Source organism: Halovulum dunhuangense (assembly GCF_013093415.1).
GTDB lineage: Bacteria > Pseudomonadota > Alphaproteobacteria > Rhodobacterales > Rhodobacteraceae > Halovulum > Halovulum dunhuangense.
The window spans coordinates 498,650-723,141 of record NZ_JABFBC010000002.1 but is presented as its reverse complement, the minus strand read 5'-3'; the positions used below and the strand labels follow the sequence as shown (position 1 = coordinate 723,141).

Genomic DNA, 224,492 nt, shown 5'->3' with positions numbered 1-224,492 from the left:
GTACTGCCTGCGGGGGTAGCAGGCGCGCGCGGACTTGGGAAGATCGCGCGCGCCGAAGGGCTCAGTTCAGAAGATCGTTCCAGGCGCCCAGCGTCCGGACCAGAAGTCCGGTCGCGGCGACCGCCTCGACCACCTCGTTGTCGATCCGCAGGTAGACGTTGCCGTCCCGCAGGGGCGGCAGGCCACGGCGTTCGTAATCGCGCAGGATCACATATTCGCGGGTCGGCAGCCGCTCTCCCAGGCGGTAGTAGCGGCCGTCGATCTCGATCACGACGTCATCGCGGTCGCGGTCGCGGTCGCGGTCCCTGTCCCCGCCGCGCTTGGCAAGGCCCGGGGGCACGCAGGGCGGATCCTTTTTCGCCAGGCCCGGCGGGCAGCCGCGCGGCTGCGCCTGTGCCTGGGGCGCGGCGGCCAGCAACAGCAGGGCCGCCGGCAGCGCCAGGATGCCGGCGCGCATGAGTCCATGGAGCATGGGGAACACTCCTTTCCTTGATCCAACTCCCGGACGAGGCTATCGCGGGCCGCCGCCCGCCGCAATCGGACGTTGCCCGACGCGCCCGGCGTGGCGGAGCGCCGCGCAGGGGTTGCGCGGTTCGTGGCCGCTGGTTAGGTGTCATGGCAACCGCAACATCCGGGGCCCGGCGCCAATGACCTCGATCCTGCAGATCCTGCTTTTCGTCATCGACATCCTGTGGTTCCTGGTCCTGGCCCAGGTGATCCTCAGCTGGTTGGTCAATTTCGACGTCCTGAACCTGCGCCAGCCCTTCGTCTACCAGATCTGGTCAGGTCTGAACCGGATCCTCGAGCCGCTCTACGCGCCGATCCGCAAGGTGCTGCCGCCGATGGGCGGCATCGATCTGGCGCCGCTGGTGCTGATCGTCGCGCTCTATGCGGTGCAGCGGATCCTGGTCAACAACCTGGCCGGCATGGCGTTCTGACCGGCCCGCCCGGGGCTTTCCGCCTTTGGGCGGCGCGCTAATTCCGGGCGGGGCGTCGATGGAAGGGCGGGCGATGGGCGTGGGTTCCCTGAAAGAGGCGATCGGCGTCTATGTGAAGATCGGGCTTCTGTCCTTCGGCGGCCCGGCCGGGCAGATCGCGCTGATGCAGGACGAGATCGTGGACCGCCGCGGCTGGGTCAGCCCCGAGGATTTCCGCCGCGGGCTGAGCGTCGCGATGGTGTTGCCGGGGCCAGAGGCGCAGCAGCTGGCCACCTGGCTTGGTTGGCGGCTGCACGGGGTGCGCGGTGGCATGGCGGCGGGGCTTGCCTTCATCCTGCCCGGCGCCGCGCTGATGATCCTGCTGGCCTGGGTCGCGGCCGCCAAGGGGTCCGTGCCGCTGGTGGCGGCGCTGTTCTACGGCATCCAGCCTGCGGTGCTGGTGATCGTGGCGCGCGCGCTGCGGATGCTGGCGGGGCGGACGCTGAAGCAACCCGCCGACTGGGCGCTGGCGTCACTCGCGTTCCTGGGCATCTGGGCGCTGGGGCTGCCATTCCCGCTGATCGTGGCGCTCGCGGCGCTGGCGGGGCTTTTCCTTGCACCATCCGCCCCGGCGGGCCCATCCTCGGCCGCGCGGTTCGGGCTGGGGCATGTGCTGCCCACGCTCGGGATCGGGCTTGGACTGATCGCGCTGGTCTGGGGGCTGGTGCGGGTGACGCTGGGCCCCGATCCGCATGACGGGGTGGCCACGCTGTTCACCTCGGCCGCCTTCGTGTCCTTCGGCGGCGCCTATGCCCTGTTGCCCTATGTGGCCGAACGCGCGGTCGAGACCTATGGCTGGCTTTCCGCAGCCCAGATGCTGAACGGCCTTGCCATCGCCGAGGCGACGCCGGGGCCGCTGATCCTGGTCAACACCTATGCCGGGTTCTTCGCCGGGTGGAGCGCGGACGGCACCGCCGCCGCGGGCGCCACCACCGCGGTGCTGGCCACCTTCTACACCTTTGCGCCCAGCTTCATGCTGATCCTGGCCGTGGCGCCCTTCGTCGCCGCGGTCGAGGGGATGCCGCTCCTGCGCCGCGCGCTGGCAGGCGTGTCGGCGGCGGTGGTCGGGGTGGTTCTGAACCTGGCCGTCTACCTGGGCACGGCGGCGCTGCTGCCCGCAGGCTGGCTGGCGCCGGAATGGCCCAAGGTGGCGCTGCTGGCGTTGTTTGCCGCGGCCGCTATGCGGCGGCCCTGGCCCATGCATGTGCTGGTGATCGCGGGCGCGCTGGCCGGGATCGGCCTGCATTTCGCGGGGCTGATCGCGCCGGTCTGAGCCGGCGCGATCAAGGTGCGTTTCAGCCGACGCGCCGGTTGCGCGCGGCCAGCAGTTTCAGGCGCAGCGCGTTGATCTTGATGAAGCCGGCCGCGTCCTTCTGGTCGTAGGCGCCGGCGTCTTCCTCGAAGGTGACGTGCTGCTCGGAATAGAGCGAGTGCTCGGACCAGCGGCCCACGACCGATGCATTGCCCTTGTAGAGCTTCAGCCGCACCGTGCCGGTGACATGCTCCTGGCTGCGGTCGATCAGCGCCTGGAGCATCTCGCGCTCGGGCGAGAACCAGAAGCCGTTGTAGATCAGTTCCGCGTAACGCGGCATCAGCTCGTCCTTGAGATGCGCCGCCCCCCGGTCGAGCGTGATCGACTCGATCCCGCGATGGGCCGCCAGAAGGATCGTGCCGCCCGGCGTCTCGTAGATGCCGCGCGATTTCATGCCGACGAAACGGCCCTCGACCAGGTCGAGAATGCCGATGCCGTGCTTCGATCCATAGGCGTTCAGCGCGGTCAGCAGCGTGGCAGGCGACATCGCCTCGCCGTCGATCGACACGGCGTCGCCGCGCTCGAACCCGATCTCGATGTATTCGGGCGTATCGGGCGCCTGTTCGGGGGGCGTGATGCGCTGCACGACATAGTCGGGGGCTTCCTTGGACGGATCCTCCAGCACCTTGCCCTCGGACGAGGTGTGCAGGAGGTTGGCGTCAACGCTGAAGGGCGCTTCGCCGCGCTTGTCCTTGGCAATCGGGATCTGGTTCGCCTCGGCGAATTCCAGAAGCCGGGTGCGGCTGGTCAGGTCCCACTCGCGCCAGGGCGCGATGACCTTGATCTCGGGGTTCAGCGCATAGGCCGACAACTCGAACCGCACCTGGTCGTTGCCCTTGCCGGTGGCGCCGTGGGCAACCGCGTCGGCGCCGGTCTCGGCGGCGATTTCCACCAGGCGCTTGGAGATCAGGGGCCGCGCGATCGAGGTGCCGAGCAGGTACAGCCCCTCGTAGACGGCGTTGGCGCGGAACATCGGGAAGACGAAGTCGCGCACGAATTCCTCGCGGACATCCTCGATGTAGATGTTCTCGGGCTTGATGCCCAGCAGCTCGGCCTTCTTGCGGGCGGGGTCCAGTTCCTCGCCCTGGCCCAGATCGGCGGTGAAGGTCACGACCTCGCAGCCATATTCGGTCTGCAGCCACTTCAGGATGATCGACGTGTCGAGGCCGCCGGAATAGGCGAGAACGACTTTCTTGGGCTTGGACATCTGTACACCGCCTTTTTTCGGGGATCGCGCGCCGGAGTAGTTAGTTTTCGGCCGTTTCGCAAGGGGCCGCCCCTAGCCGCGCAGGTCCTTGGGCGAGCCCATCACGACATAGGAGGTCAGCGACGTGACCTGCGGCAGGGTGCCAAGGATATCGGTGTGGAACCGCTTGTAGGCGGCAAGGTCCGGCACCTCGACCCGAAGCCGGTATTCCACGGTGCCGGTGACGTTGTGGCATTCGACCACCTCGGGCGCGCCGGCCATCGCGTGCTCGAAGGCCTGCTGGCTGGCCTTGGTATGGACCGACAGCCCGACGGAGACATAGGCGACAAAGCCGATGCCCAACCGCCCGCGATCGAGCACCGCGCGGTAGCCGGCGATCACCCCCCGCCGTTCCAGTTCCTGCACCCGCCGCAGACAGGCCGATGGCGAAAGGCCCACCCGCTCGGCAAGGGCGGCGTTGGTGATACGGCCGTCTCGGACAAGCTCTTGCAATATTCTGTCGTCGATAAGATCCATGGCCGTAATTTCATGCGTTTAAGGTGAGAGTGGGACCGATAAAGAAATTTCATGCGTCTTTCCATCGCAGATAGTTGCGCCATGACGCCAGAGATTCTTTCCGCGCTGATCGCCTTTGCCTTCGTGACCTCGATCACGCCGGGCCCCAACAACCTGATGCTGATGGCGTCGGGTGCGAATTTCGGGCTCAGGCGCACGGTGCCGCACATGCTGGGCATCGGCATCGGCTTCATGGTGATGGTGGTGGGCGTTGGCCTGGGCGTCATGCGCCTGTTCGAGATCTGGCCCGCGGGGCAGGACGCGCTGATCGTGGCAAGCGTCGGCTACCTGCTGTGGCTTGCCTGGAAGATTGCCCGCGCCGCGCCGCCAGAGCCGGGCGCCGCAGGGGGCCGGCCGCTGACCTTCTTGCAGGCGGCCGGTTTCCAGTGGGTGAACCCCAAGGCCTGGGCGATGGCCCTGAGCGCGGTCGGGCTGTATGCGCCCGAACGCGACGTGCCCACGATCCTGCTTCTGGCGCTGATCCTTGGCCTTGTGAACCTGCCGTCGGTCAGCCTGTGGGCGGTGCTGGGGCGCGAGCTGCGTCGGTTCCTGACCAGCCCGCGCCGGCTGCGCCTGTTCAACCGCGTGATGGCCTTCCTTCTCGTGTTGTCCCTCTTGCCCGTTCTTTCGGCGTAGAAGACCCGTGGCCGCGCCTGCCGGATCACTGCATTGCCTTGTTCGCTTCTCTCGGATTATGCAGCAGGGCGGAGGCCGTCGCGCGTGGCTCCGTCGGCATGCGTGCCGGGTCGGGATCGATTTACGGGGGACGCCTCTGGATGAAGCTGCTGCTGCATATCGGCACGGAAAAGACCGGCACGACCGCGCTGCAGAACTGGCTGCATGTGAACGACAAGGCGCTGGTGAGCCACGGCATCTGGTTCAGCGAGACGCTGGATCGAACGACGAATCGCAAGATCGCCACCTATGCGCGCGGCTTCGACATCCCCGACGAGTCCTTCGCGGCCTATGGTCTCACGAGCCCCGAGCGCCATACCGCCTTTCGGGCCGAAGTCGAGGCAGGGCTTGCCCGGGAGGTCGCGGCGGCCCGGAAGAAACGCGTCGGGCATTTCGTCATCTCGAGCGAACATTGCCACTCGCGCCTGCTCAGCCCCGAGGCGGTTGCCGATCTGGCCGGGCTTCTGGGCCGCCATTTCGACGAGATCGAGGTGGTCTGCGTCCTGCGTCCGCAAGTCGATCTGTGGCTCTCGACGCTTTCCACGACGGTTCGGGCCGGCGGCAAGATCCAGCCCGACGCCAAGGGCCCGTTCCCGAAGAACCCCTATTTCAACTATCTCGAACTGGCGCGTCTGTGGCAGGGCGCGTTCCCGCAGCTCACGCTGGTGCCGTACAAGCGGGTGCGCTCGACCATCGACTGGTTCTGCGACCGCTTCGGTCTGACGGCGGGCGATTTCGCGGTGATCCCCAAGGTGAACTCCGCGCTGGACGTGCACACCATCGCGCTGGTCAACAATCTCGACCGGCCCATGGCGATCGAGGGTCGGCTGAACCAGAATCGCAGCCTGTTCATCGAGGAGCTGAGCGGCGGCGAGCCGCTGAAGCTTGGTATCGAGAAGGCCCGCGCGATACAGAAACGTTTCGCCGGATCGAACCGGGAGCTGTGCGAGATGTTTCCCGTGCTGACGCCCGAGATGCTGGAGCCGGACTGGAGCCGCTACGACGACAGCGACAATTTCGACCTGCTCGCGCCGGTGCCCTGGAATGCCAAGCTGTCCGAAGTGGTGGTCCGCCTCAACGTGGAGGCATGGATCCAGCGCGCCAAGGCACGGCTGGCCGAGGCGGAGCTGGCCGCTCTGCGCGGCGAACGGGAGGCGGCGGCGGCCCTGTGGAAGCGGGCCGAGGGGTGTCTTGACGCGGCCGATCAGGGGATCGCCTGGAAGGGGCTCGAGGACATGGCGCCGCGGGTGCGCCGCCTCAGGGCGCAAGTGAAGCCCCGCTGAGCCGATTTCGGAAAGAGAAGGGGCCGCGCCTTTGACGCGGCCCCGAAATGGCCCCGGGGTTGATCAGGGCGGCAATTTCCCTGTCCGATGGCCCCCACAAATGATCCGGCAAATACGCGCCGGCGACTATTACCCGCCAGCGGTCCGATGGACGGTCCGGCGGGGTGTATCGGTCCGGGAGAGTTCCGTTTTTCCCCGCCAGGCGAACTGGCACCCCTGATATAGCGAAAAGCGCGCAAAAGCGCATGTATCATTTATCACAAAGTTTACGCGCTTATGTCTTTTGGCAACGCTTCCGGTCGGTCGAGGTTCCAGCCTGCCGGAGCGGCGGCCTCGCTGCCGGACAGGCAGATGCCGACAAACACGGGATATTCCGCCGTCAGGTCCGACAGGCGGAGGTCGAGCATCGCCTCGCAGGCGGCGACGTCATGGACCGCCAGCGTCCGCCGTTCCAGCAGGGTGCAGAAACTTCCGTCATCGGCGCAGCCGGCAAGAAGCAGGGTGAAGAGCGACTCGACCATGCCGCAAGGCTAGCGCCACAGTCGTTACGCCGAAGTTGCGATCCCCACAGCGCAGGAGACACAGGCCGGTCGGGCCGGGTCTTTTCCTTTCCGCGCGTGCCGGGATAGGGTGCCCGCGAAAGGACAGGCAGATGACCCAGACATTCCAGTTCAACACCACGCCATCGCTGCGTTTCGGGGCCGGCCAGCTTGCGGCCACCGTACCCGAGATCGCGTCCCGGCTTGGCCCGCGGGTGCTGCTGGTCACCGATGCCGGGCTGCGCAGGGCGGGCCTTTCGGACGGCCTGGAGCAGGCCCTGGCGCGCGCTTGCGCCGTGACGGTGTTCGACGCGGTCGAGGCGGACCCATCGCGCCGCACGCTCGAGGCGGCAGTGGCGCTTGGCTCGGAGGCGGGCGCGACCGGGGTTCTGGGCTTCGGTGGCGGCTCTCCCATGGATGTGGCCAAGCTGGCCGCGCTGCTGCTGGGCTCGGGCGAGGATCTGGACGCCGCCTGGGGCGTGGGGCAGGCGCGCGGGCCGCGCCTGCCGCTGGTGCTGGTGCCGACCACCGCCGGCACCGGGTCCGAGGTGACGCCGGTCAGCATCATCACGGTGGGCGCGGACGAAAAGCGCGGCGTGTCGTCGCCCGTGATCCTGCCCGACCTTGCCGTGCTGGACCCGGAACTGACGCTTGGCCTGCCGCCGCTTGCGACGGCGGCGACCGGCATCGACGCGATGGTGCACGCGATCGAGGCCTATACCTCGCGCTCGGCCAACAACAACCCCATCAGCCGGACGCTGGCCATCGAGGCGTTGCGGCGCCTGGGCGCAAACATCGAGCGGGCCGTCGCGGACGGATCCGACGTTGCCGCGCGGGGCGAGATGCTGCTGGGCGCCATGCTGGCGGGCCAGGCCTTTGCGAACAGCCCGGTCGCCGCCGTGCATGCGCTGGCCTATCCGGTTGGCGGCATCTTTCACATCCCGCACGGGCTGTCGAACGCGCTGGTGCTGGCCCCGGTGATGCGCTTCAACGCGCCGGCGGCGGGGGCGGATTACGCGGCGCTTGCCCCGCATGTGTTCCCGGCGCTGGGCGATGGCGGCAGCCAGGCGGTGACGGCGGAGTTCATCGACGCGCTGACCGCGCTTTCCGCCCGGCTGGGCGTGCCGCAACGGTTGCGCGACGTGGACATCCCCCGCGACGCATTGCCCCGGATGGCGTCGGACGCGATGAAGCAGACCCGGCTTCTGGTCAACAATCCGCGCGAGGTCACCGAGGCCGACGCGCTGTCCATCTACGAGGCTGCCTGGTGAGCGAGACACGCATGCTGAACATGATCGACCATCCCGGCCCCGGTTCGGTGCCGCTGGTGATCGCGCACGGGCTGTTCGGCTCGGCGCGGAACTGGAACGTGATCGCGAAGCGGCTGAGCGATGCGCGCCGCGTGGTCGCGGTGGACATGCGCAACCACGGCGACAGCTTCCACCATCCCGACCACGGCTACGAGGCGATGGCCACGGACCTGGCGCGGGTGATCGAACATCTTGGCGGCAAGGCGGACCTGCTGGGCCATTCGATGGGAGGCAAGGCGGCGATGGTGCTGGCGCTGACCCGTCCCGAGCTTTTGCGGCACCTGATCGTCGCCGACATCGCGCCGGTGCCCTATAGCCATACGCAGGCGCATGTGGTCGAAGCCCTTCGTGCCGTGGACCTGAGCATGGTCTCGCGGCGGTCCGACGCGGATGCCCAACTCAAGTCCAGCCTGCCCGACGCGATGCTGCGCGCGTTCCTGCTGCAAAGCCTGTCGCTGGACGACGGGGCCCCGCGCTGGCGGCTCAATCTTGCGGCGCTGGCGGACCAGATGCCGCGGATCATCGGCTTCCCGGAGATCGACGCGCGCCATGACGGAGAGATGGCGTTCCTGCGCGGCGGTGCGTCCGACTACGTTTCGGACGCGCGGCTCGACGCGTTGCGAGGGTATTTCCCTAAGGCGCGGATCCTGACCATGGAAGGGCGCGGTCACTGGCTCCATGCCGAGGATCCGCGCGGTTTCGAGGCGATGGTCCGCGAGGTGCTGGGTACCTGACGCCCGGCGCAATGCCCCTCAGTCCGCGAAGGGATCCTGCGGATAGCCGACATGGGTCAGGTACAGCCCCGAGGGTGGGCTGACCGGGCCGCAGGCCGCGCGGTCGCGGGCCTCGAGCGCTGCCTTCACATCCTCGGGCCGCCAGGCGCCGGCGCCCACGCGTTCGAGCGTGCCGACGAAGCTGCGCACCTGGTTGTGCAGGAAGCTGCGGGCGCGCACGTCGAAGCGGTACTCGGTGCCGTCGGCGCGCGGATGGGCCGTCACCTCCAGCCGGTCGAGTGTGCGCACCGGGCTGTCGGCCTGGCATATCGACGAGCGGAAGGTGGTGAAGTCGTGCCGCCCCAGCAGGTGCCGCGCCCCTTCCCGCATGGACTCGAGGTCGAGGGCCTGGCGCACCTGCCAGATCTGCCCCGCCTCGAAGGTCAGCGGCGCCCGGCGCACGATCAGGCGAAACATGTAGCGCCGCTCGATCGCCGAGAAACGCGCGTGGAAATCCTCGGGCACCCTGGCCGCGGCCAGGATCGCGACCGGTGCGGGCTTCAGGTGGTAGTTCAGCGCCTCGGACAGGCGGAACGGCGTCCAGTCCCGCGAAAGGTCGACCGTCGCCACCTGGCCCGTGGCGTGAACCCCGGCATCCGTCCGACCGGCGGCCGCGATGGTGCCGACATCCGGCTCGAGCCTGCGCAACGCCTCCTCCACCGCCGCCTGCACGCTGGGCAGGGCGGACTGGCGCTGCCAGCCACAGAAGGGGCGGCCATCATACTCGATTTTCAGGGCATAGCGCGGCATGCGCGGGGCCTAGCGCCTTGCCCCGGTTTTGCCAAGCCTGCACTGTAATTCGCAGGCCCGGCTGCATACATCGGGCACGAAAAGGGCGCACAGGCGCCGCAGGACAGGGGCAGCATGGCGGGGATCGGCGACATCGCGGACGGGCTGGGCCGCGGGCTGGAACAGATCCAGGCCCGGACCGAGGAGCTGTTGTTCGAGCCGGTGATCCGGCTGGGCGTCACCGGCCTGTCGCGCGCCGGCAAGACGGTGTTCATCACGTCGCTTGTCGCCAACTTGCTGAACCCCGGTCGCATGCCCCAGTTGCGCGCGGCGGCCGACGGGCGGCTGATGCTGGCCTTTCTCCAGCCGCAGCCGAACGACGCGGTGGCGCGCTTCGCCTATGAGGATCACATCGCCGCCCTGACCGGCCCGCAGCCGCACTGGCCCGAGAGCACGCGCACCATATCGCAACTGCGCCTGTCGCTCAGGGTACGCCCGACCGGGTTCCTGACCGGGCTCACCGGGCCGCGCACGGTCCATCTGGACATCGTGGACTACCCCGGCGAGTGGCTTCTGGACCTGCCGCTTCTGGCCCAGAGCTATGCCGAGTGGTCGGAAAAGGCGCTGACCCAGGCCGAGGCGCCGGGCCGCATCGCGCTGGCGCGGGACTGGCTGGCCGCCGCGCGCGAGACGGACGGCACGGCGGCGCTGGACGAGGTGGCGGCACAGGGTCTTGCGCGCGGCTTCACCGCATATCTGCACGCCGCGCGCGCGGCCGGCTTCTCGGGCTGTGCCCCCGGCCGCTTCCTGCTGCCCGGCGAGCTGGAGGGATCGCCCGCCCTGACCTTTGCGCCGCTGCCCGCCCCGTCCCGGCGTGCCCGCGACGGCAGTCTCTACGCGGCCTTCGAGCGACGCTTCGAAAGCTACAAGCGGGTGGTGGTGAAACCGTTCTTCCGCGACCATTTCGCGGCGATCGAGCGGCAGATCGTGCTGGTCGATGCGCTGGGCGCGATCCATGCCGGCCCGCGCGCGGTCGAGGATCTGCGCCTGGCCATGGCCGATATCCTGCAAGCCTTTCGCCCCGGGCCGAACAGCTGGCTGTCGCGCATCCTGGGCCGCCGGATCGAGCGGATCGCCTTTGCCGCGACCAAGGCCGATCACCTGCACCACGGCCAGCACGACGCGCTGTCCGGGATCATGGAGGCGCTGGTCGCCGACGCCCGCGCCCGCGCCACCTACAAGGGGGCGCAGACCCGCAGCTTCGCCATCGCCGCCCTGCGCGCCACGGTCGAGGCCGAGGTGCGGCAGGGTGGCGACCTGGTGCCCTGCGTGCGCGGAACGCTGGCCGAGACCGGGCGCGAGGCCGCCCTGTTCGCGGGCCGGCTGCCGGACGATCCGGCTTCGCTGATGGTTCCCGCGCGGCAGGGGGCGGAGCGTTGGCTCGACGCCGATTTCGCCGTGATGGGTTTCGCCCCGCCAAAGCTGAACCTGCGCCCCGGCGAGGGCCCTCCGCATATCCGCATGGACCGGGTCGCCGAGTTCCTGATCGGGGACCGGCTGCTGTGAGGGCGGTGCTGCGCGAGGCACGGACCACGGATGCCGCCGCCTGCGCGGCGATCCTGCGCGACTGGGCGGCGGAAACGCCGTGGTATCCGCGATCGGACCCGCCCGAAGCGCGCGAGGGCGCGGTCGCCGCGCGGATGCGCCAGGGCTTGGGCATCGTCGCCGAAAGCGACCGGATCGACGGCTTCATCCTGCTCGAGGGCGGCTATGTCGCCTGCCTCTATGTCGCCCGTGGCGCGCGCGGCAAGGGGCTGGGGGCGCGCCTTCTCGATGCGGCCAAGGAACTCAGGCCGGCGCTGCTGCTCTGGACCCATGCCGCCAACACCGGTGCCCGCGCCTTCTACGAGCGCGAGGGCTTCGTGGCCACCGGCGCCAGCGACGGTGCCGACAACGCGGAACGCCTGCCGGACATCGAGTATGTCTGGCGCCAGGGAGAGACCCGATGAGCCGCCCCCCCGAGAAGCCCTTCGTTCTGGACGCCGACGCGCTGGAGCCCGCCGTTCCGGTGCAGGATGCGCCACCGGTCCCGGAAATGGGAGAACTGCCACCGCAGGGCGCCGCGATGGTGCGCGCGACACGGACCGCGGCGCGGCGTGGCAGCTGGCTGGGTCGCCTGGCGCTGTCGGCGCTGGCCGGGCTGCTGACCATGATGATCGGGCTTGCCGCCTGGGATTTCGTGCTGGGACTTTTCGCCCGCGCCCCGGCGCTGGGCTGGGTCGCGGCGGGGCTGGCTGCGATCGTCGGGCTGGCGCTGGTGGTGATCGTCCTGCGCGAACTGGCGGGCCTGTCGCGGCTGGCGCGGGTGGACCGCCTGCAGACCCGCGCGACCGACCCCGAGGCGCGGCGGGACCGGGCGCTGGCGCTCGACGTGTCGCGGCGGCTGCGCGGCTTCTATGCGGGCCGGGCGGAGCTGCGCCTGCCGCTCGAGGATCTGGAGCGGCGTGAGGACGACATCCTCGATGCGGATGCGCTGATGCATGCGACAGAGACGGCCCTGTTCGCCGCGCTCGACGCCGCTGCCCGCGCCGAGGTGGAGGCCGCCGCGCGCCAGGTCGCTGCCGCCACCGCCCTTGTGCCGCTGGCGCTGGCCGATGTCGCCGTGGCGCTGGCCGCAAATCTTCGGATGATCCGGCGCATCGCCGAGATCTATGGCGGGCGGGCGGGCACGCTGGGCTCGTGGCGGTTGATGCGGGGGGTGGCGCGGCACCTGCTGGCCACCGGGGCTGTCGCGGTGGGTGACGACCTTATCTCATCCGTCGCGGGCGGCGGGGCGCTGGCCAAGGTGTCCCGCCGCTTTGGCGAGGGGGTGGTGAACGGGGCGCTGACGGCCCGTGTCGGCATCGCCGCGATGGAGGTCTGCCGCCCGATGCCCTTTGCCGCGCTGCCGCGCCCGCGGGTCACGCGGCTGGTCCAGCGCGCGCTGACCGGCCTGTTCGGCTGATCCAGGGCCGTTGACGCGCCCGGCAAGCCGGCACAGGATCGCCGCAACATAACCGGCGGGGACGGCGCATGGGTTTCATTTTCGGGCTTCTCGGCGTCGTGCTCCTGCTGGGGCTGCCGGCAGCGGTGATCTGGCTGATCGTCGATCACCGTCGCCTGTCACGCCGCGTCGCGCTTCTGGAGCGTGGCCCGGATGCGGCGGCCGGCGCGCCAGCGCCATCCGTCGAAAGGAGCGAAGCGCCCGCATCCGAGCCGGCCCCGCCCGCGACGGAGGAGCCCCCGCGCCCGGCCAGGGATGCAATCGCGGAACCCGCATCCGCGCCGCCGGCCCCGGCGGACAGCGTTCCGCCCGTGATCGTGTTTCGCCCCGAACGCCTGACGCAGCTGGGCCACTGGTTGCGCGACAACTGGTTTCTTGTCGTGGCCGCGGTGTCGCTGGGCCTGGCCGGGGTATTCCTTGTCCAGTACGGCATAGAGAGCGGCATCCTGACCCCGCCGATGCGGGTGCTGGGGGCGGTGGTCCTGGGTCTGGTCCTGATCGGCGCGGGCGAAGGGGTGCGCCGCACGCTTGCCAGCGCAGATGCGCAGATCCGCGAGACCATCGCCTCTGCCTTCGGGGGCGCGGGGCTCGTGTCGATCTTCGCGGGCATCCTTGCGGCGCGGCAGCTTTACGGCCTGATCGGACCCGAGCTTGCCTTCGCGGCGCTTGCGCTGACGGCCGCGGGCGGGGTGCTTCTGGGCTGGCTGCATGGCCCGTTTCTCGCCTCGATCGGGCTTCTGGGCGGGGTTGCCGCGCCGTTTCTCGTGGGGGGCGACGCGGAAAGCCCCTACTGGCTCTACGCCTATTTCTGGGGTGTTGCCGCGCTTGGGCTGGCGATCGACGCCGCCCGGCGCGCGGCCTGGATCTCGACCCTTGCGCTGCTTCTGGGGCATGGAGCGGCGGCGCTGCTCTACCTGGGCCAGGGGGGCGGGGTCTGGTTCCTTGCCTTCTCGCTGGTCTCGGTGGCGGCAAGCGCCGCGATCCCGGTCTGGAGCCTGGTCCCCCGCCATGCCGGGCCGATGGCCTTTGGCGCCTTGCTGCGCGCCGGGCTTCCCGGGCCGCAGGCCTGGCCGGAGTTTCCGACCCGGCTGGTCGCCGGCACCACGCTGGCCGCCGCTGCGATCGCCTGGAACGTGATGCAGGACGATGCGCTGAGTTTCGGTGCGGCGCTGGCTGTCCTGCTTCTGCTGTTCGCGGCCTTTGTGTTGTGGCTGCGCGACGCGCCGGCGCTGGATGATCTGGCGGTGGTGCCGGCGCTGGCTGCGCTGGCCATCGTGATCGGGGGCGCGGCGCTGGGGGTGCCGGGCTTTGCCCTGTTCGACGGCTGGCGGGCGCCCGAGTTCGAACCCGACACGCCGCCGCCCTTCACCGTCACCGCGATCGTGCTTGGCGCGGCGCTGGCCTCGGCGCTGGCCGGCTGGCGGGCGCTGCGGCCCGGCATGGCGCGCGCGACCTGGTGGAGCATCCTTTCGGCGGCGGTCGCGCCGCTGACGGTGATCGCGCTGGAACTGTTCTGGGCGCCGCGCGGGGTTCTCGGGCAATGGTCCTGGGCGCTGCATGTGATCGCTGTGGCCGCGTTGATGACCCTGCTTGCAGGCGCGCACAAGCGGGTCGCGGCGGACCGGTCGCTGCGGCTTTCGGCGCATCTGGTCATGGCGCTGACGCTGATTTCCCTCGCGCTGATCCTTTGGTTCAGCTTCGCGGCGCTGACCGTGGCGCTGGCCGCCATGCTGCTGGCGGCGGCCCTGATGGATGCGCGGTTCGATCTGCGCGAGATGGGCGTCTTCACGGCGGTCGCGGTGCCGGTGCTGTTGTGGCGGCTGATCTTCGTGCCGGGGATCGACTGGGCGGTGGACGGTGGTCTGATCATGGTCGTCCTGTCGCACGCCGCGGTGCTGGCGGCGCTGGCCGCGGCACGGCAGGCGCTGCGGCAGCGGGCGCGCGACCGGCAGGTGGCGCTGGTCGAAAGCGCCTTCGTGGTGACCTGCGGGGTGCTGGCCTCGGCCATGCTGTTCCGCTGGTTCCAGTCGCTTTCCGGCGCCTACGAAGGGGCCTATTGGCAGATCTCGCTGATTGGCAGCGTCTGGCTTTCCATCGCCCTTGCTCTCGTGCGGATCGCGCCCGAGGCCGGGCGGATGCGCCTACTGCCGCTGACGCTGGCGGGGCTTGCCGCGGTTTGCTTCGTCACTGCGATGGCCCTCTGCCTGACCCTCGCAAGCCCGCTGGGCGGCTATCTGACGACGGTGGTGCTTGGCCCGTGGATCCTGAACACCCTTCTGGTCGCCTATGGCCTGCCGGGCGCGCTTTTGCTGGCGGCGCCGCATATCGCGCGGCTCGGGCACCCCATGGCCGTCGGCACGCTGCGCGCGGCAGGCGTCTTCCTGCTGGCCGTGAATGTCGCCTTCGAGATCCGGCATATCTGGCGCGGACGGAACCTTTCGGTGCCGGGCGTCACCGATCCGGAGCTTTACAGCTATACGCTGGCGCTGATGCTGACGGCGGCCGGGCTGATGCTGGCGGCCTGGATCAGGCGGTCGCCCAGCCTGCGCAGGCTTGGGGTGCTGGCGGCGGCGGTCACCATCGCCAAGGTGTTCCTGATCGACATGAGCGGCCTGTCGGGGCTGATCCGCGTCGCGGCCTTCCTGGGGCTTGGCCTGTCGCTGGCGGGTCTTGCGCTGGTCAACCGCTGGATGACGCGCGCCCTGGCCGAGGGCGTGCAGGACCGCCCCGGCGCGGACTGAGCCGTGCGCGGTCTGGACGCAGCACCCCGCCTTGCCTATAAGGCCGGGCATGTTGGCCCCTGTTCGGATCATCGCCCGAATTACCGGCCCGGCGCTCAGTCTCTGAGTCGCCGGGACAAGGCGCATGGAACCGCTCCGCGCCGCACCTCATCCGAACGCAGATCCGAATTGACGGAAATCACCAGCCATGTGCGCCGATACCCCCGAACATCCCGACTACAAAGACACGCTGAACCTGCCCCGGACCCAGTTCCCGATGCGCGCGGGTCTGCCCACCCGCGAGCCGGAATGGCTGGCCCGGTGGGAACGGATCGGCGTCTATCACCGGCTGCGGGACAAGTCCGCGGGGCGCGAAAGCTTCGTCCTGCATGACGGCCCCCCCTACGCCAACGGCCACCTGCATATCGGCCACGCGCTGAACAAGGTGCTGAAGGATTTCGTCGTCCGCTCGCAGCAGATGATGGGCCGCGACAGCCGCTACGTTCCCGGCTGGGACTGCCACGGCCTGCCCATCGAGTGGAAGATCGAGGAGCAGTACCGCGCCAAGGGGAAGAACAAGGACGACGTCCCGGTGGTCGAGCTGCGCCAGGAATGCCGCAAGTTCGCCGAAGGCTGGATCGACGTGCAGCGCGAGGAATTCAAGCGTCTCGGCGTCACCGGCAACTGGGACGATCCCTACCTGACCATGGACTTCGAGGCCGAGGCGGTGATCGCCGAGGAATTCATGAAGTTCGTGATGAACGGCAGTCTCTACCAGGGGTCGAAGCCCGTCATGTGGTCGGTGGTAGAAAAGACCGCGCTGGCCGAGGCCGAGGTCGAGTATCACGAGCATCAGAGCCACACCATCTGGGTGAAGTTCCCGGTGGTGAAGGCGCTGCACGGGCCAAGCCCGATCGAGGAGGCCGACGATTTCGTGGGCTTCGGGTCCGACCTGCTGGTGGAACAGCTCGAGGCGGCGCAGGTGGTGATCTGGACCACGACGCCCTGGACCATCCCGCAGAACCGTGCGGTCTGCTTCAACCCGGCGCTCAGCTACGGGCTCTACCGGGTGACCGAGGCGGCGGACGACAACTGGGCGAAGGTCGATGACACCTTCCTGCTGGCCGACAGGCTGGCCGAAGAGGTGATGGCGCAGGCGCGGGTGGCGAAGTTCGAGCGCGTGCGCGAGGTGTCGGCCGACGAGCTGGAACGGATCACTTGCGCGCATCCGTTCCGCGGGCTCGAGGGCGCGAATGGCGAATGGGATTTCGACGTGCCGATGCTGCCGGGCGACCATGTGACCGACGACACCGGCACCGGCTTCGTGCATACCGCGCCCAGCCACGGCGCGGACGACTATGTGATCGGCCAGAAATTCGGCCTGCCGATGACCTACAACGTGCTCGAGGACGGATCCTATCGCGCCGATCTGCCCTTCTTCGGCGGTGCGCTGATCTTTGACCACAAGGGCAAGGAAAAGGACGCCAACAAGCGGGTGATCGACAAGCTGGTGGAAGCCGGCAGCCTGATCGCGCGCGGACGGCTGAAGCACAGCTATCCGCACAGCTGGCGGTCCAAGGCGCCGCTCATCTTCCGCAATACGCCGCAGTGGTTCGCCGCCATCGACAAGCCGCTCGACGATGGCATGGACAGCTATGGCAAGACGATCCGCGAGCGGGCGCTCGCCTCGATCGACCGGCTGGTGAAATGGACCCCGCAGACGGGCCGGAACCGGCTTCACTCGATGATCGAGGCGCGGCCCGACTGGGTGCTGTCGCGCCAGCGCGCCTGGGGCGTGCCGCTGACCTGTTTCGTCAGGAAGGGCGCGAAGCCCGACGATGCGGATTTCCTGCTGCGCGATCCGAAGGTGAATGCCCGCATCGCCGAGGCGTTCCGTGTCGAGGGGGCGGATGCCTGGTACGAGAAGGGCGCGAAGGAGCGCTTTCTGGGCGCAGATCACGACCCGGCGGAATGGGAGCAGGTGTTCGACATCCTCGACGTGTGGTTCGACAGCGGCTCGACCCATGCCTTCGTGCTGCGCGACCGTGCCGACGGCGCCACGGACGGGATCGCGGACCTGTACCTGGAGGGCACCGACCAGCACCGCGGCTGGTTCCATTCCTCGATGCTTCAGGCCTGCGGCACCAAGGGCCGCGCGCCCTACAAGGGCGTGCTGACGCATGGCTTCACGCTGGACGAGAAGGGCATGAAGATGTCCAAGTCGCTCGGCAATACCGTCGCGCCCGAAGAGGTCATCCGGCAATACGGCGCGGATATCCTGCGGCTGTGGGTGGCGCAGTCGGACTATACCGCCGACCTGCGCATCGGGCCCGAGATCCTGAAGGGCACCGCCGACAGCTACCGCCGTCTGCGCAACACCATGCGGTTCCTTCTGGGCAGCCTTGCCGACTGGGACGAGGGCGAGCGCGTCACGCCCTCCGAGATGCCGGAACTGGAGCGCTGGGTGCTGCACCGGCTGGCGGAACTCGACGTTCTCGTGCGCGAGGGCTATGCGAAATACGACTTCCAGGGCGTGTTCCAGGCGCTGTTCCAGTTCGCGACCGTGGATCTGTCCGCCTTCTATTTCGACATCCGCAAGGATGCGCTCTATTGCGACGCGGCTGACAGCCTGCGCCGGCGCGCGTCGCGCACGGTGCTGGATCTGCTGTTCCACCGGCTGACCACCTGGCTTGCGCCGATCCTGGTCTTCACCATGGAAGATGTCTGGCTCGACCGCTTCCCGGGCGAGGAAAGTTCGGTCCACCTGGTGGATTTCCCGGAAACGCCCACCGACTGGCGCGACGAGCCGCTGGCCGCGAAGTGGAAGCGCATCCGCGCCGCGCGCCGCGTGGTGACGGGCGCGCTGGAACTGAAGCGGCAGGACAAGGTGATCGGCGCAAGCCTGGAGGCGGCGCCGCTTCTCCAGATCGCCGACCCCGAGACGGCGGCGGCGGTGCGCTCTGTGGACATGGCCGATCTCTGCATCACCTCGGCCCTGACCGTGATCGAAGCAGAGCCGCAGGCGGACGCCTTCCGGCTGGAGGATCCGGCGATCGGCGTGGTCTTCGAAAAGGCGGATGGCCAGAAATGCCAGCGCTGCTGGAAGATCCTGCCCGATGTCGGCACCCATGCCCATCCTGGCGTCTGCGGGCGGTGCGACGCCGCCCTGGGGTGAGATGCCTGCGGTCGATGACATACGCGCGGTGCTGATAGCACTTGCGCTGGAACGGGGGGCAGAGAGCAGTTTCTGCCCCTCGGAGGCGGCGCGCAGGCTCGACTCGGAGTTCTGGCGCGACCTGATGCCAAAGGTTCGCGGCGTTGCCGCCGAGATGCAGGCCGAAGGTGTGCTGGAGGCCACGCGCCGCGGTCAGGTCGTGCAGGCGAATGCGCCGGGCGGTCCGATCCGCCTGCAACTGCGGCGTCGGGGCTGAACGCGGTTCAACGCTTGAAAGGGGCCATTCCTGCACGGGCCAGCGCGTCGGCCCGCTCGTTCTCGTCATGGCCGGCGTGGCCCTTCACCCAGTCCCAGGTGACCTGGTGGCGCGCGACCTCTGCTTCCAGCGCCTGCCACAGATCGTCGTTCTTCACCGGCTTCTTCGCGGCCGTCTTCCAGCCGTTGCGTTTCCAGCCGTGGATCCACCTGGTGATGCCGTCGCGCAGATAGGTCGAGTCGGTCACGATGGTGATGGACGCGCCCCGTTCCAGCGCGCGCAGCGCCTCGAGTGCGGCGGTCAGTTCCATGCGGTTGTTCGTGGTCGTGCTTTCGCCGCCCGACAGCTCACGCTCGCGCACGAGCGCGCCGTCGCGCCGGGCCTGCAAGAGGACACCCCAGCCGCCCGGGCCCGGATTGCCCGAGCAGGCGCCGTCGGTATAGGCCACGATCTCAACCATTCCTGCGCGCCCGGACATAGAGGTTCAGCGTCGGCGTGCCGTCGAAATTGCGCCCCGTCCCGGCCTCGTATTCGAGGTCCGAAAACCCTGCTGCCGTCAGCAGATCCGTCATCTCGTCCTCCCGGAAGGGGCAGTAGAGCCGCCCCATGTCGTCGCGCCAGTCGCGCGGCCCTTTCTGCACGCCCAGATAGAGAAGTCCACCCGGCCTGAGCGCGTTGCCCAGCCTCTCGAAGATCGGCGCCCGCGTCTCGCGCGGCGCGTGCTGAAGCGCGAAGTGGCACCAGATGCCGTCATAGCGGTTTCGCGCGGACAGCGTGTGGAAGGGTGCGACCCGCACCTCGATCCCGTGGCGGGCCTTTGCTTCTTCCGCCATGCCGTGGCTTGCGTCCCAGGCGTCGGCGCGGTGCCCCTGCGCCTGCATCGCGGCCGCAGCCCAGCCGGTGCCGCAGCCCAGATCAAGGATCCGCGCGCCAAGGGGCATGCGTGCAAGGAACGCCTGAAGCTGTGGATGAAGCGTTTCGGCCCGGGCATCGGCGAATTCGGCATAGTCGGCGGCGCGGTCGTCATAAAAGGCAAGCGTCTGCGGATCCCCGCTCACCCCGCCATTGCCCCCGCGCCAAGGCAGATCAGCACGCCCGCCGTCAGTGGCAGCCGCAGGCCCATCCACCAGTCGGGCGCGATGCGTTCCAGCCGGAACATGGTGTCGAGCGCCAAGAGGACGACATAGCCCAGCATCAGCGACAGAAGCGGTGCGGGCGAGAAGGCGGCCGAGAACGCCCAGAGCCCCGGCACCACGCTGAAGGCGAGCCATTTCCACTCGGCACGGCCCGCCTTTGCCGCGAACCCCCACAGGCAGCCGCCCATGAAGGCAAGGATTGCCGCGCCATAGGCAGAAAGCACGCGCAACCCGAAATCCGGCCCGGCCAGATCGCCCAGAAGTCCCAGTGCCGCAAGCGCGCCGCCGGCGAAGGGCAGCAGCCCCGCCAGCCCAAGCCAGAGCGCGGCTGCCGGGACCGCCTTCATGCAGTCGCCTCGCGCAGGATGCGGGGCACCTTGAATTCGACGTTTTCCTGCGCCGTCTCGACCTGTTCCAGCGTCACGTCGTAGCGCGCGGCAAAGGCGTCCGTCACCTCGCGCACCAGTTCTTCGGGGGCCGAGGCACCGGCGGTGATGCCCACGGCGCGGGCCCCGTCGATGGCGCGCCAGTCGATGTCGGCGGCGCGCTGGATAAGTTGCGCATAAGCGCAGCCGGCGCGCGCGCCCACCTCGACCAGCCGCTTCGAGTTGGACGAGTTCGGGGCGCCGATCACCAGCAGCGCGTCGATCCTGGGGGACATCGCCTTGACCGCCTCCTGGCGGTTGGTGGTGGCGTAGCAGATGTCTTCCTTGTGCGGTCCGATGATGGCAGGAAAGCGCGCGCGGAGGGCGGCCACGATCTCGGCGGTGTCGTCCACCGACAGGGTGGTCTGGGTGATGAAGGCCAGCTTCCCGGGGTCGCGCACCTCGATCCGGGCGACGTCCTGGACGGTTTCGACCAGCAGCACCTCGCCCTCGGGCAGCTGGCCCATGGTGCCCAGCGTCTCGGGGTGGCCGGCATGGCCGATCATCACCATCTGGCGGCCTTGCTCATGGTGCCGGGCGGCCTCGATATGGACCTTGGTCACCAGCGGGCAGGTCGCATCCACATGCAGCATGTTGCGGCGCTGCGCCTCGGCCGGGACGGCCTTGGGCACGCCGTGGGCGGAAAAGATCACCGGGCGGTCGGGCGGGCATTCGTCGAGTTCCTCGACAAAGACGGCGCCCTTGGCGCGCAGCCCGTCCACGACATAGCGGTTGTGCACGATCTCGTGCCGCACATAGACCGGCGCGCCCCATTTCTCGAGCGCCATCTCGACGATCTGGATCGCCCGGTCCACGCCCGCGCAGAAGCCGCGCGGCGCGGCAAGGTAAAGGGTCAGGGGTGCGGCCATCAGGATGCCTTCCGGGTCGGTTTCACGTCATGTCTAATGGACGATCAGGGCGGGCGGCAAGACGTGCCGGGCGCGGATCCTAGCCGCTGCGGTCGAGATGCGCGCGTACGGCGGCAAACACGCTGTCGAACATGGCGGGTGTCAGGCGTCCGGTGTTCGTGTTGTAGCGCGAGCAGTGATAGCTGTCGAAGATCCGGTAGCCCGCCACGTCATGTGCCGCGCCATGGCCGAAGGGATGGTCGGCCAGCCGCGCGCCAAGACCCCGCACCAGGCTGTCATGGGCGATCCGGCCAAGGCAGACGACAGCCGCCAGCCGGGGCAGGGTTGCCATGCGCGACAACAGGAACTGCCGGCAGGTGTTGATCTCTGCGCCGACCGGCTTGTTCTGCGGCGGGACGCAGCGCACCGCGTTGGTCACCATGCAATCGTGCAGCGCCAGCCCGTCATCGGGTCGCGCGTCGAAGGCGCCATTGGCAAAGCCGTGGCGGGTCAGCGTCTCATAGAGCAGGTCGCCGGCATAGTCGCCGGTGAAGGGGCGCCCGGTCCGGTGCGCGCCGCTTACGCCCGGGGCAAGCCCCAGCACCAGAAGGCGTGCCTGGGGATCGCCGAAGGACGGCACGGCGCCGCCATACCAGTCGGGCTGGCGCAAGGCGACCTCGTCCCGATAGGCCACCAGCCTGGGGCAGAGGTCGCAGTTTCTTGGTGGATCGGCCGGGATCACAGGATCAGCTGGCCTGTTCCTCGCGGGTCGCGTTGCGCTGGCCCTGATCCTCCCGCGGGGGGCGACCGATGACCTCACGCAGGTCTTCCAGTTCGATGAAGTTGTCGCACTGGCGGCGCAGCTCGTCCGCGATCATCGGCGGCTGCGAGCGAATGGTCGAGACGACCGACACACGCACGCCCTGGCGTTGCAGGGACTCGACCAGCGGCCGGAAATCGCCGTCGCCGGAAAACAGCACGATATGGTCGATGCGCGGCGCAAGTTCCATCGCGTCCACCGCAAGCTCGATGTCCATGTTGCCCTTGACCTTGCGGCGGCCCATGGAGTCCGTGAACTCCTTGGCGGGCTTGGTCACCATCGTGTAGCCGTTGTAGTTCAGCCAGTCGACCAGCGGGCGGATCGGGGAATATTCCTCGGTCTCGAGAAGCGCGGTGTAGTAAAAGGCGCGCAACAGTTTGCCGCGCCGCATGAATTCTGCCCTAAGCAGCTTGTAGTCGATATCGAAACCCAGCGCCTTTGCGGCCGCATACAGGTTCGATCCGTCTATGAAGAGCGCCAGTCGCTCGTCTCGATAGAACATTCCTTGCCCCCGGAGAATAAGCCTTTTCCATACACAAAAAGGCTTGCACATTCTTTCAACACCGTCAGGGTATGCGCAATGCGTGAACGATAAAAGCGCAAAACGGTCGCCAGAATGAATTACCTGATCGCCTTGTGCTCCAGTCTGCCCAGCGGAAAGCAGACCTCCGCCGATCTCCTTTCCCACGCATTGTGGCACATGGAGGGGCTGGGGTTGCAGGTCCGGGAGCGTACGGGTTTCTATGTGAGTCCGGCGCAACCCTCGGGTGCCGGCCCCGACTATGTGAACGCGGTCGTGAACGTGCACGCGGATCACGAACCCCATGCCGTGCGGGAACGGCTGGACCGGATCGAGGCGGCCCTAGACCGGGCCGAGGGACGACGCGGGCAGCCGCGGATGGTCGATCTGGACCTTCTGGCCTGCGGCGCGCAGATCCTGCCTGACGAGCTGACGGTGCGGCGCTGGATGGCGCTGTCCGAGGATGAGCGGCGCGAGGCCCCGGTCGACACGCTTGTCCTGCCCCATCCCGGCCTGCATCGGCGCGGTTTCGTGCTTGTGCCGCTGGCGGAACTGGCGCCCGACTGGCGCCATCCCGTCACCGGGCAATCCACTACCGAGATGCTGTCGGCCCTTCCGGCCGAGGCAGTGGCAGGCGTTGGCCCGCTCGGGCGGATCGAGCAGACCGACAAGCGCGACGTAGCGGAATAGCGCGGGCCCGCATCTGTCCCGCGTGCGGCTTGCGCTGGCAGAGGAATTGCACTAGGAACGGCTTTTCCGGACCGAACTGCGAGCGGAGGAGGCCCCTATGGCCCGAGTGACAGTCGAAGATTGCGTGGACAAGGTTCCCAACCGGTTCGAGCTGGTGATGCTGGCGGCGCACCGTGCCCGCGAGCTGTCTTCCGGCGCCCCGCTGACCATCGACCGCGACAACGACAAGAACCCCGTCGTCGCCCTGCGCGAGATCGCGGACGAGACGCTGACCGCCGAACAGCTGCGCGAGAGCGCGATCGAAAGCCATCAGCGCCAGATCGAGGTGGACGAGCCCGAAGAGGACCAGATGGCGCTTCTGATGTCGGCCGACCAGCCTGCGCCGGTCGAGGACGACATGTCGGAAGAGAAGCTGCTGCGCGCCCTGATGGAAGCGCAGGGCGAAAGCTGATCGCCTGCCGGCCCGATGAGGGCCGGCCAACGGGATGCGGCTATGATCACCGACGAGGAACTGGTCGATCTCATCCGGGTCTACAACCCGCACACCAACGAGGCCCTGATCCGCGACGCCTATGCCTATGGCATGCAGGCGCACGCGGGTCAGTTCCGCGCTTCGGGCGAACCCTATTTCATGCACCCGGTCGAGGTGGCGGCGCTGCTGGCAGAGCAGCGGCTGGACGATGCCACCATCGTGACGGCGCTGCTGCACGACACGATCGAGGACACCGGCTCGACCTATTCCGCGGTCGAGGCGCGATTCGGGACGGAGATCGCGCAGCTTGTCGACGGCGTGACCAAGCTGACCAACCTGGAGCTGTCCTCGGTCGAGACCGAGCAGGCGGAGAATTTCCGCAAGCTTCTGATGGCCATGTCCAAGGATCTGCGCGTGCTGCTGGTCAAGCTTGCCGACCGGCTGCACAACATGCGCACCATCCGGCACCTTCCGCTCGAGAAGCAGGCCCGCAAGGCGCGCGAGACGATGGACATCTATGCGCCGCTGGCGGGTCGCATGGGCATGCAGTGGATGCGCGAGGAGCTGGAGGACATCGCCTTCCGCATCCTCAACCCCGATGCGCGCCAGTCGATCATCCGGCGCTTCATCACGCTGAAGAAGGAAACCGGCGATCTGATCCCCCAGATCACCGAGGATATCCGCAAGGTGCTGGACCAGCACGCGGTCGAGGCGCAGGTGATCGGGCGCGAGAAGAAGCCCTATTCGATCTGGCGCAAGATGCAGGAAAAGGGCGAGGGGTTCGGCCGGCTGTCGGACATCTACGGCTTCCGCATCATCACCAATTCGGTCGAGGACTGCTACGTCGCGCTGGGTGCCGTCCACCAGCGCTGGATGGCGGTGCCCGGGCGCTTCAAGGACTATATCAGCCAGCCCAAGTCGAACGGCTATCGGTCGATCCACACCACCGTATCGGGCCGTTCGGCCAAGCGGGTAGAGGTGCAGATCCGCACCCGCGAAATGCACGAGGTGGCCGAGACCGGCGTCGCCGCGCACTGGTCCTACCGGGAAGGAACCCGCTTCGAGAACCCCTTCGTGGTCGATCCGGTCCGCTGGCTTGCGCAGCTGACGCAGAGTTTCGAGACCGCCGAGAACCCGTCGGACTTCCTCGAGCATGTCAAGCTCGAGATGTTCACCGACCAGGTGTTCTGCTTCACGCCGAAGGGCGAGGTCATCAAGCTGCCGCGCGGCGCCACGCCCATCGACTTCGCCTATGCGATCCACACGCGGATCGGCGACAGCTGCGTCGGCGCCAAGGTGGATGGGCAGCGCGTGCCGCTCTGGACACGGCTCAGGAACGGCCAGTCGGTGACGATCATCCGCGCCGAGGGTCAGCGCCCCCAGCCCAGCTGGGAGGACATGGTCGTGACCGGCCGCGCCAAGGCGGCGATCCGGCGCAGCCTGCGCGAAGAGCACCGCGCCGGCCATATCCGCCTGGGCGCCGAGATTGCCCGGGTCGCACTCGAACGTGTCGGCAAGAAGGCCACGGACAAGGCGCTCAAGACCGCCGCCAAGCAACTGCTGCTGGAGAACGCCGACGAGTTGCTGGCGCGGCTGGGCGCGGCCGAACTGACCGGGCGCGACCTGGTGCGGACGCTTTATCCCGAATTGCTGCGCGAAGAGGACTTTCTCCGCGACCGCAACGCCGCGGACAGGCCGATCGTGGGCCTGCTGGACGGCCAGACCGCGCAACCCGCGCCGTGCTGCCAGCCGCTGCCCGGCGAGCGGATCGTCGGTATCGCGGTCAAGGGGCAGGGCGTGCAGGTCCATGCCATCGACTGCGCGACGCTGGCCGCGCTGGAGGACGAGGCGGATCGCTGGATCGACCTTGCCTGGACGCCGACCGCCTCGCGCACGCCGCATATCGCCTGCATCGAGGTGGTGATCGCCAACGACGCGGGCGTGCTGGGACGGATCTGCACCCTGATCGGCGAGCAGCACGCGAATATCAGCGACATCGTGTTCACGGATCGCAAACCTGATTTCTACAGGGTGGTGATCGATCTGGAGGTGCGGGACATACAGCATCTCCACAACGTGCAGACCGCGCTCGAGGCGGATTCGGACGTCACGGAGGTGAAAAGATTTCGTGGCATGGTCGTCGAACCGCTTCGTGCCAGATATTAGGTATGAGAAGGAACGGTCAAACTAGTCCGCGTGGCACGGTCGCCGCGCGGGATTCCGGGGGCCGCAGGTCGATATGGTGTTCAAACGGCGCAAGCCGCTGTCTTTCTGGCGCAAGCTTCGCGAGGGTGTCTATCCTCGCCGCGGCTGGCGCAGGGCCATCGAATATGTCGGCCACCGGCTGAAGCGGCTGCCCGACACGCCGCACAAGATCTCTCTCGGTTTTGCCTGTGGCGTCTTCGTGTCGTTCAGCCCGCTGTTCGGCCTGCACTTCCTCTATGCCGCCCTGATCGCGTGGATGATCCGGGGCAACATCCTGGCCGCGATGATCGGAACCTTCGTCGGCAATCCGGTGACGTTCCCCGTGTTTGGCGCCATCTCGCTGGGGCTGGGGCGACGGATGTTCGGGATGTCCGGCAGCGGCCCTGATCAGGCGACGGTGCAACAGGCCTTTACCGGCGCCCTGTCCGACCTGTGGGAGTCGTTCCTGTCGATCTTCGGTCTTGGTCATGCGTCCTGGGGGCGGCTGGGCACGTTCTGGAGCGACGTCTTCGTCCCGTATTTCGTGGGCGGCCTGCTGCCGGGCTTGATAGCTGCGGTGATCTTCTATTTCCTCACGAGACCGCTGGTTGCTGCCTACCAGGCGCGCCGGCGGTCCAGATTGTTGCACAAGGCGCAGGAGCGGCTGGCACGCCAGAAGGCCGAGCATGCGGCGCGGCGTCTGGCCAACGAAGGCCGCTGACGCCCGAAGGAAAGGACAAACCCGCCATGACGCGCCTTACCGCCCCTCTCGGCCGCCTGCGGCTGGGCGTGAACATCGATCACGTCGCAACGGTGCGCAACGCGCGCGGCGGCGACGTGCCTGATCCGGTGCGGGCCGCGAAGCTGGCGGAAGCCGCCGGCGCCGATGGCATCACCGCGCATCTGCGCGAGGATCGCCGCCACATCCGTGACGCGGATATCGAGCGGCTGATGGCCGAGATCGGCGTGCCGCTCAACTTCGAGATGGCTGCCACCGAAGAAATGCAGAAGATCGCCCTGCGCCACACGCCGCATGCCGTCTGCATCGTGCCCGAGCGGCGCGAGGAGCGCACCACCGAGGGCGGGCTGGAAGTGGCGCGGGAAGAGAACCGCCTTGCCCATTTCATCGCGCCGCTGCGCGATGCGGGGTGCCGGGTGTCGATCTTCATCGCCGCCGACGCCCGCCAGATCGAGGCGGCGGCGCGGATCGGTGCACCGGTGATCGAGTTGCACACCGGCGCCTATTGCGACGCCCATGCCGAGGGGCATGTCGACGCCCGCGATGCCGAGCTTGCCCGACTGCGCGACATGGCGGCCTATGCCCATTCGCTGGGCCTGGAAGTTCATGCCGGCCACGGCCTGACCTATGACACGGTGCGTCCCGTTGCCGCCTTCCCCGAGGTGATGGAGCTGAACATCGGCCATTTCCTGATCGGCGAGGCGATCTTTACCGGGCTCGAGACCGCCATCCACAGGATGCGCGCGGAAATGGACGCGGCCCGGGCGGAGGCCTTTGACGGCTGAGGGTTCCGCCCCGCTTGATCTGCCTCAATGCCCCTGCGCCACGGCGGGCGCAGTCTGACCCTGCGCCGGGTTTCGGCCCGGCGGGGCATCGCGCGCTGCGATGATCCGGAAATGGGGGATGGACAGATGAAACGCAGGAAGACGCTTCTTGCAGCGCTTGCCGCTGCGGGGCTCCTGGCGGCCACGGCTTCCACGGCGCAGGCCCCGCAATGGGGGGGCGGTCCCGGCTACGGCATGGGGCCGGGCATGATGCAGGGTGGCGGCTACGGCTATCCCGGCGATCCGAACACCAGCCGCTGGGGGCCCGGTCCGGGCGCCGGCTTCGGCTATCAGGGCGGACCGGGATACGGAATGGGTCCCGGCTACGGCATGGGCCCGGGAATGATGCAGGGCATGGGGCCGGGCATGATGCAGGGTGGCGGCTACGGCTATCCCGGCGATCCGAACGCCAACCGCTGGGGGCCGGGGGCCGGCTTCAACTACCAGGGCGGGCCGGGCTACGGCTTCGGGGGCATGTTCGGTGGCCAGGTCATGCGCGACATGAACCTGTCGGTCGATGATGTCTGCGCCTTTCTCGAGCGGCGGCTCCAGCGCTGGGGGATGGGAACCTACAGCCTGGGCGATGTGGCCGAGGCCGGTGAGACCATCACCGCCGCGATCCTTGGGCCCGACGGGGCCGTCGCCCAGAACCTGACCGTTGACCGGGCGACAGGGGCGATCAGCTACGGCAACTGAGCGGGCGCCGATCCCCGATCCCTTGCGGCCCGCCCTCTTGCGGTGGGCCGCGCCTCGCCGCTATCTGGACGCGTCAGACCTTCTGGGATGCGCGCCATGATCCTCGGCATCGGTACCGATCTGTGCAACATCGACCGTATCGCGGCCACGCTCGATCGTTTCGGCGACCGGTTCCGCAACCGCGTCTTCACCGAACGCGAGCAGCAAAAGGCCGAGCGTCGCCTTGATACGGCCGGCACCTACGCCAAGCGCTGGGCCGCCAAGGAGGCCTGTTCCAAGGCGCTGGGCACCGGGCTGCGCATGGGCATCGCCTGGCGCGACATGGGCGTGAGCAACCTGCCGACCGGCCAGCCGGTGATGGAACTGACCGGCTGGGCCGCCGAACGGCTGGCCGAGATGACCCCACCGGGGCACGAGGCGGTGGTGCATGTGACGCTGACCGACGACCACCCTTGGGCGCAGGCTTTCGTCGTGATCGAGGCGCGCCCGCGCAGTCCGATGGGCGGCGCTTGACTCCCGGGGGATGCCGCGCGACAAGCGCGCGAACCCTTGCAGCGGCGGCGAACAAATGGCGAAAAAGGAAAAATCCTCGGGCGGTGGCATCCTCGAGCTGATCAAGACGCTGGCCTATGCGCTGATCCTTGCGGGCCTGATCCGGACGCTGCTGTTCCAGCCCTTCTGGATCCCGTCCGGCTCGATGAAGCAGACGCTGCTGATCGGCGATTTCCTGTTCGTGAACAAGTTCGCCTACGGCTATTCCGCCTATTCCTGCCCGTCGATCGCCGGGGTGGATTTCTGCGGTGCCCTGGCCGACCGCGAGGGGCGGTTGCTGGGGTCCGATCCCGAGCGTGGGGATGTGGTGGTGTTTCGCCACCCCGTTTCGGGCGAGGACTACATCAAGCGCCTGATCGGCCTGCCGGGCGACACGATCGAGATCCGCGATGGCGGGATCATCCTGAACGGCGAGCCGGTGCAGCAGGTGGCCGACGGCTTCTTCACCGAGACCTACGAGCAGCAGGGCCCCGCGCGTTCGTTGCCGCGCTGCCTGCGCAACGGGCCTGTCGGCCTGGGCGGGGAATGCGTGAAGGAGCGCGCGATCGAGACGCTGCCCAATGGCGTGAGCTACCCGGTCCTGAACATCGGCGAGACGGCCGCCGACAACCGCGGCCCCTTCGAGGTGCCCGAGGGGCATTTCTTCTTCATGGGCGACAACCGCGACAATTCGGTGGACAGCCGCTTCTCGCAGGCGGCGAACGGTGTCGGCATGGTGCCGCTGCGCAACCTGATCGGCCGCGCCGACTTGATCCTGTTCTCTTCCGCCGGCTCGTCCATCATCCATTTCTGGACCTGGCGCGCAGACCGCTTCTTCATGCTGGTGGAGTGACGTGAAGCTGCAACCGCCACAGGCCGAGTTTGCCCGCCGCCTGGGACATGACTTCACGGACGCGTCCCTGCTGGAAGAGGCGCTGACCCATGCCTCGCATTCCGGTCCCGTTCGGCGCGACAACCAGCGGCTGGAATTCCTGGGCGACCGCGTCCTGGGGCTGGTGATCGCCGAGGCGTTGCTGGCCGACGACCCCGACGCGCGCGAGGGGGATCTTGCGCCCCGGTTCAACGCGCTTGTCCGCAAGGAAGCCTGCGCCGAGATCGCCGAAGCCATCGACCTTGGCAGCGCGCTGATCATGGGCCGGTCCGAGCGGGCGACGGGCGGGCGGCGCAAGCAGGCGCTGCTGGCCGACGCGATGGAGGCGGTGATCGCGGCCGTCTACCTCGATGCCGGTTTCGCGGCAGCGCAGGATCTTGTCCTCCGGCTCTGGGCGCCCCGGATCCGAGTGGCCGAGGCGACGGCGCGCGACCCCAAGACCGCGCTTCAGGAATGGGCCCAGGCCCGCGGCCTGACCCCTCCCGACTATGTCGAGGAGGGACGCAGGGGCCCGGACCACGCGCCGCAGTTCACCATATCGGCGGTTCTGTCCACCGGCGAGCGGGCGACCGCCACCGCCAATTCCAAGCGGGCCGCGCAGCAGGCGGCGGCCGGCGCGCTTCTCGAACGGCTGGAGGGCCACGCATGACCGATACGAGATGCGGCTTCGTTGCCCTGATCGGGGAACCCAATGCCGGGAAATCGACGCTTCTGAACCGGATGGTCGGGGCCAAGGTGTCGATCGTCACCCACAAGGTGCAGACGACACGGGCGCGGATCCGGGGCGTCGCGCTCGAGGGCGAGGCGCAGATCGTCTTCGTGGACACGCCGGGCCTGTTCCGTCCACGGCGCAGGCTGGACCGGGCGATGGTCTCGGCCGCGTGGTCGGGTGCGGCGGATGCGGATGTCGTCGTGCTGATGGTCGAGGCGCATCGCGGCATCACCGAGGGTGTCGAGGAAATTCTCAAGGCGCTGGAGGAACGCGCCGCCGGTCGCCCGGTGGTGCTGGCGATCAACAAGATCGACCGCGTGAAGCGCGACACGCTGCTGGCGCTGTCGCGGGAACTGAACGCCCGCCGCGATTTCGCCGCCACCTTCATGATCTCGGCCGAAAAGGGGTCTGGCGTCGACGACCTGCGCCGCTGGCTGGCCGAGCACCTGCCGGTGGGGCCATGGCTCTACCCCGAGGATCAGATCGCGGATCTGCCGCTGCGCATGATCGCCGCCGAGATCACCCGCGAGAAGCTGACCCTGCGGCTGCACCAGGAACTGCCCTACCAGCTGACCGTCGAGACCGAGGAATGGGAAGAGCGCAAGGACGGGTCCGTGCGCATCCAGCAGGTGATCTATGTCGCCCGCGCAGGCCACCGCGGCATCGCGCTGGGCCCCAAGGGCGCCACGATCAAGCAGGTCTCCATCGCCGCGCGGGAGGAGCTGGAGAAGTTTCTCGACCGCAGGGTGCATCTTTTCCTCGAGGTCCGGGTGCGCGAGAACTGGCAGGAAGAGATCGAGCGCTACGAGGAAATGGGCCTCGATTTCCACGACGGAGATTGATCGGGGGGCCTTTCGCGCATGCGGCTGACAGCCGAGTTCTGGGTGCAGGCCTATCTTGCGCGGCTGCGGCTGGCGGACATCCCGGCCTTTGTCGTGGCGCGCGGCGACGCGACTGCCGGTGCGGTCCTGGTCAAGCAATCGACGCTGGACGGGCAGGCGCGGGCTTTCACACGCAGCCTGGGGCTGGACGGGCAGCGCGTCTGGGCCCTGCTGGCCGAGGGGGCAGAGCCGGACGTTGACGCGGCCATCGCCCGCCAGCGGAAATATGACCCGGATCTATGGGTGATCGAGGTCGAGGATCGCGCCGGGCGCCACCTGCTCGACGAGGACGGGTTGGCGGAGTAGCGTCGCATCATGGAGTGGCAGGGCGAGGGGGTGCTTCTGTCCGTGCGCAGGCATGGCGAGAGCGCCGCGATCATCGAGGTGCTGACCGAAGGGCAGGGCCGCCATGCCGGGCTGGTGCGCGGTGGCGGCGGGCGCAGGCTTGCGCCGATCCTCCAGCCCGGCGCGCAGCTTGCGCTGGGCTGGCGTGCGCGGCTGGCGGATCACCTGGGCAATTTCACCGTGGAACCGCTTCAGGCGCGCGCCGGGATAATGTCGGACCGGCTTGCGCTGGCCGGCCTCGGGGCGGTGACGGCGCTGGCGCAGACAGCCCTGGCCGAGCGGCAGCCGTTTCCGGCGCTTTACCGGCAGACCGTGGCGCTTCTCGACGCGATGGAGGCGGGCGCCCCCGCTTGGCCCGCGCATTACATCGACTGGGAACTGGCGCTGCTGGCCGAGCTTGGCTTCGGGCTGGAGCTTGAGAGCTGCGCGCTGACCGGCGCGGCGGAAGGGCTGGCCTGGGTATCGCCGAAATCCGGGCGCGCCGTTGCGGGTGGCGCCGGGGCCGACTGGGCCGACCGGCTGCTGACCTTGCCGCCGTTCCTGCGGGCAGATGCCGGGGCGGCGCCTATCACCGCCGCTGACCTGGCCGACGGAATGCGGCTTTCGGGGCATTTCCTGAACGCGCGGCTGATGCCCGCGCTCGGCAAGACGCTGCCACCCGCCCGAGAGCGGCTGGCGCATCTGATCCTACGGCTTTGAGTCCTCGGGCCGGGCGGCCGACCGGAAAAACAGGCTTTCGCCGTCCGTGTTGGTCAGCAGCAGGCTGTCGGCCGCCACTTCCGCGAACTCCATCGCCCCGAGCGCGGTGAAATAGACCTGTTCCGCTGCAAGGTCCGGGCAGGCGCGTCGTGTGGCGGCGATATCCTCGATCTGGAACCAGGGCAGGGGTGCGGTCTGCCGCGCGCTGAATCTGTTGCAGGGGCCACTGCCGGTGACGCGCCCGTCCGAGGTGAAGCGCAGCGTCGCCCCGAAGGCGGCCGGGCCGTCGTTCAGGGATTCCAGTGTCCACAGCGTATCGGACGGCGCCGCCTCTCCCACGGTGTCGGGCAGCGGGCTACAGGCGGCAAGCGTGCACAGCGCGAGGGTGGCGATGGCCGGTCTCATCGGGTCGGGCTCCGTATTGGGTGCCACGCCAGAGTAGACGCCGTGCGCGGGCCGGCCAAGCCCGCCGCCGTCACGCCTGCGTCAGTTGCGCCCCGGCTCCAGCAGGCGGCGGACGATCACCTGCGCCTGGATCTCGGCCGCGCCTTCGAAGATGTTCAGGATGCGGGCGTCGCACAGCACCCGGCTGATCGGGTATTCCAGCGCGAAGCCGTTGCCGCCATGGACCTGCAACGCATTGTCTGCCGCTGCCCACGCGACGCGCGCGCCCAGCAGCTTGGCCATCCCCGCCTCGAGGTCGCAGCGGCGGTCAGCGTCCTTTTCGCGGGCGGCGAAGTACGTCAGCTGGCGCGCGACCATGATCTCCACCGCCATCATGGCGAGTTTCCCGTAGACGCGGGGGAAGGCCAGGATCGACTTGCCAAAGGCCGCGCGGTCCCGGGCATAGGCAAGGCCCAGTTCCAGCGCGTTCTGGGCCACGCCGATGGCGCGGGCGGCGGTCTGGATGCGCGCGCTCTCGAAGGTCTGCATCAGCTGCCGGAAGCCCTGGCCTTCCGCCCCACCGAGGAGCGCCTCGCCAGGCACGCGGTGAGCGTCGAGGGCGAGGGTGTATTCCTTCATCCCACGGTAACCCAGCACCTCGATCTCGCCGCCGGCTATGGTGGGGTCGGGAAACGGCGTCTCGTCGCTGCCGCGGGTCTTTTCCGCCAGGAACATGGACAGGCCGGCATAGTTCGATGTCGCGGGATCGGTGCGGGCGAGAACCGTCATCAGGTCCGAGCGGCCACCATGGGTGATCCATGTCTTGTTGCCGGTCAGCACCCACTCCTCGCCGTCGCGCACCGCGCGCGTCCGGAGCGCGCCAAGGTCCGAGCCGGTGTTGGGCTCGGTAAAGACGGCGGTGGGCAGCGTCTCTCCGCTGGCGAGCCGGGGAAGCCATGTCCTCTTCTGCGCGTCGGTCCCGCCGCACAGGATGAGTTCCGCCGCGATTTCGGAACGGGTGCCGAGCGAGCCGACGCCGATATAGGCACGGCTCAACTCTTCCGAGACGACGCACATCGCCGTCTTGCCCATGCCGGCGCCGCCATATTCCTCGGGGATGGTCAGGCCGAAGACGCCAAGGGCCGCCATCTCGTCGACGATCTCCATGGGGATCAGTTCGTCCCGCAGGTGCCAGCCATGCGCGTGGGGCACGACGCGATCCTCTGCGAAGCGGCGGAAATGATCGCGGATCATCTCCATGTCCTCGTCCAGGCCGGTGGCGCCGAAGGTCGCAGCGCCGCTTGCCCGGGACATCAGCGCCACAAGCCGTGCCCGCGCCGCATCGGTGTTGCCGCTTTCTATCAGGGTCGCCACGGCGGGCGTGCCGGCGAACCGGTCCCGCGTGGTGCCGTCGACCCCCATGTCCGTCAGGCGCGCCGTCTCTCCCTGGCTCATCGGGATGCCGCCGGCGATCTGGGCGAGATATTCCCCGAAACCGATCTGGAGGATCAGGGACTCCACCTCTCCGAAGCTGCCGCACGCGTCCAGGCGCTGCGCCCAAAGCTGCATCTGCCGCAGGCTTTCGACATAGGTGGCAAGCCAGGCGAGGCCGTGCGCTGCATGCTGCTCGGGTTCGCCGCCGTTCCGGGCGATCCGCTCTGCCACCGCCGCGCGCGCCGCCGCCTCGACCGTCTCGGCCGCGGGAAGCGCGGCGGCGGTCAGCGTGGTCAGGTTCGCAAGAAGCGGGGCGGACGCGAAATCATGGCGCGGATCGGTCATGGCATCTCTCTGTTGCAATGCGGAATCGCCTGTGCGGTTGCGAGCAAGCTAGGGCCTGCCCTGTGGCGGGTCAATCATAGCGGTAACAAAATAACCAATAAATGCCGTTTTGCCGCAAGATTATTAGCATTGCGCTCATGCTGGCCGGGTGCGACAGAAAGGCGGGGCAGGAATGGGCACATGGCGGAACTTGTTGCGGAATTCGGCGCGGCGACGGTGGTGGCGGCCTTCGGTGTCATGCTGCTGGCGGGCTTCGTCAAGGGGGCCATAGGCTTCGCGCTTCCCATCATCGCGGTCAGCGGCATCGGTGCCCTGATGTCGGCCGAACTTGCCATCGCGTCGATCCTCTTGCCGGGGCTTTTCACCAATCTTCAACAGACCCTGCGCGACGGCGTGGCGGCCGCGCGCGAGACGACGCTGAAATACTGGCGGACCAACCTGTTGCTTGTCGGGCTGATGGGCTTCTTCGCGCAGATCGTCGTGATGCTGCCCGACCAGGTGCTCTACCTGATCCTGGGCCTGCTGATCTGTGCCGCCACGGCGCTGCAACTGTCGGGCTGGCGCCCGCACCTGTCGCCCGGTGCCGTTCATCGTGCCGAGTGGGGCACTGGCGTTGTTGCCGCGGCCTTCGGCGGGCTTACCGGCGTCTGGGGCCCGCCTTTGGTCCTGTATCTGCTGGCGCGCGACACGCCCAAGGCGGAAATGGTGCGCGCGCAGGGCATCTTTTTCCTGCTGGGGTCGGCTGTGCTCATCGGTGCGCACCTGATCTCGGGCCTGCTCGATACGCGGAGCCTGCCTTTCTCGGCCTGGCTGATCGTGCCGGCCTTCCTGGGCATGATCCTGGGCCAGAAGGTGCAGGACCGCCTGCCACAGGAACGGTTCCGCAAGCTTACGCTCATCGTGCTGGCGATCCTGGGTCTGAACCTGCTGCGCCGGGGGCTTGGGCTCTAGCCGCGTCCGGTCACGGCCGCCCCCGCGCGCCGTGGATCGCCTGCCGCGTCGACAGCGCCCGAGCGGTTGCGCCGCGCGACGTGAACGCCGCCGAAATACATGTCGGCATCGGCCCAGACCGTCGCCTCGGGCCAGTCGGCCAGCAGCGCCTGGCGCCGCTCTTCGTCGCCGGTATCCTCGAAGGACAGCCGGTCCCCGTCGACATGCAGCCGGGGCGCGGTGATCGCCGCCTCGAGCCCCAGGCCGCCATCCGCAAGCCCCAGGATCACCTGCGTCATGGCCGACCGGATCCGGTTGGAGCCGCCCGAGCCCAGCATCGTCAGCGTCCCGTCGGTGTCGCGCATCGCCGCGGGGCACATCATGGAAGCCAGCCGCGTGCCGGGACGCCAGGACAGCGGGCCGTCTGGCAGCAGATCCTCCTCGCCCAGCATGTTGTTGGGCATGATGCCTGTGCCGGACAGGATCATCCCGTTGCCCTCGCCGTTCGACAGCGTCAGCGCCGCGCCAAGCCCGTTCCCGTCGATCACCGAGATATGGGTGGTGCCCCGGGTCGCCGGGCGGTGCGCGGCCAGCGTCTTTTGCAGCCGGTCCACCAGGGCCGGCGCCAGAAGCCGCTCGGCTGCTTCGTCGGGCTGGTCGTCGATCCGGCTGGCAAGCCGCGCCGCCGCCACCTCGGCCAGGGCGCGGGCGACCAGCACAGGGGCGGGTCGGTGGGGCAGAATGGCGAGCGCCAGCGCCACCTGCACCCCGCCAAGGCTGGGCGCGGGATTGAGCGCAAGCGACTGGCCGGCACGATCGAGCATCTGCGGCCGCCGCCAGATGGGCCGGGCCGCCCGCAGCGCCGCGCGGTCGATCTGGCCGCCCGGCATCTCTGCAAGGGCTGTCGCGATCTCTCCTTCCGAGAAGAAGCGCGGACCCTCATGCGCCATCACTTCAAGCACATCGGCGAGAGCGGAGTTGGCCATCGTGCTGCCCGCCTCGGCCAGCCGGCCCTCGCGCATGTGCAGCGCGGCCGCCTCGGGCGTGGCGGACAGGATCGGGGCCACCAGTCGCGCCACATGCGCCTGGAATCCGGTGAGGCCGACACCGCGCCGCGCCGCGTCCACGGCAGGGGCCACAAGTTCTCGCATCGGCACGCGCCCATACTGCTCATGCGCCTCGAACAGGGCGGGGATCAGGCAGGGCGTCGCCGTGGTGCCCGCGCCGATATGAAAGTCCTGCGTCGCGGTGCCGAAATCGACCGTCACGGTGGACAGCGCGACATCGTCCCCGGGGATCCTGCGGCGGGGTGTTTCCACGAAACCGTCCAGCAGGCGCGCGGGCCCCCTGAGCGGTGCGACCATCAGGAAGCCGCCGCCCAGCGGCTGTGCCAGCACCGGCTCTGCCACGAAGGCCATGCAGGCCGCGGCGACGCAGGCGTCGACGGCCGTGCCGCCCAGGCGCAAGGCCTGTTCCGCCGCTTCTGTCGTCAGGGCATGTCCGCTTGCGATCGCAAATCCCAAGACCCGTCTCCCGTGTGGTTCCGGAACTGCGGTTAGCCCGCGCAGGCCCATGCAGGCAAGACAAAGGCGGACCCGAAGGCCCGCCTCTTGCCGTGTGTCATCGACCTGCCGCGACCCTAAGCGGGATCACATCGCGCCGCGGAAAACGACGGCTTCCTCAAGCACGTCCTCGTCCACGAAGGCCTCGTACTGGCGGAAGTTCTCTTCGAACATCCGCACCAGCCGGGCGGCCTGGCGGTCATAGGCCTCGGGCTTGTCCCAGGTCCGGCGCGGGTCGAGCAGCAGGTCCGGCACCCCCGGACAGGAGGTCGGCACCGCGAAGCCGAAGGCGTCGTCCATCCGGAACTTCGCCTTGTTGAGCGACCCGTCGAGCGCCGCGGTCAGAAGCGCACGGGTCGCCTTGATCGGCATGCGCGACCCCACGCCATAGGCGCCGCCGGTCCAACCGGTATTGACCAGCCAGCACGCCGCGCCCGTCTTGGCGATCTTGTCGCGCAGAAGCGCGCCATAGACTTCCGGCCGGCGCGGTAGGAACGGCGCGCCGAAGCAGGTCGAAAAGGTCGGCTGCGGTTCGGTGACGCCCTTTTCCGTGCCCGCCACCTTTGAGGTGAAGCCCGACAGGAAGTGATACATCGCCTGCGCCGGGGTCAGCTTCGCGATCGGCGGCAGCACGCCGAAGGCGTCGCAGGTCAGCATGATGATGTTCTTGGGGACCCCGCCCCGCGCGGTGTGCGACGCGTTCGAGATGGCCTCGAGCGGGTAGGCGCAGCGCATGTTCGGCGTCAGGCTGTCGTCCTCGAAATCCAGCTCGCGGGTGAAGGGATCATAGACCATGTTCTCGATCACCGTCGCGAAACGCGATGTGGTCGAGTATATCTCCGGTTCCGCCTCGGGGTTCAGGTTGATCGTCTTGGCGTAGCAACCACCCTCGAAGTTGAAGACGCCCTTGTCCGACCAGCCATGCTCGTCATCGCCGATCAGCACGCGCGACGAGTCCGCCGACAGGGTGGTCTTGCCAGTGCCCGACAGCCCGAAGAAAAGCGCCACGTCGTGCGGGTCGCCGTGCCCGTGGTTGGCCGAGCAGTGCATCGGCATGGCGCCCTGTTCCGGCAGCAGGTAGTTCAGAAGGGTGAACACGCCCTTCTTGTTCTCGCCCGCGTAGGAGGTGCCGCCGATCAGCATGAGCCGCCGTTCGAAGCTGATGGCGATCACGGTCTCGGACCGGCAGCCGTGCTGCTCGGGATCGGCCTTGAAGCTGGGGCAGTTCAGGATGGTGAACTCTTCCTCGAAGTTGGCCAGCTCCGCGATGTCGGGCCGCCGCAGCAGGTGGCGGATGAACAGGCTGTGCCAGGCAAGCTCGGTGATGACGCGGACGTTCAGGCGGTAGTCGGGATCGGCCCCGGCATAGAGATCCTGGACGAACAGCTCACCCCCTTCGATATGCGAAAGCATGTCGCGGAAGAGCCGGTCGAAATGTGCGGGCTCCATCCGGCGGTTGTTGTCCCACCAGATGTTTTCCTCGGTCGAGGGCTCGACCACCACGAACTTGTCCTTGGGCGACCGGCCGGTGTGGGCGCCGGTGCTGACCAGCAGCGTGCCGCCCTGGCCGAGATCCCCCTCGCCGCGCGAAAGCGCCTGCTGAATGAGTGCGTGTTCCCGCAGGTTGTAGTGGATGGTCGCTACGTTCGGAAAACCGGTTGCATCCAGCGTGCGCGCCGGATTGACCTTGCCGATGGTCATGGGTTCATGTGCTCCTCAACCGGGCAAGCGGCACATGGCCGTTCCCCCGTCTCCCCAGTTTGCCGCGACGACCGAAGGGCCAGATCCGGGGACGGTCATGCAAGGGCCAGCAAGCCCGTCCGAGTCACGGCGACGATATGACGATTAGATAACATCATGTTGCCATGTTTCCAGTCGATTCTGTGTCGCAGTGCTGCCCCGGCGCGCCACGAAATCACGCCGGGGTGGCATAAGCTTTAGCTTTGTTCCCGGTTCCCGAGTAGAAAAGCAGCAAAGAAACAATCGGAGAGGAGCATGCCATGTCAACGACCATTGCCCTGGTCGACGACGACCGGAACATTCTGACATCCGTGTCCATGGTGCTCGAGGGCGAGGGATACGCGGTCCGCACCTACAATGACGGGGCGACCGCGCTGACCGCCTTCGAGAAGTCGATGCCCGATCTGGCCGTGCTGGACGTCAAGATGCCGCGCATGGACGGGATGGAGCTGTTGCGCCAGCTGCGCACGCGATCGGATCTGCCGGTGATCTTCCTGACCTCGAAGGACGAGGAGATCGACGAACTCATCGGCCTGCGCATGGGCGCGGACGACTATGTGCGCAAGCCTTTCTCGCAGCGGCTGCTGGTAGAGCGGATCCGCACGATCCTGCGCCGCCGCGAGAATGCCGCCAAGGATCCGGAAAAGACCGAGTCCAACTGCATGGTCCGGGGCAGCCTTTCGATGGATCCCCTGCGCCACGCCGTGACCTGGAAGGCACAGCAGATCACCCTGACCGTGACCGAGTTCCTGATCCTTCAGGCGCTGGCCCAGCGCCCCGGCTTCGTCAAGAGCCGCGACCAGCTGCTCGACGTCGCCTACGACGATCAGGTCTATGTCGATGACCGCACCATCGACAGCCACATCAAGCGGATCCGCAAGAAGTTCAAGGTCTACGATCCCGATTTCGCCTCGATCGAGACGCTGTACGGAATCGGTTACCGCTATAACGAAGCCTGAAGCTGGACCCCTGGGCGGCGGGACCATGGAAAAGCCGCGATATCGCGTTCTCCTGAGCCACCCGAATTTCGACGAGCGTGACAGCAAGTCGGATCGGGCAGGGCTGCTCGACTGGCGTGCGCGCTTCGGTCGGCGTTCGCCGCTGTCGCGAAAGATCATCACCTTCAACCTTGTCGCCCTTGGCGTCCTGCTGACGGGTGTTCTGTATCTCAACCAGTTCCAGGGCGGGCTGGTCGACCTGCGCACCAAGGCGCTGGAAAGCGACGCGCGGCTGATCGCGCATCTTGTCGCGCATGAGCTGGCCGAAGGCGATCGGTCAAGCGCCATCGACACCCTTCGCAATGCAGAGCGGACCGGCGGTTTGCGGGTAGTGCTGTACGACACCAGCGGCCAGAGCATCGCCGTCGTGGACCCCGACGCCGGCGAAGGCGCCGTGCCGGCGCCTACCGGTGGACAGCAAAGCGCCTATGTCGCCATCATGAACGACGTGTGGGAGCGGTTGTCGCGGCTCTTCGCCGCGAGCGGGGCCGGTGGTGCGACGGGGTTGTCGCCCGAAACGGCGCAGGACGTCGTCGAACGCAGTCTTTCCGGGCGTTCGGTCGAAAGATTGCTGGCCGCCACCCCGGCCGGCGCGCAGGTCGTGTCGATCGTGATGCCCGTCATGGAAGAGAACGGCGGCCCGGTCTATGGCGCGATCCTTGTCAGCACGCGCCCGGGGGACGTGGACAGCTTCGTGCGGGCGGAGCGCGAGAAGATCCTCCAGGTCTTTGCGCTGGCGACGATCACCTCGATCTTTCTGTCGCTGCTGCTGGCCAACACGATCGTGCGCCCGTTGCGCGATCTTTCCGAGGCGGCACACAAGGGGGGCACGCGCAACGCGCGGCAGGTGAACCCAGAGCGCATCAACATTCCCGACATGAGCAACCGCCCCGACGAGATCGGCTATCTGTCGAGTGCCATGCGGCTGATGACGGCGGCGCTCTACGACAGGATCGAGGCGAACGAGAGTTTCGCGGCCGATGTCGCGCACGAGATCAAGAACCCGCTCACGTCGCTTCGCTCGGCGGTGGAGACGATGCCCTACGCCCGCACTGACGCGGATCGGGATCGGCTTCTCGGCATCATCAAGCAGGACGTGGACCGGCTCGACCGGCTGGTGACCGACATCTCCAACGCCTCGCGGCTGGACAGCGAACTGGTCCGCGACCGGATGGAGCCCTTCGACCTTGCGCAGCTTCTGTCGAACCTGATCGCCTTCAACGAGGAACTGGCAGCAAGACGGGGCGTGCGCCTTGCCAGCAGTTTCCATGCCCAGCCACTGGTCATCACCGGGCTCGAGGGGCGGCTTGCGCAGGTTTTCGTGAACCTCATCACCAATGCGGTCAGCTTCTCCGAAGACGGCGACACCATCACGATCCGTACCGAGGAGCTTGGCCGGCATCGCGTGCGGGTGATCGTCGAGGATCAAGGCCCGGGCATCCCCGACGAGAACCTTTCCGACGTGTTCGAGCGTTTCTATTCCCAGCGCCCCGATGCCGAGGATTTCGGCAACCACTCCGGGCTGGGCCTCGCGATCTCGCGCCAGATCGTCGAGGCGCATGGCGGCGAGATCTGGGCCGAGAACATCCGCCCCGCCGGCGCAGGACGCGAGGGGCCATCGCAAGGCGCGCGCTTCGTCGTGGAACTGCCCGTTTGAGCGATGGGCCGGCGCTTCTGCACGCGACCTGTGTCGCGCTGGACGACCGGGCGGTGTTGCTGACCGGACCGTCGGGCAGCGGCAAATCCACCGTGGCGCTTCGCATGATGGCGCTGGGTGCGACGCTGGTGGCCGACGACCAGGTGCTGCTGTCGGCGCATGGCTCGAAGCTTCGGGCCGAGGCGCCCGAACGCATCGCGGGCATGATCGAGATGCGCGGGATCGGGCTGGTGCGGGTCCACCATGCCCCCGCCGCGTGGGTGGGGCTGGTGGCCGATCTGAGCCGGGCCGAGGTGTCGCGCATGCCGCGTCTTCAAAAAACATTCATCAATCGGATCGAACTTCCATTGATTGCGGGGCGGGAAAGGCCAAATCTGGCCGATATGCTGGTCGTATGCCTGCGAGACGGTCTCGACCCGCTTTTCGTCGATCCGGAGGGTTGAGCCCTCGTTTGGACCCGGAGGGTCCGCCCGATGCACAGGACCGAAGATACGACCGCGCCGTTGCAGCAGGTGGCCATCGTCACGGGCCCCTCGGGTGCCGGTCGCTCTACCGCGATCGCCGCTCTCGAGGATCTGGGCTTTGAGGCGATAGACAACCTGCCGTTGTCGCTGCTCGAACGCCTGTTCGCGGGCGGCGCCCATGACCATCCCGTGGCCGTCGGAATCGACCCCCGGACCCGCGATTTCAGCGCCGATGGGCTGCTTGCGGCCATCGACGGGCTGAACGCGATGCCCGGCTTCGAGGCGTCGCTGGTTTTCATCGACTGCGACACCGATACGCTTCTCAGGCGCTTTTCCGAGACGCGCCGCCGGCATCCGCTGGCGCCGCAGGAACCGCCGCTCTCGGGGATCGAGCGCGAGCGAACGTTGCTCTTGCCCGTATTGCCGCAGGCCGATGTGCTGATCGACACCACCGAGATGACCCCGCATGACCTGCGCGCCGAGATGGGGCGCTGGTTTGCCCGTGGCGACGGCGGGGACATGGTGGTGGTGGTCCAGTCGTTTTCCTACAAGCGCGGCACCCCGCGCAGCGCCGACATGGTTCTCGACTGCCGCTTCCTGCGCAACCCGCACTGGGTCGCGCGGCTGCGCCCCTTCACCGGACAGGATGCCGAGGTCGCCTCCTATGTCGCTGGCGACGCGCTTTACGCGCCCTTCATGGAAAAGGTCATCGACATGGTGACGCTGCTCCTGCCTGCCTACAAGGCGGAAGGGAAGTCGTATTTCACGCTTGCTTTCGGTTGCACGGGGGGCAGGCACAGATCGGTGTGCATTGCACAAGAAGTGGCGATTGCGCTTGCGAAGGCCGGTTGGCGGGTGTCTAGTCGGCACAGGGAACTTGAGCGGGCACCGCGGGAGGGTGTGCTCGAGGGTGTGGTGAAAACGTGATAGGTATCGTGATCGTCGCGCATGGCGGACTGGCCAGGGAATACCTGGCAGCCATGGAGCATGTGGTAGGCAAGCGCCCGGGGGTCCAGGCGGTCAGTATCGGACCCGACGACAACCGGACCGAGAAGCAGGCCGAGATCAACGCCGCGATCGTGGCGGTGGATGACGGGTCCGGCGTGGCGGTGGTCACGGACATGTTCGGCGGCACGCCGTCGAACCTGGCCGTTGCTGCCTGCACGGCACCGCGACGCAAGGTGCTTTACGGCGTCAACCTGCCCATGCTGATCAAGCTGGCCAAGGCGCGGAACAAGTCGCTGGACCTGGCTGTCGCTTGCGCCCTCGACGCCGGGCGCAAGTATATCAACTGTGCAGACGGCATCCGGATCGGAAACGGAGCGCTTTCCGCCTGATGCAGATGGACTTGGACATCACGAACGAGCGCGGCCTTCATGCCCGCGCATCCGCCAAATTCGTCGAAATCGTCGAAGCCCATGACGCCAAGGCTGCGGTCAGCCGCGACGGGATGACCGTTTCGGGCGATTCGATCATGGGCCTGTTGATGCTGGCCGCCGCAAACGGCACCTCGATCCGGGTCGAGACATCGGGCGCGCAAGCCGCTGAACTGGCCGCCGCACTTCGCGCGCTGGTCGAGAACAAGTTCGGCGAGGGGCGCTGAGGGCGGCCCTCAGCGCGTCGGCACCGGCGTCTCTCCGCGATAATCGTAGAAACCGCGCTGTGTCTTGCGGCCCAGCCAGCCCGCCTCGACATATTTTACCAGCAGGGGGCACGGGCGGTACTTGGTATCCGCCAGCCCGTCATGCAGGACGTTCATGATCGCGAGGCAGGTGTCGAGCCCGATGAAATCCGCCAGTTCGAACGGCCCCATCGGGTGGTTCGCGCCCAGCTTGAGCGACGTGTCGATCGACTGCACCGAGCCGACGCCCTCGTAAAGCGTGTAGATCGCCTCGTTGATCATCGGGATCAGGATGCGGTTGACGATGAAGGCGGGGAAATCCTCGGCGCTGGCGGCGGTCTTGCCCAGCCGCTCCACCACGCCCTCGAGGGTCCGGAACGTCTCTTCGCTGGTGGCGATGCCGCGGATCAGTTCCACGAGTTGCATCACCGGCACCGGGTTCATGAAATGGAAACCCATGAACCGCTCGGGCCGGTCGGTAGCCGCGGCCAGCCGCGTGATCGAGATGGACGAGGTGTTCGAGGTCAGGATCGTCTTCGGCGCCAGATGCGGCGCGAGGCTGCGAAAGATCTCGTGCTTGAGCTTCTCGTTCTCGGTCGCCGCCTCGATCACCAGATCGGTGGCGCCGATCTGCGCGATGTCGGTCGTGGCGCGGATCCGCGACAGGGCGGCGGCCTTTTCCTCGGCGGTCAGCCTGCCCTTGGAAACCTGGCGGTCCAGATTGCCCTCGATCAGCGCCATCGCGCGGTCCAGCGTGTCCTGCGAAATGTCGTTCAGCCGCACGTCATAGCCGGAAGTGGCGAAGACATGGGCGATCCCGTTGCCCATCTGGCCTGCGCCGATCACGCCAACTGTCCTGATTTCCACGGCCCAAACTCCCCGTTCGTTCATCGAGGATGAGCATTAGGCCAATCGGCGGGGCATCACAATGTCCGGCGTTGCCGCGGTGGGCGGTGTCGCGCTGGCGGGCACTTCCTGTTCGCGCAGAAGTGCGTGAATGTGGCGGAAGTATTCCGCATCCCCATAGGCCGGGTGGTAGAGCCGCCCGTCGGGGGGTTGCGCCTGCAGGCGCGAAAGCCGGTGCACCCGTTCACCCCGCCAGACGAAACTCAGCGCGACAGCATCCGGGCCGAGACGCGCGGCCAGCCCGTCCACCTTCCAGCCTGCCTCGCCTGCGGCGGTCGCGACGACCGCCTCGTCGTTCGGCCACAGATCCGGGTCCGGCCCCAGCCGCGCCATGGCGCGCCTGCGGGCGGCTACCGCGTCGATCAACCGCGCGGACACGCGCACCAGGGGGAAGAAACAGGCATGAACCGTCTTCGCATGCGGGGCCATCGACGCGTGCCAGCGCCAGTCCCGGCCCGCGGGGCCGAAGCGGTGCGCGACAAGGTCGGCATCGCTTTCATCGAGCAGGGCGAACGCCTCCCGCGCCGTGGCGAAGCCGAAATGCACATCCGGCTCCACCAGCCAGAAATGCGCGACCCGCGGCCAGCGTCGCCGCGCAAGGATCAGCGCGTAATCCCCGCAGCGCCATGGCCAGCGGGGATGGAGGTACAGCCCCTCGGCGGCGGCGGCGGCATCGCTCAGTTCGAGGACGGGCGTGGCTTCAGGGGCGTCGCGGCGGTGCCGCACGTCCAGCGCGCAGGCCAGCCGGCGCCCGAAATGCGGCCGCAGGAAGCGCAGCAACCCCCGCTCCGGCGAGGTGCAGCGCTCGGCGCGCAGAAGGCACATGGTCGGGCCCAACGAAAATCCCCGCAGAAGTCGATCTGCGGGGATCCTGACGCCGGTCCGGTTAAGGCCGGGTTGTCAGCCGAGCGCCTTCTTGAGCGCGGGCAGCGCCTCGAACAGGTCGGCGACCAGGCCGTAATCGGCAACCTGGAAGATCGGCGCCTCTTCGTCCTTGTTGATCGCGACGATGACCTTCGAGTCCTTCATGCCGGCCAGGTGCTGGATCGCACCGGAAATGCCGACCGCGATGTACAACTCGGGCGCCACCACCTTGCCGGTCTGACCCACCTGCCAGTCGTTCGGCGCGTAGCCCGAATCGACCGCCGCGCGGCTGGCGCCGACGGCCGCGCCCAGCGCGTCGGCCAGCTGCTCGATCAGGGCGAAATTCTCTTCCGAGCCGACGCCGCGTCCGCCGGAAACCACGATCTTCGCGCTGGTCAGGTCGGGGCGATCGCTTGCCGCCACCATGTCCTCGACCCATTCCGACAGGCCGGTCCGTGCAGTGGCAGAGACAGGCTCGACCGGGGCAGAGCCACCTGCCGGCGCTGCCTCGAAGGTAGAGGTGCGGATCGTCATCACCTTCTTCGCGTCCCCCGATTTCACGGTCTGGATCGCGTTGCCGGCATAGATCGGGCGATCGAAGGTCGCCGCGTCGTGGACCTTCACCACCTCCGAGATCACCATCACGTCGAGCAGCGCCGCCACCCGGGGCAGCACGCTTTTCGAGAACGCGGTCGAGGCGGCGGCGATATGCTCGTAATCGCCCGCGATATCCGCGATCAGCGCGGCGGTGGGCTCGGCCATGCCATGGCAGTAGGCGTGATCGCCCGCGAACAGCACCTTGGCCACACCCTGAAGCGTGGCCGCCTCGGCCGCGGCGGCGTCGCCGCCTTCGCCGGCAACCAGGATGTGCACATCGCCCAACCCCTTCACGGCGGTCAGCGCCTTGGAGACGGCGTCGGTCGCCAGCTTGCCTTCGACCACTTCGGCGAGAAGAAGAACAGCCATCAGATCGCCCCCGCTTCCTTGAGTTTCGACACCAGTTCCTCGACCGAAGCCACCTTCACCCCCGCGGAGCGTTCGGCCGGTTCCTTCGTCGAGACCACGGTCAACCGCGGCGCGATGTCGACGCCGTAATCGGCGGGCGTCTTTTCATCTAGCGGCTTCTTCTTCGCCTTCATGATGTTCGGAAGGCTCGCGTAGCGCGGTTCGTTCAGGCGCAGGTCGACCGTCACGATCGCGGGCATCGTGACCTTGATGGTCTGCAAGCCACCATCCACCTCGCGCGTGACGAGGGCCGCGTCGCCGTCGATCTCGACCCTGGAGGCAAAGGTCGCCTGCGACCAGCCCAGCAGTGCCGACAGCATCTGCCCGGTCGCGTTCATGTCGTTGTCGATGGCCTGCTTGCCGCACAGGACCAGCCCCGGCTGTTCCTCTGCGATGATGCCCTTCAGGATCTTGGCGACGGCCAGCGGCTCGATGTCCTGGTGCACGTCCTCGGACGCGATCACGAGGATTGCGCGATCAGCCCCCATGGCCAGTGCCGTGCGCAGGGTTTCCTGGGCCTGCTTCACGCCGATGGACACCGCCACGATCTCGGACACCGCGCCCTTTTCCTTGAGGCGGATCGCCTCTTCGACGGCGATCTCGTCGAAGGGGTTCATCGACATCTTCACGTTGTTCAGATCGACCCCCGAGCCGTCCGCCTTGACGCGGACCTTCACGTTGTAGTCGATCACGCGTTTGACTGGCACCAGCACCTTCATGCGCGTTTCTCCCTTGGCTGTGCGTCGCGGAGAGGGCCTTCCGCGGGGCCTGACGGCCCCGGGTCTCCGCAGTCTCGCCAACGTCCTAGCGCGATGGGACGCCCTCGTCCATAAGCAGCGGCAGCCCGCCCCCGAGGGTCGCCACGATCAGCGGTTCTTGCCCGGCACCCAGAGCACGTCCGCGCGCCCCTCGTCATTCGCGATCCGGCTCGCGACGAAGAACCAGTCGGACAGCCGGTTCAGGTAGCGCAGCGCGGATTCGTTAACGCTTTCGGTGGTGGCCAGCTCGACCACATGGCGTTCGGCCCGGCGGCTGACGGTGCGGCACAGGTGCAGATGCGCCGACAGCGGGCTGCCCCCGGGCAGGATGAAGCTGCGCAGCGGCTGAAGCCGCGCGTTCATCGCGTCGATCTCGGCCTCCAGCCGGTCCACCTGCGAGGGAACGACGCGCAGGGGCGGGTATTCCCGCTCGGCGTCCTTTTCCATGTCGGGGGTACACAGATCCGCGCCCAGATCGAACAGATCGTTCTGGATCCGCATCAGCGCCGCGTCCATGTCGGCATCTGCATGCAGCCTTGCCATGCCCACGGTCGCGTTCGCCTCGTCCACGGTGCCGTAGGCGGCCACGCGCGGCGAGTGCTTCGCGACCCGGCTTCCATTGCCGAGCGCGGTTTCCCCGGCATCGCCGGTGCGGGTGTAGATGCGGTTCAGCACGACCATCAGCGGTCCCCTCCGAAATAGACCACGGCAACGATCAGGATCACCGCGATGAACTGCAGGAGCAGCCGCAGACGCATGATCTTGTTGGCGTATTTCCGGTTGAAATCGCCCCCCTTGGCGAAGCCGCCGACGCCCACCAGCAGCACGCCCAGAACGGCAAGGCAGGCGAAAAGCGCCACGTAGAACAGCGGTTGATCGGTGATCATGGTCCCTCTCGGTCTTTTCTTGCAGGGCGCTCACATAAGCCGCGTCTTGCGATTGTCACGGCGAAACTCAGTTGCGCCTGAGGATCTCGTCGAGGATCCGGGTCGGCAGCAGGCGCCGTGCGACGGCCATGATACGCGTGGGCGTGGTGACATGATAGCGCGCCTTCGGTCGCGGGGCTTCCAGCGCACGGATCAGCTGGTGCGTGACCGCCTCGGCGGGCAATTCGAAGCGGTCCGGCTTGCCGGCGTCCCGGTAGAGACGCTTCAGAAGCTCGCGCTCGTAGAATGGGCGCTCTGCCGAGCCCTGCCAGTCGATCCAGCGCTCGAAATGGGCGCGGCTGTTCTGCCGGATCATCGAGGTGATCGGCCCCGGCTCGATCAGGATGAAGTGGATGCCCGGGTGGGTGTTCTCCAGCCGGTAGGTGTCGGTGATTCCCTCCATGGCGAACTTGGTCGAGACATAGGCGCCGCGCGCGCGCAGCGCGATGAAGCCCAGGATCGAGGAATTCATCACGATCCGCCCCGACCCCCGCGCCTTCATCGCGGGCAGGATGCGGTTCGTCAGGTCCACCGCGCCGAAAAGGTTCGTCTCGTAGATCTCGCGCAGCCCCTGCCGGGGGAGGTCCGCGCACAGGCCCGGCAGCGCATGGGCCGCGTTGTTGAACAGCGCGTCCAGCCTGCCGTCGGTGCGTTCCAGCGCCTCGGTCGCGCCCGCGGCGACGCTTTCCTCCGAGCCTGCGTCGAGCGGGAAGCTCTCCAGCCCCTCGGCCTCCAGCCGGGCGCAGTCCTCGGGCTTGCGGCAGGTGGCCAGCACGCGCCAGCCGCGGCGCTTCAGCCCGTGGGCGGCGTCATGTCCGATGCCCGATGAGCAGCCGGTGATCAGGATGGTCTTCGCGGTCATGGGGGGCCTTGCCGTTCCGGTTCGACCCTGATGTAACAGCCGCCCGCGCAGAGGCAACCGCGCCGTGGCGCTGGACCGATACCGCGCCTCGGTGTACCACAACATCTATGGATGACATGACCGACGACCGCGACATGCCCGCACCGGGCGACATGGCAGAGCCGCTGCGCCGCGCGCTGGGCGAGCGGTACCTGACCTATGCGCTTTCGACCATCACCGACCGCGCGCTGCCCGATGCGCGGGACGGGCTGAAGCCGGTCCACCGGCGCATCCTCTACACCATGCGCAACCTGCGGCTCGAGCCGACCGGGCCCTTCCGCAAATGCGCCAAGATCACCGGCGAGGTGATGGGGAACTACCACCCCCATGGCGACCAGGCGATCTATGACGCGCTGGCCCGGCTCGCGCAGGACTTCAACATGCGCTACCCGCTGGTGGACGGGCAGGGCAATTTCGGCAACATCGACGGCGACAACCCCGCCGCCGCCCGCTACACCGAGGCCCGCGCCACCGCCGCCGCGATGGCCCTGATGGAGGGGCTGAACGAGGACGCGGTCGATTTCCGCCCCAATTACGACGGCTCCGAAAGCGAGCCGGTGGTGCTGCCGGCGGCGTTTCCGAACCTGCTCGCCAATGGCTCGAGCGGCATCGCGGTGGGGATGGCCACCAACATTCCGCCGCACAACATCGACGAGCTGGTGGCTGCCTGCCTGCACCTGATCAAGGCGCCGAACGCCCGAGAAGAGACCCTGATGGAGATCATCCCGGGGCCCGACTTCCCGACCGGCGGCGTGATCGTCGAAAGCCGCGAGGCCATCGCCGAAGCCTATCGCACCGGGCGCGGCTCTATGCGGGTTCGCGCGAAATGGGAAGTGGAGGAGCTGGGCCGCGGTCAGTGGCAGATCGTCGTGACCGAGATCCCGTTCCAGGTCCAGAAATCCAAGCTGATCGAAAAGATCGCCGAGCTGGTCACGGCGCGCAAGGTGCCGATCCTCGGCGATGTGCGCGACGAGTCGGCCGAGGATGTGCGCCTGATCCTCGAGCCGAAATCCCGCAGCGTCGATCCGCAGGTACTGATGGAGACGCTGTTCCGCCAGTCGGACCTGGAATCGCGCTTCTCGCTCAACATGAACGTGCTGATCGACGGGCGCACGCCGAAGGTCTGTTCGCTGAAGGAAGTGCTGCGCGCCTTCCTCGACCATCGGCGCGAGGTGCTGCTGCGCCGCTCGCGCCACCGGCTGGGCAAGATCGACGCCCGCCTCGAGGTGCTGGAGGGCTATATCATCGCCTTCCTCAATCTCGACCGGGTGATCGAGATCATCCGCACCGAGGACGAGCCGAAGCCGGTGATGATGGCCGAGTTCGGCCTGTCCGACGTGCAGGCCGAGGCGATCCTGAACATGCGCCTGCGCAGCTTGCGCAAGCTGGAAGAAATGGAGTTGCGGCGCGAGCGCGATGCGCTGACCGCCGAGCGGGCGGATATCGTCGCCCTTCTCGATGACGAGGGGATGCAGTGGGACCGCATCGCCGACCAGCTTCGCGACGTGCGCAAGCAGTTCGGCAAGCAGGCCCCCGGCGGGGCGCGCCGCACCCTGTTCGCCGATGCGCCCGCCGTCGAGGACGTGCCGCTCGAGGCGATGATCGAGCGCGAGCCGATCACCGTGGTCTGTTCCCAGATGGGCTGGGTGCGGGCGATGAAGGGGCATATCGCGCTCGACAGTGACCTGAAGTTCAAGGATGGCGACGGGCCGCGCTTCATCTTCCATGCCGAAACCACCGACCGGATCCTGCTGTTCGGCTCGAACGGGCGCTTCTACACCATAGCGGGGTCGAACCTGCCGGGCGGTCGCGGCATGGGCGAGCCGGTGCGCCTGATGGTCGATCTGCCGAACGAGGCCGAGATCGTCTCGCTGATGATCCACCGTCCCGGCGCGAAGGTGATCGTGGCATCGTCTGCCGGCGACGGTTTCGTCGTGCCCGAGGACGAGGTGGTGGCCCAGACCCGCGCTGGCAAGCAGGTGCTGAACGTCAAGGACGGGGTGCGCGCCATCGCCTGCAAGCGCGTCGCGGGGGATCACGTCGCAAGCGTTGGGCAGAACCGCAAGATGCTGGTCTTCCCGCTGGCCGAACTGCCGGAAATGACCCGCGGCAAGGGCGTGCGCTTGCAGAAGGTGCCCTTCGGGGCCGCGCCGCTGGACGCGTCTGCCTCCGGCCTGTCGGATGTCACGACCTTCACGCTGGCCGACGGGCTGAGCTGGAAGGACCCCGCCGGACGGACCCGGACCGAAACCGACCTTGCCGACTGGATCGGCAAGCGGGCGGGTGCGGGGCGCATGGCGCCGCGCGGCTTCCCGCGCGACAACCGCTTCAACGGCTAGGCCGGCTTCCCTCGGTCCCGGTGATGCGCCCATAGGCGGCCATCGTCAGGCACAGGCTGACGGCGGTCAGCGCCGCGCCCGCCGCATCGGGCAGCAGCCATGCCAGCCAGAGCCCGGTCAGCGAAGCCTCGGGCGGGGCGGGCGGGGGCGCGATGGCGACGGACAGGACAAGCCAGGGCAGCAGGATCGCGGCCCATCCGGCGGTCAGGGTGAAGACATGCGGCACGGCCATCTGGACCGACCGCCTGAGGCTGTCCCAGCCCCGCCGCTCGATCAGGATGACCGGGGACAGCGTCGTGGTCAGCGCCGCGATCAGCAGGCCCGGCAGCAGCATCGCGAGAAGCCCGATATACCCCAGGTACCCGGTGGCGATGTTCAGCACGACCAGCGGTGCCGCCTGCGCGGCCAGAAGCGCCCGCCGCTCGGCCGGGGGCGGCGCGGCGCCGGTCTGTTCCCACCATATCCGCAGGCAGGCGATGCCGAACAGTAGCGCAAAGGCTGCCTCGGACATCAGCACGAGCGGATCGAACATCAGCGCGACAAGGTCCCCGCCCGGTTCGCTGACCCGGGCGCGGAAGGCAGTGGGTGCCAGCAGCACCTGAAGTGTCGTGCCGGCGATCCCGAGCGCCAGGAATTCGAGATAGGCGATCGGCCCATATCGCCGCAGCAGCGCGGCGCTGTCGTCCACCAGATCGCGAAAGGTGAAACCGTTCATTCGAACACCTTCGCCAGATCCTCGAAGCCAAGGCCCTCCTTCACCTCGCGCAGCCTTGCGTACAGCAGCGCGGTAAAGATCGACAGGATCGCGTAATGCAGCGCGGTGGTGACGGTATCGAACAGCAACGCCGGCATGATCCCGGGCTGGTTGGTGACCTGCGACAGCGCCACGTCGACCGCAACCCCCAGAAGAAGCGTCACGCCGATCGTGGCCAGCAGCAGCAGCACGAACAGCAGCAGGACCGCGCCCAGGATCGGCCAGCGATAGCCGCGGGACAGTTCGGCCGCACGCGAGAGGCCGGAAAACCCGGCACCCTCGACCAGCACCGCGGGTGCCATCACCCAGTAGCGTGCCATCAGGTAGAGACCCGGCAGCACGAGCAGTGCCAGCCCGACCAGGAAGGCCAGGTAGAACAGGAAGCCCAGTATCGCGATCGGCAGTGCCGCCGACAGGGTCCGGCGCAGATGCTGTCCCATCCTCAGCGAACGGCCGGTGCGGATGTCATAGGCGGCCAGCGTGGTCATCGCCATCACCACCAGTCCCACGACCAGCGACAGGCCGATGCTGGCCAGAACCGGGCCAAGTGCCGCGAGCGCGTCGACATTGCGGCCAAGCAGTGCCGCATCGGACAGCACGGCCAGCTGGACAAGGCCCACGACCACCGATGGGACCAGCGCGATCGGGCCGAATACCGCGAAGTGCCGGAAGAAAAGCGCAAAGCTCTGACCGACCAGCCGGGTGACACCCAGCGGCGGCAAGGGGGCGGGCTGGTCCATGATCCTCCTCGGAAACCTCCGTTCCAGAGGTATCAGCCCGGGGGCGGGGATCAAGCGCTCATCCGCCGCGCGGACCGGACTTTCCGCCCTGGCTGCGATGGAACTTGTCCTCGCGGGCGTCCCCGAACAGCTTGCGGTTCTCCAGGTAGGCGCGTTGCGTCCTGTAGAAGACGCGCAGGAACGCCTCTGCCGCATCCGGATCCAGCCGGCCGGTATAGCCGATGCGCCGGGCGATGGTCGCGGCGACGCGGCGCAGGTTGTCGTCATGGCGCGCTGCGGCGCCGCGGCCCATGGCATCGCGGTTCGCCTGGAGCAATGACTCGAGCGTCTGCAACTCGTAGCGCCCGTAATGGTCGAGATGGTGCGGCAGGAAATTGAACCGCCCCTGGTCCTGCGGGGCGTCGGCCAGGTCCGGCAACAGGATCGGAACCGGCAGCGTCACTACATAGGTGCCGGCCAGTATGTCTCCCAGGCGTTGCCGCATCGGGTTCAGCAGCGGAACCGCCAGCAGAACCGATATCCAGGCCATGAGAAGCAGCGCCGCCGGCCAGGACAGCGAGGCGCTGGTCAGCAGCAGGGTACCGGGGACGAACACCTCCATTTCCTTCATCAGGTTCCGGACGGTCACCGCGTGCGGCGACAGGCTGCGCCCGTCCACCGCGATCACGCGCAGGCCCGACAGGCGCTTGCCGAAGGTCTGCCCGTTCATCAGGATCTCGGCCAGGATGTAGTATGGCGCGCGGATCGCGAAGAACAGAAGCGCGCCGACGGTCACCAGCCCCGTCATCGGGATCAGTTCCGACAGAAAGAGCAGGGCCATCACCGCGATCACGGCCGCCAGCGACAGAAGGATATCGGCAAGCTGCGCCACGAAACGCGCGCCCAGCCCGGCCACGTCGAAACGGATCGGCACGCCTTCGGGCGGCACGATCTCGATGATGCGGGGTGGCTCTTCCTTGCGGGGGGCGGGGGGGCTCATCGCGTCCTCCGCCCCGAAAGTGCAAGCCAGGCCAGCCAGAACAGTCCGGCAGCGATGCCTATGGCGATGCGTGCGCCGGGCGACTGCACGAGCTGGCGGCCGAAACCCTCGAGGATCGCGGCCGCGACCAGCATCATCCCCGCAAGGATGGCCAGCTTCACCGCATCACGGGCGTTCCGCCTGAGCGCGTCGCGGCGCCGGATCTCGCCGGGGAAAAGCACGGCCTGTCCCAGATGGAGTCCCCCCGCGCAGGCGATGGCTATGGCCGACAGCTCGGTGATGCCGTGGATCGCGAGCCAGGCCAGCACGTCGCCAAGGATGCCCCGATCGGCATGCAGCGCCAGGAACACGCCCAGCACCATCCCGTTGAAGAAGGTCAGCGCCGCGGCCGGGATACAGGCCAGGACCCCCAGCGAGAACACGAGGATCGCGATCTGCGTATTGCGCGAGAACAGGGTCGAGGCGAAGGCCATCAACTGATCCGACGCGGATCCCTCGCCGCTGTAGATAACGGCCAGCAGATCCTCGCGGCTGGCGTTCAGCCCGCGCCCGCCCGCCAGGTCCGCCGGCATCACCGTCTGGTACCACAGCGGATCCGCCAGGAAGAGCATGTAGCCCACGACCGCGCCAAGGATCAGGATGGCATAGGCGGCCAGGATCAGCGGCCACAGCCGCCGCGCGGCCCCGGGGATGCCGGTGCCCAGCAACCGGCCGAGCAGGCCGCCCAGCCTTTGTTGCGGGGCATAGACCGCCAGGTAGGCGCGTGCGCACAGCGCCTCGAGATAGGCGAGCAGCGCGCGGTCTAGCGAGATTTCCCGCGCCGTGGACAGCGACGCCATCGCCTTGCGGTAGAGGGTTCCCAGCGCATGGGCCTCCTCGAAGCTCAGGGCGCCGACGCCATGGCGCTCGGCCTTGGCCAGCACGATCTCCAGCGCGCGCCAGTCCGGCTCGCGCTCGGCGCGGAAGCGGGCGGAACGGATCAGGTTGCCGGCGACGCTCATATCAGCTCCCGCGCCTTGATATCGAGATAGGTGGCCAGCAGCCGCGGCGTCAGTTCGGCCGGTGCCGTCTCGATGCAGATCACCCCGATCCGGGCCAGCCGGTCCAGCACGAGCTGCCGCTCGCGCGCCATTTCGGCCGCGACCACGGCTTCCGCCACGTCCTGCGGCGCGCGGGCGCGCCCGTCCTGCCGCCGCTCGAGGCCCGGATCGCGGAACGAGACGAAGACGATCACATGCATCCGGTGCAGCACCGCAAGGTTCTCGACCAGCAGTTCGGCGGTGGTCGTGTCGGCGAAATCCGAGAAGATGACGATCAGCGACCGGCGGCTCAGCAGTCCGCCCAGATGCGCCAGCGCCAGCGTATGGTTGCTTTCCACGCTGCTGTAGCCAAGCCGCGCGGTCTGGGCACGCAGGATCGGAAAGGCGCTGCGCCCAGGTTGGGGCGGCATGTAGGCGCGAGGCTCTGCATCGAAGCTGTAAAGCCCGACCAGATCGCCCCCCAGCGCGGCCGCCCAGGCAATGCCCAGGGCCGCGTTGATCGCATGGTCGATCCGGGGCAGGCCGTCCACCTCGGCCCGCATCAGGTAGCCATTGTCGAGTGCGAGCACGATCTGGTGGTTGCGCTCGGCCCGCATCTCCTTGGCGACAAGGCTGCGGTGCCGGGCCGAGCGTTTCCAGTCGATCGTGCGACTGTCCATCCCGGTGGTGAACTCGCGCAACTGGTGGAACTCGGACCCTTCGCCGCGCAGGGCGGTGTCCTTGACGCCGTAGAGATCGGACCGCACCAGCGTGTCGATCCGCCCCGATGTCACCGGCCGGATGTTCGGGATCACCCGCAGTTCCGCCCCCAGCGGGAGTCGGGGCGTCATTTCCCAAAGCCCCAGCGGGCTTTGCCAGCGAAGCCAGAGCGCATGAAGCGGATAGGTGCCCCGTCGTCGTGCCGGGATGCGCAGCGTTCCGCGTGCGGTGCGGCGGCCTTCTGCCGTGACGGACAGCGGGACCAGCCCGCCAAGCGCCGGATCGAGTTCGGCCCGCGCGTCCAGGATCCGGGGCAGCCCGGCCCCCCCCCGAGCAACAAGAAGCAGCGGCAGCGTCGCCGTCTCGCCGGTGAACACCTCGGCCGGCGGACCCGTCTCCAGCCGAACGGACGAGGCCCGTGCCGCCATCGCCAGATCGGCCAGGCAGAGTGCCACAACTGCCGCAAGCACCGCCACGGCCGCCCCGGTCGGGATCGGCGCCGCGGCCACGACGATCAGGATCAGCGCCAGCACCGCTGCGGACAGCCACAGCAGGCGGCGGGCGGGGCGCATCAGCGGGGCGCCTCGATCCGGTTGAGGATGTTCTCCATCACGTCCGCTTCCGTCCGGCCCTCGATCTCGGCGCCGGGGCCGAGAACGATCCGGTGCCGCAGCGCCGGGATCGCCAGTCGCTGGACATCGTCCGGGATCGCGTAGTCCCGCCCCTCCAGCGCGGCCAGCGCCCGCACCGCGCCCGCCAGCGCATCGGCCGCGCGGGTCGAGGCGCCGTGCCGGATTTCCGGATCGTCGCGCGTGGCCCGTACCAGTTGCAGGATGTAGCCCAGGATGGTGTCGTCGAGCCGGATGCCGTCGATCAGCCGGCGGCCCGCGGCCAGCGCCTCGGGGCCCATGACCGGGCGGATCTCGGCGGTGCGGGCGGCATGCGAGAGGGGCTGTGCCGCATGGCGGCGCAGGATCTCCATTTCCGCCGCCTCGTCGGGGAACTCGATCACCACCTTGAACAGGAAACGGTCGAGCTGCGCCTCGGGCAGCGGATAGGTGCCCTGCTGCTCGATCGGGTTCTGCGTCGCGATCACGAAAAAGCTGTCGCCCAGCCGGTGGTCGGTGCCGTCGATGGTGGCGATCCGCTCGTTCATCACCTGCAGAAGCGCCGCCTGCGTCTTGGGCGGCGCGCGGTTGATCTCGTCGGCCAGCAGGATGTCGGTAAAGACGGGTCCGCGGGTCAGTCGGAACGACGAGGTGCCGAAGTCGAACAGGTTCACCCCCAGCACGTCGCCCGGCATCAGGTCCGGGGTGAACTGGATGCGCCCGAATTCCAGGTCCAGCGCCGCTGCAAGCGCCTGCGCCAGAAGCGTCTTGGCGGTTCCCGGCGGCCCTTCGAGCAGGCAGTGGCCCCGCGACAGCAGCGCGATCAGCGCCAGGTCGACGGCGTCGTCCTGTCCGTGCACGGCCTTGCCGATCTCGGCCCGCATCCGTTCCGCCGCTGCGCGGAATTCATCGAGATCCATGCACCACCCTTTCCGCCTGCCGCTCGAAGTTGTCCAGCACGGTCATCAGCCGCGCCGTGTCCATCCCCTGTCCAGCGGTTGTAACCGCCGCCGCCGCCTGCGCAAAGCCTGACGCGAGGGCGGGATCCGAGCGGCGCAGATGGGCCACGATCCGCCCCAGCGGGTCGCCGCCCAGTGCCCGGCCGAAAAGCTCCCGCTCGATCCGGCGCAAGCGGTTGTGAAGATGCGCCTGCATCAGCTGGCTGTCATTGTCGGCCAGCCGCAGCAGGCGGGCCTTTGCGGTGATCGAGGCGTCGCGCGCCGCGCTCATCCGGTCGTCGTAAAGCGCCTGCGCCGGGCCGAACCGCACCCAGCTGCGCCAGAACAATAGCACGCAGAGCAATCCCAGCGCGGCCCAGGCCAGCGTATTGGGCCAGGCAAGGACCGCCAGAAGTTCCGACCAGCGGCGCGCGGGTGTCGGCACGCCTTGCGGCGTGGCGAAGATGAAATCGGTCGTGTCGATCAGGACCGGCGCGCCCTTCGCAAGCAGGCCGATCAGATCGGCCGAAAGGTCCGCGTTCTCTGCCAGGCCCAGCCCGTGATTGTTCATCAGGTCCGGATCCGACAGGAAATGCACCGGCCGCGGCCAATCCGCGCCCGTGCAGCTGATCGCGAGGTAGCCGCCCGGCACCGTGACCAGCGGCGTGCATTCCGGATCCGGAAGCGCCGCAAAGAGTTGCGGCGCATAGAGCAGCCCGCGCCGCGTCGGCGTGGCCGGGCCGGCCGGCACCTCGAATTCAAGCACGCGGGTCTCGGGCCGGTGAAGCTGCACCGCATCCAGACCGAAGGGCGCAAATGCGGCACGGGTTTCCGACAGGGCAAGCAGGAATTCGGGATCCGCATGGCCCGAAAGCCGCGCCGCCCGTTGCCACTTGGCGGCAATAACCAGGGTGGGCAGCAGTTCGGCCTTGCGCCGGATCAGGTCTGCATCCAGATCGCGCTCCGTCCCGGTTTCAAGATAGGCCGCGTCATCCCGGGGTCGGGCAAAGATGCGGTCCAGATCGGTGTCCAGCACGGGCAGGATCCGGAAGGCGCCCTCTCCGGCGGTCACGGTTTCCAGCCCGGCGTAGCGGGCCTCGACCCCGCTTGCGTTCAACCAGCCGATCAGGCCACGCTGGCCCATGGCGGACCGCTCGAGCGGCAGTTCCCGCGCCATCGACAGGTAGAACGCCCCGACCGCCGCAACGACCACGACGGCCAGCGCCATCGCCAGTTCCGCAGGACCAAGGCGCAGCCTCATGTCGCGGTCCCCCGCAGGCGAAGGATCGGGGCGGCGCGTTCCAGGCAGTCCAGGAACCGCGCCTCGCGCAGCGGCCTGCCGCCGAACTGCACCAGCTCCTCGGTCATCACGATCCAGCGCAGATCCTGCAGATGGGGCCAGTCGCGCGGCAGGCGCCGCAGGAAGTCGCGCGCTGTCTCGGACGGGCCGAACCGCACGCCGTTCGCCGTGGCGGCGGCGGCAAGGGCCGCCTCGAGCAGCTCGACAAGCGCGGCGCGGCGATCGGCCATGCCCCGCAGCCGCGCGATCAGCGCGGGGTCGAGCCCGTTGCCGTCCGTCTGCGCCACCGCGCTGGCCGCGTGTCTCGATGTCCGCGCGCTTGCCGGGTTGACGCGCAGAAGCGCCAGCAATCGCTCGCGCCTGAGCACCAGCAGGACAAGCGCCACCAGCGCCAGCCCGACAAGCACCGCGCGGGATGCCCCCGGAACCAGCGCCGACAGGCCCGCGCCTCGCTCCTGTGCAGCAGGCCGGAGCGTTTCCAGGTCGACGGGGATCTCTCCGGTGCGGCTCTGGACATAGACGAGTTCCGTCTGGAGCCGGGAAAAGCGCGTGCGCCGATCGTAATCGGCATTCCGCTCAAGGCTGTAGGGCGTGATGCGCGACGTTGCATCGGGCGTGGCTGACGGCACCGCGCCGGGCCACGCCAGCCAGAGGAGCATTGCCCCCAGCCCAAGAAGCCGGCGCCTGCATGCCACTGCGCATCCTCTCCCGAAGACCTGCCACATGGGTACCCTAAGCGGCAGATCCCGGCGGTTTCAAGGCCGACGCGAAGACGCCGGGTCAGGCAAAGGCATCCGGCTTTATCTCCCGCGCCATGTGGTCGAGGACCGCGTTCACGAAACGGCTTTCCTTGCCGCCCGGGAAGAAGGCCTTGGCGATGTCGACATATTCGTTGATCGCCACCTTGGGCGGCGTGTCTGTCGCCAGCATCTCGGCACCCGCCGCGCGGAACAGCGCGCGGATGGTCGGGTCGATCCGCGCGATCGGCCATTTCTCGACCAGCGCCGCGTCGGTCAGCTTGTCGATGCGTGCCTGTCGGCTGACCGCCTCGCGCAGGATCTGGCGGAACAGGTCCACGTCGCCCTCGGCCCAGGTCTCGCCCTCGATCTCGGCGCCGAAGCGATGGGTTTCGAATTCCTGCTGCACCTCGTCCAGCGAGGCATCCGAGGCTTCCATCTGGAACAGGGCCTGCACGGCATAAAGCCGGGCCGCCGATCGCGCCTGCCGGGCGGCTGCGCGTTCGCTCTCGCTCTTGCCAGCCATGTCACTCTGCTCCGGCTGCGGCCTGCGCCGCGAAGCGGCGGCCCAGGGCGATCAGGTGCAGCGCCGCCTCGGCCGCGCCGCCGCCCTTGTTCTGGCCAGCCGCCTCGGCCCGGACGACGGCCTGTTCGACGTTCTCCACCGTCAGGATGCCATTGCCTATGCAAAGCCCCTCGAGCCCCAGTTCCATCAACCCTCGCGAGCTGTCGTTGCAGACGGTGTCGTAATGCGTTGTCTCGCCGCGGATCACGCAGCCGAGGGCGACGAAGCCGTCATACTCGCCTTCGGCCGCCGCCAGCGCCACGGCCTGCGGGATTTCGAGTGCTCCGGGCACCTCGACCACGTCATACATCGCGCGCGCCGCCTCGCAGGCGGCCTTGGCGCCGGCCAGAAGCTCGGCCGCGATCTCGCGGTAATAGGGGGATACGACGATCAGCACGCGCGTCGGTGTGTCGAACACCGGCGCGGGCAGGCTGTAATGGGTCACGGCCGTGGCCATGTCAGGATTTCCTTTCGATCGGCCGGGTGCCCGCAATGGACAGGCCATAGCCTTCCAGGCCGACGACGTTCGGCTTGGGCGAGTTGGTCAGCAGCACCATTTCATGCACGCCCAGCGCGCCCAGGATCTGGGCGCCCAGCCCGTATTGCCGCAACGTCTGGGGCGACGCTTCGCCGTCGAAGGCAAGTTTCATGGACATGTCGCGCAGCAGGACCACCACGCCGCGTCCCGCCTCGGCGATGGTCACCATCGCGTCCTGCAACTGGTGCGAGCGGTTCGGCTTCAGCCCGAGACTGTCCTCCAGCGGGTTTGCGGCGTGCATCCGGACCAGAACCGGTTCGGGGGTCGAGAGATCGCCCTTGGTCAGCACCACATGCTCGGCGCCGCCGGTCTCGTCGGTGAAGATGCGCAGCATCCACTCGCCGCCATATTCCGACGTCACATGCCGCACGGCGGTTTCCCGCACCAGGTTGTCATGGCGCCGGCGATAGGCGATCAGGTCTGAGATCGTCCCGATCTTCAGCCCGTGGGTCTGGGCGAATGCGATCAGGTCGGGCAGACGGGCCATGGTCCCGTCATCCTTCATGATCTCGCAGATCACGCCCGAGGGGTTCAGTCCGGCAAGTCGCGCGATGTCCACCGCCGCCTCGGTATGGCCGGCGCGCACCAGCACGCCGCCGTCGCGGGCGCGCAGCGGAAAGACGTGGCCGGGGGTCGCGATGTCCTGCGGACCCGAGGTCGGGTCGATCGCGACGGATATCGTGCGCGCACGGTCATGGGCGGAAATGCCGGTCGTCACGCCTTCGCGCGCCTCGATCGAGACGGTAAAGGCGGTCTCGTGCCGCGACGAGTTCGACGACGCCATCAGGGGCAGCCCCAGGGCATCGAGGCGTTTGCTGGTCAGCGACAGGCAGATAAGCCCGCGGCCATGGGTCGCCATGAAGTTGATCGCGCTGGGCGTCGCCATCTGGGCCGGGATCACCAGGTCGCCCTCGTTCTCGCGGTCCTCGTGGTCCACCAGGATGAACATGCGCCCGTTGCGCGCGTCCTCGATGATGTCCTCTATGCTGGAGATCGCGTCCGCATAGGTCTCTGTGCTGCTCATGCCTTCTCTCCCGCTGCGAGGCGCATGTCCTCGAGCCGCGCGACATAGCGTGCCAGCGTGTCGATCTCCAGGTTGATCGCATCTCCCACCGCGACCTTGCCCCAGGTGGTGTGGGTCTTGGTGTGGGGGATGAAGTTGATGGTGAAGCGGGCGCCGTCCACATCGTTCACCGTCAGAGAGGTGCCGTTCAGTGCGACAGAGCCCTTCGGCGCGATATAGCGCGCCAGATGCGCCGGCGCCTCGAAGGTGACGCGGGTGCTGTCGCCGTCCTCGCTCAGGTCCACCACCTTTGCCACGCCATCCACATGGCCCGACACGATATGGCCGCCCAGTTCGTCCCCGACCTTGAGCGCCCGTTCCAGGTTGACTCGCTGCCCCGTGGTCCATGCACCCAGCGTCGTCTTGGACAGCGTCTCGGCCGAGATGTCCACGTCGAACCAGCCGGACCCGCCGTCGGTGCCGCGATCCACCACCGTCAGGCAGACGCCGTCGCACGCGATCGAGGCGCCAAGATCGATCTGCCCGGCGTCATAGGCGGTTAGCAGCCGTGCCCGAAGGTCGCCGCGTCTTTCCGTGGCCGCAATTTGGCCGATGTCGGTGATTATGCCGGTGAACATTCGCTAAGCATCCTCGTGCAGTCGTCGGGGGCGGGATACTAGAGCGGCCCGTGCTGGGCAAGGCTTCTCGCTTGCGGCGCAATGGCCGGAATGCAAGGCCGGAGGCGACCGATGATGCGGAGACGGACTTGTTGAGCGCGCGATTCTTCCTGTTTCTCCAGGGCCCTCATGGGCCGTTCTTCAGCGATCTCGCCCTTCGCCTGCGGGAAGCGGGGGCGACGGTGCACAGGATCGGCTTCAATGCCGGCGACGAGAAGAGCTGGGCCCACCGCGATGCCTATACCGCGTTTCGGCAGGACAAGTCCGAATGGGAGGGGTTCATCTACGCCTTTCTCGCCGCGAACCCGGTCACCGATCTGGTGCTCTACGCGGATACGCGCGATATCCATGCGGTGGCCCGCAGGCTTGCGCGCGAACGCGGCATCGCGATCCACTGCTTCGAGGAAGGGTATCTTCGGCCCTACTGGATCACCTATGAACGCGACGGCGTGAACGGCAATTCGCCCCTCATGCACATGTCCGTGCAGGAAATGCGCGACCGGCTGGGCGGTGTCACCCGCGACGTGCCCGAGGCGCCGGCGCAATGGGGCGCGCTCTGGCATCACATCTTCAACGGGGCGCGCTACCACGCCAACATGCTGATCGGCAGCCGGCGCTACCGGCGTTTCCGCCCGCACCGGACCATCCCCGTGCGGCGCGAACTGATGCTCTACCTGCGGCGGCTGGCGCTGTTCCCGTTCCATGTCCGGGAGCGGAAGCGCGAGACGCGCAAGCTGCAGGAGAGCGGCGCGAACTACCATCTGGTGCTTCTGCAACTGGCCCATGACGCGTCCTTCCGCGATCACAGCGACTTCAAATCCATCGGCGAGTTCATCGACCTCTGCATCGAGGGTTTCGCCACCGGCGCGCCGCGGCATCACAGGCTGGTGTTCAAGACCCATCCGCTCGAGGATGGCCGCGAGCCGATCCCGCAGCTGATCCGGGCGGCCGCACGCCGGCACGGGATTCCCGACCGGGTCCAGATGATCCGCGGCGGACGGCTTGGGGAAATGCTCGACCATGCCACCAGCGCGGTGACGGTCAATTCCACCGCCGGGCAGCAGGTGCTCTGGCGGGGCCTGCCGCTCAAGGCCTTCGGGCGGTCGGTCTACTCCAAGCCCGAATTCGTCTCGCAGCAGCCCATCGCCGAATTCTTCGCGGACCCGCAGCGGCCGGACCGCGACGCCTACATGGTCTATCGCCAGTTCCTGCTGGAAACCTCGCAGTTCCCCGGCGGCTTCTACACCGCGGAAGGCCGAGCCGAGGCGTTGCGCCAGATCGTCGACGTGCTGTTGCAGAACCGCGATCCCTATGCCGAGGTGGGTCGTCCCGCCGCGGCACCGAAGCCACAGTTGACCGCCAAGATCGGATAGCCGCCACCTGCGCTGTTGGGATTTCAACCTCGCGCTGTAAGGTACCGGCACAAAAGCAAGAACGTCTTGAGGCAGAGAGCGTGAACCGGATTGTAGCGAAGGCCCTGCGCGGCGCCGCGCTGGTGGCCCTTTCGGGCGCCGTTGCGGCCTGTGCCCTGCCGCGCCCTGGACCGAATGCCGAAGAGATCGTCGCCGCGTCCAAACGTGCCGGCGGGGATCTGAACGTCGTTCTGGTCAACGCCGAGATCGCGCGGCGCGCGCGGGTCGAACAGGAACTCGGCTTCTCGACCGAGCTGCGCACCATGCCCGCGCTTCGCTCGGACATCATCAACCCCGGCGACCGGCTGTCGATCACCGTGTGGGAGAATGTCGAGAACGGCCTGCTGGTCGGAACCGGGCAGAAGCTGGCCAACCTGTCGGATGTGCAGGTCGATCAGAAGGGCATCATCTTCGTCCCCTATGCCGGCGAGTTGCGCGCCTCGGGCAAGACGCCGGGCGAGTTGCGCGACGACATCACCGAGGCGCTGGGCAGCCAGACCCCCGATCCGCAGGTGGAAGTGCGCCGCGCCGCGGGGGACGGTGCCAGCGTGAACCTGATCGGCGGGATCGGCGGGCAGGGCGTCTATCCGATCCTGCCCTCGACGGGAACACTCGCCGCGATGCTGGCGCAGGCCGGTGGCGTGACCATAGATCCCGAAATCGCCATCATCACCCTGCGCCGCAACGGGCGGTCGGGCCGGATCTATCTGCAGGATCTCTACGACGATCCCTCGCTCGACATCGCGCTCAGGCCGGACGACACCATCATCGTCGAGGAGGATCGCCGCGCCTTCACCGCGCTGGGCGCGACCGGCGCGCAGGCCCGGGTGCCGTTCCCGCGCGGCGACATCAACGTGATCGAGGCGCTGGCCGAGGTCGGCGGCCTGAACGCCAGCCTGTCGGATCCGACCGGCATCTTCATCTTCCGCCGCGAGGCCGCGGACGTGGCCCGGACCGTGACCGGAGACGCGAACGCGGTCGACGGAGAGCCCTTTGCCTATGTGATCGACCTGACGAACCCCGGGGGCATCTTCGTTGCGAAGGATTTCCAGATCCGGGATGATGACACCATCTACATCACCGAGGCACCTTTCGTGGCATGGAGCAGGGTTCTGGAAGCGACCGCGCAATCGCTGAATTTCGCGACCACGCTGACCCGGCTGGCCGAGAACGCCACGAACTGATGGCCAGCCGCCGCAGGCTGGCCGTCTACAGCGGAGGTTTCCTGTTCGACCGGCGGATCCGCCGCATCCTGCACCTGGCAGGCTGGGACATCGTGCCCGGCCTGCGTCCGTCCAGGGCGGACGCGGTCGGCGTCTGGGGCCGTCGCCCCGTCGCGCGGCGGGGCCTGTGGGCTGCGCGCCGCTTCGGTCTGCCGCTTCTCAACGTCGAGGATGCGTTCCTGCGCTCGGTCCGCCCGGGCCCGTCCGGCGACCGGCCCTTGGGGCTCCTGCTGGACGGGGCCGCCATGCACTACGATGCGGGACAGCCCTCGGACCTGGAGACCCTGCTCGCGACGGCAGACCTGGAGCGGGCGGACCTGCTCGACCGCGCGCGGGACGGGATCGACTTCCTGCGTCGTCACGGCATCTCGAAATATTCCGACTGGGATCCGGACGCGCAGGCGCCCGACCCCGGTTACGTCCTGGTCATCGACCAGACGCGCGGCGATGCAGCCATCAGCCACGCCGGCGCCAGCGCTGCGGACTTCGCCGCGATGCTTGACGCCGCAAGGTCCGCGTATCCCGGCGCACGCATCGTCCTGCGGACCCATCCCGTCACCGCATCGGGGCATCGGCGCGGCCATTTCGGCCCCCAGGACTGCGACGCGCGCACCACGATCTGTGCCGATCCCGTCAACCCCTGGGCGCTGCTGGAGGGCGCCATCGCCGTCCATGCCGTATCCTCCCAGCTTGGGTTCGAGGCGATCCTCGCGGGCCATCGGCCGGTGCTGTTCGGCCAGCCATTCTACGCCGGCTGGGGCCTCAGCGACGACCGCAAGCCCGTAGCGCGCCGCGGCAAAAGCCTGAGCAGGGAGGCGCTGTTTGGGGGCGCGATGCTGGAATACCCCGTCTGGTATGACCCGCATCGCGACCGCCTGACCGATTTCGAGACCGTGGCGCAGGCGCTGGCCGCGCAGGCGCGGGCCTGGCGCGAGAACCGGCGCAGCTTCGTCTGCACCGGCATGAAACCGTGGAAGCACAAGCCGGTGTCGGATTTCCTGGCCGGGGCGGGCGGCCGTCCACGCTTCGAGAACGATCCCGCCAGGGCGGTGGCGCTGGCGGCGCGGGCGGGGCGCGACCTGCTGATCTGGGCAGGAAGGGAAACCCCCGAGTTGCGCGCCGCCGCCGAGGCGTCCGGCGTCCGGCATTGGCGCGTCGAGGACGGGTTCCTGCGATCCGTAGGTCTGGGTGCGCAGCTGCTGCCCGCCGCATCGCTGGTACTGGACGATCTGGGGATCTATTTCGACCCCAACCGCGAAAGCCGGCTGGAACGGCTGATCGCCAAGGCGGCGACCGGCCTGAGCGCGCCCGAGCGGCGCCGCGCGCTGGCCCTGGCCGAGGCGATCGTCGCGGCCCGCATCACCAAGTACAATGTCGGGCGAGGCGCCCCCATCCCCGCGGCCCCCGGCCGTCGCGTCGTGCTGGTGCCGGGGCAGGTAGAGGACGACGCCTCGATCCGCACCGGCACGACGGACGTGGCGACCAATCTGGAACTTCTCCGCCGCGCGCGGGCGCATTTTCCCGACGCCTGCATCGTCTTCAAGCCGCACCCGGATGTCGAGATCGGCCTGCGCAAGGGCGCTGTGGCCGAGGCGGATCTTGCCCGGCTGGCCGACCACGTCGCGCGCGACGCCTCTGCCGCAGAGGCGATGGCGCAGGCCGACGTGATCTGGACCATGACGTCGCTCATGGGATTCGAGGCGCTGCTGCGCGGACGCGAGGTGCATTGCCTCGGCATGCCCTTCTATGCCGGCTGGGGCCTGACCGAGGATCACGGGCAGACCCATCCCCGCCGCAGCGCACGGCCCGATCTCGCTGCGCTGGTCCACGCGGCGCTTATCGCCTATCCGCGCTATTTCGATGCCGAAACCGGGCTGGCCTGCGCGCCCGAGGTGATCCTCGAGCGGCTTTCCGCGGGGCAGGGGGCTGTCTCCCGGCAGGCCACGCGCCGGCACAGGATCGTGGCGGCGCTGCAATATCGGCTGCGGGGGCTGGCGCCGCTCTGGCGGCGCTGACGCATCAGGTCGCCGGGCGCCAGCGGCTCATCAGGTCCGGTCCCAGCTGGCGATGTTCGATCGGCACGAAGCGGGGCACCGCGCCAAGGTCCGTGGCACCCATCGCGGCCACCGCCGGAATGCCGTCCCCGCCGATCACCTTGCCCGAAGTCATGAGGATCAGCTCGTCAACCAGCCCGCTGCGGATCAGCCCCGCGGCAAGCTGACCGCCGCCCTCGCAGAGCACCCGGGTCAGGCCGCGCGCGCCAAGCGCACCCATGGCCGCCACGAGATCGAGAACGCCGCCCTCTCCGGTCGGCACGCCAAGCAGTTCGACCCCGATGTCGCCAAATACCTGTGCGCGGTCCCGCGCCACGCCCGGACCGTGCAGCAGCCACAGCGGTTGGTGCCGCGCGGTCGCGGCAAGCCGTCCGGTCAGGGGCAGCGACAGCGTGCTGTCGGCCACGATCCGCACCGGCTGGCGCGGGGTCTGGTGCCCTTCGCGCACATCCAGCGTCGGGTCGTCGGCGCGTGCCGTGCCGGCGCCGATCATCACCGCATCGTGGCGTGCGCGAAGGCCGTGGACGAACCCCCGCGCCTCTGGCCCGGTGATCCAGCGGCTGACACCCGATCCAAGCGCGATTCGCCCATCAAGGCTGCTGGCAAGCTTCAGGGTCAGCCATGGCCGGCCCCGCGCGATGCGGGTGAAGAAGCCCTCGTTCAGCGCGCTGGCCTCGTCTGCCATCAGCCCGACCTCTACCGCGATGCCCGCATCGCGCAGCCGCGCGATGCCGCGGCCCGCCACGCGCGGGTCCGGATCGCCGGTCGCGATCACGCAGCGCGCGATGCCGGCGCGTTCCATCGCATCGGCGCAAGGCGGTGTCAGCCCGTGATGGGCGCAGGGCTCCAGCGAGACATATGCCGTGGCGCCGCTTGCCTTCGCGCCCGCGGCATCCAGCGCCTGCGTCTCGGCGTGGGGCCGTCCGCCGGGCGCGGTCCAGCCCTCGCCGACCACCGCGCCGTCCCTGACGATCACGCAGCCGACGGCCGGGTTCGGCCACGAATTGCCAAGGGCACGGGCAGCAAGCGCCAGCGCGCGCGCCATGTGGCTCGCATCCTCCGGCTTGGGGTGCACGGATCAGCCCTTTTCTTCGGGGGCCGTGGGGCGCAGTTCCGAGACGAACTCCTCGAAATCGTCCGCGGCCTGGAAATTCTTGTAGACGCTGGCAAAGCGCACATAGGCGACGGTATCGATGCGGGCGAGGGTTTCCATCACGATCTCGCCGATCTTGTCCGACGGCACGTCGCTGTCGCCCAGGCTTTCCAGTCGCCGCACGATGCCAGAGATCATCTGGTCGATCCGCTCGGGGTCGACGGGGCGCTTCTGCATCGCGATACGGATCGAGCGTTCCAGCTTGTCGCGGTCGAAGGGCTCGCGCTTGCCCTGTTTCTTGATCACCACCAGGTCGCGCAGCTGAACCCGCTCATAGGTGGTGAAGCGCCCCGCGCAGGCCGGGCAGAAGCGCCGCCGCCGGATGGCGACATGGTCCTCGGCAGGACGGGAATCCTTTACCTGAGTATCGACATTGCCGCAGAACGGACACCGCATCCCTTGCGCCCCCTGGTTAAACGCGCCTTTGCATCATCTAGCCTTGGGGCGGTGTTGGCGTAAAGCCACAACATGATGGGCGGGCCCGTGATGTGACTTTCCTGCCCTTTGCCAGGCCTTCCGCGGGCCCCATGTGAAGGGAAACCCACACGACGGAGAGCGGGATGGACAGCAGACGGACGATATACATCACCGGCGCCTCGACCGGGATCGGGGCGGCCACGGCACGCGCGGCGGTAGCACAGGGCTGGGCCGTCGTGGGGCTTGCGCGCAGCAAGGCCCGGCTTGGCGCGCTGGCCGATGAACTGGGCGACGCGTTTCTCGCCGTGGCCGGCGACGTGGCGGCGCAGGCGGACCAGGCCCGCGCGGTCGAGGCGGGGATCGAGCGTTTCGGGCGGCTGGATGCCGCCTTCGCCAATGCGGGGCTTGGCGCAAGCGTGCCCGGGACCGAGGCGGGCGATCCGGAAAACTGGCGGCAGATGATCGACGTGAACATCTGGGGTGCGCTGCTGACGGCAAAGGTGGCGCTTCCCGCGCTGCGCGGCAGAAGGGGTCATTTCCTTGTCACCGGCAGCCGCGCCGGCCGCGTCTCGCTGAAGGGATCGGTCTATGGCGCGACCAAGTGGTTCGTCCACGGCTGGGCCGCAAACCTGGCCGAAGAGATGCGCGAATGGGGTGGGCGCTGCACGGTGATCGCGCCGGGCATGGTCGACACGCCCTTCTTCGACAGCCCCAGGCCCGAGGGGTTGCGGGCCGAGGACGTGGCGCGCGCCGTGCTCTATGCGCTGGAACAGCCGCCCGGCATGGCCGTGGGCGAGGTGACGCTGATGCCCAACCCGGCCGGCGCTCAGGAAACGCCATAGCTGTCGAGAAGCGCGTCCACCACCCGCGCCGAGACCCGGTCCGCCGCCGCGCGGTCGAGCCCGCAGACATCTGACAGCGCGATCAGCTGCTCGATCCCGGTGGCGGTGGACAGGCATTGCACAAGCTCGCGCAGCCCCTCGGGGCCAAGCCGCGGGCGTTCCGATGTCAACGCCAGCTCGAAGGCCGCAACGCGCCGCGCGCCGCGCATCCCGCGCCGCGCCTCCTGGGACCGGGCCGCCCAGTCGCGCATGGTCTGGGCAAGATAGGCCCGGAACTGCGCCTCGTGCTCGAAGGTGAAGTCGAGATAGAAGCCCCGCACCCGCTGCGCCCGCGCGCGGGTGCCGGCGATCCCTTCCAGGATCCGGTCGGCGGTCGGCATGTCGATGTCGAGCATCGCCTCGGCCGCAAGGCTGCCGGGATCGGGGAAATAGCGATACGCCGTCGCCTTTGAAATCCCCGCCGCATCCGCCGCCGCCTGAACGGTCAGCGCCTCGCCGCGATCCAGCACATCGCGGGCCCCCTTCAGCAGGGCCGCGCGTGTCCGCTGTTTCTGTCTCGTTCTTGGTGCCATGTCTGCCCGAATCTTATTGAGACAATTGTCTCATTATGATACATCAGACCCATTATACGGACTCATTTCCTGCAAGGGAAGGAACAAGGGACATGACCGCCACGCGGCACCGCACCTGGCATCTGCTGGGCAACATCCTGAAATTTCACGCCTTCAGCGCCGAGACCGGCGGGCGTTATGCGCTTGTCGAAGCGCTGAGCGCCCCGGGTGCGGGGGCGCCCCCGAACCGCCATGCGGGCGAGGACGAGGCGTTCTACATCCTCGAGGGCGAATATGCCTTCATGGTGGACGGCGACATGCGCCGGGCGCGTGCGGGCGATTACGTTCGCGTGCCGGATGGGGCGCTGCATGCCTTCACCTGCGTCTCGGAAACGCCCGGACGCATGCTGATCATCAATGCGCCGGGCACGGTCCATGACCGTTTCTTCACCGAGGCAGGAGAGCCCCTGCCCGAGGGCGCGACCGACTTCCCGGCCCCCAAGGGCGCACCGGACATCCCCGCACTTGTTGCCATCGCCGACAGGGCCGGCGTCCGGATAGAGGTTCCCGCCCCCGCCTGAGCCAGGGCTTGCGCAACCGCTGATCGCGTATCATGCGTGGCCGCGCCCCGTTGCGCGGCCACGGATCACGCCCCTGAAGGCCGCAACGTCAGAAGCCTTGTGCCCGCGGCGTTGAGCACCTCCTCGTCAGACCGGACATGGCCGCGCGACGTGAAGGCGCGTTCCGGATCCTGCGGACCATCGCCGGAAAAGATCGCAAGCCCCGTGCCGAAGCGCACCGGCTCGATCGTCAGGCGCACCTCGTCTATGGCGCCGTGCCTGTGGAACCAGTCATGCACCGCGGTCCCCCCAAGGATCAGGCCCTCGCGCATCGGATGGACATGGCCCACCAGGCCCGGCAATGCCGCCGGTGTGATCCCCTCGGGGTTCAGCCACAGCTGCGTCGGCCGCTTCCAGCCCCCGCCCCGCGAGGAAAAGACGATCCGCCGCCGTTCGGGCCGGTCCGCCGCCTCGTGGGTGTGGCGGCCCATCACCGACCAGTCGGCTGCATCGACGGCCGCAAGGAACAGCGCCTGTTCCTCGGCGCTGGCCCAACCGGCCGGATTGTCTGCGGGATGTCGGGCGATGAAGCCGTCTTCCGAGGCGACGACAAGAAGGGTGAAGCGGGGTCGTGTCATGCGCCCCGGCTAGCACCATCGCCCGCCGCCGCCAAGGGTCGTTCAGTAGCGGTTCAGCCACCATTGCCTGGCTTCTTCCGACAGTTCCGAGCCGTCCTCGTTGATGCCCGACAGGAAGCGGCTCATTTGCCGGCTGGCGCGCATGGAATTGCGGCGCGAGATCTCTTTTCCAAGGGTGCGATACTCCCTCAGCAAGTCCGTCATCTCGAGCGGGACGCCTGACACGGGAAGCCCGATCTTCAGCGCGGACCTCGCTTCCGCTCCAGCGGTTTCCTCCACGATGTCGAGGATCTCCCGTTGGCGCCTCTTTAGCTGTGCCAGAAGGTCGTCGCGCCCGAAAATACGGTCGCGCGGATCGTCTGCATGGTTCGACATGGTCATCTCCCTTCGCGCCGCGAAGGGGCACGGCCCATCCCGGCGCGATCGCATGCGCCACGGTCGGGGACCGTGGCATGTTACGGATCACGCACCATTCGGGATATGGCACATCGCTTAATTATCACGCCCGCAACGTGCCTGCCAGCGGAACGTTATGTCCGGCGGGAAATATCGAAGCGCCCCGCGGGCCGCGCTCAGGGGCAGGGACGGACGTAATAGGTGCCGTCGCCGCGGGCATAGGCGCATTGCTGGGTCCGGTTGTTCCGCGCGACCAGCGTGCCGACCGCCGCGCCGGCAAGCGCCGCAAGGATTGTCCAGTTGGTGTTCGCGTCCAGCGCCTCGGCGCCGACAACGCCCACGGTGGCGCCCGCAAGGCCGCCGAAGATCATCTGCTCGTCGGTGGTCATGTTCTCGCAGGCGGCGGTCAGCAACAGGACCAGGCAAGCCGCGCCAATAACGGGTTTCGACATCGGGGCCTCCTTGACTCGCACGCGACGCTGCGTGCGCTTCGCAGTATCGCCCGCCTTGCATGGCGAGAAGTTGCGCGACGTCAATTCGCTCGCGGGCAGGTCCCGGATGCGGAAAGGGCGCCCATCGGGGCGCCCTTTCGTCAGTCTGGATCACTGGTCCAGGAAGCTTCGCAGTTTCCGGCTCCGGCTCGGGTGCTTGAGCTTGCGCAGCGCCTTCGCCTCGATCTGGCGGATCCGCTCGCGGGTCACGCTGAACTGCTGGCCCACCTCCTCCAGCGTGTGGTCGGTGTTCATGCCGATGCCGAAGCGCATGCGCAGGACACGCTCCTCTCGCGGGGTGAGCGATGCCAGAACCCGTGTCGTCGTCTCTTTCAGGTTGCCCTGGATGGCGCTGTCGAGCGGCAGGATCGCGTTCTTGTCCTCGATGAAATCGCCGAGCTGGCTGTCCTCCTCGTCGCCGATCGGCGTCTCGAGGCTGATCGGCTCCTTGGCGATCTTCATCACCTTGCGAACCTTCTCCAGCGGCATCTGCAGCTTCTCGGCCAGTTCCTCTGGCGTGGGCTCGCGGCCGATCTCGTGCAGCATCTGGCGGCCCGTGCGCACCAGCTTGTTGATCGTCTCGATCATGTGCACCGGGATGCGGATGGTGCGCGCCTGGTCGGCGATCGAGCGGGTGATCGCCTGCCGGATCCACCAGGTGGCATAGGTCGAGAACTTGTAGCCACGGCGATACTCGAACTTGTCGACCGCCTTCATCAGGCCGATGTTGCCCTCCTGGATCAGGTCCAGGAACTGCAATCCGCGGTTGGTGTATTTCTTGGCGATCGAGATCACGAGCCGCAGGTTGGCCTCGACCATTTCCTTCTTGGCGAGCCGGGCTTCCTTCTCGCCCTTCTGGACCTGCGATACGATGCGGCGGAATTCCGAGATGTCGACGCCGACATACTGGCCCACCTCGGCCATCTCGGCGCGCACGTCCTCGACCTCGCGGCCATATTTCTCGGCCAGCGTGTCCCAGCCACGTCCGGGCAGCCGGGCAACGCGTTCAAGCCAGCCCGGCTCGAGTTCGTAGCCGCGATACTCGTCGATGAATTCGCGCCGGTTGATCCGCGCCTGGTCCGCCAGCTTCACCATTGTCGAGTCGAGCGACATGATCTTGCGGTTGATGCCGTACAGCTGATCGACCAGCGCCTCGATCCGGTTGTTGTGCAGGTGAAGCGAATTGACCAGCGTCACGATCTCCGACCGCAGGCGCTGGTACTCCAGTTCCTGGTTGGTCGAGAAGCTCTCGCGCGCGTTCATCGCCGCCGACATGCGGCTTTCCTGCATCTCGGCCAGCCGGCTGTAATCCGCGGCGATGCGATCCAGCGTTTCCAGGACCTGCGGCTTGAGCTGCGCCTCCATCGCGGCAAGCGACAGGTTGGCCTGCTCTTCCTCCTCGTCGACGTCGTCCTCGACGGGTGCGCTGCGCTCTTCGTCCTCCTCGTCGTCGCCGGCCTCGGCGCGCTCGGGCTTGCGCGGTGCGGCGGTGTCGTTCGACGGCTTCTCGGCCCCGGCGACCACGGGCTCCTGCGCCTCGTCATCCTCCATCGCGGCGCCGAAGGTGGTTTCCAGGTCGATCACGTCGCGCAGCATGATCGCTTCCTCGAGAAGCTCGTCGCGCCAGATCGTGATGGCCTGAAACGACAGCGGGCTCTCGCACAGCCCTGCGATCATCGTGTTCCGGCCGGCCTCGATCCGCTTGGCGATGGCGATCTCGCCCTCGCGGCTGAGCAGCTCGACCGAGCCCATCTCGCGCAGGTACATGCGGACCGGATCGTCGGTCCGGTCGAGCGACTCGCCCCCCGCGGTGGTGGTGATCAGTTCCCGCGAACCGGAACTGCTGCTGTCGTCGCTGCTGCTGCTTCCGCCGTCCTCGTCCGCCTCTTCGGCCTCGATCACGTTGATGCCCATCTCCGAGAGCATCGCCATGATGTCTTCGATCTGTTCGGAGCCGACCTGCTCCGGTGGCAGCACCTCGTTCAGCTCGTCATAGGTGATGTAGCCGCGCGCCTTCGCCTGCGCGATCATCTTCTTGACCGCGGCCTGGCTCATGTCGAGCAGGGCGGCAGAGATGTCCTGGCCCTCGTCACCTTTCGGCTGATCGGTGTCTTTTGCTGCCATGTGATGCTCCTTTCGCGGACCTCGGGCCAAGCAATCCCGCGGGTGGTTCCGGCGATGGGGGTGACTCTTTCGTGCGAATCAACGATTCGCAACGTGATTCTATTTCTTTCTTCTTAACCAGATCTGTCCGTCGATCATCTGCTGCAGACGGGCTTTCAATGCGTTTTCGTCCTGCCCCTCGTCCCGGCCCCTTTCGAGTGCCGCGCGAAGCGAGCGATCGCGCGCCGCGCTTGCCTGCTGCAGTCGCCATGTCAGACCCTCGTCCGCCACGCCACCGATCTCTTCCTCGGCCTCCGCCAGTTCAGTCCTGATCCCGGTCACGGCCCGGTGCTTCGCCAACTCTTCCCGCACCACCGCCAGCGCGGACTCCGCCGGCGCGCCCGCGGCGATATGGGGGTTGTCCCGCACCTGTCCGATCCGCGACAGCCGCTCCAGCGGATCCTCGCCGGTCCTTTCGCGGACGATCTCGGCAAGGGTCCGGTCCGGACTTCCATACCCTTCCGTATCTAGGTGCAGCGCCAGCGCCTGCAAGAGGGCGCGGCGCAGCCCGTCAAGATCGGGACAGATGAAGCTGACGGTATCGAGATCTCCCTCCACCGTCTCGGCCACGCCGGGATGGTTGAGGCAGGCCAGAAGGATCGCGCTTTCGCGGATGCGGGCCGCGCCATCGTCGTTGTGCTGGGCCTGGCCCAGAAGCGATTGCATCGCGGCCGGCGTGGGCATCACGGGCAGCGCTGGCTTGCCGCCGCGCCAGCCCCCCTTGCCCCGCGCGAACGGGGCCTGCGCCCGTTCGGGCCGGACGGGGCGGAAAAGCTGCGCGCGCAACTCGCGGATCGCCTCGCGGTAATGCGCCTGCACGCCCGGATCGGGGATCTTCGCGATCGCCTGGCGCAGCCGCACATCCAGCGCCGCCCGCCGCTCCGGGCTGTCGAAGACGCGGCCCTCGGTCTCCCGCTGCCACAGAAGGTCCACCATCGGCACGGCCGCATCCAGCAGGTTGCGCATCGCGTCGGCGCCCTGGTCCCGGATCAGGTCGTCCGGATCCAGCCCCTGCGGCATCAGGCAGAACCGCAGTGCCTTGCCCGCCTCGAGCATCGGCAACGCCAGGTCGATCACCCGCAGCGCGGCGGCAAGGCCGGCCCGGTCGCCATCCAGCGCGATCACCGGCTCGTCCGCGATCCGCCACATCAGGCGCAACTGCTCTTCGGTCACCGCGGTGCCCAGCGGCGCCACCGCGTGCCCGATCCCGGCCTGCGCCAGCGCGATCACGTCCATGTAGCCCTCGGCCACCACCAGCGCGCCGGACTTGCCCGACGCCTCGCGCGCGGGCCCGACATTATAAAGCGCGCGCCCCTTGTCGAAGAGCGGCGTCTCGGGCGAGTTCAGGTATTTCGCCGGCGCGTTGGGGTCCATCGCGCGGCCGCCAAAGGCGATGGCCTGCCCGCGCGCATCGCGGATCGGGAACATGATCCGGCCGCGGAACCGGTCAAAGGGCTGCCCGCCGTCATCGGGCCTGATGGCAAGCCCCGCCGCCACGATGTCGGCATCCGGCACGCCCTTTTCCCGCAGGAAGGACAGCATCGCCACGCGGCTGTCGGGGGCAAAGCCGATCTCGAACCGCTCGCGCGTCTCGGCGGTCATCCCGCGCCGGTCCAGATAGGCCCGCGCCGGCGCCGCGGCTGCCGAGGAAAGCTGCATCCGGCAGAAGCGGACGGCAAGTTCCATCACCTCGGCCAGCCCCTTGCGTGCCTCGGCTCTTTTCGCCGCCTCGGGGTCGCGGGCGGGCATCTGCATGCCGGCCTCGCGCGCCAGGATCTCGACCGCCTCCATGAAGCCGACATTCTCGGTCTCGCGCACGAAACTCAGCGCGTCGCCCTTCGCGTGGCAGCCGAAGCAATAGTAGAATCCCTTGCGGTCATCGACATGGAAGGACGCGGTCTTTTCCTGGTGGAACGGGCAGGGCGCCCAGTAGTCGCCCTTGCCGGGGTTCGACTTGCGCGCATCCCAGCCGACCTTGCGCGCAACGACCTGGGAGATCGATACGCGGCTGCGAATCTCGTCAAGGAAACCGGAAGGCAGAGACATGGCGCATCTTATCCTCTGGCCGCGGGTCCGTCACGGGCCGCGGGGGCGGTCCGTCACTCGGCCAGCGGCATGATCGTCACGCTCTGGTGCGGGGCCGTTTCCCCCGGCGCCACGATATGCAGGCGCTGGGTGCCGTCCGCGTCCTGGGTGATCAGCACCGTCCAGTCGGGGTTACGGGCATAGCCGGTCAGCCGCTCGCCCCGGGGCAGCGCCACCGTCTCGGGCAGGGCGGGCACCGGCGCACTGGCCGTGAGCCGCCAGACCAGCAGGCCCACCACCACGATCATCCCCAGCGTCAGGGTCAGTGTCAGCAGCGTCACCAGCCGGCGCAGCATGCGGATCCGGGGTGGCTCCGGCGCATCGTCGGGGATATCTGTGTCGCCCATGGACCTCTCCGATCGCACAATCAGCATCACCCTCGGCCCGGGCGCGCCTGCGCGTCTCGATAAAGCATTGGCCGAGGCGGTGCCAGCCTCGCGCGCGCTCAGCCGCTCGAGGCTCCAGGCGCTGATCGCCGACGGCGCGGTGTCGCGCGACGGCACGGTCCTGACCGACGCCAAGGCCCGCGTCGCCCCCGGCGAGACGCTGGTCCTGACCCTGCCGCCCCCCGCGCCTGCAAGGGCCGAGGCCGAGGCCATCGCCCTTGTCGTGGTCTGGGAGGACGCCGATCTCATCGTGATCGACAAGCCCGCGGGCATGGTGGTCCACCCCGCGCCGGGCGCCGAAAGCGGCACCCTGGTGAACGCGCTCCTTCACCATTGCGGCGCCAGCCTGTCGGGCATCGGCGGCGAGGAACGCCCGGGCATCGTGCACCGCATCGACAAGGACACCTCGGGCCTGCTGGTGGTGGCGAAGTCCGACCGTGCCCACCACGGCCTTGCCGCGCAATTCGCGGCCCATTCGGTCGAGCGCAGTTATGATGCGCTTTGCTGGGGGTGTCCCGACCCGGCCGATCCGCGTCTGGCCGGACTGCCCGGCGTCAGTTTCGAGCCGGGCGCCGCCATCCGGATCGAGGCGGCGCTGGGCCGCCACAAGACCGACCGCAAGAAGATGGCCGTCCGCCGCGATCCCGGCGCGCGCCACGCGGTGACGCGGCTGTGGGTCGAGGAACGTTTCGGCACCGGCCCGCGCCCCGCCGCCGCGCGGCTGACCTGCCGGCTGGAAACCGGGCGCACGCACCAGATTCGCGTGCATTGCGCCCATGTCGGCCATCCGCTGATGGGCGACCCGGTCTATGGCGGCAAGCGCAGCCTGCCGGCATCGGCCTTCGGGCCGGACCGGCTGGACGCCATCGCATCGGCCCTTGCCGCGCTTCCGGGCCAGGCGCTGCACGCGGCCACCCTCGGCTTCGATCACCCGGTCACCGGAGAGCCCATCCGCCTCAGCGCCCCGCCGCCTGCGGCTTTCACCAATCTGTCATCCGCATTGCGCGGGGACCGCCCATAGCTACCTGATCCCGCGAGGCTCTTGAATGTCATGTGAGCATTGCTTACAATGATGTCGAATTCAGGGAGAAACAGAGGTCATGAGCTACACGACACTTCCCGCCCCCTCGCCCGAGCAGGGTCTCTCGCGCTACATGCAGGAGATCCGCAAGTTCCCCATGCTGCATCCGGACGAGGAATACATGCTGGCGAAGGCGTGGGTGGACCATCAGGACACCGATGCCGCGCACCGGCTGGTCACGTCCCACCTGCGTCTCGCGGCCAAGATCGCGATGGGCTATCGCGGCTATGGCCTGCCCACCGCCGAGGTGGTGTCCGAGGCCAATGTCGGCCTGATGCAGGCGGTCAAGCGGTTCGACCCGGAAAAGGGCTTCCGGCTGGCGACCTATGCCATGTGGTGGATCCGCGCCGCGATCCAGGAATACATCCTGCGCTCGTGGAGCCTGGTGAAGATGGGCACCACCGCGGCCCAGAAGAAGCTGTTCTTCAACCTGCGCAAGGCCAAGTCCAAGATCGGCGCGCTGGAAGAGGGCGACCTGCGGCCCGAGAACGTGGCCCGGATCGCCAACGAGCTGAACGTCACCGAGGATGAGGTGGTTTCGATGAACCGCCGTCTATCGGGCGGCGATGCCTCGCTCAATGCGCAGATCAAGACCGATGGCGAGGGCTCGGCCGAGTGGATGGACTGGCTCGAGGACGAGGATGCCGACCAGGCCACCGCCTATGCCGAGGCCGACGAGCTGCAAAGCCGCCGCGCCCTTCTGGAAAAGGCGATGGAGACGCTGAACGAACGCGAGCGCCACGTCCTGACCGAGCGTCGGCTCAAGGACGAGCCGATGACGCTGGAAGAGTTGAGCCAGGTCTACGACGTCAGCCGCGAACGCATCCGCCAGATCGAGGTGCGCGCCTTCGAGAAGCTGCAAAAGGCGATGAAGGCGGCGGCACTCGAAAAGGGCGTCGATTTCGAGGCCGCCTGACCGACAGGGGCCAGCCAGCGCCCGGACCGCAGGGTCCGGGCGTTTTCTTGTGCGCGATCAGCCCGGCCAGGCCATGTGCCGCGCCGCCGTCAGGAACGCCGCCAGCGCGGGCGTATGGCGGCGGCCGGGCATGGTCGCGATGGCGATGCGCCGCGTTACCTCGGGTTCGACCAGCGGGCGCTGGATCAGCCCGGGCAGGCTGACCGAGTATTCCGGCATGAAGGCAAAGCCGATGCCGGCCAGCACCATCGCCTGCACCCAGTCCTCGCGTTCGGAGCGGAAGCGCGCATAGAGCGATACGCCCCGTTCCGCACAGACCCCCATCACCATCTCGCGCATCTCGCAGGACAGGCGGTCGACATAGGCCGCCCCGTCAAGATCGGCGAGCGTCACCGCGTTGGTGCGTTCGAGCGGATGGCCGGGCGGCAGCACGACGACATAGCGTTCGAGGTAGAGATCGCGCAGACTGAACCGGTCGCCGAACCCCTCCAGCGGGTTCGCGATGACCGCGTCCAGCCTGTCTTCCGCAAGCTCGCCCGCAAGCACGGCGTTGGGCCGCTCTACTATGGCGAGTTCCACGCCGGGATGCTCGGCCTCGAAACGCGCGACGAATCGTGCAAGACGGACATGACCCAGCGTCGCGTTGACCCCCAGCCGGATCGGCGCGTGATTCAGCAGCCGGTAGCTTTCCGCAAGACTTCGCGCCGCGTCGGTGCTGTCCATGATGCGTTGAAGCGTGGGCAGCATCGAGCGGCCGAAATCGCTGAGCAGCACCCGCCGCCCCTCGCGGTGAAAAAGGGGCGCGCCCAGTTCCTCCTCCAGCGCCTTCACGGCCTTGGTCAACGCCGGTTGCGACACGTTGCAGTCCTGCGCGGCCAGGGTGAAGTTGAGCCGCCGCGCGGCGGCCAGCGCGTATCTGATCTGCGCCATTTCCATCGGCGCGCCCTCTCTCCATCGCCCGTGGGACGATGCTACACGATTCTCGCATAACCGGCGGTTATGGATCGATGAAGGGACGGTCGTTCCCCCGGCGCCCATCCCGTGGTCCCCTTGCGTCATCGGACGAACCACCGCGACGGGAGGATCAGATGACGGTGTACATGGTCGAACGCGAGCTGAAGGGCATCGCGATGAAGGATCTGGCCGCGGCGCAGCGCGCGGCCATCGGCATGGCGGAAACGATGCGGGGCGAGGGGCGGGACGTGCGCTACATCCGCTCGACCTTTGCCCCCGGCGACGGGCGCTGCATGTGCCTTTTCGAGGGCGACAGCGCCGATGTCGTGCGCAATCTCAACGATCGCGCCGGGATCCCCTACAGCCGGGTGGTCGAGGCGCTGGACCTGACGCCCTGAAGTGCCGCGCGCCCTTTCCGCCGCGCCGCCCTTTGCGCTAGGCTCCTTCCCGTAACCGGCGGGAAGGAGCAGAACGATGGCGGATATGGTCAACTGGGGCATTCTGGGCGCGGCGAAGATCGCGCGCGAATGGGTGGCGCCGGCAATCCATCAAAGCGCGCGCGGCCGCGTCGCCGCCATTGCCAGCCTTACCCCCGGCAAGGCCGAGGCGCTGGCGGCGCCCTATGGCGATGTCACCATCCACGAGGATTACGAGGATCTGCTGGCCGATCCCGCCGTCGATGCCGTCTACATCCCGCTTCCCAACAGCGACCACGTTCCCTGGACCCGCGCAGCCCTCGCCGCGGGCAAGCATGTGCTCTGTGAGAAGCCCATCGCGCTCGAGGCCGAAGAGATCACCGGCCTGATCGAGACGCGCGACGCCACCGGCCTTGTCGCGGCCGAGGCCTTCATGGTCGCCCACCACCCCCAATGGGCCCGCGTCCGCAGCCTGATCGAGGGCGGCGCCATCGGCCGGCTGGTGCAGGTGCAGGGGGCGTTTTCCTTCTACAACGACGATCCGCAGAACATCCGCAACCGTCCCGAACAGGGCGGCGGCGCGCTGCGCGACATCGGCGTCTATCCCTGCATCACCACAAGGCTTGCCACCGGCGAAGAGCCGCTTTCGGTGACGCAGGCGCGGATCGACTGGCAGAACGGCATCGACGCGACCGCCTGGGTGCAGGCCGAGTTCCCCGGCTTCATGCTGGATTTCTACGTCTCGATGCGGATGGCGAACCGCCAGCAGATGGCGTTTCACGGGACGCAGGGCGTGCTCACCGTCGAGACGCCCTTCAACGCGCAGCTTTACGGCGATGCGGTCATCAGCCTGCGCCAGGGCAACGGCATCACGCTCGAGCGTTTCCCCGGCGCGGAGCAGTACCGCCACCAGATCGACGCCTTCAACGCCAGCGTGCTGGACGGCGTGCCCTTTGCCTGCCCGCTGGAATACTCGCTGGGCAACCAGCGGCTGATCGACATGATCTACGAGGCGGCCAACCCCGCGCCCTGAGGCGCGGGGCTGGGGGCGGCTCAGGCTTCCATCGCCTCCAGCTCGTCGATGAAGCCCTCGATCATCGACAGGCCCTTGTCCCAGAAGCACGGGTCCGACGCGTCCAGCCCGAAGGGGGCGAGCAGCGCCTTGTGGTGCTTGGATCCGCCCGCCTTCAGCATCTCGAAATACTTGTCCTGGAAGCCGGCATCGCCCTCGGCGTAGACGGCATAGAGCGCGTTCACCAGCCCGTCGCCGAAGGCGTAGGCATAGACGTAGAAGGGCGAGTGGATGAAATGCGGGATATAGGACCAGAAGGTCTCGTATCCCTCCATGAAGTTGAAGACCGGCCCCAGGCTTTCATGGCTCACCGCCATCCAGATCGCGTTGATCTGGTCCGGCGTCAGTTCGCCCTCTGACCGGGCTTCGTGCAGGCGGCACTCGAAATCGTAGAAAGCGATCTGGCGCACGACCGTGTTGATCATGTCCTCGACCTTGCCCGCCAGCAGCGTCTTGCGCGTGGCCTGGTCGGGGGCTTCCGCCAGCATCTTGCGGAAGGTCAGCATCTCGCCGAACACGCTTGCGGTTTCCGCCAGCGTCAGCGGCGTGTCGGACAGAAGCTCGCCCTGCGCCGCCGCCAGCCGCTGGTGCACGCCGTGGCCCAGCTCATGGGCCAGCGTCATCACGTCCCGCGGCTTGCCCAGATAGTTCAGCAGCACATAGGGATGCGCGTCCGTCACCGTCGGGTGCGCAAAGGCGCCGGGCGACTTGCCGGGCTTGGCGGGCGCGTCGATCCAGCCCTTCTCGAAGAAGGGCGCGGCCAGGTCGGCCATGCGCGGATCGAAGCCGGCATAGGCCTCCATCACGGTGTCCTTCGCGGCCTGCCAGCCGATCGTCTGCGGCTCCTTCAAGGGCAGGGGTGCGTTGCGGTCCCAGACCTCCAGCTTGTCGAGCCCCAGCCACTTCGCCTTGAGCGCGTAATACCGATGCGACAGGCGCGGATAGGCGGCGACCACCGCGTCGCGCAGCGCCTCCACCACTTCCGGCTCCACGTCGTTCGACAGGTGGCGCGCCATCTGCGGGCTGGGCAGCTTGCGCCAGCGGTCCTCGATCTCCTTTTCCTTGGCCAGCGTGTTGGTGATCCGGGCGAACAGCTTCACGTTCGCCGCGAACACCTCTGCCAGCGCGCGGGCGCCGGTCTCGCGCCGGGCGCGGTCATGGTCGGTCAGCAGGTCGAGCGTCGCCTCCAGCGGCAGCGTCTCGCCATCCACCTCGAAGGTCAGCCCGGCCATCGTCTCGTCGAAAAGCCGCACCCAGGCCGACGCACCCACCACGCCCTGGTCGTGCAGGAACTTCTCCAGCTCGTCGGACAGCTGGTAGGGCTTCATCGCCCGGATCCGGTCGAGCACCGGGCGGTAGCGCGCCAGATCGGCATCCGCATCCAGATGGGCTGCAAGCGTCTCCTCGGGCAGGCGGTTCAGCTCAAGCGAGAAGAACACCAGCGCCGTCGTCGCGTCGTTCACCCTGCCCTGCATGTCGGAATAGAACTTCGACCGCCCCGCATCGGTGGTGTCCTGCGCATAGCGCAGCCCGGCATAGGACATGATCCGCCCGGTCACCTGCCGGATCCTTTCATAGCGGTGGATGCAGGTCAGAAGCCCCGCCGCGGTCAGCCCGTCGATCTTGCCCTCGTAGGCCTGGGCAAAGGCCGCGCACTCGTCATCCAGCCAGTCCAGGTCGCGCTCGAGTTCCGGCGCCTCGTCGGAGGCATAGAGATCGGTCAGATCCCATTCGGGCAGGACCCCAAGTGCAGCCAGCGCGGCGGCGGGATCCTTCGCGTCGAACACGGGTACGGGATGGGCGGTCGCTTGTTTCATGCGGGCTCCGGTATTTCGGGAATTGGGTGTCAGAGATCGATCACGCCGCCTTCGTCGCGCGGCAGATCCTCGGGCAGGGGGGGCGCGTCGGACTTGCGCCGGATGATGATGTCGCCATTGGGCAGCACTTCGGGCATCTCGTAATTCGAAAGCCCGCCAAGCGTTTCGGCCAACTCCTGCAACCTGGGCATGATCTCGGCCATCATGCGCTGCATGTCGGGGCCGACTTCCTCCATCAACTCGCGCATCATCTCCTCGGTGCGCAGGGACCACTCTTCCAGGAAGGGGATGACCGGCGTGCCCTGCGGGCTTTCCCGCGGCGGTTCCGCCGGCTCCTGCGCGGCCAGCGGCAGGGCGGCAAGACATGCAAGGGGCAGGGCGAAAAGCATCTGTCTCATGCCCCAGATATGGGGCCACCTCGCGCGAATGTCACGCCAGATCGACGGAAACCGGGTAATGATCCGATGCGGCGATCAGCGCGTCCCGGAACGGCGCATCCGCATGGATCCGCGGATCGTCGAAGGGATGCCAGATCCGCCAGCGCGGGCGATGGCGCTCCAGTATGTCCCGGCTGACCATGACGTAATCCAGCAAGGCATGGACATAGCGCTGGAAGTCGCGGTGATAGAACCGCGCGGTCCCCATGGTGAAGCCCTGCCGCGGGTTGCGCCAGGCGTTGGCATGGGGGTCGTAAAGCTCGGTCTCGGGATGCGCCGGGTCGCCCATCACCACCTCGACCGAGGAATGACCGAACAGGTGCTCGTAGTGATCCAGCCCCGGGCCGTCGTTCAGGTCGCCCAGCACGATCACCGGCATGCCGGCCGCGATCATCGCCTCCACCCGGCGGCGGATCCAGATGCACTGCGCCAGCTGCTTGCGGCGGTTCAGGATCGACACCTCGTCCGCCCTGGCCATGCCGTTCGCGTTGTGCGGCGCCTTGGACTTCGCATGCACCCCGATCAGCCGCAGGGGCGGGGCGATCCCCGGCGCTGTCAGCTCCAGTTCCAGCGGCGGCTTCGAAAAGACATGCGCCTCGGCATGGTCGTCCACATCCGTGTCCACCTCGAAGCTCTGATCGAAGCGGGGCGCGCGCGGGCTCTCCAGCGGATCATGCCTGAGCGACAGCCGCGAGGGGTCGTAAAGCGCCGCGATCTCCTGGTGGGTGGTGTTGGCGAAACCGATCAGCGCCGCGCTCTGGCGCAGGCCATAGGCGGCGGCAAAGCGGCCCAGCGCCCGTTCGGTGCGCTGGGTGTGACCGGTGTTCGGCGCCTCGATGATGACGGTCAGGTCCGCGTCGATCCGCGCCAGCACCTGCGCGATCGCATCCGCCTGCACCTTGCGGCTGACGCCCTCGCGCCCGCCCGGCCCGTCATCGGCCAGCAGGTTGTCCCGGGCGTCGAACAGCTCGGCGAACCATTCGACGTTCCAGGTCGCGATCCGCATCACTGCACCCGCGCCTCGGCCTGTATCTCGCGCCAGGCGTCGTTCAGCGCCGCCAGCTTGCGGTTGGCCAGAACCATCGCCTCTTCCGGCACGCCGCGCGCCAGCAGGTGGTCGGGATGGCTCTCGCGCACCAGCTGCCGCCAGCGCGCGCGGATTTCCGTCACCGGCGTGTCCGGATCGACGCCCAGCACCGCATAGGGATCGGGCGCCGCCCCCGGCACATAGCGCGCCCGGACCGAGCGCAGCACCCGCTCCTCCAGCCCGAAGGCGCGCGTCACCTCGGCCAGGAAAGCGTCCTCGGCATCGTGGAAGTGCCCGTCGGCGGTGGCGATGTGGAACAGCCCCTCGAGCAGGTTCTCCAGGATGGTCTTGTCCTCGCCGAACATCGCGCCGATCCGCGCGGCATAGATGTCGAAACCCGCCACGTCCTGCCGCGCCAGGTTGAAGACCCGCGCCGCCGCCGCCTCGTCGCCGGGCGGGATGTGGAACACCTCGCGGAAGGCGCGCACCTCGTTGGGCGTCACATGCCCGTCCGCCTTGGCCATCTTGGCCGCAAGCGAGATCACCGCGATGGTGAAGGCGACCGAGCGTTCGGGCGGCGTGCGCAGCCGCTCGAACACGCTGGCCAGGCTCTCGCCGCTGGCGAGTGCCTTCAGAAGTTCCGCGATGCGTTGCCAGATCGACATGGGCCCAAGTGTAATCGGCGGCTGCGACAGCGGCCAGACGGATCAGAGCAGTTTCTGCAACAGGACCAGGTCCAGCCAGCGGTCGAACTTGCGCCCGACTTCCGGCAGCCGCCCGACCTCGCGGTAGCCCTGCCGCCCGAAAAAGCGCAGGCCGGCGCCATTCTCGGCCGAAACGCCCGCGACCAGCGCATGATGGCCGCAGTCCCGCGCCGCCCCTTCCAGCGCCGCCATCAGGGCCGCCCCGGTGCCCCTGCCGCGCTGCGCCGGCGCAAGGATCAGCGTGAACTCGCCCGCGTGGCGATAGCCGGGCCCGTTGCGGAACTGGAACACGCAGCCGAAACCGGCAACCTTTCGATCCTCCTCGACCACGCGCCAGGCCTCGGGGTTGATCGCGGCCGCAAGCCCGGCCTCAGACTTTTCGTCGGTGGTAAAGGTGATGGTCGTCTCGCGGATCACCGGGTTCCAGATCGCCGCGATGGGCGCGGCATCCTCGGGGCGGGCAGGGCGGATAAGGGGCATGGTGTCACCGGTTTTTCGCGCATCTGGATCAGATTGCGATACCGGCCGCAAGCGCCTATCCCTTGGGATGGGCTGAGCGGAGGATTGCATGGGCGCGTGGGATTTCTGGATCGACCGGGGCGGCACCTTTACCGACATCGTGGCGAAGGATCCCGAGGGCCGACTGTCCACCGCCAAGTATCTCTCGGAAAACCCCGAGGTCTATGACGACGCGGCGCTGCACGGCATCCGCCGCTTCCTCGGCCTCGGGCCGCGGGACAGGATCCCGCTCGCCCGCATCGGGTCGGTCAAGATGGGCACCACCGTCGCCACCAACGCCCTGCTGGAACGCAAGGGAGAGCCGCTGGTTCTGGTCACCACGCAGGGCCTGGGCCAGCAGCTGCGGCTGGGCTACCAGCATCGCCCCAAGCTGTTCGAGCGCCATATCCACCTGCCGGAAATGCTCTATTCCCGCGTGATCGAGGCGCGCGAGCGCGTCCGCGCCGACGGCACCGTCGAGGTGCCGCTGGACGAGGGGCACCTGCGCGCTTCCCTGTCGGAGGCGCGCGCCACAGGCCTCGATGCCTGCGCGATCGTCTTCGTGCACGGCTATCGCCACCGCGCGCACGAGGCCGCCGCCGGGCGCATCGCGCGCGATCTGGGCTTTGCGCAGGTCTCGGTCAGCCACGAGGTCAGCCCGCTGATGAAGATGGTCAGCCGCGGCGACACCACCGTGGTGGACGCCTACCTCACCCCCATCCTGCGCCGCTACGTCGACCGCGTCGCCGCCGCCTTCGACGGCGATCCGGGCGGGCGGCTGATGTTCATGCAATCCTCGGGCGGGCTGACGGACGCGCAGCTCTTCCAGGGCAAGGACGCGATCCTGTCTGGCCCCGCGGGCGGCGTCGTCGGCGCCGTGCGCAGTTCCGCCATAGCCGGCGAGAAGCGGATCATCGGCTTCGACATGGGCGGCACCTCGACCGACGTGTGCCATTACGCGGGCGACTACGAGCGGGTGCTGAACACAGAAGTCGCCGGCGTGCGCATCACCGCGCCGATGATGCACATCCACACGGTCGCGGCGGGCGGCGGATCACTCCTGACCTTCGACGGCACGCGCATGCGGGTCGGCCCCGAAAGCGCCGGCGCCAATCCCGGCCCCGCCTGCTACGGGCGCGGCGGGCCGCTTGCCGTGACGGACGCGAACGTGCTGACCGGGCGGCTGCTCCCCGAGTTCTTCCCGGCCATCTTCGGCCCCGAGGCGGACCGGCCGCTCGACGTGGCGGCCACGCGGGCGAAGTTCGAGACGCTGGCCGCTGAAATCGGCATGAGCCCCGAGGCCGCGGCCGAGGGCTTCCTGACCATCGCCGTCGAGAACATGGCCAACGCCGTGAAGAAGATCTCCGTCCAGCGCGGCCACGATGTCAGCGGCTACTGCCTGACGGTGTTCGGCGGGGCCGGCGCGCAGCATGCCTGCGCCATCGCCGACACGCTGGGCATGACGCGCTGCCTGGTGCATCCGCTCGCCTCGCTCCTTTCGGCCTATGGCATGGGGCTGGCCGACATCCGCGCCACCCGCTCCGAGGCGGTGGAGGCGCCGCTCGACGCGACCGGCCGGCTTGCTGCGGCGGCGCGGCTCGACGGGCTGGGCTCGGCCGTTCTGACCGAGGTGGAGGGGCAGGGCGTGCCCGAGGCGCGGATCGCTCTTGCCATGACGCTGCACCTGAAGGTGAAGGGAACCGACACCGCGCTGCCGATCCCCTTCGGCGACCTGGACGAGATGCGCGCGGCCTTTGCCACGGCCCACCGCGCCCGCTTCGGCTTCGATCCGGGCGATGTCCCGCTGGTCATCGAGGCCGTCACCGCCGAAGCGGTGGGTGCCGCCGGCGACATGGCCGAGATGGAAAACCCGACCGAGGAACGCCCCGAGGATGCCTTTGACACCGCACTCACAGCCCCCGTCTTCATCGCGGGCGACTGGCGCGACTGCCGTTTCGTCCGCCGCGAGGCGATGCGCCCCGGCGACCGCCTGACCGGACCCGCGGTGCTGGTCGAGCCGCACACCTCGATCCTGGTCGAACCCGGCTGGCAGGCGCGGATCACGGCGCATGACCACGTCTCGCTGGTGCGCATCGAGACGCGGCCGAAGCGGATTGCCGTGGGGACCGAGGCCGACCCGATCATGCTCGAGGTGTTCAACAACCTCTACATGTCGATCGCCGAGCAGATGGGCGCGGTGCTGGAAAACACCGCCGCCAGCGTCACCATCAAGGAACGGCTGGATTTCTCCTGCGCGGTCTTCGACGCCGCGGGCGACCTGATCGCCAACGCGCCCCACATGCCGGTGCACCTGGGGTCCATGGGGGCCAGCGTGAAGGCCATCATCGCCCAGAACCCCGACATGGTTCCGGGCGACGTCTATTGCCTGAACGCGCCCTACAACGGCGGCACCCATCTGCCCGACATCACCGTGGTCACACCGGTCTGGGACGACGCGGGCAAGCGCGTGCTGTTCTTCAACGCCGCCCGCGGGCATCACACCGACGTGGGCGGGCTGACCCCCGGATCCATGCCGCCCGACAGCCGCACCATCCATGACGAAGGCGCCTATATCGACAACTGGAAACTGGTCGATCGCGGCCGCTTCCGCGAGGCCGAGACCCGCGACCTGCTGACCTCCGGCCGCTGGCCGGTACGCGCGGTGGACATCAACATCGCGGACCTGAAAGCGCAGGTCGCCTCGTGCGAGAAGGGGGCGCAGGAATTGCGGCGCATGGTGGCCCAGTTCGGCCTGCCCGTGGTCGAGGCCTACATGCGCCACGTCCAGGACAACGCCGAGGAATGCGTGCGCCGCGCCATAGCCACCCTGCGCGACGCGGAATACGTCTATCCCATGGACCCGGATTTCGACGGCACGCCCCGCGAGGTGCGGGTCCGCATCACCGTCGACCCCGCCGACCGCTCGGCCGTGATCGACTTCACCGGCACGACGCCCCAGCTTGCCACCAACTACAACGCGCCCGAGCCCGTCACCATGGCGGCCGTGCTCTATGTCTTCCGGCTGCTCGTCGATGACGACATCCCGATGAACGAAGGGGTGATGAAACCGCTCAGGGTGATCCTGCCCGGGGGCACCATGCTCAGCCCCGAATACCCGGCCGCGGTGATCGCCGGCAATGTCGAGACGAGCCAGGCCGTCACCTCGGCGCTGCTGCTGGCGCTGGGCGTGCAGGCGGCGGCGCAGTCCTCGATGAACAACACCACCTGGGGCAATGCCCGCCACCAGTATTACGAGACGATCTGCGGCGGCTCGGGCGCGGGGCGGCTGGCCGATGGCGCTGGCCATCCCGGCACCTCGGGGGTGCATACCCACATGACCAACTCGCGCCTGACCGACCCGGAGGTGCTGGAATGGCGCTTCCCGGTGGTGCTGGAGGAGTTTTCCATCCGCAAGGGTTCCGGCGGGGCGGGGCGCTGGCGCGGCGGCGACGGGACGCGGCGGCGCACCCGGTTTCTGGAACCGATGACGCTGGCACTGTTGGGCGGCCACCGGGTGGTGCCGCCGCCGGGGCTGGAAGACGGCGGGCCGGGCGCCCCGGGCCGCTCGCGCGTGGTGCGCGCGGACGGACGGGTTGAGGACCTGCGCTCGGCCGACCGGACGGAAGTGGGGCCCGGCGATGTCTACTGGCTCGACACGCCCTCGGGCGGGGGGTTCACCCCGTCGGACGGGCACTGACCCGAGGCATGCGCGCCTGGCCGTCGCCGGATGCCTCCGGCGGGGATATTTGAGGAAAGTGGAAGGCGGGGGCGGGGCGCCCGCCTCAGGCGCTGCGCGAGACGCCCTTGCCGAAGGCCGCCTCCAGCAGGGTGCGCGTGTAGGGGTTGCGGGGGGTTTCGAAGATCTCGGCCCCGCTGCCCTGTTCCACCACGTCGCCCTGCTTCATCACGACGACCCGGTGGCTGAGCGCGCGCACCACCCGCAGGTCGTGGCTGATGAAGATATAGGCCAGCCCGTGCCGGCGTTGCAGGCTGCGCAGCAATTCCACGATCTGCACCTGCACCGTCATGTCGAGCGCCGAGGTCGGTTCGTCCAGCACCACCAGCTTCGGTTGCAGGATCATCGCCCGCGCGATGGCGATGCGCTGACGCTGCCCGCCGGAGAATTCGTGCGGGTAGCGGTCCATCGCGGCCGGGTCGAGCCCCACCTCGGCCATGATCGCGGCCACCAGCTCGCGCGGCTTGCCGGGGCGTTCGTGCACCGTCAGCCCCTCGGCGATGATCTGGCCCACGGTCATGCGCGGGCTGAGCGACCCGAAGGGATCCTGGAACACCATCTGGATGTCGGCGCGCAGCGGGCGCAACTCGCGGTTCCTGAGCCCGTCCACGTTGCGGCCCATGAACACGATCGGCCCCTCGGACGAGATCAGCCGCATGATGGCCAGCGCGAGCGTCGTCTTGCCCGAGCCCGACTCGCCCACGATGCCCAGCGTCTCGCCGGCGCGCACGCTGATGCTGGCCGCGTTCACCGCCTTGATGTGGCCCACCGTCCTGCGCAGAAGGCCGCGCCGGATCGGGAACCATACGCGCAGATCCTCGGTGCGCACCACCTCGGGCGGGTCGCCGGCGACCGGCTCGGGCGCGCCCTTCGGCTCGGCGCTCAGCAGCTTGATCGTGTAGGGGTGCTGGGGGTTGGCAAAGATCTCGGCGGTGGGGCCCTGTTCCACGATCTGCCCGTCCTGCATCACGCAGACCCGGTCTGCGATCTTGCGCACGATGCCCAGGTCATGGGTGATGAACAGCATCGCCATCCCCTCGGCGCGCTGCACCTCGGCGATCAGCTCGAGGATCTGCGCCTCGATCGTCACGTCGAGCGCGGTGGTGGGCTCGTCCGCGATCAGCAGCTTCGGGCCGTTCGCCAGCGCCATGGCGATCATCACCCGCTGCCGCTGCCCGCCCGACAACTGGTGCGGATAGGCGGTGAGGCGGGTTTCCGGATCGTCGATGCCGACGCGCGCCAGCAGCTCGACCGAGCGGGCGCGCGCCGCCTCCTTGCGCAGGCCCTGGTGCAGCGCCAGCGCCTCGCCCAGTTGCCGCTCAAGCGTGTGAAGCGGGTTGAGCGAAGTCATGGGCTCCTGGAAGATGAAGCTGACGTCGTTGCCGCGCACCTTGCGCAGGGTGGCGTCCGATGCTGTCAGCATCTCCTGCCCGTCATAGGTGACGCTGCCGCCCAATGTCGCGCTGTCGGGCAGCAGCCGCACGGTCGAGAGCGCCGAGACCGACTTGCCGGAACCCGACTCGCCCACCAGCGCCACCGTCTCGCCGGTGCGCACCTCGAAGCTGATGCCGCGCACCGCCGGCACCGTCTTGCCGTCCTGGGCGAAGGTGACGGTCAGGTCGCGGACCTCGAGAAGCGCGCTCATGCGAAGGTCTTTCTGGGGTCGAAGGCGTCGCGCACCCCCTCGAAGATGAACACCATCAGCGACAGCAGCAGCGTCAGCGTGACGAAGGCCGAGATCGCCAGGTGCGGGCTGGTCAGGTTGTTCTTGCCCTGAAGCGCCAGCTCTCCCAGCGACGGGTAGGAGGGGGGCAGCCCGAAGCCCAGGAAATCCAGCCCCGTCAGCGTGCCGAGCGCCGCCGTGATCAGGAACGGCAGCAGCGTCACGGTCGCCACCATCGCGTTGGGCAGGACATGGCGGAACATGATCGTGCCGTCCGACACGCCCAGCGCGCGCGCGGCGCGGACATACTCGAAGTTGCGCGCGCGCAGGAATTCCGCGCGCACCACCCCCACCAGGGCCGTCCAGGAAAAGAGCACGATCAGCACCGTCAGCAGCGTGAAGTTCATGGTAAAGATCGCGCCCATGATGATGATGACGTAAAGCGCGGGCGTCGCGGCCCAGATCTCGATCAGCCGCTGGAAGATGAGATCCAGCCAGCCGCCGAAATAGCCCTGCACCGCGCCCGCCGCGACCCCCATCACCGACGAGCAGAAGGTCACCACCAGCGCGAAGATCACCGAGATGCGGAAGCCGTAGATCACCCGGGCCAGCACGTCGCGGGTCTGGTCGTCGGTGCCCAGCCAGTGGTTCGCGTCGGGCGGCGAGGGCGCGCGTTCCACGTCGTAGTTGATCGTGTTGAAGGAATAGGGGATCGGCGGCCAGAGCATCCAGCCCGACTCCACCGCCTGCCCCTCGAAGCTGCCCGAGGCGGCCTCCATGCGCACGCCCTCGGGGTCGTCGAAGCAGGCCTCCAGCCCCCCGGTCTCGATCAGGCAGCCGATCACCGGGTCCAGGTAGTCGGGCGCGGTCGCGAAATCCCCGCCGAAGGTGGTCTCGGGATAGAAGGTGAAGACCGGCGTGTAGAGATCGCCGCGATAGGACACCAGGAGCGGCTTGTCGTTCGCGATGAGTTCCGCGAACAGGCAGAGCACGAACAGCACCGAGAATATGATCAGCGACCAGTAGGCGCGGCGGTTGTTGCGGAAGTTCCGCCAGCGGCGCTGGTTCAGCGGGTCGAGGCGGAGCATCAGGTCTCCCGTGTCTCGAAGTCTATGCGGGGGTCGACCCAGACATACATCAGGTCGGACAGGATGCCGATCAGAAGCCCGATCAGCCCGAAGAAGTAAAGCGTGCCGAACACCACCGGGTAGTCGCGGTTGAGCACGCTCTCGAAGCCGAGCCGCCCCAGCCCGTCGAGCGAGAACACCACCTCGATGATCAGCGAGGCGCCGAACAGCACCGACAGGAACAGCCCCGGAAAGCCCGCGATGATGATGAGCATGGCGTTGCGGAACACATGGCCGTAAAGCACCCGGGACTCGGAAAGGCCCTTGGCGCGGGCGGTCACGACATACTGCTTCTTGATCTCGTCCAGGAACGAGTTCTTGGTCAGCAGCGTCAGCGTCGCAAAGGCCCCGATCGTGGCCGCCGTCACCGGCAGCGCGATGTGCCACAGGTAGTCGGTGATCTTGCCCCAGAGGGTGAAGTTCTCCCACCCGTCCGAAGTCAGGCCGCGCAGCGGAAACCACTGGAAATACGACCCGCCCGCGAACAGCACCAGCAGCATGATCGCGAACAGGAAGCCCGGGATCGCATAGGCCGCGATGATCAGCCCGCTGGTCCAGGTGTCGAAGCGAGAGCCGTCGCGCACCGCCTTGCGGATGCCCAGCGGGATCGACACCAGGTACGCGATCAGCGTGGACCACAGCCCCAGCGTGATCGACACCGGCAGCTTTTCCAGCACCAGGTCCACCACCGAGATCGAGCGGAAATAGCTCTCGCCGAAGTCGAACTGGATGTAGTTCCACAGCATGATGGCAAAGCGTTCCCAGGCCGGCTTGTCGAAGCCGAACTGGCGTTCCAGGTCCTCGATGAAGTCCGGCGGCAGGCCGCGCGCGCCGATGTATTCGCTGTCGCCCCCGCCGCCCGACACTTCGGCCCCGCCGCCCGAGATGCGGTCGGTGGCGGAACCGGATTGTTCGATCTGCGCTATGACCTGCTCGATCGGGCCGCCCGGCACGAACTGCACCAGCGCGAAGTTGATCAGCATGATCCCGAACAGCGTCGGGACGATCAGCAGCAGCCGTCGAAGGATATAGGCGCCCATGGGTCTATCAGCGCAGCGGTGCGCCGGCGGCCTTCAGCGCGTCGTATTTTTCCTGGTCGAACCACCAGTAGGCATCGCCGCGGGCATAGGGCGGCTTGACCTCGGGCCGGCCGAAGATGTCCCAGTAGGCGACGTTGTGGCTGGCCTTGTACCAGTTGGGCACCCAGATGTGCATGTCGCGCAGCACCCGGTCGAGCGCGCGCACCGCCACCTCCATCTCGTCGCGGCTTTCCGCCTGGATCACCTTCTGGATCAGCGCGTCCACCACCGGGTCCGAGACGCCGGCGTAGTTCGCGGTGTCGGGCTCCATCGCCGATTGCGAGCCGAAGATCTGGCGCAGTTCCAGCCCCGGCGTCAGCGACATCACCAGCCGGCCCGGCACCAGGTCGTAATCCCGGTCCTTCAGCCGCTGCTGCCCCTGCGAGGGATCGACCAGCGTCAGCCGCGCGTCGATGCCGATGCGCTTCAGGTTCTCGACGAACGGGTTGATGATCCGCTCGAAGGCGGCGCTGTCGTCCATGACCTCGACGGTCAGCGTCTCTCCGGCGGCGTTCTTGCGGATGCCGTCCACGATGGTCCAGCCGGCGTCCTCAAGCAGGTTCGACGCCTGCCGGATCGCGGCCCGGTCGGTCCGCTCGGGCCGGTTGACCGCAGGGGTGAAGGCGGGCTCGGTGAAGATGCGCTCGGGCAGCTGGTCGCGATACTCCTCCAGCAGCGCAAGCTCCGCCCCTTCGGGCAGCCCCTCGGCCTGCATGGGCGAGTTCTCCCAGAAGCTGTCGGTGCGCTCGTAAAGCCCGTAGAACAGCGTCTCGTTCGACCATTCGAAGTTGAACATCAGCCCGATCGCCTGGCGCACGCGCGGGTCCTGGAACTTGTCGCGGCGCAGGTTGATCCAGAAGCCCTGCGTCCCCGAGGGGCGGTTGTCCGGGATCGCCTCCTGCTTCACCCAGCCGCGCTCGATCGCGGGGAAGTTGTAATCCACCGCCCAGGTCTTCGAGGTGAATTCCTCGTGCAGGTAGTACTGCCCGGCCTTGAACGCCTCGAAGCCGGCGGTGCGGTCGGCGAAATACTCGTAGACGATGCACTCGAAATTGTTGGCGCCCACGTTCACCGGATGCTCCCAGCCCCAGTAGTCGGGGTTGCGGCAATAGGTGATCGACTGCCCGGGCTGCGCATCGCGCACCACATAGCCGCCCGAACTGACCGGCGGCGTCATCGTCGACTCCGCGAAGTCCACATCCGCGTAATAATGCTCCGGCAGGATCGAGATGCCGCCCGCCTGCTGGATCAGTTCCCGCGTGGACGCGCCCTCGCGGAAGGCGAACTTCACCCGGTGCGTGTCCAGCGCCTCGACGCTCTCGAAATCCTGGAAGCTGATGCGATAGGCGGGATGCCCCTTCTCCTGCAACACGTTGTAGGTGAACACCACGTCCGACGCCTCGATCGGCTCGCCGTCCGAAAAGCGGGCGTCGGGGTTCATGTTGAAGATCACCCAGCTCCGGTCCTCGGGGTATTCCATGCTTTGCGCGATCAGCCCGTAGGCGCTGGCGGGCTCGTCCGCGGATCCCACCAGCAGGCTGTCATGCAGCAGCCCCAGCCCCTGCGCCGGAACGCCCTTCAGGATGAACGGGTTGAGGCTGTCGAAGGTGGTCGACGCCCCGGTGCCCACGAATCGCATGGTGCCGCCCAGCGGCGCGTCCGGGTTGACGTAATCGAAATGCGGAAAGTCGGGGCCGTATTTCAGATCCCCGAACACCGATATCCCGTGCGAGGTGATCGTCTCCGCGCCCTCGTGCTCGCTGCCCCAGGCGGGCCGCAGCGTCAGGCCCAGCGCCAGCAGCCCCAGCGCGGGCAGAAGCCACAGCGCGCGGGGCAGGGGACCGGGGGCCGCGTCGGCCTGGGCCTTGGCTCGGGTTTCGGCACGGGGACGGCTCATCGGGGACCTCTCTCTGCGACCGGTTCGGGTGTCAGAGTAATGTCATTTGCCCCGTGGTAAAGGCGAAAGCCCGCGGCGTGGCCCGCATCCGCAGGACTTCGCGGGAGTTTGATCGCCCCCCGGGCGAACCGCCGCTCCGAAATGCGAAAGGCCGCCCGAAGGCGGCCTCTCAGGCATCGGGTTCCGGGGCGTCTCAGCCGCCGACGGACTCGAGATAGGCGATCAGGTTGGCGCGATCCTCGATGTCCGCCATGCCGCGATAGGCCATCTTGGTGCCCGGCACATAGTCGCTCGGCGCCAGCAGGAACGCGTTCAGGTTCTCGGGCGTCCATGCGTCGCCATGGCCCGCCATCGCGTCCGAATAGGCATAGTCGCCGACCGCGCCGATATCCCGGCCGACCACGTTGTAAAGATGCGGGCCGACCGCGTTGGCGCCATCCTCAAGCCGGTGGCACGCCGCGCAGGCCCGGAACAGACGCTCGCCCGCGCCGGCATCCGCCTCGGCGTAGAGGCTGGCGAAATCGACTTCCTCGACCGGCTCATCGGTCGCTTCCGCCGGCTCCGCTTCCGCGACCTCGATCACATAGGCGTTGGCGTGCTCCTCGCCGTGGCCGCCCGAATGGATGATCGACTCCGCGCCGGTCTTGATCAGAAGAAACACGAGCAGGCTGCCGCAGAGCCCGCCGACGATCTTGGTGATTTCCATCGTGTTCATGCTGGTTCGTCCCGCATCTGGTCTGGTCGCGTCGGCCTTTCCGCCGCGTTGCGGGGTATCTATCCGCTTCCCCCGCCCCTTCGCAAGGTATAGAAGGCGCGACCAAACGACAGGGGCGGAATATGGCGGAAACGAATACCGGCGGCATCATTTCCTATCAGGGCGAACCGGGGGCCTATTCGCACCAGGCCTGCCTCGAGGCGGTCCCCGACATGGAGCCGATGGCCGCCACCACCTTCGAGGGCGCCATCGACCTGGTCCGCGACGGCACCGCCCGCATGGCGATGATCCCGGTCGAGAACTCCACCTATGGCCGGGTCGCCGACGTCCACCAGCTGCTGCCCGAATCCGGCCTGCACATCGTGGGCGAGCATTTCGTCCGCGTGCACATCAACCTGCTGGGCGTGCCGGGCGCCACGCTCGGCCAGGTGACGCGCGCCGAATCCCACCCGGTCCTGCTGGGCCAGTGCCGCGGCTTCCTGAAGGAACACGGCATCGCCCGCATCGCGGGCTACGACACCGCCGGCGCCGCCAAGCATGTGCGCGAGGCGGGCGACCCCACGCTTGCGGCGCTGGCCTCGCCGCTGGCAGGGCGGATCTACGGCCTCGAGACGCTTTCCTCCGGGATCGAGGACAACAAGTCCAACACCACCCGCTTCCTGCTGATGGCGCCCCAGCCGACCACGATCCCCTCGGACGTGCCCTCGATCACCACGTTCCTGTTCCGCGTCCGCAACATCCCGGCCGCGCTCTACAAGGCGATGGGCGGGTTCGCGACCAACGGCGTCAACATGGTCAAGCTCGAAAGCTACATGCTGAACGGCTCGTTCACCGCGACGCAGTTCTACGCCGACATCGAGGGTCATCCCGACGATCCCGCCGTCGCCCGCGCCATGGAAGAGCTGCGCTACTTCACCTCCTACCTGAAGGTGCTCGGCACCTATCCGGCGGCGCTGGAGCGCAAGCAGGGCATCTGAGCCGCCTCAGCCCGGAACCCGGATCCGCCCCGCGAGCCACTCCTCGATCAGGTGATGCGCGATCGCGCCCCTGCGCGCGGGCCGGATCCGCGGGGTGGGGCTGATCCGCTCGGCCATGATCTCCTCGCGCGTCAGCCACATCGCATCCTCCAGCTCCGCCGGGTCCAGCGTGATCCGCTCCTCCAGCGCCACGCCCCAGCACCCGATCATCAGCGAGGCCGGGAACGGCCAGGGCTGGCTTGCGATGTAGCCGACCGCGCCCACCCGGATGCCGGTTTCCTCCTGCACCTCGCGGCGCACCGCCGCCTCGATGCTCTCGCCCGGCTCCATGAAGCCCGCCAGCAGCGAATACATTCCCTCGGGCCAGGCCGGCGAGCGGCCCAGCAGCACCCTCTCGCCATGCGTGATCAGCATGATGACCACCGGATCCGTGCGCGGGAAATGATGCGCGCCGCAGGTGCCGCAGCTTCGCCGCCACCCCGCAAGACTGACCGTGGACGGCGCCCCGCAGCGCGCGCAGTGCCGGTGGGTGTCGTGCCAGGCGAAGATGCCCTTCGCCACCGCCGCGTCGCCCGCATCGTCGGGATCCAGCAGCGCCATGGTGGCCCGCAGGTCCAGGAACGCCTGGTCGGCCGCCATCGCCGGGTGCCGGTTCGCGCTGGTGTCGATGAACCGCGCCATCGCCGCCTCGTCCGCCGCCGGATCCGCCCAGGCCGAGATGTCATGCGCGAATCGCGGCGCGCCATCCTCCAGCCCCAGGAAGATCGGCGCCTCCGCCGCCTCCTGGAGGATCGGCGCCTCCATCGCCAGCCACGCCAGGCGCGGCGCCGCCTCGCCCGTGAACAGCGGCTTGCCGCGCCAGAACACGCAGCTGCGCGCCCCCGGCGCCGCCATCAGCCCCGCCGCGCCCTCGCGCAGATGCGCCGCCCGGTCGATCCGCCCGCCGCCGAATAGTATCCCGCCCTGTCCCTGCATGCCCGTCCTCTTCCCTTTGGGCAGCATCTAGCGCCTCGGCAGCCCGAGGGGAATGGGTGCGGCTTGTCACTGGCGGGCGGGATGCGTATATGAGGCGCGAGAGGTTGGCGCGGGCGGACGCCTCGCCAATCCGGTCAGGTCCGGAAGGAAGCAGCCGTAACGAGTCCCGTTCGGGTCGTGTTCCAGCCTCTCACCTCTCTCTCCCCCCCACAGGCTATTCCGCCGCCGTCGCGCGCGCCCTTGTGGCGCGTGGCGCCACGCGCCGGGCCGGGGGACCATAGGCTGCGACATCGCCCTCCAGTTCCGGCAGCGCGGCCAGGATCTCCGTCAGCAGCGCGGCATGCCCGCCATCCTGCGCCAGCCGCGGCAGGTGCAGGCTTTCGCAGGGCAGGCCGCCGCACCAGACGATCTCGTGCTTCTCGAACACCAGGGCGTACCAGCCCAGCCCCTCCGGCGCCGCCAGCACGCGCCGGCCCGGCGTCACGCTGCGCGCCGGCACCAGCACCTCGTCGCGCATTCCCATGGGCCCCAGGCGCGTCAGCATCCCCAGCGCGGGCGAGACGCGCAGCACGCCCGCCTCGCCGCAGGCAAGCTGCACCATCCGCCCGACCGGTAGCCGACCGATCCAGCGCAGCGGCTGCACGCCGCTGTCCATCGTGCGGATCATGTCGCCGGGCACCAGCGCCTCGACCGGAACGGGACCGTCCTGGGCCAGCACCCGCGTGCCCGCGGCAAGCGCGGGGGGCTGCTGCGCGAACGGCAATACGACGGCGCGGCAGGCCGCGGGGGCATGGGATCGGTGGGACATGAACGCTCCGACACTCGTTACAAGCGGGCACTGCGCCCGCGCGGACGGATGCGCTGCAAGAAACCGGACCATGAATTGCATCCCCGCGATGTGAACCGTGCGCTGCGATTCGCGCCGAATTGCGGCGCGTCCCGATCCCTGTTTGGCCGCAATGTGTTAACCAGGCCCTCATCGCGCCCGCGCGCGGCCCGGCGCAAGTTGCGGTTTTCCGGCCCCGGGAATCCTGCTAGCACGATGCCATGAGCGAACCCGACACCGCGCCCCGCCAGTATCAGGTGCTTGCCCGCAAATACCGGCCGGCAAGCTTTTCCGACCTGATCGGACAGGAGGCGATGGTCCGCACCCTGTCGAACGCCTTCGCGACCAACCGGATCGCCCATGCCTTCATCCTCACCGGCGTGCGCGGGGTGGGCAAGACCACCACCGCCCGGATCGTCGCCAAGGGGCTGAACTGCACCGGCGCCGACGGCCAGGGCGGCCCCACCATCGCGCCCTGCGGCCAGTGCGAGGCCTGCGTGTCGATCGCCGAGGGGCGCCATGTCGACGTGCTGGAAATGGACGCCGCCTCCCGCACCGGGGTGGGCGACATCCGCGAGATCATCGATTCGGTGCGCTACCGGGCGACGTCCGCCCGCTACAAGGTCTACATCATCGACGAGGTGCACATGCTCAGCACCTCGGCCTTCAACGCGCTGCTCAAGACGCTCGAGGAACCGCCCGAACATGTGAAGTTCCTCTTCGCCACCACCGAGATCCGCAAGGTGCCCGTCACCGTGCTGTCGCGCTGCCAGCGGTTCGACCTGCGCCGGATCGAGCCCGAGGTGATGATCGCGCATCTCGCGGGCATCGCCGGCAAGGAAGGGGTGGAGATCGAGGAGGCGGCGCTTGCCATGATCGCCCGCGCCGCCGAAGGCTCGGTGCGCGACGCGCTCAGCCTGCTCGACCAGGCCATCGCCCACGGGCAGGGCCGGGTCGATGCCACCCAGGTGCGCGCGATGCTGGGCCTGGCCGATCGTGGCCGGGTGATGGACCTGTTCGACATGGTGATGCGCGGCGACGCCGCCGGCGCGCTTCAGGAACTCTCGGCCCAGTATGCCGAGGGCGCCGACCCCGTGTCGGTCCTGCGCGACCTGGCCGAGGTCACGCACTGGGTCTCGCTGGTCAAGATCACCCCCGAGGCGGCCGAGGATCCCACCGTCAGCCCGGCCGAGCGGGATCGCGGCCGCGCGATGGCCGCGGACCTGTCGCTGCGCGGGCTGACCCGCATGTGGCAGATGTGCCTGAAGGCGCTGGAGGAAGTGTCCACCGCGCCCAGCCCGATGATGGCGGCGGAAATGGCGATCATCCGCATGACCCATGTCTCGGAACTGCCCACGCCGGGCGACCTGGTCCGCAAGCTCCAGGACGCGCCGCCCCTGCCGCAGGCGCACGCACCGCAAGCCTCCGCCCCCGGCGCAGGCCCGCGCGCCCGACAGGCTGCCCCGCCGCGCGCCACCCATGCCCCGGCTGTCCCCGGTGGCGCGGCCGTGGCGCAGCCCGCGCCCGTCGCCGCCTCGGCGACCTACCCTGATTTCGACGCGGTGGTGGACCTGATCCGCGCCCGCCGCGACATGCGCCTTCTGGTGGAGGTGGAGAACCATCTCCGCCTCGTCCACTACGCCCCCGGCCGGATCGAGTTCCAGCCCACCGGCGATGCGCCATCCGACCTTGCCGCGCGTCTGTCGCGCCAGCTTCAGGCCTGGACCGACATGCGCTGGGGCGTGTCGGTCGTCTCGGACGGCGGCGGCGAGACCATCGCCGAGACCCGCGCCGCGCGGCGCACCGACATGGTCGGCCAGGCCATGCGCCACCCGATGATGCAGGCGGTGCTCGCGTCCTTTCCGGGCGTGACCGACGCCCATGTCAGTGTGCACGAGCCGGTGCAGGCCGATCCGGGCGCGACCCAGGCCCCGATCGAGGATCCGGCCGAGGAATTCGGCGAGGACTGGGACCCGCTCGACGCCTTCGACTGAGCACGACCGGGGCCGCCGCGCTTGTCTGGCCGGGCCCGAGCGCGTATCTGGAACAGCACGCATACCGTCACCGGGGAGAGAACGATGCTCAAGGGACTGGGCCAGCTGGGCGACATGGCCAAGCTGATGAAGCAGGCGCAGGAAATGCAGGCGAAGATGGCCGAGGCGCAGGAATCGCTGGGCCGCATCGTGGTCGAGGGGCAGGCCGGCGCCGGTCTCGTCACCGCAAGCTGCACCGCCAAGGGGGAACTCACCGGGCTGTCGATCGACCCGTCGATCTTCAACCCCGACGACAAGGAAGTGGCCGAGGACCTGATCCTCGCCGCGATCAAGGACGCGCAGATGCGCGCCTCCGAAGCCGCCAACCGCGAGATGGCCAAGGTCACCGAGGGGCTCGACCTGCCGCCGGGCATGAAGCTGCCCTTCTGATCCGCGGACCCGGCAGGCGGACATGACCGAGGGCGGCAAGGAAATCGAACGCCTGATCGAGCTGATGGCGAGGCTTCCGGGCCTTGGCCCCCGCTCGGCCCGCCGGGCCGTCCTCGCGCTGATCAAGAAGCGCGAGATGCTGATGGACCCGCTCGCCCGCGCGCTGGCCGAGGTGGCCGCGACCGTGCGCGAATGCGAGATCTGCGGCAATATCGGCACCGGCCCGCGCTGCGCCATCTGCCTCGATCCCAAACGCTCCGACACCGAACTCTGCGTGGTCGAGGACGTGGCCGATCTCTGGGCGATGGAACGCGGCCGCAGCTTCCGCGGCCGCTATCACGTCCTGGGCGGCGTGCTCTCCGCGCTGGATGGCGTCGGCCCTGACGAACTGCGCATCCCCCGCCTGATCGCCCGCGTGGAAGAGGGCGCCATCGCCGAGGTGATCCTTGCGCTCAACGCCACCGTCGATGGCCAGACCACTGCCCACTACATCGCCGACCAGCTCGAATCCCTGCCGGTGGAACTGACCTCGCTCGCGCAGGGCGTGCCGGTCGGGGGCGAGTTGGACTATCTCGACGATGGCACGATTTCCGCCGCGCTCAGGGCGCGCAAGCGGCTCTGAGCTAGCCCGCGGCGCTTGCCGCCCGCGCGGCCCGCGCCTCGCGCCGCAAAGCCGCCTCCCGCCGCGCAAGATACAGCGTCGCCGCGATCACGATGGCCGCGCCCAGGATGGTATAGCCGTCGGGCACTTCCGCGAAGAACAGGAAACCCGCGCCCCCCATCAGCACCAGCCGCAGATAGGATACCGGCCCCACGACCGACGCATCCGCAATGCGATAGGACTGGATATCCGCAAGGCTGCGCACCGCCCCGCCCAGGATCACCACCAGCAGCATGCCCCAGACCCAGGGGCTGCCGGGCAGCTCCATCACCCCCGCCGACAGCGGCAGCGACGTCACCAGCATCACCACCGTGGCCGAGACGAAGGCCGCCTGCGTCCCGTCCGCCTGCGCCACCGCCCGGCTGAGCGACAGCGCCACCGCGAACATCGCGGACGATGCCAGCGCCGCCAGCATCGCCGGCTCCAGCGCGCCCGCGCCGGGCCGCAGGATCACCACCGCGCCCATGAACCCCACCAGCACCGCCGCCCAGCGCCGCGGGCCGACCCGCTCGCCCAGGAACAGCGCGCCGATCAGCGTGGCGAAGATGGGCGCCGTGAAGAACAGCACCGTCGCGGTGGCCAGCGGGATTTCCGCCAGCGTGTAGAACCCCAGATGCGTCGCGCCCCCGATCAGCACGCCCCGCAGCAGATGCAGCCACGGCCGCGAGAAGCGCAGCCGCCGCATCGACGGCATGAACAGAAGCATCGGCAGGAAACAGGCCACCGTGGCCGCCGCGCGCAGGGTCACGATCATCCGGCTGTCGATGGTCAGCGACATCTCTCGCACCGCGATCGACATGGCGCTTGCCCCCACGACAGATATCAGCGCCCAGCCGATGCCGCGCAGATTGTCGATCTGCGGTGCGGCGGCGGGGGTGGCGGGGGTGGTGGCGGCATTGGTCATGCCCCCTTGAGTAGGATCGGCCGATGCCCGCCGCAAGCGCAAACACCGCGCCGATGCGGCCCTACGCGCGGCCCCCGGTTTTCCGGCGTTCATGCCCCCTCACGTTTTTTTTCGTGTGGGTTCCCGCGGCTTGATACTATGTGTTGCCCCGAAGTCGTGGCGCGCAGCGACAGGCGCTGCACAAGGGGAACGACATGAACCTGATGAAACAGATCCTGCTGGGCCTCGTGGCCGTCGTTGCCGCCGTGGCGATCTGGGCCGTCTACGTCCCCGCGGCCGCGCCGTATCTCGAACGCGCCGGGATCTACGACCTTCTCGGCATGGACCCCCCCGCGGGCGATGCCCAGGCGGCCGGCGGGCGCGGCTTCGGCGGCGGCGGCGCGACCCAGGTCACCGTCGCCCTGGCCCAGGAAGGCCGCGTCAACGCCCGCGTCTCGGCCATCGGCGACGGGCGCGCCGAACGCTCCGTCACCGTCCGCTCCGAGGCGACAGGCCTGATCCAGGAACTCGCCGTCGCCCCCGGCCGCTACGTCGAGGCGGGCGCGCTGATCGCCCGGCTGAACGACGACGCCGAACGCATCGCGCTGGAACGCGCGCGCCTGATGGTCGCCGACGCATCCGAGGATGTCGAACGCCTGCGCCAGCTGCGCGCCTCCGGCTCGGTTCCGGCAATCCAGATCCGCGAGGCGGAACTGGCGCTGCGCACCGCCGAACTGGAAGTCGAGCAGGCGGAATTCGACCTTGAGCAGCGCCGCATCACCGCCCCCATCGCCGGCTGGTTCGGCCTGCTGGAAGTAGAGCAGGGCGACCGCATCGGCGCGCAGGACGCCATCGGCGTGATCACCGACCGCTCGCGCATCCAGATCGACTTCCGCGTGCCCGAACGCTTCATCGGCCAGCTTTCCATCGGCATGCCGATCGAGGTGACGCCGCTCGCCCGCCCCGACGACGTGCTGGTGGGGGAAATCGTCGCCCTCGACAACGTGGTGGACCGCGCCAGCCGCACGCTGCGGGTGCAGGGCCGGCTCGACAATGCCCAGGATACGCTCCGCGCCGGGCAGGCGTTTTCCGTGGCGCTCAGCTTCCCCGGCGAAAGCCTGCCTTCGGTCGATCCGCTGGCGATCCAGTGGTCGGGCGACGGCTCCTTCGTCTGGGTCGCCCGCGACGGCAAGGCAGAGCGCGTGCCGGTGGTGATCCGCCAGCGCAACAGCGACAGCGTGCTGGTCGAGGCGCCCATCGCCCCCGGCGACCAGGTCATCATCGAGGGCGTGCAGACCCTGCGCCCCGGCGCCGACATCGCCATCGTGACCGGCGCTTCCGCCACGCTCGCTCCGCAGGCCGCCGCCCCGGCGCCGCGCGACATCTGATCCCGGCAGGAAAGGGGCAGACCATGCAGCAGACCCCCGACGCGGAACTCGCAGGCCGCTCCGGCACCGCGCTCTTCGTGCGGCGCCCGATCCTCGCCTTCGTGCTGAGCGCGCTCATCGTCATCGCCGGCCTCGCCAGCCTGTTCGGCGTCGAGGTGCGCGAGCTTCCGAACGTGGACCGCCCGGTGATCTCCGTCACCACCGACTTCCCCGGCGCCTCGCCGGAAACCGTGGATCAGGAAGTCACCAGCCGGATCGAGGGCGCCGTCGGCCGCGTCGCGGGCGTGCGCTCGATCTCCTCGAATTCCCGCTTCGGCCGCAGTCGCGTCACGCTCGAATTCGCCGAAGGCGCCGATATCGACGTGGCCGCCACCGACACCCGCGACGCCGTGGCCCGCATCGCCAACAGCCTGCCCGACGACGCCGAGACCCCCCGCATCGTCAAGGCCGACGCCGACGCGCAGCCCGTGGTGCGCATCGCCGTCACCTCTGCCACCCGCAGCGCGCAGGATCTCACCCGGCTGGTCCAGGACGAGGTGGAGGACCGCCTCATCTCCATCGAGGGGGTGGCCGATCTCCAGATCTATGGCGACCGCACGCCGATCTTCCGGGTGGACATCGACCAGCTTGAACTGGCCAGCCGCGGCCTGACGCTCGCGGACCTGCGCAACGCGCTCTCCGACGTGGCCTATGACGCGCCCGCAGGCGACCTGACCGGCGACCGCCAGTCGATCAACGTGCGCACCACCGCCACCGTCGCCTCTCCCGCCGCCTTCGAGGACCTGGTGATCCGCGACGATGTCCGCGTCGGCGACGTCGCCCGCGTCACCCTGGGACCAGAGCCGAACGAGTCGATCCTGCGCGCCAACGGCGAGACGGGCCTCGGCCTCGGCATCGTGCGCCAGGCGACCAGCAACACCCTCTCCATCTCCGAGGGGGTGCGCGCCACGGTCGAGGATCTGCGCCGCACCCTGCCCGGGGACGTCAACATCTTCATCACCTCCGACGACGCGGTGTTCATCAGCGGCTCCATCGACGAGGTGCTCAAGACCCTGCTCCTTGCCGTGGCCATCGTCGTCGTGGTGATCTTCGTGTTCCTGCGCGACATCCGCGCCACCATGATCCCCGCGCTGACCATGCCGGTCGCGCTGATCGGCACGCTGGCCGCCATCTACCTGGTGGGCTTCTCGGTCAACATCCTGACCCTGCTCGCCCTCGTGCTGGCCACCGGCATGGTGGTGGACGACGCCATCGTCGTGCTGGAAAACATCGTCCGCCGCCGCGCGGAAGGAATGGGCCCCCGCGCCGCCGCCGTCCTTGGCACCCGGCAGGTGTTCTTCGCCGTCGTCACCACCACCGCGACGCTGGCCGCCGTCTTCGTGCCGCTCTCCTTCCTGCCCGGCCAGGCCGGCGGGCTCTTCCGCGAATTCGGCTTCACCCTCGCCATCGCCGTGGGCCTGTCCTCGGTCGTGGCGCTCACCCTCTGCCCGGTCCTGGCCAGCAAGCTGCTGAAGGGCGCCGACCAGTCCTCGGGCGGGGGCTTCTTCGGCTGGATCGGCGACCGGCTTGCCGCGCTCTACGCCTCCACGCTGCGGGTGGCGCTGAACTACCCCCTCGTCATCGTGCTGGTCGCGGGCCTCTTCGCCGCCACCGCCGCGATGATGGCGGGCGGCATCCGCCAGGAACTCACCCCGCCCGAGGACCGCGCCGTGGCGCTCCTCAGCGTCTCGGCCCCGCAGGGCGTGTCGCTCGAATACACCGCCTCCAAGATGCGCGAGATCGAGTCGCTGGTGCAGCCGCTCCGCGAAAGCGGAGAGATCACCAACCTCTTCTCCATCACCGGCACCGGCTCGAACAGCCGCGGCTTCATGGTGATGACCCTTGCGCCCTGGAACGAACGCGCCCGCAGCCAGCAACAGATCGTCGCAGAGATCAACGGCAAGCTGCGCAGCGTCGTGGGCGTCCGCGCCTTCGCGATCCAGCCCAACTCGCTGGGCATCCGCGGCGCCGGCCGCGGCCTGACCTTCGCCGTCACCGGCAACGATTACGCCCAGTTGGCCGAGGTGTCCGAACGCCTGGTCGAGCGGATGCAGCAGAACCCCGATTTCGGCCAGGTCCGGCTGGAATACGAAACCACCCAGCCGCAACTCTTCATCGAGATCGACCGCACCCGCGCCTCGGACCTCGGCATCGACATCACCGGGCTGGGCGACGCGCTGCGCGCCGTGCTCGACGGGCGCAGCGTCGGCACCGTCTTCGTGGACGACACCAGCTACGACATCCAGATGCTGTCCACCTCGAACCCGGTGAACGATCCGGGCGACCTGGAAAACGTCTTCGTGCAGGCGGGCGACGGGCAGATGATCCCGATGTCCACCTTCGTCCGGCTGGAAGAACGCGCCGTCGCCCCCGAACTGGAACGCGAGGGGCAGAACCGCTCGGTGGAAATCTCCGCCGGCCTCACCCCCGCCATGTCGCTTGGCGCCGCGCTCGCGGAAGTGCAGCAGATCGCGGACGAGGTGCTTGCGCCCCAGAACATCGTCGTGCCGCTGGCCGAGGCGGCGACCCTCGATCAGACCTCCTCGGGGCTGTTCCTGACCTTCGGCTTTGCCATCCTCGTGGTGTTCCTCGTGCTCTCGGCGCAGTTCGAAAGCTTCATCTCGGCGATCGTGGTCATGGCCACCGTGCCGCTGGGCATCGCCTGCGCGATCTTCGCGCTGGTGCTGACCGGGCTCAGCCTGAACCTCTACAGCCAGATCGGGCTGGTGATGCTCATAGGGATCATGGCCAAGAACGGCATCCTGATCGTGGAATTCGCCAACCAGCTGCGCGACCGCGGCGATCCGATCCACAAGGCGATCCTCGACGCCTCCACCATCCGGCTGCGCCCGGTGATGATGACGATGATCTCGACCGTGCTGGGCGGCGTGCCGCTGATCCTGTCCGCCGGCGCCGGCGCCGAGGCGCGCGAGGCGCTGGGCTGGGTCATCGTCGGCGGGCTCGGGCTTGCGACGCTCTCGACGCTCTACCTGACCCCGGTGGCCTATCTCCTGCTCGCCCGCTTCTCCCAGCCCAAGGCCGAGGAAGAGCGGCGCCTGGTGCGCGAACTCGACGACGCGCTCAAGGGCAGCGGCGCGGGGGCCTGAGGGCTCACGCTCCCGGCAGCAGCACATGCGCCGCCGCGCCCGCCGCCAGGGCCGCGGCGGTCGCAAGCGCCAGCGGCAGCCAGTAGGCGCGCGGCCCGGCCGCGATCGCCAGCGACAGCCGCCCCACCGCGTTCGCGGCCAGCGCCACCAGCACCGCCCGCGCGATCAGCGCCGCCGGCAGCGTCTCGCCCCCCAGCCTCAGCGCGCTCAGCACCGCCACATCCACGTCAAAGGCGCCCGACAGCGCGCTGCTCGTCAGCAGGCTCGCCGCGCCGAAACGCGCGACCAGCGCGGCGCTCAGCGTCGATATCGCGGCAAAGGCGGTGGCAAAGACCAGCAGCGGGATCAGGTCGAACGGATTGCGCTGCACCTCTGCCGCGGGCGTCTCCCCGGCCTCGCCGCCGCGCAGCAGCACCAGCCCCGCCGCCCCGAAGGCCAGCGCCGCCGCCAGCGCGGGCGGCAGCAGCACGCCCAGGATCCCGGTCCCGCCCAGCAGGACCGCCACCACGCAGACCCGCAGCACCGACACCATCGCCGCCAGCGCCGCCGCCCCCGCAAGCGGGCGCACCTCTGCCGCCTGCCGCGCCAGCCGCCCGAAGGCCACCGTCACGGCGGTGGACGACGCCACCGCCCCCGCAAGCCCGCTGGTCAGCAGCCCCCGGCGCGGACCCAGGATGCGCACCGCGATATAGCCCAGGTAAGAGATGGTCGCGACCACCACCGTGAACAGCCAGATCTCGTGCGGGTTGAACCCGCCCCAGGGATCCAGGCTCCGGTCGGGCAGGATCGGCAGCACGATCGTGGTCATCGCCGCCAGCAGCAGCGCCGAGCGCAGTTCGGGCCAGGTCAGCCGCTTCAGCCCCTCGTGCAGCACCTCGCGGCTGGCCAGCATCCCCGCCAGCGCCGCACCCCCCGCCGCGGCCGCCCGGGTGTCGCCCGCCACCGCCAGCGCCCCCAGCGCAAAGACGCAGAGCCCCGCGACCGAGGCGGTGACGCTATAGCTCTCGTGCCGCGCCGCCTCCCGCGCCTCGAACCAGACGAAGGCGGCGGCGAATATCGCGAAGCCGGTCGCAAGGATGATCGCCGATCCCATCGCCTGCGAGAGTGCTGCGCAGATCCCGCCCAGAAGTCCCGCGATGGCATAGGTGCGGATCCCGGCCGCGCGGCTGCCCGCCGGCTGGTCGCGCTCGCGCCAGCCACGTTCGAGCCCGGTCAGCAGTCCGATGGCAAGCGCGACCGCGAAACGCAGGATGAGGTCGGTCATGGCGGCCCCGCAACTGTCCCCGGATCGGTGCCAATCCTAGCACGGGCAAGCGGCCCGTGGTGGCGATTGCGCAGGATCCCGGGGGGGGAACTGCGGTCCCGCCGAACGGCGGACGGGCCGCCGGTTGCGGATCATCGCGTTCAGGATGACGCGGATCCGGCGCGCGACGGCGATACGGACTGGCGTTGGCGCCTTTCCTGCCGCTTCCGTTCGTTCGCGCATCGCGATGCGTGCGCGCGGCGATGCAGGCAGCCTTGCGGACCTTGCGGCATCCCCCCGGATCCGCCGCGTGCCGCGCCCGGCGATAGCGGCGATCCGGCGTCGGCAGGGGGGGCGGATGTCGGGCAAACTGCCATACGCTTGCCATACGCGTGCCATACGCTTTTCCGATGCGTTTTTTCGTTGCGGGGCAAGCCGTTAGACGCGCCCCGCCCCGGTTCTCATTCCTGCGCCGCCGCCGTCGAGACGTAATGCGCCAGCGCGTCCAGCTCCTCCTCCGACAGGTGGTCGGTATAGGGCAGCATCGGCCCGATCCCTTCCGTGATCGCCCGGTAGACCACGTCGTAACTGGGCCTGAGCGAGGCAAAGGTCGGCCCGATCTCTCCGCTGGTGCCCGCATCCGCCAGCGTGTGGCAGATGCCGCAGGCGGGCTCCGCGCGCTCCAGGAACACGGTCCTGCCCAGCGCGAACTTCTCGTCCGCCAGCGCCGGAAGGGCGAACAGGGTAGCGGCCATGGCAAGGCCCGCCGCGCGGCCAATGGTGGTCAACATCTTGATATTTCCACGTCCATTCATGCGGGGATGGCCCCACCCCTAGGGGGCGGGGCCCTTGGGTCAGGCGACGGTCACGGTCACGCCGTGGACGCGCCAGCCGTTGTTGTTGTAGCCTGAATTGTTGGTCTCGGTGACCTCCGGCTGGGCATTGCCCTCGCTGTCGGTCGCCCGCGACATCAGCTGGTGCTCGCCGGGGGCAAGCTCCACCATCGCGGCGAAGACGCGCCAGCCGAAGCGGCCCAGGTCGGGGCCGACGAACTCCGCCGCCTGCCAGGTCGCGCCGCCATCGGCGGACACCTCGACTCCGCTGACCGCGTTGTAGCCGCCAAAGGCGACACCGGTGATCACCACCGGCCCCGCCCCCGCGCTTTCCAGCGGACCGGTGATCCAGGACTTCACCTCCATCTTCCAAACCGACGGATGCTCCGGCGTGGACGACGTGCCATAGGGCGCCAGCCGATAGCGGGTCTGCTGGATCCGCGCGGGTGATTGTTCGGTGGTGAAGGCAAGCTTTTTCAGGTACTTGACGTTGTTCACCCCGGTGTAGCCCGGCACGATCATCCGCAGCGGACCGCCATGAGCCAGGCTGATCGGCTCGCCGTTGATGTCCCAGGCAAGCAGGATGTTGTCGAGTTCCTCGACCGGAACCGACCGCTCCACGAGCACGCTCAGCGGGTCGATTCCCTCGGGGATCTCCTCGCCGCCGGTGCCGGTGACATAGACCGCGCCCGGCGCGACGCCGCCCAGCGCCTCGACCACGCGGCCAAGCGGCACGCCGGTCCAGATCACGTTGCCGGCGGCCCCGGTCATCCACTGGGTGCCGCTGATTTCCTCGGGATAAAGGCCGCGGCCATTGCCCGAGCATTGCAGCACCATGGCGACCGACTCGATCCCCAGCGTCTTCAGCTCGCCCACCGTCATGCTGCGCGGATTGGCGACGCCCGCGATCTCGACTTCCCAGGCGTCCCGGTCCTCGACCACCGACGCCGAGGGCGGGGTGACGTTGTTGCGGATGTAGAGCTTGCTTTCCGGCGTGATGAGCGAGGTGCCGATGGCGCCACGCTGCGTCTCGATGGTGTTGTTCGAGTGCAGGATCATCGCGTCCGGCACCTTGAAGCTGACATAGTCCGGCAGCGCTGTCGCCGCCTCCTGCGCGCTTGTGCGGACGCCCGCAGCCAGCAGGCCCGCGCTCATCGCGGTGCCGGCCAGCAGGTAGCGTCGCTTGAGATCTATGGTCTCTTGCATGCGTCTTCCTCCCAAAGTCCTTGAACGACCGGGGAGCAAGGCACGCGCCCCAGTCCACTCAAGACGAACGGGAGGGCGCGAATATTCCCGAGGCAGCGAAAGAATCAGGCCAGGCAGCGTTGGCGCGCGCCATCGAGGGCTGCCAGCAGATCGGTCCGGTCGCCGCGTTCCGCGCGGGTCGCCGCCTTCAACGAACTGGCGATGGTGGCAAAGCGGACCTGGTCCATCGCTCGGGCGATCAGCACATACTCGGCCGGGCCGGCCTGCCAGGTCGCGCTGAGCACGCCGTCGCGGGTTTCCAGCGCCAGCCCGTCCGCGGTGGGGTCCGCCGGACGGGGCTGGGCGAACAGGCTCAGCCGGCAGCCGTTGCGCCCGGTGAACACGGCGTGGCGGGTGCCGTCCTCCAGTTCCTGTTCCTGTACCAGGGTCAGGCCGGTCGCCGCCATCAGGGGCACGATCCGCGCCGACCAGTCCGACGGCGCGCGGCCCGCCATGTCCTGCGCCAGGCCGCCGTCATGGCGGGCGACAAGCGCCGCCACCGGGTCGCCTGCGGCGTGGTCGGTCGCGGCATCGGGCGCCAGCAGCAGCCCGGCGCCGAGAACCAGCGCCGCGACCGCGGCCACCGCGCCAAGGCGGGCAAGCCTGCGCCCGCGCGGCGCTGCCGGTGCGGGTTCCGGCACCTGGTCGGGTTCCGGGGCAAGCCCGGCCACCGCGGCGCGGAGATCCTGCAAGCTGGCAAGCCGCGCCGCCAGCGCCGGATCGGCCGCGACGGCCCGCGCCACGCGCGCGGCGGACGCGCTGTCCAGTTCGCCGTCGGCATAGGCATTCAGGAGTTCGAGCGAGATCCTATCGCGCGCCACGCTGCGCTCTCCTTCGTCTTTCCGCCTCGAGGTCCACGACCCCGCCTTCCGCAAGCAGTTCCGCCAGCGCCAGGCGCGCCCGCGAGATGCGGCTCATCACCGTTCCGCGCGGTACCCCCAGGATATCCGCGACATCCTGATAGCTGAACCCGCCCAGATCCACCAATGCAAGAACGTCGCGGTGATCCTTGGCCAGCCGGAAAAAGGCCTGCCGCACGGCGATCCGGGTCACGATCACCCCGTCGGGAAAGTCGCGCGGCGGCCCGCTCTCGTCCTCGGCTGCGTCCTGTTCCGCGCGGTCGCGGCGGGTGCGGGCGCGGATATCGTCGATCCACAGGTTGCGCAGGATGGTGAAGAGCCAGGCGCGCACGGCGGTCGGCTTGTCCGGCCAGTGGCGGGTGGACATGGCGCGCAGGGCGCAGTCCTGAAGCAGATCTGCGGCGCGGTCCGGATCGCGCGACAGGCTCAGCGCATAGCCGTAAAGGCCGCGCCGATGCTCGCCCAGCAGGTCTTCGCGCTTGCTCCCCATCCAGTCTCTCCGGACTGCGTCATGCTGCCACATCTAGCCCAGGTGCCGGGGCCGCTCAAGCCGGCGTTTCCGCGGGGGCCTGCCGCCCGACTGCCGCCCGACTGCCGCGGTTTGATCCATGTCATTGTGCAGGCGGGATTATTCCTGCGCTGATGGTGTGCGTTACGCCATGCCGTACGGAACGGAACCGGAGGATCCCCATGCGCAGCCTGCTGTCGGCCCTGCTCGTCACAGCCATCGCAAGCCCGTTGGCGGCACAGACGCTCGAGGTGGTTCCGCAGGACATCACCGAGTGGAAGGCCGTGCATGGCCAGGTCGAGACGCGCGACCGGGTGCCTGCGCGGGTGCGCATCGGCGGCAGTATCGTCGAGCTGACCGTGACCGAGGGCGACCGGGTCGAGGCCGGCCAGCAGATCGCCCTGGTGCGGGACGACAAGCTGGAGTTCCAGCTTGCCGCCATCGACGCGCAGCGCGAGGCGCTGGCGGCGCAGATGCAGACCGCGACCGCCGATCTGGAGCGGGGGCGCGAGTTGCTGGAGCGTGGCGTCATTTCGAACCAGAGGCTGGAACAGCTGCAATCGGCGGTGGACGTGATCGCGGGCGAGATGCGGGCGCTGCAAAGCCAGCGGCTGGGCGTCGAGCAGCAGGTGACCGAGGGCGCGGTGATTTCCCCCGAAGCGGGGGTCGTGCTGGACGTGCCGGTGGCGCGCGGCTCTTTCGTGACACCCGGCGAGGCGGTCGCGGTGATCGGTGGCGGCGGGGTGTTCCTGCGCCTTGCCGTGCCCGAACGCCACGCCGCCAGCCTGTCCGAGGGCGACGTGATCGAACTTGGCAGCGGCGGGCAGCGCGGAACGCTGGCGCGGCTTTATCCGCAGATCTTCGAGGGCCGGGTCGAGGCCGATGTCGAGGTCGAGGGGCTGGACGCCCGTTACGTCGGCCGCCGTCTGCCGGTACGCCTGCCCGTGGCCACCCGCAGCGCGATCCTGGTGCCGCAGGCCGCGCTGAGCCGGGCCGGGGGGCTGGATTTCGTCACCGTGGAAGCCGCGGGCGGCGAAGTCCGCCGCACCGTGGTGCCCGGGGCCGAGATCTTGCGCGACGGCGAGCCCTGGCGCGAGATCCTGACAGGGCTTGTCCCCGGCGACATGGTGGTGCTGTCCGATGAGTGAGGGCGAGGGACCGGGCCTGGGGCTGGCCGGGCGGCTGACGCGCGCCTTCATCGCCTCGCCGCTGACGCCGCTCATCCTGCTGGCCTCGCTGGCGGTGGGGCTGATCGCGCTGATGAGCCTTCCGCGCGAGGAAGAGCCGCAGATCTCCGTGCCGCTGGTGGACATCCATGTCAGCGCCGACGGGCTGAGGGCCGAGGATGCGCTGAAGCTGGTGACCGAGCCGCTGGAAGGGATCGTCAAGGGCATCGACCAGGTCGAGCATGTCTATTCCGACACCCGCGACGACCAGGTCATGGTCACCGCCCGCTTCGTGGTGGGCGTCTCGTCGGATACCGCGATCCTGCGGGTGCGGGACAAGATCCTGGCCAATCTCGACCGGATCCCGGTGGGTATCCCCGAGCCGATGGTGGTGGGGCGCGGGATCGACGACGTGGCCATCGTCGCGCTGACCTTCTCGCCCGGGACCGGGCAGGACATGCTGACCGCCGCCGACCTGACCCGGCTCGCCCGCGAGGTCGAGACGGAACTGGCGCGGATCCCGGATATCGGCCTGACCTACCTGGTCGGCGCGACGGATGAGGCGCTGCGCATCGCGCCCGACCCCGAGCGGCTGGCGCTTTACGGCGTCACGCTTCAGCAGCTTGCGGCCAAGGTCGAGGGGGCGAATGCTGCCGCACCGGCGGGGCTTCTGCGCGACCGGGGGCAGCAGGTGGGGCTGGTGATCGGGCGCACGCTCGCCACCCCCGAGGAAATCGGCAACCTGGAGCTGACGACCCGCGACGGGCGCACGGTCTATGTGCGTGACGTGGCCGACGTGGCCTTCGTGCAGGATCTGGACGAGGCGCATGTGGCGACCCTGGTCCGTGACGCCGAGGGGGTGGCGGAACGCCGGCCCGCGGTGACGCTGGCGCTGGCCAAGCGCGCCGGGGCCAATGCCGTGACCGTGGCCGAGGAGGTCCTGCACCGGGTCGAGGCGATGCAGGGCCGCCTGATCCCCGACAGCGTGGATATCGAGGTGACGCGCAACTACGGCGAGACCGCCGACGAGAAGGCCAACGAGCTGCTGTTCCACCTGGCGCTGGCCACGGTTTCCATCGTGGCGCTGGTGCTGGTGTCGATCGGCTGGCGCGAGGCGGTGGTGGTCGCCGTGGTGATCCCGGTCACGATCCTGCTGACGCTGTTTGCCGCCTGGATCATGGGCTACACGCTGAACCGGGTGTCGCTGTTCGCGCTGATCTTTTCCATCGGGATCCTGGTGGACGACGCCATCGTTGTGATCGAGAACATCGCCCGCCACTGGGCGATGAAACGCCCGGGCCGCAGCCGGCTTCAGGCCGCGGTCGAGGCGGTGGCAGAGGTGGGCAATCCGACCATCGTCGCGACCCTGACCGTGGTGGTGGCGCTGCTGCCGATGCTGTTCGTGTCGGGCCTGATGGGACCCTACATGAGCCCGATCCCGGCCAATGCCTCGGCGGCGATGATCTTTTCCTTCTTCGTGGCGGTGATGATCACGCCCTGGCTGATGCTGAAAATTGCAGGCCGCGCGATGGTCGAAGGACATGGCGAGGAGGGCGCCCATGCGGCGGGCGGCGGGCTGGGCCGGCTTTATGCCGCCGTTGCCCGGCCGGTGCTGCGCAGCAAGGGCCGAAGCCTGATGTTCCTTCTGGTCGTGGCGGCGCTGTCCTTCGGGTCGCTCGTGCTGCTTTACACACGCGACGTGACGGTCAAGCTGCTGCCCTTCGACAACAAGTCCGAACTCGCGGTGGTGATCGACCTGCCCGAGGGCGCCTCGGTCGAGGCGACGGACGCCGTCGCGCAGGCGGTGGCCCGCGTGGCGCTGGACCTGCCCGAGGTGATCTCGGCGCAGACCCATGCCGGGACGGCGGCGCCCTTCAACTTCAACGGGCTGGTGCGCCACTACTACCTGCGCCAGTCGCCCGGGATGGGCGAGGTGCAGCTGAACCTGGATGCCAAGGATCACCGGGATCGCACCAGCCATCAGATCGCGCTCGACCTGCGCGCGCGGCTGACGGCGCTTGAGATCCCCGAAGGCACGGTGCTGAAGGTGGTCGAACCGCCCCCCGGCCCGCCGGTCATCGCGACCCTGCTGGCCGAGATCTATGGCCCCGACCAGGCGACGCGGCATGCGGTTGCGGCGCGGGTGCGCAGCGCGTTCGAAGAGGTGCCCTTCATCGTCGACGTGGACGACAGCTACGGCGAACAGGCGCCGCGCCTGCGGGTTGGGCTGTCGCCCGGCGACATGGATTTCTTCCGCGTGCAGGAACGCGACGCGCTCGACACGCTGCGCCTGCTGAACGGCGAGACGACGATCGGCTATTCCCACCGTGGCGAGGGGCGCCCCCCCATCCCCATCGTGATCGCCCGCGACCGGGCCGACCGCATGCTGGACGAGCGCAGCCTGTCCACCCCGGTGCCGGCCAATGCGCTGCCCGGCGCGCGCGGCGTGGTGGAGCTGGGCGACATCGTGACGGTGGCCGAGGAGCGGACATCGTATCCGCTGTTCCGGCACAACGGGCATGACGTGGTGATGGTCACGGGCGAGCTTGCGGGCGACTTCGAGGCGCCGCTCTACGGGATGCTGGCGGTGTCGGACCGGCTGGACGCGATGGGCTGGAGCGACCTGCCCAAGCCCGAAATCCGACTGAACGGCCAGCCCGACAGCGCCGAGACGCCGGTCCTCCTGTGGGATGGCGAGTGGGAGGTGACATGGATCACCTTCCGCGACATGGGGGCGGCCTTTGGCGTGGCGCTGCTGGGCATCTACATCCTGGTGGTGGCGCAGTTCGGATCCTTCCGCCTGCCGCTGGTGATCCTGACCCCGGTGCCGCTGACATTCCTGGGCATCATGGGCGGGCACTGGCTGTTCGGCGCCCCCTTCTCGGCCACCTCGATGATCGGTTTCATCGCGCTGGCGGGCATCATCGTGCGCAACTCGATCCTGCTGGTGGATTTCATCCGACATGCCGACCCCGAGGGAAAGGTGAGCGTGGAGATCCTGATCGAGGCGGGGGCGACCCGGTTCAAGCCGATCCTGCTGACCGCCATCGCGGCGATGATCGGGGCCGCCGTGATCCTGGCGGACCCGATCTTCCAGGGCCTCGCCATATCGCTTCTGTTCGGGCTTCTGTCCTCGACCGCGCTGACGGTGCTGGTGATCCCGGCGATCTACCGGGTGTTCAAGACCTGAGGGATCGGCCGGACGGTCGCCATGAGACGCGCGTCGGGCAGGCTGTGGATCAGGTTGGCCGTCATGGCGCCGGCCAGGTCGTCGCGGGCCAGCACCACGACCGAGCCGCCGAACCCGCCGCCCGTCAGCCGCGCGCCGGTGGCGCCGGCCTGAAGCGCGGCCGCGACGAGGGCGTCCACCTCGGGCACCGACACGGCATAGTCGTCGCGCTGGGAGGCGTGGCTTGCGACCATCAGCGCACCGAAGGCGTCCGCGTCTCCTGTCTCCAGCGCGGCGATGGCGTGCGCCACGCGGGCATTCTCGGTCACGACATGGCGCGCGCGGGCCGACAGCGGCGCGGGCAGGGCGGCGATCCGGTCCATCGCCCTTTCGTCCAGATCGCAAAGCTGGCCGACGCCCAGGCTTGCGCAGGCGGCGCGGCACTCCTCGACGCGGCGCGCATAGCCGTCATCGGTCAGCTTGTGGCCGACGCCCGAGTGGATCACGAGGAAGCTGTAACCGGGCAGGAGGGGCAGCATCCGGTGCGACAGGCTGACGGTATCGAGGAACAGGGCGGTGCCGGGGCGCCCCACCGAAGAGGCGAACTGGTCCATCACCCCGCAGGGCAGGCCCACGAAATCGTTTTCCACGCTGCGGGCAAGGGTCGCGCGGGCGACCGGGTCGCGTGCCACCCCTTGCAGCGCGTCCGCCGCGCGGATCGCGGCGACCTCGATCGCGGCGGAGCTGGAGAGCCCCGCCCCAACCGGCAGGTCGCTTGCGACGGTTGCGCGCAGCCCGTCGCGTTCAAGGGTCTGCCGCGCCGCGACCACGAGGCTGCCGAGTGCATAGTCGCTCCAGTCGCCGCTGGCCGTCTCTGCGATGTGGCGGCGGCGGGCGTCGGCGAAGCCGTCGCTTGCGATATCGAGGCGGCCGGGCGCATCGCCCCGGCCAAGGGCCACGGCGGTGCCAAGTTCCAGCGCCACGGGCAGCACGCAGCCGCCATTGTAGTCGGTATGCTCGCCCATCAGGTTCACCCGGCCGGGCGCGAAGGCGACGGCTGCGGGTGGGGTGCCGAAGCGGCGCTCGAAGGCCTCGGCCGCCCGCCGTTCAAGGGCCGCGCTCATCCGTCTTCCCCCTTGAACTTGTAATGCAGGTCGGGCAGGTCGCGCAGCCGTGCGGCGGCGGTTTCCGCCGTCAGGTCGCGCTGCGCCTCTGCCAGCATCTCGAAGCCGACCATGAACTTCCGCACCGTGGCCGACCGCAGAAGCGGCGGGTAGAAATGCGCGTGCAACTGCCAGTGGTCCTGCGCGCCCGGTGTCATCGGGGCGCCGTGCCAGCCCATCGTGTAGGGGAACTCGATCCCGAACAGGTTGTCGTAGCGGGTGCAGAGCCGCTTGAGGATGTCGGCCAGCGCGTCCCGCTCTGGCGGGGCCAGGTCGGGCAGGCGCAGGACGTGGCGGCGCGGCAGGACCAGCGTCTCGAAGGGCCAGACCGCCCAGTAGGGCACGACCGCCAGCCAGTGATCGTTCGCGACCACGACGCGGCTGCCGTCCGCGGCCTCGCGCCCGGCATAGTCGAGCAGGAGCGGCGTGCCGTGGCGCGCGAGATAGGCCGCCTGCGCCGCATCCTCGCGCCGCACCTCGTCGGGCAGGAAGCCGGTCGCCCAGATCTGCCCGTGCGGATGCGGGTTCGAGCAGCCCATCAGCGCGCCCTTGTTCTCGAAGACCGCCACCCAGGAGTGGGTGCGGCCAAGCTGTTCGATCTGCGCGGCCCAGAGATCGACGATGCCCCGGATCGCCTGCACCGGAAGTTCGGGCAGGGTCAGGTCATGGCGCTCGGAGAAGCAGATCACCCGCGCGGCGCCGCGCACGGTTTCGGCACGGAACAGCGGGTCGTCGCTGGCGAAGGACGGCGCGTCCCCGAGCAGGGCGGGAAAGTCGTTCGCGAAGACATGGGGCCCGCGATAGTCGGGGTTGACCGCACCCGTGACCCGGCGGTTGCCCGCGCAGAGATAGCACTCTGGGTCGTGAGCCGGGCGGCTCGAGGGTGCGATTTCCTCGGTCCTGCCCTGCCAGGGGCGCTTGTTGCGATGGGGCGAGACCAGAACCCACTCGTCCTTGAGCGGGTTGTAGCGGCGGTGCGGCCATTCCTCGAACAGATCGTTCATGCGCGCCGTGCCTCTGCCCGGGCGAAGGGGCCGTATTGCGGCGCGCGGTGCCAGGCCCATGCGCTTTCGATGATCCCGGCGATGTCGGGGATCCGCGGCTGCCAGCCCAGCAGATCCCGCGCCTTGCGGCTGTCGGCCACCAGGATGCCCGCATCGCCCGCCCGGCGTGGGGCGGTGCGGACGGGGATCTTGCGGCCGGTCACCGCCTCGGCCGCCTCAAGCACCTCGCGGATGGTGAAGCCGGTGCCGTTGCCAAGGTTGAAGACATGGGCGCCGTCGTTGCCCGCCATCCAGTCGAGGGCGGCAAGATGGGCGCGGGCGATGTCGTTCACATGGACATAGTCGCGGATGCAGGTGCCGTCGCGCGTGTCGTAGTCGGTGCCGAAGATGTCGAGCGCGGGTCGCTCGCCAAGCGCTGCAAGCAGCACGTTCGGGACCAGGTGCGTCTCGGGGTCGTGCGCCTCGCCCAGGCCGCCCGAGGGGTCCGCGCCTGCGGCGTTGAAGTAGCGGAAGCTGACCGATCGGATGCCATGGGCGCGGGCGTGGTCCTCCAGCACCTGTTCCATCATCAGCTTGGAGCGGCCATAGGGGTTGATCGGGTTCTGCGGATGCGTCTCGGCGATCAGGTCGCTGACCGGGTTGCCATAGACGGCGGCGGTCGAGGAAAACACCAGCCGGTCGCAGTCTGCGGCGCGCATGGCGTCGAGCAGGTTCAGCGCGCCCACCACGTTGTTGCGGTAGTAGAGATCGGGCGCCGTGACGGACTCGCCCACCGAGATCAGGGCCGCGAAGTGATAGACCGCGTCGAAGCCGCGCCCGGCAAAGGCCCTGGCGAGGGTTGCGGGGTCGAGCAGGTCGCCCTCGATCACCTGGATGCCGGACGGCAGGGCCGCGCGGTGCCCCTGCGAGAAGTTGTCGAACACCACGACCTCGTGCCCGTGCCGCAACAGCATCCGCACCATGTGCGAGCCGATATAGCCCGCGCCGCCGCAGACCAGGATGCGCGGTTGCCGTGTCGCGCTCATCGGATCCGTGCCTCGGTTTCGGCGTCGAACAGGAAGGCGCGGGCGGGATCGAAGCGCAGGGCGACGGTCTGGCCCGCGCGGGCGCGGGTGTCGCCGCGTTCCTCGACGATCAGCCGCTCGCCGGTGGGCGCGGTGAGATAGGCGTAGGACACGCCGCCCAGCGCCTCGGTCAGTTCCACGCGGTGGGTGTCGCCATCGGCAATGGTCAGATGCTCGGGGCGCAGGCCGATCTGCACCCGCGTCCCGTCCGAGGGCAGGCCGAGGGGAAGCGCCACGTCCGATCTCAGGCCCGGCACCGCGACGCTGTCGCCCTGCACGGTGCCGTCGAGGAAATTCATGGCCGGAGAGCCGATGAACCCCGCGACGAAGCGGTTGTCCGGATCGCGGTAGAGATCGAGCGGCGCGCCCACCTGTTCGATCCGGCCCGCGCGCAGCACGACGATCTTGTCCGCCAGCGTCATCGCCTCTACCTGGTCGTGGGTGACGTAGATCATCGTCGCGCCGATTTCCTTGTGGAGGCGAGCGATTTCTACCCGCATCTCGACGCGCAATTCCGCATCGAGGTTCGAGAGCGGTTCGTCGAAGAGGAACACCTCGGGCCCGCGAACGATGGCCCGGCCGATGGCGACGCGCTGGCGCTGGCCGCCCGACAGCGCCGCCGGCTTGCGGTCGAGATAGGCGTCGAGCTTCAGGATCTTTGACGCGGCGGCAACTTGTCGCGGATCACGTCCACGGCGTGACCGTTCATCTTCAGCCCGAAGCCCATGTTCTCGGCCACCGTCATGTGCGGATAGAGCGCGTAGGTCTGGAACACCATCGACACCCCGCGCTGGGCCGGGTCGAGCCGGGTAACATCGCGCGCCCCGATCCGGATGGCGCCGCCTGTCGTTTCCTCCAGCCCCGCGACCATGCGCAGGAGGGTGGACTTGCCGCAGCCCGACGGGCCCACGAATACGCAGAATTCGCCATCCGCGATCGTCAGGTCCACACCGTGGATCACCTGCGTCTCGCCGTAGCGCTTGACGACCTTTTCCAGGGTCACTCCCGTCATGTCAGGCTCCTTCCTGCCGTACGGTCCTGTCCGGCCGCATCAGGCCGCGGATCGTCTCGATTTCCGCCGGATCATAGGGGCTGCCATCGGCGTGCAGCACATCGTGAAACCACAGGCCCCGGTCGGCCCTGCCGCCATGGGTGCGCACCAGCGCCTCGGGCCAGGGGGCGTCGGTCTGGGTTCGGCCGCGCACCAGCCCCCACTGGAAGCAGCCGACGCCGCGATCGTGGAACATGCGCAACTGATCCGAGATGCGGCTGTCCACCGCGCGCGCCATCCATTCGGTGCACAGCATCGGGCGGTCGAGCACCTCGAGATAGTCGATGAACTTCGCGACCTGGCCCGCGCGCCAGTAGGCGTGAAAGGTGATGATGTCGGAATGCAGCAGCGCGCTGCGGTCGATCTCGGTCTGGTAGGGGTGGACGTTCTCGCCGGGCAGCGGCGTGGTCCAGGCGCCCACCGTCAGCGGATGGATCGGTGCCTCTGCCCGGACCCAGGCGAAGCTCGCCTCCATCAGATCCCTGGAATGCGGGACCAGCGCATCGGTATAGAGCGAGAATCCCCCGCCCGAGAACTGCATGCGGTTGCCGGGTTCGTTGTAGATGTCCCAGAACAGCACCCGGCGGTCATGGCCGAAGCTGCGCACGATGTCGCGGGCATAGGCTTCGAGCGCGGGCCAGCTGTTGCGGTCCATCACCGTGGCGCGGCCGGGGCTTGCCACCGCGCGGCCGTTGTGGACGCCGGGCAGGGGGTCGGGCTGCGGGCCATAGACCGGTTCCGCGCCGCCGAAACCGCAATCGTCGAAAAGGCAGGGCACGGTCCGGATGCCCAGCCGCGTGGCGGTGTCGAGAAACCAGTCCAGCCGCCCGATCAGGCCGTCGCGGTCGTGCTTCCAGACCAGGAAATGCAGGTTCACCCGGCAGGCGTTGTAGCCGATTTCTGCGGCCCAGCCGAGTTCGCGTTCGATCGTGGCACGATCAAAGCTGTCGCGGTGCCACATCTCGAGGAAGTTCACCGCCGTCGAGGGCAGGAAGTTGAAGCCGCAGATCCAGGGGGTGGAGGCCCACCAGGCCTTTGCGTCCTCTTCGCTCCATCGTTCCATCGGGTTCGCTTTCGGGCATCTGTCGTGAAGTGGCCCCGCCGCGTCGGGCGGCGGGGCGCTCGGGGCTCAGCGGTCGAGCAGGTCCTGGACCTCGTACTGTGCATCCAGCAGCGCGTCCGCCACCGGCTTGCCGGTCAGCCAGATCGCCTGCAATTCGCGGTTCAGCACGTCCTGGATGGCGCCATACCGCTGCGATGCGGGCGTGTCGCGCGCGATGTCGGCGGTCGCGGTGTATTCGGACCGGTGCGGCAGGTTGGCGTATTCCTCGCCCTCCAGCACCGAGTTGCGCACCGCCATGTGGCCGGTGCGGGCCCAGTCGATGTTGTGGTCGTTGATGAAGGCCAGAACCTTCAGCGCGGCCTGATAGGTCTCGGGGTCGTTCGCCTTCACGGAGGCGGGGATGGCCCACATGTGGCTGTCGGCCCAGGTCGCCCCCTCGCTGAACAGCGTCGGGAAATCGGCCGCGTAGTAGCTGTCGAGCGCGGTTTCTTCCTTTGCCGCCTCGGCGTCGTAGAAATCGACGACCCAGGTACCGTTCACCAGCACCGCCGCCTCTCCGTTCAGGAAGGCCTGCTGGCTGTCGGCGTAGTTCAGCTGCGGATTGGCGAGCCCTGCATCGAAAAGCTGGGTGATCGCGGTGATGGCGGCGCGCGCCTCCTCGGTGTCGATCGTCGCCTCGTCCCCCTCGAAGATGTTCGAGCCCTGCTGCCACAGAAGCGCCAGCACCAGCCGCACGCCGATCGGGAACTGGGCGAAGTCGGCGGCGAGGTAGTCCTTGCCGGTCGCCTCCTTCACCTTCCGTGCATGTTCGAGCAGTTCCTCGGGCGAGGAGGGCAGGATCGGCTTGCCGTCAGCGACCAGCCCGGCCTCTTCCATGATGTCCATGTTGAGGTGCCAGAGATTGGCATGCAGGTCCATCGGCACGGCCACGATCCGGCCCTCGTGCGTGACCGCCTCGCGCGCCGTCTCGACCCAGTCGGCGGGATCGATGCCGGCGGCGTCCAGGTCATCGGTCAGGTCGGCAAAGGCGCCGAGCGAGGCGAACTCGGGCAGGCTGCTGCGATGAAGCACATGGATGCTGGGCGGCGTGCCGGAGGCGTAGGTCGCCTTGATCTGGTCGTAGTAGTTGCCCCAGTCGGTGGGCAGGGTGTTGACGCTGACGCCCTCGATCTCGGCGTCGGCTGCGTTGATGATCGACTGGATGATGCAGGCCTCGCCGACGCTGGTCCTGGTGTCGGTTCCCGCATCCTCGCAGGCCCCGAAGAAGCGGCCGAGTGTGACCTCCTGCGCCATGGCGCCGGTCGCCAGCAGCGTGGCGGCAAGGGTGCCGAATATGATCCGTTTCATGCGTTTCCTCCCGTTTGTGCGGATTTGAAGTTGGCGTTGCTCATCCCTTGCTTCCGCCCACGGTCATGGCCTGCACGACGTAGCGCTGGAAGATCAGGAACAGGATCACGACCGGAAGCGAGGCGATCACGCCCGAGGCCATGACGCGGCCGAGCCCCTCCGATTGCGCGAAGTTCGACTGGATGCTGGCAAGCCCCAGGGTGATGGTGAAGTATTCCCGCTGCTGCGCCGAGACGAGCGGCCAGAGATAGTCGTTCCAGGCGTAGAGAAAGGTCAGGATCGCCAGCGTCATCATCGCGGGCCGCGCGAGCGGCAGCATGACGTACCAGAAGATCCTGAGCCAGCCGACCCCGTCGAGACGCGCCGCCTCCTCGATGTCGCGGGGGATCGCGCGGAAGAACTGCATCATCAGGAAGACGCCGATCGGCACCGCCATGCGCGGCAGGATCAGCGCGTGGTAGCTGTTGTGCCAGCCCAGGTCCGCGAACATCGTGTAGAGCGGGATGAACACCGCCTGTTCGGGCACCATCAGCCCGATCAGGCACAGGACGGTGATCGTGCGCTTGCAGGGGAATTCCAGCCGCGCCAGCGCATATCCGGCGGTGGTGGACACGGTCAGCACGCCCAGCGTCATGCCGGCCGCCACGATGATCGAATTGAGAAACCACCACGGCGTCTGGCCGAAGGCGAAGAGATCCGCGTAATTCTGCGCCGTGAAGGGCAGGGGGACCAGCCCGAAGGCCGTGCTGGAGGTGGTGCGCGCCAGAACGTCGTTGGGCTGGAATGACAGCGACAGCATCCACAGCGTCGGCACGAGCCAGAGAAAGGCGGGGATCGAGAGCGCGATCACGAGCAGGGTGTAGCCGCGGCTGGCCATCATTTCTTCTCCCGTCCGATGATGAACTGGATGACCGAGAAGCTGCCCATGATGACGAACAGGAACACCGCCATGGCCGAGGCGCGGCCAAGCTCGCTGTCGCGGAACCCGGTCTGGTAGATGTAGCGCACCAGCACCTGCGTGGTGTCGTTGGGCCCGCCCTGCGTCATCAGGTGCGACTGCCCGAAGACCTGGAAATGCAGGATGATCTGAAGGATCACCACCAGCGTGATCGTCCGCTTGAGATTGGGCAGGGTGATGTGCCGGAACGCGCGTGCGCCGGTGCAGTTGTCCAGCGCCGCCGCCTCGTAGAGATCCCTCGAGATGTCCTGAAGCCCGGCCAGGAACAGGATCATGGCGATGCCCAGCGACCACCAGATCGTCGCGATCACGATGGCCGCCATGGCGAACCGTTCGTCCGTGAGCCATGTGATCGGCGTGCCGCCAAGCGTCTGGGTGATGTTGGCGATCAGCCCCTGGCGGGGTGAGAACATGATCTGCCAGACCAGCGTCACGACCGTCACCGACAGCACCTGGCTGAGAAAGAACAGCGTGCGCAGCACCGACATCGCGCGCGTCTCGCGGTTCAGCGCGGCGGCCAGGATCATGGCCGAGAGGGTGACGCCGGGGACAGTCAGGCTTACGAACAGTACGGTGTTGCCCACGGTGGGCCAGAAGCGGCGGTCATACCAGCGCCCGCCCTCGCCCGGGGCGAAGCCGCCCAGGCCGATGGCCAGAAATCCCAGCACCGCAAGGCCGATGGCAGTGACGCGGGTCACGCGGCCCGTCAGGTGAAGCCCCGCCGCCGCGATCACGCCAAGATATCCCGCCCCCTGCACCAGCGGCCGGCTCAGCGGGCCCCATTCGATGTTCCGGCCCCACATGACGCGGACGTAATTCTCGAAGCCCACGAAGCTTTTCGCATCGGGGTTGAAGGCCACGGCCAGCAGGTTCCAGTCGTGCAGGCTGATCCAGATGCCGCGGAAGAAGGGGTAGACGAGAAACAGGGCATAGACGGCAAGGAAGGGCAGAAGCAACACCCAGGCGGCCGGCGTCTGGGTCATGTGGCGCCCTGCGCCTTGTGGCGACCTTGGCATTCGGCGGTTCCTCCCCTGCAAGGATCTTCTGCGAATCTTCTTGCGCTAAAATTATTAGCAATATTTATTAGCATTAGCAAGAAGCATGCGGAAAGCATGCAGGAAACATGGATGCCGATGTCTGACGATCCCAATTCACCGCCCCAGAAAGTGACCATGAAGGATGTTGCGCGCCATGCGGGCGTGTCGCAGAGCACGGTGTCCTTCGTTCTCAGCGGGGCCGAGGAAATGCGCATCGGGCGCGAGACCCGGGCCCGCGTCCTGGCCGCCGTGGCAGAGTTGGGCTACCGCCCCAAGGGCGCGGGGCGCCCGCCCAAGCAGGGCGGGCTTCAGGTGATCGGGGTCATGTTCGACGAGATCGCCACCAGTCCCTTCGCCGCCATCTCGATCGATGGGATCCAGGAAGAGGCGTGGAAACAGGACATCCTGGTCGAGGTGGTGATGACCGGCGGCGATGCCGCCTACGAGGAGGCGGTCCTGAAGAAATGGATGCAGGACGGCGTGCACGGCGTGGTCTACGGCTCGATCCTGACGCGCGAGCGCGTGCCGCCCCCGCTGCTGGCGCGGCTGAGGGCGATCCTGCTGAACTGCCACGACCCCGACGGCGCGTTTCCGGCCGTGGTCCCCGCCGAGAGGCGCGGTGGCGAGGCCGCCACCCGCGCGCTGATCGCCGCCGGGCACCGTCGCATCGCCTTCATCTCGGGCGAGCCGTGGATGGAGGCGTCCGAGCAGCGCATGGAGGGCTATCGCCGCGCGCTGGACGCGGCCGGCATCGCCTTCGATCCGGCGCTGGTCGTCGAGGGCAACTTCCTGCCCAGCGGTGGCCGCGACGCGACGCTGGAACTGATGGCCCGCAGCCCCCGCCCCGACGCGATCTTCTGCGCCAACGATCTGATGGCGGTGGGCGCCTACGAGGCGCTCAAGGAACTTGGAGAGCGCATCGGCGAGACCATCGCCGTGATGGGCTATGACGACCAGGAGATCGCCCAGCACCTCTCGCCGCAGCTCTCCACGGTGCTGCTGCCGCACCGCGAGATGGGCCAGCTCTGCGTCCAGCGCCTGCTGGCGCCAGGCGAGATCGAAATGGAGGAGATCAGGCTCGAATGCCCGCTGGTCGCACGGCAGTCGCATATGCGGCGTGCGTGCCCAGGTGCCTAGCGAGCGTATGACAAACAGTAGTACAGAACGCGGCCGTTGACGCTGAATCAGCGCTGCTGGTACGCCTTGTTTTGCTCAGGCTATCAACGGTGATAAGTGCCTTTCACGGAAGCGCAACCGTTGTCGGGTGCGCCAAGCCCCCCCGCGAACCCAGATGGGCGCCTAGGCTTCTTCAATCAACCGCGCGGACGTAGGGCATGGAGGAGAAATTCTGAGGCATGGCTTCTACTTTTCTTGGGATCCCGATTGACGTCATCAACGCACTCACGGGCGTAGTCACAGCCGTAGCTGCTGCAGGAGCTGCCGGGTTTGCCTATGTCGGCCTCAAGACTTGGCGGCAGGAGATGATTGGCCGTCGCAAGGCCGAACTGGCTGAAGACCTAATCGCAGGTTTCTATGAGGCGAGAGACATCTTTATGAGCGCGCGAAGCCCAGGTGCGCTTGGTAGCGAATACGACGAAATTGATCTTGGTGCAGTCGAGGGCCACGACTACGAAGAGATCCTCAAGACCTTCTATCTGCCTGTATCTCGGATCAACCATAGTCGAGAGACTCTGGCCTCCCTGCATGCGCGGCGCTACCGGGCAAGAGTACTGTTCGGCAGCGATATTGATGAAGCGTTCGCTATTCTCAGGTCGGTCGAAGCAGGTATCATCAGCTCCTCCAATTTGCTGCGACGCCTAGTTCTCGCCGCAACCCAGTCTGGCCAAGACCCGCTGAAGAACGAAAGGTTTCGGGAATACGAAGAAAGGCTGTTCTACGCCGGGGAGAATGACGATGCGATAAAGTCCGAACTTGATCAGGCGGTGCAGAAGGTCGAGGAGCTTTGCAGTCCCGCTATCCGGTAGTGTGCCGCTCTCACGCGGTCTGCTCTACGCGATCTGGGGCGTCCTGTAGTGATGGGACAGATCGGAAGGGACGCGTCTACGGAAGTAGAAGATGCCGTTCTTCCAGAAGCTGTGGTTCGGTGTTTTGTGCTCCAGCATGTGCTACGCCCGCCCTCTCCATCGAGAAAGCTGAGGCAAGACAACTGCTTGAACTGAGGCTTGGCGCACCCGACAGGATTCGAACCTGTGACCTCTGCCTTCGGAGGGCAGCGCTCTATCCAGCTGAGCTACGGGTGCCTGAGCGGGCGTATAGCCGAGGTGTTCGCCGGTGGCAATCGGCAAACGGCCGGCGGTGCTAGGACTTCGTCGACCGCGCGGCCTTTTCGGCGTGGCCGGAGACGCCCTCGCGGCGGCGCAGTTCGGCGAGGACGTCTTCGAGGGTAACGCCGGAGGCGGTCAGCATGACCAGAAGGTGGTAGAGTACGTCGGCGGCCTCGGCCGTCAGGTTTTCGCGGTCGCCTCTTGCTGCGGCGATGATGGCCTCGACCGCCTCTTCGCCGAATTTCTCGGCGCATCTGGCGGGGCCTTTTGCCAGCAGAGAGGCGGTGTAGGACGAGCCGGGTTCGGCCGTGCGCCGCGCATCGATGGTGGCGGCGAGGGTGGCGAGGATGTCGCTCATGGCCGCACCGGGATGCCGGCCTTGGCCATGTGGGCCTTGGCCTCGGCGATGGTGTAGGTGCCGAAATGGAAGATCGAGGCGGCCAGCACGGCGCTGGCGTGCCCCTCGAGCACGCCCTCGACCAGGTGGTCGAGCGTGCCCACCCCGCCCGAGGCGATCACCGGGATGCGCACCGCGTCGGCAATGCTGCGGGTGAGTTCGAGGTTGTAGCCGGCCCTGGTGCCGTCCCGGTCCATCGAGGTGAGCAGGATCTCTCCGGCCCCCTTCCTCTCGACCTCGCGGGCGAAGGCCACGGCGTCGATGCCGGTCGCGCGGGTGCCGCCATGGGTGAATATCTCCCAGCGGCCCGGGGCCACGGTCTTGGCGTCGATCGCGACCACGATGCACTGGTTGCCGAACTTGTTGGCGGCCTGGGCCACGACATCCGGGTTGGCCACGGCGGCCGAATTGAAGCTGACCTTGTCGGCGCCGGCGAGAAGCAGCGCGCGGACATCCGCCGGTGTGCGCACGCCGCCGCCGATGGTGAGCGGCATGAAGCACTGCTCGGCGGTGCGGCTGACGAGGTCGTACATCGTGCCGCGGTTTTCCTGGGTGGCGGCGATGTCGAGAAAGCACAGCTCGTCCGCGCCGGCGGCGTCATAGGCCCGGGCGGCCTCGACCGGGTCTCCGGCATCGACCAGATCGACGAAGTTCACGCCCTTGACGACGCGGCCATCCTTGACGTCGAGACAGGGGATCACGCGGATCTTCAGCATGGGCGGGCGGTTCCTTTGGCGGGCCAAGGGCGGGATGCCAGTTTCCCGCCCGCTTGTCCAGCGCGGCACGCGTGCCGCGGCGCCGGATGCCTCCGGCGGGGATATTTGAGGAAAGTGGAAGGCTCAGGCCGCGAGAAGGGCCAGCGCCTGGCCAAGGTCGAGGGCGCCCTCGTAGATGGCGCGGCCCGAGATCGCCCCGTCGAGCGGCGCGCCGCTGTCCTTGAGCGCGCGCAGGTCGTCGAGGGACGAGACGCCGCCCGAGGCGATCACCGGGATCGAGACGGCGTTCGCAAGGGCGGCGGTGGCGGCCACGTTCGGGCCCTGCATCGCGCCGTCGCGGTCGATGTCGGTGTAGATGATGGCGGCGACGCCCGCATCCTCGAACCGGCGGGCGAGATCGAGGGCCGAGATGTCGGTGGTCTCGGCCCAGCCTTCGACGGCGACCATGCCGTCGCGGGCGTCGATGCCGACGGCGACCTTGCCCGGGAAGGTCCGCGCGGCCTGTTTCACGAGGTCCGGATCGCGCACGGCGACCGTGCCGAGGATCACCCGGGCCAGGCCCTTTGCGAGCCAGCCCTCGATCGTGGCCATGTCGCGGATGCCGCCGCCGAGCTGCGCGGGGATCGAGACGCGCGCGAGGATCGACTCGACCGCTGCCGCGTTCTGCGGCTTGCCGGCGAAGGCCCCGTCGAGATCGACGAGATGCAGCCACCGGCAGCCCGCGGCCGCGAATTTCGCGGCCTGCGCCGCGGGGTCGTCGCCGAACACGGTCGCCTGCGCCATGTCGCCCTTGTAGAGGCGCACGCATTTGCCGTCCTTAAGGTCGATGGCGGGATAGAGGATCATCGGGTCAGCTCCGCTTTGACTGGCGCCCTGATAGGGGAGCACGGCGGGAGATGCAAAAGCAAAGGGCAGTCCTCAGGGGCGCCAGGTCAGGAAGTTCGCGATCAGCCTGAGCCCGGTCTTCTGGCTCTTTTCGGGGTGGAACTGCGTGCCGATCATGGTGTCGCGCCCGATCGCCGCGGTGATCGGCCCGCCATGGTCGGCGGTGGCGAGGCGGTGCGCCGGGTTCTCGGGCAGGACGTGGTAGGAGTGGACGAAATAGGCGTGATCGCCTTCGCCGATGCCGGCGAAGACCGGGTGCGGGGCGATGTTCTCGAGCGCGTTCCAGCCCATGTGCGGGATCTTGAGCGCAGGGTCGGACGGCGCGATCATCACGCATTCGCCGGGAATCCAGCCGAAGCCGGGCGCGTCGTGGCCATGCTCGCGGCCCAGGGTCGCCATCAGCTGCTGGCCGACGCAGATGCCCAGGAAGGGGGTGCCGGCAGTCACCTTTTCGACCAGCGCCTCGACCATGCCGGGCACCGCGTCGAGCCCGGCGCGGCAATCGGCGAAGGCGCCGACGCCGGGCAGCACGATCCGGTCCGCGCGGCGCACCGCGTCGGGATCCTTGCTGACCCGGACCGGGGCGCTGCCTGTCTCGGCCGCCATGCGCTGGAAGCTTTTCTCGGCAGAGTGCAGGTTGCCGCTTTCGTAATCGATGATGACCGTGGTCATTCCGTCAGCGTCCCCTTGGTGGAAGGCACGGCATCGGCCTTGCGCGGGTCTGTCTCAAGTGCGTCGCGCAGCGCGCGGGCGACCGCCTTGAAGGCGGCTTCCGCGATGTGGTGGCTGTTCAGGCCGTCGAGCTTCTCGACATGCAGCGTGATGCCGCCGTTCATCGCGAAGGCGGTGAAGAATTCGCGCACCAGCTCGGTGTCGAAGCTGCCGATCCTTGCGGCGGTGAAGTCCACCTTCCACACGAGATAGGGCCGCCCGGAAAGATCGAGGGCGGCGCGCACCAGCGTGTCGTCCATCGGCAGAAGGCACGATCCGTAGCGGCGGATGCCGCGCTTGTCGCCCATGGCCCGGGTCAGTGCCTTTCCGAGGGCGATGCCCACATCCTCGACCGTGTGGTGGTCGTCGATGTGCAGATCGCCCTCGGCCCGGACGGTCATGTCGATCAGCGCGTGGCGCGCAAGCTGGTCGAGCATGTGGTCGAAGAAGCCCACGCCGGTCGCGTTGTCGTAGCGCCCGGTGCCGTCGAGATCGATCTCGACCCGGATCTTTGTCTCGGCGGTGTTCCGCTCTATGGTCGCCTTGCGCATTGCCCTGGGCCCCCGTTCTGGTCCGCTGCGCTTATAGGGGCAGGCCCGAGCCGAGAAAAGCCCCGCCCGAGAAGGAGACATCGGATGTTGCGCCGTTACCTGCTGCCCTGCCTTGTCCTGACGCTTGCCGCCTGCGGCCTGAACGGGAATTACCGCGACACGTCGATCCCGATGGAGAGTGTCGCGCAGCTCGACACCGAGCGGTATCTCGGGCTGTGGTACGAGATCGCGCGCTTTCCCAACCGGTTCGAGGAAGGCTGCGTCGGGGTGACGGCGGAGTACGGGCTGCTCGAAAACGGGCGCATCAGCGTCACCAATTCCTGCCGGCAGGGGACGCTCGACGGCGAGCTGGAGGTGGCCGAGGGAAGCGCAAGGATCGCGGCGCCGGGGCAGTTGAAGGTGAAGTTCGTCGAGTGGCTGCCCTTCGAGGGGGATTACTGGGTGATCGGGCTGTCGGAGGATTATTCGGTCAGCGTGGTGGGCGTGCCCTCGGGGGATTTCGGCTGGATCCTGGCGCGCGAGCCGCAGATTTCGGACGAGGCGCTGGCGGAGGCGCGCGCCGTGCTGGAACGCTTCGGCTACGACACCAGCCGCCTGTCCTATACGCTTCAGGAAGGCTGACGCCGGCGCGGTTGATTTTGAACTGAACATGTGTTCATTTTTCCCGAAAACGGGAGGATGGACGATGTTCAGCGCATCCATGCGATTCGACTGTGGCGAGGATGTCGAGGCGCTGCGCGAGATGGTGCATGGCTGGGCGCAGAAGCGCGTGGCCCCGATCGCGGCCGACATCGACCGCGAGAACCGCTTTCCCGACGCGCTGTGGCGCGAGATGGGGGATCTGGGCCTGCTGGGCATCACCGTGCCCGAGGCGTTCGGCGGCGCGGGCATGGGCTATCTTGCGCATGTGGTTGCCGTCGAAGAGATCGCCCGCGCCAGCGCAAGCGTGAGCCTGTCCTACGGGGCGCATTCGAACCTGTGCGTGAACCAGATCGCGTTGAACGGAAACGCGGCGCAGAAGGCGCGATACCTGCCGAAGCTGATATCGGGCGAGCATGTCGGAAGTCTTGCCATGTCCGAGGCGGGGGCCGGGTCGGACGTGGTGTCGATGAAGCTGCGCGCCGAGAAGCGCAACGACCGCTTCGTGCTGAACGGGGCGAAATACTGGATCACCAACAGCCCCGATGCGAGCGTGCTGATCGTCTATGCCAAGACCGACCCGGAGGCGGGCGCGAAGGGCATCACCGCCTTCCTGATCGAGCGGGAGATGAAGGGCTTTTCCGTCGGGCCGCATTTCGACAAGCTGGGCATGCGCGGCTCGAACACCGCCGAGATCGTGTTCGAGGATGTGGAGGTTCCCTTCGAAAACGTGCTTGGGCGCGAGGGAGAGGGGGTGCGGGTGCTGATGTCGGGGCTCGATTACGAGCGCGTGGTGCTGTCGGGCATCGGCGTGGGCATCATGCACAGCATCCTCGACCATATCATGCCCTACATGCACGAGCGGCGGCAGTTCGGCGAGAAGATCGGGAACTTCCAGCTGATGCAGGGCAAGATCGCCGACATCTATACCACGATGAATTCCGCCCGGGCCTATGTCTACGAGGTGGCCCGCGCCTGCGACCGGGGCGAGGTCACGCGCCAGGACGCGGCGGCCTGCGTGCTGTACGCCAGCGAGAAGGCGATGGAGATGGCGGTGCAGGGGGTGCAGGCCATGGGCGGGGCGGGCTATCTGAACGACAGCCCGCTGGCCCGCATCCTGCGGGATGCGAAACTGATGGAGATCGGCGCCGGCACCTCGGAAATCCGGCGCATGCTGATCGGGCGCGAGCTGATGCGGGTCACGGCATGAGGGTGGTCCTGGCGTTGGTGACCATGCTTGGGTTGCCGGGCACGGGTGCGGCGGATGCGGCAGAGGTGATCGACCGCTATGCCGCCTGCCAGTCAGGGGGTGGCGACTGTCTTGCGCTGCTGCGGGCGGCCTGTGACAGCGAGGGGCCGTCCTGTCGTGCCGGGCTGGCCGAGGAAATCGAGCACCGGATAGCGCTGGAACTGGAGGCGCTTGCGCAGACCGATCCCGCGCTTTGGGCCGATGCGGCACGCATCCAGCGCGGGATTGGCGCGGCCTTTGCCCGGTCCTGTGCACGGGCGGTGGCGCGCACCGAGGCGGATATGCAGCTGGACCGGGCCGCACGCTGCGCGCTTTCGGCGGCGGATGTGCGCTATCGCAGGCTTGCCGAGGCGGCGGCGCAGCCATGAGCGGGGTCGAGGATACCCAGGCGAACCGCGCGGCGCATCTGGAGGCGATCGCCACGATCCGCGCGGCGGCCCTTGCTGCGGCGGCAGGCGGCGGGGCCGAGGCGCAGGCGCGCCATGCGGCGCGCGGCAAGATGGCGCCACGGGCGCGGGTGGCGGCGTTGCTGGATCCGGGCAGCCCGTTCCTGGAAATCGGCGCGCTGGCGGCCCATGGCATGTATGACGGCGTAGCACCCGGCGCGGGGCTGGTCGCGGGCATCGGCCAGGTGCACGGGCGCCCGGTCATGGTCGTCTGCAACGATGCCACCGTGAAGGGTGGCACCTATTACCCGATGACGGTGAAGAAGCATCTCCGCGCGCAGGAGATCGCCGCCGAGAACCGCCTTCCTTGCGTCTATCTGGTGGACAGCGGCGGTGCCAACCTGCCCAACCAGGACGAGGTGTTCCCCGACCGCGACCATTTCGGGCGCATCTTCTACAACCAGGCCAACATGAGCGCGCGCGGCATCGCCCAGATCGCGGTGGTCATGGGCTCCTGCACCGCCGGGGGGGCCTATGTCCCGGCGATGTCGGACGTGTCCATCATCGTGAAGGAGCAGGGCACGATCTTTCTGGCCGGCCCGCCGCTGGTGAAGGCCGCCACCGGCGAGGAGGTCAGCGCCGAGGAACTGGGCGGCGGCGACGTGCATACGCGGCTTTCGGGCGTCGCGGATTACCTGGCCGAGAACGACGCCCACGCGCTGGTGCTGGCCCGCCAGGCGATCGCCGCGCTCGGGCCCCCGCAGGCGGGGGCGCTCGCCCGGCGATGTCCGGCGCCGCCGGACGGCGACCCCGAGGCGCTGCTCTCGCTGGTGCCGGCCGATCTGCGCAAGGCCTATGACGTGCGCGGCGTGATCCGGCTGCTGGTGGATGGCGGGCGCTTCGACGAGTTCAAGGCCCGCTACGGCACCACGCTCGTCTGCGGCTTTGCCGACCTGGACGGCTGGCCGGTGGGGATCCTGGCCAACAACGGCGTCCTGTTCTCGGAGGCGGCCGAGAAGGGCGCGCATTTCGTCCAGCTCTGCGCGCAGCGGAGGGCGCCGCTGATCTTTCTTCAGAACATCACCGGCTTCATGGTCGGCCGCGCGGCAGAGGCGGGCGGGATCGCGCGGGCCGGTGCGAAGCTGGTCACCGCCGTGGCGACGGTTGCGGTTCCGAAGATCACCGTGCTGATCGGCGCCTCGTACGGGGCGGGCAATTACGGCATGGCGGGGCGCGCCTATTCCCCGCGCTTCCTGTGGAGTTGGCCCATCGCCCGCATCGCCGTGATGGGCGGCGCGCAGGCGGCCGGCGTGCTGGCCACCGTGCGCCGCGAGGGGATCGAGCGGCGCGGCGGCACCTGGTCGGCGGAGGATGAGGCCGCGTTCCGCGCGCCGATCCTCGGGCAGTTCGAGGAACAGTCGCACCCGCTTCATGCCTCGGCGCGGCTTTGGGATGACGGCGTGATCGACCCGCGCCACACGCGGCAGGTGCTGTCGCTGTCGCTTCAGGCCTGCGCCGGGGCCGAGATCCCGGAGACGCGCTTCGGCCTGTTCAGGATGTGAGGCGCGATGTTCCGCAAGCTTCTGATCGCCAACCGTGGAGAGATCGCCTGCCGGATCATCCGCACCGCGCGGCGCATGGGCATCGCGACGGTCGCCGTTCATTCCGACGCCGATGCGGGCGCGCTGCATGTCGCCATGGCGGACGAGGCGGTGCGGATCGGCCCTGCGCCGGTCCGGCAGAGCTATCTCGACGGCGAGGCGATCCTGCGTGCCGCCCGCGCGAGCGGCGCCGAGGCGATCCATCCCGGCTATGGCTTCCTGTCCGAGAACCCCGATTTCGTCGATGCGGTGGAGGCGGCGGGGCTGGTCTTCGTGGGCCCCTCGGCCGCGGCGATCCGGGCGATGGGGCTGAAGGACCGGGCCAAGGCGCTGATGGCCGAGGCGGGCGTTCCGGTCGTGCCCGGCTATCACGGGGCGCGGCAGGAGCCGGATTTCCTGGCCGGTTGCGCCGAGGAGATCGGCTACCCGGTGCTGATCAAGGCCGTCGCGGGCGGCGGCGGCAAGGGAATGCGGCGGGTGGCCGTGCCGCAGGATTTCGCCGAGGCGCTGGAAGGCGCCCGACGCGAGGCGCTGGCCGCCTTCGGCAATGGCGACGTTCTGATCGAGAAATGGATCGACACGCCCCGTCACATCGAGGTGCAGGTCTTCGGCGACGGGCGCGCGGCCATCCACCTGTTCGAGCGCGACTGCTCGCTTCAGCGCCGGCACCAGAAGGTGATCGAGGAGGCCCCGGCGCCCGGCATGACCGCCGAATTGCGCGCCGCCATGGGCGCCGCGGCGGTGCGTGCGGCCCGGGCGATCGGCTATGCCGGTGCGGGCACGGTCGAGTTCATCGCCGACGGTGCCGGACCGCTGCGCGCCGACGGGTTCTGGTTCATGGAGATGAACACCCGCCTGCAGGTCGAGCATCCGGTGACCGAGGCGGTGACGGGCATCGACCTGGTGGAATGGCAGCTGCGCGTCGCCTTCGGAGAGCCTTTGCCGCTGGCGCAGGAGGATCTGCGCCTGAGCGGCCACGCGATCGAGGCGCGGGTCTATGCCGAGGATCCGGCGAACGGCTTCCTGCCCGCCACCGGGCACCTGAGCCATGTCGATTTCGACGGCGGCCTGCGTGTCGAGGCCGGCGTGCGCGCGGGTGACGCGATCACGCCGCATTACGACCCGATGATCGCGAAGCTGATCGCGACCGGACCGGACCGGGCGGCGGCCATGGCCGCGCTGAGGCGGGGGCTTGCGCGGTCGGTGGTCGCCGGATCGGTGACCAACATGGGCTTCCTGGGGCGCCTGCTGGCGCATCCCGACTTCGCTGCGGGCCGGATCGACACCGGCCTGATCGAGCGCGACGCCGTGGCACTGACCGCGCCGCCCGTGCCCCTTGGGGATAGCTGGGCCCTGGCCGCGCTGGCCGCCTGCGACCTGCCCCGGGCGGGGGCCACGGGCTTTCACCTGTGGGTGCCGTTGCCGTTGCCGGTCACACTGGAGTGGCAGGGAAAGCGGGTCGACCTGACGCTTCGGCAGCCCGCGCCGGACGCCTTCGAGGTGGACACGCCCGAGGGCCGGGTGCGCCTGAGCGATGTCCGGCGCGACGGCGAGGTGTGGCACCATGGTCGCGACGGGCATCGCCGGCGGACCTGGGTCGCGCCGGGGCCGGACCGCGTGACCCTTGCGCAGGACGGCGAGGCGCTGATCTTCGGGCGGCCCGATCCGCTGGCGGCTGGCTTGGAAGAACGCGGCGCCGATGTGCTGCGCGCCCCGATGCCGGGGCTGGTAACGCAGATGCGTGCCAGCCCCGGGGCGCGGGTTGCGCAGGGGGATCTGCTGGTCGTGCTGGAGGCGATGAAGATGGAGCATGTGCTGCGCGCGCCCCGTGACGGGGTGATCGCGGATGTGACCGTGACCGAGGGCGCGCAGGTTGCGCAGGATGCCGTGCTGCTGCGGCTGGAAGTGGCCGATGACTGAGCGGGTCACGCTGGTCGAGGTCGGGCCGCGCGACGGCCTGCAGAACGAGGCGCGGCAGATCCCGGCCAGCGACAAGATCGCGCTGGTGGACCTGCTGTCTGCCACCGGCCTGACCCGGATCGAGGTGACAAGCTTCGTCAGCCCGCGCTGGGTGCCGCAACTCGCCGATGCGGCAGAGGTCATGGCGGGGATCGCCCGCAGGCCGGGGGTGGTCTATTCGGCGCTCACCCCCAACCTGAGGGGGTACCAGGCCGCGCGCGCTTCGGGCGCGGACGCCGTCGCGGTCTTTGCCGCCGCTTCGGAAAGCTTTTCCCGCCGCAACATCAATGCGGGCATCGACGAAAGCCTCGCACGCTTTGCGCCGGTGATCGACGCGGCGCGCGCCGACGGCATCCCGGTGCGGGGTTATGTCTCCTGCGTGACGGAATGCCCCTACGAGGGGGCGGTCGCGCCTGCCGCGGTGGCCGATGTGGCGCATCGGTTGATCGCGATGGGCGCGGGCGAGGTGTCGCTGGGCGAGACGCTGGGCCGTGCCACGCCCGAGCAGGTTGACGCGATGCTGGCGGCGGTGCTGGACGAGGTGCCTGTCGACCGGCTGGCCGGGCATTTCCACGACACCGCCGGACGAGCGCTGGAGAATATCGACGTGGCGCTGGCCCATGGGTTGCGGGTGTTCGATGCCGCCGCCGGTGGGCTGGGCGGCTGTCCCTATGCACCCGGCGCGGCCGGCAATGTCGCGACCGAGGCCGTTGCGCGGTTCCTCGCGCAGCGGGGCTTCGGGACCGGCCTCGACGAGGGGGGGCTGGAGCGGGCGGCCGATTTCGCGCGCAGCCTGAGGGAGGATCACGATGGTCTGGCAACAGATCCGGCTTGAAACCGATGCCCGCGGCGTCGCCACGCTGACGCTGGACAGGCCTGAGCGGCACAATGCGCTGTCCGCGCGCATGGTGGCGGAACTGGCCGAGGCTGCGGCGCTGCTGGGCGCGGACCCCGCGGTGCGGGCGGTGGTGCTGACCGGGGCCGGCGCGTCCTTCTGCGCCGGGGGCGACCTGGAATGGATGCGCGCGCAGTTTGCCGCGGACCGCGCCACACGGATGCACGAGGCGCGGCGCATCGCGCACATGCTGCGCGACCTGAACCTGATGCCGAAGCCACTGATCGCGCGGGTGAACGGCACCGCGATGGGCGGTGGGCTGGGGCTGATGTCGGTGGCCGATGTCGCTGTCGCCGTGACCGGGGCGCGCTTCGGCTTTTCCGAGGTGCGGCTGGGGCTGATCCCGGCGACCATCTCGCCTTATGTGCTGGCGCGGATGGGCGAGGGGCCGGCGCGGCGGGTGTTCATGAGCGGGCGCGTCTTCTGTGCCGAGGAGTTGCCTGCGCTGGGGCTGGCCGCCCGCGTGGTAGCACCCGACGCGCTGGACGCGGCCGTCGAGGCCGAGATCGCGCCCTGCCTTGTCGCCGCGCCCGGGGCCGTGGCCACGGCAAAGCGGCTGGCGCGCCGCCTCGGCCCGGTGATCGACGATGCCCTGATCGAGGAAACCGTCGCCCTTCTGGCCGATTGCTGGGAAGGGGAAGAGGCGCAGGAGGGCATCGCCGCCTTTCTGGAAAAGCGCAGGCCCCGCTGGGGCTGACGCCCTCAGGCGCGCGAGGCGATGGCGTTGGCCTTGAGGTCTTCGAGGCTCACGACGGCCAGCGTCGCGTGGTGCGTCGACTCCAGCACGACGGGGGGCGCCATGCCCGCGGCCAGCGCCTCGGCCCAGCGCCCCGCGCACAGGCACCAGCGGTCGCCGGGCTTCAGCCCCGGAAAGCCGAATTCCGGGCGCGGCGTGCTCAGATCGTTGCCCCGCTCCTTCGAGAAGGCGAGGAAGCCCGCGCTCATCACCGCGCAGACCGTGTGCGTGCCGCGGTCCATCGGGCCGGTGTTGCAGCAGCCATCCCGCCAGAAGCCGGTCAGCGGCTCGGTAGAACAGGGCGAAAGCGCTCCGCCCAGCACGTTCACGGAAGGTATCTGTCCTGGAACCGGTCGTGTCATGTCAGTACCCCGTCATTTCAAGATAGCCGACCCCCTGATGGGTGCCGGAGTAGCGGATCGGCCCTTCCCAGTAGGGGAAGGCCGTGGTCATGTAGCTTTGCGCGTTGACCGGCTCGGTCACAAGGTCGATGCCGCGCGACGGCAACGCCACGCGCCAGCGGACGGGGATTTCGCGCCCCAGCACGGTTTCGGTGCCGAGCGGTTCCATCACCAGCGCGCCGTCTGGCAGGGGCGTGGGCGTGCCATCGGCCGCGATGAAGGTGCCGGGTGCATAGGCCGTGCCGTCCGCGTTGCGCAGGCGGTAGGCCATCAGCTTATCGCCGCCGGGCAGATGCAGCGAGAACCAGTCCCAGCCGGTCTGCCCTGACGTCAGCGGCTGCGAGGACCATTCCCGGTCGAGCCAGCCGCGCCCCGTCACCGCGATCTCGCGCCCGTCAAGCGTGACGGTGCCTTCGGCCGTATAGAAGGGCTGGCTGTAGTAGTAGGAGGCCTGCCCGGCATCCGACTTCACCGAAAAGCCCCGCTCGCCCTGCAGCACCACCGGCCCGGTGGCCGTGAGGCGGAGGTCATAGGAAAAATCGTCGCCGCGGGCGGTCAGGTGCAGGGCATCGAACGGATCGGCGGTCTGGGGGGCCGTGCCCAGCATCCGCCAGTCGTCGATCCACGCCTCGAAGGGCGTGGCGGTCACGCCCGCCTGTCCGATACCGCCGCGGGCGAATATCTCTGACAGGTGGTGGTCCCCGGGTGTGGTCACGGCCGCGTGGCCCATCCAGACCTGTTCCGCGGCCCAGCCCTCTCCCAACCCGGCGTCGGGACGCATCGCCTGGCGGAAAAGCGTCCATTGCAGGCCCATGGGCGTGCCGTCTGCGGCCTCGAGGTTGGCGGTCAGGTACCACCATTCGATACGGTAGTCGGGATGTGGCCCGTGATCGGCGGGAAACGCGAAGCTGCGGCCGGGCGTCACCTGTGCGTAATCCTCGGCGGCACTGCCGAGGCCGGCATAGCCCTGCGCCGCCGCAACGGGCGCGAGAAGCAGCCACATCAGGATCGCGGTCAGACTAGCGTGCATCGGCAAACACCCTCAGCAGCAGGGCGGGCGGCGTGCGGCGCAGGCGCCCGGCGGGAAGGGCCGCGGCGATGCCGGCACTGAGAACGGCAAGGACCACCAGCGCCGCCCACTGGCCGGGATAGTGCCGCAGCGGGATGCGCCAGCCGAAAGCCTCGACGTTGATCACGGCCAGCAGGATCCACGCGACGAGGATGCCGAGCGGGATCGCAAGGATCGCGGTCAGAAGTGCCAGGAACAGCGCCCGCAGCAGTTCCAGCCGGCCCAGTTGCGCCCGCGTCAGCCCCATCGCCCAGAGCGGGGCAAGCTGCGGCAGCCGCATGCCGGCCAGCGTCAGAAGGCTGGTCAGCAGCGCCAGCCCCGCCACGGCGAAGGTCAGCACGTTCAGCGCCAGCGTGACGGCGAAGGTCCGCTCGAAGATGTCGCGGCTGAAGGACTTGAGCGCCGCCTGGTCCACCGCCTGTTGCGGGTCCGGCGCGAAGCGGGACTCGAGTGCCGACAGCACCGGCCCCGGCGCGGCGCCGGGCACCAGGCGGACGGCGAAATTTTCCCGCGGCGTGTCCGGCCAGCGGGTGTTCAGTTCCGCCTCGGAGGTGATCGCCTGCCCGAGCGGGTTGCCGTAGTCGGGGTAGATCCCCACGACCCGCGCCTCCCATCCGGGTTGCGGCTGGAAGGCGTCGCCGGGACCGAGCTCGAGCCGCCGGGCGAACTGTTCGCTCAGAAGGATGCCGTCGCCTGCCGCCACGCTGTCCCAGGCGTCGGGGGTCGCGTCGACCAGGGGCCAGTTCTCGCGATACATCGCATCATCGCGAATGCCGAACAGCTCATAGGGCCAGCCGTCGGCCACCATGTCCGTGTGCTGGACGGGCAGCACGGCCAGCACGTCGTCGCGGGCCTGGAGGAACGTCTCCATCTCTGCCGCCTCGGTGCCGTCGCGACCGCGGACGTAAAGCTCTGCCGCCAGCCGCTGGTCGAGCCAGCCGAGAAAGGTGGTGCGGAAGCTGCTGACCATCGCGCCCACGCCGATATTGACCGACAGCGCCAGCAGCAGCGCCATGAGCGCCAGCGACAGCCCGCCGATCTGGGCGCGGCTTTCGGCGACGAACCACTCTGCCACGGGCCCGCGCACTTGCCCGCGCAGCAGCTTGATCACCCCCGCCAGCGCGCCCGGCAGCGCAAGCGCCGCGGCGATCAGCACCGCGCCCATCAGGGCAAACCCCGCGATCAGCCCGCTGCCCGCGACCGCAAGCGCAACCGCTGCCAGCGCCAGCAGGGCCGCCGCTATCCCCTGTAGCCGCAACGTGCGGGACTGCGCGCCATGCCATGCCTCGGTCTGGGCGGTTGCCAGCACCGGCAGCGCGCGCAGCTTCCAGAACGCCCCGGCCGAGGCGACCAGCGTTCCCGCCAGGGTCATCGCGAAACCGGCGGCCCACCAGCCGGGCCTGAGGCTGAGCTGCCCCGCGACCTCGGCGCCGTAAAGCCCGCGCAGCGAGGCGGCGACATCCGGCAGAAGGCTTGCCGCCATCAGGTAGCCAAGGCTCATGCCGATGGCTGCGGCGATCGTGGCCAGGAGTCCCAGTTCCAGCAGCATCATTCCACCCAGCCGCCCCCGCGAGACACCGATGGCGCAGAGCGTGCGCAGCATCGGTCGGCGCTGCTCGAAGGCAAGCCCGATGGTGGCGTGGACGATGAAGAGGCCCACGACGAAGGACAGCAGCCCGAAGGCGGTCAGGTTCAGGTGGAAGCTGTCGGTCAGCCGGGCAAGTTCCGGCTCTTCCTGTGGCGCGACCCTTTCCAGCCGATCGCCGGTGATGGCGGTGATCGGTGGGATGCCCGGCTTCTGGCCCGGGGCGATCACCAGCCGGTCGAGGCGGCCATCCCGGCTCAGAAGCCGTTGCGCGAGCGCGATGTCCGCGATCAGCACGCCCGCCGGCAGGTCGGGTGCGAGTACCGCCCCGGGTGCGCCCGGAACCGCCTCAAGCCGCGCGATCGTCCCGGCGCTGGCGAAGACCCGGTAGGGCGGCGTCAGGAACCCGCCCAGGTCGCCCGCCGTCTCGAAGCCCGCGCCACCCAGCGCCGCGGGGGGCAGGCTCAGCGCATCGACCCCCAGCAGGCGGAAGCGCTGGCCATCGGGGCGCCAGACCCCCTCGATCACGGGAGAGACGCGCCAGCCCGCGCGGCGCAGGGCGACATGATCCTCGGGCGCGATGCCACCGCCGTCCGCGGCGACCAGCGCCGCGAGTTGGTCGCCGCCCAGCACCGCGGCGGCCCGGTCGTAGGACGCGCGCGCCTCGGCGTTCAGCGCCTGCACCCCTGACCAGAGCGCGGTCGCGACGGCAAGCCCCGCGATCAGCGCAAGCAACTGCCCCGGCCGCCGCCGCCAGTGGCTGACAAGCGTCGCGAGGATCGCAAGCGACATGGTCATGCCAGCCTGCCCGCGCGAAGCAGCCGCACCTGCCCCAGCCGTGCGGCCAGGCGCGGCGAATGGGTGACCAGGATCAGCGCCATTCCGGCCTCGGCCACCAGGTCCAGCATCAGGTCGAGCACGGCATCGCCGGTCGCCTCGTCCAGGTTGCCGGTCGGCTCGTCAGCCAGCAGCAGGGGGGGCGCCGCCGCCAGCGCGCGGGCGATCGCCACGCGCTGCTGCTGGCCCCCTGACAGCTGTTCCGGATAGCGGTCTTCCAGCCCCGACAGGCCCAGCCGCTCGATCAGGCGGCGGTTCCGCGCGGCATCGTGGCGCCCGGCAAGCCGCGCCTGCAGCGACACGTTCTGCGCGACCGGCAGGCTCTGGACCAGGTTGAACTGCTGGAACACCAGCCCGACCCGGTCCCGGCGCAACGCGGCGCGGCCGGCATCGTCCAGTGCGGCGATATCCTGCCCGCCCAGCACGATCCGCCCGGTATCGGGCGCGTCCAGCCCCGCGATCAGATGCAGAAGCGTGCTTTTCCCGCTGCCCGACTCGCCGGTCAGCGCCAGCGTCTCGCCCTGGCCCAGCGCCAGGTCCACGCCGTCGAGGATGCGCAGGGCGCCATGGGATTTCGACAGGTTCTCGACATGCAGCATGACCGCTCCCGCAGGGTGTTCCGCGCAGAGGGTAAGCGCTGCGGCAGGATTGCCAAGGGCGACCGATTGTCTGCGGGGGGGCGTCGCCGGCGCTGTTCCGGGCTGTCAGGCCCTGTCGGCGCGGCGGTGATCCACCATCCGGGCCGTTGCGATCTGCGCCGTATCGATCGAGGCCAGCACAGCATCCACGCCGAGCTGCATCATCAGATGGGGGTCCCGCACAAGGGCGGGGCCGCCCGCGACGGTCAGGATCCGCCGGTTGCGCGAGACGGCGCGCAGCTCTGCGACAAGGGTCGCCGCCGCGTCCGCCTTTTCCGCCCGGCCGAGCGACAGCCCCAGGACATCGACATCGCTGCCCTCGACGATGGCGCGCAGCTGGTTGCGGTCGGCGTCGGGAACATAGTGGACCTGCCAGCCGGCATGCTCGAAATACTCGGCGACCAGCGCCGGCCCGAAAGTGTGGATCGCGCCCGGCTCGGGGAAGATGCAGATCGACCGCGGGTTCGCCAGCATGATCGGCGCCCCCTCCAGTTCGACGGACACGAAATGCATCAGGCGCTGCAGGGTGCCGACCGCGACCGTCACGTCGACGAAGCTGACATTGTCGTTGTCCCACAGCGCGCCCAGCTTCTTCACCGCGGGGGCCAGAAGGCCCAGCTGCAACTGCTCGAAGCTCATGCCGCCGCGGTGCAGCGCGCGGATCTCGGACCGGGCCTGGTCCTCGCGGCCCTGGAGAACCATGGCGACCATGGTGTCGGACAGTCCCTCGTCCTGGCCCGACTTCCGGCCGGATGGAAGGATCAGCGCCGGATCGAGCATCAGGGAAGGCGCGATACGATGTTCGAGGATGCGCCGGATGCGGAGGAGATGGTGATCCGAATGCTGCGGATCCTGCCGCTGTCCGGATAGATTTTCGCCATCGCGCGTCGTCATTCGCTTTCCGCCCATGGTCGCCAGTCACGCCACAGATAGGACGTTAGCGCATTCAGTCTCGTTCAACAAACGGCTCTGAACATGCGTTGCCGGGTTGCCGGGAATCGACGCAACCCCCATCGTCGGCCCTGGATGATAGGATCGAATTTCAGCCGGAGGCCCCATGGCCCGCATTTTCATCGCCTTCGTCGCCATGCTCCTGACGGTCCTGCCGCTTCACGCGCAGACCGATCCCTTGCCGCTGAAGCGGCCGCTTTACGAGCATGACACCGATTTCTACGGCGGTGATCTGCGGTCGATCTTCGATACCACGCCCGAGTTCTGCCGCGCGGCCTGCGATGCCGAGACGCAGTGCCAGGCCTTCACCTACAACACCCGCTCGGCGTCGTGCTTTCTGAAGACCGGCGTCGAGCGGCGCGACCCCTATGTCGGGGCCGTATCCGCCGTCATGCTGCCGATCCCGCCCGAGATCCGGGCCCGCGCCGCGCGGCGGGCAGCCGCGCTGGACTTCCTTGCCCCCGGCGCCATCGGCGAGGCAGGGGACTTCGTCGAGAGGATTGTCGTCGGCCATGCTGGCGGGACGGATGCCGGTGCGCTGCTGGCCGAGGCGCGGCAGGGCGCGAGGGCGGGTGATTTCCGCGCCGCGATGGACAGCGCCGGGATGGCGGCAGCCCTGGCCGACCGGGCCGAGACATGGGCGGCCTATTCCGAATACGCGCTGGCGGTCAGGACCAATGACGGCGAGGAACGCGCCAACCTGCGGCGCGACGCGCTGAACGCCGCTGTGGCATCGGTCCTGCGGGCACCTGACGGGGCAGAGTTGCAGAACGCGCTTGCAGCGCTGGCCGTGGCGCTGGAGGCCAATGCACAGGGCCGCGCCAGTATCGATGCGCTGCGCCTTGCGCTGGCCGAGGGGCCGCGCGCGGATCTGTCTGCGGCGCTGGATCGGGTCGTCGGGCTCTACGGGTTTCGGGTATCGGACAGCCGCGTCGACAGCGATGCCGGCACCCCGCGCGTCTGCATCACCTTTTCCGAGCCGCTGGTTGCCGGGGCCGTGGATTACGCGGATTACCTGAGCCTGCCTTCCCCGGGACTTGCGGTGACCGCCGACGGGCGGGATCTGTGCATCGAGGGGATGGCGCATGGCAGCGAGTTGGCGCTGACCCTGCGCCCGGGCCTGCCCGCGCAAAGCGGCGAGGTGCTGGCCCGCGCCGTGGACCAGAGTTTCTATGTCCGCGACCGCACGCCTTCGCTGCGCTTTCCGGGGCGCGCCTATGTCCTGCCGCGCAGCGCCGATGCGGCGATTCCGCTGATCGGCGTCAATGTCCCGCGGGCAGAGGTGGCGATCCATGCGATCCCGGATGCGGGGCTTCGCGCGGCGCTGCGCGACGGTATCGTGGGCAGCCCGCTGGCGGGCTACGACGAGGAGCGTCTGGCGGACGAGCTGGGCACGCCGGTCTGGTCCGGCGTCGCGGAACTCGGGATGGAGCTGAACCGCGACGTGACCACCACGCTGCCCCTGGGCGAGACGGTGCAGGACTTCGTGCCGGGCGTCTATGCCATGACCGCCCGGCTTCCCGGCGCCGAGGACTGGGAGCGTGCGGCGACGCAATGGTTCATCGTGACCGATCTGGGCCTGTCCACCCTGTCCGGCCCCGATGGGGTGCATGTCTTCGTGCGCGGGCTCGGCTCGGCCGCGCCCCGGCCGGGGGTAGAGGTGGCGCTTGTCGCGCGCAACGGCGCGGCGCTGGGGCGGGCCGTGACCGATGCCGGGGGCTACGCCGTCTTTCCTCCGGGGCTGGCCCGTGGCACCGGGGGATCTGCGCCCGCGCTTCTGACCGCGACCGGCGCCGAGGGGGATTACGCCTTTCTGGACCTGACCGAGGCGGCCATGGATCTGGGCGATCGCGGGGTTGCCGGACGCGCCGCGCCGCCGCCGGTAGACGTGTTCATCGCCACCGATCGCGGCGCCTATCGGCCAGGCGAGCGGCTGAACGCGACGATCCTGGCCCGTGATCCGGCAAGCCGCGGGATCGCGGGGCTGCCGCTGACGGCGGTGATCCTGCGCCCCGACGGGGTCGAGCATGGTCGTCAGACCCTGACGGACGCAGGGGCCGGGGGGCGGGTGCTGGCGCTCGACCTGCCGGATGGCGCGATGCGCGGACCGTGGCGGCTGCGCGTCCACGCCGATCCCGAGGCGCCGGCGCTGGCCGATGCCGGCTTCCTGGTCGAGGATTTCGTGCCAGAGCGGATCGATTTCACGCTCGACCTGCCCGAGGGGCCGGTGGATCTGTCAGCGCTGCCGCCGCTCGGGATCGAGGCGCGGTTCCTGTTCGGCGCCCCGGGTGCCGGGCTGACGGTCGATGGCGACCTGCTGGTATCCGCCACGGACGGTGTCGCGGGCTTCCCCGGCTACCGCTTCGGGCCGACCGACAGCCAGTTTTCCACGCAATATGCCCCGCTTGCCGAGCGCCCGCTGGTTACGGGCGCCGATGGCAGGCTTTCGCTGCCGCTTTTTCCCAGCCGTCCCGAGATGGCGGATCGCCCGCTGGAACTGACGGCGGTGGTGCGGCTGGCCGACACTTCGGGCCGACCGGTAGAGCGGCGGATCACCCGCCCGGTCCGCCCGGATGCGCCGTTGATCGGGGTGCGGCCGCTGTTCGACGGGGATGTCCCCGAAGGCAGCAGCGCCGCCTTCGACGTGATCGCGCTGGGCGCGGGCGGCGCGCAGGTCGCGATGCCGGGGCTGCGCTGGGAGCTGGTCCGCGTCGAGACCGACTACCAGTGGTACGAACTGAACGGCCGGTGGAATTTCGAGCGGATCGAAAGCCGCAACCGCATCGCGGACGGCACGATCGACACGCTGGCCGATGCGCCCGTGCGGATCGAGGCAGGTGTCGACTGGGGGCGCTACGAGTTGTCGGTCGCAGGCGCCTCGGGGGGCTATGCGCGCACGGTCACGGCCTTCGATGCGGGCTGGTATGCCGCCGATGCCGGGACCGAGACGCCCGACCTGCTGGAGGTCTCGCTCGACCGCGAGAGCTATGCCGCCGGCGATACCGCGCGGCTGCGCATCGCGCCGCGCCTGCCCGGCGAGATACAGGTCATGGTGCTGGCCGACGGGCTGATCGAGCGCCGCAGCCTGACGGTGACGGACACCGCCCCGGTGGAGGTCGATCTGGCGGTGACCGATGCCTGGGGGATCGGCGCCTATGTGGTGGCAAGCCATGTCCGCCCGCTGGAGCGTGCCGCCGGGCGCAACCCGTCGCGGGCGATCGGGCTTGGCTGGGTCGGGATCGAGCCGGGGCCGCGCAGGCTGGAAGCGGCCTTTACTTCCCGGGCCGAGGCGGCACCGCGCGGGGTGCACATGGCAAGTCTTGCGGTGACGGGTGCACAGCCGGGCGAGACGGTTTTCGCGACGGTTTCGGCCGTCGATCTGGGCATCCTGAACCTGACCGGATCCGAGCCGCCCGATCCGGCGGCGCATTACCTGGGTCAGCGGCGGCTGGGCTTCGAGTTGCGCGATCTCTATGGCCGGCTGATCGACGGCATGCAGGGCAGCCCCGGGCGCCTGCGCTCGGGCGGCGATGGCGGGGCCGCGTCGCTGGCCGGCCCACCGCCGACCGAGCGGCTGATGGCCGTGTTCTCGGGGCCGCTGACGCTGGATGCGGAAGGCAGGGCAAGCGTTCCCGTGCCCCTGCCGGACTTCAACGGAACGGTGCGGCTCGACGCGGTGGTCTGGTCCGCGAGCGGTGTCGGATCGGCCAGCCAGGAGCTTCTGGTCCGCGACCCGGTCGTGCTGAGCGCCACGCTGCCCCGCTTTCTTGCGCCCGGCGACCGGTCCGAGATCGTGTTCGACCTGACCCATGTGTCCGGCCCCGCCGGGCCGGTGAGCGTGACCCTGACCGGCACCGATGCGCTGCCGCTGCCCGACGTGGCCCTGAGCGCGCGCCTCGAGGCTGGAGGGCGCGCAACGCTTTCGGTGCCGATAACTGCCGGGGCGGTGGGCGACAACGGGCTTGTCGTGCAGCTCACCACGCCCGACGGTCAGGTGTTGACCAAGGAGCTGGCGCTGGGGATACGGGCGAACGATCCGGGGATCGCGCGCCAGTCGCGCCTGACGCTTGAGCCGGGGCAATCGCTCGACCTGACGGGCGACCTGCTGGCGGGGCTGGTTCCCGGCACCGGGCGGGTGCTGGTCTCGGCTGGGGCGCTGGCGCGGTTCGACGTGCCTGGGTTGCTGGCCGCGCTCGACGCCTATCCCTTCGGCTGCACGGAACAGATCGTGTCGCGCGCGCTGCCGCTGCTTTACTACGACCAGATGGCGGCCTCGCTGGACCTGCTGGGGCAGGAAAGGCTGGATACCAGGATGCGCGATGCGCTGAACTCGGTGCTGGGGCGGCAGGCATCGGACGGGAGTTTCGGGCTCTGGCGGCCGGGCGACGGCGATCTTTGGCTCGATGCCTATGTCACCGACTTCCTGTCGCGCGCCCGGGCCGAGGGGCACCCGGTGTCCGAGCGCGCCTTCGACGCGGCGTTGCGCAACCTTGCCAACGCGGTGAATGCCGCGCCCGATTTCGAGAATGGCGGCGAGGGGCTGGCCTATGCGCTGATGGTGCTGGCGCGCGAGGGCCGCGCCTCGATCGGGGATCTGCGCTACTATGCCGACAGCCGGGCGGATGCCTTCGCGACGCCGCTGGCGCTGGCGCAGCTGGGTGCGGGGCTGGCCGCCTATGGCGATCCGGCGCGGGCCGACGCGATGTTCCGCGCGGCGGCTGCAAGGCTTGGCGAGGGCGAGGCCGACAGCGGCTGGCGCGCCGATTACGGAACGGCGGCGCGCGACCGGGCGGCGGTGCTGACGCTGGCGGTGGAGGCCGGAAGCCAGGCGCTGGACCGGGCGGATCTGACCGAGGCGGTGGTGCGGGACGCGCGGCCCGGGCGAAGCGCGTCCACGCAGGAACAGCTCTGGACGGTGCTTGCCGCCCATGCGCTGGGCGCGGTCGGGGCCGAGCCGGGCCTCACCCTTGACGGGGCCGCCCCCGCCGGTCCGCTGGCCGAGGCCTTTGATGGGCAGGACCTTGCCACCCCGCGCCGCATCGCGAATGACGGGGCGCTGGCGGTGCCGGTGGTGCTGACCGTCTTCGGCACGCCCGAGGCGGCCGAACCCGCTCAAGGCAACGGCTACCGGATCGAGCGGCAGCTCTTCACGCCCGAGGGCGCGCCGGTGGATCCGCAGTCGATCCGCCGGAACGACCGGATCGTGGTGGTGCTGACCGTCACGCCCGAGCGCGACGGCGCGGCGCGGCTGATGATCACCGATCCGCTTCCAGCGGGCTTCGAGATCGACAACCCCGCGCTCGTCTCGACCGGGAATGTGGCCGGGCTCGACTGGATCGACCTGCCCGACATCGCCCGCCACACCGCGGCCGAGACGATGCGCTATACCGCCGCCGTCGATGCTAGCGGGCGGCAGCCGATCCGGCTGGCCTATGCGGTGCGGGCGATATCGGCCGGGGTGTTCCACCACCCGGCAGCCAGCGTCGAGGACATGTACCGCCCCGCCTTCCGCGCCCGTGGCGCGACAGGGCAGGCCGTGATCGCCCCCTGACATGCGGGGGCGGCGCATCGCGGCCGGGCTGGCGATCGGCCTTGCGGTCGGGGGCTTCGCACTCGACCGCTGGATCGACACCGCCGATTTGCCGCCGCTAGAGGCCCCGTTCTCGACGGTGGTGACGGATGCCGAAGGCGCGCCGCTGCGGGTGTTCCTGGCCGCGGATGACCGCTGGCGCCTGCCCGTGGGCGCCGAGCGCGTGGATGCGGGCTTTCTCGTGCAACTGATCGCCTATGAGGACCGGCGCTTCTGGTCGCACCCCGGGGTCGATCCGCTGGCGCTGGCGCGGGCGGCGCTGGACAGCCTGCTGGCTGGGCGGATCGTGTCGGGCGGCTCGACCCTGACGATGCAGGTCGCCCGCCTGATCGATGGGGGCGGCACCGGGCAATGGCGCGGAAAGCTGCGGCAGATCCGGCTGGCGCTGGCGCTGGAGCGGCGCTTGTCCAAGGCCGAGATCCTGCAGATCTACCTGACGCGCGCCCCCTATGGCGGAAATATCGAGGGCGTGCGCGCTGCCTCCATGAGCTGGTTCGGCAAGGACGCGCACCGGCTGTCGCCAGGCGAGGCGGCGCTGCTGGTGGCGCTGCCGCAGGCCCCCGAGGCGCGGCGCCCGGATCGCGCGCCGCTTGTGGCAGAGCGGGCGCGAAACGGTGTTCTGGCCCGCGCTGCGGCGCTGGGCGTTCTCGACCCAACGGTGCTGCCGCATGCGATGGCAGAGCCGGTGCCGCGCAGACGCACCCCGTTTCCCGAACATGCCTGGCACCTGGCGGGGCGGGCCGTGGCGGAGGATCCGGCAGCGCCGGTCCACCGGCTGCCGGTGGATCTCAAGATGCAGATCGGGCTGGAGCATGTGCTGGCCGCTGCTGCCGGCCGGCTGCCGCCCGGTGTTTCGGCGGCGGGTATCGTGATCGACCATCGCAGCGGCCGGCTTGTCGCTCATGCGGGTGCAGCACTGCCGGGTGCGACCGCGCGGGGCGGCTTCATCGACATGAGCCGGGCCGTACGCTCGCCCGGATCGGCGCTGAAGCCTTTTGTCTACGCGTTGGCCTTCGCCGATGGGCGTGCCCATCCCGAAACCCGGCTGGAGGATCGGCCAACGGATTTCGGCGGGTACGCCCCGGTCAATTTCGACGGCGGGTATCGCGGCGCGGTGTCGGCACGCGAGGCGCTGCAACTTTCGCTCAACGTGCCCGCGGTCGCCCTGCTGGACGAGATCGGCCCGGCCCGGCTGACCGCGTTTCTGCGCCGCGCCGGGGCTGTGCCGCGGACGGCTGGCGACGCGGCGCCAGGGCTTGCGGCCGCGCTGGGGGGCCTGGGGCTTTCGCTTGAGGATCTGGCACGGCTTTACGCGGTTCTTGCGCGCGGGGGCGTGGATGGGGGCGGCGACAGGCTGCTGGGGGCCGCCGCGGCCTGGCAGGTATCGGATATCCTGCGGGGCGCGCCTGTGCCCGGGCTCGCCCCTTCCGGGCGCATCGCGTTCAAGACCGGCACCTCTTACGGCTACCGCGACGCCTGGGCAATCGGCCATGACGGTGCGCATGTGGTGGCCATCTGGGCGGGCCGTCCCGACGCTGCCGCGGTGCCGGGACTTTCCGGTTTCGAGACGGCGGCACCCCTGATGTTCGAAGTCTTTGCGCGGATCGAGGGCGGGCTTGTGCCGTTGCCGCCGCCGCCATCTGATGTGCTGCTGGTCAGCCATGCCGAGCTGCCCGCGCCTTTGCGGCAGCTGGGGCCGGTTCGGCGGCCCGCCAAGGCGGACGCGGTGCCGCTTGCGCTGGTCTATCCGCCCGATGGGGCGGTGCTGGTGCTGTCCGGACGGGGCGCTGCCGCCCGGTTGGTCGCCAAGGTACAGGACGGTCGCGCGCCATTCACCTGGATGGTGGACGGCGCTGTCGTTCCCTGGGATCCGATGGCGCGCAGTTTCGTCTGGACGCCCGACGGTCCCGGCCATGTAACCGTGACGGTGCTGGATCGGTTCGGGCATGCCGCACGGGCCGGCGTGGAACTGCGGCTCGACTAGGGTGCCGCAATATAAAAGGCGCCAGGTCAGCCCTTGACCCGGCGCCTATTGCAAGTTCACGCATCGAACGTTTCCGGCCCTTCGGAACCTGGTTCTACACGGAGCAACGCAAATCAATGCTCCCTACGCAACGGTCCAGTAGGGTTGTCCGGCAGATTGCCATAAGGCGATATCCACTGGGTGCGACCCCTTGTTCCTTCTGGATCTGGCATCCAGCCCCCACCTTCCGCCAGGTCCACCGGGTCTGATCCGAGGATCGAGACCCGAGGTCTTCAATTCGTTTGCGAGCCTGAACTCTGATACTACACGGCCAGTATCCACTATCTGGCCTTTGCACTCTCTACTCGGGGTATGGCACACAATACACGTGACCACCCCATCTGGTGTGTCGGCCAATCGCAGGGTGCTCCCCCAAGCGACGCTGCCATGATGACCAACAACCTGCACCAGACGCGATCAGTATAGCCGGCGCCGCTGCGGGCGCCAGAATGTGCAAATTTGCAGCGGGTATTGATTGCCCAATTCAGAGCTTTAATATTTTATTATGGATGATTTTCTGGAAGCCGGAATGTATAGGTTGGAATAGCTGGCTTCAAGATTTCCAAAAAAATTCATAAATAAAAAAGATATTTTTGAATTTTTCGGTTTTACCTTCTGTTACCCTTTTGTTACCGGCCCGATTGATGGCCGTTTTCAAAAAGAATTGATCCCATTAAAACTATTGCGCCATCAGATGCTCTACAGAGCAGAAGCTGCGTTCCCAATCTTCGACGCAGATGTCGCGATCCGCGTCCGACACGGCTGTGGCGCGGAAGATCGCGGCACGGAATTCGGGTGCCGTGCTGCAATTTTGCAGCGGATGCGCAGCGATGACCACCTTCACCGGGCGTTCATGGCCCCTCGTGTCGCGCAATGTGGCGCGCAGCGACGAATCAAACCTGGGCCCCACGAGGTAGATGTCGCGCTGCGTGATGCTTCTGAAAACATGTTCGAAATCGCGGTTCTCGAAACAGGATCCCCGCGGGTGGTCGAACACCCTGTCGGTAACCCTCGGGCGGCATTCGGGCAGCCAGACGCCCCCCGCGCGCCTGTCCCGCTCCGGCTTCATGGCGCGGCTGAACGCAAGCGGCATCTGCAGTCGCCGCGCCACGGACACGCACCTCGTGATCGTATCGTGATCCGCCGCGTCGAGCGGCGTGTCACCATCGACGCTGCGCCATGCGCCGAACACAACGACCAGAGGCATGGTCCGCTGAAACACCCCCTGAGAGGGGCGGATGATGATGCTCAATCACTCCTCCTATTCGGCGGCCATCGCATAGGCTGTGTCGGTCTTGGTGCGGTCGACAGACTTCTCCAGGATGCCCGGGCGATCCCAGTCTCCCTCGGGGCGGATCAGGGCATAGGGGCAGGAGCGCAGCGTGATCGCGTTCTCCGGCAGGTCCCCGTCAAGCACCATCTCGGTGTAGGAGTAGTCGGAGAAGACCAGCGATCGGGCATCCTCGTCCACACGGAACCCGAACAGTCGGTAAAGCGGGATCAGCTCGTCCCGGGCATGGCCGATGATCCGGGAAAAGCCCTTGCGGTGGGCATGCTCGATCCCGAAGCGGATCATCTTGAAGGCGATCCGGGTCTTGCGGAACCGGGGCCGTACGGCCACGCGCTCCATCTTGGCGAAGCCGCCGAACCAGCGCAGCCGCAGGCAGGCGACAGGCTCGCCATCGACCCAGCCGATCAGGTGGGTTGCGCAGAAGTCGTTGCCGTCGAACTCCTCCTCGTAGGGGCAGTCCTGTTCCGCCATGTACACGGCAGCGCGGATCGAGGTGACGCGCATCATGTCCTCGATCGTCTTGACCGTGGTCACCTTGAGCACGGGGCGGCGTTTCTGGCCGTTTTCGTTCGCGCCGTCCCTGTTGAAGTGAATCTGGCCGTCGGGCATGGGAAGGTCTCCGTTATGAGTTTGAGGGCCCTTACAGGGAGTACCCGGTAATCTCGAACAGACCGCGCCGGGCGAGCCGCTCGTACTTGAACAATTGTGGGGTGCGCGGGTCTTCGACCCGGTGGAACCCCAGGGATTTCATGATCCGGCGCCCCGCAGGCGTGGAGCCGTTGCCATACAGATCGAGGTGCCGGTAATCGGGGCTGCTCAGCCGTTCGGCCATGAGCGGGATGGCCGCCGCGGCGATGCCGGGCGCGTAGACGCCCCAATGGTAGATCGCCGCCACCGGATCGCCCGTCGCCGCCACATGGCTGAGGCGCGGGTCGGGGGCGTCGAAATCCCCGATCAGCAGGGCGGCATGCCCCTCGGGCGAAAGCATGACCATAGCGTAAAGGCCGATCAGGGCACCGTCGCGCCGGTGGCGGATCGCCCAGATGTTGTCGTGATGCCGCCGCCGGATGTCCTGGCAGGTCGCAAGACTGGCCACCTGCTGCATGAATGACGCAGCTACCTGTGGATAAATCTGCGCGAGTTCCTCGGCGCTCGCCCGCGCGACGCTGACCCGTCGCGCCGCGAGCGTCGGGTCGAGGGCGTCAAATTCCTTCGTGTAGTGCTTCATGTCACTGTTTCACTCGCCTAATTCAGGCAAGCACATGCGGAGGTGCCACCAGAAACTCACTTTTAAGTGGAAAAGGTACCTGCCCGCTGGCATCTTGGCAGGGCATAGAATCGACAGCGGCCTGATGCGCATATGCAGCGGGGATCCATGAAAAAGGCAGTTGCTGACCCGTCCTGGGACGATCTGAAGGTTTTCCTGGCCTGCGCCAGGTCGCTCAGCTTTCGTGCCGCGGCGAAGAATCTCGGGCTGACTTCCTCCACGGTTGTCCGGCGAATCAGTGCGCTCGAGGCAGAGCTGGGGTTTCAGCTGTTCGACAGGCTGCCCAACGGGGTGCAACTGACGCGCGAAGGCGCCCGGCTGGTCTCCAGTGCGAACCAGATCGAGCAGGGCGCCTTTGACTTCCGGCGCCGTATCGAAACCTTCGAGTCGAACAAGCGCGGGATCGTGCGCATCTCCTCGACCGAGGGTATCGGCACCTACTGGCTGATGCCGCGGCTGATCGACTTCCAGCGGGGCAACCCGATGATGGTGATCGATCTGCGCGCCTCCGAGACGGTGGTGGACGTCTCCCGGATGGAGGCGGATGTCGCGATCCAGTTCGAAGAGCCGACCAACCCGCATGTGATGCGCCGCAGGCTCTGCTCGCTGCATATCTATCCCTTCGCCTCGCAGCGCTATCTCGAAGTGTATGGCACGCCCCAGAGTCGGGCGGACATGCTGGACCACCGGTTGGTGGACCAGGTGGGGCCGCAACTCGACCAGGGTGCCTGGCCCCGTTACCTGGGGATCGAGGATGTCGAGGGGGTGGTCGGAATCCGCACCAATTCCTCTGCCGGACACTTCTCGGCCGTCCATGGCGGGGCCGGCATCGGCGGCCTGCCGACCTACAGCGCGGCCCTGTTCAACGATCTCGTGCCAATCGATATCGGCATTCACCACCGTATCGATATCTGGATGACCTATCACCCGGATGCGCGCAGGACGCCGCGTGTGGCGACAATGATAGACTGGCTCATCGGCGCGTTCGATGCCGCGAAATACCCATGGTTCCGTGACGAATTCATACATCCAAGCGCCTTCAAGGATTTCGACAGTCGGCACTGGCAGGACAAGCCGGGTCGCTTCAGCTTTTCGACGGACTACCTCCGCGACATCGGCTGAGGCCGCCAAATGATCGGCGGCGAGCAGGGACGGCCCGGCCGGGCCGTGCCCCTTATCCTTGCGGGTTGCACCGCGATCAGCGTGCTGTCCACCGATCTTATCACGCCCAGCATCCCGGACCTGCCGGAAGCCTTCGGCACCAGCATATCGCTTGCGCAGATGACGGTGGGGGTCAATCTTGCCGCCTACGCGCTTGCACAGCTTGTGCATGGGCCGGTTGCCGATGCCATCGGGCGGCGGATGCTTCTGGTACTGGCCTTTGTCGTCTTTGCAGGGTTTTCGGTGTTCTGCGCCCTGGCCCCGAACATCGAGACGCTTCTTGCCGGGCGCTTCCTGCAGGGGCTCGCCTCCAGCGTGCCGTCGGTGGTCATCATCCTCATCATTCGAGAGTTGTACGACCCCCAGAAGGCGCTGAAGGTCATGGCGCTCTACGGCGCGACGTTGGGAGTCGCACCGGCGGCAGGGCCGCTGATCGGCGGCTACCTGCATGTCTGGTTCGGCTGGTCGGCCGGCTTCTGGCTGATCGCGGCGCTGGCGCTGGGCGTCGGGTTGCTGGTCTGGCTGGTCGTACCCGAAAGCCTGGCCCAGCGCAGGCCCTTCCGTCCCGGGGCATCCGTCTCGGCATACGGGGCGTTGTTGAAGTCGCCGGGATACATGGGCGCGGCGCTGGGCGTGTCCCTGATGTTCGGTGCGTTCTATGCGTATATCACCACGGCGCCCGTCGTCTTCATCGAGATCATGGGCCTGCCGACAGAGCGCTACGGCCTGACGCACCTGGCGATCATCGCGGCCTTCATCCTGGGCAATATCCTTGCCTCGCGCGCCAGCGCGAACAGGGATGCCTGCGCGCTGTTGCGACTTGCGGCGTTGGGAATGGTCATGGCGATGGTCGTTCTCGTCGTGCCGATCGCCGTTGGTCTTCTGTCGATCCCGCTCGTGCTCGGGGCGATGGCGCTTTACGGCATCTGCCTCGCGCTGGTGCTGGCCGCCGGACCGCTGGTCGTGCTGAACGCGGCGGGCGATGCACCGCAGGGTCCGGCATCGGCCCTGCTCGGGTCGCTGCAACTGTCGGCGGCGGCGCTTGCGGGCGCGCTTTCGGCGCATTTCTACGACCACACCGCCCTGCCGATGACGCTGGTCATGGCAGGGCTGGTCGCTACCGGGTCGGTGCTGGTCTGGCGCTCTTGCGCCGGGGCTGTCAGCCGCGCTGCTCGGGTATCAGGCCCCGCGGACTGAAGCGCAGCACCAGCAGCAGGATAAGGCCCATGAGAAACAGCCGCAGATGCGGGGCGGCATCCAGAAGATGCGCGGCGATCGGCGAGTCGGCTGGCATCCGGGCGGTGATCGTGTCCATCAGCCACAGGCCCGCCGGTTCCGCCTGGATCCACAGGAACCAGATCACGAAGGCGCCGAGTATGGCGCCGGTGTTGTTGCCGGAGCCGCCGACGATCACCATCACCCAGATCAGGAAGGTGTAGCGCAGCGGGTTGTATGTGCCCGGCGTGAACTGACCGTCGAGCGTGGTCAGCATGGCCCCGGCGATACCCACGACGGCCGAGCCCAGGACGAACACCTGAAGATGGCGCCTGGTCACGTTCTTGCCCATGGCGGCGGCCGCGTCGCGATTGTCGCGAATGGCACGCATCATCCTGCCCCAGGGCGAATGAAGCGCCCGCTGCGAAAGCATGTATACAAGGATCAGCACGGCCGTGAACAGCAGCGCGTAGAGCCCCTTGACGTATATGCCGGAAAACTCGGCCACCGGGATGCCCAGGCCTGTGGCAAGGTCCGCGAACCAGGGCTGCCGTTGCAGCTCGATCTCGTAGGGGACCGGGCGCGGCAGCCCGGTCACGTTCTTCACGCCGCGGGTGAGCCAGTCCTCGTTCTTGATCACCGCGATCAGGATCTCGGAAATGCCGAGCGTCGCGATGGCCAGGTAGTCGGACCGCAGCCCGAGAGAGATCTTGCCGACGATCCAGGCGACCCCCGCCGCCAGCAGGCCGCCGACGCCCCAGGCCAGCACGATGGGCAGGCCAAGTCCACCCAGGTATCCGGTCGCGGCCGGGTCCACCGCCTCGATCGCGCCGACCGCCGGATCGTAAAGCGCGCGGCTGATCCAGTAGCCCGCCACGACGGCAAGGAACAGGCCGAGCTTGCGCGCATTTCCCGACAGCTTGCGGTAGATCAGGACGCAGGCAGCCACGGTCGCGGCCACCGCGAGACCCGCCAGCAGGACGCCGCTGCCCCCCGCGCGCCACGCCTCTGCGACCGGCGGCATCGAAACGAGGACCGCAGCGACGCCGCCAAGGGCCGCGAAGCCCATGATCCCGACGTTGAAAAGCCCCGCATAGCCCCACTGGATGTTCACGCCTAGCGCCATGATCGCGGAGATCAGTTGCAGGTTCAGGATCGCGAGCGCGACGTTCCAGCTCTGGAACAGGCCCACGGCGACCAGCGCGGCGCCCATGCCGCCGAAGAGAAGGAAGTTCTTCATATGATCCGCCCCTTGAAGATGCCGGTTGGCCGGATCAGCAGCACCAGCACGAGGATCACGAAGGAGACCGCGAACTTGTAGTCGGTCGACAGAAGCTGGGCGAGCCCCTCCGGCGCCCAGCTCTCTGGCACCAGGTATCCCACGAACCGCTTGTAGGCATAGGTCACCGTCACCTCGGAAAAGGCGATGACGAAGCCGCCGGCGATGGCGCCCAGCGGATTGCCGATGCCGCCCACGATGGCGGCAGCGAAGATGGGCAACAGCAGCTGGAAGTAGGTGAAGGCCTTGAAGCTCTTGTCGAGGCCATAGAGCGTTCCGGCCGCTGTCGCCAGTGCTGCCGCGATCACCCAGGTCCAGAACACCACGCGGTCCGGGTTGATGCCGGAAAGAAGGGCCAGATCCTCGTTGTCGGAATAGGCGCGCATCGCCTTGCCCATGCGGGTGCGGTTGAGAAACCAGAACAGCGCGACCATCACGGCAAATGCCACGACGATGGTGATGCCCTGGGTGCTGCGCAGGGCCAGCCCCTCGTTCAGGCCGCTCCATGCCTCGAAGTCCCGGGCGCGGATGATGAAGCGTTCGCCATCGTCGAAACGGACGTCGTCGGGCCCGATCACGAGGCGCACGATGCCGTTGATCATGAACATGACGCCGACGCTGGCGATCACGAACACGACCGGCGCCGCACGCTGCTTGCGGTAGAACCGATAGACGCTGCGGTCGAACGCAAGGCTCAGCACCACCGCGCCGAGGATCCCGAAGGGCAGGGCCAGCAGCGCCGTTGGCAGCGGTCCCGCGCTGATGCCGATACCCTGCATGGCCCATGTCACCAGGATCGTGCACATCGCGCCAAAGGCCATCAGGTCGCCATGGGCGAAGTTCGAGAAGCGCAGCACGGCATAGATCAGCGTCACGCCCAGCGCCCCCAGCGCCAGCTGGGCGCCATAGGCAAGGCCGGGGATCAGCACGAAATTCGACAACAGGACGAAGGCGTTCAGCACGTCATGCATGGCTCAGCCTCCCAGGAAACTGCGGCGGACTTCCGGGTCCGCCAGAAGCGCGGCGCCGGTGTCGGTGAAGCGGTTCGCGCCCTGCACGAGCACGAAGCCCTTGTCGGCGATGTTCAGCGCCTGCTTGGCGTTCTGTTCCACCATCAGGATGGCGATGCCGGTGCGGGCCACCTCGAGGATGCGGTCGAACAGCTCGTCCATGACGATGGGCGACACGCCCGCCGTGGGTTCGTCCAGCATCAGCACCGAGGGTTTCGTCATCAGGGCCCGGCCCACGGCGACCTGCTGGCGCTGGCCGCCCGACAGCTCGCCCGCGGGCTGCGCCGCCTTCTCGCGCAGGATCGGGAACAGGTCGAACACCTGCTCCATCGTGTCGGTGAAATCGTCCTGGCGCAGATAGGCCCCCATCTCGAGGTTCTCGCGCACGGTCATCGAGGTGAACACGTTGCTCGTCTGTGGCACGAAACCCATGCCGGCCGCGACGCGCGCCTGCGGCGAGAGGCCGGTGATGTCCTGCCCGTCCAGCGTCACGCGCCCCTCGCGCAGCGGCAGCATGCCGAACACCGCCTTCATCGCGGTCGACTTGCCGGCGCCGTTCGGCCCCACGATCACCGCTATCTCGCCCTTGTCGACCGAGATCGTGCAGCCGTGCAGGATATCGGCCCCGCCATAGCCGCCTGTCATGTTCTCGCCGATCAGAAAGGGCATCGCGCGTCTCCTGTCGCGGCGCGCGCAAGGCGGCGCTTCGCGTCCCGGGCCTGACCCGGGACCGCCCGCGCGCAGCCGGCTGCGGGGCCCCGGGTCAGGCCCGGGGCGCGTCGGCACGCCCTTGTCGCCGTCATGCCCGCACCGCGGGCTTGTTCTTGAGCCCGGTGCCGAGATAGGCCTCGATCACCTGCTCGTTGGCCTTCACCTCTTCGGCGGTGCCTTCGGCCAGCACCGTGCCCTCGGCCATCACGATGACCGGGTCGCAAAGGCGGCCGATGAAGTCCATGTCATGTTCGATCATGCAGAAAGTGTAGCCCCGTTCCCGGTTCAGCCGCAGGATCGCGTCGCCGATCGTGTTCAGAAGGGTGCGGTTCACGCCTGCGCCCACCTCGTCGAGGAACACGATCTTCGCGTCCACCATCATGGTGCGGCCAAGTTCCAGCAGCTTCTTCTGGCCGCCCGACAGGTTGCCCGCCAGTTCGTCCGCGACATGGCCGATTTCCAGGAAATCGATCACCTCGTCCGCCTTGCGGCGCACGTCGCGCTCCTGCGCGGCGACCGCGCCGCGGCGGAACCAGGCGTCCCAGATCCGCTCTCCCGCCTGGCCGGCGGGAACCGTCATCAGGTTCTCGCGCACCGTGAGGGTCGAGAATTCATGCGCGATCTGGAATGTCCGCAGAAGCCCCTTGCCGAACAGCTCGTGCGGCGGCAGGCCTGTGATCTCCTCGCCATCCAGGTAGACATGCCCGGATGTGGGCCTGTAATGCCCGGCCACGACGTTGAAGAGCGTGGTCTTGCCCGCCCCGTTCGGGCCGATCAGCCCGGTGATGGAGCCCTTTGCAATCTCGAGGCTGGCGCCGTTCACGGCGCGGATGCCCCCGAAATGCATGTGAAGGTTTTCGACACGGATCATGGCGCCGGGGTATCCCGAAAACGGATGGACTTTTCAATGGAAAAAGGCCCGGGGCGAAATCGCGTCGCCCCGGGCCGATCGTTTCGTCGCTATGCGATCAGCGGAAGGTCACCGTCTCGAACGCACCATCCTTCACCTCGTACTCGCGATAGGTGCCGGCGGCTTCGCCCGGGCCGATGAGTTCCACGTTGGTGGCGCCGACATAGTCGATGTCGCCACCGCCGGCGAGGATCTCCAGCGCCTTGTCCAGTTCGCCCGGCAGGATCGGCTCGCCGGGGGCGTTCGCGACATCGAGCAGGTTGGCCGCAACCGCCTCGCGGGTGGCCTCGCCGCCCTTGGCCATCGCCAGCGCGATCAGCGCGCCCGCGTCATAGCTTTCGCGGGTGTAGGTGCTGTCGGGGTCCAGGCCCGAGGCCTGCGCCAGCGCGGCAAAGGCTTCCGCGCCGTCGCCCTGGCTCCAGGGGGCGGTGCCGAAGGTGCCGTCCAGATCCGGGCCGATCGCGTCGATCAGGCTCTGGCCGAACATGCCGTCGCCCAGCACGAAGGTGTCGAAGGCGCCGGTGTCCACCGAGGTGCGGATGATGCCGACCCCGCCCTGGTCCACATAGCCCAGCACGACGAGAACGTCGCCGCCGGCCGCGGCCAGTGCGCCGACCTCGGCCGAGTAGTCGCCCTTGCCATCCTCGTGCGCGGCGTTGATCGTGACGGTGCCGCCCGCTGCGGTGAAGGCCGCGGCGAAGCTGTCGGAAAGGCCCTTGCCGTAGTCATTGTTGGTGTAGGTCACGGCCACTTCGCTGATGTCGCGGTCGGCCAGGATGTTGGCCAGAACCTCGCCCTGGCGCGCGTCCGAGGGGGCGGTGCGGAAGAAGAGGCCGTTATCCTCGATCGTGGACAGCGCCGGCGAGGTGGCCGAGGGCGACACCATCACGACACCGTTCGGGATCGCCACGTTGCTTGCGATGGCGGTGGTCACGCCCGAGCAGTCGGCGCCCATGATCGCCACCACGTTCTCGGCACTCACCAGGCGCTCGGCCGCGGCGGTCGCGGCTGCGGCGTCGATGCAGGTGCTGTCGGCGCGCACAGGCTCGATCACGGCGCCATCGAGGAACAGGCCGCTGTCCGAGATTTCCTTGAACGCGAGTTCGGCGCTGGCGCCCATGCTGGGCGTGATCGACTCGAGCGGACCGGTGAAGCCGAGGATGACGCCGACCTTGACGGCGTGGGCGTCGGCCAGGGCGCTGGTGCCAAGACCCGCGATGGCCGCGGTGGCGAGCAGAAACTTCTTCATGAATTCCTCCTAGACGTTTGATCCGGGGGGCGGTTGGCCTGCGCCCGGATTCGACCGCTCGACCATAGCCGCTCGGCTGTTTCGCGCAAGGGTGATCGGATCGCCGTCTACCGCCCGCGGCGCGCGGCAAGGACCAGCAGCGCGACACCGGCGGCGCAGGGCAGAAGCGTGCCTGCCCTGAGCCCCGCGATTTCCGCCATGGCCCCAAGGAACAGAGCCCCCAGCGCCGATCCGCCGACCCCGGTCATCACCCACAGGCTCATCACTCGGCCGCGGTAGTCGTCGGGTAGCGCTGGTTGCAGCGCCGCCTGCATGGATATCCCCATCACCGTCGCCGTTCCGCCCAGAAGCCCGGTCGCGGCCACCGTCAGCGGCCAGCTCTGGCTGATCGCCAGAACGCCGCAAAGCCCGATGCTTGCGAAGGACGCGACCAGGCCCGCGGGCGGCACCTCTCCGGGTCGGGGCACCGGCAGCATCAGCACCATCAGCGCGGCGCCAAGCGCACCTATCCCCGCGGCAGACGTCAGAAGCCCAAGCCCCGCGGGGCCGCGCGCGAAGATGCCGTCGGCGATCAGGGGCAGCAGTTCCAGCATCCCGCGCCCGATCACCGCCGCGATCAGCGTGACCAGCAGGATCGCCCGGATCCGCCCCGTCCGCCAGGCGAAGCGGAACCCGCTGGCCAGCCCGCGCAGCAGCGTCGTCTCGGGCGGGGACGACAGGCTCAGGTCGCGGGTGCGCAGGAACGGCAGCACGATCTGGTAGGGCAGCAGGCAGGCGGCGGTCACCCACATCGCCGTGCCGATCCCGAAATTGGCGATCAGGAAGCCGCCGATTGCCGGCCCGACGCTGCGCGCGAGGTTGAAGTTGATCGACGCGAGGTTCGCGACCGAGCCTACCGCCGAGACCGGCACCAGCAGCGGCGCAAGGCTCATGCGGATCGGATGATGCGCCGACGTGACGATGCCGATGGCAAGCGCGAATCCGGCCAGCGCCGTCTGGCCAAGCGCGCCTGCCCAGTGCGTCAGGGCCAGAAGGACCGCAAGCGCGAACATCGCCGCCTGGCTGATGGTCGCCGCCCGTCTGACCGGCGAGCGATCCACGAGGGCGCCGAAAACCGGCCCGCTGACCAGGGTTGGCGCAAAGCCCAGAAAGGCGATCCAGCCGACGAAGCTGGCCGAAGCGGACAGATCCCAGGCCAGCCACGCGATCGTGATGCGCTGGATCCAGGTCGCCTGCAACGCAAAGGCATTCCCCATCAGGTAAAGACGAAAGGCCGGCGACCGGATGGCTGCCAGACTGCCGTTGACTTTCAAGGAGTTGCCGCTGCCTTCCGGATCCTGCTGGCCATTCGGGCCAGTCGTCTCTCCGCTATGCGTTCCGCTCATAACCGCTTTTCCACGCGATGCGTTGTAACCCCGCGATCAGTTCGTATGTTGCGGTGCACAAGGATGGAAACCCGGGCTATGCCCACAACCGGAGAGGACCACGACATGACGCATGTAGCATATGCGCCGTCTGAGAACAGCCTCACGGGGAGGATGACTGCGACGTTCAACGCCCTGCTGAAGCGGGCGAAGCGTCATGCCGCATACCGGCGGAACCTGGCGCAGCTGAACGCACTGAACGACGCGACGCTGCGTGACCTGGGACTTGAGCGGAGCGCGCTGGACGTGCTGGCCCGCAAGGCCGCCTTCGAGAAATGAAATGACCTGTTCCGCATGACGCGGACGGAAGGATGGATGAAATGGCGAATATCAACGAAACCCTGACCCACACCGAAACCCTGGGCGAGCGCGCCTCCGGCATCTTTGCCGCACTCGTGCGCCGCGCCGCCGACTGGCGCGAGTTCCGTCGCACCTTTGACGAGCTGTCGCAGCTGAGCGACCGCGACCTGAGCGACCTGGGCATTGCCCGTTGCGAGATCGCCCGTATCGCGCGCGAAAGCGTCTACGGCCGCTGATCCGCGGAACCAGATCGAGGGACAACAAGAAACCCGGCAGGTGCATACCTGCCGGGTTTTTCATTTCCGCGCCATCCGGTGCCTAGAAGGGGATCGAGTCCTCGGCGCTCAGGTAGCTCGCGACGACCTTCTTGGTGCCGGCCTTCTCGAAATCGACGGTAAGCTTGTCGCCCTCGATCCCGACCACCGCGCCATAGCCGAATTTCTGGTGGAACACCCGCTCGCCGATCTCGAAGGCGGACACGGCCTCGGCGTCGATCACCATGTTGCGCGCCTCGCGCGGCTGCGCCATGCCGCGCGGCTGCTGGGCGCGGGTCTGCATCCGTTTCCAGCCCGGCGAGTTGTAGACATCCGCCCGCGTGGCCCGCTCCTCGAGATCCGAGCCGCGCATGATCCCCGGGATCGCCTCGGCCGCCGGCGCCGCCGCGCCGAAGCCCCCGCCGTAAAGCCCGGGCGGGGTAAGCACCTCGACATGCTGGGGCGGCAATTCGTCGATGAAGCGCGAGGGCAGCGAGGACTGCCATTGGTTGTAGACGCGGCGATTGGCGGCGAAGCTGATCGTGCAGTGCCGCTCGGCCCGGGTGATGCCGACATAGGCAAGCCTGCGCTCTTCCTCGAGGCCCTTGAGCCCGTTCTCGTCCATCGAGCGCTGCGAGGGGAACAGCCCGTCCTCCCATCCGGGCAGGAAGACCACGGGAAACTCGAGGCCCTTGGCCCCGTGCAGGGTCATGATCGACACCTTGGGGGTGCCTTCCTCCTGCTCGTTCTCCATCACCAGGCTGACATGCTCGAGGAAACCCTGCAGGTTCTCGAACTCGTCCAGCGCCTTGACCAGTTCCTTGAGGTTCTCCAGCCGGCCCGGTGCCTCGGTCGATTTGTCGTTCTTCCAGAATTCCGTGTAGCCGCTTTCGTCGAGGATCACCTCGGCCAGCTCGACATGGTTCAGCTCGCCCTGCTGCAACAGCGCGCTCCAGCGGTCGAAACTGTCGATCAGCGCGCGCAATTCGCCCGCCGCCTTGCCGCGCAGCCCGTCCTCGGCCAGCAGGATGCGCGAGGCTTCCAGCAGCGACACGCCGTTCAGCCGCGCGACCTGGTTGATCGCCGCCTGCGCCTTGTCGCCGATCCCGCGCTTGGGGACATTGACGATCCGCTCGAACGCGAGCCCGTCATCGGGGCTGACCACGACGCGGAAATAGGCCATGGCGTCGCGGATCTCCATCCGCTCGTAGAAGCGCGGGCCGCCGATCACCCGATAGGGCATGCCGATGGTCAGGAACCGGTCCTCGAAGGCGCGCATCTGGAAGGACGCGCGCACCAGGATCGCCATGTCGTCCAGCGGATAGGGGGCGAGCCCCCGTGTGCCACGCTGATAGGCCTCGATCTCCCCGCCGATCCAGCGCGCCTCTTCCTCGCCGTCCCAGTGACCGATCAAGCGCACCTTCTCGCCCTCGGCCGCATCGGTCCACAGCGTCTTGCCCAGCCGGTCCTCGTTCGCGGCGATCACGCCCGAGGCGGCGGCCAGGATATGCGGGGTGGAGCGGTAGTTCTGTTCCAGCCGCACCACCGTGGCGCCCGGGAAATCCTTCTCGAAGCGCAGGATGTTGCCCACCTCGGCGCCGCGCCAGCCATAGATCGACTGGTCGTCGTCGCCCACGCAACAGATGTTCTTGTGCCCCCCGGCCAGCAGCCGCAGCCACAGGTACTGGGCGATGTTGGTGTCCTGGTACTCGTCCACCAGGATGTAGCGGAACCAGCGCTGGTACTTTTCCAGCACGTCCGGGTTTTCCTGGAATATGCGCACGACGTGCAGCAGCAGGTCGCCGAAATCGACCGCGTTCAGGATGCGCAGCCGTTCCTGGTACTGCTCGTAGAATTCGGTGCCGCGGTTGTTGTAGGCCCCGGCCTCGGAGGCGGGCACCTTGTCGGGGGTCCAGGCGCGGTTCTTCCAGCGGTCGATCAGCCCCGCCAGCATCCGGGCAGGCCAGCGCTTGTCGTCGATATCCTCGGCACGGATCAGCTGTTTCAGCAGGCGGATCTGGTCGTCCGTATCGAGAATGGTGAAATTCGCCTTCAGGTCCACCAGCTCGGCGTGGCGGCGCAACAGCTTGACGCAGATCGAGTGGAAGGTGCCGAGCCAGGGCATCCCCTCGATCCGGCCGCCGACCAGCTGGCCGATCCGGTCCTTCATCTCGCGCGCGGCCTTGTTGGTGAAGGTGACGGCGAGAATCTCGTTCGGCTGCGCGCGGCCGGTGTTCAGCAGATGGGCGATGCGCGCGGTCAATGCCCGCGTCTTGCCGGTGCCCGCGCCGGCCAGAACAAGTACCGGCCCGTCGATCGTCTCGACCGCGGCGCGCTGGTCCGGGTTCAGCCCGTCGAGATAGGGCGTGGGGCGCGCCGGCATGGCCCGCTGCGACAGGCTGCGCCGTTCCCATCCGTCGAATGCCGACGATTCATCCATTTCCCAATCGCTCATGGCATCCAGATGTAGCGCCCCGGCGCGCCGATGGAAAGTGTGTTCGCTGGATGTTCCTGTCGCGCAGTCCGCGCCGGGCGGTCATACTCTGCCCCGAGGCAATGGCAGGACGGGGCGGGCGGCGCATGACGGAACAGGCGGAAAGCGGGCTGCGGAACAGCGTGCTGGTCCTGATGGCGCATCCGGTGCAGCGGCGCTCGCGGGTGATTGCCCGCATGGCAAAGGTTGCCGAGTGGGTGCCGGGGGTCACGCTGGTCGATCTCTATGCCGAGTATCCGGATTTCGACATCGACATCGCGCGCGAGCAGGATCGGCTGCGGTCCCATGACGCGGTGATCTTCCTGCATCCGCTTTATTGGTATTCGACGCCGTCGATCCTGAAGGAGTGGCAGGACCTGGTGCTGGAATACGGCTTTGCCTATGGCCAGGGCGGCACCGCGCTGGAGGGAAAGCTGTTCTTTTCCGCCTGCAGCACCGCCGCCCCGGAGAGCGCCTACGGACCGGAGGGCTACAACCGTTTCACCCTGCGCGACCTGATGGCGCCCCTGCAACAGACGGCGCGGCTGTGCGGCATGACCTGGCTGCCGCCCTTCGTGCTGCACGGCGCCCGTTCGGCCGGAGAGGAGGGCCGGTTGCAGGCCCATGTCGACGCCTGGGAGACCCTGCTGGCGGCGATCGTGGCCGGACGGCTTGACGTTGCTGTGGCCACCGGGGCCGACCGGCTCATCCCGCCGACGCATCCCCTCGGCGCGGAGGGCTGAGGCATGGAGAGCGTACTTGCGCAGAGCTTCATCTACCTTCTGGCGGCGGTCGTCGCGGTTCCCCTTGCCAACCGGCTGGGGCTGGGGTCGGTCCTTGGCTACCTGATCGCCGGCGTGGTGATCGGGCCGATCCTGGGGCTGGTGGGGGCCGAGACGCAGGATCTTCAGCATTTCGCCGAATTCGGCGTCGTGATGATGCTGTTCCTGATCGGGCTGGAGATGGAGCCGCGCGTGCTCTGGGCGATGCGGCTTCGGCTGCTGGGGCTGGGCGGGCTCCAGATCGCGCTCAGCACCGCGCTGATCGCGCTGGTGGCGATGGCGCTGGGGCAGGCCTGGACGGTGGCGCTTGCGATCGGGCTGACCTTTGCCCTGTCCTCGACCGCCATCGTCATGCAGACGCTGCGCGAAAAGGGGCTGATCCGCACCGATGGCGGTAGGGCCAGCTTTTCGGTCCTGTTGGCCCAGGATATCGCGGTGATCCCGATGCTCGCGCTGATCCCGCTGCTGGCCGCGCCGGAACTGATGGGCGCGGACTGGGGCGGCGTGAGTGACATCCGTTTCGCCGCAAGCACGGGCGGCAGCCTGCTCGAGGGGCAGCCGGGCTGGGTCGTCACGCTGGCGCTTCTCGCCTCGGTCGGGGCCATCGTCGGCGGTGGGCATTTCCTGACGCGGCCGATGTTCCGCTTTCTCAGCCATGCCCGCCTGCCGGAAATATTCACCGCAGCGGCGCTTCTGCTGGTCGTCGCCATCGCGCTGCTGATGACCGTCGTGGGACTTTCCCCGGCGCTCGGCACCTTCCTTGCCGGGGTGGTGCTGGCCAACAGCGAGTATCGCCACGAACTCGAAGCCGACATCGAACCCTTCAAGGGGCTGCTGCTGGGGCTCTTTTTCATCACCGTCGGCGCCGGGATCGATTTCCAGATCCTCGCCGGCAGCTTCGTTCAGGTGGTCGGCCTGACGCTCGGGCTGATGCTGGCGAAATTCATGGTGCTCTTCGCCCTCGCCAAGGTCTTCGGCCTGCGCGGGGCGGCCGCCTGGCTTTTCGCGCTCGCGCTCTCGCAGGCCGGGGAATTCGGCTTCGTGCTGCTCAGCTTCACCACGCAGAACGACGTGATCCCCGTCGCGCTTGGCCAGACGCTGCAGTTGATCGTCGCGCTGTCGATGTTGCTGACGCCGCTTCTGTTCATACTCTACGATCGGGTGATCGCGGCGCGGGTCGATACCGAGGCGCTGCCCGATGACGACATCGACGAGGCCGGGCCGGTGATCATCGCGGGGCTTGGCCGGTTCGGGCAGGTGGTCAACCGGATGCTTCTGTCGCACGGGCACAAGACGGTCGTCCTGGACTACCATAACGGCGTGATCGAGGGGCTCCGGCGGTTCGGGGTCAAGGCATTCTTCGGCGATCCCTCGCGCCCTGATCTGCTGCTTGCCGCCGGGATCCGTGACGCCCGCGTTCTGGTGATCGCGATGGACGATACCGACAAGGCCGTGCACATGGTCGAATATGTCAGCCGCGAGCACCCCCATGTGCATATCGTCGCCCGTGCGCGCGACCGCGAGCATGTCTATCGGCTTTATGCGGCCGGGGCGCGCGACATCGTGCGCGAGACCTTTGACAGTTCGGTGCGCGCGGGGCGCTATACCCTTCGGGCGCTTGGTCTTCATCCCTACGAGGCCGAGCGCGCGGCGCGCGCCTATGTCCGGCAGGATCGCGCGGACCTGGCTGAGCTGGCGCAGCTCTGGGATCCCGATGTCCCCGTCTTCGAGAACGAGGCCTATGCCGCCCGGGCGCGCGAGATCAACCGCCGGGTGAACGCCGCGATGATGGGAGAGGGCCTTGCGGCAAGGGACGGGTGGGACCGCGCCTGGGCGCCGCCGCCCCAGGGTGGCACGGTCGCGCGCGATCCCGCCGCTGCGACGGAGACCGACCCTGACGGGGATGGTCCCGGCTAAGACGGTTGCCCTTGCGTCAGAATGCGGTATCTAGGCGCCCGAGGCCCTGACAGACGCGATCCGGATGAAGATGGCCGGATTGCTTGGTTGTTTGCTGCGCTGCGGGATTGTAGCGTCGCGCTGCAATACCCCGGCAGGAGGGCCGCCCATGACATCCTTCAACAAGATCCTGATCGCGAACCGCGGCGAGATAGCCATTCGCGTCATGCGCGCGGCGAACGAGATGGGCAAGCGCACCGTCGCCGTCTATGCCGAAGAGGACAAGCTGGGGCTGCACCGCTTCAAGGCCGACGAGGCCTATCGCATCGGCGAGGGGCTTGGTCCGGTGGCGGCCTATCTCTCGATCCCCGAGATCATTCGCGTGGCGAAGATGTCCGGCGCCGACGCGATCCATCCCGGCTATGGCCTTCTGTCCGAGAACCCCGAGCTTGTGGATGCCTGCACCGAAGCGGGCATCGCCTTTATCGGGCCGCGGGCCGAGACGATGCGCAAGCTGGGCGACAAGGCCTCCGCGCGACGGGTCGCCATCGAGGCGGGCGTGCCGGTGATCCCCGCCACGGAAGTGCTGCCCGACGACATGAACGAGGTGCGGCGCATGGCCGCCGAGATCGGCTATCCCTTCATGCTCAAGGCCAGCTGGGGTGGCGGCGGGCGTGGCATGCGCCCGGTGATGAGCGACAAGGAACTGGAGGAAAAGGTCCTCGAAGGCCGCCGCGAGGCCGAGAACGCCTTTGGCAACGGCGAGGGCTACCTGGAGAAGATGATCCTCCGCGCCCGCCACGTCGAGGTGCAGATCCTGGGCGACCAGTATGGCGGCATGTACCACCTGTGGGAGCGCGACTGTTCCGTGCAGCGGCGCAACCAGAAGGTCGTCGAACGCGCCCCCGCCCCCTATCTGAACCAGGAGAGCCGCGAGGAACTGTGCGCTCTGGGCCGCAAGATCTGCGCCCATGTCGGCTATCACTGCGCCGGCACCGTAGAGTTCCTGATGGATATGGACACGGGCAACTTCTACTTCATCGAGGTGAACCCCCGCGTGCAGGTCGAGCATACCGTGACCGAGGAAGTCACCGGCATCGACATCGTGCGCGCCCAGATCCTGCTGGCCGAGGGCAAGACGATCCAGGAGGCCACCGGAAAGGAGCGGCAGGAGGACATCACCCTCAACGGCCATGCCATCCAGTGCCGCATCACCACCGAGGATCCGCAGAACAACTTCATCCCGGATTACGGCCGGATCACCGCCTATCGGGGCGCGACCGGCATGGGCATCCGGCTTGACGGCGGGACCGCCTATTCGGGGGCGGTCATCACCCGCTATTACGACTCGCTGCTGGAAAAGGTGACCGCCTGGGCGCCGACGCCCGAGACGGCCATCGCGCGCATGGACCGTGCGCTGAGGGAGTTCCGGATCCGCGGCGTGTCGACCAACATCGCCTTTGTCGAGAACCTGCTGAAGCACCCGACCTTCCTGAACAACACCTACACGACGAAGTTCATCGACACGACGCCCGAGCTGTTCCATTTCGACGAGCGGCGCGATCGGGCGACCAAGATCCTGACCTATATCGCGGACATCACCGTGAACGGCCACCCCGAGACCGAGGGCCGCGAGCGCCCGGTTCGCGCCGATGCGCTGCCCCCCGTGCCGCCCCTGCGCGCCGATGCGCCGCCGCCCGGAACGAAGACGCTGCTGGACGAGAACGGACCCGCGGCGGTGGCCGAATGGCTGCTGGGGCAGGAGCGGGTGCTGCTGACCGACACGACCATGCGCGACGGCCACCAGAGCCTGCTGGCCACCCGGATGCGCAGCTACGACATGGTGCGCATCGCCGATGCCTATGCCCATAACCTGCCCGGCCTGTTCTCGGTCGAGTGCTGGGGTGGCGCCACCTTCGACGTGGCCTATCGCTTCCTGCAGGAATGCCCCTGGCAGCGGCTGCGCGACCTGCGCGCGCGGATGCCCAACCTGCTGACGCAGATGCTGCTGCGCGGGGCGAACGGCGTCGGCTACACCAACTATCCCGACAACGTGGTCGTGAAGTTCGTGGAACAGGCGGCCGCCTCGGGGGTAGACGTGTTCCGCGTGTTCGACAGCCTCAACTGGGTGGAGAACATGCGCGTCGCCATGGACGCGGTGCTGTCCACCGGTCGCATCTGCGAGGGGACGATCTGCTATACCGGCGACATCCTCGACCCGGCCCGGTCCAAGTACGACCTGAAATACTACGTCTCGATGGGGAAGGAGTTGCGCGACGCGGGCGCGCATATCCTCGGCCTCAAGGACATGGCCGGGCTACTGAAGCCTGCCTCGGCCACGGTGCTGGTCCGGGCGCTGAAGGAAGAAGTCGGGCTGCCCATCCATTTCCATACCCATGACACCTCGGGGCTGAGCGGTGCCACGGTGCTGGCCGCCTGCGAGGCGGGGGCCGATGTGGTCGATGCCGCGATGGATGCCTTTTCCGGCGGCACGTCCCAGCCCTGCCTCGGTTCGATCGTCGAGTCGCTGCGCCACACGCCGCGCGACACCATGCTGGACCCCGCCGCCATCCGCGAGGTTTCGGATTACTGGGGCGGGGTGCGCAAGCAGTACGCCGCCTTCGAAAGCGGGCTGATGGCCCCCGCGTCCGAGGTCTATCTGCACGAGATGCCCGGCGGGCAGTTCACCAACCTGAAAGCGCAGGCGCGCAGCCTGGGGCTCGAGGAGAAATGGCCGCAGGTCGCGCGCACCTATGCCGATGTGAACCGGATGTTCGGCGATATCGTGAAGGTGACGCCGTCGTCGAAGGTGGTGGGCGACATGGCGCTGATGATGGTCAGCCAGGGCCTGACCCGGTCGGATGTCGAGAATCCCGACCGCGACGTTGCCTTCCCCGACTCGGTCGTGGACATGATGCGCGGCCAGCTTGGACAGCCGCCGGGCGGCTGGCCTGCCGGCATCCAGAAGAAGGTGCTGAAGGGCGAGACGCCGGAAACCGGTCGTCCCGGTGCGCACATGGCGCCCATAGACCTTGAGGAGAAGCGCAGGGAAATCTCGGACAAGTTCGACGGGGTGGAGATCGACGACGAGGATCTCTGCGGCTACCTGATGTATCCCAAGGTCTTCACCGACTACATGGAGCGGCACGCGGTCTATGGCCCCGTGCGCACCCTGCCGACCCCGGTCTATTTCTACGGGATGGAGCCGGGGCAGGAGATCTCGGTCGAGATCGATCCGGGCAAGACGCTGGAGATCCGCTTCCAGACCGCCGGCGAGACCAACGAGGAGGGGCAGGTCCGCGTCTTCTTCGAGTTGAACGGCCAGCCGCGCACGATCCGGGTGCCCAACCGCAAGGTTGCCGCCAGCAGCGCGGCGCGGCCCAAGGCGCAGGCGGGCAACAACGCCCATCTGGGTGCGCCGATGCCTGGCGTCGTTGCCACTGTCGCGGCGCAGCCGGGACAGAAGGTGTCCGAGGGGACGCTCCTGCTGACCATCGAGGCGATGAAGATGGAAACCGGCATCTATGCCGACCGCGACGCGGTGGTGAAGGCCGTCCATGTCACGCCCGGCGCGCAGATCGATGCAAAGGACCTGCTGGTGGAATTCGAGGCCTGAGACCATGACCCAGACCAAGGGGCAGATTTCGCAGATCGGGGCGCTGCTGGTCGGATCGGCAGCACTCCTGTTCGCGGGTGGCATCAACGCCCTGATCCTGCCGTTGCGCGGCAGCATCGAGGGCTTTTCCGAGCTGTCGCTGGGTCTGCTCGGCACCGGCTGGGCCGTGGGCTATGTCGGCGGCTGCCTGATCGTGCCGGGTCTGGTCGGACGGGTCGGGCATATCCGGGGCTTTTCCGCGATGGCCGGGCTTGCGGCGATCTCGATCCTTGCGTCGCTGCTGCTGATCCATGCCCCGGCCTGGATCGTGCTGCGCGCGGTGGCGGGCTTCTGCTTTGCCGGCGCCGCCATGATCGTCGAAAGCTGGCTGAACGAGAGGACCGCGCCGCATCTGCGCGGGCGCGTTTTCGGCATCTACACCATGGTGAACCTGGCCGCGACCACGGCCGGGCAGATGCTGCTGACGCTGGGCGATCCAGCAGGCTACGCGTTCTTCGTGCTGGCGGCGATGTTCTATGCCATGGCCCTGCTGCCCACCGCGATCACGCGCCAGAGCGCGCCGCAGCCGATGGTCGCGGCCAAGCTGGACCTGCCCACCTTGTGGCGCAACTCGCCGCTGGCGGTGGCGGCGGTTCTGCTGGTGGGCGTATCCAACAGCGCCTTCGGCACGCTGGGCGCGGTCTATGGCAACCGGATCGGGCTTGAGACATCGACAATCGCCATCTTCATGTCGATCGCGGTGGTCGCCGGGGCCGCGCTGCAGGTGCCGGTGGGCTGGCTTTCGGACCGGATCGACCGGCGCAAGGTGCTTCTTGCCCTGACCTTCGTGGCGGCCGTGGCCGACGCGATCTTCGTCTTTCTCGCGCCAACGCAGCCCATGGTGGTGCTGGTCGTGGCCAGCATCTTCGGCGCTGCGGTCTATGCAATGTATCCGGTAATCGTGGCCCATGCGAACGACCACGCGCCCGAGAACTATTTCCTGCTGACCAGCGGCGGGCTGCTGCTGCTGTTCGGCATCGGTTCGATCATCGGCCCGCTGGCGGCGGGTGTCGTCATGGGCGCGATGGGGCCCTCGGGCCTGTTTCTGACGTCGCTTGTCGCGCATGTGGCGCTGATCCTGTTCGGGCTGTGGCGGATGCGCCGGCGCTCGGCGGTACCGGCTGACCAGAAGGGCGCCTTCAAGGCCAGCCCGCTGGTGGCCACATCTACCCCGCAGACGCTGGTCCTGAACCCCAAGGGCGATATCACGGAGCCCCCGTCCGAGACCGGGCCGGCACCCGAAAACCCGGCCGAGGGGGCATCGGAAAATCCGGATGAAGGTCCGGTCGAAAAGGTCTGATTTTCCGCTTGCAGGCCCCCGGAGAATCTCTATAACACGGCCTCACGAAACGGAGCGCGGGCGTAGCTCAGGGGTAGAGCATTACCTTGCCAAGGTAAGGGTCGTGAGTTCGAATCTCATCGCCCGCTCCAATTTTCCAGACAAGCTGCTGAAACCAAACGCAATCAGGCATCTGATTGCGCTGGTTTCCGGCGTTGGCAGAGTGTTCCCGAAACCGCGATCCCGCGCTGCGAAACCGGGCCTTGGCCCGGCCCGCCCAACTCAGCTCTTGATGCGGTAGCCGGTCCTGAACAGCCACCAGGTGATGGCCAGACACGCGGCGAGGAACCCGGCGATCGCCGCCAGGCTGACGCCCACGGCCACGTCCGACACCTCGTAGAAGCTCCATCTAAAGCCGCTGATCAGGTAGAGCACCGGGTTGAACAGCGACACCGTCTGCCAGGACGGCGGCAGCATCGAGATCGAGTAGAAGCTGCCGCCAAGAAACACCAGCGGCGTGATCACAAGCATCGGCACCAGCTGGAGCTGCTCGAAATTGCGCGACACGATGCCGATGATGAATCCCAGAAGCGCGAAACTCACGCAGGTCAGGATCAGGAAGCCCAGCATCCAGACCGGGTGGGCGATCCGCAGCTCGACGAAGAAGCTGGCGGTGACGAGGATGATGAGCCCGATCGCCAGCGACTTCGTGGCTGCCGCGCCGACATAGCCGATCACCACCTCGAGATACGAGACCGGCGCCGACAGGAGCTCGTAGAAGGTGCCGACGAATTTCGGGAAGTAGATCCCGAAACTGGCGTTCGACACCGACTGCATCAGCACCGACAGCATGATCAGGCCCGGCACGATGAAGGCCCCGTAGCCGACCCCTTCGACCGACTCGATGCGGCTGCCGATGGCCGAGCCGAATACGACGAAATAAAGCACGGTCGAGATCACCGGAGAGATCACGCTTTGCAGCGGCGTGCGCAGGGTGCGCGCCATCTCGAACTTGTAGATCGCCAGGATCGCGCGCAGGTTCATGGCCGCTCCTTCACCATGTCGACAAAGATTTCCTCCAGCGAGCTTTGCTTCGTGCGCAAATCGCGCACCACGATGCCCGCGGCACTCAGGTCCGACAGCAGCCGCGCGATGCCGGTCCGCTCGCCCTGGGTGTCGTAGTTGTAGGTCAGCCGCTCGCCGTCGGACGACAGCTCGAGGCTCCATTCCCCCAGGCTTGCCGGCACGTCCGCCAGCGGCGCGCGCAACTCGATCTCCAGTTCCTTGCGGCCCAGCCGCTTCATCAGCTTGGCCTTGTCCTCCACCAGCAGGATCTCTCCGCCGGAGATGACGCCGATCCGGTCGGCGATGGCCTCCGCCTCCTCGATGTAGTGGGTCGTCAGGATGATCGTGGTGCCCTTGGCGCGCAATTCCTCGACCAGTTCCCACATCTCGCGGCGCAACTCGACATCGACGCCGGCGGTGGGCTCGTCGAGGAACAGCACCCGCGGCTCGTGGATCAGCGCCTTGGCGATCAGCACCCGGCGCTTCATGCCGCCCGACAGCTCGGTGATCCGCGCCTGCCGCTTGTCCCACAGCGACAGCGCCCGCAGCACCCGCTCGGTCAGCGCCGGGTCGTCGGGCATCCCGAACAGGCCGCGGGTGAAGGCGACGGTATCGAGCACCCTGTCGAAGGGCTGAAGCGCGATTTCCTGCGGCACCAGCCCGATGGCGGTGCGCGCCGCGCGCCAGTCGCGCAACACGTCATGGCCGGCCACCGCCACGCTGCCGGAGGTCGGCGTGACGATACCGCAGACGATGGAGATGAGCGTCGTCTTGCCCGCGCCGTTCGGCCCCAGCAGGGCAAGGATCTCGCCCTGTTCGATGCTCAGGCTGGCCGCCTTGAGCGCCTTGTGGCCGGATGCATAGGTCTTTGTAAGGTCCCGTATCTCGACAATCGGGGGCATGTCTCGAATTCCTTTTTCAATGCCCCATCAGATAACCCGCTGGCCTGCCGGCGGATAGCCCCCTTCGGCTCAGCCGATCCAGAGGGCTCCGTAGCGCGGCAACAGAACGCCTCCTGCCGCCGGATCGAGCGGCTGCTCGCCCAGCCGATCCCGCCAGATCGTCACGCCCTGCGCCTGAAGCCAGCTGGCCGGAACCCATTGCTCTGTTTCGCGGAAATTGAACAGGCAGACGACCGGCTCGCCGGGCGCCGCGCGGCGGAAGGCAAGGACCGAGGGCGTGGGCGGTGGCAATATCTCGGTCGGGTGGCCGCCATGCAGTTGCCGCAGCCCCGCGCGCCGCGCCATGATCCGCTGCACCCCGCCGAAGATGCGCCCCTCGATCGTGGCGGGATCACGCCTGCGCGCCGCCGCTTCCCAGTCCATGTCGGGGCGCTGCATCCGGCGGCTGTCGATCGATCCGTCGGGCAGGCGGTGGTCGGCGTAGTTGTTCATGAGCCCCAGCTCGTCGCCCATGTAGATGAGCGGGATTCCCCCGAAGCTTGCGATCAGCGCGTGGCCCATGAGGATGCGGGCGATGGCGTCGTCGATCAGACCCGGATCGCCCTGTTCCAGCGCCCGCTCCAGCCCCGCGAGCGAGGCGCAGGTGCCGTTGTTCCGCTTGTCGCCGGTGGCGGGGTTGTACTGGAACAGCCCGCCGCGGGCGAAGCTGCCCGGAAACACGCCCTCGTAGAAATCCGCCAGAAAGTTGCGATGGGCATGGGCGTTCAGGCCCACGGCGCCTGCATCCTCGTCGGTCACCGCCCAGCCGATATCGTCGTGGCAGCGCAGATAGGTGCCCCAGGTCGCGTTCGGAAACCGCGAGGGGAAATGCGTGGACAGCACATGCGTCATCATGCCGACGTCGCGACTGGCGAGCGAGGACCAGAACTGCACCATCAGGTTGTTGTGGTAGGCCAGGTTCGACGCCTTTCCGGTATGCGTGCCGGTCCCGAGATAGGGCACCAGATCCTGCGGCGAGACGATTGCCTCGGCCTTCAGCATCGTGCCGGGTGCAACCATCCGCGTGGCCGCCCGCAGCGCCTGCAATATGTCATGCACCGGGGGCAGGTTCTGGCAGATGGTGCCCATCTGCTTCCACATGAAGGCGACGGCATCCAGCCGCAGCGTTTCGGCCCCGCGGTTCAGCAGCGCCAGCATCACGCGCAGGATTTCCAGGAAAACCCATGGGTTCGACCAGTTCAGATCCCACTGGAAATGGTGGAACGTGGTCCAGACCCATTTCCCCATCGCCTCGTCGAAGGTGAAGTTCCCGGGCGCATCGTCGGGAAAGATCTCGAGCAGCGACTCCTCGTACTGGCGGGGCAGGGTTTCGTCGTCGAAGACATGGTAGAAGCGCCGGTACTTCGCATCGCCCGCCCGCGCCGCCTCGGCCCAGGCGTGTTCCGACGCAGTGTGGTTCAGCACCATGTCGAGGCAGACGCCGATCCCCTCTGCCCTCAGCGCCGCGGCGACCGTCTCGAATTCCTCCATCGTGCCCAGGCGCGGATCGAAGCGGGTGTAGTCCCGGACCGCGTAGCCCCCGTCATTCGCGCCCTCGCGCGGCATGAGGCAGGGCATGAAATGGACATAGGTGACGCCCAGTTCCTTGAGATAGCCGACATGGTCCAGCACCCCGGTCAGCGATCCGGCGAAGCGGTCGATATAGAAGACGTATCCCACCTGCCGGGGTGACAGGAACCAGTCGGGGTTCAGATCGCGTTCCAGGTCGAGGGCGCGCAGCGGCGCGGGGCGGGCCGCGAAGGCCTCAGACAGCAGGGCTTCCAGCGCGCGGCCGAAGGCGGCGAAATCGGGATGGGTTCCGTACAGCCGGTCGAGCGGCTGCCACAGATCCGTGGCGCCCCGCGCGCGGCGCAGGGCGAAGATCGTGTCGTCCGAGACGGATGCGGTCTGCCGGGGACGGGCCTGGGGCGTTTGCGTCAAGGTCATGGCATGAGGAAGTGCCAGTTTGCCGCCCCCCGCGCAAGCCGGATGGGCGGGCGTGCGGTCAGGCCCCGAGCCCATCCAGCCAGCCCGGCAGCGCCGCGATCGAAGGCAGCACAGCCTCTGCATGGGGGGAGAGTTCGGGCGCCGTGGCGTGCCCGGTCAGCACCGCAAGCCGCCGCATGCCGGCGGCGCGCCCGGCCTCCAGGTCGTGCCGGCTGTCGCCCACCATAACGGTCGCCGCCGGGTCGATGCCCGTCGCCTCGGCAAAGGCCAGCAGCATGCCCGGGCCGGGCTTTGCGCCGTGCCCGCTGTCATAGCCCGCGACGAAGTCGAAATGGTGCGCGATGCCCGCCTCGTGCAGATGGTGCGTCACGGGGCCGATCCCGTCATTGGTGGCGACCCCCAGCCGCAGGCCGCGCTGCCGCAACCCCGCCATCAGCGGATCGAGCGGCGCCACGGGCACCTGCACCGCCGTGCCGGTAGTTTCCCGCACGATCGCGCGCAGCTCGTCCGGCCCCAGCTCCGGCAGCACCTCGATCACCAGTTCCACCCAATCGTCCACCGTTCCGGCAATGAAGGGGCTGTCGGGCAGGTGCTGATCCGCCTCAAGATCGAAGCGCACCGCGGCGGCCAGTTGCTCTACCCGGTCATGGGGGCCGGCGATGTCGCGGATGAAGCGCCCCGTCCAGGCGCCCCAGGTCGCCTTGAAGTCGAAGAGGGTGCCATCCTTGTCGAAGATGATCGCCTGAATGCTGGCCACTTGAGTTCACCTTGTGAGTTGCTACCGTCCCGCAAGCCCAGAGATAGGAACGGAGCCCGGCCCGCACCATGCCCCGCCCGCGCAAGACCCGCACCGACTACGCGCATTTCGCCCGCCACACCACCCGCTGGCGCGACAATGACGTATACGGCCACATGAACAACGCGGTTTTCTACGAACTGGTAGACGCGGCGGTGAACGACTGGATCATCGGCTCGGGGGAACTCGACATTCCCCATGGGCCGGTGGTCGGGCTGGTAGTGGAATCGGCCTGCGTGTTCCACGAATCGCTGGGTTGGCCCGATCCGGTGGACGCGGGACTTCGGGTGGCCCGCATCGGCAATTCGTCCGTCCAGTACGAGGTCGGCCTGTTTCGCGGCGGCGCGGATCATGCGGCGGCGGAAGCGCGCTTCGTCCATGTCTATGTCGACCGCGACAGCCGCCGCCCGGTTTCACTGCCGGACCCGTTCCGCAGCGCGCTGGCGCGGTTGCAGGTGGCCTAGGTCCAGTTCGGCAGATCGCCCCCCGGAAGACCCGCCCGGGCGCGCATGACATCCTCGGGGCGGCAGGGCAGCGACTCGGCGAAGGCCAGGACCGAGGCTTCGTCCATCAGCAGGAAATCCAGAACGAAGCCAAGGAAGTCGGGATCGGCGGCGCGGTCCCGCAGGTCTTCCACGCTCGCGCCGCTTGCGCCCAGGAACGCCCCGGCCCGGTCGGGGTCCGAGGCGATCCACCCCAGCGCCCCCAGCGCCAGGGTTTCGGCATCGTCGCGTCGCATCGGCAGCATGGGCGGGGCCTCCGGATTGGGTGTGTGCAAGGATTTGTTAAGCCTGTTGCACCAGCCTTGCCAAGAAGGGCGGAGAAAGCTCCGCCTGGTTTGCAAGGACGGGGCAAGCCCATGGCAGGGCAGATCGCGATCATAGAACCGGACCTGGGGGCAAGACTGCTGCTCAGGGCCCGATTGACCGAGGAATACCACAGGGTCGCCACTCTGGCCGACCCGGCCGATCCGGCGGCCGAGGCGCTGATCGATGGCGCCGATCTGGCCTTCATCGATTCGGGCGCCTCGGGGCGTGCGCTGATGGCCCGGCTCGCCCGACGGCAGGGGGCGCGGCATGTACCGATCATCGCGACCCTGCGCCCGGAAGACGACCCGCGCGCGGTGCTTTCCGAATGCTTCCGGCTGGGGGCGGACGACGTTGTCAGCCGCGAGGATGCGGCATCCGGTCCGCTGGCGCTCGCGCGGCTGCGGCGGCTGATCGCGGCAAGCCTGGCCGCCCGCGATCTGCCGCACCGCAGGCTCCCGCAGGTGGAGGGGCTTTCCGCCCGGCGGCCGGCGCCAGTGCTTCTGAGCCCTTCGGATGCGCCGCAGCCCGCGCTTCTGTCCGGTCTGCTGCGCGCGGGCATCCTGTCCAGCCCGGCCCAGGCAGGCGCCGCCGCGCCCGGTGCGCCTATTCTGGTCTGGCTTGGCCAGCCCCGTTGCGGCGAGGCGGGGTTGCGCCTGATCGCGCGCCTGCCGCACGATACCATCACCCGGCACAGCCCGATCCTCGCGCTCTGCCCGCCAGATGACCCGCACCGCGCGGCGCAGGCGCTGGCGCTTGGCGCCGGCGAGGCGGTGACGATCGACACCCCCTGGACAGAGATCGCCGCCCGCCATGCCGCGCTGTTGCGCCGCGCGGACCGGGCCGACGCCCTGCGCGCGGCCCTAGCGCAGGAGCTGGCGCTTGCCCACACCGATCCGCTGACCGGCCTCGGCAACCGGCGCATGGTCGAGACCCTGCTGCCCGCGCGTTTGGCCCGGATGAAGGCGGCGGGCGAATGCCTGGCGCTGATCCTGCTCGATATCGACCGCTTCAAGCGTGTGAACGACCGCCATGGACATGCCTGCGGCGACCGGGTGCTCGCGGAAGTCGCGGCGCGCCTGCGCCTTGCCTCGGGCGATGCGGCGCTGCTCGCGCGGATGGGCGGCGAGGAATTCCTGGTGGCGGTTCCCGTCCGGGACCAGGCGGCTGCCGCGCGTCATGCCGAGCGGCTGCGCCGCGCGGTCGAGCGGACGCCCGTGCTGGCCGCGCGCGCCACCGGGCCGCTGACCGTGACCGTCAGCGCGGGCATCGCCGTCGCCCGGCCTGGCGACACCCTCGAGGCGCTGGTGCAGGATGCCGATGCCGCGCTTTACCGCTGCAAGGCGGCGGGGCGCAACCGGGTCATGCTGGCCGCGCGCGCGGCCTAGTCATTCCCGGTCCCTGCCGCCCCGGTCGCGCCAGTCACCGCGCGAACGCGATTCGAGCGTCTCGGCCATGGCGCGGCGGGCCTCTGGCGTCATCGCGGCGATCCGGGCAAGCAGCACGGCGCGGGTGCGGTCGCCGATCTCGCGCCAGACCGTCTCCTGCCGGTCGAGCGCGGCGCTGAGCGCTGCCTCGGAATAGGGCTCTGCGAGAAGGGCCTCGACCAGCGCCGCCCGAGCCTCGCGTATCTCGGTCCGGGCGGCGCGGAACTTCGCCCGGCCATCGCGCAGATCTTCTCGCAACGCTGCACGCTCCTGCTGCGGCAGGGCCCCCAGCAGATGCGGCACGCCGCCGGGACCGTTCCAGCCGGCGGGGCCCGTGGCCGGGCCGCGCAGCAGGAAACCCGCGACAACGCCCACCACAGCCAGGTTCAGGCCCAGCGACAGGATCAGCGCCGGCTTCAGCCAGCGCCCTGAACGCGGCTTGTCTGGCGCGCTCACGACCCGATCTCCTCGAGCAGTGCTTCCACCGGATCCTCGCCCATGTCCGAGACCATGATCACCCCGTCGCCCAGCGCCGCGGCATAGAGCGGATCAAGAAGCATCGGCTGGAAATAGCCCAGCGCCGCCCCCGCCAAAGCCGAGCCCGCCAGGGTCATGCCCGCCCGCCAGCCGCCCAGACTGCTGGCCAGCGCCTGCCACCAGGGCTGGCCCCGCACCGGCTTGGGGCGGGGCGGTTGAAGCGCCAGCGCCTCGGCCGTGAGCCGCGCCATGAAGTCCGGCCGTGGCTGCGGCTGCCGCGCGCGCAGCGCGGCAAAGGCCGGGTCCAGAGGGTTGTCACGGTCGTTCCGGTCGCGTGTCATCGGATCATTCCTCGTATCCAAGGGCGCTGCGGGCCCCCTCCAGCCGGGCCCGCAGCGCGCGCCGTCCGCGCGACAGCAGGCTTTCCACCGCCTCGACCGAAAGCTCCATCACGGCGGCGATCTCCGGGTTCGATCGTTCCTCCAGATGCCGCAGCACGATGGCAAGGCGCTGGCGTTCCGGCAAGGCGGCCAGCGCCGCGTCGAGCGCCTGCGCCCGTGCATCCTGCTGCAACCGCGCCTCTGCGCCCGGGCTGCCGTCGGCCGCCTCGAATCCCTCGGGCATCTTCTCGGGCCGTGGACGCCGCAGGCGGTCGGTGCACAGGTTCGCGGTCACGCGGTAGAGCCAGGTGTCGATCCGCGCCTCTCCGGCGCGCCATTGCGGCGCGATCCGCCAGAGCCGCAGCATCGCCTCCTGGGTGATCTCCTCTGCCTCTGCGGTATCGCGCAGCATCCGCAGCGCCAGCCGATAGGCGCGCGGCGCATGGAGATCCACCAGCCGCCGGGCGGCATCCGGCTCCCCGGCCGCCCAGGCGGCAAGCAATGCGGCGTCCCGTTGCCGCTGGGGATCCCCGGCCTCTGCCACGGGCGGCGCTCAGCGCAAGGCCCGGACCGGATACGCGGATGGCCTCATCCCGCGCCTGTGCCATGTCCGCCGCCCCTTGTGCCGTGTCCGTGCCGTCCGCCCATGCGTCTGCTCCGCTCTCGGTTTGCACGGGGTTCTACGCCCCGCACGCGGGCTTCCGTCGCACGAAAACCGCGTCAGGCGCGACATCCCGCCGCAAGACAGGCTGTCTCAGCGCATTCCATGCCGCAAGCCACTATGTTCTCGTCCTGAAACCGTGGGAGCATGACATGCGCGATACCCCGATTGCCCCGGACATGACCGCCGACGCACCCGAGCGCGACCTGCGCCGATCGCTTCTGCGTGGCTGGCGACGGCGTTGCCCTTCATGCGGTGCCGGGCCGCTGATGCAGGGCTACCTGACCGTGCGCGAGGGCTGCGCGGTCTGCGGCGAGGAACTGCACCATCACCGCGCCGATGACGGCCCGGCCTGGGCGACGATCCTGATCACAGGCCATATCATGGCGCCGCTCATGCTGACCGTCTACGAGATGTTCCGCCCCGAGGGGTGGCTCATGGCGCTGGTCTTCTCTGGCCTTTTCACGCTGATGGCGCTCTATCTGCTTCCACGCATCAAGGGCATGTTCGTGGGCCTTCAATGGGCCCGGCGGATGCACGGCTTCGGCGCCGAACCCGAGCACGAGGCGCGCTAGACAGGCGCGTCGGGCCGGATCATAGTCGCGCCGATGAGCACGCAATCCCCCCACGCCGACCAGCCGATCCGCGACGCCGCAAGTCTGGTGCTGCTGCGCCAGATGGCCGATGGCCCGCATGTGCTCATGGGCCAGCGCGGGGCGGGGGCGGTCTTCATGGCCTCGAAATACGTGTTTCCCGGCGGTCGGGTGGACGACGCCGACGCGCGCGTGCCGCTCGATCCGGGCCTGGATGCTGGCGTCGCGGCGCGCCTGGCGCTTCATTCCGCCGTTTCGCCCATGGCGCTGGCGGCAGCGGCGATCCGCGAATTGTGGGAAGAGGCCGGGCTCAGGCTGGCGCGCCCCGGCGCCAGCGCGGCGACCGACGTGCCGCCGGGTTGGGAGGGGTTCCTCGACGCGGGCCTCGTGCCCGACGCGTCGTCCCTGTCCTTCGTCTTTCGCGCGATCACCCCGCCCGGCCGCCCGCGCAGGTTCGACGCGCGGTTCTTCCTTGCCGACGCGGCCGCGCTTCTGGGGGATCCCGACGACTTTTCGGCGGCCGATGACGAGTTGAGCCACCTGCACTGGCTACCGCTTGCACAGGCGCGCAATCTGGACCTGCCGTTCATCACGCGCGTGGTCCTGTCCGAGGTCGAGGCCCATGCCAAGGCGGCCGCCCGGTCGCGTCCGGTGCCCTTCTTCGACCACACGGAACGTCACTCACGGTTTCGCGCGCTCTGAGCAGGTGCCCTGCGCTTGACATGAGCGGTGCTACGTGTAGAACCCGGGCTTCAAGATTTCACACCTGCCGCCGGCCCGCCGGTGAGGAGACGACAGATGGCAAAGCCCACCACGATCAAGATCCGGCTGAATTCGACCGCAGATACCGGCCATTTCTACGTGACGAAGAAGAACGCGCGCACCATGACCGAAAAGATGGTCGTCAAGAAGTACGATCCGGTGGCGCGCAAGCATGTCGAGTACAAGGAAGGCAAGATCAAGTAAGATCTGCCATTCCGAAGCTGATCGGGGGCTGCGCGGGGAACTGCGCGGCCCTTCTGCATTACTGACGAGCGCTTTGGGAAATGACCGCGGACACCGGATATTTCATCCGCCCCGGAAGGCCAGATGACGTGCCCGGCGTCGACTCGCTGCTGGCGCGCAGCTATCCGCGCCTGCTGAAGGCGGACTATGCCCCCTCGGCGCTGGTCATGGCGATTCCGCTGATCGCACGGGCCCAGCCCGCGCTGGTCGCCTGTGGCACCTATTACGTCGCAGAGCTGGCCGATGGCACGATCATCGGTGCCGGCGGCTGGACGCGGCACAATCCCGCGACCGGTCGCGCCGAGGACAGCCTTGCCAGCATCCGCCATTTTGCCACCGATCCGGACCTGGTCCGACGGGGCATCGGGCGCGCGTTGATGAACCGATGCCTGCGCGAGGCGCGGGCGGCCGGCATGACCGGGATGCTGTGCTACTCCACCCGCACCGCGGTGCCCTTCTACGCGTCGCAAGGCTTCGTGCCCCTGGCCGATGTCGAGATCGAGCTGCAACCGGGTATCCGCTTTCCCGCCGTGCGGATGGAGCGCGTCGTCCCCTGATATTGCCGGCCAAATGAAAAGGGCCGGCGCTGGGCCGGCCCTTCGGTCTTGAGACGCCGCTCGGTGTTACTCGCGGTTGCCGAGGAACTGGAGCAGGAACATGAACATGTTGATGAAGTCGAGGTACAGGCTCAGCGCGCCCATGATGGCGGCCTTGCCCAGCCAGTCCTGCGCACCCGCACCCACCATTTCAAGGTACTGCACCTTGATGCGCTGGGTATCATAGGCGGTCAGGCCGGCGAAGATCAGCACGCCGAGCACCGAGACCGCGAAGTGGATCGCCGGGCTGGCAAGGAAGATGTTCACGATCGAGGCGACGATCAGGCCGATCACGCCCATGATCAGGAAGCTGCCCCAGCCGGAAATGTCCTTCTTGGTGGTGTAGCCGTAAAGGCTGAGGCCGGCGAAGGCGATCGCGGTCACGAAGAAGGTCTGCGCGATGGAGATGCCGGTGAAGGCCTGGAAGATCCAGCTCATCGACAGGCCCATCACGGCCGAAAAGGCGTAGAACATGAACTGGGCGCCCGCCTCGGACAGGCGGTTGATCATGCCGCCAAGGGCAAAGACCATGATCAACGGGGCGAACATCACCACCCAGCCCAGGATGTTGGGCGACAGCGTCACGGGATCGCGCAGGAGCGAGAACAGTGCGGGCGTCGTGCCGACACCCCACGCCACGGCGCCGGTGACGACCATCGCGATCGACATCAGCCCGTAGACCTTGTTCATGTGCGCGCGCAGGCCCTCGTCAATCTGAGCGGTGCGGACCCCAGCAGCCGTGCGCCGGACAGTTGAAAACTCGGCCATATGAATATCCCTCCATGCGTCAGCCGGTGGGCGGGCCGTTCCTGGCCCGCCTCATGGGCGTAATATTGGGGACGGGTGATGCCAGTTCAAGTAAAACCGGGCCCGCTTGCGTGTTTGTGACCCGCTCAGTCCTGCGCCCTCAGCACCCGTGCCGGCCGCGCGCGCAACGGCCTGAGCGCGAAGGCCAGCCCGGCCAGAAGCGAGGCCGTCGCGCCGCCCAGCACGATGGCAACCGCCTGCAGCGCTGCGAAACGGAACTCCGTCTCCATCACGAAGGTGGTGACGCCCCAACCGGCCAGCGCACCGGCGATGATTGCGACCATGCCGGCAGTCGCCCCCAGCATCGCCGCGCGCAGGGCGAAGCTTTGCAGGATGCGACCCCGGGTCGCGCCCAGCGTCTTGAGCACTGCCGCCTCGAAGACCCGCCGCCGCTCGCCTGCCGCCGCGGCGCCGATCAGCACCATGAAGCCGGTCAGCAGCGTCGCCGCCGCGCCGTATCGGGTGGCGGCGGAAATGCCGTCCAGGGCCTCGGCCACGCGGTCGATGGCGTCGCGCACGCCGATCGCGGTGATGTTGGGGTAGGCGTCCGCCACGCGCCGCAGTAGCGGTGCCTCGGCCGACGGCTCGGCATAGACGGTCGCGATATGCGTGTGCGGTGCGCCGGCCAGCGCGCCGGGGTTCAGCGCCATCAGGAAGTTGATCCCCATGTCGTCGAATTCGACCACGCGCAGGCTGGTCAGTTCTGCCGTCAGGTCGCGGCCAAGGATGTTGACCGTCACGCGGTCGCCCAGCCGCAGCCCCATTTCGCGGGCCTCCTCCTCGGCGAAGCTCATCACGGGGGGGCCTGCGTAGTCCTCGGGCCACCATTCGCCCTCGACGATCTGCGTTCCCGCCGGAGGGGTGGCGGCATAGGTCACGCCCCGGTCGCCCCGCAGCGCCCAGTGGCCGTCCCCCGTTTGCGCCCGCACATACTCAGCCGCCGGCTGGTCGTTGATGCGGGTGATGACGCCGCGCAGCATCGGCGCGGTCTCGACCTCGCCCACGCCATCGGTCTCACGGTTCGCGGCCATGAAGCCGTCCAGCTGGTCGGGCTGGATGTCGACGAAGAAATACGCGGGTGCGATTTCGGGCAGATCCTGCTGGATCGCGCTGCGCAGGTTGTAATCGACCTGGCCGATGGCAGCCAGCACCGACAGGCCAAGACCCAGCGACAGCGTGACCGAAGCCGTCTCTCCGCCCGGACCGCCGACCGCGCCCAGCGCCAGCCGTAGCGCCGGCCGGCCGCGCGCCGCGCCGCCATGGGACGCGCGCCGCGCAAGGGACCGCGCCCCACGCGCGGCCAGCAGGAGCACGCCAAGCGCAGCGACGATACCGGCGGCCGACCAGCTTGCCAGCCTGGGCACGTCCGACAGGGCGATCACCGTCGCCACGAACAGCGCGACGATCGCGGCAAGCAGCAGGACAAAGCGCCGCGCAGGCCAGCCGCCGCCGCCGCCGAGTTCACGGAACAGCCCCGCCGCCCGGACATCGCGCGCCCGTGCCAGGGGCCAGAGCGTGAATACCAGCGCGGTCATCAGCCCGTAGAAGGCGGCCTCCAGCAGCGGGGTCGCGTAAAGGCCGAAATCCGCGGGAAGCGGCAGCCGGTCCGCGATCAGCGGCGCGACCAGAAGGGGCACGGCCGCGCCGAGCGCCAGGCCGATGCCCACGCCCACCAGCGCCAACGCGCCGATCTGCATCAGGTAAATCGCGAATATCGTGTCGCCGCGCGCGCCCAGCGTCTTGAGCGTGGCGATGGTTTCCGTCTTGCCCTCGAGATAGCTGCGCACCGCGGCCGAAACGCCGACGCCGCCCACGGCAAGACCGGCAAGGCCCACCAGCACGAGAAACGCGCTCAGCCGGTCCACGAAGCGGGATACGCCCGGCGTGCCGTTCAGGCTGTCGCGCCAACGCATGCCGGTGTCGCGGAACAGGCCCCGCGCCTCGCGCTCCAGCGTCGCGATATCGGTGTCGGGCGCCGTGGCCAGCCGGTAGGCGCTGTCGAACAGCGTGCCTTCGGCCAGCAGGCCGCTTCCGCGCAGCGCCTCGGTCAGGACGATGATCCGCGGCCCGACCGTGAAGCCCGCCGTTATGCCGTCCGGCTCTGCCGTCAGCGCCGCCGTCAGGGCGAAGTCCCGGGTTCCAAGCCGCACCGCGTCCCCGACCTTCAGCCCCATGCGGGCGACAAGCACCGGGTCCATCACCATGCCCGGCAGGCCGTCGCGGCCCGCCAGCGCCTCGGAGAGCGGGATCTCGGGCTCCAGCCGGACGGTTCCGTACAGCGGATAGGCCCCGTCCACGCCCTTGACCTGCGAGAGGCCGCGGACACGCTCGCCATCCACCTCCGCGGTGGCAAGCGACCTGAAATCCACGATCTCGGACACGCGCGCGGCATTCGCGTCCATCCAGGCGCGTTCCTCGTCCGAGGCGAAGCGGTAGGTGAAGCGCATCTCGGCGTCTCCGCCCAGAAGGGCCGATGCTTCCTGTTCCAGCCCCGATGTTATCGCGCTGCGCACCGAGCCGACGGCGGCGATCGCCGCCACGCCCAGGGCGAGGCAGACGAGGAAGATGCGAAAGCCGCGCAGTCCCCCGCGCAGCTCTCGCGCCGCGATCCGGGCGGCGGTCCGGAACTCGCCCCCGGTCATTCCGCGGCCTGCGCCAGCGTATCGAGGCGACCGTCGCGCAGCCGGATCACCCGGTCGCAGCGGTCGGCCAGCTCACGCGAATGTGTCACCAGCACCAGCGTCGCGCCATGCCGGTCGCGCAACCCGAACAGCAGGTCCATGATCGCATCGCCCGTGGCACCATCCAGGTTGCCGGTAGGCTCGTCCGCCAGCAGGATGCGCGGCCGCGGTGCCGCGGCACGGGCAAGCGCCACGCGCTGCTGCTCGCCACCCGAAAGCTGGCTCGGGTAATGGTCCACCCGGTCGCCCAGCCCCACGGCGCGCAACTCTTCCGCAGCGCGGTCGAAGGCATCCCGCGCGCCGGCCAGTTCCAGCGGCACCGCCACGTTTTCCAGCGCGGTCATCGTCGGGATAAGGTGGAAAGACTGGAACACCACGCCCATATTGTCCCTGCGAAACAGGGCCAGGTCGTCTTCTCCCAGGGCGGTCATGTCGCGGCCCAGGACCATGACCGATCCCCCGGTGGCGCGCTCGAGCCCGCCCATGACCATGAGGAGCGACGACTTGCCAGACCCGCTCGGCCCGACCAGTCCCAGCGTCTCGCCCAGGGCCACATCCAGGCTGATCCCGTTCAGGATGTCCACGATCCCGGCATTGCCGGGCAGGGACAGGCGCGCATCTTTCAGGGAAATCACGGGTTCGGTCATGAAATCTCTTTCCTCGCTTGGTACTGGCCTTGGATATGGGGCACGCGCCGCGCGTCACAAGCTGGCAATCGTCGCAGTCGCGGCGATGGCGACGCTTCCCGCGCAGGCGCAGGATGCCACGGTGACGATCGCCGCGCTTGGCGACAGCCTGACCCAGGGCTATGGCCTGCCTCCCGAAGAGGGCTTCGTTCCGCAGCTTGCGAACTGGCTGGCCGCGAACGGCCACGAGGGAGTCGAGGTGCTGAACGCCGGTGTCTCGGGCGACACGACCGCGGGCGGGCTGTCGCGGATCGGCTGGACGCTGACCGACGATGTCGACGGGGTGATCGTCGCGCTGGGCGGCAACGACCTTCTGCGCGGCATCGACCCCGCGAACTCACGCTCCAACCTCGAGGCGATCCTGGCCGAGGTGACGGGGCGCGGGCTGCCGGTGCTTTTGGCGGGCATGATCGCGCCGGGCAATTACGGCCCCGAGTTCAAGCGCGATTTCGACGCGATGTATCCGGAACTGGCAGATCGGTACGATGCCGTCTACTACCCCTTCTTCCTTCAGGGGCTTGGCATGGGGACCGATCCTGGCGCTGCCGCGGATCTGATGCAACCGGACGGGATCCATCCGAATGCCGAAGGTGTGGCGGCGATGGTCGCCGATATCGGCCCCTTCGTGGCCGAACTGGTCGAGCGGGCGCGGGACTGAGGGTACCGCGCCCGGCTCAGGGCTTGCGCCGTCGGTGGCTTCGGCCCGCCGCCATCAGCGCAAGGTCATCGGCAGCGGCGCATCCCAGGATGCAGGGCGCAGGTTGGCATGGGGCAGCAGGCCCACGTCCTGGCGCAGGTGGTCGTCCAGCGCGTTGAAGGCGCGGCCCTGCCGGAATTCCTCGTCCTGTGCGATCACCGCCGCCAGCAGCCGCTTGAGCCATGAGCCCCGCTGCGCGCTGACCACGGGCATTGCCGTGACAACATGTTCCATGATGTTCTCCATTCAGAAAATTGATGAAAGCCCGCAACTCATCGCGAACGTTGATCCATATGCGCTTTCGGAATACATAAGTGAAATGAATGATTCATAAGTGACAGTTCACAGGTGTTGATATGCCCCGCAACCTCGACCTGACCGCGCTGCGTGCCTTCGTGACCGTTGCCGAAACCGGCGGCGTCACCCGCGCCGCAGGGCAGCTGAACCTGACCCAGTCCGCCGTGTCCATGCAGTTGAAACGGCTAGAGGAAAGCCTTGGTCAGCCGCTTCTGAACCGGCGCGGCCGGGGCGTCGCGCTGACGCCGCAGGGCGAGCAGCTGCTCAGCTACGGGCGGCGCATGCTGTCGCTCAACGACGAGGTCTGGGGCCTGATGCGCGATGACGCCTTCGAGGGCGAACTGCGGATCGGCGTGCCCCACGACATCGTCTATCCGCATGTGCCGGGGGTGCTCCAGCGGGTGGCGGCCGAGTATCCGCGGCTTCGGGTGGAACTGATCTCATCCTTCACCCGCTCGCTGAAGGAACAGTTCGCCCGTGGCGAACTGGATCTGATCCTGACCACGGAACAGGGTGTGGATCGCGGTGGCGAGACGCTTCAGACCGTGCCGCTCATGTGGGTCGGCGCGCCCGCTGGCAGCGCCTGGCGGCAGCGCCCGCTGCGGCTGGCCTTCGAGACGGCCTGCATCTTCCGGCCCACGGTGCAGCGGCTGCTGGACGACGCCGGCATCGCCTGGGACATGGTGGTGAACTCTGACAGCACGCGCACGGTCGACGCGGTCGTGTCGGCCGATCTGGCGATCCATGCCAACCTGGCCGGAAACGCCGTTCCGCACCTCGAGATAATCGACCATGGCGGGGCGTTGCCGGAATTGCCGGTGGTGGCCATCAACATGTACACCTCCACCAATGGCGAGGCGCCGCTGGCCGACGCGGTGGCGAAGTTCGTCCGCGAGGCCTATCAGCCGCGTTTCGCGGCCGTGGCGGCGCAATAGGCGGGCGGGGATGCGTCCAGCACCCCCGCCACCCTGTCACTTCTCCATCGGGCCGCCGGCCTTTTCCCAATCGCCGATGCCGCCGACATTGTAGACCTTGGCGTAGCCCATCTCCTTCAGGGTCTTGCCGGCCAGGGCAGCCTGGCCGCCCGCGCCGCAGACCAGCACGATCTCGGCGTCGCGCTTCATCGCCGGGTTGTAGTACTGAGAGGTGTCGCAGGCCGCGAATTCGAGAAAGCCGCGCGGAATGCGCAGGGCGCCCGCGATGGTTCCCGACTTCTCGATCGCTGCCGAATCGCGCACGTCGACGAACAGGGCGTTCCCGGCGCCGTGCCGCTCGATGCCCTGCTCGGGCGTGATCCGCTCGACGATGGCGTGCGCCTCTTCGAGGTATTTTCCTGCGGTCTTCATGCTGTCCTCCATCGCTTTCCAGGGGCGCGAAAATTCCGCCCGTTCACCGGGCGCAAGCCTATCGCCTAAACGGCGGCAGTCAAAGAGTGCTGCCGGATGCGTCCCGGATCTGCACCACGACCTTGCCCGTCGCGGCGCGCAAGCGCAGCAGGTCCAGCGCCTCTTGTGCCTGCGTCAGCGGCAGGACATGGCTGACATGCGGATGCAGCCGCCCCGCCTCATGCCACGCGAAAAGCTGGCGCAGGCTTTCGGCCATCAGATCCGGGCGCAGGCTGGCATAGGCGCCCCAGTAGAAGCCGATCACCGTCAGGTTCTTGACCAGAAGGATGTTTGCAGGGATCTGCGGCACCGCCCCGCTGGCAAAACCGACAGGCAGGATCCGCCCCTCGGGCCGCATCGCGCGCAGGGCCGCATCGAAAGGCGCACCGCCGACCGGGTCATAGCAGACATCCGCGCCGCCCAGCGCCTTGACCTCGGCCCGCAGGTCGGCGGTGTCGCTGTCGATCAGGTGATGCGCGCCCGCCGCGCGCGCGACCGCCAGCTTTTCCCGACCCCGCGCGCAGGCGATGACCCGCGCGCCCATCAGCGCGCCCAGTTCCACCGCCGTCAGCCCGACGCCGCCCGCGGCCCCCAGCACCAGAAGCGTCTCGCCCGGTTGCAGGCGGGCGCGGTGGGACAGGGCAAGATGGCTGGTGCCATAGGCCACCAGAAAACCCGCGGCCTGGGCGTCGGTCATGGATGGGGGCACTGGCACGCAGCGCTCGACCGGGATCGTTGCAAGTTGCGCGAACCCGCCCGAGCCTGTGAAAGCCGCGACCCGCGTTCCCGGCGCTGGCCCCGCGACGCCCGGGCCGAGCGCGCGGATCGTGCCGCAGATCTCCATGCCGGGGGTAAAGGGCAGGGGCGGCTTTTCCTGGTAGCGCCCCTCGACCATCAGCGTATCGGCGAAATTCACGCCGCAGGCATGGATCGCGACCAGGACTTCGCCGGGACCGGGGGCGGGGTCGGGGATATCCTCCAGCCGCATGCCCCTGCCGGTTTCGTGGACACACATCGCGCGCATGGTTTCCTCCGGCCGATCACGCCAGTTGCTTTTCGCACCGCACAATACTATGTGCCTCGCCAGAACGTCCGGCGGAATGCGCTTGGGCGCAACCCCCATTTCTGACAAGGGTGTCCCCGGATGGAACTTCGGAATATCGCGATCATCGCGCATGTCGACCATGGCAAGACCACACTGGTGGATGCCATGCTGCGCCAGTCTGGCTCTTTCCGCGAAAATCAGGCCGTGGCCGAACGGGCGATGGACTCGAACGATCTCGAGCGGGAGCGTGGCATCACCATCCTCGCCAAGGCCACCTCTGTCGAATGGCAGGGCGCGCGCATCAACATCGTGGACACCCCCGGCCATGCCGACTTCGGTGGCGAGGTCGAGCGAATCCTTTCGATGGTCGATGGCGTGGTGCTGCTGGTCGACGCAGCCGAAGGCCCGATGCCGCAGACCAAGTTCGTGACATCGAAGGCGCTGGCGCTTGGCCTGCGCCCGATCGTGGTCCTGAACAAGGTGGACAAGCCCGACGCGGAACCCGACCGCGCGCTGGACGAGGTGTTCGACCTGTTCGCCAGCCTTGACGCGGACGAGGAGCAGCTGGATTTCCCCGCGCTCTATGCCTCCGGCCGGTCCGGCTGGTGCGACGAGACGCTGGACGGCCCGCGCCAGGACCTGTCGGCGCTGTTCCGGATGATCCTGTCCCACGTCAAGGCCCCGAAGCAGTTGGCCGAGCGGGACAAGCCCTTCGCGATGCTGGCAACCACCCTGGCGGCCGATCCCTATCTGGGCCGCGTCCTGACCGGCCGGGTCGAGCAGGGCCGCCTGACGCCGGGCCAGACCATCCGCGCGCTCAGCCGCGACGGCAAGGAAGTCGAGCGTTTCCGCGTCTCGAAGATCCTGGCCTTCCGCGGCCTGTCCCAGCAGCCGATCGAGATGGCCGAGGCGGGCGACATCGTGGCGCTGGCCGGCATGGCCAAGGCAACCGTTGCCGACACGCTCTGCGATCTGACGGTCGGTGCGGCGATCCCGGCCCAGCCGATCGACCCGCCCACCATCTCTGTCACCTTTTCGATCAACGACAGCCCGCTTGCCGGCCGGGACGGCGACAAGGTGCAGTCGCGCGTGATCCGCGAGCGTCTGATGCGCGAGGCGGAATCGAACGTGGCGATCCAGGTCAAGGACACCCCGGGCGGCGACGCCTTCGAGGTGTCGGGCCGCGGCGAGTTGCAGATGGGCGTCCTGATCGAGAACATGCGCCGCGAGGGGTTCGAGCTGTCGATCTCCCGCCCGCAGGTGCTGTTCCGCCACATCGACGGCATCCGCCACGAGCCGATCGAGGAAGTCACCATCGACGTGGACGAGGCCTATTCCGGCGTGGTCGTGGACAAGCTCTCGCAGCGCAAGGGCGAGTTGGCCGAGATGCGCACCGCGACCGGCGGCAAGACCCGGATCGTGGCGCATGTGCCGTCGCGCGGGCTGATCGGCTATCATGGCGAATTCCTGACCGATACCCGCGGCACCGGCGTCCTGAACCGGGTGTTCCACAGCTGGGCCCCCGACCGCGGTCCGATCCCCGGCCGCCGGCAGGGCGTGCTGATCTCGATGGAGAGCGGTTCGGCCGTACCCTATGCGATCTTCAACCTGGAGGATCGCGGCCATTTCTTCATCGGCGCCGGTGAAGAGGTCTACCAGGGCATGATCCTGGGCGAGCACAGCCGCGACAATGATCTCGAGGTGAACCCCCTGAAAGGCAAGAAGCTGACCAACGTCCGCGCCTCCGGTACGGACGAGGCGGTTCGGCTCACGCCCCCGCGGCGCATGAGCCTCGAAGAGGCGATCGCCTATATCGACATCGACGAGCTGGTGGAGGTCACGCCGAATCACGTGCGCCTGCGCAAACGCCACCTCGACCCCCACGAGCGCAAGCGGGCCGCCAAGGCGGCAAGCTGATACCCCCATCCCCCCGCTCCCCCCGGGGGGGTACATTCAGTTATTTATATATTGTCTCTGCTTGCTGACAGGGATAGTACTAAGTTGGCTGGACTATCGCCCTGGTTGTAAGATAAGCTTTCGTCTGACGTAAGGTAATGCGTCGAGTAAACAGTAAGCCGTGAAAAAGACGGTTCATGCTTTGGGGGACAAGATGAAACATCCTGTGGACGCGCATGTCGGACAACGGATCCGGCACCGCCGGTGGCTCATGGGCATGACCCAGCAGCAACTGGGCGATGCGATCGGGATCAAGTTCCAGCAGGTCCAGAAATACGAGACCGGCATGAACCGCGTCAGCGCTTCGCGGCTTTGGGACATCGCGCGCGTTCTGGACGTGGATGTCAGCTTTTTCTTCGAGGGGCTTGGCGCCGAGGCGGCCGAGCACGAGGCCGCCGGCAGCGAGATGCCGCGCGACCTGATGGCCGACAAGGAAGCGATGGAGCTTATCCGCAGCTATTACGCGATTCCCGAAGCGCAGCGCCGCAGGCTGTTCGACCTGGCGCGCGTGCTGAGCGACGTTGCCTGATCGGGAACACCGAAGACCCATGACCTCCGTTCCATCGCCAAAAGCGATCCCGCACGCCCTGCGCGAAGAGCTTCTGGCGGTGGCACATCGCGTCGCCGACGCCGCCGGAAAGGCCGCGCTGCCGCATTTCCGCAGGGTTGGACTGGCGGCCGAGAACAAGGCCGGCGAAACCGGCTTCGACCCCGTCACCATCGCCGACCGGCAGACGGAACGGGCGATGCGCGACATTCTCGCGGCCCTTCGTCCCGACGATGGCATCCTTGGCGAGGAAGAGGCCGCCCGTCCCGGTACCACCGGCCTGACCTGGGTCATCGACCCGATCGACGGCACACGGTCCTTCCTGTCCGGCATGCCCGTCTGGGGTGTGCTGGTCGCGGTTGACGCGGGCGACGGCCCGGTGCTTGGGGTCATCGACCAGCCCTATACCGGCGAGCGCTTCACCGGCGGCTTCGGCCAGGCGCAGTTCCGGCGCCGCGGCGAGGCGCCGGTGGAAATCCGAACCCGGCCCTGCGCCGATCTGTCGGCGGCGACGCTGTTCACCACCTTTCCCGAGGTCGGCACCCCGGATGAGCGGGCGGGCTTCGCGGCGGTCGCCGCGCGCGTGCGGCTCACGCGCTACGGCGCCGACTGCTACGCCTATGCGCTGCTGGCCGCCGGCCAGATCGACCTGGTGATCGAGGCGGGGCTCCAGCCCTATGACGTGCAGGGGCCACAGGCCGTGATCGAGGGGGCGGGGGGCGTCGTTACCGACTGGCAGGGGCGCCCCGCGCATCGCGGCGGGCGCGTGCTGGCGGCGGGCGATGCGCGCGTTCACGCCCAGGCGCTGGAAATCCTGTCCCGCATGCCCGGCTGATACGGCTTAGCCCAGCACCGACCCCAGCCGCATCGCGAGGCCCATGTCCCCCTCGATCCGCATGCGCCCGGACATGAAGGCGGTGGTGGGGTTGAGCGCGCCCTCGCTGATCTGGCGAAAGGTGTCGGCGTCCGCGATCAGCGTCACATCCGCATCCGAATCATCGACGGTGGCGCCGTCCGCGTCCAGCCGGATCGCGCCCTCGTTCTCGATCATCACCTTGACCGAAAAGTCGAGCTGCCCCGGCCCCACCTTGCGCGAGAGAGCCTCGTGGGCGGCTTTCAGAATGTCGCTCATCGTGATCCTTTCCGGTGCCGGTCGCACAGGGCCGCGAGGGCCCTCGCATTTGATGGAACGCGTGCTAATCTAGTCTGCATGATGCGGATGAAAAACCCTGTTGCCGTCCTTTCGCTTGCGGTCCTGCTGGCCGCGGGGCCGGGCCTGTCGCAAAGCCTGTCCGACCGCGCCGAGCTGGAGGCCGAGGCAGAGCGCCTTCTGGCCGAGCTGTCCGATCCCGAGTTGCGCACCGCGCAGGCGACCGAGAACCGGTTGATCGGCGTCTGGTCCCGCTCCGGCTCGGAGACGGTCGACTTCCTGCTTTCTCGCGCCCGAACGCTGATCGAGGAAGAAGAGTATCTGACCGCGCTCGACCATCTGACCGCGCTGACAGACCACGCGCCCGACTTCGCCGAAGGCTGGTACGTCCGGGCCACCACCTTCTACCGGCTGGAGGAATTCGGCCTCGCGATGCGTGACCTCGAACGCGCGCTCGCGCTGAACCCGCAGCATTTCGGCGCGCTGATGGGGCTTGGCACGCTGCTGGAGGAAATGGGCCACGACGCACTAGCGGTGCGGGCCCTGCGGCTGGCACAGGATCTGAACCCCCACCAGCCGGATATAGCCGAGGCAATCGCCCGCCTCGAATATCGCCTCGGCGAGGCAAGCCTCTAGGAAAGTTTCCGCATGGCCGACACTGCGCGGGTCGTGGCCGTTCTCGGCCCGACCAACACGGGCAAGACGCATTACGCCATCGAGCGGATGCTCGGCCATCGCAATGGCGTGATAGGCCTGCCCCTGCGATTGCTGGCGCGCGAGGTTTATGACCGGATCGTCAAGCTGCGCGGCCCGTCCGTCGTCGCCCTCGTTACCGGCGAAGAGCGCATCGTCCCGCCGCGCGCCGCCTACTGGGTCTGCACGACCGAGGCGATGCCGCTTGATATCGGGGCCGAGTTCGTCGCCATAGACGAGATACAGCTCTGCGCCGATGCCGACCGTGGCCATGTCTTCACCGACCGTCTGCTGAATGCGCGCGGCCTGTCCGAGACGCTGTTCCTTGGCGCCGAGACGATCCGCCCGCGCATCGCGAGCCTTGTTCCCGGCGCCACCTTCATGACGCGGGAACGCTTCTCGAAGCTCAGCTACACCGGCAGCCGCAAGATCAGCCGGATGCCGCCACGCTCGGCCATCGTCGCCTTCTCGGTCGAGAACGTCTATGCCATCGCGGAACTGCTGCGCCGCCAGAAAGGGGGCGCGGCCGTGGTCATGGGCGCGCTCAGCCCGCGAACACGCAACGCGCAGGTCGAGCTTTACCAGAACGGCGATGTGGACCACCTGGTCGCGACCGACGCGATCGGCATGGGGCTGAACCTCGATATCGACCATGTCGCCTTTGCCGGCACGTCCAAATTCGACGGGCGGCGGCACCGGCCACTCGCCCCGAACGAACTGGCGCAGATCGCGGGCCGTGCCGGGCGCTACACCACCGATGGCACCTTCGGCGTGACCGGCGAGGCATCCCCACTGGACGAGGAGGTGGTCGATGCGATCGAGAACAACCGCTTCACGCCCCTGCGCCTGCTGCAATGGCGCAGTTCCCGGCTCGATTTCGGCAATCCCGACCGGCTGATCGCCAGCCTCGAACAGTCGCCGGGACATGAAGAGTTGATGCGCGCCCGCGAGGCGGATGACCTGCGCACGCTCAAGGCGCTCTGGGCCCTGCCCGCGATGCGCGACCGGGTGCGCGGCGGACCGGATGTGCGGCTGCTGTGGGACGTCTGCCAGATCCCCGACTTCCGCAAGATCAGCCATGCCGAGCATGACACCCTGTGCCAGCGGATCTACGAGTTCATCCACGAGGGCGGGCGCATCCCCACCGACTGGCTGGCGCGCCAGATCGAGCGGATCGACAAGACCGCCGGCGACATCGACACGCTGAGCAAGCGTCTCGCCTTCATCCGGACCTGGACCTACGCCGCGCAGCGCAGGGACTGGGTCGAGGATACAGACCATTGGCGGAATGAAACCCGTGCGGTAGAAGACCGCCTGTCGGATGCGCTTCACGGCGCGTTGACCCAGAGATTTGTCGATCGCCGCACAAGCGTGCTGATGCGGCGGTTGAAGCAGAAGGAGAGCCTTGTGGCGCAAGTGAATGACAAGGGCGAGGTCCATGTAGAGGACCAGTTCGTGGGCCGCCTCGAAGGGTTCCGCTTCCGGCTCGACCCCAGCGCCGGCGCTGAGGAAGCCAAGACGCTGCGTGCCGCAGCACTTCAGGCGCTGGCCCCGGCCTTCAGCTTGCGCGCCGACAAGTTCTACAACGCCCCCGATACCGAGTTCGATCTGACCGAACAGGGCGGGCTGATGTGGGGCGACTCTGCCGTGGGGCGGCTTTCGGCGGGCCCCGATCCGCTGTCGCCCGAGATCGTCGTCTTCGTCGATGACGAGGCCGGCGCCGAGGTGGCAGAGCGCGTCCGCCGCCGCCTGTCGCACTGGCTCGACCGCCGTATCAACGCCCTGTTCGAGCCGCTGATGGCGCTCAGGAACGACGAGGCGCTGACCGGGCTTGCCCGCGGCATCGCCTATCGGCTGGTGGAATCGATGGGCGTGCTGCCGCGCGCCGAAGTGGCCGATGACGTCAAGGCGCTGGATCAGGATGCGCGCGGCGCGCTGCGCAAGCATGGCGTCCGATTCGGTCAGTATACGGTTTTCCTGCCGTTGCTGCTGAAGCCCGCGGCGACGCGGCTGCGGCTGGTTCTCTGGTCGTTGTCGAAGGGGCTGGACGAGTTCCCCTCGGCCCCGCCGCCGGGGCTGGTGACGGTGCCCGCGCTCAGCGACGCGCCCGAGGGCTATTATCCCAACGCCGGCTACAGGCTGGCCGGGCAGCGCGCCATCCGCATCGACATGCTGGAGCGCCTGGCCGACATGCTGCGCGGCCAGGACAGCCGCGGCGGCTTCGAGGCGACCGCCGATATGCTGTCGATCACAGGGCTCACGCTGGAACAGTTTGCCGACCTGATGGCGGGCATGGGTTACGCCGCCGCCCGCGGCGAGCGCCCGAAGCCCGCAGCCAAGCCTGCACCTCAGGTGACCGAGCCCGCGCAGGCGGAAACCGCCGAACCCGAGGCGACACCCGCCGAGGGTGCGGAAGCCGATGCTCCGGCAGAGGGGGCGGAAGTTCCCGCCCAGGAAGCCGACGCGCCCGCCCCGGAAGCCGAGACCGCCGAGGCGACCCCGCCGGCCGAACCCGAGATCGAGGTCTTCTATACCTTCACCTGGGCGCCCCGGCAGAGAGCGCGTCGCCAGCAGGGGGCCGGGGGCGAGGGTGGCAAGCCCGAGGGCCGTCAGGGCAACCGGCCGCCCCGGGGCGAGCGGCAGGGCAAGCCAAAGGGCAAGGGCAAGGGGCCCAAGCCGCCGCGCGACGCCGCGCCCAAGACCGCGCAGGCGCGCCCGCCGCGCGCGGAAAAACCCGTGGATCCCGACAACCCCTTCGCCGCGCTTCTCGCACTCAAGGGCAAGATGTGAGCGAAACGCCCGCCGCCGGGATCCGGCTGGACAAGTGGCTCTGGCAGGCGCGCTTCTTCAAGACGCGCAGCCTTGCCGCAAAGGTCGTGTCCGACGGCGGGATCCGGGTCAACGGTGCGCGGGTCTCGAAACCGGCGACCACCCTGCGCCTGGGCGACGGGCTGACATTCGCGCAGGGCGGACGGGTGCGGGTCGTTATCGTGCGCGAGTTCGGTACCCGCCGCGGCCCCGCCAGCGAGGCACAGGCGCTTTACGAGGATCGCAGCCCGCCGCCCCCCGACCCCGAGCCGCCCGCGCCGGGTGCCGACCGTTCTGGGCGCCCCGAGAAGAAGGACCGCCGCGCGCTTGACGGGTTCAAGCGGTTTGCCCCTTGAACTCGCGGGACCACGAAGGCAGATACAGCCCATGACCGCTAGAAGGATGCCCGCGCCGTGACCTATGTCGTGACCGACAACTGCATCAATTGCAAATACACCGATTGTGTCGAGGTCTGCCCCGTGGACTGCTTCTACGAGGGCGAGAACATGCTGGTCATTCATCCCGACGAGTGCATCGATTGCGGCGTTTGCGAACCCGAGTGCCCCGCCGACGCGATCCGGCCCGATACCGAGCCGGACATGGAGGTATGGGTCGATTTCAACCGCAAGTATTCCGAAGCCTGGCCCGTGATCGTGACGAAGCTCGACCCCATGCCCGAGGCCGAGAAGTATGATGGCGAGACCGGCAAGCTGGAAAAATACTTCTCCGACAAACCGGGTCAGGGCGGTTGACCCGATTCGGCCTGGACTAGGTCAGGCCGCCACGCGCACCGCTTTTGGCCGGAGAGGCGAAGAATCCGCCGGGATTCCATCGGGAATCACCACGCGAGATGTGCCTATTTCAGTGTGCAATCTTTAAAATCGCCCCCATATCTGCTATATGATTGTCATATCTTGGCCGGACGGGAGGCATCCCACAGCAGAACAGAGGGATGCGCCGGCCCATCATTGTGACATTCAGGCCCGGGGCCGCTGACGCGGTTCGAGGCGTTTTTGTCGCGTGACGGGCAGCCCCGCGACCGTTCCGCCGTCAGTAAGCGAGAGTGCGCATGACCAAAAGCAAGAAGAATGCCGACTTCCGTCCCAACGATTTCGTGGTCTATCCGGCCCACGGCGTCGGTCGCATCGTCTCGATCGACGAGCAGGAGATTGCCGGGATCAAGATGGAGATGTTCGTCATCACCTTCGAAAAGGACAAGATGACGCTGCGGGTTCCGACGAACAAGGCGACATCGGTCGGCATGCGGTCCCTGTCCACGCCGGACATCGTCGGCAAGGCGATGGAAACGCTCAAGGGCCGGGCGCGGGTCAAGCGCGCGATGTGGTCGCGCCGGGCACAGGAATACGAGCAGAAGATCAACTCGGGCGACCTTATCTCGATTGCCGAGGTGGTGCGCGACCTGCACCGCAACGACGACCAGCGCGAGCAGTCCTATTCCGAGCGGCAGCTGTACGAAGCCGCGCTCGAGCGGCTGACCCGCGAGGTGGCTGCCGTCAGCGGTATCGACGAGTTCAAGGCGCAGGAGCGCGTTGGCGAGTTGCTGGACGAGCGCGCCGCCTGATCCGCGCATCTGCCGCAGACTTCAAGGCCCGCCCCGAGGCGGGCCTTTTTCATGCGCTCAGGGCAGGGGCCCTGTCCTGAAAAGCCGGATCTTCAGTCCGCCATGCGGCACATGCGGCCCCGGCTGGCCAAAGGGCAGCCCGGTCGATCGCGCAAGCGACGGCTCGGTCGTGACCAGGCCCACGCGCCAGCCCGAGAACCGCTCCAGAAGTGTCCTGCCCAGCGCGCCATAGACCGCGTGCAGCATGTGCCGCTGCCCGATCCGGTCGCCATAGGGCGGGTTCACCATGACCAGCCCCGGCGGCCCCTCGGGGCGTTGGAGGTCGCTGACCGCCTGGTGGGCGAACTCGGTGACATCCTCCACGCCTGCGCGGGCGGCGTTTCCCGCGGCCATCCGCACTGCGCCCGTATCCCGGTCGAAGCCCCGGAAGCGCAGATCCACGGCCCGCGGCGTGGCCGCTGTCTTGCGCATCGCCTCCCAGCCGGCGGCGTCGAAGCCCGCGAACTGCTCGAAGGCGAAGCTGCGCGACCGGCCCGGCGCCAGCCCCAGCGCGATTTCCGCCGCCTCGATCACGAAGGTGCCCGAGCCACACATCGGATCGATCACCGGCTCGCCGCCCGTGTAGCCGCATTCGCGCAGGAACAGGGCAGCCAGCGTCTCGCGCATGGGCGCCTTGCCGACCGCTTCCTTGTGGCCGCGGCGGTGCAGCGGCTCGCCCGAGGTGTCGAGCGAGAAGGTGCAGAAATCATCCTCGATCCGCACCTTCAGCCGAACGCCCGCCTCGGCGGCCTCGGCCACCACCGGCACGCCCAGCTCCTCGCGAAGGGCCGTCTCGATCCGCTGCGCGGCGGCGCCTGCGTGATAGATGCGCGACGCACGGCTTGTGACCTCTACCCGCACCGGAATGTCGCGACGCAGGTACTCGCCCCACGGAAACCTGCGCGCCCGCTTGTCGAGTTGCGCAAGATGCATGGCGCGAAAGCCGCCGATCCGCACCAGCACCCGGCTCGCGCCCCGCAAGCGCAGGTTCGCGCGCCAGACTTCGGTCCAGCCCCCCCGCACCGTGACACCGCCGGCCACCGCGACCGGGTCCGCGAATCCCGCCTCCACCGCCTCTGCCCGCAACGTCGGCTCAAGTCCCGGCGTGGCCACGAGGAAAATCTCGAATGTCTGATCCGTGCTCATCCGCACTCCATAGCCGACCGCCCAGGCGAGGGCTAATGCCTTTCGCGCGGACTGGCCTGACCGCCATGGGGGAACTGGATACGACGACCGCAAGCGGGCCCGTCGACACGGATGCAATGCGCAGGACCTGACTGGAAACGAAGCGTTGTCTGGCACGCATGGACCGCTGCTGCGCGCGGGGATGGCAAGGGATCGGGAATGGAAAATGGACAGGTGGCGGCCGTGTGTGCAGATGCCGCGCGGAATTCCCGTAGCCCTGCAAGTGAAAAGTGGCTTCGGCGCCAAACGGTACAGACTGCGGATCCGCGCCTTCCTTGATGCGCGTTGCATTTCCGGATCTTCTTGAAATGGCTTCCCATTCGCGCCGGCGGCGCACCCGATCCCTGTTCTCCGTCGAGCGTGACGTCGACGATGTCGGGCGCGCGCGGCGTCAGGCGCGGGTCACTGGATGAACCGCAGGTGTCAGGTCATGCCGCCTTCCATCATGGCCGTCCTCAATCCTGTCGGTTCCCCGTTCAGTCCAGGTTTTCCAGCGTGACCTCGAAGGTGCCCTTCACCGGGACCGCGTCCGACAGGTCGATATCGCGCCCGAAATTGTCCGAGGTGCCCATGGTCCCCTCGAAGCGGCCGGCAAGGCTGAGCATCGACCCGTCGACCTCGTGGCCCTCGAGGGTGACCGACAGGGCGCCATGATCCGCTTCCTCTCGGGCAAATAGCTTGAGCACCACCGCGCCGTCCTTGTAGCGCGTCAGGTCCAGTTCCGGGACAGCGGGCTCCCAGCGAGAGGCTTCGAAGCTCAGGCTGACCACCAGCGGATCGCCACCGCCTTCGCTTGGGGCGCGGGCATGGATGTTGATGGATGGCCAGCTCTCGCCGCCGCTCCAATCGCTTTGTTCTGACCATAGGGGCAAGACATATTCATCATCTGCAAGGTTGAGGGTCAGCGCCCCCGAACCCTCTGCGTGGCCGGTTGCGGCGAGGCTGCTGGCAATCAGGAAGGTGCATGGCAGGAGGATGTTCTTTGGCATGATGGTCCTGTTCCGATGATAGGTTCGGGCGTGATCACGATGGTGGCGCGACCTGCCGCAACCAGTCGTTGATTTCATCCGCGATCATGCCGGGGCCGGATCCGGACACCCCCCAGCCCGACACCGGAATCCGGGTCGCCGGGCGGGTGTTGCGAAACACGAGAAAGACCTTTGACGTGGATTGGCCCTTGTCCGAACTGTGGCTGCGGTCGAGCTCTGCACTGTCGAGCGCGTCGAGCGGATATTCGTCCAACCGCGAACCAAATCGCGACTCGCGGCCGATCCGGACCACCCCCGCCGTTCGATCGAGGGACAGGTTCGTGCGCTCGGAAATCGCCGTGTAACCAAGAAAGAAGGCGCCGTTGAAACCCGCCAGAAGCACCAGCGCGGTCACGAACTCGCCCGAGAAAAGGTTGAGAAGGCCGATCAGCGTGATCGGGATGACAGGCAGCATGACGAGAGCAAGGATGAACCGGGGTATCGCAAGCTCGATCTCCAGAAGATCCGGGGTGTTGGTCCTGGTGCTCATGCCGGGTCCCCGGATGCCGGGCGTGACAGCCACGCGTTGATGACGGCCGCCATGCGCGCGATCTCTTCGGCATCGGCGCGACCCATGGCGATCTGCGTTTCGCGCCGATCCTCGCGGGCTGAATGGACGAGCGTCAGGTGCGCGCGATCCGTACCGGCGGTGGGGCCGTAGCGCGTTCTCACCTGGGCCATCGACAGATCCGACAGCGGCAGGCTTTCCTCGGTCCGGCCGCGCAATGTCGTGGTCCGCCAGCGAACCACGTCCGCCCCCCGATCGAGCCAGATCTGCGTGAGGTGCACGATTTCGCCGAGGATGAGCCAGCCGATCACCGCCACCACCGCCAGCACCATGACCCCGGTTCCGATCGCACCATCCGCGATCGCGGCAAGTCCCATGGCGATGGCGGTCAGGATCGCACCAACCGCGATTGCCGCCCGTCGAACCGGCCGGTTCTCGATGACCAGCGTCGTTTCCGTGTTCTGGACCACCCGCAGGGGGTCCGCCATCAGCTCTGCAAAGGTCATGGCGCCCCCAACTCGGTGTCGATGCGGCCCTCGACGGTCCGGCACTCTGTCGGCGCATCGTCGCGGCAGAGGAGCGCGGTGAAACCGGCCTCCATGCGGCCCGCCCCGTCCAGGTCGAGCCTGTCGATCCGAAACTCCGGGGCCGCCGCCGCGCCCGCGCTCTTCCAGAGCGCACCGGCAGCACCGTCCGGGCGCAGATCGATGGTGACGCCTGCGGGCGGCGCATCGGCCCCAGGCGCCCCATGGAAGATCAGCCCGACAGAGAAATCGCCGTCGCCCATGGCGTGCAGGTCGATCATCGTCATCGGGCCGATCGCATTGACCTGCACCATCGCCGCGCCGTCGTCGGTGCGCAGGATCTCCCATCGGAATTCGGTGCCGTCCAGGGTGGCGGTAACGGTGCCGATCGCTTCAAGCGCGAGCGCGGGCCAGCCGATGATCGTGAAGGCCAATGGCAGCATGATTTTCATGGGCGCACCTCGCTGCCGGTGATCCGCTTGCGGACGCCCCCGGCCGAAATGCGCCCGATGCCCATGGCCCGGGCCCCCGGGCAAAGGCCGATCATTCCGTCAGGCCGCCGCGCGCCCGTGCCGGACTGCCATCCGGACTGCGGCGCGAGGGTAATCCGGCAATCCCGCAGGAACAGCCGTTGGAACGGCTCTGGAACGTTGCCCGGCAAGCGCGGGTCCATCCGCCTGCCGCGCATGCAATCGGACCGAAGCGGATTTGCGCCGCCCCGCAGCGGTGCCAGTTCGTTTCTGGCACCCGGGCCAGCGCGAGGACCCAGCTGGTTTCGGCTGCGGTCATGGATGATCGTCGGATTTCCCTTCCGCAGGTTCCGGGGCGCGCGCGCGAAAGGGGCGTTACCGATCTTCGTTCCGGTCCGATCCCCCGCGTGGCGCGGATCGATCTTGCACGGGCCGAAATTGCCCTTGCGGTGCGGGTCATGCGCGCTGGCTGTATTCGGGGGGGCGTCGGCTGTTGCCGAAGCCGCCGCCATCGCGGTCGGGACGTAGACACGAAGACGAAGCGCACGGATCATTTGTCGCTTCCGACTTCCAGCGGACTGCGGGCGAGGATCCGGCCCGAGGCCCCGACGCGGTACCGCAATTCGTAGACCCCGGCCGCTTCGGGGGCCTTCAGTTTTGCCGGTGATCCCCAACGCGTCTGCGTCGCGGTGATCCGCGCGGTGTCGGGCGAGCCGGGCTCGGCCAATACGATCTCGTCCTTCGGACCGGCGGGGCCGGTCCATGCGGCCTCGAAACGCTCTCCGGGTGGCACCACGCCCGGCGGCATGATGCCGGCCTCGATCGCGACCAGCGAAATCTGGCGGGTGGCGAGAACGCGCCGGGGTTCGTATTGCTCGTATCGCAACTCGAAGGTGCCGGTCTCGTCCGGCAGCCGCAGCGTTGCGGGCATTCCGCGCCGGGTCAGGGTCACGGCCAGCGGGTCGCCCAACGCGGCGCCGGACCGCACCAGCGTGATGCGGTCCCCCTCGGCATCGGGTCCGGTCCAGCCGATCTCGAGCGCGCTGCCGGCCGGGGCTTCGTCGGGCGCCTCGAGCGTCGCTTCCGGGCGAAGCTCGGTGAGCGGCACGTCGACGGTCGTGGCCATGCCCGGTTCGACGTTCAGCGTCATCTGGCCGGCAAATCCGGGGGCCGATGCGGCCACGGTGTACTGTCCATCCGCCAGATCGATACGGAACGGGTCGATCCGTTCGCCCCGCAGGTCGAGAAGCCCGGTCCCGTCCGTGACCCGCCAGTCGGCGGCGCCCAGTGGCACGCCGGTTTCCGCGGCGACAGCGACCAGCGAAATCCCCCGCAGGATTGCAGGCGGCGGCGTGGATGCGATCTGCTGAAGCGCGCCGGCCAGTTCCACCTGGGTCGAGGCCTCCAGCAGCTTCCCGCCGGTCAGATCCGGCAAGCAAGCCAAGGCATCGACTTCGCCCGGCCTCATCCCGAAACCGACCACATGTGCGCGCAGCTCGATGCCCTCGGCGGCAAGCGTCCCGGCCAGGGCGCAGGGGTCGCCCCCGCAGTTTTCCAGCCCGTCGGTGATCAAGACGATATCTGCCGACTCGGCGGTGGCGGGAATCTGGTCGCGCGCCACGCGCAGGGCATCGGTCAATGGCGTCATGCCCTGGGGGTTCAGCCCGACCAGCCTGTTCGCCTGTCCCGCGCCGGGGTGGCGCCCCATCGGCGTGACCACCTCTATATCGCCGCAGTCACCGCGGCGGTTGTGTCCATAGGCCACGACCGCCAATGGCGTCTGCGGGTCGCGGCTGATGAAATAATTGCCCATCACCTCGCGCGCGACCTCGATACGGCTGCGATCGCCTTCGAGCCGGTTCCACATGGATCCCGACGCATCGAAGACGATCACGGTGACGGGCTCTGCATGGACCGGCAGCGCGGCCAGCAGAAGCGTTGCGGCAAGAGGGAAACGCATCACTCGGACTCCGGTTTGCGGTCCGGGCAGGGGGCATAGCGTTCGGCCCAGCCGTCGCCGACCACGATCAGGTCGCCCCCCATGCGTGTCATCACCAGCGTGCGTTCGCGCCATTCCTGCCCCTCGCCGCGACATTCGGCCCAGAACAGGGTGGCATCGCCCCAGCCCGCGACGCTGACCGGATCGGTCAGGCGGCAGCTTGTCTCGTAGTAGGAAATCCGGTCGCCCCGCAGCGTCACACGCTGGTCGCTGACCGGCGCCTTGCAGTCGAAGCCGTCATAGACGCCATCGGCGGGCGCGGCGCCGGCGGGGCCTGACAAAAGGATCATTGCCAGAAAGAGTTTCCGCATGTCACTCCACCTGTTCCAGATACGCGTCGAAGCTGAACGTCACCGCGCGGGTTTCCGAGGCGGGGCCGCCCGTGACCTCGCCCGTGATGGTCCCGAACAGGTGCACCATGCCGTCCGAGGGTGCGAAGCCGCCAAGCTCAAGCGTCAGGCTGTTCTGATCGCCCTGCCAGTTGCGCCCCATGTCCCGCGCGAAGGCGAGTTCCAGCATCACCTCGCCCGGGTCGGGCAACTCGCCACTCAGCGTCATCGTCAGGAAAAGCGGCCCCTGGTCGCCTTCCGTCAGCGCGGCCGCCAGCGACGCATCCGCATAGTCGCCGATCATCGTGGCGGCGGACAGGTCGGCAGAAACGGGCAGCTCCAGCGGCTGGTCGCCGAAACTGCCGGTCACCAGGCCACCCGGATCCTGCGCCAGGACAGCCGTCCCCAGCACGAACGCCGAGGCAAGCAAGGCGGTAGAAAAGCGCGGCGCAGCTGTCACGGGCATGTCCTCCATCCTTCAGGATCGAGAATACATCGCCGCCCGCATCAAGACCCCGTTCGTTTGGAGGGGGACCGGACGATTCTTATTTGTTAGTTTTGGTGCACAGGATTTGATCGGGCGTTTTGAAATGAAACCCTTGCTGCCATTTCTGTTCGGCCTGCTGACGGTTTTCCTTGTCCCTGCCGCATCGCCGGCCCTGGCCGACGAGCCGCTGCTGACGCTGACCGGCGCGGTGGAAGGGGGCCGGGTCGAGATATCCCGCGAGGATCTGGACGCGATGGAATGGCGCGAGCTCAGCACCTCGACGACAGTCACCGATGGGCGGCCGCTGTTCCGGGGCGTGCTGATGCGCGACATCCTCGAGCACGCGGGGGCCAGCGGCGAGACCGTGGTCGCCCGGGCGCTCAACGACTATGTCATCGACATTCCGATCAGCGATTTTCATGCGTTCGACGTGCTGGCCGCGCTTTACATGGACGGTACTGCGCTGACGCCGCGCGACAAGGGGCCGGTCTGGATAGTCTATCCGCGCGACGATCACGGCGTTCTCGCCGACATCCGTTACGACATGCGATGGGTCTGGCAACTCGTCGCGCTTCATGTGCAATGACGCCGCGCGCGCAGCTGGTCCGGCATGGCGGGCTGGTCGTGCTGATCGCGGGCTGCCTCGGGCTGCTCGTGGTGGCGGCCACGAACATCGTGCGGGTAGAGCGGCAGATGCAGATCGCCGCGACCGAGAACATGACCTGGATCTTCGGCCAGACCCAGATCGAGGCGCTGAACCTCGCCGCCACGCTTGCCCGGGATGCCGATGAAAACGAGGTCCGGCGCCGCTTCGATCTGCTGGTCTCGCGGATGAACCTGCTGCGCGATGGGCCACAATGGCAGTTCCTGCAGGAGGCAGGGCTCGCCGAGGGCCTGATGGGCTGGCGCGACGGATTGCTTGCGCTCGATCCTGCCGAGGGCGGCGATCGGGCGGCGCTTCAGGCCCATGTCACGGCACTCTCCACGGCCTTGCGGACCAAGGCGAGCCGGGTCATGGCGCGCGAGTGGCAGGTTCAGGCCGAGCGGCTCGATGACCTGCGCCAACTTCACCTTCTGGCCCTTGCGGCGATCGTTGGCGCACTCGTTGCGGGCTCGGGGCTGGCGTTCGCGCTGGTCGATCGCGAGCGGCGGCTTGCACGGGCAGAGCTGGACCGGCTTCGCGCCGCGCGGCTTGAACGCGACCTGATGCTCGAGCGGTCCACCTCCGAGGGCTATCGCCGGTTCGCCGACCTGATCGCGCACCAGGTCCGCACCCCGCTGGCGGTCATCGATAGCGCGATGCGCCGGCTCACCCGACCCGGCACGCCGCCGCCCGCCGATATCGTCATCGACAAGGCCCGCGCAACGCGGGAGGCGGTGGCACGGCTTGTCCGGCTGACCGATACCGCCCTTCTGATGGCACGCGTGGACCGCGACGCCATCATGCCCGAGCTTGGCCGCCACGATCTGGGCCGCATCGCCGAGTCGGCGATCGATGATCTGCTGGTGACATCCTCCGCCGACGGTGTGGGGCGGTTCCGGTTCCGGCCGGGCAACCGGCCGGCAACGGCAACCTGCGATCCGGTCCTGACGGCCGAGATCCTGTCGAACCTGCTGACCAACGCCCTGCTTTACGCGCCCGACAGCAAGGAGATCGAGGTCCGGCCGATGCTCGCCGGCAATGATGCGCTGTGCGACATCTGCGATCGGGGCCCGGGGATGACCCCGGACCAGATGGCGCGGGCCTTCGACAATTTCAGCCGTGGCGAGGATCACCGCACCCTGCCGGGGTCCGGACTGGGCCTGCCGCTGGCACGGCACCTGGCAAGACTTCAGGGCGGCGACGTGACGCTGATGCCGCGCGACGGGGGCGGGCTGGTCGCGCGTCTGACGCTTCCCTGCGGGGAAGCTGCATGAACGCGCCGTTGATCCTGTGTGTCGAGGACGAACCGTCGCTTCGCGAGGATATCGCCGTCGATCTGCGAGAGGCCGGTTACGCCGTCATCGCGGCCGCGACGGCAGTCGATGCGCTCGACCTGCTGGATGGCAAGCGGCCCGATCTGATCCTCAGCGACATCGTCATGCCCGAGATGGATGGCCATGCCCTGCTGGCGCATCTGCGCGCGGCCCGCCCCGATCTGGACGACATTCCCTTCGTTTTCCTCACGGCGCTTTCGGCGCGTGAGCAGATGATCGCCGGCCGACGGGCCGGGGCCGATGACTACCTGACCAAGCCGATAGACTACGATCTGCTGCGCGCCATCGTCTCGAACTGCCTGGACAGGGCGCGTCGGGCGCGCTCTGCCGCGAACCTGCGCTCGGGGATTGCTGCGCTGGACCGGCTGTCGGTCGGTGTTGTCCTTCTCGATGGCAAGGGCGACGTGCAATACGCCAACGGATCGGCACAGGAACGCGCCAGGGCGGCCGGTATCGACATCGGCACCCGCGTCACCGCAAAGGGCGAACAGGGGCGAAAGCTGGCCGAACTTGTCGGCGCGCTTGTCGCCGGAAACGAAAGCGGCGGCGCCTTCTCGGTCTATTCCGGGGCGCGTCGCCTGATGGTGCTGGGCCGGTCCCTGCGGTCTGGTTCCGCGCCGGGCGGCGCGGCCGCCATGCTGATGCTCAGCGATCCCGAGAGGCAGCGTCCCCTCGACCCCAGAACCTTGCGCCAGCTTTTCGACCTGACCCCGACCGAGGCCGATGTCGCGCGCCTTGTCGCCGAAGGGCTGCGCCGCAACCAGATCGCTTCCCGCCTTGGTCTGTCGCCCACGACCATCGCGTTTCACCTGCGCAACATCTTCGAGAAGACCGGAACGCACCGGCAGGCCGACCTTGTGGCGCTGTTTCTCTCGATGCCGATTTCGGGCGCTCGGCCATGAGGTGCCGTCTGCCCGCGCCCAGGGGGAATTCGCTTCGCTTGTCCAAAGGAGAACCTGACCATGAAATTTTACCAGATCGTACTGGCGGCGTTCCTTTCCGCTGCCACCATCGCCCATGCCGAAACCCCGAAAGAGCGAACCGTCGCGGCGATCGAGCAGGCCGGTTGCGTTGTCGACGGATCGAACGTCAACGAGGTCCTCGACGGACTTGCGCTCAGCGATGAGGAATTCCGCGTCATCGGCGAGGAGCTGGTCGCCGAGGGGCTGGCCGATGTCTCTCAGATGGGCGTGTTCCGGCTGACCACGCCCAATTGTACCATGTCCGCGGGAACGGCCAGGGAACGTGCGATCGCGGCCATCGAGGATGCCGGATGCACGGTCAACGGCGATAACATCAACGAGTTGCTCGATGGTCTTGCCCTGAGCGAGGACGAATTCCGCGCCATTGGCGAGGGCCTGATCGCCGAGCGTCTGGCCGCCGTGTCGGACGCCGGGGAGTTCCGGCTGATGACACCCGCCTGTTCATGACCCCGGCACGACGCGCGGGTCGTGCAGTCGGGAAAAGGAGAATCGCATGAGGCATCTTTTACTCGGGGCTGCGGCAATCATGGTCGTCGCAACCCCTTCTCCTGCACAGCAGATCGAGGAGATCGGCAGCATCGAGATCGACTTGGCGGGCGAGGCGGCCTCAAAATCCACGGTCATCGCGACCGTCGGGGACGAGGTGTCGCCGACGGCTTTTCTTCTCCTGACCGTTGGCGGCTTCTCTAGCCTCACGCTGATGAGCGGGGACGGCAACCTGGCGATTGACGCGACCTTCATGTCCCATGCGCCGGGGCCGCAAACGGCGCTGGTTTCCTCCGCCATCACTTATTCGAAAGACGGAAGCATGCGAGTCTGGACGTCGGAAGGTGCGCCTGAGCCGCTCGATCTGACGTTCACGGATCTGACGATCGACGGCAGGCAGGGCCATGCGGCGGGCAGTTTCCGCGGACTCCTGTGCTTTGCGGACGGGCTCGGCGTCGAGGCCAATCCCAACGACTGCAACACCGTCGAGGGCAGTTTCGACACGCCTTTCTTCGTCGATCAATGAGCGCATCGAGGCGCTGCGAAAGGATGACAAGATGATGTGCAGACTGTTCACCCTATCGGTTGCCCTGGCTGGCCTTGCACCGCCCCTTCTGGCCGAGGAGCCGCCCCTGTGCGGAACCTCGGGGCAGGGCGACTGGCCCCGCATCCAGGAGATCTTCACCGGCGAGTGGCTGATCGAGCATCAGGCCGGCTATGCGACGATGGGCGGCATGGTGCTGCCCTTCCCGGGCGCGGGCGAGGTCGAGACCATCACCATCTGGCAGATGGGCGACACGTTGCAGGCGACCCACCCCGAGGCACAGGCGCCACTGGTCCTTCGACTGGCGGATGAGCCGCGCTGGGTAATCGGAGACGTCGGCCCCGACATTCCGGAGCCATTGCTCAGCCCCGACGAGGTCGCCCTGACCGCCGGATGCGACCAGATCGAGCTGCCCCGCCTCGTGGGCACCTCGACCGCGGTCGTGGATGGCGTGCGGATGGACTTCACCTATCGGATGATGGCGATGGACTGGGGGACGCTCTACGGGATCATGGAGATAAACTCGGTGGTACACGGTACCCCTGTCGATGCGCGACGGACGGTGTGGATGCAGGCTGTCTCGCCTTGAGCTTGCGACCCCGGCCGGGCCCGCTCCTGGCCGCCGCATCATGCCGCAATCCAACGGGGGCTAGCAGATGAGCAGACCGACGAGCCGACAGAGAGTATCGACCTTCTTCTTCCGCTGCTCGGGCCATATCGCCACAAGACGGGCAGAGGGCTTGCCGGCAGCGTCGGACCGGCCGATCCGGATATCGGTCACAAGGCCTTCGTGGATGGGCGCGAAATCGGCCAACCCTCGCCTCTGGACAACGTCGCGTGGGAAATATCGGTTGAAGCGTCATGTCTTCACCTTCCTCGCTGTCTTTGTCCTCACGAGCGCATCCACCCTAGCGCAGGCACCGCTCCGGATCGCCTCGTCCGACAATTTCAGCCTTCTGTGCATCAACGCTGACGCATGCGGCGACGGAAAAGACCTCGCGCGGCCCGGCGAACAGGTGCTGGCAGAGATGGAGGCCGTTACCGTCTGGCTGACCGAACTCGGCTTTCCCGAGAATGGCACGCTTGAAACGTCCAGCGACACGGGGAAAGAGATTCTCCGGATCGATCCGCGGCCAGCCGGCGAAAACGAGTGCCCGATAGGCACCACCGCCTGCTTCAAGATCGACATGCTCGGCAATCCACGCATCTTCCTTCCGCTCGAAAACCTCGACGACATCCTCGACAGACCCTCCTTCCTCGCCCACGAGTATCTCCACAGCCTGCAAATTCCCCGGCAGGCGGGGGCGGTGAACTGGCTGCGCGAGGCGGTGGCCACTGCCGTCGGCTTTGCCTGGGACGCGCGGCGCGGCTTGGGAGTCGGCATATACCCCCCGTTCTACAACATGACGCTCGACAGGCGCTTCTTCGACGCAGGCGATCCCGGCTACGGCAACTGGGCCTATCTGCTGGCGCTGGGCGATGCGATGGGCAGCAGGGACAGCGTGGCCTACCTCGCGGATGCCGCCTTCATGCGCGAGGTGGAACTTTACACCAGCGCCGAAAGCGCGATGACCCCGTTCTACGACGGGTCCAAGGTCGGCGGGCAGACCTTCGACAGGTTTTTCCCGCGCTTCGTCGCACGCTTCAACAACATGGAAAGACGCGACGGCGAGTACTTCTATTACACCGACATCACCGAGCAGACCGTCTCCTTCGCCGGAACCGACGGCTTCGAGACGCGCGAGATCGAGGGATCGGCCCTGCCCTATGCGGTCAAGCCGCTGCGCCTGAAGCTGGAGATCGGCCCCGCAGGCGCCCAGCGCGACCCGAAGGACCGGCTTCTGATGGCGGATATCGAGATCGTCTCGGGCGATGCGATGGAGGCGTTGACCATCGTGTCCGAGCACGCGATGGGCGAGACGCAGCACCGCAAGTCCTACATGATCGACGGCTCCGATCCGACCGACGAACTGGGGCTGATGCGCGTGGTGCACGCTCCGACGCAGGTGGGAAACGGCGCGGAGGCCAGCGCCTTCCGGCTGCGTGTGCGCACCACCCCCGTCGAGTTGGCGCCGCCGGTCTGCTTCCAGGCCGGGTCGCCCGCGGACTTCGAACCGGTGGGGTTCGACGCCGGGCATACCGACAACTGGCGTCTCGTCACGGACAACGGCACCGCCGAGGGACTGACGATAACCCCTGCGCGGGCCGGAAGAATGGAGGTCCACGTCGAGATCGACAGCCCGGTGACGCGACAGGAGGGCACGCTGGACCCACGAAGGCCCGAAAGCACCCGGGTCTCGCTCGGCAGTTTCCAGGTGGCTGGCGACGACTGCATGATCCGGCTGACGATGGGCAAGGCCGTGCTCACCTATTCGACGGTGGGCAGCTATACCGAATTTCTCACGCCGACCGGCGAGGCGATGTATTTTGCCCCGGCCGACATGGCGATCTACGACGGTGGCTGGAAGCCGCTGCCACCCATGGCCAAGCAGATGGTCCTCGGGCGGATGATGGCGCAGATGCCGCTGGCGTCTTCCACCGCGCCGGGCGAAGACGAGGCGCGGGGCTTGTTTCTCTCGCGGATGCCGCACGCCTTTTCCAGGCGCTTCGGCTGGGCCAACCTGCGCCGCGCCAGGGGGCTCGACGGCGGCCGGACAGAGCGCACCCCCGCCGCCTGCCCAGACGGCGCCTCGGGGTGCACGACGACCACGTTCAGCATGGACGGCAACGCCGTACCGGTGGTCTTCGACGCGCAGAACCGCCCCGTCGCCGCGACCTTCGCAAGCGAGACGATCCGCTTCGACTACGGCAATTGGAACATCCGCCGCCCGCCTGGTTGGTAAAGCACGCAGGCCGGCGGGCAATTCGAGCGGCCTCGCCCGTGCGGGGCGCACCCAGCCCGCCACCATGCGCGTCGCGTGGTGCCCGCGGCGCCGGCAGAGGTCGGATTCGATGGGTCTGTCGGGCCCGAGGCGCGTCCATCCGGCACCTGTCGGTCAAGCGCATCGGAGGGACAGATGATCGGCGTCGACTGCGGGGCTTTTCGCCCTGCGGACGGGTATGGCGCGGCGGAACTGCTTGATTTGCTTGAACGCGATCTCCCGACAAAGCCTGCCGACCGGGAGTTGGCCGCCCTCGTCTGCCAGGCGTTGGGCGAGGCCGACGCCCGCCGCACGATCGCAAGGGAAGGCGGCATACAGAACCGCTGGTCGCTGCGCCATGCCGCCATTGTCATCGAGCATCACGCGCGCGTCTCGCCCGGTGAACTGGACGCGGTCCGGGTCAAGCTCGCCCGGGCAAAGGGGGGGGAGGGCGCACACAGGATCACGAACACACCCGCGCACGGCACGGTTCCCCGCCATCCTAATCGTTCGCAAGTGCTTGAAAGGGAATGGAGGCGACGACCGGAATCGAACCGGTGTACACGGATTTGCAATCCGCCATTATTAATTGAAAATGAGAGGTTTTCTCGTAAACGTACACCTTTTGTACACGTTCGGATATCAATGGGTTAGACTTGAAGTGTAAACGGGCCGAGGTGACTCCCGCACATGCCGTGCGGACTCCCTGCGACAATGAGGACATGTAAGGGACTCATAGTCCTCCTCCGACAGAGTTCTCTTGCAAAGTCGGATAACGGGGCGTCTTGTTCTCAGCGCGTCTTTTTCCGAAGCAAGAGATTGGGAAGCTACGTTCCTTATTTCCATCTCAAGCCGGTCAGCCTAGAGGTCATTGCTATGGCAAGGCAGGCTCGCGTTGTGAAGGATTTCGGATTGGGGTTGAAGTTCAGCCACGGCGCCACAAAGTGACTGTTCGAATCCCGTTCCCCCCGCCACTTGCCTCAGCGAAAGCGTTCTCCCCATCCGGCTACGGCCGGATTTTCTCGTTGTATTCGAGGGTTATGCGGGTCAGCCTGAGCACCGGAGGCGGCGCCAGAAGGTCCGAAAGCGGTCTCTCAGCGCCGTTATTCTCCGGACCTCATGACTCCGCCGCTTTGGTGAATAGCCCTTCAACCCATTGAAATCAGTAGGTCTTTACTTCTTCAGGTTTCTGACTTCGATGCGGGTCGCGTTAGGCAGTAGAGACTGCGATCCGAAAACAACGTCTCGAAGCGGAGGGCTTCGCCTGCTGCCTCGATTTCATAACCTGCCTCGGTTTGATTGTTCTTCACACGCAAGATCATTGCTCCACCCCATACAGCGCCCCCAAGTGCCTGGGAACCGGCTCTGCCATGTCCCACTGCACTGTCATCGGCGCCTCGCCCTCCCATCCGGCGAAGCTGACCGGGCCAGCATAGCGGAAAGGCGCTGCGCGGCCGTCGCGCAGTTTCGACTTGCGTAGGAACAGGTGAACCGTCCATCCAGGTTCCGCGCCGGAGATGATCCGGCCGCGCAGGTCGTCGCAGCGGGTGCTGGTCTGGGTTTGCCAGACAAAACGCGTGGGGCTGGCGAACTGGTCGGCATAGTGGCCGCCGACGGACATGCTGCCCTTGTCCATTGTCACCAGCAGGATCATCGCCCGCACACCTTTGAGCACAACAATGCCAGCGTTCCACGACCCAGTATTGAATACTGCCCCGAAATGGGGCGCGATCTGATCGCGTTGGTATTCATGCCAGAGGGTCAGACCCTTGGTGGGGGCGACCGGTGCAGGCGCGGTGTCTTCGGGGGCCTCGACCGGGCTTGTGCCCTCGGGCATGTCAAAGACCACATCCCTCGCCTGGAAGTAGCGCAGCAGCCGCCAATCCACGAGCTCCGACGCAAGCGCAGTAAGGGCGGTGTTCTCCACGTCGGCAAGTGTCGTCTCGAAGGTGCCAGGCCCCAGCCGGAACCAATCTGTCTCAGCCAGGATCTTGAGCGGTTGCTGCATCAGGACAGCGCGCAGGCGCGGGGTGTCGTCCGGATCGACGCTCAGGTCCGTCTTGATCTGGGGGTTTCGACGGGCCAGTCGGGCGACCCGGTCCACCAAGTCGATAATTGCGATCCGGCCCGGGAATTCGCCCGCCTCGATCATCGCGCGCAGGACCAGCATCTTGTAGCTGCGGGTCATGCGGGTCGTCTCGATCTCGTCCAGAAGGGCGCGATGTGCCGTCCAGGCCGCGCGTTGTGCCTCGGAAAGGTCGCCCATGTCGGTCACGAACCCGAGCCATCCAGCATGCCCCGTACGGCCAGGGTTGAAGCCCGCATGCTGCATTTCGGAGGCCGTTGGCCTTGTGCCGTGCCGTTCGCGGAAGTCGCGGTAGAAGGCTGCCAGCTCCTCGCCATCGCGAGGCTGGCGGATCAGGGATCGCAGGATGTCGAGTGCCTGAAGGTCATAGGTCACCTCGCAGCCCGCGGGGAACTGGATCAGTTGGTCGTTCAACCGCTCCAGCGCCAGCCGCAGCGCGCCATCGCCTGGGCCCACCTTCAGCAAGGTCCGGAACTTGGTCAGGAAGATCCGGTGGTTGCCGATATAGTCGATGACCGCCAGATGCGTCTTGTCCGCTGACCGGCGCAGGCCGCGGCCCAGTTGCTGCAGCCAGATCACCGGGCTTTCGGTCGGGCGCAGCATAAGCACCGTGTCGATCGAAGGCACATCGACACCTTCGTTGAACATGTCAACGACGAAGACGATGTCGAGATCGCCATCCTCCAGCGCTTTGAGCGCGCTGGCCCGGGGAGCGGAGGTGGCGCCCGAATGGACAGCCACCGCGCGCAGTCCGCGCGCCCGCGCGAAATCGGCCATGAAATCGGCGTGGCGGCGCGAGACGCAGAAGCCGATTGTCTTTCGTCCCCCGCGCTTGGCGAGTTGGTCCAGCGCGTTTTCGGCGCGGGCCTGGGTGGCGACGGCTTCGGTCAGGGCGGTCTCGTCGAACCGTCCGCTGCGCCACGGAATTTGGGAATACTCGACCAGGTCGGGCACGCCGAAATAGTGGAACGGCGCAAGAAGGCCCCGGTCGATCCCGGACCATAGATCGCATTCGTAGACGAGGTTTTCTTCGCACAGCCCTAGAAGGTCCCCGCCATCGCTGCGGTCGGGCGTGGCGGTCAGGCCCAGCAAGAAGCCAGGCTGGAAATGGTCGATAATGCGCCGATAGGTGGCGGCCGCGGCGTGATGGAATTCGTCGACGACGATGTAGTCGAAGGCGCGGGGCTCGAAACGGGTCAAATGCGCGTCGCGCGCCAGGGTCTGGACGGAGGCGAACACGATATCTGCCTCGGCGTCCTTTTCCTCGCCGCTATACCGGCCAAGCCGGGCGCGGGGCCGGACGGCACGGAAGGCGGCCATGGCTTGGGTCAGGATTTCCTCGCGGTGCGCCACGAACAGGACACGGGCCGCGGTCGCGCTGTCGAAGGCGGCGAGGAAGGTCTTGCCCAGACCTGTGGCCAGCACCACGAGCCCTGCGCCATAGCCCTTCGCACGGCTTGCGCGCAGCGCCAACAGCGCCTCTGCCTGAACCTCGTGCGGGGTGGGGGCCGCTTCCGGGGCCTCCATGGGTGCGCCAGTGATCATGGGCTGAGGTGCGATGCGGCGCTCCTCATAGACGTCGATCCAGGCCGGCGTCAGCTCGGTGACCTCGGGCATTAGCAGCAGCGCCTCGAAGGCTGCGCGCGCCGCCCGCAGCGGGGCGGGGTCGACCGGGTCGACGTGGCGCAGGTTCCATTCGATGCCGTCGGTCAGGGCCGAGTGGGAGAGGTTCGAGGACCCGACAATCAGCGCGCCGCCGTCACTCGCGAAGGTGAACATCCAAGCCTTGGGGTGGAACGGGATCTTCGCGGCCTGGAACACATGCAGCTCTCGCTCGCCTTCGAGGTCGGCGATCAACCGCAGGGCCGCCGGTTCCGTCACGCCCAGGTAATCGCCCGTCAGAAGCCGCAATCGCCCACCTCGGTCAAGCAGGTCGCGCAGATGCGGCAGGACCAGCCGCACGCCCGAGGCCATCAGGAACGACACCGACAGATCGATTGCCTGCGCCCTGTCGATCAGAGGGCGCAGATGGGCGTGCAGCGCATCGTCGCCGCCCGAGATCAGGGGGCGATCATGGGGCATGCCCGGCAGGGGGCCGGGCGCCGCCAACGGCGGATCTAGGCGCAGATGGACATGGCCGCCAGTCTCGACCAGTGTCACCCGCGCTGTCGTGCCCTCCGTCTCGAGAAGGGCTTGCGCGGGTCCGATCCGTGTAGCCAGAGCGACTTGCTCTGCGACGGACAGCTCCCGCCACCGCGCGACGTGACGGCGGGGGGCGAGGGCAAGACCTGCGCCGTGGCCGATCAGGATGACCTGAGCATCGCATTCCACGATAGTGCTGGCGGCAACATCGCAGAGTATGCAGAGACTGTCGCCCGAACCCTGTGGCACACCCGATCCGCCGGTCACGTCTTCTTAACCACTGAATTCACCCACACTTCCGAAGCACGATTCGGGCGGCAGTCCCCGCTTTCCCAGATTTCAGGTTCACCAAAAGCTCTGCATCCGTCCAGGAGAGCCGCCAGGCTTTCCGCGGTCATGTCAGTGAAGCGGCGCCCGTCCTTCAGCCGCTCGCCGATCCCGTGCTTGAACGACAGGTAGAGCGCGCCGCCAGGCACTAGATGGGCGGCCAGCCGGTCGATGACCCCAGGCAAGTCGGCCGCTGCCACATGCAGCAATGAGGCGCAGGCCCAGATACCTTCGAACGGATGCTCCCAGGCGAAATCCTCGAACCTCACCAGACGAGTGGGGACTCCCGCGTGAGCCTGCGTCGCCGCGATCATCATGGGGGAGGCATCGAAGGCTTCCACGGCATGGCCCAAACGTAGAAACGCCAAAGCATCCCGGCCCGAACCCGACCCAGCATCAAGAATGCGCGCGGAACCAATAACCCGCGATGGCACTGCCGCCAGAAATAGCTCCCGCGCCTCTGACATGTCGATATCGCGGGTGGTTGCTATGAAGGTAGTTGCGTGGCGGTCGTAGTAATCCGACAAGGCAAAATCTAACAATACCGATTGCTTATCGCAGTTTTCCCGAACTTTCGCGATTTGACTAGGGACAATGACGGCCATTTGAAGGCTCATCCAGCATCCTCAAGTATCGGCGCATCTACCAAGTCCGTACTTTCGTCGGAAATCTCATTCCGTTCGCCCTCGTGCGGCAAGGCATCAACCCAGTCTCTCCAAGACTGAATCCGACCCGGCAAGCTCAAGATAGGAAACGCCATCGCGGAGCCATGCAGCCAGCATATCTGCCGCCAGTTCAGCCCGCTCGGGTTTCCTCAGCGCACACTCCCAGACCGTTGCCACACGCCATCCCTCGGCGAGAAGCGTTGCGCGAACAGCGTTGTCCCTCGCGACATTCGCCTCGAATTTCGCCTGCCAAAACTCTGGGCGCGTCGATGGCATGGTCGTGTAGCGGCATTTCGGATGGCGATGCCAGAAGCAGCCATGTACGAACACTGCCGCTGTCCAACGCGGAAGGACGAGGTCCGGGCTCCCGGGAAGTCCACGGCCACCCAGGACATAACGCAGACCCAAGGCGTGCAAGCGCTTCCGCAAGACAATTTCCGGTTTGGTGGAACTACGGGGTACGGCCCGCATGATCCGGGATCGGGTCGCTGCATCGACAATGTCTGTCACAAGTCAGCACGTTGCCTCTGTGAAAGGCCGAGCGCGGCGAAGGCGCGCCGGGCCATAATGTAGCCCATCGGTGCCGGGACAGCGTCGCCGATCCACTTCGCGAGGTCCTTTCGTTTGGCTGGAACCCCCCGCTCCAAGAAACCGTAGCCGTCGGGGAAGCCCTGGATCCGCGCTGCCTCGTGGGGCGTCACCAGACGACGTTTCAGGGGATGGATGAACCGGCCTTGCCCGGGCGTGCCGATGCCCGTAGTGATCGTCGGAGCCGGGCGATCGTGATGCATCCTGCCGTAGACCGCCGTGTAGGTGGTGCCGTCCTTGTGGCAATCGGGACGCTCCGAGTTGGCCAGGTCGTGAAGGCCGTTGTCGAACAACCAGTGGATCCGCTTCCGGTTCTCGTCCGACGGCACCGGCGCGGTGTCGAAGGGCTCAACGCCGCCCTTCAGCTCCATAAGGTCGCCGATGGCCCACATAACGGAGCGAGGCTCGCGCTCCTCGATAACCGGCAAGGGCGCGCAGACTGCATCACCCCGGATCGCTGTCATGAAATAGCGCTCTCGGGTTTGGGGCCAGCCAAGTCGGTCCGCCCGGACGATGTCCTCGGTCACCGTGTAGCCTTCGGATTCAAGCAGCTCTCGCGCCATTCCCACGACGTCGCCATGGGAGACCGTCACCGTACGGACGTTTTCGATGAGCACGGCCTTGGCGCGGAGCGCGACGGCGGCGGCCACCGTGCAGACAAAGAGGTCGTTGCGGGGATCCCGGCGCCGGGTGTGATTGTTCAGGTTCGAGTGCCCTTGGCAGGGCGGACCGGCGATCAACAGGTCGACCTCGGGCGCGATGGCGAGCGCTGGATCCACGATCTCGGGGGCGTAAGCGAACCGGCAACGGTCTTGCCTGCGACGAACCTGGTAGTCGACGAGCGACGACACGCCGGCGCAGACCTTCCGGCCGACGTCGTTGCTGCGGGCGTGCACTTCAAGGGCGCCGGCATCGGCGTCGACGATCCGCTCGAACCAGGCGCGCCGGTCGAAGGCCCGGGCAGCCAGAGACGCGCCGAGCGCGAACCCACCCGCGCCACAGAAGAGATCGACTACGCGGACCTGCTCTGCAGTGGACGCGTCAGGTAGAGGCGCCCCGCGAAGGAAGGACTGCCACCAGCTGGCCCACGGGTCGGGATCGTTTTCGAGATCGGCGCTGTCCTCCATGTGAAGGAGGCCACGTCCCAGCGCCTCGGCCTTTGGCGACGCTACTGCGCTGCCGTCTGCCGGGACCTTGTCAACTGAATCTTTTGCCACTGCTCTTCCACGAACCCCGCCGCTTCTTTTTCGTCGAGCGTTTCGACCAGCATGTTGGCCGCCGCTCTTCTCATGTACTTCACGAGGGACCGGATCTCGTCTTGGGTCAGCCTCTTCTTGCCGTCTGGCCCGTCCGGGTGCTGGAAGCGGATGAACGCAGCGAGGAGCGGGCCGGTCTCGGTCGACATCTGCCGGAACACGTGGCTTCGCCAGAAATCGATATCACCATATCGCGCGAGTTCGTAGGGGTCGGCAAGGGCCGGATCGTGCGCGAGCTCCGCACGGACCCACAACCGGTAGAAAAAAGTCTCTCGTGCGCTGGCCGAAGTGAAGTTCAGCTGGTCCGGGATCTGGGCCTCGCCCTTCCCCGGGTAACGGCGCCGGATCAAGTCCAGCCCAGGGCCAGTCGCCATCCAGATCCAGAACTCCGGGTCGGCGAGGGCCGCGTCCCGTGGAAGGGCCTCATGCACGACGACACAGGCTGCCGCCTCGAAGCGGTCGTTCGTCATCGGGACGGCTTCGTCCTCCGACCGCCCGCCGAAGATCCGGCCGACGACTCCAGCTCGCGCTGCCTCTTTAGGCTTGTCCACGGCGTCGTAGAGAGCGCTGAGGTCGTCCATCAGGCGCGCGACAGCCCTGGGCCAGTCGTGGTCGCCACCTTCGACGCAGGTATCGGTCTCGGGACGCGCCGGTGGCTCGTCAACCTTGTCGCACTCCTTCCAGGCCTTCCACCAAGTGCGCGCCGCTGCGTCGGTCACGATCGGGTAGGCCATCAGATACTCCTCAGCTGTCGGACGAAGTCCGTTCGGTCATGAACCGCGGCGCGCAGCTTCACCGGATCACGCACGATGTCCTTCAGGTTCGTCAGCGACATCGGCATGTTCGCGCCCAGTTGCTCCAGGATCGTGGCGAGCGGGGTCCCTTTCGGAACCTCGGTCGCCTCTTCAACGTCCTTGGCGGCGTGGCCTAGCACTGCCGCCACGATCTCCGCCATGACGAAGGCTTGCAGCAGAGGGCCGTCGGAGACCCGCTGCATCCTTTCGTAGACCTCTTCAGCTATGAAGCAGGTCGCGAGCGGGTTCTCATCGTTCGGCTCCTCCAGCAGGCGCCCCTCGTTGTACTCGACGTGCAGCAAAGCACCCGGGAAGCCTGTCCAAGCCGCCGCCTCGTGCTTCGTCATCTTGCGGATGTCGAAGGTCGACCTGACGCTCCTTAGCTTCAGCCTGAAGGTGCGCTTGGCGATCCAGGCGCCCCGGCGATGCGGCCAACCTGGAGCTGGTTCTGCGTCCGCGTCGAGGGCGAGGGCGAGGGTCGCGTGCAGCTCCCGCTTGTGCCCGAACTCCTGCACGAGACCCGAATCTAGGAAGATTCGTTCCGGCAATTCGCCGTCGACTGGCCAGCGCCGGTGGACCAGGCGGCGCTTGAACATTGGATCGCGCAGCGAAAGCAGAAGCACGACGCCCTCCGCACGATCGGCCAGCGTCGACCGGATCTTATCCGCGTCGAGCTTGGGGCAGATCGCGACATGAAGGCCGTCGAAGTCCGCCGGGTCCAACTGGACAACGTCGTCCTCGATCTCTTTCTCGCGCTCGCCGACCAGCAGCACCGTGCTGTCGAGCGCGGCCTCCAGGGCGTGGACCGCGAAGAAGGGCCGCGCTGTGCGCGGTTCCGATCGTCTCCAGGCCTTCACGACGCGGCCTCCTCGACAGGCAACACCTCGGGCACCAGCTGCACCGTCCAGCTGGGGTCGTAGGCCTGCGACCGGAATCCGATGCGGGCAGGACCCGCCGGCGTCACGACGCCGAGCCAAAGATCTTCGCCAAGAGGTTCCAGCGGACAGTCCGGCTCAAGCTCGAGGGGTATGGGATCGGCCGCGGACACGCCGTCCTCCTCCGCTACCTTCAGGAGGATCCGCACGCGGAAAGGCAGTTCGGCGACAGGGCTGCCCTCGGGAAGCGAGATGTCGACGTGACCGGTCGCCCGCAGGCCATCTCCGTCCACCTCTATCCTCGGACCGTACGGACGCAGGGAGATGGGCGCAGGGTTGGGTCCCGGCGGCGCTGGCCGACCCTTGGGCCCCACGCCGAACCAAGAGGCGAGGTCCCGTTCCAGCTTGGTCAGGCGTCGTGGCCGCGGCGGCGCCGGTGGCTTCGCCGAGTTCTGGAAGTCTCGGAAGCCCTTCTTGATCCGCGCCAGGATGGACTTGACGATCTCCGTCTTCTCGTCTCCGTCGATCTGCAACCTCTGGGCCGTCGGATCCCACCGATCGTGCGCGGGAGGTTCGGAGAGCTTCAGGACCTCGTCGACGTCCTCCGCGGCCACGAAGCACCCGACGGCACGGGGAGCTGTCGCGCTAAGACGCCAATTCTGATGGTAATCGACCACCATCAGCGGGCCTCGCACAAGTGCGACGGTGTCGAGCCTGTTCTCGAAGTCCTCGCCTAGAGGGTTCTCCTCCTCGCTGTCGTCAAGCACGACGGCGCCTAGGGCGCCTATGTCGAGGTCCTGAGAGCGGTTGAACAGCTTCCTCTGCTGGCGACCGGCGATGTCTGGCGCCTTCCCGATGGCGCTGTCGAACGCCTTGGTAAAGGGGTAGATGTGTGGGCGCTGCTTTGGTCGCGGCACGTACTCCTCCCCACGCCAATCGAAGACCGACGCCTCGAGAAGACGCGCCTCTATCCGCGGCCACCACCAGTCCTCGATCCCCGCGACCAGGTCTTCCGGTTGCACGGCCGTGTCGATCAGCAGGATCGACGTGCCGAGGCCGTCCTCACGCTGGAATCCGAGACGTGCGGCCATCTCTTCGGCTGCGGCGCCCTGCAAAGGGTCGAACCGCACGCCCTCGTCCGGCACAAGGACCTCGGTCCCGAGGAAGGCGCGGCCGGTGAACGGCTTGCCCTCGAACTCGTGCCCGGTCTGGTAGGCGCAACCCATGAGAAGGCTGATCGGAGCGCCTTGGGCGTCTTCCGTCCGGCTGAAGGCGAAGATCGTGCCGATGCGCGAGTTCGAGCTGTAGACGGCCTTGCCGAACCCGTAGGACCCTCCTGAGCCTGTCTGGTTCTGCGCCTTGCCACTCCCGCCGAGGTCCATCAGGAGCTTGCGCAGGTTGGAGGAAGGATGCGTCGGGTTACCCTTCAAGCCCGTTGTATCGTAATCGTCGACGTAGAGGAGGTCGAGCGGCCGAGCCCGATCTCGAAACGCGTTACTCTTGGGCAGGCCGAGGGCGGGCTCGCGCACGGCAATGTCTGTGAGAGATGCGGCCGTCTCAAATGCTTGGCGCGCCTCGCCTTCCAGGCGCCGAAAGCGGAAGTCCACGCGGACCGACCCGCCTGGATCTGCCGCTGCATCGACGCTGTTCTGGATCGCTTCGCGGGCGAGGTTCGCCGCCTCGTTCTTGCCGCTGCCGTTGAACACGCTCTTGTAAGCATCGCCGGGTGCGCCGCCGTTCAAGGGCGCCTTCTCATAGTGCCAAGACAAAGCTAATCCTTCCGTGTACAAGAAACGTCGTCTCAGAATGAACGCGAAGTTACAATTAATGGGTAGAGGCGTAGCGCGCTCCGCCGCGGACGTCCAGCTTACAGCTTGAACTTCGCTGAGGCCTTGCCCTTGGGCGAGGCAAAACGTGCCTCCACTTCGGACACAGCGTCCTTCATGGCTTTGATCAGCTTTCGAACCTCCGCCTCATCCCATTCATAGATCGAGCGGTTCGAGAGGTTTCCGATCCGCCCTATTGCGTCGAGGGCCTTGTTTGTCCTGCTTTCTGCCAGGTCACGGAACTTCTGGTGCTTGGCGCTCAGACTACGTGCTTCGTTGCTTCCATCCATAGCCGGCTCCTTGCGATAGCGAATCTGTCGCATATGCGACGCTCTAACCAGCATGAAGCTGTGCATAGGAGAGCATCATGTCAATCATTCCGATGAAATATTCGTAAAATATGCGGTCGAAAGTGCAGGCCAGAATGCCTCAAAGCTCGCGTATATGCCGCCAGATATGCCGTCGATTTCGCTTCACGGAAGTGCACCCCGAGTGGCTTAAATATCTGTTTCTCTGAAGGAAATGGATGCGTTTGACCGTGTGCTGAGTGTTCGAGGCCGGGACGCCAGCAAGGACGTGAGTCAGGTAACAATCAGAGGAGCGTCGTATGCTAGCGCTACAGTCGCCAATCCAGCTGGAACGGCTCCGGCACCCGCGCCAGCGTCACCTCCGGCCCCTGCGTGCCGTCCAGGATCGCCTCGACGATGTCGGGGGCGAGCAGCGTGAGCCGCAGGACGCGGGTCATGTAGGAGGTTGCGATCCCCTCCCGCTCGGCCAGGTCGGCGATGGTGGCGAACTCGCCCGACTCGAGCATCCGCTTCCAGCGGAAGGCGCGGGCCAGCGCCTTGACCGACGTGCTGTCCGCCTTGCACGGCTGCGTGGCGCCATGTGGCAGCTGCATCTCCTTCCGCCCGCCGCGCTTCACGATGCGGAACGGGACGTGGAGCGTCACCGTCTCGGGGACCGACGTGCTGCGGATCATGCGGCAGCCTCTATATTGCCGGCCAGCATCTCGCGCGCGAGGCTGCTGAGCCCATCGACGCGCAGCCGGACGTTCAACCCGTCCGTGCCGATATCCAAGCGCTCGACCAGCAGCGCCACGATACGCGCCTGCTCAGCGGGGAACAGTTCGTCCCACAGCGGGTCGAGTTGCTGCAGGGTCGTGCGGGCGTCGGCCTCGGTGATCTCGGCGGCATGAGCGCGGGCGGCCTTCCAAGTGCCCTCAACGTTCTCGGGCTGCCAGAACACGGTGCGCAGCGGGTCGATGACAGCTGCCTCGATCTCGCCAGCCGGCACGCGGCCGAGCGGACAGGCACGGGCATGGGCGTGCTATGCATCTCCCCGG

Annotated in this window: 216 protein-coding genes, 2 tRNA genes, 1 other RNA gene and 2 pseudogenes; 95 read left to right on the top strand and 126 right to left on the bottom strand. The window is 68.0% G+C overall.

Translation table 11 applies throughout. The annotated features are described in order from the left end of the window. Positions 1–61: 61 nt before the first annotated feature. The gene (locus tag HMH01_RS14170; protein WP_171325357.1) at positions 62–472 is read right to left on the bottom strand and encodes an excinuclease ABC subunit A; all 411 of its coding nucleotides are present in this window, start codon (positions 470–472) and stop codon (positions 62–64) included. 175 nt (positions 473–647) lie between these two features. Here HMH01_RS14170 and HMH01_RS14165 point away from each other — a divergent pair, with 175 nt between their 5' ends. Beyond that, complete coding sequence (locus tag HMH01_RS14165; RefSeq protein WP_171326414.1) at positions 648–938, top strand: YggT family protein; 291 nt, start codon at positions 648–650, stop codon at positions 936–938. A 73-nt stretch (positions 939–1,011) separates the two neighbouring features. Beyond that, on the top strand, positions 1,012–2,250 hold the full coding sequence (gene chrA, locus HMH01_RS14160) for a chromate efflux transporter (RefSeq protein WP_171326413.1): 1,239 nt from the start codon (positions 1,012–1,014) through the stop codon (positions 2,248–2,250). A gap of 22 nt (positions 2,251–2,272) precedes the next feature. Here the strand turns inward: chrA and HMH01_RS14155 are convergent, their stop codons facing one another. Both HMH01_RS14155 and HMH01_RS14150 read right to left on the bottom strand, forming a co-directional pair. Then, entirely contained in the window at positions 2,273–3,496 is a 1,224-nt protein-coding gene (locus HMH01_RS14155; protein WP_171326412.1) for an argininosuccinate synthase, read from the bottom strand. 72 nt (positions 3,497–3,568) lie between these two features. After that, complete coding sequence (locus HMH01_RS14150) at positions 3,569–4,012, bottom strand: Lrp/AsnC family transcriptional regulator (protein WP_171326411.1); 444 nt, start codon at positions 4,010–4,012, stop codon at positions 3,569–3,571. A gap of 81 nt (positions 4,013–4,093) precedes the next feature. Between HMH01_RS14150 and HMH01_RS14145 the strand changes: the two genes are divergently transcribed. Together HMH01_RS14145 and HMH01_RS14140 are read left to right on the top strand one after the other, a co-directional pair. Beyond that, on the top strand, positions 4,094–4,687 hold the full coding sequence (locus tag HMH01_RS14145) for a LysE family translocator (protein ID WP_171326410.1): 594 nt from the start codon (positions 4,094–4,096) through the stop codon (positions 4,685–4,687). A 140-nt stretch (positions 4,688–4,827) separates the two neighbouring features. Further along, positions 4,828–6,009: a hypothetical protein gene (locus HMH01_RS14140; protein ID WP_171326409.1), complete on the top strand. Its 1,182-nt coding sequence runs from the start codon at positions 4,828–4,830 to the stop codon at positions 6,007–6,009. Positions 6,010–6,275: 266 nt separating this feature from the next. On the opposite strand, the gene HMH01_RS14135 is transcribed toward HMH01_RS14140, so the two are convergent. Then, positions 6,276–6,530, bottom strand: coding sequence for a hypothetical protein (locus tag HMH01_RS14135; RefSeq protein WP_171326408.1), 255 nt, complete (start codon positions 6,528–6,530; stop codon positions 6,276–6,278). A 131-nt stretch (positions 6,531–6,661) separates the two neighbouring features. Here HMH01_RS14135 and HMH01_RS14130 point away from each other — a divergent pair, with 131 nt between their 5' ends. Further along, positions 6,662–7,819, top strand: coding sequence for an iron-containing alcohol dehydrogenase (locus tag HMH01_RS14130; RefSeq protein ID WP_171326407.1), 1,158 nt, complete (start codon positions 6,662–6,664; stop codon positions 7,817–7,819). Beyond that, entirely contained in the window at positions 7,816–8,592 is a 777-nt protein-coding gene (locus HMH01_RS14125; protein WP_343035313.1) for an alpha/beta fold hydrolase, read from the top strand. Before HMH01_RS14130 ends, HMH01_RS14125 begins: the two co-directional genes overlap by 4 nt. An 18-nt stretch (positions 8,593–8,610) precedes the next feature. Here HMH01_RS14125 and truA read toward each other — a convergent pair whose 3' ends face one another. Continuing rightward, a complete protein-coding gene (truA, locus tag HMH01_RS14120; protein WP_171326406.1) occupies positions 8,611–9,381 on the bottom strand; it encodes a tRNA pseudouridine(38-40) synthase TruA in 771 nt (256 codons plus the stop codon). Positions 9,382–9,495: 114 nt separating this feature from the next. Between truA and HMH01_RS14115 the strand changes: the two genes are divergently transcribed. From HMH01_RS14115 to HMH01_RS14090, 6 genes are all read left to right on the top strand, one after another. Next, a complete protein-coding gene (locus tag HMH01_RS14115; RefSeq protein ID WP_171326405.1) occupies positions 9,496–10,926 on the top strand; it encodes a YcjX family GTP-binding protein in 1,431 nt (476 codons plus the stop codon). After that, the gene (locus tag HMH01_RS14110) at positions 10,923–11,369 is read left to right on the top strand and encodes a GNAT family N-acetyltransferase (protein WP_171326404.1); all 447 of its coding nucleotides are present in this window, start codon (positions 10,923–10,925) and stop codon (positions 11,367–11,369) included. Before HMH01_RS14115 ends, HMH01_RS14110 begins: the two co-directional genes overlap by 4 nt. Continuing rightward, a complete protein-coding gene (locus HMH01_RS14105; RefSeq protein WP_171326403.1) occupies positions 11,366–12,364 on the top strand; it encodes a YcjF family protein in 999 nt (332 codons plus the stop codon). The genes HMH01_RS14110 and HMH01_RS14105 overlap by 4 nt, the downstream gene beginning before the upstream one ends. Before the next feature lie 68 nt (positions 12,365–12,432). Further along, entirely contained in the window at positions 12,433–15,144 is a 2,712-nt protein-coding gene (locus tag HMH01_RS14100) for a DUF2339 domain-containing protein (protein ID WP_171326402.1), read from the top strand. A gap of 187 nt (positions 15,145–15,331) precedes the next feature. Further along, on the top strand, positions 15,332–18,298 hold the full coding sequence (ileS, locus tag HMH01_RS14095; protein WP_171326401.1) for an isoleucine--tRNA ligase: 2,967 nt from the start codon (positions 15,332–15,334) through the stop codon (positions 18,296–18,298). Position 18,299: 1 nt separating this feature from the next. Beyond that, positions 18,300–18,554 (top strand): DUF3253 domain-containing protein, encoded by a 255-nt coding sequence (locus tag HMH01_RS14090; RefSeq protein ID WP_171326400.1) that lies wholly within the window; start codon positions 18,300–18,302, stop codon positions 18,552–18,554. A 7-nt stretch (positions 18,555–18,561) separates the two neighbouring features. Here the strand turns inward: HMH01_RS14090 and rnhA are convergent, their stop codons facing one another. From rnhA to HMH01_RS14060, 6 genes are all read right to left on the bottom strand, one after another. Next, positions 18,562–19,014, bottom strand: coding sequence for a ribonuclease HI (gene rnhA, locus HMH01_RS14085; RefSeq protein ID WP_171326399.1), 453 nt, complete (start codon positions 19,012–19,014; stop codon positions 18,562–18,564). Continuing rightward, positions 19,007–19,612: a methyltransferase domain-containing protein gene (locus HMH01_RS14080; RefSeq protein WP_171326398.1), complete on the bottom strand. Its 606-nt coding sequence runs from the start codon at positions 19,610–19,612 to the stop codon at positions 19,007–19,009. Before HMH01_RS14080 ends, rnhA begins: the two co-directional genes overlap by 8 nt. After that, a complete protein-coding gene (locus tag HMH01_RS14075) occupies positions 19,609–20,037 on the bottom strand; it encodes a DUF3429 domain-containing protein (RefSeq protein ID WP_171326397.1) in 429 nt (142 codons plus the stop codon). The genes HMH01_RS14080 and HMH01_RS14075 overlap by 4 nt, the downstream gene beginning before the upstream one ends. Continuing rightward, on the bottom strand, positions 20,034–20,987 hold the full coding sequence (ispH, locus tag HMH01_RS14070) for a 4-hydroxy-3-methylbut-2-enyl diphosphate reductase (protein ID WP_171326605.1): 954 nt from the start codon (positions 20,985–20,987) through the stop codon (positions 20,034–20,036). The genes HMH01_RS14075 and ispH overlap by 4 nt, the downstream gene beginning before the upstream one ends. A 76-nt stretch (positions 20,988–21,063) precedes the next feature. Further along, positions 21,064–21,657, bottom strand: coding sequence for a uracil-DNA glycosylase (locus HMH01_RS14065; RefSeq protein ID WP_343035311.1), 594 nt, complete (start codon positions 21,655–21,657; stop codon positions 21,064–21,066). Between the two features lie 52 nt (positions 21,658–21,709). Beyond that, positions 21,710–22,285, bottom strand: a complete 576-nt coding sequence (locus HMH01_RS14060) for a LabA-like NYN domain-containing protein (RefSeq protein WP_171326395.1) — start codon at positions 22,283–22,285, stop codon at positions 21,710–21,712. Positions 22,286–22,399: 114 nt separating this feature from the next. Here HMH01_RS14060 and folK point away from each other — a divergent pair, with 114 nt between their 5' ends. From folK to recO, 12 genes are all read left to right on the top strand, one after another. After that, positions 22,400–22,993: a 2-amino-4-hydroxy-6-hydroxymethyldihydropteridine diphosphokinase gene (gene folK / locus HMH01_RS14055; protein ID WP_171326394.1), complete on the top strand. Its 594-nt coding sequence runs from the start codon at positions 22,400–22,402 to the stop codon at positions 22,991–22,993. A gap of 97 nt (positions 22,994–23,090) precedes the next feature. After that, complete coding sequence (gene rpoZ, locus HMH01_RS14050; protein WP_171326393.1) at positions 23,091–23,444, top strand: DNA-directed RNA polymerase subunit omega; 354 nt, start codon at positions 23,091–23,093, stop codon at positions 23,442–23,444. Positions 23,445–23,486: 42 nt separating this feature from the next. Continuing rightward, positions 23,487–25,631, top strand: a complete 2,145-nt coding sequence (locus HMH01_RS14045; protein ID WP_171326392.1) for a RelA/SpoT family protein — start codon at positions 23,487–23,489, stop codon at positions 25,629–25,631. A 73-nt stretch (positions 25,632–25,704) separates the two neighbouring features. Then, positions 25,705–26,370: a DUF2062 domain-containing protein gene (locus HMH01_RS14040; RefSeq protein WP_216366860.1), complete on the top strand. Its 666-nt coding sequence runs from the start codon at positions 25,705–25,707 to the stop codon at positions 26,368–26,370. A gap of 26 nt (positions 26,371–26,396) precedes the next feature. Beyond that, entirely contained in the window at positions 26,397–27,173 is a 777-nt protein-coding gene (locus HMH01_RS14035; RefSeq protein ID WP_171326391.1) for a pyridoxine 5'-phosphate synthase, read from the top strand. 126 nt (positions 27,174–27,299) lie between these two features. Then, positions 27,300–27,908, top strand: a complete 609-nt coding sequence (locus tag HMH01_RS17750) for a hypothetical protein (RefSeq protein ID WP_216366859.1) — start codon at positions 27,300–27,302, stop codon at positions 27,906–27,908. Positions 27,909–28,004: 96 nt separating this feature from the next. Beyond that, positions 28,005–28,421, top strand: coding sequence for a holo-ACP synthase (gene acpS, locus HMH01_RS14025; protein ID WP_171326390.1), 417 nt, complete (start codon positions 28,005–28,007; stop codon positions 28,419–28,421). 55 nt (positions 28,422–28,476) lie between these two features. Beyond that, positions 28,477–29,292 carry a signal peptidase I gene (lepB, locus tag HMH01_RS14020; RefSeq protein WP_171326389.1) on the top strand — a complete coding sequence of 272 codons (816 nt, stop codon included), beginning with the start codon at positions 28,477–28,479 and terminating at the stop codon, positions 29,290–29,292. A gap of 1 nt (position 29,293) precedes the next feature. Next, positions 29,294–29,980: a ribonuclease III gene (gene rnc, locus HMH01_RS14015; RefSeq protein ID WP_171326388.1), complete on the top strand. Its 687-nt coding sequence runs from the start codon at positions 29,294–29,296 to the stop codon at positions 29,978–29,980. Continuing rightward, complete coding sequence (gene era / locus HMH01_RS14010; protein ID WP_171326387.1) at positions 29,977–30,885, top strand: GTPase Era; 909 nt, start codon at positions 29,977–29,979, stop codon at positions 30,883–30,885. The genes rnc and era overlap by 4 nt, the downstream gene beginning before the upstream one ends. An 18-nt stretch (positions 30,886–30,903) precedes the next feature. Next, positions 30,904–31,230 (top strand): DUF1491 family protein, encoded by a 327-nt coding sequence (locus HMH01_RS14005; protein ID WP_171326386.1) that lies wholly within the window; start codon positions 30,904–30,906, stop codon positions 31,228–31,230. Positions 31,231–31,236: 6 nt separating this feature from the next. Then, complete coding sequence (gene recO, locus HMH01_RS14000; protein WP_171326603.1) at positions 31,237–31,968, top strand: DNA repair protein RecO; 732 nt, start codon at positions 31,237–31,239, stop codon at positions 31,966–31,968. Here recO and HMH01_RS13995 read toward each other — a convergent pair. Then, positions 31,957–32,373 carry an META domain-containing protein gene (locus tag HMH01_RS13995; protein ID WP_171326385.1) on the bottom strand — a complete coding sequence of 139 codons (417 nt, stop codon included), beginning with the start codon at positions 32,371–32,373 and terminating at the stop codon, positions 31,957–31,959. The two genes, recO and HMH01_RS13995, sit on opposite strands and share 12 nt — an antisense overlap. Positions 32,374–32,454: 81 nt before the next feature. Beyond that, positions 32,455–34,131 carry an acyl-CoA dehydrogenase family protein gene (locus HMH01_RS13990; RefSeq protein ID WP_171326384.1) on the bottom strand — a complete coding sequence of 559 codons (1,677 nt, stop codon included), beginning with the start codon at positions 34,129–34,131 and terminating at the stop codon, positions 32,455–32,457. Positions 34,132–34,311: 180 nt separating this feature from the next. On the opposite strand from HMH01_RS13990, the gene HMH01_RS13985 reads away from it, so the two are divergent. After that, positions 34,312–35,082 carry a sulfite exporter TauE/SafE family protein gene (locus HMH01_RS13985; protein ID WP_171326383.1) on the top strand — a complete coding sequence of 257 codons (771 nt, stop codon included), beginning with the start codon at positions 34,312–34,314 and terminating at the stop codon, positions 35,080–35,082. Here HMH01_RS13985 and HMH01_RS13980 read toward each other — a convergent pair. Further along, complete coding sequence (locus HMH01_RS13980) at positions 35,079–36,584, bottom strand: gamma-glutamyltransferase (protein WP_171326382.1); 1,506 nt, start codon at positions 36,582–36,584, stop codon at positions 35,079–35,081. The genes HMH01_RS13985 and HMH01_RS13980 overlap by 4 nt on opposite strands. A 126-nt stretch (positions 36,585–36,710) precedes the next feature. Continuing rightward, positions 36,711–38,324 (bottom strand): phosphoenolpyruvate carboxykinase, encoded by a 1,614-nt coding sequence (locus tag HMH01_RS13975; RefSeq protein WP_171326381.1) that lies wholly within the window; start codon positions 38,322–38,324, stop codon positions 36,711–36,713. A gap of 299 nt (positions 38,325–38,623) precedes the next feature. On the opposite strand from HMH01_RS13975, the gene HMH01_RS13970 reads away from it, so the two are divergent. Genes HMH01_RS13970 through HMH01_RS13945 form a run of 6 tightly spaced genes read left to right on the top strand, consistent with a single transcriptional unit; the run spans position 38,624 to position 43,085 of the window. After that, positions 38,624–39,322: a response regulator transcription factor gene (locus HMH01_RS13970; protein ID WP_171326380.1), complete on the top strand. Its 699-nt coding sequence runs from the start codon at positions 38,624–38,626 to the stop codon at positions 39,320–39,322. A 25-nt stretch (positions 39,323–39,347) separates the two neighbouring features. Then, entirely contained in the window at positions 39,348–41,018 is a 1,671-nt protein-coding gene (locus tag HMH01_RS13965) for a sensor histidine kinase (protein WP_171326379.1), read from the top strand. Next, complete coding sequence (locus HMH01_RS13960) at positions 41,015–41,461, top strand: HPr kinase/phosphorylase (protein ID WP_171326378.1); 447 nt, start codon at positions 41,015–41,017, stop codon at positions 41,459–41,461. The genes HMH01_RS13965 and HMH01_RS13960 overlap by 4 nt, the downstream gene beginning before the upstream one ends. 30 nt (positions 41,462–41,491) lie before the next feature. After that, the gene (rapZ, locus tag HMH01_RS13955) at positions 41,492–42,409 is read left to right on the top strand and encodes an RNase adapter RapZ (RefSeq protein ID WP_171326377.1); all 918 of its coding nucleotides are present in this window, start codon (positions 41,492–41,494) and stop codon (positions 42,407–42,409) included. Continuing rightward, positions 42,406–42,819 (top strand): PTS sugar transporter subunit IIA, encoded by a 414-nt coding sequence (locus tag HMH01_RS13950; RefSeq protein WP_171326376.1) that lies wholly within the window; start codon positions 42,406–42,408, stop codon positions 42,817–42,819. Before rapZ ends, HMH01_RS13950 begins: the two co-directional genes overlap by 4 nt. Further along, on the top strand, positions 42,819–43,085 hold the full coding sequence (locus HMH01_RS13945; RefSeq protein ID WP_425483613.1) for an HPr family phosphocarrier protein: 267 nt from the start codon (positions 42,819–42,821) through the stop codon (positions 43,083–43,085). Before HMH01_RS13950 ends, HMH01_RS13945 begins: the two co-directional genes overlap by 1 nt. A gap of 9 nt (positions 43,086–43,094) precedes the next feature. On the opposite strand, the gene HMH01_RS13940 is transcribed toward HMH01_RS13945, so the two are convergent. The 7 genes from HMH01_RS13940 to HMH01_RS13910 all read right to left on the bottom strand — a co-directional run bounded on the left by HMH01_RS13940 (position 43,095) and on the right by HMH01_RS13910 (position 48,424). Next, on the bottom strand, positions 43,095–43,970 hold the full coding sequence (locus HMH01_RS13940) for a 3-hydroxybutyryl-CoA dehydrogenase (protein ID WP_171326375.1): 876 nt from the start codon (positions 43,968–43,970) through the stop codon (positions 43,095–43,097). Between the two features lie 36 nt (positions 43,971–44,006). Continuing rightward, a complete protein-coding gene (locus tag HMH01_RS13935) occupies positions 44,007–44,834 on the bottom strand; it encodes a hypothetical protein (RefSeq protein WP_171326374.1) in 828 nt (275 codons plus the stop codon). Between the two features lie 75 nt (positions 44,835–44,909). After that, entirely contained in the window at positions 44,910–45,839 is a 930-nt protein-coding gene (locus HMH01_RS13930) for an electron transfer flavoprotein subunit alpha/FixB family protein (RefSeq protein WP_171326373.1), read from the bottom strand. Then, positions 45,839–46,597, bottom strand: a complete 759-nt coding sequence (locus HMH01_RS13925; RefSeq protein WP_171326372.1) for an electron transfer flavoprotein subunit beta/FixA family protein — start codon at positions 46,595–46,597, stop codon at positions 45,839–45,841. The genes HMH01_RS13930 and HMH01_RS13925 overlap by 1 nt, the downstream gene beginning before the upstream one ends. A 147-nt stretch (positions 46,598–46,744) precedes the next feature. Then, entirely contained in the window at positions 46,745–47,317 is a 573-nt protein-coding gene (locus HMH01_RS13920; protein WP_171326371.1) for a cob(I)yrinic acid a,c-diamide adenosyltransferase, read from the bottom strand. After that, entirely contained in the window at positions 47,317–47,523 is a 207-nt protein-coding gene (locus HMH01_RS13915) for a twin transmembrane helix small protein (protein ID WP_171326370.1), read from the bottom strand. Before HMH01_RS13915 ends, HMH01_RS13920 begins: the two co-directional genes overlap by 1 nt. A 67-nt stretch (positions 47,524–47,590) precedes the next feature. Beyond that, positions 47,591–48,424, bottom strand: a complete 834-nt coding sequence (locus tag HMH01_RS13910) for an SDR family NAD(P)-dependent oxidoreductase (protein WP_171326369.1) — start codon at positions 48,422–48,424, stop codon at positions 47,591–47,593. A 107-nt stretch (positions 48,425–48,531) separates the two neighbouring features. Between HMH01_RS13910 and parC the strand changes: the two genes are divergently transcribed. Continuing rightward, positions 48,532–50,802 carry a DNA topoisomerase IV subunit A gene (gene parC / locus HMH01_RS13905; RefSeq protein ID WP_171326368.1) on the top strand — a complete coding sequence of 757 codons (2,271 nt, stop codon included), beginning with the start codon at positions 48,532–48,534 and terminating at the stop codon, positions 50,800–50,802. Here the strand turns inward: parC and HMH01_RS13900 are convergent. The 12 genes from HMH01_RS13900 to HMH01_RS13845 form a co-directional block, all read right to left on the bottom strand. Next, positions 50,792–51,517 carry a hypothetical protein gene (locus HMH01_RS13900; RefSeq protein WP_171326367.1) on the bottom strand — a complete coding sequence of 242 codons (726 nt, stop codon included), beginning with the start codon at positions 51,515–51,517 and terminating at the stop codon, positions 50,792–50,794. The genes parC and HMH01_RS13900 overlap by 11 nt on opposite strands. Then, positions 51,514–52,296 carry a hypothetical protein gene (locus tag HMH01_RS13895; protein WP_171326366.1) on the bottom strand — a complete coding sequence of 261 codons (783 nt, stop codon included), beginning with the start codon at positions 52,294–52,296 and terminating at the stop codon, positions 51,514–51,516. The genes HMH01_RS13900 and HMH01_RS13895 overlap by 4 nt, the downstream gene beginning before the upstream one ends. 58 nt (positions 52,297–52,354) lie before the next feature. After that, complete coding sequence (locus HMH01_RS13890; protein ID WP_171326365.1) at positions 52,355–53,275, bottom strand: RDD family protein; 921 nt, start codon at positions 53,273–53,275, stop codon at positions 52,355–52,357. Then, complete coding sequence (locus HMH01_RS13885; RefSeq protein ID WP_171326364.1) at positions 53,272–54,276, bottom strand: stage II sporulation protein M; 1,005 nt, start codon at positions 54,274–54,276, stop codon at positions 53,272–53,274. Before HMH01_RS13885 ends, HMH01_RS13890 begins: the two co-directional genes overlap by 4 nt. Then, positions 54,273–55,586: a DUF58 domain-containing protein gene (locus HMH01_RS13880; RefSeq protein ID WP_171326363.1), complete on the bottom strand. Its 1,314-nt coding sequence runs from the start codon at positions 55,584–55,586 to the stop codon at positions 54,273–54,275. The genes HMH01_RS13885 and HMH01_RS13880 overlap by 4 nt, the downstream gene beginning before the upstream one ends. Further along, a complete protein-coding gene (locus tag HMH01_RS13875; RefSeq protein ID WP_171326362.1) occupies positions 55,586–56,542 on the bottom strand; it encodes an AAA family ATPase in 957 nt (318 codons plus the stop codon). The genes HMH01_RS13880 and HMH01_RS13875 overlap by 1 nt, the downstream gene beginning before the upstream one ends. Further along, complete coding sequence (locus HMH01_RS13870; RefSeq protein WP_171326361.1) at positions 56,529–57,821, bottom strand: hypothetical protein; 1,293 nt, start codon at positions 57,819–57,821, stop codon at positions 56,529–56,531. The genes HMH01_RS13875 and HMH01_RS13870 overlap by 14 nt, the downstream gene beginning before the upstream one ends. Next, a complete protein-coding gene (locus HMH01_RS13865; protein ID WP_171326360.1) occupies positions 57,818–58,519 on the bottom strand; it encodes a DUF4129 domain-containing protein in 702 nt (233 codons plus the stop codon). The genes HMH01_RS13870 and HMH01_RS13865 overlap by 4 nt, the downstream gene beginning before the upstream one ends. A 121-nt stretch (positions 58,520–58,640) precedes the next feature. Then, positions 58,641–59,123 carry a transcription antitermination factor NusB gene (gene nusB, locus HMH01_RS13860; RefSeq protein WP_171326359.1) on the bottom strand — a complete coding sequence of 161 codons (483 nt, stop codon included), beginning with the start codon at positions 59,121–59,123 and terminating at the stop codon, positions 58,641–58,643. A 1-nt stretch (position 59,124) separates the two neighbouring features. After that, entirely contained in the window at positions 59,125–59,619 is a 495-nt protein-coding gene (locus HMH01_RS13855) for a 6,7-dimethyl-8-ribityllumazine synthase (protein WP_171326358.1), read from the bottom strand. A gap of 1 nt (position 59,620) precedes the next feature. Beyond that, positions 59,621–60,724 (bottom strand): 3,4-dihydroxy-2-butanone-4-phosphate synthase, encoded by a 1,104-nt coding sequence (ribB, locus tag HMH01_RS13850; RefSeq protein WP_171326357.1) that lies wholly within the window; start codon positions 60,722–60,724, stop codon positions 59,621–59,623. Continuing rightward, the gene (locus HMH01_RS13845; protein ID WP_171326356.1) at positions 60,721–61,341 is read right to left on the bottom strand and encodes a riboflavin synthase; all 621 of its coding nucleotides are present in this window, start codon (positions 61,339–61,341) and stop codon (positions 60,721–60,723) included. Before HMH01_RS13845 ends, ribB begins: the two co-directional genes overlap by 4 nt. A 131-nt stretch (positions 61,342–61,472) precedes the next feature. On the opposite strand from HMH01_RS13845, the gene HMH01_RS13840 reads away from it, so the two are divergent. The 3 genes from HMH01_RS13840 to HMH01_RS13830 all read left to right on the top strand — a co-directional run bounded on the left by HMH01_RS13840 (position 61,473) and on the right by HMH01_RS13830 (position 66,030). Continuing rightward, a complete protein-coding gene (locus HMH01_RS13840) occupies positions 61,473–62,753 on the top strand; it encodes a capsule biosynthesis protein (protein WP_246237407.1) in 1,281 nt (426 codons plus the stop codon). 80 nt (positions 62,754–62,833) lie between these two features. Then, positions 62,834–63,976, top strand: a complete 1,143-nt coding sequence (locus HMH01_RS13835; RefSeq protein ID WP_343035308.1) for a polysaccharide biosynthesis/export family protein — start codon at positions 62,834–62,836, stop codon at positions 63,974–63,976. Next, a complete protein-coding gene (locus tag HMH01_RS13830; RefSeq protein WP_171326354.1) occupies positions 63,976–66,030 on the top strand; it encodes a capsular polysaccharide biosynthesis protein in 2,055 nt (684 codons plus the stop codon). The genes HMH01_RS13835 and HMH01_RS13830 overlap by 1 nt, the downstream gene beginning before the upstream one ends. Positions 66,031–66,034: 4 nt before the next feature. On the opposite strand, the gene ribD is transcribed toward HMH01_RS13830, so the two are convergent. Continuing rightward, on the bottom strand, positions 66,035–67,114 hold the full coding sequence (ribD, locus tag HMH01_RS13825) for a bifunctional diaminohydroxyphosphoribosylaminopyrimidine deaminase/5-amino-6-(5-phosphoribosylamino)uracil reductase RibD (RefSeq protein ID WP_171326600.1): 1,080 nt from the start codon (positions 67,112–67,114) through the stop codon (positions 66,035–66,037). A 33-nt stretch (positions 67,115–67,147) separates the two neighbouring features. Next, positions 67,148–67,618, bottom strand: a complete 471-nt coding sequence (gene nrdR / locus HMH01_RS13820) for a transcriptional regulator NrdR (RefSeq protein ID WP_171326353.1) — start codon at positions 67,616–67,618, stop codon at positions 67,148–67,150. Positions 67,619–67,782: 164 nt separating this feature from the next. Between nrdR and HMH01_RS13815 the strand changes: the two genes are divergently transcribed. Then, entirely contained in the window at positions 67,783–68,481 is a 699-nt protein-coding gene (locus HMH01_RS13815) for an SDR family oxidoreductase (protein ID WP_171326352.1), read from the top strand. Here the strand turns inward: HMH01_RS13815 and HMH01_RS13810 are convergent. Further along, on the bottom strand, positions 68,466–69,053 hold the full coding sequence (locus tag HMH01_RS13810) for a TetR/AcrR family transcriptional regulator (RefSeq protein WP_171326351.1): 588 nt from the start codon (positions 69,051–69,053) through the stop codon (positions 68,466–68,468). The two genes, HMH01_RS13815 and HMH01_RS13810, sit on opposite strands and share 16 nt — an antisense overlap. Before the next feature lie 92 nt (positions 69,054–69,145). On the opposite strand from HMH01_RS13810, the gene HMH01_RS13805 reads away from it, so the two are divergent. Continuing rightward, a complete protein-coding gene (locus tag HMH01_RS13805) occupies positions 69,146–69,613 on the top strand; it encodes a cupin domain-containing protein (RefSeq protein ID WP_246237406.1) in 468 nt (155 codons plus the stop codon). A gap of 65 nt (positions 69,614–69,678) precedes the next feature. On the opposite strand, the gene HMH01_RS13800 is transcribed toward HMH01_RS13805, so the two are convergent. From HMH01_RS13800 to HMH01_RS13775, 6 genes are all read right to left on the bottom strand, one after another. Continuing rightward, entirely contained in the window at positions 69,679–70,230 is a 552-nt protein-coding gene (locus tag HMH01_RS13800) for a dihydrofolate reductase family protein (protein ID WP_171326349.1), read from the bottom strand. 42 nt (positions 70,231–70,272) lie between these two features. After that, complete coding sequence (locus tag HMH01_RS13795; protein WP_171326348.1) at positions 70,273–70,611, bottom strand: hypothetical protein; 339 nt, start codon at positions 70,609–70,611, stop codon at positions 70,273–70,275. A 191-nt stretch (positions 70,612–70,802) separates the two neighbouring features. After that, entirely contained in the window at positions 70,803–71,078 is a 276-nt protein-coding gene (locus tag HMH01_RS13790) for a glycine zipper 2TM domain-containing protein (RefSeq protein WP_171326347.1), read from the bottom strand. A 150-nt stretch (positions 71,079–71,228) separates the two neighbouring features. Then, positions 71,229–73,241: an RNA polymerase sigma factor RpoD gene (rpoD, locus tag HMH01_RS13785; protein WP_171326346.1), complete on the bottom strand. Its 2,013-nt coding sequence runs from the start codon at positions 73,239–73,241 to the stop codon at positions 71,229–71,231. A gap of 99 nt (positions 73,242–73,340) precedes the next feature. Beyond that, positions 73,341–75,326: a DNA primase gene (gene dnaG, locus HMH01_RS13780; RefSeq protein ID WP_171326345.1), complete on the bottom strand. Its 1,986-nt coding sequence runs from the start codon at positions 75,324–75,326 to the stop codon at positions 73,341–73,343. Between the two features lie 53 nt (positions 75,327–75,379). Beyond that, positions 75,380–75,712 carry a DUF6476 family protein gene (locus tag HMH01_RS13775; RefSeq protein ID WP_171326344.1) on the bottom strand — a complete coding sequence of 111 codons (333 nt, stop codon included), beginning with the start codon at positions 75,710–75,712 and terminating at the stop codon, positions 75,380–75,382. Here HMH01_RS13775 and HMH01_RS13770 point away from each other — a divergent pair. Together HMH01_RS13770 and rpoH are read left to right on the top strand one after the other, a co-directional pair. Continuing rightward, entirely contained in the window at positions 75,711–76,772 is a 1,062-nt protein-coding gene (locus HMH01_RS13770; RefSeq protein WP_171326343.1) for a pseudouridine synthase, read from the top strand. The two genes, HMH01_RS13775 and HMH01_RS13770, sit on opposite strands and share 2 nt — an antisense overlap. A gap of 79 nt (positions 76,773–76,851) precedes the next feature. Further along, entirely contained in the window at positions 76,852–77,748 is an 897-nt protein-coding gene (gene rpoH / locus HMH01_RS13765) for an RNA polymerase sigma factor RpoH (RefSeq protein WP_171326342.1), read from the top strand. A 57-nt stretch (positions 77,749–77,805) separates the two neighbouring features. Here rpoH and HMH01_RS13760 read toward each other — a convergent pair whose 3' ends face one another. Continuing rightward, on the bottom strand, positions 77,806–78,678 hold the full coding sequence (locus tag HMH01_RS13760; protein ID WP_171326341.1) for a LysR family transcriptional regulator: 873 nt from the start codon (positions 78,676–78,678) through the stop codon (positions 77,806–77,808). Between the two features lie 158 nt (positions 78,679–78,836). Between HMH01_RS13760 and HMH01_RS13755 the strand changes: the two genes are divergently transcribed. Next, positions 78,837–79,100 (top strand): DUF4242 domain-containing protein, encoded by a 264-nt coding sequence (locus HMH01_RS13755; protein ID WP_171326340.1) that lies wholly within the window; start codon positions 78,837–78,839, stop codon positions 79,098–79,100. A gap of 76 nt (positions 79,101–79,176) precedes the next feature. Then, the gene (locus tag HMH01_RS13750; RefSeq protein WP_171326339.1) at positions 79,177–80,151 is read left to right on the top strand and encodes a Gfo/Idh/MocA family protein; all 975 of its coding nucleotides are present in this window, start codon (positions 79,177–79,179) and stop codon (positions 80,149–80,151) included. Between the two features lie 20 nt (positions 80,152–80,171). Here HMH01_RS13750 and HMH01_RS13745 read toward each other — a convergent pair whose 3' ends face one another. From HMH01_RS13745 to HMH01_RS13725, 5 genes are read right to left on the bottom strand one after another with little or no spacing between them, the layout of a single operon-like run. Continuing rightward, the gene (locus tag HMH01_RS13745) at positions 80,172–82,007 is read right to left on the bottom strand and encodes a M3 family oligoendopeptidase (RefSeq protein ID WP_171326338.1); all 1,836 of its coding nucleotides are present in this window, start codon (positions 82,005–82,007) and stop codon (positions 80,172–80,174) included. A gap of 29 nt (positions 82,008–82,036) precedes the next feature. Then, the gene (locus tag HMH01_RS13740; RefSeq protein WP_171326337.1) at positions 82,037–82,405 is read right to left on the bottom strand and encodes an AAA+ family ATPase; all 369 of its coding nucleotides are present in this window, start codon (positions 82,403–82,405) and stop codon (positions 82,037–82,039) included. Between the two features lie 31 nt (positions 82,406–82,436). After that, positions 82,437–83,450 carry an endonuclease/exonuclease/phosphatase family protein gene (locus HMH01_RS13735; RefSeq protein ID WP_171326336.1) on the bottom strand — a complete coding sequence of 338 codons (1,014 nt, stop codon included), beginning with the start codon at positions 83,448–83,450 and terminating at the stop codon, positions 82,437–82,439. Next, positions 83,450–84,136 carry a molecular chaperone DjiA gene (locus tag HMH01_RS13730; RefSeq protein WP_171326335.1) on the bottom strand — a complete coding sequence of 229 codons (687 nt, stop codon included), beginning with the start codon at positions 84,134–84,136 and terminating at the stop codon, positions 83,450–83,452. The genes HMH01_RS13735 and HMH01_RS13730 overlap by 1 nt, the downstream gene beginning before the upstream one ends. A 42-nt stretch (positions 84,137–84,178) precedes the next feature. Next, the gene (locus HMH01_RS13725; protein ID WP_171326334.1) at positions 84,179–84,655 is read right to left on the bottom strand and encodes a GNAT family N-acetyltransferase; all 477 of its coding nucleotides are present in this window, start codon (positions 84,653–84,655) and stop codon (positions 84,179–84,181) included. A gap of 88 nt (positions 84,656–84,743) precedes the next feature. Here HMH01_RS13725 and HMH01_RS13720 point away from each other — a divergent pair, with 88 nt between their 5' ends. Continuing rightward, positions 84,744–88,370 carry a hydantoinase B/oxoprolinase family protein gene (locus tag HMH01_RS13720; protein WP_171326333.1) on the top strand — a complete coding sequence of 1,209 codons (3,627 nt, stop codon included), beginning with the start codon at positions 84,744–84,746 and terminating at the stop codon, positions 88,368–88,370. Between the two features lie 85 nt (positions 88,371–88,455). Here the strand turns inward: HMH01_RS13720 and HMH01_RS13715 are convergent, their stop codons facing one another. The 5 genes from HMH01_RS13715 to HMH01_RS13695 form a co-directional block, all read right to left on the bottom strand. Continuing rightward, positions 88,456–90,054: an ABC transporter ATP-binding protein gene (locus HMH01_RS13715; protein WP_171326332.1), complete on the bottom strand. Its 1,599-nt coding sequence runs from the start codon at positions 90,052–90,054 to the stop codon at positions 88,456–88,458. After that, positions 90,051–91,160: an ABC transporter permease gene (locus tag HMH01_RS13710; protein ID WP_171326331.1), complete on the bottom strand. Its 1,110-nt coding sequence runs from the start codon at positions 91,158–91,160 to the stop codon at positions 90,051–90,053. The genes HMH01_RS13715 and HMH01_RS13710 overlap by 4 nt, the downstream gene beginning before the upstream one ends. Further along, positions 91,160–92,239 carry a microcin C ABC transporter permease YejB gene (locus HMH01_RS13705; protein WP_171326330.1) on the bottom strand — a complete coding sequence of 360 codons (1,080 nt, stop codon included), beginning with the start codon at positions 92,237–92,239 and terminating at the stop codon, positions 91,160–91,162. The genes HMH01_RS13710 and HMH01_RS13705 overlap by 1 nt, the downstream gene beginning before the upstream one ends. A gap of 7 nt (positions 92,240–92,246) precedes the next feature. After that, positions 92,247–94,175, bottom strand: a complete 1,929-nt coding sequence (locus HMH01_RS13700) for an extracellular solute-binding protein (protein WP_171326329.1) — start codon at positions 94,173–94,175, stop codon at positions 92,247–92,249. A 193-nt stretch (positions 94,176–94,368) separates the two neighbouring features. After that, complete coding sequence (locus HMH01_RS13695) at positions 94,369–94,890, bottom strand: c-type cytochrome (protein WP_171326328.1); 522 nt, start codon at positions 94,888–94,890, stop codon at positions 94,369–94,371. A 122-nt stretch (positions 94,891–95,012) separates the two neighbouring features. Between HMH01_RS13695 and HMH01_RS13690 the strand changes: the two genes are divergently transcribed. Then, complete coding sequence (locus tag HMH01_RS13690) at positions 95,013–95,867, top strand: prephenate dehydratase (protein ID WP_171326327.1); 855 nt, start codon at positions 95,013–95,015, stop codon at positions 95,865–95,867. A 6-nt stretch (positions 95,868–95,873) separates the two neighbouring features. Here the strand turns inward: HMH01_RS13690 and nudC are convergent, their stop codons facing one another. Further along, complete coding sequence (nudC, locus tag HMH01_RS13685) at positions 95,874–96,842, bottom strand: NAD(+) diphosphatase (RefSeq protein WP_171326326.1); 969 nt, start codon at positions 96,840–96,842, stop codon at positions 95,874–95,876. 98 nt (positions 96,843–96,940) lie between these two features. Between nudC and ffs the strand changes: the two genes are divergently transcribed. Beyond that, positions 96,941–97,037, top strand: an RNA gene (gene ffs, locus HMH01_RS13680) — signal recognition particle sRNA small type. Between the two features lie 19 nt (positions 97,038–97,056). Here ffs and HMH01_RS13675 read toward each other — a convergent pair. Further along, complete coding sequence (locus HMH01_RS13675; protein ID WP_171326325.1) at positions 97,057–97,650, bottom strand: Hint domain-containing protein; 594 nt, start codon at positions 97,648–97,650, stop codon at positions 97,057–97,059. A gap of 239 nt (positions 97,651–97,889) precedes the next feature. Here HMH01_RS13675 and HMH01_RS13670 point away from each other — a divergent pair, with 239 nt between their 5' ends. The 3 genes from HMH01_RS13670 (at position 97,890) to recR (ending at position 100,713) form a co-directional block, all read left to right on the top strand. Next, positions 97,890–99,662: a DNA polymerase III subunit gamma/tau gene (locus HMH01_RS13670; protein WP_171326324.1), complete on the top strand. Its 1,773-nt coding sequence runs from the start codon at positions 97,890–97,892 to the stop codon at positions 99,660–99,662. A gap of 84 nt (positions 99,663–99,746) precedes the next feature. Then, the gene (locus tag HMH01_RS13665) at positions 99,747–100,091 is read left to right on the top strand and encodes a YbaB/EbfC family nucleoid-associated protein (protein WP_171326323.1); all 345 of its coding nucleotides are present in this window, start codon (positions 99,747–99,749) and stop codon (positions 100,089–100,091) included. Positions 100,092–100,113: 22 nt separating this feature from the next. Further along, the gene (recR, locus tag HMH01_RS13660) at positions 100,114–100,713 is read left to right on the top strand and encodes a recombination mediator RecR (protein ID WP_171326322.1); all 600 of its coding nucleotides are present in this window, start codon (positions 100,114–100,116) and stop codon (positions 100,711–100,713) included. A gap of 1 nt (position 100,714) precedes the next feature. Here the strand turns inward: recR and HMH01_RS13655 are convergent, their stop codons facing one another. Beyond that, a complete protein-coding gene (locus HMH01_RS13655) occupies positions 100,715–101,656 on the bottom strand; it encodes a DMT family transporter (protein WP_171326321.1) in 942 nt (313 codons plus the stop codon). Positions 101,657–101,850: 194 nt separating this feature from the next. On the opposite strand from HMH01_RS13655, the gene HMH01_RS13650 reads away from it, so the two are divergent. Further along, entirely contained in the window at positions 101,851–103,023 is a 1,173-nt protein-coding gene (locus HMH01_RS13650) for an efflux RND transporter periplasmic adaptor subunit (RefSeq protein ID WP_171326320.1), read from the top strand. A gap of 23 nt (positions 103,024–103,046) precedes the next feature. After that, positions 103,047–106,169 carry an efflux RND transporter permease subunit gene (locus tag HMH01_RS13645; protein ID WP_171326319.1) on the top strand — a complete coding sequence of 1,041 codons (3,123 nt, stop codon included), beginning with the start codon at positions 103,047–103,049 and terminating at the stop codon, positions 106,167–106,169. A 4-nt stretch (positions 106,170–106,173) separates the two neighbouring features. Here the strand turns inward: HMH01_RS13645 and HMH01_RS13640 are convergent, their stop codons facing one another. The 5 genes from HMH01_RS13640 to HMH01_RS13620 form a co-directional block, all read right to left on the bottom strand. Beyond that, positions 106,174–107,433, bottom strand: coding sequence for an MgtC/SapB family protein (locus tag HMH01_RS13640; RefSeq protein ID WP_171326318.1), 1,260 nt, complete (start codon positions 107,431–107,433; stop codon positions 106,174–106,176). A 440-nt stretch (positions 107,434–107,873) separates the two neighbouring features. Continuing rightward, positions 107,874–108,203, bottom strand: coding sequence for a SorU family sulfite dehydrogenase c-type cytochrome subunit (gene sorU, locus HMH01_RS13635; protein ID WP_171326317.1), 330 nt, complete (start codon positions 108,201–108,203; stop codon positions 107,874–107,876). Between the two features lie 63 nt (positions 108,204–108,266). Continuing rightward, complete coding sequence (gene sorT / locus HMH01_RS13630; RefSeq protein ID WP_171326316.1) at positions 108,267–109,451, bottom strand: SorT family sulfite dehydrogenase catalytic subunit; 1,185 nt, start codon at positions 109,449–109,451, stop codon at positions 108,267–108,269. A gap of 104 nt (positions 109,452–109,555) precedes the next feature. Then, positions 109,556–110,311 (bottom strand): hypothetical protein, encoded by a 756-nt coding sequence (locus HMH01_RS13625; protein WP_171326315.1) that lies wholly within the window; start codon positions 110,309–110,311, stop codon positions 109,556–109,558. After that, a complete protein-coding gene (locus HMH01_RS13620) occupies positions 110,298–110,840 on the bottom strand; it encodes an RNA polymerase sigma factor (RefSeq protein WP_171326314.1) in 543 nt (180 codons plus the stop codon). Before HMH01_RS13620 ends, HMH01_RS13625 begins: the two co-directional genes overlap by 14 nt. Before the next feature lie 200 nt (positions 110,841–111,040). Between HMH01_RS13620 and HMH01_RS13615 the strand changes: the two genes are divergently transcribed. Beyond that, positions 111,041–112,006 (top strand): efflux RND transporter periplasmic adaptor subunit, encoded by a 966-nt coding sequence (locus tag HMH01_RS13615; protein ID WP_171326313.1) that lies wholly within the window; start codon positions 111,041–111,043, stop codon positions 112,004–112,006. After that, on the top strand, positions 111,999–115,214 hold the full coding sequence (locus HMH01_RS13610; RefSeq protein WP_171326312.1) for an efflux RND transporter permease subunit: 3,216 nt from the start codon (positions 111,999–112,001) through the stop codon (positions 115,212–115,214). The genes HMH01_RS13615 and HMH01_RS13610 overlap by 8 nt, the downstream gene beginning before the upstream one ends. Here the strand turns inward: HMH01_RS13610 and galK are convergent. The 8 genes and pseudogenes from galK to HMH01_RS13570 all read right to left on the bottom strand — a co-directional run bounded on the left by galK (position 115,193) and on the right by HMH01_RS13570 (position 123,826). Beyond that, positions 115,193–116,317 carry a galactokinase gene (galK, locus tag HMH01_RS13605; RefSeq protein WP_171326311.1) on the bottom strand — a complete coding sequence of 375 codons (1,125 nt, stop codon included), beginning with the start codon at positions 116,315–116,317 and terminating at the stop codon, positions 115,193–115,195. The genes HMH01_RS13610 and galK overlap by 22 nt on opposite strands. After that, positions 116,314–117,360 carry a UDP-glucose--hexose-1-phosphate uridylyltransferase gene (locus tag HMH01_RS13600; protein WP_171326310.1) on the bottom strand — a complete coding sequence of 349 codons (1,047 nt, stop codon included), beginning with the start codon at positions 117,358–117,360 and terminating at the stop codon, positions 116,314–116,316. The genes galK and HMH01_RS13600 overlap by 4 nt, the downstream gene beginning before the upstream one ends. Next, entirely contained in the window at positions 117,357–118,385 is a 1,029-nt protein-coding gene (galE, locus tag HMH01_RS13595; RefSeq protein ID WP_171326309.1) for a UDP-glucose 4-epimerase GalE, read from the bottom strand. Before galE ends, HMH01_RS13600 begins: the two co-directional genes overlap by 4 nt. Further along, positions 118,382–119,436 (bottom strand): annotated as a pseudogene (locus HMH01_RS13590) (ABC transporter ATP-binding protein). Before HMH01_RS13590 ends, galE begins: the two are co-directional and overlap by 4 nt. A 1-nt stretch (position 119,437) precedes the next feature. Continuing rightward, positions 119,438–120,538 (bottom strand): glycoside hydrolase 5 family protein, encoded by a 1,101-nt coding sequence (locus HMH01_RS13585; protein WP_171326308.1) that lies wholly within the window; start codon positions 120,536–120,538, stop codon positions 119,438–119,440. Between the two features lie 66 nt (positions 120,539–120,604). Beyond that, complete coding sequence (locus tag HMH01_RS13580) at positions 120,605–121,885, bottom strand: extracellular solute-binding protein (protein ID WP_171326307.1); 1,281 nt, start codon at positions 121,883–121,885, stop codon at positions 120,605–120,607. 40 nt (positions 121,886–121,925) lie between these two features. Then, positions 121,926–122,765: a carbohydrate ABC transporter permease gene (locus tag HMH01_RS13575; RefSeq protein ID WP_171326306.1), complete on the bottom strand. Its 840-nt coding sequence runs from the start codon at positions 122,763–122,765 to the stop codon at positions 121,926–121,928. Then, a complete protein-coding gene (locus HMH01_RS13570; protein WP_171326305.1) occupies positions 122,762–123,826 on the bottom strand; it encodes a carbohydrate ABC transporter permease in 1,065 nt (354 codons plus the stop codon). The genes HMH01_RS13575 and HMH01_RS13570 overlap by 4 nt, the downstream gene beginning before the upstream one ends. A gap of 150 nt (positions 123,827–123,976) precedes the next feature. On the opposite strand from HMH01_RS13570, the gene HMH01_RS13565 reads away from it, so the two are divergent. Together HMH01_RS13565 and HMH01_RS13560 are read left to right on the top strand one after the other, a co-directional pair. After that, the gene (locus HMH01_RS13565) at positions 123,977–125,017 is read left to right on the top strand and encodes a LacI family DNA-binding transcriptional regulator (protein ID WP_216366855.1); all 1,041 of its coding nucleotides are present in this window, start codon (positions 123,977–123,979) and stop codon (positions 125,015–125,017) included. Between the two features lie 218 nt (positions 125,018–125,235). Further along, a complete protein-coding gene (locus HMH01_RS13560) occupies positions 125,236–125,865 on the top strand; it encodes a hypothetical protein (RefSeq protein WP_171326304.1) in 630 nt (209 codons plus the stop codon). A gap of 24 nt (positions 125,866–125,889) precedes the next feature. On the opposite strand, the gene HMH01_RS18020 is transcribed toward HMH01_RS13560, so the two are convergent. The 7 genes from HMH01_RS18020 to hisB all read right to left on the bottom strand — a co-directional run bounded on the left by HMH01_RS18020 (position 125,890) and on the right by hisB (position 129,425). Further along, the gene (locus HMH01_RS18020; RefSeq protein WP_343035300.1) at positions 125,890–126,003 is read right to left on the bottom strand and encodes a DUF6538 domain-containing protein; all 114 of its coding nucleotides are present in this window, start codon (positions 126,001–126,003) and stop codon (positions 125,890–125,892) included. 61 nt (positions 126,004–126,064) lie between these two features. Next, positions 126,065–126,141: transfer RNA gene (locus HMH01_RS13555), tRNA-Arg, on the bottom strand. 58 nt (positions 126,142–126,199) lie between these two features. Then, the gene (locus tag HMH01_RS13550) at positions 126,200–126,523 is read right to left on the bottom strand and encodes a phosphoribosyl-ATP diphosphatase (RefSeq protein ID WP_171326303.1); all 324 of its coding nucleotides are present in this window, start codon (positions 126,521–126,523) and stop codon (positions 126,200–126,202) included. Further along, entirely contained in the window at positions 126,520–127,278 is a 759-nt protein-coding gene (hisF, locus tag HMH01_RS13545; RefSeq protein ID WP_171326302.1) for an imidazole glycerol phosphate synthase subunit HisF, read from the bottom strand. Before hisF ends, HMH01_RS13550 begins: the two co-directional genes overlap by 4 nt. Positions 127,279–127,401: 123 nt before the next feature. Beyond that, on the bottom strand, positions 127,402–128,124 hold the full coding sequence (gene hisA, locus HMH01_RS13540) for a 1-(5-phosphoribosyl)-5-[(5-phosphoribosylamino)methylideneamino]imidazole-4-carboxamide isomerase (protein ID WP_171326301.1): 723 nt from the start codon (positions 128,122–128,124) through the stop codon (positions 127,402–127,404). Between the two features lie 72 nt (positions 128,125–128,196). Further along, positions 128,197–128,835 (bottom strand): imidazole glycerol phosphate synthase subunit HisH, encoded by a 639-nt coding sequence (gene hisH / locus HMH01_RS13535; RefSeq protein ID WP_171326300.1) that lies wholly within the window; start codon positions 128,833–128,835, stop codon positions 128,197–128,199. After that, complete coding sequence (gene hisB, locus HMH01_RS13530) at positions 128,832–129,425, bottom strand: imidazoleglycerol-phosphate dehydratase HisB (protein WP_171326299.1); 594 nt, start codon at positions 129,423–129,425, stop codon at positions 128,832–128,834. The genes hisH and hisB overlap by 4 nt, the downstream gene beginning before the upstream one ends. Positions 129,426–129,509: 84 nt before the next feature. Between hisB and HMH01_RS13525 the strand changes: the two genes are divergently transcribed. The 7 genes from HMH01_RS13525 (at position 129,510) to HMH01_RS13495 (ending at position 136,851) form a co-directional block, all read left to right on the top strand. Beyond that, complete coding sequence (locus HMH01_RS13525) at positions 129,510–130,046, top strand: lipocalin family protein (protein ID WP_171326298.1); 537 nt, start codon at positions 129,510–129,512, stop codon at positions 130,044–130,046. A gap of 64 nt (positions 130,047–130,110) precedes the next feature. Next, positions 130,111–131,274, top strand: a complete 1,164-nt coding sequence (locus tag HMH01_RS13520; RefSeq protein WP_171326297.1) for an isovaleryl-CoA dehydrogenase — start codon at positions 130,111–130,113, stop codon at positions 131,272–131,274. After that, a complete protein-coding gene (locus tag HMH01_RS13515; RefSeq protein ID WP_171326296.1) occupies positions 131,271–131,681 on the top strand; it encodes a hypothetical protein in 411 nt (136 codons plus the stop codon). Before HMH01_RS13520 ends, HMH01_RS13515 begins: the two co-directional genes overlap by 4 nt. Further along, positions 131,678–133,261 carry a carboxyl transferase domain-containing protein gene (locus HMH01_RS13510; protein ID WP_171326295.1) on the top strand — a complete coding sequence of 528 codons (1,584 nt, stop codon included), beginning with the start codon at positions 131,678–131,680 and terminating at the stop codon, positions 133,259–133,261. The genes HMH01_RS13515 and HMH01_RS13510 overlap by 4 nt, the downstream gene beginning before the upstream one ends. A 6-nt stretch (positions 133,262–133,267) precedes the next feature. Continuing rightward, on the top strand, positions 133,268–135,220 hold the full coding sequence (locus HMH01_RS13505) for an ATP-binding protein (protein WP_171326294.1): 1,953 nt from the start codon (positions 133,268–133,270) through the stop codon (positions 135,218–135,220). After that, positions 135,213–136,094, top strand: a complete 882-nt coding sequence (locus HMH01_RS13500) for a hydroxymethylglutaryl-CoA lyase (RefSeq protein WP_171326293.1) — start codon at positions 135,213–135,215, stop codon at positions 136,092–136,094. The genes HMH01_RS13505 and HMH01_RS13500 overlap by 8 nt, the downstream gene beginning before the upstream one ends. Then, the gene (locus tag HMH01_RS13495) at positions 136,069–136,851 is read left to right on the top strand and encodes a crotonase/enoyl-CoA hydratase family protein (RefSeq protein ID WP_171326292.1); all 783 of its coding nucleotides are present in this window, start codon (positions 136,069–136,071) and stop codon (positions 136,849–136,851) included. Before HMH01_RS13500 ends, HMH01_RS13495 begins: the two co-directional genes overlap by 26 nt. Positions 136,852–136,856: 5 nt before the next feature. Here HMH01_RS13495 and HMH01_RS13490 read toward each other — a convergent pair whose 3' ends face one another. The 5 genes from HMH01_RS13490 to HMH01_RS13470 all read right to left on the bottom strand — a co-directional run bounded on the left by HMH01_RS13490 (position 136,857) and on the right by HMH01_RS13470 (position 142,200). Then, entirely contained in the window at positions 136,857–137,252 is a 396-nt protein-coding gene (locus HMH01_RS13490; protein ID WP_171326291.1) for a DUF2237 family protein, read from the bottom strand. 1 nt (position 137,253) lies between these two features. Further along, entirely contained in the window at positions 137,254–138,321 is a 1,068-nt protein-coding gene (locus HMH01_RS13485; RefSeq protein ID WP_171326290.1) for a lipocalin-like domain-containing protein, read from the bottom strand. Then, positions 138,311–140,737 (bottom strand): FtsX-like permease family protein, encoded by a 2,427-nt coding sequence (locus HMH01_RS13480; protein ID WP_171326598.1) that lies wholly within the window; start codon positions 140,735–140,737, stop codon positions 138,311–138,313. Before HMH01_RS13480 ends, HMH01_RS13485 begins: the two co-directional genes overlap by 11 nt. A 2-nt stretch (positions 140,738–140,739) precedes the next feature. After that, positions 140,740–141,381, bottom strand: coding sequence for an ABC transporter ATP-binding protein (locus HMH01_RS13475; protein WP_171326289.1), 642 nt, complete (start codon positions 141,379–141,381; stop codon positions 140,740–140,742). 105 nt (positions 141,382–141,486) lie between these two features. Beyond that, positions 141,487–142,200 (bottom strand): cobalamin B12-binding domain-containing protein, encoded by a 714-nt coding sequence (locus HMH01_RS13470; RefSeq protein ID WP_171326288.1) that lies wholly within the window; start codon positions 142,198–142,200, stop codon positions 141,487–141,489. A 277-nt stretch (positions 142,201–142,477) separates the two neighbouring features. Between HMH01_RS13470 and HMH01_RS13465 the strand changes: the two genes are divergently transcribed. Beyond that, a complete protein-coding gene (locus tag HMH01_RS13465; RefSeq protein ID WP_171326287.1) occupies positions 142,478–147,922 on the top strand; it encodes an alpha-2-macroglobulin family protein in 5,445 nt (1,814 codons plus the stop codon). A 1-nt stretch (position 147,923) separates the two neighbouring features. Continuing rightward, complete coding sequence (gene pbpC, locus HMH01_RS13460) at positions 147,924–149,945, top strand: penicillin-binding protein 1C (RefSeq protein ID WP_171326286.1); 2,022 nt, start codon at positions 147,924–147,926, stop codon at positions 149,943–149,945. 718 nt (positions 149,946–150,663) lie between these two features. On the opposite strand, the gene HMH01_RS13455 is transcribed toward pbpC, so the two are convergent. Genes HMH01_RS13455 through HMH01_RS13445 form a run of 3 tightly spaced genes read right to left on the bottom strand, consistent with a single transcriptional unit; the run spans position 150,664 to position 152,503 of the window. Beyond that, positions 150,664–151,236 (bottom strand): isochorismatase family protein, encoded by a 573-nt coding sequence (locus tag HMH01_RS13455; protein WP_171326285.1) that lies wholly within the window; start codon positions 151,234–151,236, stop codon positions 150,664–150,666. A gap of 9 nt (positions 151,237–151,245) precedes the next feature. Then, positions 151,246–151,884: a GNAT family N-acetyltransferase gene (locus HMH01_RS13450; protein ID WP_171326284.1), complete on the bottom strand. Its 639-nt coding sequence runs from the start codon at positions 151,882–151,884 to the stop codon at positions 151,246–151,248. A 31-nt stretch (positions 151,885–151,915) separates the two neighbouring features. After that, a complete protein-coding gene (locus tag HMH01_RS13445; RefSeq protein WP_171326283.1) occupies positions 151,916–152,503 on the bottom strand; it encodes a hypothetical protein in 588 nt (195 codons plus the stop codon). Positions 152,504–152,650: 147 nt separating this feature from the next. Between HMH01_RS13445 and HMH01_RS13440 the strand changes: the two genes are divergently transcribed. Next, positions 152,651–153,664 carry a LysR family transcriptional regulator gene (locus tag HMH01_RS13440; RefSeq protein ID WP_171326282.1) on the top strand — a complete coding sequence of 338 codons (1,014 nt, stop codon included), beginning with the start codon at positions 152,651–152,653 and terminating at the stop codon, positions 153,662–153,664. 45 nt (positions 153,665–153,709) lie between these two features. Further along, a complete protein-coding gene (locus tag HMH01_RS13435) occupies positions 153,710–154,900 on the top strand; it encodes a Bcr/CflA family efflux MFS transporter (RefSeq protein WP_171326281.1) in 1,191 nt (396 codons plus the stop codon). On the opposite strand, the gene HMH01_RS13430 is transcribed toward HMH01_RS13435, so the two are convergent. The 6 genes from HMH01_RS13430 to HMH01_RS13405 all read right to left on the bottom strand — a co-directional run bounded on the left by HMH01_RS13430 (position 154,863) and on the right by HMH01_RS13405 (position 161,462). Then, on the bottom strand, positions 154,863–156,158 hold the full coding sequence (locus HMH01_RS13430) for a branched-chain amino acid ABC transporter permease (protein WP_171326280.1): 1,296 nt from the start codon (positions 156,156–156,158) through the stop codon (positions 154,863–154,865). The two genes, HMH01_RS13435 and HMH01_RS13430, sit on opposite strands and share 38 nt — an antisense overlap. After that, entirely contained in the window at positions 156,155–157,168 is a 1,014-nt protein-coding gene (locus HMH01_RS13425) for a branched-chain amino acid ABC transporter permease (protein ID WP_171326279.1), read from the bottom strand. Before HMH01_RS13425 ends, HMH01_RS13430 begins: the two co-directional genes overlap by 4 nt. A 3-nt stretch (positions 157,169–157,171) precedes the next feature. After that, a complete protein-coding gene (locus HMH01_RS13420) occupies positions 157,172–157,876 on the bottom strand; it encodes an ABC transporter ATP-binding protein (protein WP_171326278.1) in 705 nt (234 codons plus the stop codon). 130 nt (positions 157,877–158,006) lie between these two features. Further along, positions 158,007–158,789, bottom strand: coding sequence for an ABC transporter ATP-binding protein (locus HMH01_RS13415; RefSeq protein ID WP_171326277.1), 783 nt, complete (start codon positions 158,787–158,789; stop codon positions 158,007–158,009). Positions 158,790–158,886: 97 nt separating this feature from the next. Then, positions 158,887–160,077, bottom strand: coding sequence for an ABC transporter substrate-binding protein (locus HMH01_RS13410; RefSeq protein WP_171326276.1), 1,191 nt, complete (start codon positions 160,075–160,077; stop codon positions 158,887–158,889). Positions 160,078–160,184: 107 nt separating this feature from the next. Continuing rightward, the gene (locus tag HMH01_RS13405) at positions 160,185–161,462 is read right to left on the bottom strand and encodes an MFS transporter (protein ID WP_171326275.1); all 1,278 of its coding nucleotides are present in this window, start codon (positions 161,460–161,462) and stop codon (positions 160,185–160,187) included. A gap of 153 nt (positions 161,463–161,615) precedes the next feature. Between HMH01_RS13405 and HMH01_RS13400 the strand changes: the two genes are divergently transcribed. Together HMH01_RS13400 and HMH01_RS13395 are read left to right on the top strand one after the other, a co-directional pair. Beyond that, positions 161,616–161,780 (top strand): YjiS-like domain-containing protein, encoded by a 165-nt coding sequence (locus tag HMH01_RS13400; RefSeq protein WP_171326274.1) that lies wholly within the window; start codon positions 161,616–161,618, stop codon positions 161,778–161,780. Between the two features lie 41 nt (positions 161,781–161,821). After that, complete coding sequence (locus HMH01_RS13395) at positions 161,822–162,037, top strand: DUF1127 domain-containing protein (protein WP_171326273.1); 216 nt, start codon at positions 161,822–161,824, stop codon at positions 162,035–162,037. An 82-nt stretch (positions 162,038–162,119) separates the two neighbouring features. Here the strand turns inward: HMH01_RS13395 and HMH01_RS13390 are convergent, their stop codons facing one another. Continuing rightward, on the bottom strand, positions 162,120–164,495 hold the full coding sequence (locus tag HMH01_RS13390; RefSeq protein WP_425483612.1) for an ATP-dependent helicase: 2,376 nt from the start codon (positions 164,493–164,495) through the stop codon (positions 162,120–162,122). A gap of 140 nt (positions 164,496–164,635) precedes the next feature. Between HMH01_RS13390 and HMH01_RS13385 the strand changes: the two genes are divergently transcribed. From HMH01_RS13385 to HMH01_RS13365, 5 genes are all read left to right on the top strand, one after another. Further along, positions 164,636–165,271: an NAD(P)H-dependent oxidoreductase gene (locus tag HMH01_RS13385; protein WP_171326271.1), complete on the top strand. Its 636-nt coding sequence runs from the start codon at positions 164,636–164,638 to the stop codon at positions 165,269–165,271. A gap of 3 nt (positions 165,272–165,274) precedes the next feature. Then, a complete protein-coding gene (locus HMH01_RS13380; protein WP_171326270.1) occupies positions 165,275–167,227 on the top strand; it encodes a monovalent cation:proton antiporter-2 (CPA2) family protein in 1,953 nt (650 codons plus the stop codon). Positions 167,228–167,375: 148 nt separating this feature from the next. Further along, positions 167,376–170,822, top strand: a complete 3,447-nt coding sequence (locus HMH01_RS13375) for a pyruvate carboxylase (RefSeq protein WP_171326269.1) — start codon at positions 167,376–167,378, stop codon at positions 170,820–170,822. A gap of 4 nt (positions 170,823–170,826) precedes the next feature. Further along, the gene (locus tag HMH01_RS13370) at positions 170,827–172,161 is read left to right on the top strand and encodes an MFS transporter (RefSeq protein ID WP_171326268.1); all 1,335 of its coding nucleotides are present in this window, start codon (positions 170,827–170,829) and stop codon (positions 172,159–172,161) included. Between the two features lie 56 nt (positions 172,162–172,217). Next, positions 172,218–172,292: transfer RNA gene (locus tag HMH01_RS13365), tRNA-Gly, on the top strand. A gap of 130 nt (positions 172,293–172,422) precedes the next feature. Here HMH01_RS13365 and HMH01_RS13360 read toward each other — a convergent pair. The 4 genes from HMH01_RS13360 to HMH01_RS13345 form a co-directional block, all read right to left on the bottom strand. Beyond that, positions 172,423–173,184, bottom strand: a complete 762-nt coding sequence (locus tag HMH01_RS13360; protein WP_171326267.1) for an ABC transporter permease — start codon at positions 173,182–173,184, stop codon at positions 172,423–172,425. Beyond that, positions 173,181–174,107: an ABC transporter ATP-binding protein gene (locus tag HMH01_RS13355; RefSeq protein ID WP_171326266.1), complete on the bottom strand. Its 927-nt coding sequence runs from the start codon at positions 174,105–174,107 to the stop codon at positions 173,181–173,183. The genes HMH01_RS13360 and HMH01_RS13355 overlap by 4 nt, the downstream gene beginning before the upstream one ends. Before the next feature lie 69 nt (positions 174,108–174,176). Beyond that, entirely contained in the window at positions 174,177–176,093 is a 1,917-nt protein-coding gene (locus tag HMH01_RS13350) for an amylosucrase (protein ID WP_171326265.1), read from the bottom strand. A gap of 58 nt (positions 176,094–176,151) precedes the next feature. After that, positions 176,152–176,850, bottom strand: a complete 699-nt coding sequence (locus HMH01_RS13345) for an HAD-IA family hydrolase (protein ID WP_171326264.1) — start codon at positions 176,848–176,850, stop codon at positions 176,152–176,154. A gap of 68 nt (positions 176,851–176,918) precedes the next feature. On the opposite strand from HMH01_RS13345, the gene HMH01_RS13340 reads away from it, so the two are divergent. Then, positions 176,919–177,353, top strand: a complete 435-nt coding sequence (locus HMH01_RS13340; protein ID WP_171326263.1) for an acyl-CoA thioesterase — start codon at positions 176,919–176,921, stop codon at positions 177,351–177,353. Here the strand turns inward: HMH01_RS13340 and HMH01_RS13335 are convergent. Further along, a complete protein-coding gene (locus HMH01_RS13335) occupies positions 177,350–177,628 on the bottom strand; it encodes a DUF3572 domain-containing protein (protein WP_171326262.1) in 279 nt (92 codons plus the stop codon). The two genes, HMH01_RS13340 and HMH01_RS13335, sit on opposite strands and share 4 nt — an antisense overlap. 120 nt (positions 177,629–177,748) lie before the next feature. Here HMH01_RS13335 and HMH01_RS13330 point away from each other — a divergent pair, with 120 nt between their 5' ends. Next, the gene (locus tag HMH01_RS13330) at positions 177,749–179,083 is read left to right on the top strand and encodes a GGDEF domain-containing protein (RefSeq protein WP_171326261.1); all 1,335 of its coding nucleotides are present in this window, start codon (positions 177,749–177,751) and stop codon (positions 179,081–179,083) included. On the opposite strand, the gene HMH01_RS13325 is transcribed toward HMH01_RS13330, so the two are convergent. From HMH01_RS13325 to HMH01_RS13315, 3 genes are read right to left on the bottom strand one after another with little or no spacing between them, the layout of a single operon-like run. Next, complete coding sequence (locus tag HMH01_RS13325) at positions 179,084–179,578, bottom strand: periplasmic heavy metal sensor (RefSeq protein WP_171326260.1); 495 nt, start codon at positions 179,576–179,578, stop codon at positions 179,084–179,086. It lies immediately after the preceding gene. Beyond that, the gene (locus HMH01_RS13320; protein ID WP_171326259.1) at positions 179,575–179,940 is read right to left on the bottom strand and encodes a hypothetical protein; all 366 of its coding nucleotides are present in this window, start codon (positions 179,938–179,940) and stop codon (positions 179,575–179,577) included. The genes HMH01_RS13325 and HMH01_RS13320 overlap by 4 nt, the downstream gene beginning before the upstream one ends. A 4-nt stretch (positions 179,941–179,944) precedes the next feature. After that, entirely contained in the window at positions 179,945–180,523 is a 579-nt protein-coding gene (locus HMH01_RS13315; protein ID WP_171326258.1) for an RNA polymerase sigma factor, read from the bottom strand. Between the two features lie 296 nt (positions 180,524–180,819). Between HMH01_RS13315 and HMH01_RS13310 the strand changes: the two genes are divergently transcribed. The 4 genes from HMH01_RS13310 (at position 180,820) to HMH01_RS13295 (ending at position 182,795) form a co-directional block, all read left to right on the top strand. After that, on the top strand, positions 180,820–181,215 hold the full coding sequence (locus HMH01_RS13310; RefSeq protein ID WP_425483620.1) for a DUF983 domain-containing protein: 396 nt from the start codon (positions 180,820–180,822) through the stop codon (positions 181,213–181,215). 33 nt (positions 181,216–181,248) lie between these two features. Further along, complete coding sequence (locus tag HMH01_RS13305; RefSeq protein ID WP_171326256.1) at positions 181,249–181,935, top strand: NUDIX hydrolase; 687 nt, start codon at positions 181,249–181,251, stop codon at positions 181,933–181,935. Between the two features lie 96 nt (positions 181,936–182,031). Next, a complete protein-coding gene (rpmG, locus tag HMH01_RS13300; RefSeq protein ID WP_009572866.1) occupies positions 182,032–182,199 on the top strand; it encodes a 50S ribosomal protein L33 in 168 nt (55 codons plus the stop codon). Between the two features lie 80 nt (positions 182,200–182,279). Further along, positions 182,280–182,795: a GNAT family N-acetyltransferase gene (locus tag HMH01_RS13295; protein WP_171326255.1), complete on the top strand. Its 516-nt coding sequence runs from the start codon at positions 182,280–182,282 to the stop codon at positions 182,793–182,795. 66 nt (positions 182,796–182,861) lie between these two features. On the opposite strand, the gene HMH01_RS13290 is transcribed toward HMH01_RS13295, so the two are convergent. The 3 genes from HMH01_RS13290 to HMH01_RS13280 form a co-directional block, all read right to left on the bottom strand. Then, entirely contained in the window at positions 182,862–183,602 is a 741-nt protein-coding gene (locus HMH01_RS13290) for a Bax inhibitor-1/YccA family protein (RefSeq protein WP_171326254.1), read from the bottom strand. A gap of 125 nt (positions 183,603–183,727) precedes the next feature. Beyond that, complete coding sequence (locus HMH01_RS13285) at positions 183,728–186,283, bottom strand: ABC transporter permease (protein ID WP_171326253.1); 2,556 nt, start codon at positions 186,281–186,283, stop codon at positions 183,728–183,730. Beyond that, a complete protein-coding gene (locus HMH01_RS13280; protein ID WP_171326252.1) occupies positions 186,280–186,969 on the bottom strand; it encodes an ABC transporter ATP-binding protein in 690 nt (229 codons plus the stop codon). The genes HMH01_RS13285 and HMH01_RS13280 overlap by 4 nt, the downstream gene beginning before the upstream one ends. Between HMH01_RS13280 and HMH01_RS13275 the strand changes: the two genes are divergently transcribed. Further along, complete coding sequence (locus HMH01_RS13275) at positions 186,968–187,666, top strand: arylesterase (RefSeq protein ID WP_171326251.1); 699 nt, start codon at positions 186,968–186,970, stop codon at positions 187,664–187,666. The two genes, HMH01_RS13280 and HMH01_RS13275, sit on opposite strands and share 2 nt — an antisense overlap. Before the next feature lie 54 nt (positions 187,667–187,720). Here HMH01_RS13275 and HMH01_RS13270 read toward each other — a convergent pair whose 3' ends face one another. Continuing rightward, positions 187,721–187,939 carry a hypothetical protein gene (locus tag HMH01_RS13270; protein WP_171326250.1) on the bottom strand — a complete coding sequence of 73 codons (219 nt, stop codon included), beginning with the start codon at positions 187,937–187,939 and terminating at the stop codon, positions 187,721–187,723. Positions 187,940–188,061: 122 nt separating this feature from the next. Between HMH01_RS13270 and HMH01_RS13265 the strand changes: the two genes are divergently transcribed. Continuing rightward, the gene (locus HMH01_RS13265; protein WP_171326249.1) at positions 188,062–188,937 is read left to right on the top strand and encodes a LysR family transcriptional regulator; all 876 of its coding nucleotides are present in this window, start codon (positions 188,062–188,064) and stop codon (positions 188,935–188,937) included. 36 nt (positions 188,938–188,973) lie between these two features. Here the strand turns inward: HMH01_RS13265 and HMH01_RS13260 are convergent, their stop codons facing one another. Next, positions 188,974–189,348 carry a rhodanese-like domain-containing protein gene (locus HMH01_RS13260; RefSeq protein ID WP_171326248.1) on the bottom strand — a complete coding sequence of 125 codons (375 nt, stop codon included), beginning with the start codon at positions 189,346–189,348 and terminating at the stop codon, positions 188,974–188,976. A gap of 79 nt (positions 189,349–189,427) precedes the next feature. After that, a complete protein-coding gene (locus HMH01_RS13255) occupies positions 189,428–190,411 on the bottom strand; it encodes an NADPH:quinone oxidoreductase family protein (protein ID WP_171326247.1) in 984 nt (327 codons plus the stop codon). A gap of 120 nt (positions 190,412–190,531) precedes the next feature. Here HMH01_RS13255 and typA point away from each other — a divergent pair, with 120 nt between their 5' ends. The 3 genes from typA (at position 190,532) to hisN (ending at position 193,770) form a co-directional block, all read left to right on the top strand. After that, positions 190,532–192,349, top strand: coding sequence for a translational GTPase TypA (gene typA, locus HMH01_RS13250; RefSeq protein ID WP_171326246.1), 1,818 nt, complete (start codon positions 190,532–190,534; stop codon positions 192,347–192,349). Positions 192,350–192,542: 193 nt separating this feature from the next. Next, on the top strand, positions 192,543–192,917 hold the full coding sequence (locus tag HMH01_RS13245) for a helix-turn-helix domain-containing protein (protein ID WP_171326245.1): 375 nt from the start codon (positions 192,543–192,545) through the stop codon (positions 192,915–192,917). A 19-nt stretch (positions 192,918–192,936) separates the two neighbouring features. After that, positions 192,937–193,770: a histidinol-phosphatase gene (hisN, locus tag HMH01_RS13240; RefSeq protein WP_171326244.1), complete on the top strand. Its 834-nt coding sequence runs from the start codon at positions 192,937–192,939 to the stop codon at positions 193,768–193,770. A gap of 6 nt (positions 193,771–193,776) precedes the next feature. Here hisN and HMH01_RS13235 read toward each other — a convergent pair whose 3' ends face one another. Further along, entirely contained in the window at positions 193,777–194,067 is a 291-nt protein-coding gene (locus tag HMH01_RS13235) for an SCP2 sterol-binding domain-containing protein (RefSeq protein ID WP_171326243.1), read from the bottom strand. 87 nt (positions 194,068–194,154) lie between these two features. On the opposite strand from HMH01_RS13235, the gene HMH01_RS13230 reads away from it, so the two are divergent. The 5 genes from HMH01_RS13230 (at position 194,155) to HMH01_RS13210 (ending at position 199,168) form a co-directional block, all read left to right on the top strand. Continuing rightward, entirely contained in the window at positions 194,155–194,721 is a 567-nt protein-coding gene (locus HMH01_RS13230; RefSeq protein ID WP_171326242.1) for a tetratricopeptide repeat protein, read from the top strand. A 12-nt stretch (positions 194,722–194,733) separates the two neighbouring features. After that, positions 194,734–197,568 (top strand): helicase-related protein, encoded by a 2,835-nt coding sequence (locus HMH01_RS13225; protein WP_171326241.1) that lies wholly within the window; start codon positions 194,734–194,736, stop codon positions 197,566–197,568. After that, entirely contained in the window at positions 197,565–197,942 is a 378-nt protein-coding gene (locus tag HMH01_RS13220) for a S4 domain-containing protein (protein ID WP_171326240.1), read from the top strand. The genes HMH01_RS13225 and HMH01_RS13220 overlap by 4 nt, the downstream gene beginning before the upstream one ends. A 57-nt stretch (positions 197,943–197,999) precedes the next feature. Further along, positions 198,000–198,338 carry a ferredoxin FdxA gene (gene fdxA, locus HMH01_RS13215; RefSeq protein WP_171326239.1) on the top strand — a complete coding sequence of 113 codons (339 nt, stop codon included), beginning with the start codon at positions 198,000–198,002 and terminating at the stop codon, positions 198,336–198,338. 317 nt (positions 198,339–198,655) lie between these two features. Beyond that, positions 198,656–199,168, top strand: coding sequence for a CarD family transcriptional regulator (locus tag HMH01_RS13210; protein WP_171326238.1), 513 nt, complete (start codon positions 198,656–198,658; stop codon positions 199,166–199,168). Positions 199,169–199,225: 57 nt separating this feature from the next. Here HMH01_RS13210 and HMH01_RS13205 read toward each other — a convergent pair whose 3' ends face one another. The 9 genes from HMH01_RS13205 to HMH01_RS13165 form a co-directional block, all read right to left on the bottom strand. Next, positions 199,226–200,353: a THUMP domain-containing class I SAM-dependent RNA methyltransferase gene (locus HMH01_RS13205; protein WP_171326237.1), complete on the bottom strand. Its 1,128-nt coding sequence runs from the start codon at positions 200,351–200,353 to the stop codon at positions 199,226–199,228. A gap of 515 nt (positions 200,354–200,868) precedes the next feature. Next, positions 200,869–201,381, bottom strand: a complete 513-nt coding sequence (locus HMH01_RS13200) for a hypothetical protein (protein ID WP_171326236.1) — start codon at positions 201,379–201,381, stop codon at positions 200,869–200,871. 34 nt (positions 201,382–201,415) lie between these two features. Beyond that, positions 201,416–201,910 carry a hypothetical protein gene (locus HMH01_RS13195; protein WP_171326235.1) on the bottom strand — a complete coding sequence of 165 codons (495 nt, stop codon included), beginning with the start codon at positions 201,908–201,910 and terminating at the stop codon, positions 201,416–201,418. Beyond that, entirely contained in the window at positions 201,907–202,434 is a 528-nt protein-coding gene (locus tag HMH01_RS13190; protein ID WP_171326234.1) for a hypothetical protein, read from the bottom strand. The genes HMH01_RS13195 and HMH01_RS13190 overlap by 4 nt, the downstream gene beginning before the upstream one ends. Further along, positions 202,431–202,904, bottom strand: a complete 474-nt coding sequence (locus HMH01_RS13185) for a hypothetical protein (protein WP_171326233.1) — start codon at positions 202,902–202,904, stop codon at positions 202,431–202,433. The genes HMH01_RS13190 and HMH01_RS13185 overlap by 4 nt, the downstream gene beginning before the upstream one ends. Beyond that, positions 202,901–203,476: a hypothetical protein gene (locus tag HMH01_RS13180; RefSeq protein WP_171326232.1), complete on the bottom strand. Its 576-nt coding sequence runs from the start codon at positions 203,474–203,476 to the stop codon at positions 202,901–202,903. The genes HMH01_RS13185 and HMH01_RS13180 overlap by 4 nt, the downstream gene beginning before the upstream one ends. Next, entirely contained in the window at positions 203,473–204,882 is a 1,410-nt protein-coding gene (locus tag HMH01_RS13175; protein ID WP_171326231.1) for a VWA domain-containing protein, read from the bottom strand. Before HMH01_RS13175 ends, HMH01_RS13180 begins: the two co-directional genes overlap by 4 nt. Next, a complete protein-coding gene (locus tag HMH01_RS13170) occupies positions 204,882–205,232 on the bottom strand; it encodes a hypothetical protein (RefSeq protein ID WP_171326230.1) in 351 nt (116 codons plus the stop codon). Before HMH01_RS13170 ends, HMH01_RS13175 begins: the two co-directional genes overlap by 1 nt. Before the next feature lies 1 nt (position 205,233). Then, complete coding sequence (locus HMH01_RS13165) at positions 205,234–205,716, bottom strand: hypothetical protein (protein WP_171326229.1); 483 nt, start codon at positions 205,714–205,716, stop codon at positions 205,234–205,236. On the opposite strand from HMH01_RS13165, the gene HMH01_RS13160 reads away from it, so the two are divergent. From HMH01_RS13160 to HMH01_RS17855, 8 genes are all read left to right on the top strand, one after another. Next, positions 205,715–206,323, top strand: coding sequence for a putative pterin-binding protein (locus tag HMH01_RS13160; protein WP_246237404.1), 609 nt, complete (start codon positions 205,715–205,717; stop codon positions 206,321–206,323). The genes HMH01_RS13165 and HMH01_RS13160 overlap by 2 nt on opposite strands. After that, positions 206,320–207,654 (top strand): sensor histidine kinase, encoded by a 1,335-nt coding sequence (locus tag HMH01_RS13155; protein ID WP_171326228.1) that lies wholly within the window; start codon positions 206,320–206,322, stop codon positions 207,652–207,654. Before HMH01_RS13160 ends, HMH01_RS13155 begins: the two co-directional genes overlap by 4 nt. Next, positions 207,651–208,616 (top strand): response regulator, encoded by a 966-nt coding sequence (locus HMH01_RS13150; RefSeq protein WP_171326227.1) that lies wholly within the window; start codon positions 207,651–207,653, stop codon positions 208,614–208,616. Before HMH01_RS13155 ends, HMH01_RS13150 begins: the two co-directional genes overlap by 4 nt. A gap of 60 nt (positions 208,617–208,676) precedes the next feature. Further along, entirely contained in the window at positions 208,677–209,144 is a 468-nt protein-coding gene (locus HMH01_RS13145; RefSeq protein WP_171326226.1) for a hypothetical protein, read from the top strand. Between the two features lie 46 nt (positions 209,145–209,190). Beyond that, on the top strand, positions 209,191–209,709 hold the full coding sequence (locus HMH01_RS13140; RefSeq protein ID WP_171326225.1) for a hypothetical protein: 519 nt from the start codon (positions 209,191–209,193) through the stop codon (positions 209,707–209,709). A gap of 31 nt (positions 209,710–209,740) precedes the next feature. Continuing rightward, positions 209,741–210,316, top strand: a complete 576-nt coding sequence (locus HMH01_RS13135; protein ID WP_171326224.1) for a hypothetical protein — start codon at positions 209,741–209,743, stop codon at positions 210,314–210,316. Positions 210,317–210,578: 262 nt separating this feature from the next. Beyond that, on the top strand, positions 210,579–212,570 hold the full coding sequence (locus HMH01_RS13130) for a hypothetical protein (protein ID WP_171326223.1): 1,992 nt from the start codon (positions 210,579–210,581) through the stop codon (positions 212,568–212,570). Between the two features lie 174 nt (positions 212,571–212,744). Continuing rightward, positions 212,745–213,242, top strand: coding sequence for a hypothetical protein (locus tag HMH01_RS17855; protein WP_246237403.1), 498 nt, complete (start codon positions 212,745–212,747; stop codon positions 213,240–213,242). A gap of 664 nt (positions 213,243–213,906) precedes the next feature. Here HMH01_RS17855 and HMH01_RS13120 read toward each other — a convergent pair. The 10 genes and pseudogenes from HMH01_RS13120 to HMH01_RS13075 form a co-directional block, all read right to left on the bottom strand. Then, positions 213,907–217,083: a DUF3427 domain-containing protein gene (locus tag HMH01_RS13120; protein ID WP_171326222.1), complete on the bottom strand. Its 3,177-nt coding sequence runs from the start codon at positions 217,081–217,083 to the stop codon at positions 213,907–213,909. Further along, complete coding sequence (locus tag HMH01_RS13115; protein ID WP_216366854.1) at positions 217,080–217,760, bottom strand: class I SAM-dependent methyltransferase; 681 nt, start codon at positions 217,758–217,760, stop codon at positions 217,080–217,082. Before HMH01_RS13115 ends, HMH01_RS13120 begins: the two co-directional genes overlap by 4 nt. 84 nt (positions 217,761–217,844) lie before the next feature. Continuing rightward, positions 217,845–218,318, bottom strand: coding sequence for a DNA mismatch endonuclease Vsr (locus tag HMH01_RS13110; protein ID WP_171326221.1), 474 nt, complete (start codon positions 218,316–218,318; stop codon positions 217,845–217,847). Then, entirely contained in the window at positions 218,315–219,523 is a 1,209-nt protein-coding gene (locus HMH01_RS13105; protein WP_171326220.1) for a DNA cytosine methyltransferase, read from the bottom strand. Before HMH01_RS13105 ends, HMH01_RS13110 begins: the two co-directional genes overlap by 4 nt. Before the next feature lie 41 nt (positions 219,524–219,564). Continuing rightward, the gene (locus HMH01_RS13100; protein WP_171326219.1) at positions 219,565–220,386 is read right to left on the bottom strand and encodes a DUF6339 family protein; all 822 of its coding nucleotides are present in this window, start codon (positions 220,384–220,386) and stop codon (positions 219,565–219,567) included. Then, positions 220,386–221,303 (bottom strand): hypothetical protein, encoded by a 918-nt coding sequence (locus HMH01_RS13095; protein WP_171326218.1) that lies wholly within the window; start codon positions 221,301–221,303, stop codon positions 220,386–220,388. The genes HMH01_RS13100 and HMH01_RS13095 overlap by 1 nt, the downstream gene beginning before the upstream one ends. After that, positions 221,300–223,090, bottom strand: a complete 1,791-nt coding sequence (locus HMH01_RS13090) for a hypothetical protein (RefSeq protein ID WP_171326217.1) — start codon at positions 223,088–223,090, stop codon at positions 221,300–221,302. Before HMH01_RS13090 ends, HMH01_RS13095 begins: the two co-directional genes overlap by 4 nt. Positions 223,091–223,188: 98 nt before the next feature. Beyond that, on the bottom strand, positions 223,189–223,437 hold the full coding sequence (locus tag HMH01_RS13085) for a hypothetical protein (RefSeq protein WP_171326216.1): 249 nt from the start codon (positions 223,435–223,437) through the stop codon (positions 223,189–223,191). Between the two features lie 326 nt (positions 223,438–223,763). Further along, positions 223,764–224,129: a hypothetical protein gene (locus HMH01_RS13080; RefSeq protein ID WP_171326215.1), complete on the bottom strand. Its 366-nt coding sequence runs from the start codon at positions 224,127–224,129 to the stop codon at positions 223,764–223,766. After that, positions 224,126–224,467: pseudogene (locus HMH01_RS13075) on the bottom strand (recombinase family protein); the annotation flags it as partial. The gene HMH01_RS13080 and the pseudogene HMH01_RS13075, both read right to left, overlap by 4 nt. Positions 224,468–224,492 lie beyond the last annotated feature (25 nt).

Coding starts and splice junctions, on each gene's coding strand:
- HMH01_RS13525 (WP_171326298.1), top strand. CDS start 129,510: ATGTTGCGCCGTTACCTGCTGCCCTGCCTTGTCCTGACGCTTGCCGCC.
- HMH01_RS13795 (WP_171326348.1), bottom strand. CDS start 70,611: ATGACCATGTCGAACCATGCAGACGATCCGCGCGACCGTATTTTCGGG.
- HMH01_RS13185 (WP_171326233.1), bottom strand. CDS start 202,904: ATGAAAATCATGCTGCCATTGGCCTTCACGATCATCGGCTGGCCCGCG.
- HMH01_RS13740 (WP_171326337.1), bottom strand. CDS start 82,405: ATGAGACAGATGCTTTTCGCCCTGCCCCTTGCATGTCTTGCCGCCCTG.
- HMH01_RS13335 (WP_171326262.1), bottom strand. CDS start 177,628: ATGCGACGCGACGATGCCGAAACCCTGGCGCTGGGGGCGCTGGGGTGG.
- HMH01_RS13275 (WP_171326251.1), top strand. CDS start 186,968: ATGAAATCTCTTTCCTCGCTTGGTACTGGCCTTGGATATGGGGCACGC.
- rapZ (WP_171326377.1), top strand. CDS start 41,492: ATGCACAGGACCGAAGATACGACCGCGCCGTTGCAGCAGGTGGCCATC.
- HMH01_RS13285 (WP_171326253.1), bottom strand. CDS start 186,283: ATGACCGGGGGCGAGTTCCGGACCGCCGCCCGGATCGCGGCGCGAGAG.
- HMH01_RS13305 (WP_171326256.1), top strand. CDS start 181,249: ATGAGCACGCAATCCCCCCACGCCGACCAGCCGATCCGCGACGCCGCA.
- HMH01_RS13715 (WP_171326332.1), bottom strand. CDS start 90,054: ATGAGCGCGCTTCTCGAGGTCCGCGACCTGACCGTCACCTTCGCCCAG.
- HMH01_RS14135 (WP_171326408.1), bottom strand. CDS start 6,530: ATGGTCGAGTCGCTCTTCACCCTGCTTCTTGCCGGCTGCGCCGATGAC.
- HMH01_RS13570 (WP_171326305.1), bottom strand. CDS start 123,826: ATGACCCAGACGCCGGCCGCCTGGGTGTTGCTTCTGCCCTTCCTTGCC.
- HMH01_RS14075 (WP_171326397.1), bottom strand. CDS start 20,037: ATGAAGGCGGTCCCGGCAGCCGCGCTCTGGCTTGGGCTGGCGGGGCTG.
- HMH01_RS13675 (WP_171326325.1), bottom strand. CDS start 97,650: ATGTCCCACCGATCCCATGCCCCCGCGGCCTGCCGCGCCGTCGTATTG.
- HMH01_RS13140 (WP_171326225.1), top strand. CDS start 209,191: ATGAGGCATCTTTTACTCGGGGCTGCGGCAATCATGGTCGTCGCAACC.
- HMH01_RS13720 (WP_171326333.1), top strand. CDS start 84,744: ATGGGCGCGTGGGATTTCTGGATCGACCGGGGCGGCACCTTTACCGAC.
- HMH01_RS13790 (WP_171326347.1), bottom strand. CDS start 71,078: ATGTCGAAACCCGTTATTGGCGCGGCTTGCCTGGTCCTGTTGCTGACC.
- HMH01_RS13115 (WP_216366854.1), bottom strand. CDS start 217,760: ATGAGCCTTCAAATGGCCGTCATTGTCCCTAGTCAAATCGCGAAAGTT.
- HMH01_RS13890 (WP_171326365.1), bottom strand. CDS start 53,275: ATGAGCCCCCCCGCCCCCCGCAAGGAAGAGCCACCCCGCATCATCGAG.
- HMH01_RS13845 (WP_171326356.1), bottom strand. CDS start 61,341: ATGTTCACCGGCATAATCACCGACATCGGCCAAATTGCGGCCACGGAA.
- galE (WP_171326309.1), bottom strand. CDS start 118,385: ATGAGCGCGACACGGCAACCGCGCATCCTGGTCTGCGGCGGCGCGGGC.
- rpoZ (WP_171326393.1), top strand. CDS start 23,091: ATGGCCCGAGTGACAGTCGAAGATTGCGTGGACAAGGTTCCCAACCGG.
- HMH01_RS13990 (WP_171326384.1), bottom strand. CDS start 34,131: ATGACCGATCCGCGCCATGATTTCGCGTCCGCCCCGCTTCTTGCGAAC.
- HMH01_RS13560 (WP_171326304.1), top strand. CDS start 125,236: ATGGCTTCTACTTTTCTTGGGATCCCGATTGACGTCATCAACGCACTC.
- HMH01_RS13690 (WP_171326327.1), top strand. CDS start 95,013: ATGGCGGAAACGAATACCGGCGGCATCATTTCCTATCAGGGCGAACCG.
- HMH01_RS17750 (WP_216366859.1), top strand. CDS start 27,300: ATGAAACGCAGGAAGACGCTTCTTGCAGCGCTTGCCGCTGCGGGGCTC.
- HMH01_RS13330 (WP_171326261.1), top strand. CDS start 177,749: ATGGCAGGGCAGATCGCGATCATAGAACCGGACCTGGGGGCAAGACTG.
- HMH01_RS13405 (WP_171326275.1), bottom strand. CDS start 161,462: ATGAGCGGAACGCATAGCGGAGAGACGACTGGCCCGAATGGCCAGCAG.
- HMH01_RS13200 (WP_171326236.1), bottom strand. CDS start 201,381: ATGCCAAAGAACATCCTCCTGCCATGCACCTTCCTGATTGCCAGCAGC.
- ileS (WP_171326401.1), top strand. CDS start 15,332: ATGTGCGCCGATACCCCCGAACATCCCGACTACAAAGACACGCTGAAC.
- HMH01_RS13210 (WP_171326238.1), top strand. CDS start 198,656: ATGACCAAAAGCAAGAAGAATGCCGACTTCCGTCCCAACGATTTCGTG.
- HMH01_RS13370 (WP_171326268.1), top strand. CDS start 170,827: ATGACCCAGACCAAGGGGCAGATTTCGCAGATCGGGGCGCTGCTGGTC.
- HMH01_RS14140 (WP_171326409.1), top strand. CDS start 4,828: ATGAAGCTGCTGCTGCATATCGGCACGGAAAAGACCGGCACGACCGCG.
- HMH01_RS13310 (WP_425483620.1), top strand. CDS start 180,820: ATGACCGCCGACGCACCCGAGCGCGACCTGCGCCGATCGCTTCTGCGT.
- HMH01_RS13080 (WP_171326215.1), bottom strand. CDS start 224,129: ATGATCCGCAGCACGTCGGTCCCCGAGACGGTGACGCTCCACGTCCCG.
- HMH01_RS13665 (WP_171326323.1), top strand. CDS start 99,747: ATGCTCAAGGGACTGGGCCAGCTGGGCGACATGGCCAAGCTGATGAAG.
- recR (WP_171326322.1), top strand. CDS start 100,114: ATGACCGAGGGCGGCAAGGAAATCGAACGCCTGATCGAGCTGATGGCG.
- HMH01_RS13575 (WP_171326306.1), bottom strand. CDS start 122,765: ATGATGGCCAGCCGCGGCTACACCCTGCTCGTGATCGCGCTCTCGATC.
- HMH01_RS13155 (WP_171326228.1), top strand. CDS start 206,320: ATGACGCCGCGCGCGCAGCTGGTCCGGCATGGCGGGCTGGTCGTGCTG.
- HMH01_RS13750 (WP_171326339.1), top strand. CDS start 79,177: ATGGCGGATATGGTCAACTGGGGCATTCTGGGCGCGGCGAAGATCGCG.
- HMH01_RS13710 (WP_171326331.1), bottom strand. CDS start 91,160: ATGCTCCGCCTCGACCCGCTGAACCAGCGCCGCTGGCGGAACTTCCGC.
- HMH01_RS13145 (WP_171326226.1), top strand. CDS start 208,677: ATGAAATTTTACCAGATCGTACTGGCGGCGTTCCTTTCCGCTGCCACC.
- HMH01_RS13640 (WP_171326318.1), bottom strand. CDS start 107,433: ATGACCGACCTCATCCTGCGTTTCGCGGTCGCGCTTGCCATCGGACTG.
- chrA (WP_171326413.1), top strand. CDS start 1,012: ATGGGCGTGGGTTCCCTGAAAGAGGCGATCGGCGTCTATGTGAAGATC.
- HMH01_RS13670 (WP_171326324.1), top strand. CDS start 97,890: ATGAGCGAACCCGACACCGCGCCCCGCCAGTATCAGGTGCTTGCCCGC.
- HMH01_RS13440 (WP_171326282.1), top strand. CDS start 152,651: ATGAAAAAGGCAGTTGCTGACCCGTCCTGGGACGATCTGAAGGTTTTC.
- HMH01_RS13920 (WP_171326371.1), bottom strand. CDS start 47,317: ATGGTCGTGCTGAACCGCATCTACACCCGCACCGGCGATGCCGGGGAA.
- HMH01_RS14035 (WP_171326391.1), top strand. CDS start 26,397: ATGACGCGCCTTACCGCCCCTCTCGGCCGCCTGCGGCTGGGCGTGAAC.
- truA (WP_171326406.1), bottom strand. CDS start 9,381: ATGCCGCGCTATGCCCTGAAAATCGAGTATGATGGCCGCCCCTTCTGT.
- HMH01_RS13510 (WP_171326295.1), top strand. CDS start 131,678: ATGAGCGGGGTCGAGGATACCCAGGCGAACCGCGCGGCGCATCTGGAG.
- lepB (WP_171326389.1), top strand. CDS start 28,477: ATGGCGAAAAAGGAAAAATCCTCGGGCGGTGGCATCCTCGAGCTGATC.
- HMH01_RS13745 (WP_171326338.1), bottom strand. CDS start 82,007: ATGAAACAAGCGACCGCCCATCCCGTACCCGTGTTCGACGCGAAGGAT.
- HMH01_RS13085 (WP_171326216.1), bottom strand. CDS start 223,437: ATGGATGGAAGCAACGAAGCACGTAGTCTGAGCGCCAAGCACCAGAAG.
- HMH01_RS18020 (WP_343035300.1), bottom strand. CDS start 126,003: ATGCTGGAGCACAAAACACCGAACCACAGCTTCTGGAAGAACGGCATC.
- galK (WP_171326311.1), bottom strand. CDS start 116,317: ATGAGCGCGGCCCTTGAACGGCGGGCGGCCGAGGCCTTCGAGCGCCGC.
- HMH01_RS13390 (WP_425483612.1), bottom strand. CDS start 164,495: ATGGATGAATCGTCGGCATTCGACGGATGGGAACGGCGCAGCCTGTCG.
- HMH01_RS13160 (WP_246237404.1), top strand. CDS start 205,715: ATGTCCTCCATCCTTCAGGATCGAGAATACATCGCCGCCCGCATCAAG.
- hisH (WP_171326300.1), bottom strand. CDS start 128,835: ATGACCACGGTCATCATCGATTACGAAAGCGGCAACCTGCACTCTGCC.
- HMH01_RS13500 (WP_171326293.1), top strand. CDS start 135,213: ATGACTGAGCGGGTCACGCTGGTCGAGGTCGGGCCGCGCGACGGCCTG.
- hisN (WP_171326244.1), top strand. CDS start 192,937: ATGACCTCCGTTCCATCGCCAAAAGCGATCCCGCACGCCCTGCGCGAA.
- HMH01_RS13930 (WP_171326373.1), bottom strand. CDS start 45,839: ATGGCTGTTCTTCTTCTCGCCGAAGTGGTCGAAGGCAAGCTGGCGACC.
- HMH01_RS13360 (WP_171326267.1), bottom strand. CDS start 173,184: ATGAACCTGCGCGCGATCCTGGCGATCTACAAGTTCGAGATGGCGCGC.
- HMH01_RS13935 (WP_171326374.1), bottom strand. CDS start 44,834: ATGTGCCTTCTGCGCGCCGAGCGCTGCACCTCGCCGGAGCGGGGGTTG.
- HMH01_RS13245 (WP_171326245.1), top strand. CDS start 192,543: ATGAAACATCCTGTGGACGCGCATGTCGGACAACGGATCCGGCACCGC.
- HMH01_RS13925 (WP_171326372.1), bottom strand. CDS start 46,597: ATGAAGGTGCTGGTGCCAGTCAAACGCGTGATCGACTACAACGTGAAG.
- hisF (WP_171326302.1), bottom strand. CDS start 127,278: ATGCTGAAGATCCGCGTGATCCCCTGTCTCGACGTCAAGGATGGCCGC.
- HMH01_RS13915 (WP_171326370.1), bottom strand. CDS start 47,523: ATGATCACCGATCAACCGCTGTTCTACGTGGCGCTTTTCGCCTGCCTT.
- HMH01_RS13395 (WP_171326273.1), top strand. CDS start 161,822: ATGGCGAATATCAACGAAACCCTGACCCACACCGAAACCCTGGGCGAG.
- HMH01_RS13650 (WP_171326320.1), top strand. CDS start 101,851: ATGAACCTGATGAAACAGATCCTGCTGGGCCTCGTGGCCGTCGTTGCC.
- HMH01_RS13885 (WP_171326364.1), bottom strand. CDS start 54,276: ATGAGCGTCGCCGGCAACCTGATCCGTTCCGCCCGCTTCCGCGCCGAG.
- HMH01_RS13580 (WP_171326307.1), bottom strand. CDS start 121,885: ATGAAACGGATCATATTCGGCACCCTTGCCGCCACGCTGCTGGCGACC.
- HMH01_RS14040 (WP_216366860.1), top strand. CDS start 25,705: ATGGTGTTCAAACGGCGCAAGCCGCTGTCTTTCTGGCGCAAGCTTCGC.
- HMH01_RS13385 (WP_171326271.1), top strand. CDS start 164,636: ATGACGGAACAGGCGGAAAGCGGGCTGCGGAACAGCGTGCTGGTCCTG.
- HMH01_RS14155 (WP_171326412.1), bottom strand. CDS start 3,496: ATGTCCAAGCCCAAGAAAGTCGTTCTCGCCTATTCCGGCGGCCTCGAC.
- HMH01_RS13340 (WP_171326263.1), top strand. CDS start 176,919: ATGCCCCGCCCGCGCAAGACCCGCACCGACTACGCGCATTTCGCCCGC.
- HMH01_RS13450 (WP_171326284.1), bottom strand. CDS start 151,884: ATGCCCGACGGCCAGATTCACTTCAACAGGGACGGCGCGAACGAAAAC.
- HMH01_RS13700 (WP_171326329.1), bottom strand. CDS start 94,175: ATGAGCCGTCCCCGTGCCGAAACCCGAGCCAAGGCCCAGGCCGACGCG.
- HMH01_RS13375 (WP_171326269.1), top strand. CDS start 167,376: ATGACATCCTTCAACAAGATCCTGATCGCGAACCGCGGCGAGATAGCC.
- HMH01_RS13900 (WP_171326367.1), bottom strand. CDS start 51,517: ATGAACGGTTTCACCTTTCGCGATCTGGTGGACGACAGCGCCGCGCTG.
- HMH01_RS13970 (WP_171326380.1), top strand. CDS start 38,624: ATGTCAACGACCATTGCCCTGGTCGACGACGACCGGAACATTCTGACA.
- HMH01_RS13695 (WP_171326328.1), bottom strand. CDS start 94,890: ATGAACACGATGGAAATCACCAAGATCGTCGGCGGGCTCTGCGGCAGC.
- HMH01_RS13725 (WP_171326334.1), bottom strand. CDS start 84,655: ATGCCCCTTATCCGCCCTGCCCGCCCCGAGGATGCCGCGCCCATCGCG.
- nusB (WP_171326359.1), bottom strand. CDS start 59,123: ATGGCTGGCAAGAGCGAGAGCGAACGCGCAGCCGCCCGGCAGGCGCGA.
- HMH01_RS13255 (WP_171326247.1), bottom strand. CDS start 190,411: ATGCGCGCGATGTGTGTCCACGAAACCGGCAGGGGCATGCGGCTGGAG.
- HMH01_RS13205 (WP_171326237.1), bottom strand. CDS start 200,353: ATGAGCACGGATCAGACATTCGAGATTTTCCTCGTGGCCACGCCGGGA.
- HMH01_RS13280 (WP_171326252.1), bottom strand. CDS start 186,969: ATGACCGAACCCGTGATTTCCCTGAAAGATGCGCGCCTGTCCCTGCCC.
- HMH01_RS14115 (WP_171326405.1), top strand. CDS start 9,496: ATGGCGGGGATCGGCGACATCGCGGACGGGCTGGGCCGCGGGCTGGAA.
- HMH01_RS13615 (WP_171326313.1), top strand. CDS start 111,041: ATGCGCAGCCTGCTGTCGGCCCTGCTCGTCACAGCCATCGCAAGCCCG.
- HMH01_RS13760 (WP_171326341.1), bottom strand. CDS start 78,678: ATGGCGCAGATCAGATACGCGCTGGCCGCCGCGCGGCGGCTCAACTTC.
- HMH01_RS14150 (WP_171326411.1), bottom strand. CDS start 4,012: ATGGATCTTATCGACGACAGAATATTGCAAGAGCTTGTCCGAGACGGC.
- ribD (WP_171326600.1), bottom strand. CDS start 67,114: ATGGCGCGCGCGCTGGCGCTTGCTGCCCGTGCCCTTGGCAATTCGTGG.
- HMH01_RS14005 (WP_171326386.1), top strand. CDS start 30,904: ATGCGGCTGACAGCCGAGTTCTGGGTGCAGGCCTATCTTGCGCGGCTG.
- era (WP_171326387.1), top strand. CDS start 29,977: ATGACCGATACGAGATGCGGCTTCGTTGCCCTGATCGGGGAACCCAAT.
- HMH01_RS13425 (WP_171326279.1), bottom strand. CDS start 157,168: ATGCATGACGTGCTGAACGCCTTCGTCCTGTTGTCGAATTTCGTGCTG.
- HMH01_RS13225 (WP_171326241.1), top strand. CDS start 194,734: ATGGCCGACACTGCGCGGGTCGTGGCCGTTCTCGGCCCGACCAACACG.
- HMH01_RS13705 (WP_171326330.1), bottom strand. CDS start 92,239: ATGGGCGCCTATATCCTTCGACGGCTGCTGCTGATCGTCCCGACGCTG.
- HMH01_RS13400 (WP_171326274.1), top strand. CDS start 161,616: ATGACTGCGACGTTCAACGCCCTGCTGAAGCGGGCGAAGCGTCATGCC.
- HMH01_RS13355 (WP_171326266.1), bottom strand. CDS start 174,107: ATGCCCCCGATTGTCGAGATACGGGACCTTACAAAGACCTATGCATCC.
- HMH01_RS13260 (WP_171326248.1), bottom strand. CDS start 189,348: ATGAAGACCGCAGGAAAATACCTCGAAGAGGCGCACGCCATCGTCGAG.
- HMH01_RS13470 (WP_171326288.1), bottom strand. CDS start 142,200: ATGCTCGATCCGGCGCTGATCCTTCCATCCGGCCGGAAGTCGGGCCAG.
- HMH01_RS13170 (WP_171326230.1), bottom strand. CDS start 205,232: ATGCGGAAACTCTTTCTGGCAATGATCCTTTTGTCAGGCCCCGCCGGC.
- HMH01_RS13965 (WP_171326379.1), top strand. CDS start 39,348: ATGGAAAAGCCGCGATATCGCGTTCTCCTGAGCCACCCGAATTTCGAC.
- HMH01_RS13735 (WP_171326336.1), bottom strand. CDS start 83,450: ATGCGGATCGCGACCTGGAACGTCGAATGGTTCGCCGAGCTGTTCGAC.
- HMH01_RS13730 (WP_171326335.1), bottom strand. CDS start 84,136: ATGTCGATCTGGCAACGCATCGCGGAACTTCTGAAGGCACTCGCCAGC.
- HMH01_RS13380 (WP_171326270.1), top strand. CDS start 165,275: ATGGAGAGCGTACTTGCGCAGAGCTTCATCTACCTTCTGGCGGCGGTC.
- HMH01_RS13975 (WP_171326381.1), bottom strand. CDS start 38,324: ATGACCATCGGCAAGGTCAATCCGGCGCGCACGCTGGATGCAACCGGT.
- HMH01_RS14045 (WP_171326392.1), top strand. CDS start 23,487: ATGATCACCGACGAGGAACTGGTCGATCTCATCCGGGTCTACAACCCG.
- HMH01_RS13515 (WP_171326296.1), top strand. CDS start 131,271: ATGAGGGTGGTCCTGGCGTTGGTGACCATGCTTGGGTTGCCGGGCACG.
- HMH01_RS13445 (WP_171326283.1), bottom strand. CDS start 152,503: ATGAAGCACTACACGAAGGAATTTGACGCCCTCGACCCGACGCTCGCG.
- HMH01_RS13230 (WP_171326242.1), top strand. CDS start 194,155: ATGAAAAACCCTGTTGCCGTCCTTTCGCTTGCGGTCCTGCTGGCCGCG.
- HMH01_RS13865 (WP_171326360.1), bottom strand. CDS start 58,519: ATGCTCCTCTGGCTGGCGTGGCCCGGCGCGGTGCCGTCAGCCACGCCC.
- HMH01_RS13410 (WP_171326276.1), bottom strand. CDS start 160,077: ATGAAGAAGTTTCTGCTCGCCACCGCGGCCATCGCGGGTCTTGGCACC.
- HMH01_RS13495 (WP_171326292.1), top strand. CDS start 136,069: ATGGTCTGGCAACAGATCCGGCTTGAAACCGATGCCCGCGGCGTCGCC.
- HMH01_RS13350 (WP_171326265.1), bottom strand. CDS start 176,093: ATGACCTTGACGCAAACGCCCCAGGCCCGTCCCCGGCAGACCGCATCC.
- HMH01_RS13415 (WP_171326277.1), bottom strand. CDS start 158,789: ATGATCCGTGTCGAAAACCTTCACATGCATTTCGGGGGCATCCGCGCC.
- HMH01_RS13190 (WP_171326234.1), bottom strand. CDS start 202,434: ATGACCTTTGCAGAGCTGATGGCGGACCCCCTGCGGGTGGTCCAGAAC.
- HMH01_RS13895 (WP_171326366.1), bottom strand. CDS start 52,296: ATGGACCAGCCCGCCCCCTTGCCGCCGCTGGGTGTCACCCGGCTGGTC.
- HMH01_RS13585 (WP_171326308.1), bottom strand. CDS start 120,538: ATGGAACGATGGAGCGAAGAGGACGCAAAGGCCTGGTGGGCCTCCACC.
- HMH01_RS13800 (WP_171326349.1), bottom strand. CDS start 70,230: ATGACACGACCCCGCTTCACCCTTCTTGTCGTCGCCTCGGAAGACGGC.
- HMH01_RS13180 (WP_171326232.1), bottom strand. CDS start 203,476: ATGATCCGTGCGCTTCGTCTTCGTGTCTACGTCCCGACCGCGATGGCG.
- HMH01_RS13775 (WP_171326344.1), bottom strand. CDS start 75,712: ATGGGCGACACAGATATCCCCGACGATGCGCCGGAGCCACCCCGGATC.
- HMH01_RS13505 (WP_171326294.1), top strand. CDS start 133,268: ATGTTCCGCAAGCTTCTGATCGCCAACCGTGGAGAGATCGCCTGCCGG.
- nudC (WP_171326326.1), bottom strand. CDS start 96,842: ATGCAGGGACAGGGCGGGATACTATTCGGCGGCGGGCGGATCGACCGG.
- folK (WP_171326394.1), top strand. CDS start 22,400: ATGAATTACCTGATCGCCTTGTGCTCCAGTCTGCCCAGCGGAAAGCAG.
- HMH01_RS13465 (WP_171326287.1), top strand. CDS start 142,478: ATGGCCCGCATTTTCATCGCCTTCGTCGCCATGCTCCTGACGGTCCTG.
- HMH01_RS13805 (WP_246237406.1), top strand. CDS start 69,146: ATGACCGCCACGCGGCACCGCACCTGGCATCTGCTGGGCAACATCCTG.
- HMH01_RS13165 (WP_171326229.1), bottom strand. CDS start 205,716: ATGCCCGTGACAGCTGCGCCGCGCTTTTCTACCGCCTTGCTTGCCTCG.
- HMH01_RS13150 (WP_171326227.1), top strand. CDS start 207,651: ATGAACGCGCCGTTGATCCTGTGTGTCGAGGACGAACCGTCGCTTCGC.
- HMH01_RS13945 (WP_425483613.1), top strand. CDS start 42,819: ATGCAGATGGACTTGGACATCACGAACGAGCGCGGCCTTCATGCCCGC.
- HMH01_RS13810 (WP_171326351.1), bottom strand. CDS start 69,053: ATGGCACCAAGAACGAGACAGAAACAGCGGACACGCGCGGCCCTGCTG.
- rnhA (WP_171326399.1), bottom strand. CDS start 19,014: ATGGTTGAGATCGTGGCCTATACCGACGGCGCCTGCTCGGGCAATCCG.
- HMH01_RS13995 (WP_171326385.1), bottom strand. CDS start 32,373: ATGAGACCGGCCATCGCCACCCTCGCGCTGTGCACGCTTGCCGCCTGT.
- HMH01_RS13620 (WP_171326314.1), bottom strand. CDS start 110,840: ATGGGGAGCAAGCGCGAAGACCTGCTGGGCGAGCATCGGCGCGGCCTT.
- HMH01_RS17855 (WP_246237403.1), top strand. CDS start 212,745: ATGATCGGCGTCGACTGCGGGGCTTTTCGCCCTGCGGACGGGTATGGC.
- HMH01_RS13490 (WP_171326291.1), bottom strand. CDS start 137,252: ATGACACGACCGGTTCCAGGACAGATACCTTCCGTGAACGTGCTGGGC.
- hisB (WP_171326299.1), bottom strand. CDS start 129,425: ATGCGCAAGGCGACCATAGAGCGGAACACCGCCGAGACAAAGATCCGG.
- HMH01_RS13830 (WP_171326354.1), top strand. CDS start 63,976: ATGGCCAGCCGCCGCAGGCTGGCCGTCTACAGCGGAGGTTTCCTGTTC.
- HMH01_RS13105 (WP_171326220.1), bottom strand. CDS start 219,523: ATGGAGGACAGCGCCGATCTCGAAAACGATCCCGACCCGTGGGCCAGC.
- nrdR (WP_171326353.1), bottom strand. CDS start 67,618: ATGCGGTGTCCGTTCTGCGGCAATGTCGATACTCAGGTAAAGGATTCC.
- parC (WP_171326368.1), top strand. CDS start 48,532: ATGGATGACATGACCGACGACCGCGACATGCCCGCACCGGGCGACATG.
- HMH01_RS13855 (WP_171326358.1), bottom strand. CDS start 59,619: ATGGCCACGGCCGTGACCCATTACAGCCTGCCCGCGCCGGTGTTCGAC.
- HMH01_RS13100 (WP_171326219.1), bottom strand. CDS start 220,386: ATGGCCTACCCGATCGTGACCGACGCAGCGGCGCGCACTTGGTGGAAG.
- HMH01_RS13235 (WP_171326243.1), bottom strand. CDS start 194,067: ATGAGCGACATTCTGAAAGCCGCCCACGAGGCTCTCTCGCGCAAGGTG.
- HMH01_RS13910 (WP_171326369.1), bottom strand. CDS start 48,424: ATGACCGCGAAGACCATCCTGATCACCGGCTGCTCATCGGGCATCGGA.
- HMH01_RS13870 (WP_171326361.1), bottom strand. CDS start 57,821: ATGAGGCTGCGCCTTGGTCCTGCGGAACTGGCGATGGCGCTGGCCGTC.
- HMH01_RS14130 (WP_171326407.1), top strand. CDS start 6,662: ATGACCCAGACATTCCAGTTCAACACCACGCCATCGCTGCGTTTCGGG.
- HMH01_RS13265 (WP_171326249.1), top strand. CDS start 188,062: ATGCCCCGCAACCTCGACCTGACCGCGCTGCGTGCCTTCGTGACCGTT.
- HMH01_RS13430 (WP_171326280.1), bottom strand. CDS start 156,158: ATGAAGAACTTCCTTCTCTTCGGCGGCATGGGCGCCGCGCTGGTCGCC.
- HMH01_RS13770 (WP_171326343.1), top strand. CDS start 75,711: ATGGACCTCTCCGATCGCACAATCAGCATCACCCTCGGCCCGGGCGCG.
- rpoD (WP_171326346.1), bottom strand. CDS start 73,241: ATGGCAGCAAAAGACACCGATCAGCCGAAAGGTGACGAGGGCCAGGAC.
- HMH01_RS13655 (WP_171326321.1), bottom strand. CDS start 101,656: ATGACCAATGCCGCCACCACCCCCGCCACCCCCGCCGCCGCACCGCAG.
- HMH01_RS13815 (WP_171326352.1), top strand. CDS start 67,783: ATGGACAGCAGACGGACGATATACATCACCGGCGCCTCGACCGGGATC.
- HMH01_RS14100 (WP_171326402.1), top strand. CDS start 12,433: ATGGGTTTCATTTTCGGGCTTCTCGGCGTCGTGCTCCTGCTGGGGCTG.
- sorU (WP_171326317.1), bottom strand. CDS start 108,203: ATGTTGACCACCATTGGCCGCGCGGCGGGCCTTGCCATGGCCGCTACC.
- HMH01_RS13480 (WP_171326598.1), bottom strand. CDS start 140,737: ATGTCGCTTGCGATCCTCGCGACGCTTGTCAGCCACTGGCGGCGGCGG.
- HMH01_RS13550 (WP_171326303.1), bottom strand. CDS start 126,523: ATGAGCGACATCCTCGCCACCCTCGCCGCCACCATCGATGCGCGGCGC.
- HMH01_RS14090 (WP_171326400.1), top strand. CDS start 18,300: ATGCCTGCGGTCGATGACATACGCGCGGTGCTGATAGCACTTGCGCTG.
- HMH01_RS13875 (WP_171326362.1), bottom strand. CDS start 56,542: ATGGATCTCGATGAATTCCGCGCAGCGGCGGAACGGATGCGGGCCGAG.
- HMH01_RS13880 (WP_171326363.1), bottom strand. CDS start 55,586: ATGCGCCCCGCCCGCCGCCTGCTGTGGCTGTCCGCAGCGGTGCTGGCG.
- rpmG (WP_009572866.1), top strand. CDS start 182,032: ATGGCAAAGCCCACCACGATCAAGATCCGGCTGAATTCGACCGCAGAT.
- HMH01_RS13320 (WP_171326259.1), bottom strand. CDS start 179,940: ATGACACGCGACCGGAACGACCGTGACAACCCTCTGGACCCGGCCTTT.
- sorT (WP_171326316.1), bottom strand. CDS start 109,451: ATGCAAGAGACCATAGATCTCAAGCGACGCTACCTGCTGGCCGGCACC.
- HMH01_RS14060 (WP_171326395.1), bottom strand. CDS start 22,285: ATGTTCTATCGAGACGAGCGACTGGCGCTCTTCATAGACGGATCGAAC.
- HMH01_RS14165 (WP_171326414.1), top strand. CDS start 648: ATGACCTCGATCCTGCAGATCCTGCTTTTCGTCATCGACATCCTGTGG.
- HMH01_RS13520 (WP_171326297.1), top strand. CDS start 130,111: ATGTTCAGCGCATCCATGCGATTCGACTGTGGCGAGGATGTCGAGGCG.
- HMH01_RS13645 (WP_171326319.1), top strand. CDS start 103,047: ATGCAGCAGACCCCCGACGCGGAACTCGCAGGCCGCTCCGGCACCGCG.
- HMH01_RS13755 (WP_171326340.1), top strand. CDS start 78,837: ATGACGGTGTACATGGTCGAACGCGAGCTGAAGGGCATCGCGATGAAG.
- rpoH (WP_171326342.1), top strand. CDS start 76,852: ATGAGCTACACGACACTTCCCGCCCCCTCGCCCGAGCAGGGTCTCTCG.
- HMH01_RS13600 (WP_171326310.1), bottom strand. CDS start 117,360: ATGAACGATCTGTTCGAGGAATGGCCGCACCGCCGCTACAACCCGCTC.
- ribB (WP_171326357.1), bottom strand. CDS start 60,724: ATGAGCAGCACAGAGACCTATGCGGACGCGATCTCCAGCATAGAGGAC.
- HMH01_RS13295 (WP_171326255.1), top strand. CDS start 182,280: ATGACCGCGGACACCGGATATTTCATCCGCCCCGGAAGGCCAGATGAC.
- HMH01_RS13175 (WP_171326231.1), bottom strand. CDS start 204,882: ATGCGTTTCCCTCTTGCCGCAACGCTTCTGCTGGCCGCGCTGCCGGTC.
- HMH01_RS13135 (WP_171326224.1), top strand. CDS start 209,741: ATGATGTGCAGACTGTTCACCCTATCGGTTGCCCTGGCTGGCCTTGCA.
- hisA (WP_171326301.1), bottom strand. CDS start 128,124: ATGATCCTCTATCCCGCCATCGACCTTAAGGACGGCAAATGCGTGCGC.
- typA (WP_171326246.1), top strand. CDS start 190,532: ATGGAACTTCGGAATATCGCGATCATCGCGCATGTCGACCATGGCAAG.
- HMH01_RS13195 (WP_171326235.1), bottom strand. CDS start 201,910: ATGAGCACCAGGACCAACACCCCGGATCTTCTGGAGATCGAGCTTGCG.
- HMH01_RS13290 (WP_171326254.1), bottom strand. CDS start 183,602: ATGGCCGAGTTTTCAACTGTCCGGCGCACGGCTGCTGGGGTCCGCACC.
- acpS (WP_171326390.1), top strand. CDS start 28,005: ATGATCCTCGGCATCGGTACCGATCTGTGCAACATCGACCGTATCGCG.
- pbpC (WP_171326286.1), top strand. CDS start 147,924: ATGCGGGGGCGGCGCATCGCGGCCGGGCTGGCGATCGGCCTTGCGGTC.
- HMH01_RS13475 (WP_171326289.1), bottom strand. CDS start 141,381: ATGCTGCATGTCGAGAACCTGTCGAAATCCCATGGCGCCCTGCGCATC.
- HMH01_RS13485 (WP_171326290.1), bottom strand. CDS start 138,321: ATGCACGCTAGTCTGACCGCGATCCTGATGTGGCTGCTTCTCGCGCCC.
- dnaG (WP_171326345.1), bottom strand. CDS start 75,326: ATGTCTCTGCCTTCCGGTTTCCTTGACGAGATTCGCAGCCGCGTATCG.
- HMH01_RS13985 (WP_171326383.1), top strand. CDS start 34,312: ATGGCGGAACTTGTTGCGGAATTCGGCGCGGCGACGGTGGTGGCGGCC.
- HMH01_RS13270 (WP_171326250.1), bottom strand. CDS start 187,939: ATGGAACATGTTGTCACGGCAATGCCCGTGGTCAGCGCGCAGCGGGGC.
- HMH01_RS13610 (WP_171326312.1), top strand. CDS start 111,999: ATGAGTGAGGGCGAGGGACCGGGCCTGGGGCTGGCCGGGCGGCTGACG.
- HMH01_RS13420 (WP_171326278.1), bottom strand. CDS start 157,876: ATGCCCTTTCTGATCGGCGAGAACATGACAGGCGGCTATGGCGGGGCC.
- HMH01_RS14145 (WP_171326410.1), top strand. CDS start 4,094: ATGACGCCAGAGATTCTTTCCGCGCTGATCGCCTTTGCCTTCGTGACC.
- HMH01_RS14105 (WP_171326403.1), top strand. CDS start 11,366: ATGAGCCGCCCCCCCGAGAAGCCCTTCGTTCTGGACGCCGACGCGCTG.
- HMH01_RS13565 (WP_216366855.1), top strand. CDS start 123,977: ATGTCTGACGATCCCAATTCACCGCCCCAGAAAGTGACCATGAAGGAT.
- HMH01_RS14170 (WP_171325357.1), bottom strand. CDS start 472: ATGCTCCATGGACTCATGCGCGCCGGCATCCTGGCGCTGCCGGCGGCC.